The organism is Cyclobacterium sediminis, assembly GCF_054781075.1.
Genome location: NZ_BAAGVC010000043.1, coordinates 1 through 230,686, shown reverse-complemented (window position 1 = coordinate 230,686; position 230,686 = coordinate 1). Strand labels below are relative to the sequence as shown.

At 38.9% G+C, this 230,686-nt stretch carries 176 protein-coding genes and 2 tRNA genes (1 of these 178 cut by a window edge); 48 read left to right on the top strand and 130 right to left on the bottom strand.

The features are described from left to right. From porD to ACYVHJ_RS21570, 3 genes are all read left to right on the top strand, one after another. Positions 1-134, top strand: the 3' portion of a protein-coding gene (gene porD, locus ACYVHJ_RS21580) for a type IX secretion system protein PorD (RefSeq protein WP_460519145.1). The gene continues 778 nt to the left of window position 1, outside the view; 134 of the gene's 912 nt are visible here — the last part of the coding sequence; its start codon lies beyond the left edge, outside the window; it ends in the stop codon at positions 132-134. Positions 135-181: 47 nt separating this feature from the next. Beyond that, positions 182-1,834: a DNA repair protein RecN gene (recN, locus tag ACYVHJ_RS21575; protein WP_460519142.1), complete on the top strand. Its 1,653-nt coding sequence runs from the start codon at positions 182-184 to the stop codon at positions 1,832-1,834. A gap of 105 nt (positions 1,835-1,939) precedes the next feature. Next, positions 1,940-2,761, top strand: coding sequence for an enoyl-ACP reductase FabI (locus ACYVHJ_RS21570; protein WP_339902196.1), 822 nt, complete (start codon positions 1,940-1,942; stop codon positions 2,759-2,761). 72 nt (positions 2,762-2,833) lie between these two features. Here the strand turns inward: ACYVHJ_RS21570 and leuB are convergent, their stop codons facing one another. From leuB to ilvD, 9 genes are read right to left on the bottom strand one after another with little or no spacing between them, the layout of a single operon-like run. Next, positions 2,834-3,904 (bottom strand): 3-isopropylmalate dehydrogenase, encoded by a 1,071-nt coding sequence (leuB, locus tag ACYVHJ_RS21565; protein WP_303615164.1) that lies wholly within the window; start codon positions 3,902-3,904, stop codon positions 2,834-2,836. Next, positions 3,873-5,462 carry an alpha-isopropylmalate synthase regulatory domain-containing protein gene (locus ACYVHJ_RS21560; protein WP_339902197.1) on the bottom strand — a complete coding sequence of 530 codons (1,590 nt, stop codon included), beginning with the start codon at positions 5,460-5,462 and terminating at the stop codon, positions 3,873-3,875. Before ACYVHJ_RS21560 ends, leuB begins: the two co-directional genes overlap by 32 nt. Positions 5,463-5,513: 51 nt before the next feature. Beyond that, complete coding sequence (gene leuD / locus ACYVHJ_RS21555) at positions 5,514-6,104, bottom strand: 3-isopropylmalate dehydratase small subunit (protein WP_339902198.1); 591 nt, start codon at positions 6,102-6,104, stop codon at positions 5,514-5,516. Positions 6,105-6,108: 4 nt separating this feature from the next. Beyond that, positions 6,109-7,530: a 3-isopropylmalate dehydratase large subunit gene (gene leuC, locus ACYVHJ_RS21550; RefSeq protein WP_460519137.1), complete on the bottom strand. Its 1,422-nt coding sequence runs from the start codon at positions 7,528-7,530 to the stop codon at positions 6,109-6,111. A 22-nt stretch (positions 7,531-7,552) separates the two neighbouring features. Beyond that, entirely contained in the window at positions 7,553-9,052 is a 1,500-nt protein-coding gene (locus ACYVHJ_RS21545) for a 2-isopropylmalate synthase (protein ID WP_460519134.1), read from the bottom strand. 9 nt (positions 9,053-9,061) lie between these two features. Next, the gene (gene ilvC, locus ACYVHJ_RS21540; protein ID WP_014020413.1) at positions 9,062-10,105 is read right to left on the bottom strand and encodes a ketol-acid reductoisomerase; all 1,044 of its coding nucleotides are present in this window, start codon (positions 10,103-10,105) and stop codon (positions 9,062-9,064) included. A 32-nt stretch (positions 10,106-10,137) separates the two neighbouring features. After that, positions 10,138-10,638 (bottom strand): acetolactate synthase small subunit, encoded by a 501-nt coding sequence (gene ilvN / locus ACYVHJ_RS21535; protein ID WP_303615170.1) that lies wholly within the window; start codon positions 10,636-10,638, stop codon positions 10,138-10,140. A gap of 5 nt (positions 10,639-10,643) precedes the next feature. Continuing rightward, positions 10,644-12,338 carry a thiamine pyrophosphate-binding protein gene (gene ilvB, locus ACYVHJ_RS21530; protein ID WP_460519130.1) on the bottom strand — a complete coding sequence of 565 codons (1,695 nt, stop codon included), beginning with the start codon at positions 12,336-12,338 and terminating at the stop codon, positions 10,644-10,646. A gap of 5 nt (positions 12,339-12,343) precedes the next feature. Continuing rightward, positions 12,344-14,026, bottom strand: a complete 1,683-nt coding sequence (ilvD, locus tag ACYVHJ_RS21525; RefSeq protein WP_460519127.1) for a dihydroxy-acid dehydratase — start codon at positions 14,024-14,026, stop codon at positions 12,344-12,346. Positions 14,027-14,567: 541 nt separating this feature from the next. Between ilvD and ispE the strand changes: the two genes are divergently transcribed. Beyond that, on the top strand, positions 14,568-15,377 hold the full coding sequence (gene ispE / locus ACYVHJ_RS21520; protein WP_460519124.1) for a 4-(cytidine 5'-diphospho)-2-C-methyl-D-erythritol kinase: 810 nt from the start codon (positions 14,568-14,570) through the stop codon (positions 15,375-15,377). 61 nt (positions 15,378-15,438) lie between these two features. Here the strand turns inward: ispE and ACYVHJ_RS21515 are convergent, their stop codons facing one another. The 3 genes from ACYVHJ_RS21515 to tgt are packed head-to-tail and all read right to left on the bottom strand — an operon-like array spanning position 15,439 to position 18,611. Further along, entirely contained in the window at positions 15,439-16,344 is a 906-nt protein-coding gene (locus ACYVHJ_RS21515) for a DMT family transporter (protein ID WP_460519121.1), read from the bottom strand. An 8-nt stretch (positions 16,345-16,352) separates the two neighbouring features. Continuing rightward, a complete protein-coding gene (locus tag ACYVHJ_RS21510; protein WP_303615175.1) occupies positions 16,353-17,426 on the bottom strand; it encodes an LptF/LptG family permease in 1,074 nt (357 codons plus the stop codon). Positions 17,427-17,480: 54 nt separating this feature from the next. Then, positions 17,481-18,611: a tRNA guanosine(34) transglycosylase Tgt gene (gene tgt, locus ACYVHJ_RS21505; RefSeq protein ID WP_303615176.1), complete on the bottom strand. Its 1,131-nt coding sequence runs from the start codon at positions 18,609-18,611 to the stop codon at positions 17,481-17,483. Between the two features lie 290 nt (positions 18,612-18,901). Here tgt and ACYVHJ_RS21500 point away from each other — a divergent pair, with 290 nt between their 5' ends. The 3 genes from ACYVHJ_RS21500 to rsmG are packed head-to-tail and all read left to right on the top strand — an operon-like array spanning position 18,902 to position 21,286. Continuing rightward, a complete protein-coding gene (locus ACYVHJ_RS21500; RefSeq protein WP_339904043.1) occupies positions 18,902-20,029 on the top strand; it encodes a glycosyltransferase in 1,128 nt (375 codons plus the stop codon). After that, positions 20,020-20,631, top strand: a complete 612-nt coding sequence (locus tag ACYVHJ_RS21495; protein WP_339904045.1) for an RNA polymerase sigma factor — start codon at positions 20,020-20,022, stop codon at positions 20,629-20,631. The genes ACYVHJ_RS21500 and ACYVHJ_RS21495 overlap by 10 nt, the downstream gene beginning before the upstream one ends. Positions 20,632-20,635: 4 nt before the next feature. Then, positions 20,636-21,286, top strand: a complete 651-nt coding sequence (gene rsmG / locus ACYVHJ_RS21490; protein WP_460519114.1) for a 16S rRNA (guanine(527)-N(7))-methyltransferase RsmG — start codon at positions 20,636-20,638, stop codon at positions 21,284-21,286. 109 nt (positions 21,287-21,395) lie between these two features. Here the strand turns inward: rsmG and ACYVHJ_RS21485 are convergent, their stop codons facing one another. The 3 genes from ACYVHJ_RS21485 to era are packed head-to-tail and all read right to left on the bottom strand — an operon-like array spanning position 21,396 to position 24,159. Beyond that, entirely contained in the window at positions 21,396-21,935 is a 540-nt protein-coding gene (locus ACYVHJ_RS21485; RefSeq protein WP_460519111.1) for a hypothetical protein, read from the bottom strand. An 8-nt stretch (positions 21,936-21,943) separates the two neighbouring features. After that, positions 21,944-23,257 (bottom strand): ribosome biogenesis GTPase Der, encoded by a 1,314-nt coding sequence (der, locus tag ACYVHJ_RS21480; RefSeq protein ID WP_339904050.1) that lies wholly within the window; start codon positions 23,255-23,257, stop codon positions 21,944-21,946. Between the two features lie 11 nt (positions 23,258-23,268). Beyond that, entirely contained in the window at positions 23,269-24,159 is an 891-nt protein-coding gene (era, locus tag ACYVHJ_RS21475) for a GTPase Era (protein WP_460519108.1), read from the bottom strand. A gap of 242 nt (positions 24,160-24,401) precedes the next feature. On the opposite strand from era, the gene ACYVHJ_RS21470 reads away from it, so the two are divergent. Further along, a tRNA-Met gene (locus ACYVHJ_RS21470) sits at positions 24,402-24,474 on the top strand. A gap of 370 nt (positions 24,475-24,844) precedes the next feature. Here the strand turns inward: ACYVHJ_RS21470 and ACYVHJ_RS21465 are convergent. The 18 genes from ACYVHJ_RS21465 to ACYVHJ_RS21380 form a co-directional block, all read right to left on the bottom strand. Beyond that, complete coding sequence (locus ACYVHJ_RS21465) at positions 24,845-25,000, bottom strand: terminase small subunit (RefSeq protein WP_339711266.1); 156 nt, start codon at positions 24,998-25,000, stop codon at positions 24,845-24,847. Between the two features lie 224 nt (positions 25,001-25,224). Next, positions 25,225-26,475, bottom strand: a complete 1,251-nt coding sequence (locus ACYVHJ_RS21460) for a hypothetical protein (protein ID WP_339711263.1) — start codon at positions 26,473-26,475, stop codon at positions 25,225-25,227. Between the two features lie 123 nt (positions 26,476-26,598). Further along, positions 26,599-27,309, bottom strand: coding sequence for a M48 family metallopeptidase (locus ACYVHJ_RS21455; RefSeq protein WP_460519103.1), 711 nt, complete (start codon positions 27,307-27,309; stop codon positions 26,599-26,601). After that, positions 27,302-30,541, bottom strand: a complete 3,240-nt coding sequence (locus ACYVHJ_RS21450; protein ID WP_339711257.1) for a type I restriction endonuclease subunit R — start codon at positions 30,539-30,541, stop codon at positions 27,302-27,304. Before ACYVHJ_RS21450 ends, ACYVHJ_RS21455 begins: the two co-directional genes overlap by 8 nt. Positions 30,542-30,736: 195 nt before the next feature. After that, positions 30,737-31,228, bottom strand: coding sequence for a hypothetical protein (locus ACYVHJ_RS21445; RefSeq protein WP_339711254.1), 492 nt, complete (start codon positions 31,226-31,228; stop codon positions 30,737-30,739). Next, entirely contained in the window at positions 31,228-31,938 is a 711-nt protein-coding gene (locus ACYVHJ_RS21440) for a DUF3800 domain-containing protein (protein WP_460519098.1), read from the bottom strand. The genes ACYVHJ_RS21445 and ACYVHJ_RS21440 overlap by 1 nt, the downstream gene beginning before the upstream one ends. A 25-nt stretch (positions 31,939-31,963) precedes the next feature. Then, complete coding sequence (locus ACYVHJ_RS21435; protein ID WP_339711248.1) at positions 31,964-32,194, bottom strand: hypothetical protein; 231 nt, start codon at positions 32,192-32,194, stop codon at positions 31,964-31,966. 29 nt (positions 32,195-32,223) lie between these two features. After that, complete coding sequence (locus ACYVHJ_RS21430; RefSeq protein ID WP_460519094.1) at positions 32,224-36,012, bottom strand: YecA family protein; 3,789 nt, start codon at positions 36,010-36,012, stop codon at positions 32,224-32,226. 2 nt (positions 36,013-36,014) lie between these two features. Beyond that, positions 36,015-37,277, bottom strand: coding sequence for a restriction endonuclease subunit S (locus tag ACYVHJ_RS21425; protein ID WP_339711242.1), 1,263 nt, complete (start codon positions 37,275-37,277; stop codon positions 36,015-36,017). Further along, positions 37,274-38,803 (bottom strand): type I restriction-modification system subunit M, encoded by a 1,530-nt coding sequence (locus ACYVHJ_RS21420; RefSeq protein WP_460519090.1) that lies wholly within the window; start codon positions 38,801-38,803, stop codon positions 37,274-37,276. The genes ACYVHJ_RS21425 and ACYVHJ_RS21420 overlap by 4 nt, the downstream gene beginning before the upstream one ends. Before the next feature lie 4 nt (positions 38,804-38,807). After that, the gene (locus tag ACYVHJ_RS21415) at positions 38,808-39,035 is read right to left on the bottom strand and encodes a DUF2188 domain-containing protein (protein WP_339711236.1); all 228 of its coding nucleotides are present in this window, start codon (positions 39,033-39,035) and stop codon (positions 38,808-38,810) included. Next, positions 39,028-39,597, bottom strand: coding sequence for a restriction endonuclease subunit S domain-containing protein (locus ACYVHJ_RS21410; protein ID WP_339711233.1), 570 nt, complete (start codon positions 39,595-39,597; stop codon positions 39,028-39,030). The genes ACYVHJ_RS21415 and ACYVHJ_RS21410 overlap by 8 nt, the downstream gene beginning before the upstream one ends. Before the next feature lie 383 nt (positions 39,598-39,980). Next, positions 39,981-40,868: a hypothetical protein gene (locus tag ACYVHJ_RS21405; RefSeq protein ID WP_460519086.1), complete on the bottom strand. Its 888-nt coding sequence runs from the start codon at positions 40,866-40,868 to the stop codon at positions 39,981-39,983. Positions 40,869-40,881: 13 nt separating this feature from the next. After that, complete coding sequence (locus tag ACYVHJ_RS21400) at positions 40,882-41,304, bottom strand: hypothetical protein (RefSeq protein WP_460519083.1); 423 nt, start codon at positions 41,302-41,304, stop codon at positions 40,882-40,884. Next, positions 41,295-41,471: a hypothetical protein gene (locus ACYVHJ_RS21395; RefSeq protein WP_339711224.1), complete on the bottom strand. Its 177-nt coding sequence runs from the start codon at positions 41,469-41,471 to the stop codon at positions 41,295-41,297. Before ACYVHJ_RS21395 ends, ACYVHJ_RS21400 begins: the two co-directional genes overlap by 10 nt. A gap of 4 nt (positions 41,472-41,475) precedes the next feature. Then, positions 41,476-41,754 (bottom strand): helix-turn-helix domain-containing protein, encoded by a 279-nt coding sequence (locus ACYVHJ_RS21390; RefSeq protein ID WP_460519079.1) that lies wholly within the window; start codon positions 41,752-41,754, stop codon positions 41,476-41,478. A 78-nt stretch (positions 41,755-41,832) separates the two neighbouring features. After that, positions 41,833-42,657, bottom strand: a complete 825-nt coding sequence (locus tag ACYVHJ_RS21385; protein ID WP_460519076.1) for a hypothetical protein — start codon at positions 42,655-42,657, stop codon at positions 41,833-41,835. Position 42,658: 1 nt separating this feature from the next. Further along, positions 42,659-43,990, bottom strand: coding sequence for a site-specific integrase (locus ACYVHJ_RS21380; protein ID WP_460519073.1), 1,332 nt, complete (start codon positions 43,988-43,990; stop codon positions 42,659-42,661). A 1,097-nt stretch (positions 43,991-45,087) separates the two neighbouring features. Here ACYVHJ_RS21380 and ACYVHJ_RS21375 point away from each other — a divergent pair. Together ACYVHJ_RS21375 and ACYVHJ_RS21370 are read left to right on the top strand one after the other, a co-directional pair. Next, positions 45,088-46,056, top strand: a complete 969-nt coding sequence (locus tag ACYVHJ_RS21375) for a YihY/virulence factor BrkB family protein (RefSeq protein WP_460519070.1) — start codon at positions 45,088-45,090, stop codon at positions 46,054-46,056. Positions 46,057-46,496: 440 nt separating this feature from the next. Beyond that, the gene (locus tag ACYVHJ_RS21370; protein ID WP_460519067.1) at positions 46,497-48,845 is read left to right on the top strand and encodes an alpha-L-fucosidase; all 2,349 of its coding nucleotides are present in this window, start codon (positions 46,497-46,499) and stop codon (positions 48,843-48,845) included. Between the two features lie 22 nt (positions 48,846-48,867). On the opposite strand, the gene ACYVHJ_RS21365 is transcribed toward ACYVHJ_RS21370, so the two are convergent. The 10 genes from ACYVHJ_RS21365 to ACYVHJ_RS21320 all read right to left on the bottom strand — a co-directional run bounded on the left by ACYVHJ_RS21365 (position 48,868) and on the right by ACYVHJ_RS21320 (position 64,163). Then, positions 48,868-50,472, bottom strand: a complete 1,605-nt coding sequence (locus ACYVHJ_RS21365) for a sialate O-acetylesterase (protein ID WP_460519063.1) — start codon at positions 50,470-50,472, stop codon at positions 48,868-48,870. Positions 50,473-50,507: 35 nt separating this feature from the next. Continuing rightward, positions 50,508-53,621: a glycosyl hydrolase family 2 protein gene (locus tag ACYVHJ_RS21360; RefSeq protein WP_460519060.1), complete on the bottom strand. Its 3,114-nt coding sequence runs from the start codon at positions 53,619-53,621 to the stop codon at positions 50,508-50,510. Between the two features lie 138 nt (positions 53,622-53,759). Continuing rightward, positions 53,760-55,202 carry a sulfatase family protein gene (locus ACYVHJ_RS21355; RefSeq protein WP_460519057.1) on the bottom strand — a complete coding sequence of 481 codons (1,443 nt, stop codon included), beginning with the start codon at positions 55,200-55,202 and terminating at the stop codon, positions 53,760-53,762. A 176-nt stretch (positions 55,203-55,378) separates the two neighbouring features. Then, complete coding sequence (locus tag ACYVHJ_RS21350) at positions 55,379-56,872, bottom strand: L-fucose/L-arabinose isomerase family protein (RefSeq protein WP_460519054.1); 1,494 nt, start codon at positions 56,870-56,872, stop codon at positions 55,379-55,381. Between the two features lie 86 nt (positions 56,873-56,958). Continuing rightward, entirely contained in the window at positions 56,959-58,179 is a 1,221-nt protein-coding gene (locus ACYVHJ_RS21345) for an MFS transporter (RefSeq protein WP_339900873.1), read from the bottom strand. Between the two features lie 239 nt (positions 58,180-58,418). Then, entirely contained in the window at positions 58,419-59,186 is a 768-nt protein-coding gene (locus ACYVHJ_RS21340; RefSeq protein WP_339900872.1) for a GntR family transcriptional regulator, read from the bottom strand. Positions 59,187-59,406: 220 nt separating this feature from the next. After that, positions 59,407-61,170: a peptidase associated/transthyretin-like domain-containing protein gene (locus tag ACYVHJ_RS21335; protein WP_460519050.1), complete on the bottom strand. Its 1,764-nt coding sequence runs from the start codon at positions 61,168-61,170 to the stop codon at positions 59,407-59,409. 34 nt (positions 61,171-61,204) lie between these two features. Beyond that, on the bottom strand, positions 61,205-62,182 hold the full coding sequence (locus tag ACYVHJ_RS21330) for a FecR family protein (RefSeq protein ID WP_460519047.1): 978 nt from the start codon (positions 62,180-62,182) through the stop codon (positions 61,205-61,207). Between the two features lie 3 nt (positions 62,183-62,185). After that, a complete protein-coding gene (locus ACYVHJ_RS21325; protein ID WP_460519044.1) occupies positions 62,186-62,770 on the bottom strand; it encodes an RNA polymerase sigma-70 factor in 585 nt (194 codons plus the stop codon). Positions 62,771-63,023: 253 nt separating this feature from the next. After that, positions 63,024-64,163: a hypothetical protein gene (locus tag ACYVHJ_RS21320; RefSeq protein WP_460519041.1), complete on the bottom strand. Its 1,140-nt coding sequence runs from the start codon at positions 64,161-64,163 to the stop codon at positions 63,024-63,026. A 150-nt stretch (positions 64,164-64,313) separates the two neighbouring features. Here ACYVHJ_RS21320 and ACYVHJ_RS21315 point away from each other — a divergent pair, with 150 nt between their 5' ends. Further along, positions 64,314-64,934 carry an SRPBCC family protein gene (locus ACYVHJ_RS21315; RefSeq protein WP_460519038.1) on the top strand — a complete coding sequence of 207 codons (621 nt, stop codon included), beginning with the start codon at positions 64,314-64,316 and terminating at the stop codon, positions 64,932-64,934. A gap of 157 nt (positions 64,935-65,091) precedes the next feature. Here the strand turns inward: ACYVHJ_RS21315 and pdhA are convergent, their stop codons facing one another. Next, the gene (gene pdhA / locus ACYVHJ_RS21310) at positions 65,092-66,114 is read right to left on the bottom strand and encodes a pyruvate dehydrogenase (acetyl-transferring) E1 component subunit alpha (RefSeq protein WP_339900862.1); all 1,023 of its coding nucleotides are present in this window, start codon (positions 66,112-66,114) and stop codon (positions 65,092-65,094) included. A gap of 104 nt (positions 66,115-66,218) precedes the next feature. On the opposite strand from pdhA, the gene recF reads away from it, so the two are divergent. After that, on the top strand, positions 66,219-67,331 hold the full coding sequence (gene recF / locus ACYVHJ_RS21305; RefSeq protein WP_460519034.1) for a DNA replication/repair protein RecF: 1,113 nt from the start codon (positions 66,219-66,221) through the stop codon (positions 67,329-67,331). On the opposite strand, the gene ACYVHJ_RS21300 is transcribed toward recF, so the two are convergent. After that, on the bottom strand, positions 67,328-67,747 hold the full coding sequence (locus ACYVHJ_RS21300) for a DoxX family protein (protein ID WP_339900858.1): 420 nt from the start codon (positions 67,745-67,747) through the stop codon (positions 67,328-67,330). The genes recF and ACYVHJ_RS21300 overlap by 4 nt on opposite strands. A 166-nt stretch (positions 67,748-67,913) precedes the next feature. Further along, entirely contained in the window at positions 67,914-68,813 is a 900-nt protein-coding gene (locus ACYVHJ_RS21295) for a nucleotidyltransferase family protein (RefSeq protein WP_460519030.1), read from the bottom strand. 378 nt (positions 68,814-69,191) lie between these two features. Here ACYVHJ_RS21295 and ACYVHJ_RS21290 point away from each other — a divergent pair, with 378 nt between their 5' ends. Continuing rightward, positions 69,192-69,530, top strand: a complete 339-nt coding sequence (locus tag ACYVHJ_RS21290; protein WP_339900855.1) for a P-II family nitrogen regulator — start codon at positions 69,192-69,194, stop codon at positions 69,528-69,530. Between the two features lie 55 nt (positions 69,531-69,585). Further along, positions 69,586-70,818 carry an ammonium transporter gene (locus tag ACYVHJ_RS21285; RefSeq protein ID WP_339900853.1) on the top strand — a complete coding sequence of 411 codons (1,233 nt, stop codon included), beginning with the start codon at positions 69,586-69,588 and terminating at the stop codon, positions 70,816-70,818. Positions 70,819-71,290: 472 nt separating this feature from the next. Here ACYVHJ_RS21285 and ACYVHJ_RS21280 read toward each other — a convergent pair whose 3' ends face one another. Both ACYVHJ_RS21280 and ACYVHJ_RS21275 read right to left on the bottom strand, forming a co-directional pair. Beyond that, positions 71,291-73,618 (bottom strand): M1 family metallopeptidase, encoded by a 2,328-nt coding sequence (locus ACYVHJ_RS21280; RefSeq protein ID WP_460519025.1) that lies wholly within the window; start codon positions 73,616-73,618, stop codon positions 71,291-71,293. Between the two features lie 110 nt (positions 73,619-73,728). Next, positions 73,729-74,310 (bottom strand): HupE/UreJ family protein, encoded by a 582-nt coding sequence (locus ACYVHJ_RS21275; RefSeq protein ID WP_339900850.1) that lies wholly within the window; start codon positions 74,308-74,310, stop codon positions 73,729-73,731. Positions 74,311-74,401: 91 nt separating this feature from the next. Here ACYVHJ_RS21275 and ACYVHJ_RS21270 point away from each other — a divergent pair, with 91 nt between their 5' ends. Further along, on the top strand, positions 74,402-74,893 hold the full coding sequence (locus tag ACYVHJ_RS21270; RefSeq protein ID WP_460519022.1) for a DUF6702 family protein: 492 nt from the start codon (positions 74,402-74,404) through the stop codon (positions 74,891-74,893). Positions 74,894-74,944: 51 nt separating this feature from the next. Here the strand turns inward: ACYVHJ_RS21270 and ACYVHJ_RS21265 are convergent, their stop codons facing one another. From ACYVHJ_RS21265 to ACYVHJ_RS21255, 3 genes are all read right to left on the bottom strand, one after another. Further along, positions 74,945-76,372, bottom strand: a complete 1,428-nt coding sequence (locus ACYVHJ_RS21265; protein ID WP_460519019.1) for a RagB/SusD family nutrient uptake outer membrane protein — start codon at positions 76,370-76,372, stop codon at positions 74,945-74,947. A gap of 12 nt (positions 76,373-76,384) precedes the next feature. Further along, on the bottom strand, positions 76,385-79,363 hold the full coding sequence (locus tag ACYVHJ_RS21260; protein ID WP_460519016.1) for a SusC/RagA family TonB-linked outer membrane protein: 2,979 nt from the start codon (positions 79,361-79,363) through the stop codon (positions 76,385-76,387). A 514-nt stretch (positions 79,364-79,877) separates the two neighbouring features. Continuing rightward, the gene (locus ACYVHJ_RS21255) at positions 79,878-80,429 is read right to left on the bottom strand and encodes a 2'-5' RNA ligase family protein (RefSeq protein ID WP_339900843.1); all 552 of its coding nucleotides are present in this window, start codon (positions 80,427-80,429) and stop codon (positions 79,878-79,880) included. A 262-nt stretch (positions 80,430-80,691) separates the two neighbouring features. On the opposite strand from ACYVHJ_RS21255, the gene ACYVHJ_RS21250 reads away from it, so the two are divergent. Further along, positions 80,692-81,603, top strand: a complete 912-nt coding sequence (locus ACYVHJ_RS21250; RefSeq protein ID WP_339900842.1) for a universal stress protein — start codon at positions 80,692-80,694, stop codon at positions 81,601-81,603. Positions 81,604-81,670: 67 nt separating this feature from the next. Here ACYVHJ_RS21250 and ACYVHJ_RS21245 read toward each other — a convergent pair whose 3' ends face one another. The 11 genes from ACYVHJ_RS21245 to ACYVHJ_RS21195 form a co-directional block, all read right to left on the bottom strand. After that, positions 81,671-83,038, bottom strand: a complete 1,368-nt coding sequence (locus ACYVHJ_RS21245) for an exopolysaccharide biosynthesis polyprenyl glycosylphosphotransferase (RefSeq protein WP_339900840.1) — start codon at positions 83,036-83,038, stop codon at positions 81,671-81,673. A gap of 498 nt (positions 83,039-83,536) precedes the next feature. Continuing rightward, positions 83,537-84,694: a glycosyltransferase family protein gene (locus tag ACYVHJ_RS21240; RefSeq protein ID WP_460519010.1), complete on the bottom strand. Its 1,158-nt coding sequence runs from the start codon at positions 84,692-84,694 to the stop codon at positions 83,537-83,539. 18 nt (positions 84,695-84,712) lie between these two features. Then, entirely contained in the window at positions 84,713-85,864 is a 1,152-nt protein-coding gene (locus ACYVHJ_RS21235; RefSeq protein ID WP_339900837.1) for a glycosyltransferase family 4 protein, read from the bottom strand. Between the two features lie 141 nt (positions 85,865-86,005). Beyond that, positions 86,006-86,707, bottom strand: a complete 702-nt coding sequence (locus ACYVHJ_RS21230) for an acyltransferase (RefSeq protein WP_460519007.1) — start codon at positions 86,705-86,707, stop codon at positions 86,006-86,008. Then, the gene (locus ACYVHJ_RS21225; protein ID WP_460519004.1) at positions 86,700-87,830 is read right to left on the bottom strand and encodes a glycosyltransferase family 4 protein; all 1,131 of its coding nucleotides are present in this window, start codon (positions 87,828-87,830) and stop codon (positions 86,700-86,702) included. The genes ACYVHJ_RS21230 and ACYVHJ_RS21225 overlap by 8 nt, the downstream gene beginning before the upstream one ends. Further along, positions 87,827-89,251 (bottom strand): O-antigen ligase domain-containing protein, encoded by a 1,425-nt coding sequence (locus ACYVHJ_RS21220; protein WP_460519000.1) that lies wholly within the window; start codon positions 89,249-89,251, stop codon positions 87,827-87,829. Before ACYVHJ_RS21220 ends, ACYVHJ_RS21225 begins: the two co-directional genes overlap by 4 nt. After that, a complete protein-coding gene (locus ACYVHJ_RS21215) occupies positions 89,248-90,153 on the bottom strand; it encodes a glycosyltransferase family 2 protein (protein WP_460518997.1) in 906 nt (301 codons plus the stop codon). The genes ACYVHJ_RS21220 and ACYVHJ_RS21215 overlap by 4 nt, the downstream gene beginning before the upstream one ends. Continuing rightward, positions 90,122-91,435: an oligosaccharide flippase family protein gene (locus ACYVHJ_RS21210; RefSeq protein WP_460518994.1), complete on the bottom strand. Its 1,314-nt coding sequence runs from the start codon at positions 91,433-91,435 to the stop codon at positions 90,122-90,124. The genes ACYVHJ_RS21215 and ACYVHJ_RS21210 overlap by 32 nt, the downstream gene beginning before the upstream one ends. Before the next feature lie 15 nt (positions 91,436-91,450). Beyond that, entirely contained in the window at positions 91,451-92,533 is a 1,083-nt protein-coding gene (locus tag ACYVHJ_RS21205) for a GumC domain-containing protein (RefSeq protein WP_460518991.1), read from the bottom strand. Between the two features lie 2 nt (positions 92,534-92,535). Then, positions 92,536-95,154, bottom strand: coding sequence for an SLBB domain-containing protein (locus ACYVHJ_RS21200; RefSeq protein ID WP_460518988.1), 2,619 nt, complete (start codon positions 95,152-95,154; stop codon positions 92,536-92,538). A gap of 323 nt (positions 95,155-95,477) precedes the next feature. Next, positions 95,478-96,419, bottom strand: a complete 942-nt coding sequence (locus tag ACYVHJ_RS21195) for a fasciclin domain-containing protein (protein ID WP_460518985.1) — start codon at positions 96,417-96,419, stop codon at positions 95,478-95,480. Positions 96,420-96,760: 341 nt separating this feature from the next. On the opposite strand from ACYVHJ_RS21195, the gene gldB reads away from it, so the two are divergent. Further along, positions 96,761-97,768, top strand: coding sequence for a gliding motility lipoprotein GldB (gene gldB / locus ACYVHJ_RS21190; RefSeq protein ID WP_460518982.1), 1,008 nt, complete (start codon positions 96,761-96,763; stop codon positions 97,766-97,768). A gap of 86 nt (positions 97,769-97,854) precedes the next feature. Here gldB and ACYVHJ_RS21185 read toward each other — a convergent pair whose 3' ends face one another. The 11 genes from ACYVHJ_RS21185 to rhaM all read right to left on the bottom strand — a co-directional run bounded on the left by ACYVHJ_RS21185 (position 97,855) and on the right by rhaM (position 113,235). After that, complete coding sequence (locus ACYVHJ_RS21185; protein ID WP_460518979.1) at positions 97,855-99,030, bottom strand: glycosyltransferase family 4 protein; 1,176 nt, start codon at positions 99,028-99,030, stop codon at positions 97,855-97,857. Continuing rightward, on the bottom strand, positions 99,027-100,832 hold the full coding sequence (asnB, locus tag ACYVHJ_RS21180) for an asparagine synthetase B family protein (protein ID WP_460518976.1): 1,806 nt from the start codon (positions 100,830-100,832) through the stop codon (positions 99,027-99,029). The genes ACYVHJ_RS21185 and asnB overlap by 4 nt, the downstream gene beginning before the upstream one ends. Continuing rightward, positions 100,832-101,521 (bottom strand): endonuclease III domain-containing protein, encoded by a 690-nt coding sequence (nth, locus tag ACYVHJ_RS21175; protein ID WP_460518973.1) that lies wholly within the window; start codon positions 101,519-101,521, stop codon positions 100,832-100,834. The genes asnB and nth overlap by 1 nt, the downstream gene beginning before the upstream one ends. 461 nt (positions 101,522-101,982) lie before the next feature. Further along, on the bottom strand, positions 101,983-102,216 hold the full coding sequence (locus ACYVHJ_RS21170; RefSeq protein WP_339901287.1) for a hypothetical protein: 234 nt from the start codon (positions 102,214-102,216) through the stop codon (positions 101,983-101,985). Then, positions 102,191-102,793 carry an RNA polymerase sigma factor gene (locus ACYVHJ_RS21165; protein WP_014020346.1) on the bottom strand — a complete coding sequence of 201 codons (603 nt, stop codon included), beginning with the start codon at positions 102,791-102,793 and terminating at the stop codon, positions 102,191-102,193. Before ACYVHJ_RS21165 ends, ACYVHJ_RS21170 begins: the two co-directional genes overlap by 26 nt. Positions 102,794-103,054: 261 nt before the next feature. Continuing rightward, positions 103,055-107,023, bottom strand: coding sequence for a hypothetical protein (locus tag ACYVHJ_RS21160; protein WP_460518968.1), 3,969 nt, complete (start codon positions 107,021-107,023; stop codon positions 103,055-103,057). 205 nt (positions 107,024-107,228) lie between these two features. Further along, entirely contained in the window at positions 107,229-107,414 is a 186-nt protein-coding gene (locus tag ACYVHJ_RS21155; RefSeq protein WP_339901283.1) for a hypothetical protein, read from the bottom strand. Then, positions 107,411-108,799 carry a purine-cytosine permease family protein gene (locus ACYVHJ_RS21150; RefSeq protein ID WP_460518965.1) on the bottom strand — a complete coding sequence of 463 codons (1,389 nt, stop codon included), beginning with the start codon at positions 108,797-108,799 and terminating at the stop codon, positions 107,411-107,413. Before ACYVHJ_RS21150 ends, ACYVHJ_RS21155 begins: the two co-directional genes overlap by 4 nt. 126 nt (positions 108,800-108,925) lie before the next feature. Then, entirely contained in the window at positions 108,926-109,975 is a 1,050-nt protein-coding gene (locus ACYVHJ_RS21145) for a GntR family transcriptional regulator (protein ID WP_339901280.1), read from the bottom strand. A gap of 113 nt (positions 109,976-110,088) precedes the next feature. Next, positions 110,089-112,899 (bottom strand): glycosyl hydrolase family 2 protein, encoded by a 2,811-nt coding sequence (locus ACYVHJ_RS21140; protein ID WP_460518962.1) that lies wholly within the window; start codon positions 112,897-112,899, stop codon positions 110,089-110,091. A gap of 21 nt (positions 112,900-112,920) precedes the next feature. Then, positions 112,921-113,235 carry an L-rhamnose mutarotase gene (gene rhaM / locus ACYVHJ_RS21135; RefSeq protein WP_460518959.1) on the bottom strand — a complete coding sequence of 105 codons (315 nt, stop codon included), beginning with the start codon at positions 113,233-113,235 and terminating at the stop codon, positions 112,921-112,923. Between the two features lie 209 nt (positions 113,236-113,444). Between rhaM and ACYVHJ_RS21130 the strand changes: the two genes are divergently transcribed. Beyond that, positions 113,445-113,942, top strand: a complete 498-nt coding sequence (locus ACYVHJ_RS21130; RefSeq protein ID WP_303614868.1) for an FKBP-type peptidyl-prolyl cis-trans isomerase — start codon at positions 113,445-113,447, stop codon at positions 113,940-113,942. 14 nt (positions 113,943-113,956) lie between these two features. Here the strand turns inward: ACYVHJ_RS21130 and ACYVHJ_RS21125 are convergent, their stop codons facing one another. The 23 genes from ACYVHJ_RS21125 to ACYVHJ_RS21015 form a co-directional block, all read right to left on the bottom strand. Next, positions 113,957-114,925 carry an ABC transporter ATP-binding protein gene (locus ACYVHJ_RS21125; protein WP_460518955.1) on the bottom strand — a complete coding sequence of 323 codons (969 nt, stop codon included), beginning with the start codon at positions 114,923-114,925 and terminating at the stop codon, positions 113,957-113,959. Beyond that, positions 114,922-115,272: an MmcQ/YjbR family DNA-binding protein gene (locus ACYVHJ_RS21120; protein WP_339901270.1), complete on the bottom strand. Its 351-nt coding sequence runs from the start codon at positions 115,270-115,272 to the stop codon at positions 114,922-114,924. Before ACYVHJ_RS21120 ends, ACYVHJ_RS21125 begins: the two co-directional genes overlap by 4 nt. Next, entirely contained in the window at positions 115,272-115,460 is a 189-nt protein-coding gene (locus ACYVHJ_RS21115) for a DUF6728 family protein (RefSeq protein WP_014020336.1), read from the bottom strand. Before ACYVHJ_RS21115 ends, ACYVHJ_RS21120 begins: the two co-directional genes overlap by 1 nt. A 30-nt stretch (positions 115,461-115,490) precedes the next feature. Further along, positions 115,491-117,482, bottom strand: a complete 1,992-nt coding sequence (gene ispG, locus ACYVHJ_RS21110; protein WP_339901268.1) for a (E)-4-hydroxy-3-methylbut-2-enyl-diphosphate synthase — start codon at positions 117,480-117,482, stop codon at positions 115,491-115,493. A 2-nt stretch (positions 117,483-117,484) separates the two neighbouring features. Then, positions 117,485-118,189, bottom strand: coding sequence for an SDR family oxidoreductase (locus ACYVHJ_RS21105; RefSeq protein ID WP_460518949.1), 705 nt, complete (start codon positions 118,187-118,189; stop codon positions 117,485-117,487). A gap of 77 nt (positions 118,190-118,266) precedes the next feature. Next, entirely contained in the window at positions 118,267-121,743 is a 3,477-nt protein-coding gene (locus ACYVHJ_RS21100) for a hypothetical protein (protein ID WP_460518946.1), read from the bottom strand. Between the two features lie 56 nt (positions 121,744-121,799). Next, on the bottom strand, positions 121,800-125,510 hold the full coding sequence (locus tag ACYVHJ_RS21095; RefSeq protein WP_460518943.1) for a sensor histidine kinase: 3,711 nt from the start codon (positions 125,508-125,510) through the stop codon (positions 121,800-121,802). Between the two features lie 220 nt (positions 125,511-125,730). Further along, positions 125,731-125,979 carry a hypothetical protein gene (locus tag ACYVHJ_RS21090; protein WP_460518939.1) on the bottom strand — a complete coding sequence of 83 codons (249 nt, stop codon included), beginning with the start codon at positions 125,977-125,979 and terminating at the stop codon, positions 125,731-125,733. Positions 125,980-126,042: 63 nt separating this feature from the next. Beyond that, the gene (locus ACYVHJ_RS21085) at positions 126,043-126,597 is read right to left on the bottom strand and encodes a DUF420 domain-containing protein (protein WP_460518936.1); all 555 of its coding nucleotides are present in this window, start codon (positions 126,595-126,597) and stop codon (positions 126,043-126,045) included. Continuing rightward, positions 126,584-127,252, bottom strand: a complete 669-nt coding sequence (locus ACYVHJ_RS21080; RefSeq protein ID WP_460518933.1) for an SCO family protein — start codon at positions 127,250-127,252, stop codon at positions 126,584-126,586. Before ACYVHJ_RS21080 ends, ACYVHJ_RS21085 begins: the two co-directional genes overlap by 14 nt. 71 nt (positions 127,253-127,323) lie before the next feature. Next, the gene (locus ACYVHJ_RS21075; protein ID WP_460518930.1) at positions 127,324-127,650 is read right to left on the bottom strand and encodes a cytochrome C oxidase subunit IV family protein; all 327 of its coding nucleotides are present in this window, start codon (positions 127,648-127,650) and stop codon (positions 127,324-127,326) included. A gap of 19 nt (positions 127,651-127,669) precedes the next feature. Beyond that, a complete protein-coding gene (locus tag ACYVHJ_RS21070) occupies positions 127,670-128,440 on the bottom strand; it encodes a cytochrome c oxidase subunit 3 family protein (protein ID WP_460518927.1) in 771 nt (256 codons plus the stop codon). Positions 128,441-128,463: 23 nt separating this feature from the next. Continuing rightward, positions 128,464-129,045, bottom strand: coding sequence for a cytochrome c oxidase subunit 3 (locus ACYVHJ_RS21065; protein ID WP_460518924.1), 582 nt, complete (start codon positions 129,043-129,045; stop codon positions 128,464-128,466). 1 nt (position 129,046) lies between these two features. Further along, a complete protein-coding gene (gene cyoE / locus ACYVHJ_RS21060) occupies positions 129,047-129,949 on the bottom strand; it encodes a protoheme IX farnesyltransferase (RefSeq protein WP_460518921.1) in 903 nt (300 codons plus the stop codon). A 2-nt stretch (positions 129,950-129,951) separates the two neighbouring features. After that, entirely contained in the window at positions 129,952-131,037 is a 1,086-nt protein-coding gene (locus tag ACYVHJ_RS21055; RefSeq protein WP_460518918.1) for a COX15/CtaA family protein, read from the bottom strand. Beyond that, positions 131,018-132,910, bottom strand: a complete 1,893-nt coding sequence (locus ACYVHJ_RS21050; RefSeq protein WP_460518915.1) for a cytochrome c oxidase subunit I — start codon at positions 132,908-132,910, stop codon at positions 131,018-131,020. Before ACYVHJ_RS21050 ends, ACYVHJ_RS21055 begins: the two co-directional genes overlap by 20 nt. Positions 132,911-132,935: 25 nt before the next feature. Continuing rightward, positions 132,936-133,967 carry a cytochrome c oxidase subunit II gene (locus ACYVHJ_RS21045; protein ID WP_460518912.1) on the bottom strand — a complete coding sequence of 344 codons (1,032 nt, stop codon included), beginning with the start codon at positions 133,965-133,967 and terminating at the stop codon, positions 132,936-132,938. A gap of 24 nt (positions 133,968-133,991) precedes the next feature. Further along, a complete protein-coding gene (locus ACYVHJ_RS21040) occupies positions 133,992-135,275 on the bottom strand; it encodes a quinol:cytochrome C oxidoreductase (protein ID WP_460518909.1) in 1,284 nt (427 codons plus the stop codon). Next, the gene (locus ACYVHJ_RS21035) at positions 135,275-135,901 is read right to left on the bottom strand and encodes a c-type cytochrome (protein WP_460518906.1); all 627 of its coding nucleotides are present in this window, start codon (positions 135,899-135,901) and stop codon (positions 135,275-135,277) included. The genes ACYVHJ_RS21040 and ACYVHJ_RS21035 overlap by 1 nt, the downstream gene beginning before the upstream one ends. A gap of 14 nt (positions 135,902-135,915) precedes the next feature. Beyond that, positions 135,916-136,446: a DUF3341 domain-containing protein gene (locus ACYVHJ_RS21030; protein WP_014020319.1), complete on the bottom strand. Its 531-nt coding sequence runs from the start codon at positions 136,444-136,446 to the stop codon at positions 135,916-135,918. Positions 136,447-136,448: 2 nt separating this feature from the next. After that, complete coding sequence (nrfD, locus tag ACYVHJ_RS21025) at positions 136,449-137,813, bottom strand: NrfD/PsrC family molybdoenzyme membrane anchor subunit (protein WP_460518903.1); 1,365 nt, start codon at positions 137,811-137,813, stop codon at positions 136,449-136,451. A 19-nt stretch (positions 137,814-137,832) separates the two neighbouring features. After that, positions 137,833-140,931 carry a Fe-S-cluster-containing hydrogenase gene (locus ACYVHJ_RS21020; RefSeq protein ID WP_460518900.1) on the bottom strand — a complete coding sequence of 1,033 codons (3,099 nt, stop codon included), beginning with the start codon at positions 140,929-140,931 and terminating at the stop codon, positions 137,833-137,835. Positions 140,932-140,963: 32 nt separating this feature from the next. After that, entirely contained in the window at positions 140,964-142,232 is a 1,269-nt protein-coding gene (locus ACYVHJ_RS21015) for a c-type cytochrome (RefSeq protein ID WP_460518897.1), read from the bottom strand. A gap of 366 nt (positions 142,233-142,598) precedes the next feature. Between ACYVHJ_RS21015 and ACYVHJ_RS21010 the strand changes: the two genes are divergently transcribed. Continuing rightward, positions 142,599-142,672, top strand: a tRNA-Cys gene (locus ACYVHJ_RS21010). A 400-nt stretch (positions 142,673-143,072) separates the two neighbouring features. Here ACYVHJ_RS21010 and ACYVHJ_RS21005 read toward each other — a convergent pair. The 7 genes from ACYVHJ_RS21005 to tsaD all read right to left on the bottom strand — a co-directional run bounded on the left by ACYVHJ_RS21005 (position 143,073) and on the right by tsaD (position 151,105). Next, entirely contained in the window at positions 143,073-143,540 is a 468-nt protein-coding gene (locus ACYVHJ_RS21005) for a thioredoxin family protein (RefSeq protein WP_460518894.1), read from the bottom strand. Beyond that, on the bottom strand, positions 143,540-145,837 hold the full coding sequence (locus tag ACYVHJ_RS21000) for a TonB-dependent receptor (protein ID WP_460518891.1): 2,298 nt from the start codon (positions 145,835-145,837) through the stop codon (positions 143,540-143,542). The genes ACYVHJ_RS21005 and ACYVHJ_RS21000 overlap by 1 nt, the downstream gene beginning before the upstream one ends. 532 nt (positions 145,838-146,369) lie before the next feature. Next, complete coding sequence (gene rpsA / locus ACYVHJ_RS20995) at positions 146,370-148,151, bottom strand: 30S ribosomal protein S1 (RefSeq protein WP_339905600.1); 1,782 nt, start codon at positions 148,149-148,151, stop codon at positions 146,370-146,372. A gap of 181 nt (positions 148,152-148,332) precedes the next feature. Next, the gene (locus tag ACYVHJ_RS20990; RefSeq protein ID WP_339903113.1) at positions 148,333-148,851 is read right to left on the bottom strand and encodes an HNH endonuclease; all 519 of its coding nucleotides are present in this window, start codon (positions 148,849-148,851) and stop codon (positions 148,333-148,335) included. Continuing rightward, a complete protein-coding gene (locus ACYVHJ_RS20985; protein WP_339903112.1) occupies positions 148,851-149,666 on the bottom strand; it encodes an NlpC/P60 family protein in 816 nt (271 codons plus the stop codon). The genes ACYVHJ_RS20990 and ACYVHJ_RS20985 overlap by 1 nt, the downstream gene beginning before the upstream one ends. Continuing rightward, a complete protein-coding gene (smpB, locus tag ACYVHJ_RS20980; protein ID WP_460518885.1) occupies positions 149,632-150,096 on the bottom strand; it encodes an SsrA-binding protein in 465 nt (154 codons plus the stop codon). Before smpB ends, ACYVHJ_RS20985 begins: the two co-directional genes overlap by 35 nt. Next, entirely contained in the window at positions 150,089-151,105 is a 1,017-nt protein-coding gene (tsaD, locus tag ACYVHJ_RS20975; RefSeq protein ID WP_460518882.1) for a tRNA (adenosine(37)-N6)-threonylcarbamoyltransferase complex transferase subunit TsaD, read from the bottom strand. Before tsaD ends, smpB begins: the two co-directional genes overlap by 8 nt. Positions 151,106-151,178: 73 nt before the next feature. On the opposite strand from tsaD, the gene ACYVHJ_RS20970 reads away from it, so the two are divergent. Further along, a complete protein-coding gene (locus ACYVHJ_RS20970; protein WP_460518880.1) occupies positions 151,179-155,717 on the top strand; it encodes a translocation/assembly module TamB domain-containing protein in 4,539 nt (1,512 codons plus the stop codon). Positions 155,718-155,756: 39 nt separating this feature from the next. After that, on the top strand, positions 155,757-157,061 hold the full coding sequence (locus ACYVHJ_RS20965) for a cryptochrome/photolyase family protein (protein WP_460518877.1): 1,305 nt from the start codon (positions 155,757-155,759) through the stop codon (positions 157,059-157,061). A gap of 31 nt (positions 157,062-157,092) precedes the next feature. Here the strand turns inward: ACYVHJ_RS20965 and ACYVHJ_RS20960 are convergent, their stop codons facing one another. Beyond that, positions 157,093-157,764, bottom strand: a complete 672-nt coding sequence (locus tag ACYVHJ_RS20960; RefSeq protein WP_339903107.1) for a YdcF family protein — start codon at positions 157,762-157,764, stop codon at positions 157,093-157,095. A gap of 163 nt (positions 157,765-157,927) precedes the next feature. Between ACYVHJ_RS20960 and ACYVHJ_RS20955 the strand changes: the two genes are divergently transcribed. The 7 genes from ACYVHJ_RS20955 (at position 157,928) to ACYVHJ_RS20925 (ending at position 166,683) form a co-directional block, all read left to right on the top strand. Continuing rightward, positions 157,928-159,160, top strand: a complete 1,233-nt coding sequence (locus ACYVHJ_RS20955; protein ID WP_460518874.1) for an aminotransferase class V-fold PLP-dependent enzyme — start codon at positions 157,928-157,930, stop codon at positions 159,158-159,160. Between the two features lie 302 nt (positions 159,161-159,462). Next, positions 159,463-161,532: a GAF domain-containing SpoIIE family protein phosphatase gene (locus tag ACYVHJ_RS20950; RefSeq protein WP_460518871.1), complete on the top strand. Its 2,070-nt coding sequence runs from the start codon at positions 159,463-159,465 to the stop codon at positions 161,530-161,532. A gap of 31 nt (positions 161,533-161,563) precedes the next feature. Continuing rightward, positions 161,564-161,908 (top strand): STAS domain-containing protein, encoded by a 345-nt coding sequence (locus tag ACYVHJ_RS20945; RefSeq protein WP_339901677.1) that lies wholly within the window; start codon positions 161,564-161,566, stop codon positions 161,906-161,908. Then, positions 161,898-162,314 carry an ATP-binding protein gene (locus ACYVHJ_RS20940; protein ID WP_339901678.1) on the top strand — a complete coding sequence of 139 codons (417 nt, stop codon included), beginning with the start codon at positions 161,898-161,900 and terminating at the stop codon, positions 162,312-162,314. Before ACYVHJ_RS20945 ends, ACYVHJ_RS20940 begins: the two co-directional genes overlap by 11 nt. A gap of 89 nt (positions 162,315-162,403) precedes the next feature. Further along, complete coding sequence (locus tag ACYVHJ_RS20935; protein WP_460518866.1) at positions 162,404-164,413, top strand: peptidylprolyl isomerase; 2,010 nt, start codon at positions 162,404-162,406, stop codon at positions 164,411-164,413. After that, the gene (locus ACYVHJ_RS20930) at positions 164,376-165,272 is read left to right on the top strand and encodes a peptidyl-prolyl cis-trans isomerase (RefSeq protein WP_339901680.1); all 897 of its coding nucleotides are present in this window, start codon (positions 164,376-164,378) and stop codon (positions 165,270-165,272) included. The genes ACYVHJ_RS20935 and ACYVHJ_RS20930 overlap by 38 nt, the downstream gene beginning before the upstream one ends. After that, positions 165,250-166,683, top strand: coding sequence for a peptidylprolyl isomerase (locus ACYVHJ_RS20925; protein WP_339901681.1), 1,434 nt, complete (start codon positions 165,250-165,252; stop codon positions 166,681-166,683). The genes ACYVHJ_RS20930 and ACYVHJ_RS20925 overlap by 23 nt, the downstream gene beginning before the upstream one ends. 339 nt (positions 166,684-167,022) lie before the next feature. On the opposite strand, the gene ACYVHJ_RS20920 is transcribed toward ACYVHJ_RS20925, so the two are convergent. The 7 genes from ACYVHJ_RS20920 to ACYVHJ_RS20890 form a co-directional block, all read right to left on the bottom strand. After that, entirely contained in the window at positions 167,023-167,784 is a 762-nt protein-coding gene (locus ACYVHJ_RS20920; RefSeq protein WP_460518862.1) for a hypothetical protein, read from the bottom strand. 167 nt (positions 167,785-167,951) lie between these two features. Next, positions 167,952-170,828: a TonB-dependent receptor gene (locus ACYVHJ_RS20915; protein ID WP_460518859.1), complete on the bottom strand. Its 2,877-nt coding sequence runs from the start codon at positions 170,826-170,828 to the stop codon at positions 167,952-167,954. A gap of 97 nt (positions 170,829-170,925) precedes the next feature. Next, positions 170,926-172,428 (bottom strand): hypothetical protein, encoded by a 1,503-nt coding sequence (locus ACYVHJ_RS20910; protein ID WP_460518856.1) that lies wholly within the window; start codon positions 172,426-172,428, stop codon positions 170,926-170,928. Between the two features lie 386 nt (positions 172,429-172,814). After that, positions 172,815-175,661: an excinuclease ABC subunit UvrA gene (gene uvrA, locus ACYVHJ_RS20905; protein WP_339901685.1), complete on the bottom strand. Its 2,847-nt coding sequence runs from the start codon at positions 175,659-175,661 to the stop codon at positions 172,815-172,817. 254 nt (positions 175,662-175,915) lie between these two features. Continuing rightward, positions 175,916-177,583 carry a hypothetical protein gene (locus ACYVHJ_RS20900; protein WP_460518853.1) on the bottom strand — a complete coding sequence of 556 codons (1,668 nt, stop codon included), beginning with the start codon at positions 177,581-177,583 and terminating at the stop codon, positions 175,916-175,918. 60 nt (positions 177,584-177,643) lie between these two features. After that, a complete protein-coding gene (locus ACYVHJ_RS20895; protein ID WP_339902992.1) occupies positions 177,644-178,585 on the bottom strand; it encodes a lytic transglycosylase domain-containing protein in 942 nt (313 codons plus the stop codon). A gap of 4 nt (positions 178,586-178,589) precedes the next feature. After that, positions 178,590-179,306 (bottom strand): LOG family protein, encoded by a 717-nt coding sequence (locus ACYVHJ_RS20890; protein ID WP_339902993.1) that lies wholly within the window; start codon positions 179,304-179,306, stop codon positions 178,590-178,592. A gap of 177 nt (positions 179,307-179,483) precedes the next feature. Between ACYVHJ_RS20890 and ACYVHJ_RS20885 the strand changes: the two genes are divergently transcribed. The 5 genes from ACYVHJ_RS20885 to ACYVHJ_RS20865 all read left to right on the top strand — a co-directional run bounded on the left by ACYVHJ_RS20885 (position 179,484) and on the right by ACYVHJ_RS20865 (position 185,060). Beyond that, positions 179,484-180,845, top strand: coding sequence for a GntP family permease (locus ACYVHJ_RS20885; protein WP_339902994.1), 1,362 nt, complete (start codon positions 179,484-179,486; stop codon positions 180,843-180,845). A gap of 16 nt (positions 180,846-180,861) precedes the next feature. Next, complete coding sequence (denD, locus tag ACYVHJ_RS20880; protein WP_339902995.1) at positions 180,862-181,827, top strand: D-erythronate dehydrogenase; 966 nt, start codon at positions 180,862-180,864, stop codon at positions 181,825-181,827. Between the two features lie 8 nt (positions 181,828-181,835). Continuing rightward, positions 181,836-182,588: an SDR family oxidoreductase gene (locus tag ACYVHJ_RS20875; protein WP_460518847.1), complete on the top strand. Its 753-nt coding sequence runs from the start codon at positions 181,836-181,838 to the stop codon at positions 182,586-182,588. Between the two features lie 356 nt (positions 182,589-182,944). Next, positions 182,945-183,940, top strand: a complete 996-nt coding sequence (locus tag ACYVHJ_RS20870) for an ion channel (RefSeq protein WP_460518843.1) — start codon at positions 182,945-182,947, stop codon at positions 183,938-183,940. A 124-nt stretch (positions 183,941-184,064) separates the two neighbouring features. Further along, positions 184,065-185,060, top strand: a complete 996-nt coding sequence (locus ACYVHJ_RS20865; RefSeq protein ID WP_460518840.1) for a YhdH/YhfP family quinone oxidoreductase — start codon at positions 184,065-184,067, stop codon at positions 185,058-185,060. 87 nt (positions 185,061-185,147) lie between these two features. Here the strand turns inward: ACYVHJ_RS20865 and ACYVHJ_RS20860 are convergent, their stop codons facing one another. The 3 genes from ACYVHJ_RS20860 to ACYVHJ_RS20850 are packed head-to-tail and all read right to left on the bottom strand — an operon-like array spanning position 185,148 to position 188,623. Then, complete coding sequence (locus ACYVHJ_RS20860) at positions 185,148-186,044, bottom strand: DUF6999 family protein (RefSeq protein ID WP_460518838.1); 897 nt, start codon at positions 186,042-186,044, stop codon at positions 185,148-185,150. 8 nt (positions 186,045-186,052) lie between these two features. Continuing rightward, complete coding sequence (locus tag ACYVHJ_RS20855; protein ID WP_460518835.1) at positions 186,053-187,900, bottom strand: 3-oxoacyl-[acyl-carrier-protein] synthase III C-terminal domain-containing protein; 1,848 nt, start codon at positions 187,898-187,900, stop codon at positions 186,053-186,055. A gap of 3 nt (positions 187,901-187,903) precedes the next feature. Next, positions 187,904-188,623: a sterol desaturase family protein gene (locus tag ACYVHJ_RS20850; protein WP_460518832.1), complete on the bottom strand. Its 720-nt coding sequence runs from the start codon at positions 188,621-188,623 to the stop codon at positions 187,904-187,906. Positions 188,624-188,804: 181 nt separating this feature from the next. On the opposite strand from ACYVHJ_RS20850, the gene ACYVHJ_RS20845 reads away from it, so the two are divergent. From ACYVHJ_RS20845 to ACYVHJ_RS20835, 3 genes are read left to right on the top strand one after another with little or no spacing between them, the layout of a single operon-like run. Beyond that, entirely contained in the window at positions 188,805-189,551 is a 747-nt protein-coding gene (locus ACYVHJ_RS20845; protein WP_460518830.1) for a YHYH protein, read from the top strand. Positions 189,552-189,596: 45 nt separating this feature from the next. Beyond that, entirely contained in the window at positions 189,597-190,190 is a 594-nt protein-coding gene (locus ACYVHJ_RS20840) for a toxin-antitoxin system YwqK family antitoxin (RefSeq protein WP_460518827.1), read from the top strand. Positions 190,191-190,216: 26 nt separating this feature from the next. Further along, positions 190,217-190,384 (top strand): hypothetical protein, encoded by a 168-nt coding sequence (locus tag ACYVHJ_RS20835; RefSeq protein ID WP_339903711.1) that lies wholly within the window; start codon positions 190,217-190,219, stop codon positions 190,382-190,384. Positions 190,385-190,553: 169 nt separating this feature from the next. On the opposite strand, the gene ACYVHJ_RS20830 is transcribed toward ACYVHJ_RS20835, so the two are convergent. The 6 genes from ACYVHJ_RS20830 to ACYVHJ_RS20805 form a co-directional block, all read right to left on the bottom strand. Then, positions 190,554-191,165: an HmuY family protein gene (locus ACYVHJ_RS20830; protein ID WP_339903712.1), complete on the bottom strand. Its 612-nt coding sequence runs from the start codon at positions 191,163-191,165 to the stop codon at positions 190,554-190,556. 20 nt (positions 191,166-191,185) lie between these two features. Continuing rightward, on the bottom strand, positions 191,186-193,453 hold the full coding sequence (locus ACYVHJ_RS20825) for a TonB-dependent receptor plug domain-containing protein (protein ID WP_460518822.1): 2,268 nt from the start codon (positions 193,451-193,453) through the stop codon (positions 191,186-191,188). 73 nt (positions 193,454-193,526) lie between these two features. Continuing rightward, complete coding sequence (locus tag ACYVHJ_RS20820) at positions 193,527-194,576, bottom strand: hemin-degrading factor (protein ID WP_460518819.1); 1,050 nt, start codon at positions 194,574-194,576, stop codon at positions 193,527-193,529. A gap of 51 nt (positions 194,577-194,627) precedes the next feature. Next, the gene (locus ACYVHJ_RS20815; protein WP_460518816.1) at positions 194,628-195,431 is read right to left on the bottom strand and encodes a heme ABC transporter ATP-binding protein; all 804 of its coding nucleotides are present in this window, start codon (positions 195,429-195,431) and stop codon (positions 194,628-194,630) included. Between the two features lie 7 nt (positions 195,432-195,438). After that, on the bottom strand, positions 195,439-196,494 hold the full coding sequence (locus ACYVHJ_RS20810) for a FecCD family ABC transporter permease (RefSeq protein WP_339901804.1): 1,056 nt from the start codon (positions 196,492-196,494) through the stop codon (positions 195,439-195,441). Further along, positions 196,491-197,366, bottom strand: a complete 876-nt coding sequence (locus tag ACYVHJ_RS20805; protein ID WP_460518813.1) for a heme/hemin ABC transporter substrate-binding protein — start codon at positions 197,364-197,366, stop codon at positions 196,491-196,493. Before ACYVHJ_RS20805 ends, ACYVHJ_RS20810 begins: the two co-directional genes overlap by 4 nt. Before the next feature lie 450 nt (positions 197,367-197,816). Here ACYVHJ_RS20805 and ACYVHJ_RS20800 point away from each other — a divergent pair, with 450 nt between their 5' ends. After that, positions 197,817-199,823, top strand: coding sequence for an FG-GAP repeat domain-containing protein (locus tag ACYVHJ_RS20800; protein ID WP_460518810.1), 2,007 nt, complete (start codon positions 197,817-197,819; stop codon positions 199,821-199,823). 187 nt (positions 199,824-200,010) lie between these two features. Here the strand turns inward: ACYVHJ_RS20800 and ACYVHJ_RS20795 are convergent, their stop codons facing one another. Then, complete coding sequence (locus ACYVHJ_RS20795; protein ID WP_460518806.1) at positions 200,011-201,648, bottom strand: FAD-dependent oxidoreductase; 1,638 nt, start codon at positions 201,646-201,648, stop codon at positions 200,011-200,013. 248 nt (positions 201,649-201,896) lie between these two features. Here ACYVHJ_RS20795 and ACYVHJ_RS20790 point away from each other — a divergent pair, with 248 nt between their 5' ends. The 11 genes from ACYVHJ_RS20790 to ACYVHJ_RS20740 all read left to right on the top strand — a co-directional run bounded on the left by ACYVHJ_RS20790 (position 201,897) and on the right by ACYVHJ_RS20740 (position 221,716). Further along, positions 201,897-202,514, top strand: a complete 618-nt coding sequence (locus ACYVHJ_RS20790) for an RNA polymerase sigma factor (protein ID WP_460518803.1) — start codon at positions 201,897-201,899, stop codon at positions 202,512-202,514. Between the two features lie 157 nt (positions 202,515-202,671). Continuing rightward, positions 202,672-203,703, top strand: coding sequence for a FecR family protein (locus ACYVHJ_RS20785; protein WP_460518800.1), 1,032 nt, complete (start codon positions 202,672-202,674; stop codon positions 203,701-203,703). Positions 203,704-203,830: 127 nt separating this feature from the next. Beyond that, a complete protein-coding gene (locus ACYVHJ_RS20780) occupies positions 203,831-207,304 on the top strand; it encodes a SusC/RagA family TonB-linked outer membrane protein (protein WP_460518797.1) in 3,474 nt (1,157 codons plus the stop codon). Between the two features lie 18 nt (positions 207,305-207,322). Next, a complete protein-coding gene (locus tag ACYVHJ_RS20775; protein WP_460518794.1) occupies positions 207,323-209,089 on the top strand; it encodes a RagB/SusD family nutrient uptake outer membrane protein in 1,767 nt (588 codons plus the stop codon). A 469-nt stretch (positions 209,090-209,558) separates the two neighbouring features. After that, a complete protein-coding gene (locus ACYVHJ_RS20770; protein ID WP_460518790.1) occupies positions 209,559-211,256 on the top strand; it encodes a glycoside hydrolase family 172 protein in 1,698 nt (565 codons plus the stop codon). A 98-nt stretch (positions 211,257-211,354) separates the two neighbouring features. Further along, entirely contained in the window at positions 211,355-213,793 is a 2,439-nt protein-coding gene (locus ACYVHJ_RS20765) for a hypothetical protein (RefSeq protein WP_460518787.1), read from the top strand. 29 nt (positions 213,794-213,822) lie between these two features. Then, on the top strand, positions 213,823-216,705 hold the full coding sequence (locus tag ACYVHJ_RS20760; protein WP_460518784.1) for a hypothetical protein: 2,883 nt from the start codon (positions 213,823-213,825) through the stop codon (positions 216,703-216,705). Between the two features lie 30 nt (positions 216,706-216,735). Then, a complete protein-coding gene (locus tag ACYVHJ_RS20755) occupies positions 216,736-218,847 on the top strand; it encodes an alpha-galactosidase (protein WP_460518781.1) in 2,112 nt (703 codons plus the stop codon). 377 nt (positions 218,848-219,224) lie between these two features. After that, the gene (locus ACYVHJ_RS20750) at positions 219,225-219,812 is read left to right on the top strand and encodes a T9SS type A sorting domain-containing protein (RefSeq protein WP_460518778.1); all 588 of its coding nucleotides are present in this window, start codon (positions 219,225-219,227) and stop codon (positions 219,810-219,812) included. Positions 219,813-220,060: 248 nt separating this feature from the next. After that, the gene (locus ACYVHJ_RS20745) at positions 220,061-220,765 is read left to right on the top strand and encodes a LytR/AlgR family response regulator transcription factor (protein ID WP_460518775.1); all 705 of its coding nucleotides are present in this window, start codon (positions 220,061-220,063) and stop codon (positions 220,763-220,765) included. Between the two features lie 93 nt (positions 220,766-220,858). Next, the gene (locus ACYVHJ_RS20740; protein ID WP_460518771.1) at positions 220,859-221,716 is read left to right on the top strand and encodes a formate/nitrite transporter family protein; all 858 of its coding nucleotides are present in this window, start codon (positions 220,859-220,861) and stop codon (positions 221,714-221,716) included. A gap of 232 nt (positions 221,717-221,948) precedes the next feature. Here the strand turns inward: ACYVHJ_RS20740 and ACYVHJ_RS20735 are convergent, their stop codons facing one another. From ACYVHJ_RS20735 to ACYVHJ_RS20695, 9 genes are all read right to left on the bottom strand, one after another. Next, positions 221,949-222,749: an endonuclease/exonuclease/phosphatase family protein gene (locus ACYVHJ_RS20735; RefSeq protein WP_460518767.1), complete on the bottom strand. Its 801-nt coding sequence runs from the start codon at positions 222,747-222,749 to the stop codon at positions 221,949-221,951. Positions 222,750-222,902: 153 nt separating this feature from the next. Beyond that, on the bottom strand, positions 222,903-223,709 hold the full coding sequence (locus ACYVHJ_RS20730) for a TlpA family protein disulfide reductase (protein WP_460518764.1): 807 nt from the start codon (positions 223,707-223,709) through the stop codon (positions 222,903-222,905). A gap of 133 nt (positions 223,710-223,842) precedes the next feature. Beyond that, positions 223,843-224,565 carry a formylglycine-generating enzyme family protein gene (locus ACYVHJ_RS20725; RefSeq protein WP_339903454.1) on the bottom strand — a complete coding sequence of 241 codons (723 nt, stop codon included), beginning with the start codon at positions 224,563-224,565 and terminating at the stop codon, positions 223,843-223,845. Then, positions 224,556-225,155, bottom strand: a complete 600-nt coding sequence (locus tag ACYVHJ_RS20720; RefSeq protein WP_460518759.1) for a hypothetical protein — start codon at positions 225,153-225,155, stop codon at positions 224,556-224,558. The genes ACYVHJ_RS20725 and ACYVHJ_RS20720 overlap by 10 nt, the downstream gene beginning before the upstream one ends. A gap of 103 nt (positions 225,156-225,258) precedes the next feature. Beyond that, positions 225,259-225,942, bottom strand: a complete 684-nt coding sequence (locus ACYVHJ_RS20715) for a DNA alkylation repair protein (RefSeq protein WP_460518756.1) — start codon at positions 225,940-225,942, stop codon at positions 225,259-225,261. 889 nt (positions 225,943-226,831) lie between these two features. Further along, positions 226,832-227,674: a Rossmann-fold NAD(P)-binding domain-containing protein gene (locus ACYVHJ_RS20710; protein WP_460518753.1), complete on the bottom strand. Its 843-nt coding sequence runs from the start codon at positions 227,672-227,674 to the stop codon at positions 226,832-226,834. Between the two features lie 18 nt (positions 227,675-227,692). Then, entirely contained in the window at positions 227,693-228,196 is a 504-nt protein-coding gene (locus tag ACYVHJ_RS20705; protein WP_460518750.1) for an anthrone oxygenase family protein, read from the bottom strand. Positions 228,197-228,201: 5 nt separating this feature from the next. Further along, positions 228,202-228,603, bottom strand: coding sequence for a DUF5367 family protein (locus tag ACYVHJ_RS20700; RefSeq protein ID WP_460518747.1), 402 nt, complete (start codon positions 228,601-228,603; stop codon positions 228,202-228,204). Positions 228,604-228,695: 92 nt separating this feature from the next. Then, positions 228,696-229,589, bottom strand: coding sequence for a helix-turn-helix transcriptional regulator (locus tag ACYVHJ_RS20695; protein ID WP_460518744.1), 894 nt, complete (start codon positions 229,587-229,589; stop codon positions 228,696-228,698). Positions 229,590-230,686: the final 1,097 nt, after the last annotated feature.

The following is a 230,686-nucleotide window of genomic DNA, read 5'->3' as shown; positions in this document are numbered from 1 at the left end:
TGGATGCCAAATCGGATGAAATCAGCAAAATCCTTAAGGCTGCACCTATGGAATTGAAGGAAGAGGCAGTAGAAGTATTACTTAAGGTAGACCCTAACAATGCAAGAAAATACAATGACATTTTGAAAGGATAATCCTCAATTTTGGTTAATTTTGACACCTTAAACGAAACCAAAGCAACATGTTAACCAACCTTAGCATTACCAACTATGCTTTGATAGAGAAATTAGAAATGGAACCTTGTGCCGGCCTCAATATGATCACCGGAGAAACAGGGGCAGGAAAATCCATTATGCTCGGGGCCGTCGGCTTACTATTAGGAAATAGGGCAGATACCAAGGCATTATTTGATGAGCAGAAAAAGTGCATTATTGAGGGAGTGTTCAATATTCAGAATTATGGTTTAGAAAGATTCTTCGAGAAGGAAGAGTTGGACTACGAACCGGCATGTATTATTCGACGTGAAATATCACCTTCCGGAAAATCTCGTGCTTTCATCAATGACACTCCTGTAAGACTTGAAAACCTAAAGGTTCTGGGAAAAATTCTGATGGATATTCATTCCCAAAATGAGACCTTATTGTTGGGGGCTTCTTCTTATCAGCTCTCTCTGATAGATGCTTTTGCTAAGGATCGGAAAGAAAAGGAAGCTTATTCCACACAGTATCATGATTTCATAAAAACGCAAAAAAAAGTGCGCTTGCTCGAGCAAGAAAAGCAACAATACCAGCAAGAGGCCGATTACAATCAGTTTCAGTTGGAGGAGTTGTCTAGTTTAAATCTAGAGGAAGGTGAGCAGGCCGCTTTAGAAGCAAAAGAAGAATTATTAAACCATGCTGAGGAAATAAAATCGAGGGCCTCACAGGCATTGGACCATCTTGAAAATGAGGAGTTGGGTGCCATGCAACAATTGGCAGCAGCCAAGCAACATTTTCAATACCTGCAGAAATTCGGGAAAAATTTTGAAGAGTTAAACCAAAGGTTTGAAAGTTTATTAATAGAACTAAATGACATATTAGAAAGCCTGTCTTTGGAGGAACAGGAAATTGAAGTAGATTTTGAAAAGTCTGAGTGGGTAAGGGAAAGACTAAGTAAAATCTACCAGCTTCAGAAGAAACATGGCCTTCAAAGTGATAAAGAGCTCTTAGATTTGGCTTCATCTCTTGCAGACAAGGTGTTTAAGGGAGATCACCTAGAGGAAGAACTGGCCAATCAACAGGCATTACTCAAGGAGTCCCAAGAAAAACTTAGTGCAATGGGGCAGAAACTTTCAAAGAAAAGACAGGCCATCTTTAGCGGATTTAGCAAAGAGATCCAATTCTTATTGGGGCAGTTAGGTATGGAAAATGCCAAGGTGGAAATCCTTAGAAAAGAAGTCCCGGCAAATGAATCCGGTATAGATGATATTGATATCTTATTTTCTGCCAACAAAGGTATTTTGCCTCAGCCAATTGGACAAGTAGCATCAGGGGGTGAGTTTTCCAGGTTAATGTTTGCCATAAAATATGTTATGGCAGATAAAATGGCTTTGCCTACGCTAATATTTGATGAAATAGACACCGGAATATCCGGAGAAATAGCCCTACAAATGGTCCGAATGATGCAAGAGATTGCAACCAAACATCAGGTTATTTGTATTAGCCATTTGCCACAGGTGGCGGCAAAGGGAGAAAAACACTATTTTGTATACAAAGATAATAGCTCAGAGCGGACGATTAGTAAAATAAAATTATTAAACGCTGAAGAAAGATTGTTTGAAATCGCCACCATGATTTCGGGGTCAAACCCCTCAACTACTGCCTTTGAAAATGCTAAAGAATTGCTCTCGAAATAGTCAATTGCATCTCTTTTATAAAAGCCCAGTGAAAAATGTTTCACGCTTTATTAGTTAAATTTATAGAATATTATTTAATTGAAGTTATAAAATCAAAATAATACAATGCCTGAAAATTTATTAAAAGGAAAAAAAGGAATAATAACCGGCGCACTTGATGAAAATTCTATTGCCTGGCAAACAGCCTTAAAAGCCAAAGAACAAGGGGCAAAATTTGTCCTTACCAATGCCCCAATAGCCATGCGTATGGGCGCCATAAAGGAATTAGCCGATGAATGTGGGACCATAGTTATCCCAGCAGATGCTACATCCGTAGAAGATATCGAGAAACTTTATGATGAAGCAAAAGAATATTTAGGTGGAAATTTTGATTTCTTACTCCACTCCATAGGAATGTCTCCCAATGTTCGAAAGGGAAGATCTTATGGTGACTTGAATTATGATTGGGTACAAAAGTCATATGATGTTTCAGCCGTTTCTTTTCACAAAATGCTTCAAGTTGCAGAAAAGAAAGACATTCTAAACGAATGGGCTTCTGTAATTGCATTAAGTTATATTGCAGCAGAAAGGGCTTTCCCTTTTTATAGTGACATGTCTGAAGCCAAAGCCATACTGGAAAGTATAGCTAGAAACTATGGCCTGAGGTACGGGAAAAGTAAAAATGTGAGAGTAAATACCATTTCTCAATCCCCCACGAAAACCGTAGCAGGTTCAGGTATAGGAGGGTTTGATGATTTCTTTGATTTTGCCGCCTTGGCTTCACCTCTTGGTAATGCTTCAGCAGAATCCTGTGCAGAATACATTGTCACCATGTTTTCCGATTTCACCAGAATGGTAACCATGCAAAACCTGTTTCATGATGGAGGCTATTCTACTACAGGCATTACGCAAGAATTAATTGATGCCTACGTAGCAAGTAAAAAATAAATTGTATACCAACTAAAAAAGCCCCTAAAGCTATCAACTAGCAGTAGGGGCTTTTTTTATGCAATATAATTTTTACATTTTTTCAATTTGTTCGGCCAACCAATCTCCTACTTCAGAAGTTTTATAGGATTTCTCCCCTTCTGAAAGATCTTCAGTTACCACGCCTTTTTCCAAAGACAAGTTAACCACGTCAGAAATAGCTTTAGCTTCATCCATTAAATCAAAAGCATACTCAAACATCATGGAAGCAGACAATACAGCTGCCAAAGGGTTGGCAATGTCTTTACCTGCTGCTTGAGGATAAGAACCGTGTATAGGTTCAAAAAGCTTGGTTTTAAGACCAATTGAAGCAGATGGCATCAATCCCATCGACCCACTAATTACAGAAGCCTCATCTGTAAGGATATCACCGAATAGGTTTTCTGTAATCAAGACATCATAGGCTTTTGGCCATTGAACCAATCTCATGGCTACAGCATCCACAAATTCATATTCAACTTTAACGTCAGGATATTCAGGTGCAAGTCGTTGTACCGTTTCTCTCCAAAGACGTGAAGTGGCCAATACATTAGCTTTATCAACACAGGTCAATAACTTCCTTCTCTTTCTGGCAAATTCAAAACCCATCCTTGCCAGTCTTTCAATTTCCTCAACAGAATATACACAAGAATCAAAAGCTTTTGTTCCTTGTTCATTTCTACCTCTAGGCTCCCCAAAATAAATACCACCTGTCAGTTCCCTTAAAAATACTAGATCAGTACCTTCAATTCTTTCTTTTTTCAAGGGGGACTTGTGAAGCAAGGAAGGGAAAGTGAAGGTAGGACGAACGTTTGAAAAAAGTCCCAACTTCTTCCTCATTTCCAACAAGCCTTGCTCAGGCCTAACTTTTGCGCTAGGGTCATTGTCGAACTTTGGATGACCAATGGCTCCAAAAAGAACGGCATCTGCTGCAACACAGGCATCGTGCGTGGCATCAGGGTATGGGTTACCTACTGCATCAATAGCGGCAGCACCTGTGATGGCTTCATTGTAAGTGATTTTATGTCCAAATTTCTTAGCGACAGCATCCACAACTTTTACTGCCTGATTGATTACTTCAGGGCCAATACCATCACCAGGTAATAGGGCTATATTCATTTCCATAAGGATTCTTTTTTTCAGTTTTGTTACTATTTTTGATTTGTTCTATGATATTAAGCATTTTTTCGGTGGCCATCATGGCTGCAATGGTCTGGTCACTGTCCAAACCTTTGGTCTTGAAGATCCTTCCATTCAAATCCCAGGTAATCACACACTCTACAAAAGCATCGGTCTTACCCCCAGGAGGAATGCTAATATGAAAGTCCGTCAACTTAGGCAATTGCATGTCAAGTCCCTTGTAGATTTTCTTCAGCGCTTTCATAAAAGAATCATACTGCCCATCACCGGAGGCATTCTGTTCATAATAGTTGTCGAAAATTTTAACCCGCAACTGAACTGAAGGCTTTAACCCCTTGGAATGCACCATATGGTATCCATCAATAACAATGTCGTTATTGATGGAATTATTTTGAAGCACATCAGAAATTATATAGGGAAGATCTTCAGTTGTAACCCGTTCCTTCTTATCTCCGAGCTCAATAATTTTTTGTGTAACCTTTGTTAATTCTTCAGGTTCCAGAGAAATGCCTAGCTCTTCCAAGTTCTTGGAAATATTGGCCTTCCCTGAAGTTTTTCCCAAGGCATATTTCCGCGTTCTCCCAAAACGTTCTGGAAGTAAATCACTGAAATACAAGTTCTTTTTATTGTCACCATCGGCATGTACACCTGCTGTTTGGGTAAATACATTTTCCCCAACCACCGGTTTATTTGCAGGTATTCTCAATCCTGAAAATTGCTCTACCAGCTTACTTATCCTATAAATTTTACTTTCGTTGACATTAAGGTGACAAGGTGTGAAATCCTTTATTACCGCTACTATGGATTCAAGTGGAGCATTACCGGCACGCTCTCCTAATCCATTGACAGTGGTATGTATGCCTTTGGCTCCGGTATTTACCGCATGGAGTACATTGGCAACAGATAGGTCATAATCATTGTGCGCATGGAAATCAAAATGCAATTCCGGAAACTTATCACAAATCAGTTCCAAAAACTCCTTTACTTCATCCGGGCAAAGTAGTCCCAAGGTATCCGGAAGCATAATTCTTTTGACCGGCTGTTGGGAGAGGAATTCAATCATTGAAAGGGCATAATCTCTAGAATTACGCATGCCATTGCTCCAGTCCTCCAAATAAACATTTACTTCAATGCCATGTGTTCTTGCATAGGAAATGCATTTCTCAATCTCGGCAAAATGAACTTCCGGTGTTTTCTTGAGCTGATGTGTCAGGTGATTGAGCGAACCTTTGGTTAGCAAATTCATTACTTTGGCACCGGCTTCTACCATCCAATCTACAGATTTCGGGGTATCTACAAATCCCAAAACCTCAATACTACTCAAAAAGCCTCTTTCCTCAGCCCAATTTGTGATCCTTTTGACACCTTCCAACTCTCCTTCTGAAACCCTAGCTGAGGCCACCTCTATTCGGTCAACTCTTAGCTCTTCCAGCAAAAGCTTCGCAATCTGAAGTTTTTCTGAAGGAAGAAATGACACCCCGGAGGTTTGCTCTCCATCCCTCAGGGTGGTGTCCATGATTTCTATATTCTTTTCTCTACGCATTCCCTTACCATTAACCTGACACAATTGAAACTTCGAAACTCAGAGCAAGGTTTACCTTTTGGCTTCGAATGCTACTATTTCTTCTTTAAGGTTCAGCAAATAATCGATATCATCGAACCCATTTTTCATGTTTTGCTTTTTGTAAGAATTGATATCAAATGATTCTGAATTTCCTGTGGACAGCAGCGTAATGGTTTGTTTATTGATGTCTACCTCTACTTCTGTTTCCGGATTGGCCTCAACGGCAGCAAATAACTCCTCTGCAAACTTCGGAGAAACCGTAACTGGAAGCACGCCAATGTTCAAGCAATTGTTTTTGAATATATCAGCAAAGAAACTTGAAACCACACATCTGAACCCGTAATCATAAATGGCCCATACCGCATGTTCACGACTCGAACCTGATCCAAAATTCTTACCTGCCAATAGTATTTTACCACTATAAGTCGGATCATTTAAAACAAAATCCGGTTTAGGATTTCCTTCTTTATCAAAACGCCAGTCTCTGAAAAGGTTGTCCCCAAATCCCTTTCTTTCTGTAGCCTTTAAAAACCTGGCCGGAATAATTTGGTCAGTATCTACATTTTCTGAGGAAAGCGGAACCACCTTACTGGTCAAAACATCAAATTTATCGTATGCCATGGTATTATTTTTCTTGTACTAATTCTTCTATTATATCCCTTGGGTCTGTAATCACCCCTGTAATGGCCACAGCCGCTACGGTTAAAGGTGAAGCCAATAAAGTTCGACTGCCCGGTCCTTGACGTCCTTCAAAGTTTCTGTTTGAAGTTGATACAGCATATTTTCCTGAAGGAATTTTATCATCATTCATGGCCAAACAAGCAGAACAGCCAGGTTGTCTTAATTTAAAGCCTGCATCTTCCAAAGTTTGGACGATACCTTCTTCTATAGCCATTTTTTCTACTTCTCTGGATCCAGGAACAATCCAAGCAGTAATATTGTCTGCTTTTTGTTTTCCTTTTACAAATTGAGCCACTGACCTTAAATCTTCTATACGTCCATTGGTACAACTACCCACAAATACATAGTCAATTTTTTTGCCTTCCATAGCCTCTCCCGGCTGGAAGCCCATATAATCCAAGGACTTGATATAAGATTTATTTTCACTCTCATTCATCCCGTCTGTTGTTGGGATATTTCCTCTCACCTTCACTCCCATACCCGGGTTGGTACCATAGGTGATCATCGGCTCAATGTCGGCAGCATCATATTGGTATTCTACATCAAATGTAGCTCCCTCATCAGTCTGAAGTGTTTTCCAATGTGCCACAGCCTTGTCCCATTCCTCTCCTTTAGGAGAATATTGTTTCCCTTTAAGGTATTCGAAAGTAGTTTCATCAGGGGCTATCAGTCCACCTCTTGCGCCCATCTCAATACTCATATTACAGATGGTCATTCTCGCTTCCATACTCAAAGACCTGATGGCACTTCCTGCATATTCGATGAAATACCCTGTTCCACCACTGGCAGAAATTTGAGCGATGATATACAAGATTATATCCTTAGAGGTAACCCCTTTGCCTAATTCTCCATCGATGGTTATCCTCATTTTCTTAGGCTTTGCTTGCATGATGCATTGGGTAGCAAAAACCATTTCAACTTCTGAAGTCCCTATACCAAAAGCAATGGTACCAAAAGCTCCATGTGTGGAAGTATGACTATCTCCACAAACTATGGTCATTCCCGGTTGGGTAATGCCTAGCTCGGGTCCGATTACATGGACAATTCCATGATGATCAGTCCCTAGATCGTGAAGATCTATTCCGTGCTTCTTACAATTTTCCCTTAACTTTTCAACTTGCATTCGGGAAAGTTGATCCTTGATCGTTTTGTCCTGATCAACAGTGGGTACATTATGATCGGGAGTAGCAATGGTCCTTTCCGGAAACATAACCTTATTTCCTCTTTTTTCGAGGTTTAGGAATGCAACCGGACTGGTTACTTCGTGGATAAAATGCTTATCTATGAAAAACACATCCGGACCACTTGGGATAGACTGGATCACATGCGCATCCCAAATCTTATCAAATAATGATTTCTTCTCCATTATATTTAGATTTTTGCCAAATTTATTTGACAGGTAATTTATTTAAAGCATCAATAAATGCCTTGGCTGAGGCCAATACTATGTCTGTTTCGGATCCGAACCCATGATAGGGCCGTTCATTATGCATCAATCGCATGTGGACTTTACATATATCGTCACTCCCTTTGGTAATCGCTTGGATCAAAAATTCATCCAATATAACCTGCTGAGGAATTAGCTTCTTGATGGATTTAATGACTGCATCTACGGGGCCATTTCCGTCGGATTCACTTTTCTTTTCTTCTTCACCGATAGCAAGAACAACTTTTGCATGACCACCTTCTCCTTCACTTCCTTCGTAGTAAACTTCTTTCATTTCTATGAAAGGAGCATGTTCCAGGTGTTCACCTAATAAAGACAGTAGGTCTTTTCTACCTATGTCTCGTTTTGAGTCTGCAAGGGTTAAGAAATCAGCATAAATTTCATCCAATTTCTCTTTATCAAATTCAAACCCCAGTAATTTGAGGTGATGTTTTAATGCAGCCCTCCCGCTTCTTGCTGTCAGGACTATGGATGATTCTTCTACACCTACATCTTTGGGATCTATGATTTCATAATTCTCCCTATTTTTTAGGACACCATCCTGGTGTATTCCGGATGAGTGTGCAAATGCATTTCTACCTACAATCGCCTTATTTGGCTGTATAGGCATATTCATGAGTTTGGAAATAATCCTACTCGTTTCGTAAATTTTCTTGGTATTGATTCCGGTATAAACCGGTACCTCTTTGTGACTTTTTATGGCCATCACCACTTCTTCCAAGGAGGTGTTGCCGGCACGTTCACCTATGCCATTCATGGTCACTTCCACTTGTCTGGCACCGTTGAGTACGCCTGAAAGGCTATTGGCCGTGGCCAATCCAAGATCATTGTGACAGTGGGTAGACAAGATGGCCTTGTCTATATTTGAGACATTTTCCTTGAGAAAACGAATGATATTTCCGTACTGCTCTGGAAGACAATAGCCTGTAGTATCCGGAATATTGATGACTGTAGCTCCTGCCTTGATCACTGCTTCAACAATCTTTGCAAGAAATTCAGGATCTGCCCTACCGGCATCCTCAGCATAAAACTCCACTTCACCTACAAGGTTCCTTGCAAACTTCACTGCCTTGATGGCTTTTTCAAGCACGGCATCAGGAGTACTTCTAAACTTATGCTCAATATGGTAACCAGAGACACCTATACCGGTGTGGATTCTACTTTTTTTGGCAAACTTTAATGCCTCAGCAGCCACTTCTATGTCTTTCTCTACAGCTCTGGAAAGTGCACAGATGATAGGGTCTTCTACTGCTTTTGATATTTCCACAACAGAATTGAAATCCCCGGGGCTGGATACAGGAAATCCAGCCTCAAGGATATCAACTCCCAATGCTTCCAAAGCCTTGGCTACTACAATTTTTTCCCTGGTATCGAGTTGGCAACCCGGCACCTGTTCTCCATCCCTAAGGGTGGTATCAAATATCCAAAGCTTTTCTGACATCGTTATTTTTTAATTGTTTTCTGGTCTTAATTTACGGACAGTTGCTCCCGCTTGCCACATTTCAGAATCTCTCAATTCTTTCAACTCTTCTTCTAATTTCACCCTATAATCTGGCTTACTATTGGCTTCAATAGACTTGGCAGCTTCTTTTCCTGTCTTTACACTGTTGTATAAGTCTTCAAATACAGGCTTAGTGGCATCTCTGAAAGGTTTCCACCAATCCAACGCACCTCTTTGAGCTGTAGTTGAACAGTTGGCATACATCCAATCCATTCCGTTTTCAGCTACCAAAGGCATCAAACTTTGTGTCAATTCTTCAACAGTTTCATTGAATGCTTCTGAAGGAGTATGACCGTTAGCTCTTAATACTTCGTACTGAGCAGCGAAGATACCCTGAATAGCACCCATCAAAGAACCTCTTTCACCTGTAAGGTCAGATGTTACTTCTTTGTAGAAATCGGTTTCGAACAAATATCCTGAACCTACTCCTATGCCCAAAGCAACTACTCTTTCTTTTGCTCTTCCGGTAGCATCTTGGAAAATAGCAAAAGATGAGTTCAAACCTCTTCCTTCAACAAACATTCTCCTCAATGAAGTTCCTGAACCTTTAGGGGCAACCAAAATCACATCCACATCCGCTGGAGGAACGATACCTGTCTGTTCTTTATAAGTAACACCAAAGCCATGAGAAAAGTAAAGTGCTTTTCCTGGAGTCAAATGTTTCTTAACTGTTGGCCATAAGGCAATTTGTCCGGCATCAGACAACAAGAACTGAAGAATTGTTCCTTTTTCACAGGCTTCTTCCAACTCAAAAAGAGTTTCACCAGGAACCCATCCGTCAGCAACAGCCTTGTCCCAAGTTTTGGAATCTTTTCTTTGTCCTACAATGACATTGAAACCATTGTCTTTTAGGTTTAGTGCCTGTCCAGGGCCTTGAACCCCATATCCTAATACGGCGATTACTTCGTCTTTTAGGACTTCCTTGGCTTTTTCAAGAGGAAATTCTTCTCTTGTCACTACGTTTTCTTCAACTGTACCGAACTTCAGTTTCATAACTATAAATTAAAATTGATTTTAAATTGGTATTATAAATATTTATCAATACTCACCATTGGCTTGGCCACAGCTACTCTGCCGGACCTAACAAATTCCAGAACATTAAATTCTTTTAAAACTTCCAGCAAATCCTGGGTATCTTCTTTATGGCCTGTCATTTCTATGACCACAAAATCCTTCTCGGCTGAAATAATCTTCGCATTGTACTGACGAATTACTTTCTCCAAACCTGGATCTATACTGTCAATTGGAATTTTGTACAAGGCAATCTCTTGAAAAACCATTTCATCATCCACGTAATAAAAGGCTTTGATTACATCAATGATTTTCTCGATTTGCCTTGACAACTGAATCACTTGTTCTTCAGTTGTATTCACCTCAATGGTGATCCTATAGATCCCCTCTTCTCTACTTTCTGAGGCAGTAAAACCATCAATATTGATCCCCCTACGGGTAAATATTAAAGTAATTCTACTGAGTATTCCTATGAAATTTTCTGTAAATACAGAAATTGTGTATCTTCTTTTCATCTGAGTTATTTAAGTCTAACTTCTTCTACAGAACTGCCGGTGGCAATCATTGGAAAAACATTGTCCTCTTTTTCTACTTTCACCTCAAGGAAATAAGGTCCATCATGTACAAACATCTCAGCTACCGCCTGGCGTAAATCAGCCCTTTCATCTACTATCTGTACCTTAAAGCTATAAGCTTCTGCGATTTTTATAAAATCAGGGTTGTCTAGTTCTGTAAAAGAGTAGCGCTTGTCAAAAAACAACTGCTGCCACTGCCTTACCATTCCCAAGAAATTATTGTTAAGCAAAACAACCTTTACAGGAGCTTTGGTTTGCATAATGGCTCCAAGTTCTTGAATGGTCATCTGAATTCCTCCATCTCCCACTACACAGATTACTTCTTTGCTGTAGTCATGGAGCTGAGCTCCCAAAGCGGCAGGAAGAGAGAATCCCATGGTGCCTAGGCCCCCGGAGGTAACCTGTGTTCTGGAGGTCTTGTATTCAAAATACCTCCATGCTACCATTTGATGTTGACCTACATCTGTTACCAAAATAGCATCATCAGCTTTAAACTCATTGATATGTCGAATCACCTCACCCATAGTCAAGCCATTCTTGGTCGGAGACAAGTCATTGCCCACAACCACTCTTTTTTCCTCAGCCTCAAGCGCTCTGAATTGCTTGAACCATTCCGGATGTTCTTTCTTTTCTACCTTCTCAACAAGCTTTTCTAAACTAACTTTACAGTCACCTAGAATAGGTACATCGGCCTTAACAATCTTGTTAATTTCTGCAGGATCCAATTCAAGATGAATAACCTTGGCTTGTTTGGCATAACGCTTCACATCTCCCGTTACCCGGTCATCAAACCGCATGCCCACGCTGATCAAGACATCACATTTATTGGTGAGCAAATTCGGTGCATAATTGCCATGCATTCCCAATTTGCCTACGTAATTTGGATGATCCTCAGACAAGGCTCCTGTACCCAACAAGGTACAAGCAGCAGGAATTCCAGTCTTATCTAAAAATGCTTTTAACTGACTTTCGGCCTTACCCAATATTACACCCTGACCATACAAAAGATAAGGTCTTTTGGCATTATTGATAAGTTCAGCTGCAGCATCAATCACATTGTCTTCCACCTTAGGATAAGGACGGTAAGAGCGAATATTAAGACATGGAACATAATTATAATCTCCCAAGGCTACCTGAGCATCCTTTGTTATGTCTATCAATACCGGCCCTGGTCTTCCGGACCTTGCAATATGAAAACCTTTGGCAATGGCCGGAGCGATATCCTCCACCCTTCTTACTTGTATATTCCATTTAGTGGCAGGCATTGAAATCCCTACCACATCTGTTTCTTGAAAAGCATCTGTTCCCAGAAGTGGTGACAACACCTGTCCTGTAATACAGACGAGAGGTGTACTGTCAATTAAGGCATCAGCCATGCCAGTTATTAAATTGGTTGCTCCCGGACCGGAAGTGGCCATACAAACCCCCACTTTACCGGAAACTCTGGCATATCCCTGGGCAGCATGAATAGCGCCTTGTTCGTGTCGGGTGAGGATATGCTGGATCTGATCCATATAATCATAGAGTGCATCATACACCGGCATGATAGCCCCTCCCGGGTAACCAAAAATAAATTTGGCATTTTCTGCTACCAGGGATTTGATTACAATTTCTGCCCCTCTTATTTGTGAATCATTCATAGTCGTTAATCTTTATCCGTAACGCATCCTTCAGATGCCGTAGAAACTAACTGAGAATATTTTTTTAATGTTCCATTTAAATGGCTTAAGTCTTTATTTACCCAAGTTTTCTTTCGCTCTGCAAAAGTTTCTTCAGATACATCACAAGAGATTTCAAGGGTCTCTCCATTAATGGTGACCATATCGCCATTTTGTAAAAGTCCTATTGGACCACCTGTATATGCTTCCGGTGTTACATGACCTACTACAAAGCCGTGTGTACCTCCTGAAAATCTTCCATCTGTAATCAATGCTACATCAGCTCCCAGCCCTGCTCCAATGATTATAGAAGTAGGTTTAAGCATCTCAGGCATTCCCGGTCCACCTTTTGGACCTACAAACCTGATGACGACAACATCACCTTTTTGAACTTCCATGTTTTTCATGGCATCGTTGGCCTCCTGTTCTGAGTTGTAAACCTTTGCAGGTCCTGTAAATGAGACGCCTTCTTTACCTGATATCTTGGCCACAGAACCTTCAGGAGCAAGGTTGCCTGACAAGATACAAAGGTGCCCTGTTTCTTTCACAGGTGAATCTATTGGGTTGATTACACTTCCTTTCGCTACTTTAATAGGCGCAATATCAGCCAAATTTTCTTCAATGGTTTTGCCTGTAACTGTCATGCAATCTCCATGTAGCAAGCCATTGTCTAGCAGGTAACGCATAAAGGCCGGCAAACCTCCCTGATCGTGCAAGTCCTCCATCATGTATTTACCACTAGGTTTAAAATCACCTAATACAGGAGTAGTGGCATTTATTTTCTTAAAATCTTCCAAGCCAAAGTCAATCTCAGCAGTTCGGGCAATGGCCAACAAGTGCAATACGGCGTTGGTACTTCCTGCAAGTGCTACAACCACCCTTACGGCGTTTTCTAAACTCTTCTTGGTAACAATATCTTTTGGCTTCAAGTCCATGGCCAATAAATTGGCAATGAATTCACCTGCGGCTTCACATTCTGCTGCTTTCTCCTGAGAATTGGCAGGATTGGATGCACTGTAAGGAAGTGAAAGCCCCATGGCTTCTATGGCAGAAGACATGGTATTGGCGGTATACATTCCCCCACAAGCACCTGCTCCGGGACATGCATTTTTGATTACGCCTGTATAATCTTCATCAGATATTTCATTTTTGATTTTCTTGCCATAGGCCTCAAAAGCCGAAACAATATTCAATTTCTCACCTTTATATTTCCCGGACCTGATGGTGCCACCATAAACCATGATAGAAGGCCTGTTTACCCTTAGCATGCCCATAACTGCACCCGGCATGTTTTTATCGCAACCAGCTACTGTAATTATCCCGTCAAATGAATGACCTAGAATAAATGACTCTACAGAATCAGCAATGATCTCTCTAGAAGGAAGACTATAACGCATTCCCGAAGTACCCATTGAAATACCATCACTAATCCCTATTGTATTGAAGACCAATCCAGTCAGTTTTGACTTTCTTGTAGAGGCCTTTATGGCTCTTGCAAAGTCATTAAGGTGCATGTTACAAGGGTTACTTTCATACCCGCAACTTGCCACACCCACAAAAGGTTGCTTCATCTGCTCATCCGTAAGCCCTGTTGCGTACAACATGGCCATTGACGCCGGATTCTCTTGATTATCGCTTACCTCCCAACTATTCTTTTTTGAATTGCTCATTATAACTGAATTATTTTTAACAACTGGCTTATAAAAAAAAGTGCTTCACTCGAATGAAGCACTTTGATTGATTTTTTCTATTGGCAATAGATCAGCGCTTCATCACTTACTAAATGATAATGACAATTAGGACGACAAGGCTGACAACTACTAACATATCTCTTTTAAGAGTATTATTTCTGACTATTTTATATACTATTATAATGCAATATTAAAACCCTTAATCCACACTTACAATATTTTAATTCTTTTTTTAATTTCTTGAAAATAAGAAAATAATGTAAATGAAAACAAATGAAAAATTAAAGCCTTAAATAGTAGATTATCAAATATTTTATTTTAAAAAAATTAATTAAGGTAAAAAAATTCAAAATTTTATTCTGATCCAAACATTTGTTAATTTTTCCCTAAAAAAACCGACTTTTAGGCGATACTTACCAACTTTAAACAGAAGTAGGCCAATAACTAAAAAAATACCTTAAAAAGCTTCATAGAAAATCCACAGCTTTGTTTTAATTTTAATGCTTAAAGCTATACAAATATGATCATTTTTCCCAATGCCAAAATCAACCTTGGCTTACATGTGCTCAGAAAAAGAACCGATGGATTTCATGACATCGAAACGTGCATGTACCCCATTCCTTTAAAAGAGGCATTGGAAATAATCCCCTCCAAATCTTTCTCTTTTAGTCACAGTGGTATCTCCATTCCAGGAGATTCAGCCAATAACCTGATCGTAAAAGCTTATCAGTTATTATCGTCAGATTTTCCCGAAACCCCGGCAATTGCAGCACATTTGCATAAGCGCATACCCATCGGTGCAGGACTTGGTGGGGGCTCTGCCGACGCAGCTTTTGCTTTAAACCTTTTGAACCAACTTTTTTCGTTAGGGCTAGATGCCAAACAATTGGAAAACTATGCCTCACAATTGGGTAGTGACTGCCCGTTTTTTATACAAAACAATCCGCAAATGGCAGAAGGACGGGGTGAAAAACTAACTCCCTTCCCTATCGATCTTTCAGGGAACTGGCTATACTTGATTCACCCGGGCATCCATATCGGCACAAAAGAAGCATATGGAGGCATACAACCCAAGCTTAGTGAGAAGGATTTAAAAACCATTCTTTCGGATCAGTCATCATGGAAATCACAGCTGGTCAACGATTTTGAGAAAGGTGTTTTCGCCAATCACCCCGAAATTGCTACCATCAAAGAAAAACTATATGCTGCTGGTGCATGGTATGCGGCTATGTCCGGTTCCGGCTCTGCAGTTTTTGGATTATTCAAAGACCGACCGGAAGCCATTGATTTTCCGGAAAATTATTTCGTATTCACTGAAAAATTACCTTAAAAAAATGAACGATTTCCAATTGTAAAGCCTGATTCAAAATTTATTAGCCTGCATTTTACGCTCAGTGGATTTTTCTTGGGGTGCTGCCTAACCTTCTTTTTTGGACATAGCGAATCAACGGGTAGATGCAGACTGAGGCCAAAATTATCAGGGTTCCCAAGTAAAATTCAGGAGTCATTTTCTCTTTCTCTCCAAAAATAATAAAAGCCAATAGAATGCCATAAACAGGCTCCATATTTACTGTCAAATTCACTGCAAAGGCTGTCAAACGTTTCATCAAATTCACCGACAATGTAAATGCAATCACTGTACATACTTGAGACAAAACCAGTAGCCAAAACCAATCCAAACCTTTCGGAACCCAAGAAAAACCAGCTTCTGCAAACCAGTTGATATAAAATGGAATAAAGACAGTGGTAAGCACAAAGGCCCCTATCATTTCATAAAAGGTAATAATAAAGGGACTATGGCTTTTAGTTAGTCTCCCATTAATCACGGTAAAACAGGCACTTAATAATGCAGATACAACTGCCAAAAAAAGACCCAAAGAATAGCCCGATTCAAACTTAAAAATCACTATTAGACCTACAATCACGATCAAGCCAAGCAATACTTCATACCATTTTATCGCTTGTTTGTTCACAATAGGTTCAATAATGGCAGTCCACAAAGAGCAAGTGGCCATCCCTGCCAAACAAACAGAAGCTGTAGACACTTGCGCCGCCCAGAAAAACAAAATCCAATGTGCCCCAATTAGGCCTCCGGTTACCAGAAATTTAAGCAAAGCATTCCACCTTACCCTTATATTTCTCTTCTTAAACTTAAGTAAAAAATACAAGCCTGCACCGGCAAGCATGGTTCGGTAAAAAACGATCTCAACGGCAGGAAGACTTATCAGTAAACCCAAAATTGCTGTAAATCCCCATATTAGAACCACGAGATGAAGCCATAAGTAATCTTTTACCATAAGCTACCTTATCTAGGAACTGTTTTGTAAAGCACCAGACCGGTAATTCCAAAAACAATATTAGGCATCCACACGGCAAGGACAGGATAAGCCGTACCTGCTTCCGCAAATGTTCTTGAAAGCAAAAACAGTATGATATAAACGAAAGCTAGCATAAAGCCCAAGGCTATTTTAAATCCTGATCCGCCTCTGGTTTTTCGAGCGGAAACAATGACCCCAATAAAAGTCAATAGAATCGCAGCGAACGGTGACATGAAGCGTACATATTTTTCTATTTTGTAAAAGCTTACATTGTCCGCTCCTCTATCTTCAAGAATCAAAATTTGGTTGGAAAGATCAGGTAGGGTGAGGGTTTCATGATGATTGAGAGGAAGGTCAAAATCATCGGGAGTAATAGACAGGGTGGTATCCATGGCATCTCCGGTAGTCCAAGTCTCCCCCATTTCATTAAACTCTCTCAACCTCCAATTTCGTGCATTCCAGACATGTTTGGCTGTATCCCAAACAATCCTTTCTGCTGAAAATTTTGAGATTAGTTTTCCTTCCTTGATATTTTCCAAAGTAAAATCATGACCTTGATTTACAGAAGTAAAATACCTCCTCATATAGGCAAATAAATTCGGCGCGACCTTAATATGAATATTTTGCTGGTTGACATCTTGACCTTTGTCCAGGTATTCAACCCTAAATTTTGAAACCCCCTCAGTGGCAACCGGTAACACCCAGCCATTTAGAAAGAAACTTACTACGGCGATCAAGAAAGCGGAAAAAAGGAATGGCAGAAGCATTCGTAAAAAACTCACTCCACTACTGAGAATAGCTATGATCTCAGTCCGTCCTGCCATTTTAGAAGTAATGAAGATCACAGAAATAAAGACGGTAATTGGTGTAAGTAAGTTGTTTAGATAAAGGCCATAGTTGAGCATGTATTGCAAAATCTCAGAAGCAGGCACTTCATTCCGAATATAGGTATCATTCTTTTCGGTAAAATCTAGTACCAAAACGACCAAAATCAACATCAAAACCACAAACAAATAGGTTTTGAGAAAATCTTTGATGATTAACTTATCCAATAACTTCATACCAATTGGTCTTTCTCTAGTCTTGCAAATGAAACGGCTACATTAAAAGGAATCTTATAATCTTCGGCTTACTTTTTCTACCATCGCATTTTTCCAAGAGGTAAAATCTCCCGCTTGGATGCGTTCTCTAGCCTGTGTCACCAACCAAAGATAGAAGGATAAATTGTGAATGCTCGCGATTTGAGCAGCAAGCATTTCTTTACTTATGGTAAGGTGCCTAAGGTAGGCTTTCGAATAAAAATTACTTACATGAGAATGAAAGCCACTGTCAATGGGTGAAAAATCCATTTTCCACCTTTCATTCCGAATATTGATAATACCTTCGGTTGTGAAGAGCATGCCATTCCTAGCATTCCTGGTAGGCATCACACAATCAAACATATCAATCCCAAGCGCTATGGATTCCAAAATATTGGCCGGTGTCCCTACCCCCATAAGGTACCTGGGCTTCTCTTCAGGCAATATATCCGTCACCAAATCTGTCATTTCATACATCATTTCGGCCGGCTCCCCGACAGACAACCCTCCAATGGCATTGCCTTCTCTGTCCTGATCACTTACAAAACGCGCAGCATCCTGTCGCAGATCTTTAAAAGTACTTCCCTGAACAATAGGAAACAAAGATTGACTATAGCCATATTTCCCGCTAGTGCTATCAAAGCGCTCTATGCATCTTTTCAACCACCTATGGGTGAGATGCATGGAGTTTTTGGCATAACTCCATTCACAAGGATAAGGGGTACATTCATCAAAGGCCATGATAATATCGGCTCCAATGGTACGCTGTATATCCATTACAGATTCCGGGGTAAAATGATGTTTTGATCCATCGATATGGGATTTGAAAACAACCCCTTCTTCTTTTATTTTCCTGTTTCCTTCCAAGGAGAAAACCTGATACCCTCCACTGTCAGTTAGGATAGGGCTAGACCAGCCGATAAATTTATGCAGGCCTCCAGCTTTTTCAAGCACTTCCAAACCGGGTCTAAGATAAAGGTGATAAGTATTACCCAAAATAATCTGAGCTTTCACATCATAAGTCAATTCTCTTTGGTGAACAGCCTTCACAGAACCTGCGGTCCCTACAGGCATAAAGATCGGTGTTTGAATGGTACCATGATCGGTTTGTATTTCACCGGCTCTGGCTTTTGACTTTTGATCTTTACTTACAAGTTTAAATTTCATTCCTCCCTTTCATTGAATTATCCCTCATTTACTTATTATATTTGAATTCGAATTAGGCAGTAGTGAAATTCTTAGGCATTGAAAATACTATAGAATAAGTCAATATTTTCATTTTTCCCAATATTTTCCCTTGCTATATTTCGATCTTCAGCTATTCAGTTCTCTTTTTAATTGAAACAAGCCTAACGGAAAGTCAATGCTTGCCACAAATGGAACACAAAAATAACTGCAATAAAACAAAAATTTGAGCTTTTTGAATTAATCTTATAGAACTGACAGTAAGCATAAATATGGAAAACACATTATGGTGGATATTTTTTTTGGCTGCAGGGCTACAGTTTACTTACTTGATGGTAGTTTTTGGCAGGTTTGCATTTTTTTATAAAAGGCAGGAAGAAACTGAGCAAGACTTAAATTTGAGTGGGGTAACTGTAATTATTGCAGCAAAGAATGAAGCCGCACACCTGAATGACCTTATACCCTTACTAATGAAGCAGGACTACCCTACCTTCGAAGTATTGGTAGTAAATGATTGTTCAACAGATGAATCTGAGGATATTTTAAGGGCACTGTCCAGCAAATATGACCAGCTAAAAATTGTAAACATTCGGTACACTCCCCAGCATGTAACAGCCAAAAAGTACGCCCTTACACTAGGTATAAAAGTTTCAAAATACGATTCAATCCTATTGACAGATGCAGATTGCAGGCCGGTATCCTCACAATGGATCAGAAGGATGTCTGCTCCAATACGCAATGAAGGTAAAACTTTTGCTCTTGGTCATGGCTCTTACCTGACACTTCCCGGCTTATTGAACAAAATCATCCAATATGAAACCTTATTGACAGCCATTTACTATTTTTCTTTCGGTTATTGGAAGTCTCCTTTTATGGGCGTAGGAAGAAACCTATGTTACCGAAAGGATTTTTTCATGGAAAAGAAGGCTTTTAAATCCCTCTGGCATATAGAAGGGGGTGATGATGACTTGTTTGTAAACAAATACGCCACTGCAGCAAACACGGCAATTGTTGCACAGCCTGATAGCATTACCATCTCTCAACCTAAGACCAATTTTAAGGACTATTTTACACAAAAGAAAAGGCATTTCCATGCCGGCAAATATTATCGTACTAGAGACAAACTAAAACTCGGTTTGTATTCGTTAAGTCATTTAGTATTCTGGTCTTCTGCTATAGGAATTGTAATTCTTGAAAGCACTTGGGAACCAATTGCCCTGGTATTGGGGTTAGTTTTCTTTAGAGCAATGCTCCAATATTTAATTATTCACCGGGTTAGAAAAAAATTAGAGGGGACTGGGAAGGTAATATGGACCTTATTTTTTGATTTGATGTACATGATTTATTTTTGGACCTTGGGAACAAAAGGTTATCTGTCAAAAACAGTTAAATGGAAATAAACGAAAGAAGTTTTTCAGATAAAGCGTTAGAAGATTTCGAATTGATCGACAAAGCGGTCAATGACAAAGACCAGCAAGCGTACGCCTCGCTCATGAAGCGGTACAAGAAGGCCGTGTACTTTATGATCTTAAAAATGATCAGAGGTGCTGACGATGCCGAAGACCTTACAATGGAAGCTTTTGCTAAGGCCTTTAAAAATCTTCATAAATTCAAAAAAGACTATACGTTTAGTACGTGGCTCTTTAGAATTGCGACCAACAATACCATAGATTTTATACGCAAGAAAAAACTCAAAACGATGAGTTTGAACAACACCATGACTGATGATGGTGGCAATGCAGTAAATATCGATGTGGAAGATGATGACAACAATCCTCAGGATGAGTTTATCAAAACGCAAAGAAAAGAAATGGTGAGAATCTTTGTAGACAAGCTACCTGCAAAATACCGAAAACTAGTAAAACTCAGGTATTTTGACGAATTGTCCTATGATGAAATTGCCGCCGAGCTAGACAAACCTCTGGGTACAGTAAAAGCACAACTGCACCGTTCTAGGGAATTGCTCCTAGAAATCGCTCAAGGGAAAAATAAACACATCTAATTCAATGAGTCCAGACCACAAGCTGATCCAGCAATACTTCCCAGAATTGAACGCCCAACAGAAGGAGCAGTTTGCACACATGGGAGAACTTTACCTTGATTGGAACAGTAAAATTAATGTTATCAGCAGGAAAGATATGGACAGCTTCTATGTCCACCATGTATTGCATTCTTTAGGCATCGCCAAGACAGTTTCTTTCAAGCCCGGAACCAAAATACTTGACATAGGCACCGGGGGAGGTTTTCCGGGAATACCGCTGGCTATTCTTTTTCCGGAAGTTCAGTTTCATCTGGTGGACTCCATAGGAAAAAAAATATCCGTGGTAAAAGATGTGGTCAAGCAGTTGGGCTTAAAAAATGTAGAGCCCCAACAGGTCCGTGCTGAAAATCTAATGAGTAGAAAATATCATTTTGTAGTAAGCCGTGCCGTAACGCAAATGGAGAAATTTTATCCTTGGGTAAAAGGCAGGTTCAGAAAAGAAGATGTTCATGAGGAGTTCCAGAATGGAATTCTGTACTTAAAGGGTGGAGATGTGGATGAAGAACTAGAAGCCCTACACCTAAATTATGTAAGCTATCATCTTGAGGACTACTTCAAAGAACCATTTTTTGAAACCAAAAAGGTGGTCTATATTCCTTATGAAGGCAAAAGGTAAGTCAAATATAAAGGCCATTCTTTTTCAACCACATAAAAAAATAACCCGGGAAAGGGGTCTGTAACGACTCTTTTCCCGGGTTATTTTTTTGCTACAAGGAGCTAATTTTTCATTTTACCAGAACGATTTCAATGCTTGATTCACTCACGGTAAGCCCTTCTTCTTGTAAGCTTTCAAAATCAGAAGCATCAATATCTCCTTTTAGCTTAAGCATATTTGCAGAATTGTCAACAACATTTAGTATTACTGCCTCTTCATTATCCGTAATTACCAATTCATCACCAATCAGTTCCCAATTACCCGAAAAGATTTCAACACCATTCACTGGGATTTCCTCACTTTGGAGTGGTACTCCCAATACACTTACCGAGACATCAAATACAAAACTTCCGGTGGCAGAAACCAGTTGATCGCCATCACCGAAAGTTAGGCTCATGTCATAATCTTGACCTACTCCGTCTATACTCACAGGCACTTTCGTAGATGAACCAGGCACTTCAACGGTTCCTCTTCCGATTAAGGTAGCCTCCTGAAGCTCCCATTCGGTATTGGCCAATACTAGCAGAGGCTTTTCGCTGTCTGCGTCGCTCGTACAACTCCAAGTAAATAGGAATGCCAATAATAAAAGTGAATATAGGGGAGTTTTCATGGCTTTAATTATTTCTTTTTATAGGTAATTTTAACTGGCACTCCGGTAAAATCGAAATTCTCTCTCAACCTATTTTCCAAAAATCTGGTATAGGGAGATTTAATATATTGTGGCAAATTACAGAAAAAGGCAAACACCGGGTTTTTAGTAGGCAATTGGGTGATATATTTAATTTTTATATACTTCCCTTTATTTGCCGGCGGTGGATACTTTTCTATTTCCGGTAATAACAACTCATTCAATTTAGATGTAGCTACTTTCCTTTGCTTATTATCATAAACGTTCATCGCCAATTCCATGGCTTGATAAATCCTTTGCTTGGTAAGTGCAGAAATAAAGATAATAGGTATCCATTTATTTTCACCCAACTTTTCGGTCATATTGTCCTTAAACTTTTGCATGGTCTTATGGTCTTTCTCCACCAAATCCCATTTGTTCACCATGATCATCAAGCCTTTATTGTTTTTTATAGACAAAGAGATTAGGTTAACATCTTGAGCTTCCAAGCCTCTGGTGGCATCCACCATAATAATGATCACATCCGAATCTTCAAGGGTTCTTAAAGATCGCATGACAGAATAAAACTCAATGTCTTCTTTTACTTTGGATTTTTTTCTAATACCGGCAGTATCCGTAAGTATATAATCCTTCCCATACAATTGGTAGCGTGTATGGATAGCATCTCTGGTTGTTCCTGCCTCATCTGTGACGATGGATCTTTCTTTTCCTATTAAGGCATTAAGAAAAGAGGATTTACCGACATTTGGCCTACCCAAAATCGCTAATTTAGGAATCCCTTCATCGGGGTCTCTTTCTCCCTCATCAGGAAATTTTTGAATTACATCATCCAGTAAATCTCCCAAGCCACTCCCACTGGTTCCGGTAGTCGGGTAAATGATTTCCTCTCCTATCCCAAGGGCATAAAACTCATTGGCCATCAGCATACTCTCCATATTATCTGCCTTATTGGCCACGATAAAAACAGGCTTATCTGTACCCCTTAGTTCTTTGGCAAACTCTGCATCCAAATCGGTAAGCCCTACCATACAGTCCACTACAAACAGGATCACTGAAGCCTCTTCAATGGCTAATTTTACTTGCTTACGGATCTCTTTTTCAAAAACATCTTCAGACCCTTTGACATATCCACCGGTGTCAATTACAGAGAAAAACTTTCCTCCCCACTGTGCATGCCCGTAATGCCTGTCTCTGGTCACCCCACTTAGGTTGTCTTCAATGGCTTTTCTTTCTTCTACAAGTCTATTAAAAAGTGTGGACTTGCCCACATTAGGTCTCCCTACAATTGCTACTATATTGGCCATAATTTTATTTATTATTGGTCGTAACCAAATTTTCTCAGTTTATTTTTATTCTTTCTCCAGTTATCTTCCACCTTTACGAAGGTTTCAAGAAAAACTTTTTTACCAAAAAATTTCTCCATTTCAATCCTGGCTTGTGTCCCCACTCTTTTCAGTGCTTTCCCTTTGTCTCCAATAATTATTCCTTTTTGGCTGTCTCTTTCTACAAAAATCACAGCACGCATTCGAATTAAATTTTCAGTCTCTTCAAAATCTTCTATTCGGACTTCAGTACTGTATGGGATTTCTTTTTTATACTGTACAAATATTTTCTCACGGACAATTTCGGAAGCAAAGAAACGCTCGGGGCGGTCACTTAGTTCTTCTTTGTCATAAAATGGTGGATGTACTGGCAAACGATCCAGAATTTCCTGCAAAATCTTTTGAAGATTAAACCCTTCCAGCGCCGAAATAGGAATTACCACATCGGCATTTATCTTTTCCGTCCAATATTCGGTTACTTCAGCAAGCTTTTCCTCTTTGTTCAGGTCAATCTTATTAATGATAAGTAATACCGGAACCGCTGCAGCATTTATTTTTTTGATAATATCTTCAATTTCTTCGTCATTCTCAAAAAGATCTGTAACAAATACGATTACATCTGCATCTTCGAGTGAAAGGTTTACAAAGCCCATCATGCTTTTGTGCAGTTCATATTTCGGTTTAAGCATGCCCGGAGTATCGGAGAAGACGATCTGATACTCAGGTTCATTCATTATCCCAAGGATCCTATGTCTTGTGGTTTGGGCTTTGGATGAAATGATAGAAAGCTTTTCTCCGAGCAAGGCATTCATAAGTGTAGATTTGCCCACATTGGGTTTACCAATAATATTTACAAAGCCTGCTTTATGTGTGTTTTCCGACATGGTCTCAGATTTTTTTTACAAAGGTACTTGATTTTTCATAATATGTCCTTACCTTTGTACCACAATAAAGGAAAGGGCAACAAAAAACGTTTGAAGCCGTAAACTTTAAGAGAGCGATACTAATAAATTATTAAAGATATATCGCGGGATGGATTCGCCAAGGCGTAATCGTTGGGCTCATATCCGCCGCGGCGGACTCAGATTCGAGTCCTCAAAATTGAAATGTAGAATTAAAAATATATCGCGGGATGGAGCAGTTGGTAGCTCGTTGGGCTCATAACCCAAAGGTCACAGGTTCGAGTCCTGTTCCCGCTACTAGAAACCCCTTATACGTCAAGTATTTGGGGTTTTCTTTTTTTGGGGGACAGTTTGGGGGACACTTTTTCTCTACTTGTCGGATTTTTTTGTCAAGACCAAAAGAATTTTAAGTGCATTAAGTTTGTCATGCATTTGAATTGAAACACCAGTATCGTTTTTTTCCAGACCTTATTGCAGCAGATTTAGATTGTGGGGTTTCACTCACCTGTTTCAGGCTCCAGTCCTAACTAAAAAATTCGATAATCTCTGAAAACACAATTTTAGTAATCTCTGCAAGTACTTTTTTTTGTGTAAATCCAAGATCACTCAGTTTTTCGGATGATTGTGATTGGGTCTTATTTTAAATGTCAACATTTGTCAACATTCTTTAGCCTTGTTCTCTTGCAGTGTTATGCCTGTAACCTGCAAGTTTTACCGCTTTAGTAGCATTCAGCTTTGCTTTACCTAAATAATAATTGGCAAATAGGAGCTCCCTTGGTGTAAACTCTTTCCCATGTTCTTCAATTTGGTTTTGGATTTTCATTATATTTAATAAATTAAATCTATACTTAAAAAATCGAAATAATGTTAACCCAGGAATACATGACCGCAAAATTATTCCTTCAATTCCCCAAGGGTAAATATCAGAATTACAGTTGATGCTCATTAATACGAAAATAAAACATAAACCAGAATCTTACTCCTCAACTTAGGTCTTTCATAATACCTAAATATTTAACAATAAAGACCGGTTTTGATGGGAAGAAACTATTTTTTTATTATTTTATTCTTTAGTCCCCAATTATCACTAACTATTGTAAACTTACATTGTTTTTTTCTATCCCATTGGTTGTTATAGCAGCCTTCTTCAATAAATTCCTCTTCTGATTGTTGACAAATATGAACCATGGAGCAAGTTGTTTGGCAAGAATACGTTTCAAATAAACGATCTAAAACAGTTTTTTGAGCCATAAATTCAACAATATCTATTGACGGCTCTTTTTTTGTTTTATCCATTGGAAAGTAAAGGGTACCATCTTGAACTCTAATTGAAGGAATACCATAATTTTCAGTAAGAAAGGTTAGTTTTTCAATTTCAGTCAATTTATCAGAATACAATAATTGAACCAAGGGAGTTATTCCTTCCTCAATATTAAAATGAATATTCTCGATTAATTTCTTGATATATATTAACTCTCTATCTATGTTTTGATTAACCCATAATTCATATTTTTTTAGTGACTCTTTTAAAAACTCTCTACAAGAATAATTTTTTCCAGAGAAATTAATAGTATTAGATTTCATTAACCTATGGTATAAGTCAAAACCATTTAAGTCGGGGTACATTTTAGATTTTTCCAAGTTATCTAAAAAAGAACGACCTGGATTTATTGATGATAAAGAGGCTAATAACAATGAAATTATTTTTCTTTTGTCAGTTAAAATTTCAGGACAAATTTTTTTAACTAAAAATTCAGCAGATTTGTATGGAATGAGGTCATGATTAATTTTATCATCAAAAAGTGATTGGAAGTAATGACACATACTTTCTTTAACACATGTCGCACCAAAGATTACTCGTGTAGGTTTAGAATTTGCAGTATAAAATGATAATTCCACTAATTCATAATTATCACCCCCTATGTTTCTTTTTATTAACTTGTAATCATAGCTAGTGAAATTCCCAACATCAATCCCTTTATTTCCATCCATAACTTTGAATAATTCACTGCCTTTTTTGATACGGTCCGACAAAAAATTAAGTTTAAGAGGCAGGTCAATTTTTGAAGTTGATTTTAAAAACTCTTTAACTTCTTTTAATAATTGAAAATGGAAGATCCCATTTCTTAAACCATAAATTGTCGTGAGATTTTGAATATAATGTAAATATTCATGCGCAAATGTCCCTAAATCTTTTTTACCTAATTGGTTCAAATTAGGTTGAAAATCTCCATTAATAAAGATCGAAAAAAAATTGGTGCTGTAGGTTCCTCTTGATGTTTTTTCGAGTTCAATCATTTTGTTTAGTATAATAAAATCTGGAAGCAGTTTAGATATAATTTGCTGATAAAATCAGTTTGATGCTATTGTGTAAAAAAAACAATCCCAAATGTTCGTCATGCTAATATAATTCTTAAGTAATTACACTAAAGTCATTTCAAGCCTTTCTTTCCATTTTTTCCAGTCAGGCATTATTGTTTCTTGAAGGTCATAGAAGGCACGTGTGTGGTTGTGATGTACCAAGTGACACAACTCATGTATAATGACGTATTCTATACTTCCTTTAGGTGCTTTGATTAATTCAGGGTTTAGAATCACTTTCCCTTTGGGTGTACAACTTCCCCAACGTGTAGACATCTGTCTGACTTGAAGCTCTGGCAAATCAATCTTATACCGAGCAAAAAGTGGAATTATCTTTTTCAATGTTTCTTCGAAGTGAACAGATGCTTTTTCCCTGTACCATTCGGACAATAGATTCTCGGCTGTAAAATTGTCTTTTTTCAGGACTAATAGTGTTCCTCTGTATAGTTTCACATCATTAGTATCTGCCTTTTCGATTCGCAGTTTGTACTGTCTTCCCAAATAAAGATGGGTTTCACCATTGATGTATTTACGGGGTGGTGTTAATGGATGATAGGAAAGAAACTCAAGTTGCTGTTTGATGATCCATGGTGCTTTTTCCCTGAGTTTTGTTTTCAATTTCTCCTCTGTGGTGTCAAGGGGAGCAATCACCCGTACTTTACAATCGGGATAAACCCGAATGCCGAGGGTTTTGCGATCCTGATAGGAGAGTTCATAATTGATCTCTCTGGAACCAAAAATTAAGGATTCTATCGTGGCTGTTTCAGACATATTTCAGCTTTGCAATTTTTAAACCCTCTTCTACTAATTCATCTATCAAATCAAACGGCAATTCAATGTCTTGCTGTACCTTTATCTCAAATAGGTAATCATCAATATCAATCCTGATTTTACCCTCTATGTCTGACTTATTAACCCAATCAATAATTGGTTTTCCATTTTCAAAAACTATGGATTTGATTACATTATCTATGCCTTCTGCTATGATAGCACCTACATTTTCAGCTCCTTCTGATCTTTTCAGGTGATCTTTGAAAATTTCATTTACTAAGTTGTAAATAGCTATACCTGCATCATTACCAACCAAATTTTCAGGAATATTATCCTGTCTTCCATTATGGAATTGGTCTTCATATTCTTTGGCCTTTTTGAGATAGTCAGCCTCCGAAATACGGTGTTGGTGATAACCGTCAATAGTGTCACGAATCAGCCTTGACAATTTTTTGAAGTAAACAGGGTCTTCATTCATTTTCACATTGATCGCTTTGATTGTTCTGCTGGCGATGTGATCTGCTTTGGCTGCTTTACTGGTGATTTTCTCTACTTCCTGTTCCCGTTGCTCTTTATCAAAAATGTTGACCATTTCAGTGATGCGAAGAATTTCACCTTCCGTGGTGATATGCTTGTCAATGAGCTTTTGAACTTGTGGCTCATACTCCTTGTATTCCAGATCGTCAAAGTATCTACGCTTGACAGAGATTCTCAATCCAAGGAAGAATTTGGCGTCCTGCTTGTACTTGTTGATTTGTTGATCCGGTGTCTTACTAATAAACTCAAAACTGGATAGAGCGAGCTTTAGCAAGCGAGAGAAAGCCGATACCTTTTCATAAAAGATGTGTCGAATGGCTTCATCTTGCAAGAGCTTTTCATAAGCAGGTTCATCATACTTGTTTTTGACTTCTTTAAAGATGTCCCATACTTCTGAATGAGCCTGAGGTAACTTCTTGATTTCTTCACTTATGTTGGTCAATGTACCTTCCAAGTCAGCCGCATCATAGTTGTTTGTACCTGAGTAGGTTTCTAATGCACTGTCAAGATTCTCCAGATTACCATAGTAATCTATAATTAAACCATGTTCCTTTCCTGGAGCTAAGCGGTTTACTCTCGCAATCGCTTGTAATAGCGTGTGTTCTTTGAGCTGGCGAGTGAGGTACAAAACGTAGTTGTTAGGAGCATCAAAGCCAGTAAGCAGTTTGTCTACCACAATGATTATTTCAGGGTGGTCTTGCTTTTTGAATGAGTTGATCAATGACTTTTCATAGTTCTCCGGACTGCCATATTTATCCATCATGGCTTTCCAAAACTTCAAGATCAAATCGTCACTTTCTTCAAAAGCATCCTCATAGTTCTCTCGTACATCAGGAGGTGAGATCAGGACTTCACAGGTTACTTTTCCTATCTCCTTGATAAACTCACGGTATCGGATTGCGGTGGTTTTATTGGGTGCTACCAACTGACCCTTGGCCTTTAAACTTCCGAATAGAATATCCTGAACGTTTTGCTCGTAGTGGTCTGAAATATCCCAGGCACGGGCATAGATTACCTCCTCAGCTTTGTTCAGCTGATTGGTGGAGCTAAACTTTCTCTTGAGTGCGGCTTTACCATAAGGGGTAAGCGGTTCGGAAACCCGATCAAAGTAATTGTCCAAAGGTTTTTCATTCACTTCAATCAGGTTGTGGCGACCTTCATAAAGCAATGGAACTACGGCTCCATCTTCAACTGCATCAGTGATAGAGTACACATCTATTAAGCCACCAAAGCGGTTAGCTGTGCTCTTCTCTTTCTTCATTAAAGGTGTTCCCGTAAAGGCAATAAAGCAACCTTTAGGAAATACCTTTTGCATTTTAATGTTGAAAGTGCCGTACTGACTTCTGTGGCCTTCATCTACTAAAACAAAGATGTCAGGTGAATCAAAGCCTTGTTTCGCTCGGTTTACAGCCGCTTCAAACTTGTGGATTAAAGTGGTAATAACCGTATCGCCCGTGCCAGAAAGAAGCTCAACCAAGTGCTTGCCTGTTTGGGCATTTTCAACGGGAATTTGACATTTTTTAAAAGTCTCTGTAATTTGATCATCCAAATCAATACGGTCTGTAACCAAAATGATTTTTGGATTTTTAATTTGAGGGTGTGTAGCAATGAGTTGAGCCAACATAACCATTGTAAGTGATTTACCGCTTCCCTGAGTGTGCCAGATTACACCGCCTTTTCTCAAACCTGCTAGACCTGTTTTTGCAACTTTTTTTAAGGTGTTGTGTACGGCAAAATATTGTTGATAACGCGTTATCTTTTTAATGCCATCATCATACAAAGTGAAGTTAAAAAAGAGGTCTAAGAGGCGTTTTGGTTGGCAAACACTAAACAATAATTTATCTTGTTCTGTAACGGTTTGCTTTTCCAATTCCAGTTGTTGAAAGTAGTTCCAGACATTTTTATACCGCTCTTTAAATAGTGTTGTTCTTTCGTTTGAGGGTAGCGGTTTGTTTTTTAGTTCTTGTAGGTGGTCTTTCCATGCGGTTTCTTCTGCTTTGGTTTTAAAGAGTTCTTTCCAAAAGCTCCAAAACTCTTTCTGAGTGGCAGTTGTAGCGTATTTGGCTTCATGGGTAGCCAATCCCATCACTAGGTTGGAGTATTGATACAATGCACGTATTCCGTCTTCCTGCTGATTCCTAAGATGTTGCTCAATTGATTTGTCAATTGGGTCTTTGATCTTTGGGCTTTTGCACTCAATAACCACAACTGGAATACCATTGATAAACAATACAATATCAGGACGGTAATGCTCGCTACTGCCACTTCTGAGTACACTAAACTCTTCTGATACGTGGTAGGTGTTGTTTTCAGGATGTTTCCAATCAATGTAATGGAATGAGAAGCTCTTTTTATCACCTAAAACAGACTGCTCAAAGCTCCTGCCTAAAGTGATGAGTTCATAGAAGGCTTTATTTGCAGCAATAAAACCATCCTGAACCGGAAGGTCACGAATGGCGAGAATAGCGTTGTTTACGTTGGCATCAGAAAAGGGAAACTCTTTGCCTTTGTATTCAATGGTGTTGATGACTTGAAGTTGATCCTTCAAAATGGTCTCCAACAACACATTGGATGTCCTGCCTCTTCGGGCTTCTAACGCCTGCTCTGGAGAGAGGTATTTCCAGCCCATATTCATGAGCAGCTTCAGTGCGGGAAGCTGTGATATATGGTCTTCATTGAATGATGGTACTGCCATGATTATTGAACTTTTGGATCGGTTTTTGAGTTGTAGATATGAACGATAATAATACTGAATTTTGAAAATCCAATTTTTATTCGCTCATTTGTATTGTCATTACCCAAAGGGTAAAGGACTTGGCAAGTGACATTGTTCACTCGATCGCAGTGCCTAAAGTTGCGTACCTCACTTACGAAGTGAGGTTTTTTTATGTCAATTTCTGTACTCAGCATACCACTTTTTGAATTTATACTTTTCCTGTTTATCAACTGAAAAAGAGGTTATTAACAGGATTTCAGGCTGAATTTCTCTGATTATGATGATGAAGGATTTTTCCTGATACCAGTAAAAATGTTGGTTTTGCCCCTTGTCATTTTTTCTTTTAAAATACTTTATTCTCGAATCACTAGCGTTCAATAAAACTGGACGAATCCAATGCACTTTGTTTGCCCTATCCCTGTCAAAATTTCTTTTGCCTGATATTTTACTCTCTCTCGTGATAATGTGTTCAAAAGCCTGAGCCTTTCCTCTACATATTGGATGCTTTGATTTATTGCTGTTGTATTTAAGTGTTTTGCCATTCAGTACAATTGGGTTTCTGGCAATGTCATTGAGAAAAATTCCGTACATCTGATACAATTGATCAGGCGTTGGCTCATCAAAGCCTAAGTCATCAAACAAGTCTTCTAAATCATCCAGCTCCATTATGACTTAGATTTAGGTTGATGATCGAAAATGTTAAACTTCTCTTCCCAAGGTTCTGTACCCTCGTTCAGCAAATAGCCTGACTTTTCTTCCAGATAGTCAATCACTTCATTTTTAACGGTAGATGCTCCCTCTTTCTCATGTTCCTTTCTTGACTTGTAGGTTATGGCACCAATGAATAAATCAGTGAGTTGAAGAAACTCGCTTTCGTCTGAACGTATGTGTTGAAAATGGACAAAGGGTGATGCACCATAATACTTATTCTCAAATACTGTTTTGATCTGAGCTAACCGTTCTTTACCTCTGGTGTCCTTGATGTCCATATACACCTTGTAATCATGGCCATTTGGAGGATTGGTGGACGAATTGAGAAGGAAGTAAACCAACTTGTAGTAAAAACTGTCATGGTCCCCTTTGTTGAAGGCCGCATGATCAAGTTTCCCTTTGTACTTCACCAATATGCATCTGAACTGAATAGGTGAGTCAAAAAAGAAATCAATGATTTCTTTGTACAGCTTTATACGAGATTTGGAAAGCTTGTTCCACTTGATTTCAGTTGGGGCATTGTGCTTTAGTTTGATGGATTTAATGCCTTCTTTGAGATTGTCATACCCCTCTGCATTTATCTTGGTATAACCAATGCACATAACCGGAAACCCATCATGTTCCAGATGGCAACTTTCATCAATGTATAGATTTTTTGTACTCATGATTCCCTGTTTTTAATCATCCGTTTTAACTATTATTTCCCCCGTCAACAGCTTTTTCATTAAGCCTTTTTTTATATTTAATGGTGTTGAGAACCTGAAGTTGATCCTTCAAAATAGTTTCTAATTCGTTGGAAGTCCTTCCTCCCCTGGCTTCCAAACCTTGCTCAGAGGAAATGTATTGCCATACCTTATTCATGAGCAGCTTCAGTGCATGAAGTTGAGAAATATGATCTTCTTTGAATGATGGTACTGGCATAATTATTTCTCTATTTATGGAACTAAAGGTTAGTCGTTTAAACTCATTATTTTTTTTTGATTAATTAACCATGGCTTTATTTGATAAAAACTTAGCATATCAAATGGCAAATCTTTTTCTTTCAAATATTTCGTTGGCAATTCTTCCGAAGTCAAAATCACTGGAATAACTGTGTAGCCTGAAAGATCAAGGTCATATTTTTCACTTAGTAATGCCACGTTTTCCTTTACCCATCCGAAGCGAGCTTCATGTTTTACAATCCAACCTTTATCAGATTCACTCCCAAATAGATTGTTAACTTCCTCGACCATCTGCTTCACATTTCGGGCAACTTCCGTTTTCTTGCATTCTAATAAAAGGATTCCTTTTAATTCATGGTCAATTACAAGAACATCAATATCACCTAAATCCTTATCTGCTTTAAGAAACTTGTTGTTTTTAATTGGCACCTCTTGATCAACAATCCTTTCACCATCAAGAGCTTTGAAGTAGTCGTAAACTGTCTTGGTAAATTCAGCTCCTTTCCTGTTAAGCTTTTCTCCAATTATTTTTGAAAGACTTCCTCCATCAATACAACGAAGTTTTCCGGTATAAAAAAGATATAAGGTCTGTGTTGCTGCAATTTTTGTCTGCCTAGGTCCATAATGACATAAGAAGTCCTTTTTCTCTTCATCAAACCTCCTTACAATCGGTTTTCTAATTAGTGCTAAACCTCTATTATACCTCCATGGAAACACATCATAAGGGTAGTAACCTTTGGGTAGATCCATCAAGCTTTTTCTTTTGTCTAAGCAATAGTAACTTATTAAGGCATTGAATTCGTAATCTGATAAATCTTTAAAAAACTTTTTTGCTTGCTCTTTCATTTCCATTTGATAGATTTTAGTATAGCCAGGATCTGTTTCAAATGCTAGCCAAATAAGGAAATGGGAGAATCCAAGAATTCCCGTCAAAGTTACACCAAATTCTTCTTCGAAAGCCTTGTCGGTTTTTTTGGAAACCCCAGTATTACCGCTGTAATTTTTCTCCGAGAAATTATCATTAAATTCGGTAATGGCATCGGTCACATTTTCTTTAGTTTTTGCTAACCGAAATGGATTAAAGACTTCTTCATCTAGAGTGTGATCTGTACCAATTCTTTGTGAATCAAGAACATCGATCTTATTTTCAGAAACTCCAAAATTGATCAGGTCTCCTTGCATTCCCCAAGAAATAATCTGTTCCATTAAAGCAAGTAACTCGTCAAGATCAGATTTGCTTGCTATTTTTTCGCCCTCGGAAGGGCATGCTGCAATATGTTCAATTAAGCATCTAGTGCTTAAAGATGTTTGATCAATGTTCTTTAGAGAATTGTTTAATTCTGTTATTTGCTGCTCTTCAGTGACAAAGCAGGCAATTCTTGTAGGGGTTTTTAGAATTGCATCAGTACGCTTTCTCACCAAAGCCTCATTTAGTACGATAAGCCTGCTCAATAAATCTTCACAATCTAGTTTCTCAATTTTCGAATCAAGCCACGGCAAGAGTATTCTTGTTACCAAATTCCTTATGAATTTATACCCATCTTCAATGTCCTTTGTATCAGGACTTAGGTAACCACCCACTAATGCTTTGGGGACTATTTCATCAAGGATTATCCCAATGTTGTACTCTTGAATATACCTGTGACCTTTAAGTCCTCTTGGATCTAATTTGATTTCATTCTCTGTAGTTAAAACAAATATTTTCTTTTTTAACCCAAGTGGGACATTTTCAGCTATAATTGAATCAATAAGATCTTCTGTTAATGCTCGAGTTTTCTTATTTGCTTCATCAAATTGCCTGAATCCATTCAATAATGCTCTAACAAGGATTTGTTCTCCTTCATTGTCGCTTCCATATAGATATGGTGTTATTTGGTCTGGGATTTTAAACAATAGCCCATTCGTGCATATTTCAACTTGAAAAAGATCTATTAATCCTGGCTCTCTTTTAAAAACCGGTTCAATATTTTCAAACTTGGAGCGATCTATGAAGTCGAACGTAATAGTAAAAGGAGAATGAATAATATGGTCAATCGGATTTTGTGCGGTACTTGTAATCTGCCATATCCAGTACGAAATAGCATCTAACATTTCAATATAAACACCTCTAAACTGAGAGTCGACCTTACGTAAATCTCCTGCGAATTCAATCCAAATAGGATGAATATAGCCCTCTACCGCATGAATAAGTTTATTGCCTATATAGGAAATTGGGTAATATATATTGCTTGAACCTTTAACCTTTACACAGGGAATTACTCCCAACTCCCCTTTATTATTTAATCTTTCAATTGAATGTATATCCTCATTTTGAACAACTTCTTTGATGAATGAAGCAGAGTAACCAGGCGCTAACCATAACATAGATGGTAGTGCATCATCGTTCATGTAGAAGCTATCTTTTTTGTCTTTATAGAGCGCATAAAAGTCCAGGTCACTTTGCGAAGGGGGAATTTCCACCTTGCTGAGAAAGCGAGATTTTGCCTCTGAAAAATTCCAAAGAGAAAGTGAATCGTAGTCCCTCGCTTTCATAAGAAGATCAAACTCGTTGACTGAAAAATTTAAAATATTAACTCCTTCTACTTTTTTATAGCTTTGTAAGTATTGCCTTCCAAGACCAGCACTTAACCTGATAAGTAGCACTTTGCCGTCAGGATAATGTTCTTTGATTTTGTTTAGTGTTGCAGATGTTACTTTGTCATATTCATCTTCCTTTCCAATGTGCGTTGAGAAATATGGATGCCTTCTATCATACTTGTTACCATCATCATAGGATAAGACTACATAGGCAATTTTGTCTAAATCGAATCTGAAAACACCATGTTTAAACGAGTCTGGCCTTTCCAATTCAAATTCATCAGAAATTACTGCGTAATGGGATGAATAAAGATGAGAAAGGGAATTGTTCCAAACAATTTCTATATATAAATCAATGAGTTCTGGTAGACAGTCAAATATGATTGCGAATTCAATAACTGCATGTAACAGTGCTACATGAATGTTTGCAGGAGATAATATTCTGTAACCCCCATTAATTTTTTGGAGAGGCCTTGGAATCATTGGATTCTTGTCAGGGTCAGAATTAGACAAATCGGCATCCTCGCCTAAACAGAACAATTGGAGTGTTTCAGGCTGAACATTGTACAAAGCTCCAATCTCCATGATTTTCTCATCAGTAATAATGAGTGAATCATGGAGATTGCTTTCTCCAAGTATTATTTCATTGTCATCTGGGGTTCCAGGTTCATATCTGATTAGTCCACTTTGCTTAATGCAAAAGTCGGACATGCCAAGCATGAATGATGTCGAGTCATAAACCAAGCCTTTGAATTTATCAGGTAGTGAATTTTTTAAATGGAATATTGAGTTAAGTATGGTGCTTAGTATAAGTACTCCAGAATCAGAAATTCCAGGTAGCACTAAGTAATCCCCACCATAGAAAGTTATTAGTTCTGTAAAAAGATTTACTGGAGGGTCTTCTAAATGGTGATGTTCATAATATTGGTTGAGCAATGCCTCAAGTTTTTTCTTATCCGTACTACCGGCATCCTTATTTGCATGTAGTAATGCTTCTCTAATAATGATTTCAAGCCGAATATTCTTTCCATGATTCACTGGGAGTAATGATGCAGTTCCAAACCAATCTAACAGAAACTCCAAATTGAATTCTGCAAAAATGTGTTGCTTGTATGTCCCTTCTGGTTTAACAAGAGTAAGCCCTTTGTTTAAGCAACATTTTTTGTATTTTTTGCCGCTACCACATGGGCATTTGTCATTTCTTCCAATCTTCTTGCTCATGCTTATTCGGTTTTAACTCTAATCTCACCCGTCAACAGCTTTTGCATTAAGCCTTTCTTTTGCTGTTTGAGGGTTGCTATTTGTTGCTGATATAGTTTCAGTTCTTTATCTGCTTCTAAAAGCACTGAAGCAATAGCAATTTGTTCTTCCTGTAGAGGACATTTGATTTCAAGTCTGATAAACTCTTTTTTACTCAATACTCGGTTTCTACCTGCACCACCTGGAGAAATCAAATCCAATAAATACTTGAAGTAAGGTTGAAGTATTAAGAACTTGAAAAAGTCTGGTGATGCTTTATCTGGCTTGAAGGTATAAGTAGGAAATCTATGAGAAACTAAACCGCCTTCATCCTCTTTGCTTGCAATGGCAACTGCATGTTCCCAGGCAAAAGTTATGTTGACAACCAGATCATTCTCTTTTACTTCATACAAAGTTTCCATTGCTATGGCCTCAGGATCAAAATCTGGTTTATGAAAAATTCCTTTTCCATGACTTCTTACCCCTAGGGCAAGGTAGCTTTCCGATGGTTTATTAACAGGGCGAGGAGTGTAATCTATGAAATAACTCAAAGGGTTCTTTTTCCACTCACCGTCAAACCCCTTTAACCTTTTCTTCCCAGTCAACAATTGCTGGGCAAGCCCTTTATTTCGGAGCTTGAATTCAGTAATTAGCTTTTGGGTAATGGAAATGGCTTGATCCCAAGTGCTGAGGATTTCTGCTATTTTTTGTTGCTCAGGAAGTGGAGGTACTGGGACTTGTAATTTTGAAAGACTTGAAGAATAAATATGAACAACAGAATGGCCTTGACCAAGTCTGTGTTTTTGTTTAGCAACTATTCCATTGTTTAGTAGATAGCCTAAAAAATATGGGTTTTGGGAAGTTTGCCTTAATATCACAATGTCCCCACCTGCAAAGGCAGGAAACTCATTTACAAAAGCAGAACTTTTTCCAATTTCTTTTAATGTTTCTCCTGACCCTGCAAAAAGTATATCGCCAAATTTTAACTCGGTACTGTTTTTCGCAGATTCCTCAGAAATAAATGATGTAAATTTTCTAATAACATCATTATGTCGAGTGTACAGTTCACCATAAGTTAAACAGGGAAAACCTTCTTCTTGAATTTCGCTTTTGGAAATACCTTTACCTTTCAGAAAAGCACCTATTTCTTGAAGACTTAGAACGTCCCAGTCAATGGGAATTGCCCCTATGGCTGTCAGCTTAAAGCCCTTGGCTGTATCGTTTGATATATTTAATGACTTGCTCAAAACCCTAATTCTTTTAGATAAACATCCATTTGTTCCTCTACAGATACCAATTCCTTCTTTAACTCAGTAATATTCTGTTGAGTGGCAGGAATGTCCACTACTTCATCTTCTTCAAAAGTGTCCACATAGCGAGGGATATTGAGATTGTACTCGTTTTCTTCCACTTCCTGAATAGTGGCACGATAAGCGAACTTATCTTCCAATACTTCACCTTCATCTGTGGTTCGTGGTGTTTCGGTTTGAAACGCTCTGTACATATCCACCACTTTATCAATGTCCTTATCACGCAAGCGGTTTTGGTTGGTGCCTGATTCGTAACCTTGGCTGGCATCTATAAAAAGAACGTCTTTATTATCTCCCTTCGCACGGTTAAATATCAAAATGGTGGCTGGAATACCTATACCGAAGAAGAGGTTGGCAGGTAAGCCAATTACCGCCTCTAATAGATTTTCTTCAATGAGTTGTTGCCTAATTTTACCTTCACTGCTTCCTCTGAAAAGCACTCCATGAGGGAGAATTACACCTACACGACCGGTATCATGATAAGTAGACTCGATCATGTGAGATATAAAAGCGTAATCACCTTTGCTTTTGGGTGGTACACCTCTGTGGAATCGGGTGAACTGGTCAGATATGGCATTGTCAGCTCCCCATTTATCCAATGAAAATGGAGGATTTGCCCCGACTATGTTTCCTTTGAGTAGGCTGTCATCTTCCAGTAGTTTAGGATTATTCAGAGTGTCTCCCCATTCTATGGTAGCATCATCAATCTCATGCAGGAACATATTCATACGAGCGAGTGCCCAAGTGCTGCCGTTAATTTCTTGTCCGTATAGCGAGAAGTTTTTACTACCTACTTGTTTGGATAGTTTGATCAGCAAAGAACCTGAACCGCAAGTTGGATCTATGATTCTGTCTCCAGGCTGTGGATTTAAGAGTTTGGCTAAGAGTTTAGAAACCTGAGCAGGGGTGTAAAATTCGCCCGCTTTCTTTCCTGCATCACTGGCAAATTTTTCAATCAAGTACTCATAAGCATCACCAATCACGTCATTATCCTCCAGGTGGGAGGGTTGCAGATCCAATGCAGAGAAATCTACCAAGAGGTTTTTAAGCCTTCTGTTACGGTCTTTTGTTTGACCAAGGTTGGCTTCTGAGTTGAAATCAATGTTTCGGAATACACGCTCCAATTTACTGCGGTTGGCATCTTCCATGCTTTCAAGAGCGGTGTTGATCAGCTCACCCACATTGGCAGCATTGCGGTTTTCAAACAGATAGTCGAAAGTACAGGTGTCCGGCAGTTGGAAACGCTCGTTTCTCAATGCTCGCTGCACCCGTATTTCATCACCATTGTATTTTTTTACATAGAAGTTCCTTTTGTCCTTCCATACGTCTGATACATACTTTACGAAAAGCATGGTCAGGATATAGTCCTTGTACTGTGAAGGATCAATCACACCTCTGAAGGTGTCACATGCTTTCCAAACAATGTTGTTGATCTCGCTTTGTTTAATCGGTTTTTTACTCATGTCATTAGCCTTTTGGTGGAAATGGGTCATCTCCATGTGAGTCTTTTCTTTGGATTTTGCCATCTTTGCCATGAATGAATAGTTCAGAACCTTCTTTCTTGGATAGTTCTCGACTGTACTTTTCCGCTTCTTTTTTTGTGTCAAAATGTTTGGAAGCTCTTTCTGCTCCAGATTTCTTTGAATCCCATCCTCCCTCAGTGTTGGGGACTACATGTCTTGATTTCTTACTCATGATTTTGATAGATTATATTCTTAATGACTGCCTGATATACTTTTTGCTTTTCGGAAATGATCTTCTTGGATATTTCCATGTCTTTGTAATGTAGTTGCTTAATGGCAATGGCCTTTCGTTGCAACTTCAATGAAGGGAGCTTCACCATAAAGGCTTCCAATTCGGATTTCCGAATGGAAGGGATGGAGCTGCCAGCTCCCAAAGTTTGAAAGTATGCCTGTGTTTCAGGCATATTAAATAAGGTGGTAAGGAACTCCGGTATTACCCTTGATCGGTCTGCTTTGATAACAAAGAAGATCGAGGAGGCAATGGCTGGACCAAATGATTTATCATAAGTCCAGGCAAAATTTCTCATTCCTTTACCTACCAAAATGATATCACCGTCATCAAGTAGGTGGGATTCATTCTTTTGGTCGATCTGAATAAAAGTGTCTATCTGCTCTGTTTGATTTCCCCAATCATCAAAGTGCTTTGCCTGTAAATAGACAGCATTACCCTCATAAGAGGGCTTGGTGTATAAACCAAATTGTAGTTGGGCAATATCGCTGAGCTTTGCTCTCATTTATTCTCTATAGTTATTTCTACCTCAACAAAGGTAAGTATAATAAATTAAATTTCTTTGTAGAGTTATTCAAATTGCAAATATTATAATTTCCTCAATTTGTAACCTCCTCTTTAACTTTTAAATGAACAGTCCCTTAAAACTATAATTAACAGACATTGAATCAACCATTTTCCATTCATAAGCCACCCCATTAAATAGTAATTTCTTAAATTTTAACTGTAGCCTCATCCCAATTATTTCAATTGGTAAACTTTACCTGCTTTTTATGTTATATTACAAGTTATAAACCACTGAAAACCTGCATTTATGCCAAACCTAAATCACCGCCAATTACTGCCTCAAATTTAGATATGACAGCTTTGCTAAATTTGGGGTAAATTTTACCCTGTATTTTGGCCTGCCAAAAACATCATTTTTTCTTCAACCATTTGGGAGAGGCACTTCCCGATGTTTTCTTGTTTGTATTCCCTCAAAAATCCATCATATATTTTCGCCCTTTTCCTGAATGTCTTAGGCGTTGCCTTGGCTCTTATGACTTCCCTAGATCTGGGATTTCCCATTAATATTTTAATTTCCGCCTCCACCAATGAATCTGAAGGCTCTATTGGTAAATCAGAGCTAAAAACAATTCTTTCGGTTTGTACTACAAGTTCGAAAATCGCTTCAGAAAGCCATCCTTTTTGAAGAAGATCACTGGGAGTATTAACCCTAATTGGAGTTCCTTTTCTCTTCCTGATATAATTCATATTCATTTCCTGCTCTACCCTCAAAGTAGGAGGAATCTTTTTTCGATCATGAATCTTGGCTTCATGCTGCTTGTCATAAAGCTTGAATTTTAGATTGGTTTGTTTTGCATATTGCCCATAAACCTTGTGGGTATTACCCATTCTCATATCCTGAAAAGAAGTGGGGCCTAAAGAAATACACTTGAAATAAAACTTTTCAGCATTGCATGACAAATTGCAGCCGATAGTCATCTTTTTTATTGAAGCTTGAAGAAAACCTGAACCAAACTTCTCAACAAAAATCTGTATAGTTTCTTTTATTTCTTCGATAGTATAATCACCATAATTATTCCCATGATAGAACTTGTGCCAAGAATTATACATTCTCAACTGATCAAAACATATTTCCAGTCTTAGATTTTTCCAAGACCCCACATATTTTAACACCCTATCTTTTCTGTATTTTGGAGAAAATATTATCTCTTTCCATAAAAATGGCTCCTTTACCTCCTTTAATACCTCATCAGGGGGTATAATACCCATAGTTACCTGAACATCATCCAGCATATGAGCCTCCCTTCTTTTTATCCTGCTTTTTTTGATCTTTAGAAACAGGTGTCAACCAAAGTAATAAATCTCCATTATCATCCCTGAATTTAACATAACCTTCATATCGTAACCCGGATGAATCTATAAATGGGTTTTGTTTAAGAAGGAATATACGGTCAATTTGCAATGGTGTCAATGAGGAGAAAAACAATCTTTTACCGGATCTAACACCTACCCCTTGTAAAGAATATTTCCCATTTATCTTGCTTGATTGACATTTCAATTTCTTAGGCAAAAAGTCTAGCAACTTTAATTCATCTATTGCATCAAGACCATAGCACCTAAAATCTTCAAATTCAAAATAATTATTACCCTTATTGAATTTAACTAAAGCATATGGCCCTTGGATATCATTGCATGTTAATTCCATAACTCCAAGGCCTCCACACCAAGTAAAAGAAACAATTCAGGATATGAGTGCAATACGTACAGCAAAAAATCTGTATATTTGGTTACTGCTTTTGATTGGATACCGTAAGTAGTAATGGCGCAAAATAAAGCTACTTTATATTGCGCCAATTCTTTTACCCCTTTCATGACATTAGTACTTTACAGTTTGTACTTCATATAGGGAATCTTCCAATTCACTTTCTTTGTAAAGCACCCTGCCACCTATTAGGTAGGATTTTAACACTCCCCTTTTACTGTATTCATTTAACGTCACTAAAGAAATACGTAATTTTTCGGCAGCTTCTTTCCTTGTTAAAAAAATTTCTTTTGGTGGCTCTGATTGCACAGGTAGCATGTTGAGAACTGCATTTTCAACTGCTTCAGAGATTAACTTATTTAGCTCGTCAGGGGTTGTAATAACAAATTTCATCGTTTTTGAGTTTGATTTGCTCAAAAATGACAAACTTATTTGTGCGGTTTTTTTGCGGTTTCCACAACTTTGTTAATTTTAATCAGGTTCGATTAATTTTCTGACTATTAACCCATGACTTTCGATAAGTTTTATAGCTTCTTTTTTAGCTGATTTTGATTCTAGAAAATCCATTTTACTTAGAGCAGATCTAATCGAGTTAAATTTATCAATCCCTAAAATTGTACTTAACAATTTAGCTTTTTCAGTAACTGGCCCTCTTGCCTTACAATTTTTGAGATTAAATCTTTCGTCTAGAATATCAAGAAAACCTAATTCATATAAAACACAAAGTTTTTGAGGAAGACTGTTCAAAATTTTCTGTTCTTCTTCGGGGAGAGAGATTTCGTCAATCCATTTTTGCAGATTTTTGGTTTTGGCATAAGCAATATGAGCATGAAGAGTTGGATTATCTGCTAAAATCAAACCCCTACCATGAACAACCTGCTCTCCTAAAAAATTGATCGTTTCCTTTTCACGAACAGTTAAACTATTATTTAGATTCTTTTGAATTATCATTTTATAGAAATCTCCATCTATAAAATCTAATTCTTCACCTTTTGGCCCTCTTAATATTTTTTCCAAACCATAATTTGTGACTATTTCTAAATTACTTTTCAGATCTTTCTGTGCAAGAAATACCTTTTCTTCAACATTTAAATGTTGAGGATAATTATAAAGAGAGAAAGGTTCTGGCCAATTTAAATTCATTTGAACTAATAAATGAAAAGCCTTCAGTTTGGCCGCCAAAATCTCATCTTTCACATCTAAAAAGGACTTCATACTTTCATGAGTGAGTTTACCAGTAAAGAATTCTGGTTCCTCAGATCCATTTAACCAATCTTCAAAAGTGTAACCTTCCATTTTAACTTACTATTAGGGTACGTTTATTCCAATGTTCTAATAGTTGCTTTGCATTTTCTTCGGGTGTTACCTTAATGTACAGCAAAAAAGCTTTCTCAGTACGGTGTCCAGTTATTTTCATCAAATTAATAGCAGGAAAACCACTATTGTAAACATTTGTAGCAAATGACCTCCTGGCTGTATGGGTAGTGATAAGTTCCCATTTTTCCTTTTGTTCGGTCACCTTTAGGCCTCCCTTAGTATATTCTGCATCTACAGTAACCCTTAAGCATTCAACTTTCTTTGCTATTTCTTTAAGATAACTATTCATTTTCTGATTACTAATTGCTGGAGGTAAGCTGTTAGGATACCTACCATTGTATTTTTCCATAATTTCCCGAACCATAAAGTGAATCGGTATAATTACCTTTTCTCCAGTTTTGAAAGTTGTAATTTTCAAAAAATCCTCTTCAATATTTTCAGGTTTGATCGTGGTAAAATCTGAAAACCTAAGCCCTGTCCAACACCCTACAATAAATAAATCTCGAACTCTTTCTAAGTGTTGCGTTTTGCTAAGGTCTAATTCATAAAGTTGTCTTACTTCCTCTTCATTCAGGTAAATACTAAATCCAGGCACTTTATGAGCTTTAAACTGTTTGGACTGAAAAAACATATTGGTATTGTAGCCATTTTCAGTGGCATAAGTCAAAAATGTTTTAATAACCTGTATGTATTTCCCTACATTGTTTAATGAAAAACTCCGCTTTGTAATTACTTCTTTTCCATTTACTACTTTCTTTTCCTCCCTATTTAAATAAGCGACGTACTTATTGTAGAAGTTCTTATCAATGCTCTCGAAGGAAAGATTATACCGCTTACTGAATTTTATCAAGCTTTTTTGAACAGTCCTATATTTCTGGATGGAACGATTATCAAAGCGTTTACCCGAAGCTGTTAACCTTAATCCATTTATTGACTCCTCAATGAACCGGTCAAATAATTCCAGAAAAGAATATTGTTGCCCAGCCTCGCTTACCTCCACATTACGACTAAGCTCTAAATCAATTTGCTCTTTAAGTTCAAATGTTGTTGGAAACCGTTTAAGTTGGTTCTCTAATAATTCAAGTGCCTTTTCAGCTGTAGTTTTAATGTGAGACAAAGTGCTATTAAAGATTTTTGCTTTAGCAAAACCTTTCATATTTCTGGCAACCTGTTCTTTCTCATTCCAGAACTTTGGGTGGATACTTTTCTCTGTTGAGTATTTTAGTCGTTTAGAATTAAAACTAATAAACAGGATAATTGGAGTTTCTCCATCTTTGGATGGATCCCGAAGATAAAAATTGAATTTAGCCATAAATACTATCTTTTGATTGGATGACCAAATATAATGATTTTCTAAAATGGGGGACACTTTGGGGGACACTTTTTCTTAATGTAGTTAAATTTGTTCAACCTGTTTTAACCCTTCGAAAGGCTTTCAAAGGGTTGAATTGGTGAAATAAGATAAAATACGATTTATAGGTATGTAGCCCTGTTCCCGCTACTAGAAACCCCTTATACGTCACGTATTTGGGGTTTTCTTTTTTGGGGACAATTATATATGTCCTCACTAAGACGCTAAAAGATTTAAAAAAACCCTCTTGGCGGCTCTGCGTGCAATTTTTATTGTTTATTGGATTTGCAACAATATATCCTCGCAAAGACGCTAAGGCGCAAAGGTTGTTTTTAAACCCCTCTTGGCGACTCTGCGGCTCTGCGTGCAATTTTTCGCCACTATTTTATTAATAAATCTCGCTAAGACGCTGAGGCGCAAAGTTTTTGAACCCTCATCTTAGCGACTCCGCGGCTCTGCGTGCAATTCCTAAAGTTTATTTAATTATAAATCCTCGCTAAGGCGCTAAGATTTTAAACACCCTTCTTAGCGACTCTGCGCGCAATTTTTAATGTTTATTTAACCCCATATCCTCGCAAAGGCGCAAAGGTTGTTTTTACACCCCTCTTGGCGACTTTGTGGCACTCCGCGTGCAATTTTTCGCCACTATTTTATTAATAAATCTCGCTAAGACGCTGAGGCGCAAAGTTTTTGAATCCTCATCTTAGCGACTCCGCGGCTCTGCGTGCAATTCCTAAAGTTTATTTAACCTCATATCCTCGCAAAGGCGCAAAGGTTGTTTTTACCCCCCTCTTGGCAACTCTGCATGCAATTTTTAATGTTTACCTTTAAGTTAGTATTTTTTCAAGCTCATTCAAAAAACTTTCAAGGCCATACCTAGATCTAAATTAATTAGATCTCCCCCGAGTTATCCCAAGCATTTTTTGCTGAATTTTAAATCTTCGCACATTCGGAACCTATACTCGGGTTTGTTTTTGGCATGGTATTGGAAAAGATTATTAATCTCGCACTGACGATTCTAAATAAAATTGAATCCAGAAACTTAAAATAATTCTCGCATGATGTCACAGGGTTCTAAAGAACAGAAGTACAGGTTAAAGGACACTTGGTCTTTATTGAAGGCCACTTATAAAGAATGGTCGGATGATGACGCTTTTGGTAATGCAGCATCAGTAGCCTACTATGCAGTTTTTTCGTTACCGGGGCTGTTACTTATTATAGTATCCATAATTGGAGTTTTTATGGACAGGACAGATACTGTCGCAGAAATCACTTCAGGATTGACAAGTATGATAGGCGCCGAATCTGCAGAAAGTATCGCGGAAATTTTAGTCAATGCGAATATAGCCGATCAATCCGTCCTTATGAGCATCGTAGGGCTTGGCACCATGCTTTTTGGTGCCACGGGGCTTTTTGTTCAATTACAGAAATCTTTAAATTCTATTTGGGAGGTAAAAAAGAGTGAAAAGGCTGGTATAAAAACCCTTTTGAAAGACAGGGCTACCTCACTTGGGATTATTATAGTGATAGGCTTTTTACTGCTCATTTCATTGGTATTGAGTACTACAATCTCTTCAATAGGTGGTTGGTTGACACGTAATTTTGGTGAAAGTCTTTTTATCGTGGCTTATTTAGCCAATATTGTTCTTTCAATAGTCATCATTGCACTGCTTTTTGCAGCAATATTTAAAGTTTTACCAGATGTAAATATTAAATGGCGAATGGTATGGACAGGTGCTATTCTCACATCAGTACTATTTACGATAGGAAAAGCACTTATTGCATTTTATTTAAGTGAGTCAAATCCGGGCGCAACATTTGGTGCTGCAGGAGCAATTATTCTTTTTCTGCTGTGGATTTCCTATTCCTGCCTTATTCTTTTCTTTGGCGCTGAATTCACCCAAGTATATGGAAGAAAATACGGCTATCAATTAGAACCCTCCAGCCATGCCGTTAGAACTTCTGATTTTGAACAGAAGAAAGATAAACTAAGCAAAAGGGAAAAAGAGGATAAGGAAGTGCTTTAAAAGAAAGGTTAGCTGAAAGAAATTTTCACAAAATATTTACAATTCTTGTTAGGTTATTGTTCCTCCCTAAGGCACCAAGACGCAAAGGTTATAGTTATTCCTTTTTTATTAATCTCTACTTAATCTGTTCCTAGAACTCCTTTATTTACGCCTAATTTTACTGAAAAAAATCAAAAACCTTGCTTTGCGGCTCTGCGTGCAGTTTTTAAAGTCCTTTTGTAAGTTATTGTTCTCGCTAAGGCGCTAAGACGCAAAGCTATAAAGGATACTTCCTTTTAAATTGACAAAACCTTTACTGAGTTCTCTTTTTCTTCGCGACTCTGCGGCTCTGCGTGCAATCTATCCTATAAGTTAACAATTGCTCAAAATCATAAAACCCACCCACTTTTTATATATTTACCTGATAGTCACAAATGACCCAAAGCTGTATAACTTATACCATGAAGTATCTGAGAAGCATTGCCTGTATTGCCCTACTTTTTATAACCCAACACTTAATGGCGCAAGAGCCATGGAAAAACCCAATCCAGAAAGAAGAACGGCTGGGTTCACCCCTCGTGGAAACCTCGCCGTTTGTGTTTCAAAAGAAGTTATACCTTCTGGAAAATAACCAACGGTTTTGGGATATTCCGGGAGCAAAACCGGGCGACTATTTTCATGAGGACGAAATCCGTATTAGAGACCTAGAAACAGATCAAATAATTTCCACTCCTCTGAAAAACCATGGCTTTGGAACAGTTTTAATATGGGAAGGCAGGGTATATGTTTTTGCCGGGGATTATGGGGAAGGAAAACCCTGGCGAAAAATGACGGAAATCACAATGACTAGCTCTGAAGATCTTGTCAATTGGAGTAAACCAAAGACTGTCCTTCGTGCAAATGACAATGAGTATTTTTTTAATACTGCTGTTACAAAGGGAAAAGATGGTTTTGTACTGCTGTATGAAACCAGTGACCAACAGTGGAAACCTTTTACCTTTAGGTACATGAGTTCTTCGGATTTGAAGACTTGGGAAGAAATCCCGGAAGCTATTTACGGAGTGGACAAATATGTTGGCGGACCAGCCCTTTATTATGAAGGGGGTTGGTACTACACACTCTACCTAGAATCTCTTCAGCCGGGTTATGAAACCAGAATCACCCGTTCTAAAGACCTTGTCAATTGGGAAGATGCACCCGAAGACAGACCTTTTGTTACTTTTAATCCGGAACATAAAAACATTCCTTTGATTGATTCTGACATCTCTGAGAACAATGCTTCTGATGTGGAACTCTGCTATTTTCAAGGTAAAACCATCCTTTATTTCACAGGAAGTGATCAAACTACAGCAGGGGATTTACAGCGCGCTACTTACGATGGAACACCCAGGGAATTGTTTGAGCATTTCTTTAAAGCTGAAGGGCAATCCGATGTAGCACCAAAACACCAAGGAGACTGGCTACCTGTATTGGAAGCAGGCACAGAAGGTGGCGGAACAGCCATTTTTTCTACTGAGCCATTACGAACTCGCCCCACAGAAAGTCAATTGGCTTACCAAGAAAGGCAGTTGGGAGCCTTTATTCACTTTGGTCCTGCCACCTATATAGGATCTGACATGATGAGCGTGCCTGCAGCTGAAATTTTTAACCCCACTAAACTGGACGCTGAACAGTGGGTTAAAACAGCCAAATCATTTGGGGCAAAACACATCGTTTTAACAGCCAAGCATCACAATGGCTTCTGTCTTTGGCCTACAAAAACTACGAAATACTCTGTTAAAAATGCTAAGTGGAAAAATGGCAATGGCGATGTGGTCAAGGAATTTGTAGCTGCATGTAGAAAGTATGGCCTTGAAATTGGTCTCTATGTGTCAGGTGGAGACAAGCATTTTGGCTGTACCAGCACACCCGATCCACAAGGGGAACGCAAAATTGTAGGAGACATTCATAGGTATTTCCCTGTTTTTCTGGAGCAGCTCAGAGAGTTGCTGACCAACTATGGAGAGATCTCCTACCTTTGGTTTGATGGTGCCTATGATCCCTTCGGCTGGGATGTCATGGATCCTGAAACCAATCAAGCCTTGGGCACAGCTTATGGCGATGCTATCCACAACATGGTGCGGCTTTTGCAACCCGAAGCCATTGTCATGGGAGGAACCAAACCAGATGTTCGCTGGTCGGGAAGTGAACAAGGATGGGCGGCTTATCCTTTAAACAATGTGGTGCAGCCGGGAGAAGGTTTTGATAAATGGGTAGGCCCACAAAGTTCGGGATGGATTCCTGCTGAAGCCAACCTCCATACCCGATCAACTTGGTTTTGGCAACCGGATTCAGATAAAACCTTACGTGACCTTCCTTTTATGATGAATGTGTATTCCGAATCAATCGGTCGCGGAGCCAACCTCCTAGTCAACATGACTCCTGACACCAGCGGTCTGATTCCAGCTGCTGAAGTATTGCGACTGGAAGAATTTGGAGAAGCCATTGCCCAAACTTTCTCCCATCAAGTGGCTGATTACAAGCAGTCGGGAAATATAGGAAAGACTTCTTTTACGCTAACAATTCCTAAAAACCAAACACCCAACCTAATGGTTTTGGAAGAAAACATTGCCAATGGACAACACATCAAGCAATATACCCTTGAAAGTTTTAAAGGTGATAAGTGGCAAACTGTAGCGGAAGGCCAAACCATTGGCAGAAAGCGCATCCACTATTTTGATCCCGTAAAAACGGATAAACTTCGACTTTCTTTGACAGGAGATGATAGTAAAATGGAATTGAAATCATTTACAGTGTATCGAGCAGATTAAGTAAAGCAACTAATCTAAAACATTAATCTTCTAATAGGGCAACTTTAAATGGAGCCATGGGCAGGCCTTCTTGATTAAATATACTATTGGCAGAATAATCCCCCCAGGCATACCTTAAGGACTTGGCTTGTACATTTTCGGGGATTTGGAGGTGAATTTTATTGTCCGCTAAGCTTACTTCTACAGGATAAAATTTCCCTGTTGCGTCCGAAACTTCAAAACCTGATTCTGTAGCATTTATTTTTAAAACCAATTGTTGGCTTTGGTCTTTTACCTGAATTACCAATTCCCTCCCTTTAATCTCATAACTTTTGAAGAAGGGACCATCGGCCACGACCTCTTTTCCATATACTTTTCTCAAGGCCTGAAGCGCGAGCCGATTTCCGAAATCCTGTTTGTTTTTTGGATGAACATCAAAAGGGTCTCCGATATCCACAGAGACAACCATCCCGGTTTTCACTAAATCAAGTGCTTGCTCCTGAGCTTTTCTAAGATAACTTCTGGAGAAAGTTCTTTCTTTAAAATGGTGATTGGCATAAGTTCCGGTGTTTTGAACAAACAAAAAAGGCAGTTTATTGTTGTGCCATAGATCCCTCCAGTCACTAATCAAACGCTTAAACATGGCCTTATAAAGCACCGGCCTGCCTGCATCTGCTCCCCCTTGATCCCAAATAAAACCTTTTATTCCATAAGGTATTACAGGTGCCACCATCCCATTAAAAAGATAGCCGGGCAAATTAAAATAAGAAGGCAAAGCTTCAGGAATTTCCTCAGCATGCTCAAGAACATTCCAGGTTCCAGCCAAGGACAAGACTAGGTCTCCCTGTTCATTGGTAAGCGAAAATGATTGTTTCGCATTATAAATGGCCCCATTTCCCCATGGGCTTGCCAAACGAATAGAGATTGTATTCTTTCCATCATTCACCAGACTATCCGGCACCAAAGCTTTTACAGGAGAGGGATACTGAAAATAACCAAGAGACCGGCCGTTCCAATAGACATGGCTTTGCCGGTTAAGAAACCCCAAATGCAAACTCAAATCACCAATTAAAGAAGATGTATCCAGAGAAACTTCTTTTTGAAACCAGGTAACATGGTCAAGCTTCAAGTTATCATCAGGCATGCTTACTTTTTCCCAACTAAGAACTGGCGCTTTCCCCGATAAAACGCGAGTCCTGACCTCCACATTTGGGTAACTTATGGTATTTCGCCTAAGCTTGTGGTTATCGATACTCGCCGCAACTTTTTCTTTCCACTTTTCTTCTTTATAATCAGGAGGTATCGGGACCAAGTTCAAGGAATCCTTGAAATCCCTTAGACTTGATTGGTTTGTCCAGGTACGGATAGAGGTTCCTACCCAAGAACTATGGATGATTCCGATAGGTATGCCCAGTTCCTGGTATAGTCGCTTAGCAAAAAACCATGCAGAGGCTGAAAACCCTGCCAAAGTATTTGCATTGGCCCTTTCCCATTTACCTTCAGGAAGATCCTCCAAAGGTACCGGAGAAGGAAACACCGGAACGTCAAACAAACGTATGTTAGGCACATCTGCCTCTTCCAATACCTTTTCAGCATCCATTATGGAAGATTGGGGAATCCACTCCCACCCTTTAACGGCGTGCTCCATATTGGATTGGCCGGAAGCAAACCAAACATCTCCTATTAGAACATCAGTGAATTGAAGTTTTTTTTTGAGCTATTTACTGAAAGCGTAAAAGGTCCACCAGCTGTCATAGGAGACAAATTAACCTTCCACGCTCCACTTTGATCCACAAGTGTTTTTACCTTCTCCTTTCCTAATAGGACACTTACCTCTTCACCGGGACTTCCCGCTCCCCAAACCGGAATGGGCTGGCCGCGTTGCAATACCATGTGGTCTGAAAAAATCTTGGCCACACTAATTCCCCTAGGTGGAGCCACTGGCAATACGGTAGTTATAGTAACCGGACCAAAAATTCCGGAAGGAATCAAAGGAGCATTTTCCCATGGCACTCTTAATTTGGGAATACCTTTTATCACTGTCGCAGCTACGTGTGTTTTTGTAAACTGCTCCCCTGTCAACGCATCCCCTGTCAACCTATTGGACCAGGTATTGGCTACTTCAATTTTTAATTGATTAATCCCGGGTTTAATTGCTTCTGTCACATCAAACCGATAGGGCTTTGCCCAAGTAATTCCCAAGGGCTTATCATTTAACCACACCTCGGCGACATGGGAAAGATCTCCTAAATCAAGGTAAATCCTAGACTTAGGGAAATCGGAAGCAAGCATTTTATGAATAAATTGCTTTTCATAACGTGCTGTACCGGAGAAGTATTTGACACCTTCAATTGCTGACTCTGTCCAAGATTTTAACTCCGGAAAAATTGCTTTTTCAGGAGCACCAAAGCCTTCCGGGAAGTAAACCTCCCAAGCCCCATCAAGCTCTTCCTTATGAAGTCTGGTGGATAGTTCCAATAAATTTTCATCTTGGATCAGGCCGAAATCACCCTCCTCCCAAAACTCAATACCATTTTCAGTGTAGCGAAGCTGAGGTGGGTGGATGCCATTATGGTTTACTTTTGTATAGTGCTCAGGATTACTCCCCCTTTGAAAAACCACAAATACACTTTCGTGTGGAGCAAGCGTCAAAGGCAAGGTGGTACCTTTTTCTGATTCTTCATAAACGGGAATGCGGGTTATTTTGCCATTTTCAGGATTCCATAAAGCAGGAATTTTGTCATGCTGTCTAAATTTTAAGTTTCTGGACATCCAAGTATCCGTGGTATTTACCAGAAAATAGAAATCCATTCCTCCCATTTGATAAATGGTGTAATCCAAGGTATAAAAGCCTTTGTCCTTATAATCAAAGTCAGGGTATACATTCAATGCATTAAGTAGCTCTTCAATGGAAGCATTATAATAAATAGACCTGTCCCCTGGTTTGAATGTTGCTTTATTGAATGGCTTCCATAACCTTTCCAGCCAGCCATTCATGTCCGGTAGCCCCTTCATATTTCTTTCGGGAGCTATTCGAATGGGTTGAGGTCCCGTAATAATGGCTCCATCCTTAACCATTTGTTCAAGTTTTGTTAAGACTTTTGGATTGATTTCATATTCCTCAGTCAAGGCCAATAGACTAAATTCCGCTTCATTTCGAGGATTGAAAATTTTTCCGTTTCTCACTTCAAGACCAAGAAGCACTTCGGTATTCACTAACTCATAATCATATCCTTCTCCCGGATTGAAGCGACTGCGTTTGTGTCCTCCGTAATTAGGGATAGTATCTCCATAATAATACAAAACATCCGCTTTAAAGTCAGCCTCTTGAAGGACATATGATATCCGAGCCAAGTATTCATTAAAAGGTCGAATTTTCTTCCACCAAACCCTTTTGTCATTATAGTGGGTGCCTGCGTGGTAAACAATCCCCGGGTTCCCTGTACCTTCAGGGTTATGAGTAGATCCATGGACAACCACCCTGTTCATACCTTCAGCAAAAGCCCTGTCTCCCATAGGCTTCATTTCAAAAGGCCCTTCCTGCCATTGTTGAAAAGTGGTAAAGGCCTCCATCTCCACGATCCCTAACCCATACATGTTGGAGGCAGAAGACACCTCTTTCACCACACGTAACACATCCACTCCCAGCTCACTAAAGTTATGATGATTGATCCAAAACTCCCCTCTAGGGATGTCTAGCCCTTTACCCAAAGCCTTTAATGGTTCCACCGGAACATTATGTAAAGGATAGCCTGGGCCTCCTGCTTCACTATTGTTTTTCAATCCATGCGCATTGCAAATCTCCTTGGACTTCATGTAAAAGTTCTTAATCATCAACTCAGACAAAGTCCTTTGAAAGCCGGCCCTGAAAGCAGAAGTTGCCTCCTCAGAAAGCTTGATTTCATCAAAAAGTATTGGAAGAAATTTCTTTATATCATACCCATTTAGCTCCTGAAATTCCCGGGGTAAAGTCGGTGTCCAATTGAAGCCCCTGGCCTCATAACTGGCCATGTATAGATTTTTAAGGGCTGTTTTTCGCAAGTCTCCCAAAGCCGACTCCAATCGACCTATAATATAATTAAAGTGAAAGGCGGTAGCTTCCGCATCAAAATGATCTACTATCGGACCTGCAGAATACTTGCTGGGTAACACTAAGTTTTCTCCGGAATTGGAACTCACATACCTGACAATTTTCCATTCTCCCACCGGTACTTTCCAATTCAACACCTCTTTTTTTGCATCAAAATATTGAGAAACATCATGTATCCGACTGGTGTCCATCTCCGCATTTCCTTCAAACATAGGGATGGCCAAAACGGCTATCTCTTGGGAATAAACCGGCTTCCCATCTTTGCCATAAGAAATAATTCGCCTCCTCCCCCGGGGATCTTTTTCGGGAATCTCCGGAAAAGGCAAATTAACTTTTTTCTTTGCTCCTCCGGTAACTGTCACCTTGCATTGGTAAATGGATTTTGCAGCATGCTTTGGCGTTAGCCAATTTCCACCTGCATTCCAGCTACTTGCTGTATTCAGCCCAACTTCCATCCCGTATTTACCCGCTTCTTTCACCGCAACTTTTATCGTCTTCAGTGATTCCTCACCCAGGAATTCAGGACCAGTACCTACAAGCACGGTATCTCTTGACCCTATTTCAAAAATGGTAAATCCTGCAATCCCTGCTTCATCGAATGACCGTATTTCCTCTTTTAACCTGACAGTGTCCACATGCCCCCCTAACCACCAATGATAAACCGTAGGCTTGGCTGTACTGGGTGGATCCTGAAAATTTTGTCGCATTTCTTTATAGATTGTGCTTTCCTGGGCCTGGATCAGAAGAGGCCATGTGAAACAAAATCCAACAATTAAACAAAAGAGGTTTGTACTAAATTTCATGGTTATTCGTGTTTATTTAAACGATTAAAGGACGCAGGCTACCTATTTCTCATTTATATTCGGCAAAGGATGCCATTGAAAAAAGTCATCCTCTGTGGCAGCGATCCATTCCTTCAATGCCTTGTTCAATTTCATTTTAACAGGTGCATAAGCTTCCTGATAAGCAAGATTATTTTGTTCTCCGGGATCTTTCCACAAGTCAAATAACTGTTCATTTCGCGCGCCCTGATTGTACAAATTGTATTTGTATCGATCATTTCTGATCATTCTGGCCTGCCTACTCGAGTCCAACTTATCATCAGCCAGCTGTACCACCAAATATTCCCTCAACCTTTCGCCCGGATTTTCCAAAATCGGCTTAAGGCTTTTACCCGTAAATTTAGCTGAGGAAGGCAATCCTGCATAATCAACAATCGTGGGAGCTAGGTCAATTCCTGATACCAACTGATTTCTATCAATGTTTTGTGCAGGGACCCTGCCCTTGTACCGAATAATAAAAGGCACAGTGGCTACTTCTTCATAGAGACTTAATTTGGCAGCCCATTTATGAGCAGCGCCCCCATCCCCATGTTCACTGGTTAAGACTACAATTGTATTCTCATCAAAGCCATTTTTCTTTAAGGCTTCCATGATTTTTCCAATTTCCTTGTCCACCATTTCAGTAAACCGATAATAATGGTACAAGTAGGCTTGCCAATCTTCATCGGTATAGTCCAAGGTCTTCAACAATTCATCTCCATAATGATCCATCAAACGCTTTTCTTTTAGGAATTGTGGTTCATCAGGATCGATTGCGTAATTAAAGGGAAGGGGAGGCAAGTCTTCCAACTCATGGGCTTTGGCATACTCATCCGGCCTTCTGGGTACATGGCAGATATCATGTGGATTATGAAGAGAAACAGCCAATAAAAAAGGTTGATCTTCTGAATAATTGTTAAGGTAATTGACCGTTGCATCCGCAATGGGTCCATCGGTATCTTCACCCAAGTCCCATTCTCTTGAAAGGGATTGAAAGGGAATTACTTCAAAACCGGCAACGGAATCTACTCCACTTTTGGCAGGATAAGACTGTGGCAAATGCCATTTCCCTGCCCATGCAGTATTGTAGCCAGCTTTTTTAAAAATCTGGCCTATGGTAGGCACCTCCGGACGGATATTCGTGGAGTTCCAGACCACACCCGTTTCATGAGGCATCCTCCCTGTAATCAGACTACTTCTTGCAGGGCCACAAACAGGGGATGTACAATAAGATGCGGTAAAAAAGGTTCCTTCTTTAGCTAGTTGGTCCATTGCAGGCGTTTTTAAGAAAGGATTCCCCAAATAGCTTAGCGCATCATTGGTGTGCTGGTCTGTTAGAATAACCAATACATTAGGTTTTTTGTCCCTCTTTTCTGTTTCGCCACTTTGGCAACTTGTCAGTAGACTTAATACAGCATTTATATATAAGGCATGAAAATAAATTCTACCGTTTCTATTTCTCCTCATTTTTATTTTACGGTTTATCTAAAATACCAGAAAACATTTATTATTCATCTTACCTATTTCAACAAATCTCCAACCATGAATCATTTCAAAAAAATTATAGTCCCCATTCTTTCAAAAACAAAACTTTTAATAAGTGTTTTCATAGTCAGTTATTTTGGGTTAATCGTTAATTAAGTTCAGACTACTATGACCGATTCTATATTTAAATAATTGGCAATCTTATGAATGCTTGCTGCGTGATGACCTATGCCCAAGGCAAAATGATGGGTTGGCCCTTCCTTGATCCAGTTGGTCAGAAAAGTGCGAACGTCTGGTTTGAAAAAGCCTCTGGTATTGGTATTTCCTGTAGGAGGAATAGGGCCTTCCACTGATTCACCTTCCGCAATAACAAACTTAAATTTCCCTTCATAATTTGAACTAATGCTCAACATGGTAATGGGGCCTTCTTTGATTTTAAATTCCACTCCTGCACCAAAACCGGGTTTGCCATGGTACTTTTTCAGACTTCGAAGCACTGGCTTGCCCTGAGCAATCGATATATTGTGTGGACCATCATGCCCAACTAAAACAAAGTTTTCTTTAAAATCTACCGGATGAAACTCAGCAAAACTTCCACCTATACCGAAACGGTCCATGATAAACATGGCTATACAGCATTTTAAGTCAGACTCTCCACACATGGGAAAACCTGAACTTGTCAATAGGGAATTGCCAACAATTAAGTTGGACATCACCAATTGGGTTTCACTTTGGGCCTCTCCATTGTAATAATAGGCCAGGCCATCAAGCTTCCGGTCCTCAACGAATTTTTTCAAGGCTATTGAAACACCCGCAGCTACTTTTAAATCTTCCTTTTTCAGTTTCTCAGAAATGGGATCTGATACAGGATCAGGGGTGTCAAAAAAGGATAAAATACGGTCTTCTTCATTGCTTACTTCTTCTTCAGAAACTTGGGCACCATAATTACCTACAATTTCATTGGCCTCGCACTGAACAATATGCACTCCAAAATGAGCTGTGAGCATGGTGGAATCAGTGTGCATGTCTAGCATTGCCTCAATAGGATGTCCAATATGACCTATCCTTGCCGTTTTTAGGCCATGAAGAACATTTGCTATTCGGCAGTACTCTCCTATCATTCGCTCTGATTCGGGATCGTCATGTAAAGTACCGATGATGACTTCAGGCACGCTCTTACCCATCCTAATAGCCACCCCTGCAAACTCAGGCAAAGAGCAAACATCATCATTGTACAGCTGCATGTATGTTGAGGCCCTACTGTAATCCATGGCCTTATCTGGTTGTAAGGCCACCAATACTATTGGCACATTGATGTTTTTGATAATAACACCAAAGGTGCTTGAGGTGGCATAAGTGAGCATGTCACAAAATATCAAATCTAGGTTTGCAGCCTGTAGTTTTGGTACCAAATCATAGGCTGATTGTGCATCATCCACCAAACCAAAATCTATTACCTCCGCATTGTTATGTTCAATTTTTTCTATAAACACTTTTTGCTTGGCTAATAAGGCATCCAAAAGCCCATCAAATTGAGCCCAATATTTGAAATAACCGACGCCAAAAACCCCAATCCTGGGCAATGATGATTTTCTACGTTCAATTTTATATTTCCCCTCCACCGGGTTAACCTTTCCTATACTTTCTTTCATTGTATTAAGTTTCAGTTTTTTTACTTCCTGTTAACGCACTATGTTTAATTCAGCAGTAAGGATCAAGCCCAACTGTCAGTTGAATTTTATGTACTCAATTCGATCGTTTTGATTTTAGGTATAAATACCATTAGAATGACAAAGGCTAAAGGATACATGATGCCGGAGACCAACCAAAGTGGGCCGTAGGAATAGTTTTGAGCAATCCAGCCTATCAAAGGATTAATGATCATTCCTGAAATAGCACCTGCCGTTCCGGATAAGCCTACAACTGAAGATGTTGCATATTTACCAAATACATCCGCTATGGCCGTAATATAATTTGTGATCCAAAAGCCATGGGCCAACATCATTAAACTCATCAGCAGTATCGCTACTTCAATTGTGGAAACTGATGATATAAAAGGAGCCACCAAAGTCAAGGCTGCCGCAAATCCCATTACCCACTTTCTTGCAGCATTAATAGTGAAATTGTGCTTGACCAATTTATCTGAACACCAGCCTCCTAGGATATTCGAAAGGCCCAAGGCCAAGAAAGGGATCCAAAACAATTCTCCAATCCGTTCGAATGATAAGTCTCGCTCTTGGTTTAGATATTTAGGCACCCAAAACATTAAAAAGTAAAATACCGGGTCTAATAAAAACCTAATCAATATAAATACCTGTACTGTTTTATTTTGGAGCAGCTTTTTTATAGAAATTTGGACTGCAGGCTCAGCCATTTCTTTTGCCTCTCGTGCATGAATACTTTTTTTCCATGACTGTCCAAACCAAAGTACAAGCCATATAAAACCTATAAGCCCGGGAATTACAAAACTCCAGCGCCAACCATATTCCCCGGCAATCAATATAGTCAAAGGAGGTGCAGCCACCGCTCCTATTGCTGCGCCGCCAATTGCAATTCCATTGGCAAAAGCCCTTTCCTTTTCATCAAACCATTCATAGACTGATTTTGCAGCACCGGGAAAACAAGCCCCTTCTCCCACTCCCAATAAAAATCTAAATCCTAACAACTGAGAAAAAGTATTCATGACCCCATGAAGAACACTTGCCAAAGACCATATCCCTACCGATAAACCCAATCCCTTCTTTCCTCCAAATCTATCAATCAATCTGCCTCCAACCGTAAACATCAAAGCATAGCTAATCAGAAAGCCGGTGTTTACCCAACCATACTGTACATCTGAAATTGAAAGTTCTTCCTGAATTTTGATTATGGTCATGGACAAGACCTGCCTGTCTAAAAAATTTAGACCTGTAGCAATAAAAATCATTGCTAAAATATACCATCGGATTTTTGGGCTCATTATCTTAACGCTCTAAGTTAATAAAACAATGATATCACTTAATAATCAAATAAACAAGATAATTATATAAATAAAGATACTATGAAACCATTATGACATAAAAACAAAACTTAATTCCGAATATTAAGGTCATTTAAAATATATCTTAACGCCCTAAGTTAGAAAATACGGAATGAATCCATGCCCCCTCTCGGAGACAATTACTGAAAAAAAACATTGAAATTTAAGTTGTAAATTATTCAGCCTTTGTATTCGGGATGTGCAATGATCGCAAATTTGTATTTATCCCCTCTATACAAAGACTTCTCCAATTCAAGCACATTGGCTTTGCCACTTATCACCACACTATCCAAGACAAAAACCGGCAATGGGTAATCTATGTCAAAATTATTATCGCCATCTTCAGGTGGAAGAATTATGGCACTTAAGGTTTGCTTAATATCTGATATCTTCAGCTTGTATTTATCCTCATAAACCTTAAAGTAGGACAGCTCAGTTGAAAGCCTATTGATTTTTGGACAATATTTTAAGGATATATATTTGGTCTCATCTTTCAATAGCATATCATCTGCATACCTCAGCTGATGCACTTTCAAAACAGGACCTTCAATAATATAGTTTTTACCACTTATTTCTGCTGACACCCCATGATCCAAGACTGTTTTTTCTAACACAATGGTCTTGGGCTCAAAACCTTCCACTTTCAAACTTTCATCAAAACCTCTCCTTGTGGCATCAATTGACCCCAAGGTTCTTACCAAGTGATAATCCCCCGTTTTATTTAACACAAACGTCCCTTTCCCTTTGATTCTTTGCGCATAGCCCCTGGACTCTATTTCCAGAAGGCTTTTTCTAGCAGTCGTATTACTAACACCAAATGTGTGAATCAATTCATTCTCAGAAGGGACCTTGTCTCCGGGCAACAATTCACCGCTAATAATTTTATCTATTACTTGCTCACTTATTGCTATAAATTTTGGCGTCTTGTTCTTGTTTGGATTTTTCATAAAAGAATAATATTCTCATTGACTCAGGCAGCGAACACTTGAGTAAGAATTTAAAATCATGGGTAATTCTTGTAAATTAAATGATTTTAAGCGTTAAATGTAAGGGAAAAAAGTTCAAAACACAGAATAGCTCTTTTGAATGTGGCCCATCAGCAAGAAATCAATGGTGAATTTTAACTCTCTACCAAAGGACAGTAAGTAAAAGAAATTGTGATTCGGGTCATAACGAATAGGCTACACCTGCGTAAAAACCAGCATGCAAGGCATACCTTCCGTTTTTTGTGGTTCTACCAGCCAACACATAACCGGGACTTGGATATTCCCAGTTTTTATCAAAGACGGTAAACCCAATGGAAGGTCCTCCCATAATACTCAAACGATCCCCTAACTTATAGGCGGGAATCAATCTAAAAAAACTTGTATTGTTTGAAAATTCGGAAAAATCAGTTGTTTGTCGATTAACAAATTCAAAGTCCATCAACAGTTTCTTTTTATCCAATACATGCAAACCAAACCCTAAATCTAAACCATACATCCTTTCACTAAGCTCCCTCATACCCAGGCCCACAATCCCATACAACTTTCTTCCACCGGAACGGAAAGTAATTTGCCCGATCCCAGTCTCATCTATACCTACAGCCAGGCTCTTTCTTCCGTCTTCTATAAGATTAATTAGACCGATGGGATAATCACTCGACTTGGCAATATTTATTAACCCGGCCAATTGAACACCAGAAACATGCTCAGCCTTGTTTACGAGCCCGGCGATCTGGTAGCTCACCTCTCCTTGCGAATAATTATTTAATCCTGCAATCTGGAATGCGCCGGTACTACGATCTGCACGATTAGACAGACCTGCTATTTGTAAAACATTAGCTTGGTCGGTTTTATTAAATAAACCAGCTATTTGAATATCGGATGAACCTTGACTGAAATTATAGATTCCGGCAACTTGTCCACCATTTACTTCTCCCTTTACATGGTTGTAAATTCCGCCAACCTGAAAACCATTCACCTTGCCATACACGAAATTATGAATGCCGGAAGCTTGAAAACCATCCACATCCCCACCTGTCATATTAAAAATCCCTGCTACCTGAAACGCTTTTACATCTTTCTGATTGATATTGAAAATGCCGGCAATTTCCAACCCCTCCACTCCGGCAGTATAGCCTCCCAGAATATTTAGGGAAAAATTATTAATCATCTGACTATTAAAGACCCCTTGAGAACTCAACCCCGGCGTAAGGGATACCTGCATAGGGCTTTCTGCAAAAAAACCACCCAAATTTAGCCTTTGCACCCTTTGTCTAAATCCAATAAATAAACGCCCAAGCGCACTGTTTTCCATTGCTTCAACAGCTCCGTCTTCCGGATAAAACCTTAGCTTTCTGGATTTGTCCCTTAAACCTACATCAACTGATGGTAAAATCACAAAAGAAGTATCGCGGTACTCCTCCTTGCTAACGGTCAGCCAAACAAGGTCATCCGGCTGCATTTTATATTTTAACTCGAAGTCCCCATTTTGATCAGACAAGGATGAAACCATGGTGTTCCTTTCATAAACACTGGCAAATGGAACGGCTTCTCCGCTATGTAAATCCCTAACTTTCCCCTTAAGCATTGAGCGCTTGTTCCCTTCAATTAAATCAACATCCAATTTACCCGGTGCATATTTAATAATTACATATTTGTCATGCTCCTTAAATTCAAAATCCTCCCCTAGCAGCAAACGAAGAAAATCAGCTACCTGTCCCTCGTATGAGGGTACCGAAACCGTTTCATCTAGATCAATTAGGCTACTCTGGTAGGAAAAATAAAATCCCTGTTCCTGAGACAACTCATCCATTACATTCCCTAAGGCGACTTGATTAGCCTCCTCATAATTCACCTCATGCAGTAGAAAATCCTGGGCACTAACAAATTTTTGAGGCGTCAGGAAAATGGTGAATAACAGAAAAAACCAGCGAATTTTACAAATCATAGCAATTATCGAGAGACCCTTCGAAGGTAAAAAATTATTCAATAATTATCACCCCTCCCTCATGAGAGATGGACACCCCCAGTGTTTGACGGATAATTTCAAGATTATCTTCAAGGGGTCCAAAAGGCAGTGTAGTGGTAATAGACATGCTTCGGGCACGCTCCGAGACTAGCTCAATTTTACTACCGTAGGCTTCATTTAACCCCTCAATCAGTTCCTCTAAAGCCATATCTTTTGCTACAAATTCTTTGCTAACGTAATATTTAAACAATTGATTCTGTGAAGACTCCTTTCGAATGGTTTCATCGTTGGTAAATATGGTAGCTTTTTCATTTTTTGTAAGGAACAACTTCTCCTTTCCGGTACTCACTTGCACCAAGCCTTCATCTACTATAACAATGGTTTTTCCTTCGGCTTTTTTAATATTAAAGGAAGTTCCTAACACCTTCACTTCTACCTCATCCACTGCAATTATAAATGGCTTTTGGGGATTCTCTTGAACTTCAAAATAAGCCTCCCCTTCTATAAGCGCTACGAAACGGTCATCCCCTAAAAACCGCTGACTGTAGGAGAGTCGGGTATGCTTATTAAGGGTAAGCTGGGACCCATCCAGTAAAACCTCTTCCTTAGACTCTTCTAAAGAAGCCAGGCCTACACTGCCATAAAACGCTTTTCCGGAGTGGGGTAAAAAAGAAAATACTATGGCAAGTACCCCCAACAACAACACAACCGTAGCAGCTATTTTAACCCATGGCGATGATAAAAACCTTTGACTACTCCTTAGGTCTGGTTTTAAAAGTTTTGATTCTCTATTCTTTTTAAACTGCTCCCATGCTTTATCTACATCTATCTCTTCAGCATTGACTATTTCTTTGGATTTTTCCCATACCCAGCAAAAGTCATCGAAATATTTCTCATTTTCTTTACTTGCCCCTACCCAGCTTTTCACAGCAATAGACTCTTCTTTACTGGTTTCCTTGAGCAGGTATTTTATAAGTAAGCTATCTTCCATCACTTAAAATTTATCTGCCAATATTATCAAAAACAGGGGGAGAAATTCCGCCAGTTCCAGTCTTAAGGTTTTTAGGGCCTTTCCCATATGACCTTCCACCGTTTTTATAGAAATACCCATTCTTTCAGCAATTTCCGCATATTTAAGTTCTTCAAATCTGCTAAGTTGGAATACTTTCCGGCACTTGTCAGGCAAAGCCATTAATGCAAGGTTCAATCTATTTTGAATTTCTTTTTCTTCCACAGAATGGTCAACAACAGCCCCAATCGACCTGTCCCCGGCATACTCATGTTGTTTTCTCTCCCTGTGTTTCATTTTTACTTTTTCATGTTTGAGGTAATTCAAGGCATCATAATAAACCGCTTTATAGAGATAGGCTTTTAATGAAGTAGTGATCTTTACAGTCCCTCTCTTTTCCCAAAGCTTTAAAAAAACAGTTTGCACAACTTCTTCTGCCACCACTTCATCTTTCAACAGCACTCGGGCATAGCCATACAAGGCTTTGAAGCGATTTTTAAAGACCTCTTCAAACAACTTGTCATCCACCTTCAATGGCGGTTCTTCCTTTACATTTGAACTTACCCTCACTTACGCTTGATATTAATACAATTGCATTCATTAAAAGGACAACTCAAACTCAGTTTACCCTTGATTCGACGTGAAATTTTCTCAAACAATTGGAAATCAACATCCAATCACTTTATTTTTTTTCTAAAAATGACTTTTCTAGAAACCAATTGAGCATATAAAAAGCATTTTTGTCCACCCTTTTATTGGGTTGCATGGGATTATCATTATAGGTTTTTACCCCACAGCCTTTCCTGCATGAATTCATGCTAATTTAGTAGATTCTTAAGTTTATCCCAGCAGACAGTCCCAAATGAATTGCCTTGTAAACATTTCTTCTCTCCCTGTTCCATAAACTCATCCCGGCCAATTCATCCCCAATGGCATATTTGGTATGCATATAATTGATGCTAGGCCCGGCAAAAACTTCCACTTTATTTGACAGGACGATGGCAGGAAGAACTTTAAGTCCGGACCTGGAATACTCTCCTCTTCGTTTAAAATTAGTCATAAACAGATTGGTTCCTTCTACATCTAAACGAAAATGGCTTCCATCCACAACTTTTAAACCAATCCCGGCCTCTACAGCATAAGGAAGCTCGTGGTATTGGAGATTTGAACCTAAACCTACAATTCCATACAATTTCTTCCCTCCGGATTTTAAAATAATCATGGAGGTAAGATTTTCATCAGCATAAAGTCCTAGCCTTATTTCCCCATCTTGGATAAGGTTTATTATCCCAATGGGATAATCACTACTTTCAGCAATATTCACTATCCCTGCTATCTGTACTCCATTTACCTTTTTTGCCCGATTCACAATTCCTGCAATTTGCACACCCTTGACACTGTCCACCTCATTGACTATGCCTGCTATTTGAATACCATCTACCGTGTTGGTAAGATTAGCAATCCCAGCCACCTGAGCACCTTTAGCAGATTGAGATAAGTTAAATATCCCCGCAGTTTGGAAACCCTGCACCTGTCTTGCCTTATTGAATATCCCTGCCACTTGTACAGGTGCATCCATTTCTAATAAGTTAACTATTCCAGCTATCTGTACAGCCTGATTCGCACTTCGAGCTTCATTCATTAGCCCGGCAACCTGAAGCCCTTCCACATCTCCTCTTACTTTTGACCACAATCCGGCCACTTGAAGACCATTTGCATCTCCTTGCACCATCCCTGCCAGGCCATAAATTGCCAAGCCCTTTTCCCCTGCAGAAAGCCCTCCCAAAGCATGAAGGCTAAAGTTGTTTGTAATATTGGATGCACCTAGCCCATTGGTACTGATCGGGTAAATGAACCCTATATGTGCCGGCCGTGTTGTCTGCGCCAAGACTACCGTTAAGGAACTACAAAACAGCATAGCCAATGCTGTACAAATTTTAAATCTATGGTAATGAATTTTCATGATTATTGTATTTATCGATTCATAGGTTTGACAACCCACTCGACATATACCCTTACTTTCAATTCATTTTTTTTTGAACCAAGGGTAAATCATGGTCTTCTTGTCTATATTATAAGAGGCAATAAATACCTCCTAAAAAAATCAGCAATTATGAAATCAATATTATTTAGCGTCCCAATTCATATTTTCACCATTGTCTCCACTTTCGCCAGTGCCAATATGCCACCGGAATTTGAATTGATAAAAGAAGGAAATGGGCTATCCTTCTACGAACGCTGGATCAATATGGAAGATGGGACCAAAAGTCGAGAAGTAAAGTTTACCATTAAGATCCAAGCTCCTTATGAAAATGTTATGGAAGTATTGACAAAGGAGGATTATGGAATGCGCTGGAATGACAATACGCTGGCCTATAAAATTAAAAGGACCGGTCCTCAGTCATGGATCAGTTATATGCGGTACAGTTTCCCTTTCCCATTATCAGACAGAGAGTGTTATTTAAACAACCGAATAGAAGAGAGAAAGGAGAGCACGAGAATTTATTTCAATTCCTCGAATAGCAGGTTTTTTTCTAATGAAGAAGAAATGGAACAGATGACGGGCTTAGAAGGTAGATGGATTGTTACAGAAAAAGAGGGTTATACCTTATTAAGGTACCACATCATTTCGGTGCCTGAAAAAGGATTACCAAGATGGATAGTAGATCCAATCATCAGAAGAAACTTATGGAATACCATGCGAAACCTAAAAAAAACCATTGAAGAAATCTAAGCATGCCAAGCTTTTAAATGGCGATAAGAGCACCACTATTGTAAAGAGTATTCAACAACAGTGGCTAATCAACTGTCTTTTGTCAAATGTACTGAGATAAAAAAAGCCATTCAAGGGGTTCCTAGAATGGCTTTTTTTTATTTTCAATTAATATTATTTATTCTCTTACAAAAGGATAATCATCCTCTACATATACATCCTTAAAGGCATCTTCACCCTCAGGCCAAGGAGACTCCTCAGCAAATTTAACAGCGTCAGCAACTTTTTGCTTCACTTCTGTTTCAATTCCCTTGATATCATCTTCAGAAAGAATATTATTCTCTAAAATAGTAGCTCGAACCTGCTCGATGGGGTCTCTTTGTTTGTACTCTTCTACCTCCTCTTTGGTTCTGTACTTCTGAGGATCAGACATAGAGTGACCTTTGTACCTGTAGGTTCTGAACTCGAGCAAGGTTGGTCCATCGCCTTTTCTAGCCCTTTCGGCTGCTTCTTTCACTGCTTCATGAACTTCTTCCACATTCATGGCATCCACAGGAAAGGAAGGAATATCATAAGATTCACCCAATTTATAAAGCTCGTCTACATTCGATGAACGCTTTACAGAAGTCCCCATGGCGTAACCATTATTCTCTATCACAAAAATAACCGGAGTTTTATAAAGCATGGCCAGGTTAAGGGATTCATGGAATGCACCTTGTCTTACCGCACCGTCACCCATAAAGCAGATCGATAAATTTTTGGTCCCCAGGTATTTTTCTGCAAAACCAAGTCCTAAGCCCATAGGGATTTGAGCGCCTACAATGGCGTGTCCTCCAGCAAAGTTTTTAGATTTATCAAAAATATGCATGGATCCACCTTTACCTTTGGTAGTGCCGGTGGCTTTACCAAAAAGTTCAGCCATAATGGCTCCGGGATCGGTACCTAAGCCCAAAGGCTGCGCGTGACACCTATAGGCAGTTATCCATTTATCCTCTTTTTCGAGGGCAGTGATTGCTCCTGCAGCACAGGCTTCTTGACCTATATATAAGTGGCAAAAGCCCCTTATTTTCTGTTGTCCATAAAGCTGTCCTGCTTTCTCTTCAAAACGCCTCATAAGCAACATGCTTTCAAACCAATACTTATAGGTTTCTTTGGAATATTTTACTTTAGATTTACTTGTACTAGAACTCTTCTTTGCCATACCGTATTCTATAAAATATACTAACTTTGGCCTCAAATATAGTGAAATCAAAGCAATATTGAGGCCTTTTGCGAAAATAGTAAAAAACATCCTGTGTATAAGCCATGTATTTAAAAAACTTAAAATTAATTCAATTTAAAAACTTCCAAGCTTTGGATTTGGTTTTTAATCAAGGAGTTAATTGTTTTTTTGGCTCAAACGGAGCAGGAAAGACAAATCTTCTGGATGCCATTCACTATTTATGCTTAACAAAAAGTGCATTTATACCTACAGACAGTCATCATATAAAGCATGGTGAAGCGTTTTTTACAATTAAGGGTGAGTTTGAACTTAAAGAAAAAGAGCTCGGAATCAATTGTTTTTTTGAGGGTGGTAGAAAAAAACGCATTGAAGTAAATGGCAAACCCTATACCAAACTAAGCGATCATATCGGACTTCTCCCCTTAGTGATTATTGCTCCGGACGACACTGAAATCATCAATGGAGGCAGTGAAGAAAGGAGAAAGTTTTTTGACAGCATGATCTGCCAGGCAGATCAAAATTATTTACACCTGCTCATACGTTACCAGCAAAATTTAAAACAAAGGAATGCCCTATTGAAAAGGTTTGCTGAAGAAAAACGCCTGGACAAACTTCAGTTGGCACCTTATGATGAACAACTCTTAAAGCTTTCTAAGGAAATTAACAGAACCAGACATGCATTTTTGAGCCAATTCTTAATTCATTTTCAAACTCATTATGCATCCATTTCCGGGTCAAAAGAAATGGTAAATATTGAATATCAAAGCCAAGTTGACAAAGAAAGTTTTGATCTGGACTTTATAAATAACCTCAATAAAGACCTTTTACTTAAAAGAACAGGATTTGGCACGCATAAAGACGATTTCAACTTCACATTTGATGGGCAGCAAATAAAAAAGTTTGGCTCTCAGGGTCAAAAAAAGTCTTTTCTAATCAGCTTAAAACTAGCACAATTTTATATTTTTAAGGAAATAAAAGGCACCAAGCCAATTTTATTATTGGATGACATATTTGATAAACTAGATGACTTCCGAATTCATCACTTAATTAGAGCGGTAGCCAATAAGGAGTTTGGCCAATTATTTATTTCTGATGCAAGACCCGAAAGATCCAAAGAAATTCTTACCCGGATCACTGCTGATTATAAATCCTTTACAATCGCCAACAATACTGTTTTGGAAGTAGAAAAGGGTTAATACCTGCTTCTTCTTTTTAATATTGTACCATCTAAAGAAATCTTACCGGGGCCTAACAACAACAATACAATAAAGACAAGCAGATAGATCAAGGAAAGCTCTTGTTTACCAAATTCACTTCCTCCATGAACAATAAAAGCAATGACAGCCATATTTATTATCATAGGGATAAGTATGATCCTGCTCATAAAGCCTAAAATCAAAAATATTGCACAGAAAAATTCGGCGAAAATAGCCAATTGCAAGGACACTGCAGGCCCCAAGCCAATAGGGTCAGCAAAACTATTGAGCCTTTCACTGAAGTGGATTACCTTGGACCATCCATGAGAGACCAACATCAGGGAGGCACCCACCCTCAATAAAAGCAAACCAAAATCCAAAACAAATGGTTTGTTTGAAAAGACAATATTCTTCATGGATAGCTATTCAACTATAAATTTCAAACTAATAAGTGGTTAAAGTTAATAAAAAATAAAAGCAAAAGTAGCTGAAAGCGAGATAAGACGCCCCACAGCTACTTTTTATAGATTTCCTGACCTAATTGGCTCATAAATCGTAAATTTCTCGTTTATATTCGCTTTCTCACCAAAGTTTTGCCGGATATTCACCTTCTGCGTGAAGTTTTTTCAACTCCTTCATTACATGTTCCTTATCTTGAGCATAAGTAACACCAAACCAAACTTTACCCCCTTCAAGAATTTTAACCTTTCCAATACCTTCTGTAATAATTGAGTTGGCTACTTTAGGAATGTAAAATTCAGATTTTAAATTTTCTTTATTCTCTTCTAAGAAACTTAGCCAAAGCTTCTCTGTTTGTTCAAAGATGGACTGGTGAAAACCCCAGCAATTCATAGACACCGGGTTTTCGGCATCAATTTTTAATTTTTCACCATCAGCCTCATGGTAAATTCCGTCTTCCTTTTTAGATATAGCTGTTCGCTCAATCATCCCCGTAAGAAAACCTTCAGGAGAAACATCACAAACCCCTCTACTAACAGTCCCATAGTCGGACAATACATTTTTAATTGCATAGCCTACCATACAATGTAAACCCGGCTTTACCTCATGGGTTAAAAATTCCCCTAAAGCTTGAAAAGCTTCCTGACCATAAAAATCATCTGCATTTATGACTGCAAAAGGCTCATTGATCACATCTTTGGCACAAAGCAATGCATGTGCTGTACCATAAGGCTTTTTCCTATCGGGGTGCTGATATTCCTCCGGCACTCCATTTTTTAAAGATTGAACAACAAATTCAATTTGAATCAAATCTCCAAACCTTGGAATAAAAATCTCTTTACTTTCCTCTAGGATCTCTTGCCTTACAACAAATACCACCTTACCAAATCCAGATCGTATGGCATCATAAATGGAATATTCTATAATTGTTTCGGCATTCGGCCCAAAGCCATCAATTTGCTTGTCCCCTCCATACCTGCTGCCCATTCCTGCAGCCAAAATTAAAAGTGTCGGTTTATTCATTGTCTTTAAATAGTTAATGGCAATACTTTACTAAAGGTAAAATTCCCTGTAAAGTTAATTTTTTAAAAAATATCATCAGAGAAATTAACCCATTAATTTATTAAAAGACTTCTGATCTTTTTCTAATATTTAGGTTAACTAAAAACCTTAAATAAATTTTATTTATGCAGAAAAGACGTTAAATAGATCTTTTTACATCCATTTTAATTGATTTTTTTTCTTTTTTGACGATTTTTAGCTCATTTATCACCCATTTTTCTGTTTTTCAACATCTTTTTACATTTTTTAGTTGGTTAATAAGATCGTGAATATTATTTTTGCAACAGATAAATTTTTTAATTCTATAATTATTAATGGAATATTAATCCTGTTAAAAAAATGAAAAAAATTGAAGCTTTAATTAGAACTTCTAAATTTGATGTAATCCACAAATGCCTTTCTGGCTTAGGCGTTAAATTTCTTACCTTTTATGAAGTCAAGGGTATGGGCTTGCAGCATGCAAAAATGCAACACTACCGTGGAGTGGCTTACGAACCAACGTTTATCCCCAGAACAAAACTTGAAATAGTTGTTCAAGATGACTTAGAGGACAAAGTAGTTGCTTGCATTCTCAATGAAGGAAGAACTGGTGAAGTAGGAGACGGAAAAATATTTGTATACGATGTAGAGAAGGCATTTAGAATTAGAAATGATGAAACAGGCGAGAGTGCACTTTAATTTTCTCCTCCTCACATTACCAAAATTTAAAAAACTTATTAAACATATTAATTAAATGACTCAGGAATTATTTACCATTAACAACCTATGGATTATGGTGGCGACCATTTTGGTCTTCATTATGCACTTAGGTTTTGCTGCACTGGAAGCCGGACTTACCAGGGCCAAAAACACTGTTAACATTCTTTTTAAGAATACAATTATCCCCGCCATTGGTTTATTAACCTATGCTTTTATTGGATTCAATCTAATGTATCCCGGGGAAATGTTTGCTGGAGGTTTTTTCGGGTTTGGTGGCTTAGGATTGAGCTTACCTGAAGGATGGGATACATCTGCTTATAGCGAAGGCTACACCTTTTTTACAGACTTTATTTTCCAAGCCATGTTTGCTGCCACTGCTGCAACTATTGTTTCAGGTGCTGTAGCGGAACGTATTAAATTAGGGCCGTTTATCTTCTTTTCTATACTATATGTAGGGATTTGCTATCCCATAGCAGGTATGTGGAAATGGGGCGGAGGATTTTTAGATACTTTGTCTACTCCATTTTATGATTTTGCAGGTTCTACTATCGTCCATTCTGTTGGTGGATGGGGAGCTGTAATTGGCGCTTACCTTTTAGGGCCTAGAATTGGGAAATTTTCCAATGGAAAAACCAATGCGATACCTGGTCACAATATACCTTTGGCCGTATTTGGAGTATTTTTATTGTGGTTTGGATGGTTTGGTTTTAACGGAGGATCCGTTTTATCAGCCGATCCGGGAACTGTATCTCTGGTATTTGTAACTACAGCCTTAGCCGGTGCTGCCGGAGCTTTTGGAGCCTTACTTGCTTCTTATTTAAAGTTCAAAGCCTATGACATCACCATGGTACTCAATGGCATCTTGGCCGGCCTCGTAAGTATTACAGCCGGTGCCGATTTAATGTCTCCCACTGAAGCAGTAATCATTGGTTTTATTGGTGGTATTCTGGTAGTGTTTGGTGTAATCTTGTTTGATAATATTAAAATTGATGATCCTGTAGGTGCCATTTCAGTACACCTTATTTGCGGAATATGGGGTACCCTTGCGGTAGGTATTTTCGGAGACCTAGCCAGTGGATCACAGGTAGTGTCACAATTAATTGGAATAGTATCCATAGGTGCACTTTGTGTTGTATTCAGTTTTGTACTTTTCTTCCTTCTGAAGAAAACCACAGGAATTAGGGTTGACAAACAAGAAGAAACCGAAGGACTTGACATCAACGAGCACGGCATGCATGCTTATCCTGATTTTGAAACCAAAGAATAATTCGGACTACAGCTATATAAATGAAAAAAACAGGCAGATCCTATCTGCCTGTTTTTTTTATCCTATTTGTCAAGAAAGCTATTGTCTTATCGCCTTTATACTTTTAATAGCTTATCAATAGTAACACCATTTCACCATTTTACACCACTTCAGGTTAGGCTATTAAAACATCTGCACAAACTAAATCACATCATCAAGTAGTTTACAATAGGCATTATAGTTTCAAATCGACAATAAAAAAAATTGCAAGCTACAGTCGTGATAAATAAAATCAATCGTATTGGTCTACAGAAACTCTGGATTGTAGATTGTCGTATATTTAACAACAAAGGCAGATACTCTCAGGAAGTTTGAAAAACGATATTTTTATCCGCAAAAATAAAAAAGCTATTTAAAAAAATCTCCTAGCATAATTGAGAACGACTTAAAAAAAAGCGACTTTCGCCGCTCTTTCTTTTTGCTCCCAATCATTTTATTTCTTTTCTTTTTTCATAGGGCTAGGGCCAGAAGAAGTTCCTCTGCCGGCGGCTCCTTGCTTGAACATTTCAAACTTAGAAGGCATAAATCTTTGAGGCCAATAATTATTGGATTCATCAATATCAGCCGTTTCACGGTATGGATCCAGAACAATCTGCACTACTTCTTTATCCTTGGCAAAGACCTTAGTAACCTTATATTCATCCATTCTCCATATTTGAGCAGGAATTGTTTCTACCTCACTTGTTCCATCCACATATTGAAACTCAACAATAATAGGCATTACCAGCCCACCTGTATTTTCAAAAGATATCTCGTAAAAGTTGATTCCACTATCTAACATTTCAAGTTCTTCTTTTCTCAACTGACTTCTAAAAGCCTTATATGCCTTCTCCTCTTCTGGCCAAACCTTAAACCTTTCGAACTTATTGTAAAAATCACCTACAGAAGGGTCTGCTTCCAAATAAGTCTGATCAACATCTTTATAATTTCTAGTTCTTGAAATATAGGACTCCTCAAGCTCATAGGCATTTTTAGCATCTTGTTTAACCTCACTTGGTTTTTTGCTATCAATCTTATACCATTTCACATCTTGAATAGCTATATCTACCGGTTCAGTACCAAAAAACCATCCGCGCCAATACCAGTCTAAATCAATGGCAGAAGCATCTTCCATTGTTCTGAAAAAATCATCAGGAGTAGGATGCTTAAACATCCATCTTTGTGCATACTTTTTAAAGGCAAAATCGAATAGTTCTCTACCCATAATGGTTTCCCTTAAAATATTAAGGGCTGTCGCTGGTTTTGCGTAAGCATTTGCGCCAAACTGAATGATGTTTTCGGAGTTGGTCATGATTGGCTCTAAAAGATGCTTTTCCCCTTTCATATAAGGGACAATTTTATGAGCAGGACCTCTTCTTGAAGGATAATCTCTCTGCCACTCCTGTTCAGCCATAAATTGCATAAAAGTATTCAAACCTTCATCCATCCAAGTCCATTGCCTTTCATCTGAATTAACAATCATTGGGAAAAAGTTATGGCCTACCTCATGAATAATGACTGAAATCATTCCATATTTTATGGCTTCAGTGTAGGTGCCGTCCTTGTCCGGCCTTCCATAATTAAAACATATCATTGGATACTCCATCCCATTGGATGCTTCCACAGAAATGGCTTTAGGATAAGGATAATCAAAAGTTTTGGCAGAATAGGACTTCAATGTGTGTGCCACAACTTTTGTAGAATATTGTCCCCAAAGAGGATTGGCTTCTTTGGCATAATAGGACATGGCCATTACCTCTTTGCCATTCTCCAATTGAACTGCCATGGCATCCCAAATAAACTTCCTTGAAGAGGTCCATGCAAAATCCCTTACATTCTCCGCATGGAAAACCCAAGTACTTTTTTCAGTAGATCTTTTCTTTTCAAGCTTTTCGGCTTCTGCCTGTGAACGAATAATTACAGGTTCGTCAAAGGATGACTTGGCCTGCTCCCAACGATCCAATTCTTTTTGACTCAGCACATCGGCAGGGTTCTGCAATACCCCAGTAGCTCCGACCATATGATCTGAAGGCACTGTAATGGATACTTTATAATCCCCAAAGACCAAGGCAAATTCTCCTCTGCCCACAAATTGTTTGTTTTGCCAGCCTTCAAAGTCTGAATAAACCGCCATTCTAGGAAACCACTCTGCCACGGTGTAAATATAATTTCCATCCTCTTCAAAATATTCATACCCCGGTCTGGTAGCTAAAAAACCGGTCCTGTCATGACTATTGAAACTCCAGGCCATATTGAACTCAAACTTTTCTCCGGGCATTAGTGGCTCCGGTAGGTCCAACCTCATCATGGTTAAATTAACCGTGGAGGGTATATCCTTACCATTGGCATCTGTAACAGAATAAATTTTTAGGCCCAAATCCATATCATGCCAAATGATATCCTCCAATTGACCTAAATTCATTTTTGGGTGAATTTTATTAGAAGTGATTTTTGGCGTTTCAGAATCTTTATCTCTTTGATTTTGATCCAATTGCACCCATAAATAATCCAATGGGTCTGGGGATTCATTGTAATAGGTCACTTTCTCCCTACCAGTGATGGATTGATTTTCATCATTTAACTCCACCTCTATTTCATAATCTGCTTTTTGCTGCCAATATTCATGCCCGGGTGCTCCAGAGGCTGTTCGGTAAACATTTGGCGAGCGAAGGTCGGTACCTAATTGCTCAAACCTATTGCCATGTCTTTGCTCATCGACCTGAGCATAAACCCCGATATTACTCGTTATTATTAACAGAAAAAAGAATATATTTTGCTTCATAGTACACAAATTTCACTAAATAAATTGATTATAAATCCTGTCCGATCAAAGATGAATTTACTGAAATTACATTAAAATTGCTTAAAAAACCGATACAATTGCAAAGAATACTACCAGTAAACACTATCCAGTAAAATCATAAAAGACATCCCCAGTATTATAGAGGATATCACCAATACCCATTCTTTTCTATTGACCCGAAAAATACCTGTAATCAAAGTAGATGCCAACAAAAACAACACCACAATAACTACTTGCCCCACTTCCAGGCCTAAGTTAAAAGCCAATAAAGGAGTGAAAATGGATTGCTCTTTACCCAGTAATGTTCTCAAATAATTGGAAAAACCAAGGCCATGTATTAAGCCGAAACAAAGGGCAAATAAATAATTGACCTGAACTCCCCTTCCTGAAGAAGATTTAGGTTTAAAGACATTTACCAATGCAGTAATGGCTATGGTTACCGGGATCAAAAATTCCACCAAATCTGTATTCACTCGAATCACATTCAATGTGGCAAGAGCCAAGGTCAAGGAATGACCTATAGTAAAGGCGGTAACCAACACAAGGATTCTTCCCCAATCCTTTATCATGTATACAACGGCCAAGGCCAAAACAAAAAGAATATGATCAAAACCTTTAAGATCCAAAATATGCTGGATACCCAGATTAAAATACAACTGAAATTGGTTCATAAGAATTAGGCGATTTATTTACTTTAGGTTTTAAAATTTTGTTGTAATATTAACGCATTATTCGCACATAATTAAAAAACAACCTCTATTAATGCTTGTAATTCAACTATTCTTAGTTCTGTTTTCTTTCGAATTGGAAGCCCACCCCTTTTATATCAGTCTCACCGACATGGTTTATAACAATGAACGGCAGCGGATAGAAATTGCTCAAAAGATTTTTTGGAATGATATGGAGGTGGCACTTTCCAATGCCTCAGGCCACCAGGTAAATTTTCTTCGCCCTGAAAAACCGGAAGAATTGGAGAAAATAATTGAAACATATATACTGCTTCATAATAAAGTGGAGGTCAATGGAGAGGTTGTAAAACTCAGCTACCTGGGTCACGAAATAGAAGAAGATGCTGCTTGGTTTTATTTAGAGTCTGAAGAGTTAAAAGCACCACATGAAGTGACTATTTTTAACTCCTTATTGGTAGAAGATTTCCCTACCCAACAAAACATTATCAATTTTTATAAAAACCGCAAACCAAAGAGCCTAATAACTAGAAAAGACAAAACCAGCGGTGTTTTAGAACTGGATTAAACAAAAAAAGTCACTCCCAATCTGAGAGTGACCTTTTTTAAGTTTAACAAATTATTCGTATCCGGGGTTTTGAACCAACTCGGTGTTGATATCCAATTCCCTCTGAGGGATTGGAAAAATGGTCTTGTTCTCTCCAGGCTTGGACTCATCAAAATAAGTGTCACCTTCAGGTCTTAGAGGTAAATTATTTCTCAAAAGATCCATCCTTCGATGACCTTCAAAAGCCAATTCCTTTCTTCTTTCTTCAAGGATTTGAGCTAAAAAGACTTCTTCACTATCAAAATCTCCTGCATTGAAAATATCAAGGCCTGCTCTTTCTCTTAACGCATTGATCAATTCCAAAGATTCATCATTGATCCCATTAAGTTGTGCCAAGGCCTCTGCCCTGTTAAGTACAACTTCTGTGGTCCTAATGATAGGGGAATTGTCAGAGTGGGTTACCACGTCAGGGAATTTTGTTGTATAGAGTAAAGATACACCTTCAGCATTTACATTTTCCTTGGAAAGTGCTGTTAACCTTTCATCGGTTTCAGCGTAGGCATCCAATAGGTAGTCAGAAAAAGGAGCATCACCCCTTCCACCGTCTTCGGCAGAATTGTAGTAAGAACCCCAACCACCTGAGCCGGTTCTTCCATTATCAATTTCAGAATTCTGGATTGAAAACACATATTCGCTATTGTTTTCACCCCAAAAGTTGTAATTGCTAGCAAGACCGTATATATCATCAGCATCTAATACAGCTTTGGCTTTCTCTGCGGCCAATTGCCACTCTCCTCTATAAAGGTGAATTCTGGAAAGCAATGCATTGGCAGCTCCTTTTGTGGCCCTTCCTCTAGTGAAGGCAGAAGTAGCATAGGTATCTGGCAAATCGGCAATGATATCATTAAGTTCATTGATAATAAAAGCATGAACCTCCCCTACCGTATTTCTTGAGTAACTTGTGATTTCACCTGAAAAAGCATCTGTTACAATAGGAATACCTAAGGCATTTTCCCCACCGATATTTACTGGCTGTGCATAAAGGTTAACCAATTGAAACATCAATAAAGAACGCATGAATTTTGCTTCCGCCACAAACTGGTTTCTTTCCTCTGTAGTGAGGGTTTCATCCGGAGAGTCAGGTGTAAATGCTACGACAGCATTGGCTGCTAAGATTGCACGGTAGTGTGCTCTCCATAAATCTCTGAGGGTTGCGTTATCTGCCTGAGTGGTATAGATACTGATTTCCTGTAGTGTAGGAAAAGAACCTATAAACCTTACATTGTCAGACTGGAAATCGGCAATCACCTGTGGCAAAGAACCAAACACTTCCCATTCCTGGGTTAAAGAATAAACACCTAATAATGAACCCTCTACTGATTGCTTATCAGCAAATGCGAGCTCTGTTGAAAGGGATTGTTGGGGATCTATGTCAAGATTCTCGCAAGAGAAAAGACTTCCCAACAAGCCTATAAATAATATTGTTTTTAAATTTTTCATCTTAAAGCTTTTTTAGAATCCTAATGAAACACCCAAAGTGAATGATTTTGCCTGCGCAGGAGTAAAGAAAGATTCACCCTGAATTTGGTTATCGCTTCCATTTCCGCTGATTTCAGGCTCTAGACCTTCTTCAAGATCTGAGAATGTTAGCAAGTTTTGCGCCATTCCATATATTCTAGCACTTCTAAATACCTTTGTTCTTTCAAGAATTTCAGCAGGAACATTGTATGTAAGCGATAGGTTTCTAAGTCGGATATGATCCCCTTTTCTTATGTGAATCGTAGACCTTTGTCCAAAATTAGATTGGGTGGTTCCACCTAGACGTGGAGCAAAACTATTTGGATTGTCTTCTGTCCAATAATCCAACAGTTGAGGGTCCAAGTTAAAGGAGTTCAGGTTGTTTGGATTATACAAAAACCTAAGGTCATCATACATGATATAATTTCCTTGAGTAAAAGTAAACAAGGCAGATAGATCAAATCCTTTGTATGAGAATGTATTGGTCAATCCACCGGAAATTCTTGGAATCGCCGAACCGATTATTTCCCTATTGTTGGTACTGTAGGTGGATGTTGATTCTCCATCTCCATTCAGCCATTCTGCTTCTCCTGTTTCAGGATTAATTCCATTGTATCTTACCAGGTAAAAGGTATTTACTGAATAACCTTCAATGGCCCTTTGACTGGAAGAACCTTGAACAAATCGTCTTCCTTCATTGTCTTCAGAAGCTCCCGGAAGTTCCAATACTTCATTTTCAAGGAAACCAACATTTAAAATTGTTCTCCACTCAAAACCGGAGCTTTGAACATTAAGAGAGTTAATCATTAGATCTATCCCTCTATTTCTCATAGACCCGGCATTTTGCGCATAACTAGCATAACCTGTAGTGTACGGGATTGGAACATCCAATAATAACCCTGTGGTACGTTTGTTCCAAACAGATGCTTCAACATCAAGTTTATTGTTGAACATGGTAGCATATAAAGTAAAGTCAAATTGAGCAGACTCTTCCCATCCAAGTGTAGGGTTGGCCGGCTGACTTGGGTAAATACCCGGGCTACCTGCATAGTCACCTAAACTTCCTGCTTGATACAAGCCTAACGAAGCGAAATTATCTACGCGATCATTTCCTGCTGTACCATAACTTGCATTGATTTTAAGAAAATCTAAGAAGCTGTTGTTTTGCAAAAATTTCTCTTCAGAAAGTACCCATCCACCGGATAGTGCCCAGAAGTTACCATAACGATTATCTCTTCCAAATCGAGAAGATCCATCTCTTCTTGCACTACCTTCAAATAACAATTTGTCTTTGAATCTGTAATTCACCCTAGCAAAATAAGATGCCAGTCTCCATCCTGTACCTGTTGCACTTGTGATGGTAGGAGTAGCAGCAGAAGCTACGTTTGGTAATTTATCACTGACAAATCCTGATCCTTCTACTGTCATGCTGCTAAAGTCAGACTGTTCGTAAGAATACCCTAAAAGGGTACCAAAATAATGGCTATCTCCAAAATATTTCTGATAATTTAGCGTATTAGTACTCAACCATTTATAGTCTTGAATAATCCTCTTGTATCCTTCCCCTGTAGGCTCAATGATGTCAGGGTAACGCATGGTCTCCTCTGTCTGGATCTGATCAATTCCCCAGTCTGTTTTAAAAGTCAAGTCAGGAAGTATATCAAACTCAAAGTAAGTATTTGCAGTAGTTCTTCTCGTGATATAATCGGTCTTTGCCAAATCAGCAAGTGCAAGTAAGTTAGGGATGAACCCCAGTCTTGTATAATTACCATTATCATCAAATGGCTGACTGTAAGGCAAATGCAAAAATGCTGATGTTAAAGGAGCAAAAGTACTATTGTCGGAATTAATCCTGTCATTATAAGTCTTTGCCAAGCCAACATTTGCTCCAAATCTTGCTTTGTCTGAGAACTTATGCGTCATGTTTAACCTTCCGTTAAACCTATCCAATTCATTTCCTAATGCATAAGTGTCTTGCATAAAGTAGGTACCTGAAATAAAATAAGTGGTATTTTCACTTCCTCCCGATGCACTTACATTTAAGTTGGAAATTTTTCCTTGTTCGATAACTGCATCAGGCCAATCAAAGCCTGTTTGAGGAAAGCTGCTTGCAGGATCTCCGGTTCTTGCAGAACGGTATTGATTGTATTGGTCTAAAGACATGTAAGGCCTTACGGTAGTGGGAGATTGAACCCCTCTGTAGAAATCAACGTTGATTTGTGATTTACCGCTAGTTCCTTTTTTTGTCTTAATTAAAATCACCCCATTAGCACCCCTAGAACCGTAAATAGCTACAGCAGAAGCATCTTTTAAAACAGAAATGGACTCAATTTCATTTGGATTTAGCTCCATCAATGGGTTAAGTGTTACCGCTCCAGATTCATTGGCATAATCTCCACTACTTCCATCATTCAATGGAACTCCATCTACTACAAATAAGGGAGATCCTCCTGCTGTTAGAGATGCTACACCTCTAATTCGGATATTTTGTTGCGCACCCCCTACACCAGAGGTTCCGGTCAACTGAACACCAGCAGCTTGCCCTTGAAGAGCCTCTTGAGCTGTAAAAATCGGCATCCGTTCGATTTGAGAGTTGTCCAAACTGGAAATACTTTGAACGGACATTTTTGCAGATTGTGTACCGTAGCCAACAACTACGACTTCTCCCAATGTTTTAACATCAGGAGTCAAAAACACATCAATTTGACTTTGGTTATCAATCATCTTTTCTTGGGTTTCAAACCCAACAAAGCTAAAAGACAATACGTTTGATCCTTCAGGAATCGATAAAGAGTAAGTCCCATCAATATCAGTAATGGTACCCACCATCGTTCCTTTTACGCTTACATTCACTCCAGGTATCCCATTTGGCTCATCCTCAGAAGTAACCGTACCGGTTACGTTTCTGCTTTGAGCCATTACTGAGATTACCGCCAACACAGAAAATGCTAAGCTAAGTAAAACTCGCTTCATAGTAAATAATAGATTAAGGTTTTTTAACAATGTTTATAATGCAAATTTCCATCAATTTATTAATAAATAAAAATTTTAATTATCCGATAGTACAAACCTCCAACCTAAATATTTTGTAAAAAACTGCTCACACAAAAAATTATTATTTGATGTAAAATGTAAAATATAATAATATTATTTATTTGTTATTTTTTCTTTACCAATACCACCTAATATAACTTTTAAATTACTCAATATAATTATAGTAATTCAAAAAGATATTTGACCGTTTGTGTAAATTTTATTTTATTTTGTCATAGTATAAATTAATATTATATTTTTTGGTATGTATGTTTTTATAAAGAACAATTTATTGACTTGCCAAATCAGGTAGATTTTTAAAAAAATTAAGATTCAAAATAAAATAAGCGTATCGATTCAATAGTCCAAATAAAATTTTTTTTTTAGTTTTGAAAAATAGTTAAAAAAACCTCAGATTTATTTAGCGATTAGCCACGAAAGGAATAATAAAATATCAATTTTTTAAATTTATATCAGCAATCTTTACCCATAGCCCATTCACTTTTTTTAGCAACGAAACTTGATGGACCTGAATGGATTCTTTAATTGCTGCATTCTTCACACATTCCATTACCTCATCAAACTGACCTTTTTTAAAATCCTTAAAAGCCACAGTAAGGTGAGGGTGAAAATTGGTATCGCTTAGCTCGAGATGTTTTTTTAAATTTCTTTTAAAGAAACGAATAAGACCCTGCTGAAAAAGCATTAACTCCGGAGGGTACCTGACCTTTAAAAAAGAAACACGATTTCCAAAAGCCCCCACCCCTCTAAGGCTCAACGGGAAAGTTTTCTCTTTTGCAATATAACCTTGTAATAATTTAATCAATTCCCCTTCTTTCTTTTCATTATGAACAAAGGGCATTTTTAATGTTATATGAGGCGGAGACTTTAAGGCATATTTTAAGCCAAAGGATTCATACAACTGCTCCTTCAATTGCGTAATTTTTTGACAAACCGATTCATCAGGCACGATTGCTAACAAATACTTTTCTATTTTTCTGGACATCTTTTTTCTTGTATTAAAATTAGCAACACTTACTCTTAAAAATTATAGGTCTCCAGCTCACTTCATAAACACAAAGTACAATCCGAAAGAGCTATAAATGGAACACCTATGCAAATCCTCGGGCAAAGTTTAGGCACCAATTGAATTTAAATTTTATTATTTGAAGGAAAACTTCTTTTAAAGAAGCAATCAAAAAGTTAAATTCATAAAAAATTACCATATACACAATTTACAAAGCAAATCGGATTAAAAGGCACAGTCAATGAAGCAATTCAAAAAAGTGATGGTTGGCTTGGATCTATCTCAGTTAGATGAGGTATTGATTTCCAACATTAAAATATTTGTCCCAATTTTAGATATAGAAAAAGTTTACTTCATTCATTTTTCTAAAAGTCTAATACTACCAGAAGAAGTTACCGCAGCTTACCCGGACCTAATGGCTCCAATGGATGAAACCATCGAGAGTCAAATTCAATATGAAATTGATAAAAGCAAACCTGCTTTAGACTTTAATTATGAAATCATTGTTAAGGAAGGAAATGCACAGGAAAGCATGCTGCGCTGGTGTAATATCAAAGAGACAGACCTTTTAATATTGGGAAGAAAAAAAGGTAAAACTCCTTCGGACTCATTGGTCAAAAACTTATCACAAAAATATCCTAGACCAGTTCTTTTACTTCCTGAAACACCTCCAAGCGGGGAAATTAATAGTATTTTGCTTCCAATAGATTTTTCAAATCATTCAAAGGTAAGCATCCAAATAGCCCTGGAGGTCAGTAAAAAGACCAATGCTGCCATCCAATGTTGCCATATGTATGAGGTTCCAAGTGGCTACAGTAAAACAGGTAAATCTTTTGATGAGTTTGCTAAAATCATGCTCGAAAACAGTAAAAAAGATTTTCAAAAATTTCTTAAGGAAAATAATTTACCTGATCTGCTTTGTACTTTTATCCTTAATAACAAAAAAGATGAGGCAGAAAACATTCTTGAATTTGCCAACTCCATTCAAACAGACCTTTTGATTGTTGGAAGTAGGGGAAGATCTAAATCTGCAGCCGTATTGTTGGGAAGTGTTGCAGAAAAATTGGTAAATAACAACCAAAACATCCCTATGCTGGTAATGAAAGAAAAAGGAGAGAATATGAGCTTTCTTGAAGCACTATTGAAATTATAAGGCTACCCATTGGCAAACCAACTCCAGAAATCCTTATCCTTTAATTTCGACAAGGCGGCTTATTTCGCTAATAAGCAGTCTCACCGGTTCTAAACATCTGATTTAAGGTCTGTAAGACAATTTTAACATCTAATAAAAAACTCCAGTTTCTAACATAAAAATAATCTAATTTCACTCTAGATTTGATTTGCCAGTGGTTAATAATCTCTCCGCGGTAACCCAATACTTGTGCCAAGCCTGTAATACCGGGCTTGATACAGTGCCTGTTATTGTATTTCTCTAATCTTTGTTTGAAATCTTCATTCATTGGAACTGTATGGGGTCTTGGTCCCACCACAGACATGTCATTTTTCAATACATTGATAAACTGCGGCAATTCATCCATTGAAAACCTACGCAATAATTTACCTACCCTGGTCACTCTAGGGTCGTGTCTAGAAGCTTGCAAGGTGTCTGAAAAAGGATTTTTATACATCGTACGAAATTTAATGCAAGTAAACTCTTTATTGTTTACCCCTGTTCTTTGTTGAAAGAAAAACACAGGACCTTTGGATTCTAACTTGATCAAAAAAGCAATAATTGGCATTAACCAACTTAAAATGAAAAATATGGCAAATAAAGAGAAAACCACATCAAAAACTCTTTTGAAAATTTGATTACCCAACCTATCCAACGGTATCTCATTGAGGTTCACGACAACAAATTGACCATAACTACTAAATGTCAATTTTTTATTCCTCTGTAAAGCCGGGCCGGGTATAATCTTAACTTTAAAATGATTTTCATCTGCATGGTCTACTATTCTTTTAATAAGATGATCGGACATGTTCTGGCTAAGATAAACGATATCCAAAGAACCTATTTCAAATGATCTAAAAAAAGAATCAAAGCCTCCAAGCACTTGCTCGTCTTTAATCTGATCATCATAGAAGCCGAGTAATTTAATTCCATATGCCTTGTTATTTTCCAAGGCTCGAGCCAATTGACAACTCCATTCATCTTTACCCAGAATTACAGCTTTGCGATAATTTCTTCCACTCATTCTATAACGTCGCAAAGCCATATGAACAACCAACCTAATAAAACCTACGATAAATAAGGCTAGAGGATATTGGTAAAAATCTATTTTGTCAGTCTCAAAAAAACTCAAATGCTCTCGCAAAATAAAGAAAAGCAAAACTACCCACACATAGGTAACAAGGAATTGCTTTAAGGTGTCCCAATAGGTGGATGTTCGAGAAAGTTTATAGTCTTTCCTTACCCAAACTACAATCACCCATATTGTTCCTAATAACCCTAAATCAAATAAAAATTCGGTAAAAAAAAGCGATGTCTGGAACTGTATTAAGACTAGAAGTCCCAGTACCAAAACAATAACCAAAAGCTCTAGTGCGATAAACAGCCAAGGGAAATATCTATAAAAGCGTTTTGCCATGAATACTCTTCAAAAAAACATTAAAAAACTAACACTTATTCAAAATTAAGAAAGACCAAAATCTCTTATGGCCCCTTATCAACTTATTAGGATCAATTGATCAGAAAGTAAAAATACTATAAAAATGAGCACATACCGCAGATTTTCCGCTATTATTAATTAATGATGTATTGCCAATAATAGCGTATAATTTAATTATTAAGAATTTCGCTTAAAGTTGTGACTCCACAAGTAGTAGGTTTCTGAACTTTTGCGTCCTAAGGCCTTAGCGAGGGAAAGGAATAAAATAAACCTTAAAGACTTTTCGCAAAACTACTTTTCACCATTTGAAAAATGCTTGATTGGAAAAACGGTCTGTAAACTATGGCATATTGATACAAGAGAAAAATCACGACAAAAAAAACCGGAATAAATCCGGTATATTTTTTTAAAGGTAAATCTTGATTACAATATATTTCAGGCTAAATCAACTATTAATCAATGACCTAAATCGTTTGATTAATAGTTGATTTCTACTAAATTCTCTTTAATTTTTCTTTTACACAAGGACTTAAACAATGCTTCATATTCATCAGTCACCACTTCCCAATTGTATTTATCAGTCAAGCCTTCTCTAGAGTGCTTTCTTAAATTTTCAACTTCCTCAGGTAAATTTTCAGCCCGCTCTGTAATTCCTGTTACGGAAGCTGCATTTTTCTGAAAATACCATCCATACTTACCTTGTTGAAGCATTTCTTGATTGAATCGAGTATCTAAGGCGAGAATGGCACATCCATAGCCCAAAGCTTTTAGCATGGCGGGGTTTGTTCCTCCATATTCATGCCCGTGATAATAAGCAAAGCAATTGTGATACAAGGCAGCCAACTGCTCTTGATCCCGTACATACCCGGTAAATACCAATCTTTTATCATCAATTCTCTTCATCATCTGGGCAAACTTATCATGGTACGGAACATCCCCAACAATCACCAGCTTTCGCTTAGATTTGGACTTCACAAAACCTTCAACAATTAAGTCAGCATTATTGTCTGGAATTAAGCGGCCAACTATTAAGAAATAGGACTCTTTTTGAAGACCCCATTCTTCAATTAAGCTGCTATCAGATGACAATCTTGGATTGGCGCCATAGGCAATCATTTTAGATGGAGCATTAAATTTCTCCAAATAAATTTTCTCCATCTCATCCGAATCAGTGATTAACTGATCATAAAGCTTAGTAGCAAGTCTGGATGCAAACAAATAATATCTTGCTCCCAATCCTTTCCACTTGGGCCTCAACCATTCTAAACCATCTACATTTATTGTGGATGGTTTTCCGAACAGTTTAGTAAGAATTCCAAAGGGTCCATTGGCACTATTCACTACAAAAACTACATCCACTTTTGAAAAACAAACGTGGAGCATGGAGAGTAAAGAATTGGTCAATTGACTTAGGGACTTCGTTTCTACGCACGGTATATAAACCAAGTTGATCCCATTAACCTTTTTCGGTTGTTTTTCAAACAATGGTGCATGACAATAAATGGTAACTTCTATTCCTCTTTGCACCAACCGTTCGCCCATTTCTTTTACAAAAGTTTCGTAACCTCCGTAAACGTAAGGATACCCTCTTGTCCCTATTATGGCAACATGCAACGGCTTGTTGTTTTTTGACATACTCTATTTATTTACTTCTCAAGAAAAAATATTCAAAATTTCCTGTCTATATTTAGACAAGGAAAAATTCCCCACAACGCTTTTTCTAGCCTCTCTGCCTATTTTATTTATTTGGCTTTTATTATTAATCAAATCACCAATAATAGCAGCGGATTCCGATGCCTTATCTAAAGGGATATGGAAACCTGTTTTTCCATGATCGATCATCTCCAAGGCTCCGCCCTGAGCTGTAGCTACTACCGGCTTTGCAGCAGCCATGGCTTCTAAAATTACTGTAGGAAATGGGTCCGGTAATATGGATGGAAGAATAAAAATATCCATAGTAGCCAAAACATCGGATATATCTTTTCTAAAACCTAAATTATAAATTCTATTGCTAAATTGTTTTTCCAAAATCCTTTGTTCTAACCCTTCAAACAAATGTTCCTCTCCGGGAAATGCATCACCAATTAAAAGAAAATATAAATTTAAAAACTTTTTATTTAATTCTTCTGAAATTTCCAAAAAGTATTCTTGCCCCTTCCAACTGTTTACTCTCCCAATCATACCTATTACGATCGCCTCTTCGGGAATTCCTAACTCTTTTCGCAAACCCACAGATTGGCAAAGGTAAGGATTATAATCTATCCCATTATAAATCAATTGCAGTTTATTTCCACTTACATAGTTTACCCAATGCTTTTTTACTGCTTCCGATACTACTAAAACTCTTTCAGAATTGTATTGCACCAGTTTTCCCATCCATAGTGAAAAAAATTTGGGCTTCACAATTATCTCATGAAGATGCCAGATGTGCGTATAGCCCTTAAATCTAGAAAGGTACGCTCCAACCCACACTGCTGCAGTATTGGAGTATATATGAGTGATATTTTCAGCTTTTGCGAGTGCTCCAAGTTGCTTGTAGGCTTTATAGGTAACTTTAACCCTATTCATCAAACCCCTCACATTAAAATACTTGCGCCTAATGATCCCAAGCCTTATCAACTTCACCTTCACCCCTTGCTTTTTTAACTCATCAGCGAGTGGCCCATCCTCAGATAAAACGACAATGACATAGACCCCGCTTTCCTTTAAAATAGATGCTGTAAACAAAAATATTTTGCTAGCTCCATATAGGTCGGATGACCCATGCAACATCATCACTCGCTTCGGCTTAGATTTACTCTTCATTTATAATTATTATTCTCGATGGTTTGAGCTGTAATCGCTACGATCTACTTATAAATTATTGCTCCAAAATATAATCGAAAGCAAGTTGACTTGGAACACATTTGTTTGGCGTCCCTATATATCAAATCGGACACTTAAATCTCATCTTGATTTGATCAATTTTGCAGGATTTCCTCCAACAATGCTGAAGGGCGGCACATCTCTGGTAACAATACTCCCAGCAGCGACCACTGATCCCTTTCCAATGGTGACTCCTGCTAATATCACGGCATTGGAAGCTATCCAGCAATCATCCTCAATCTTTACAAATGATCGCTTTACCCCTTGTTCTATCATGGGCAATTCAGAATCTGCAAAAATATGATTCTCTGCATAAATACTAACCCTGGGCGACATCATTACATTATCCCCAATCTCGATATATCCCGAACAACCAATGTAGGCATAGGGGCCTATACTTGAATTGGTCCCTACCTTTAGCCCCATCCCTAGCTCACCTCCATAAAGGTTGGTGGGTCGAATAATGGCATAGCTTCCTACGGTTACCTTGTCTCCGAAAACAATGCCTTTTTGGGAAAGACAATTTATTTCACAATGATCCTGAGCTACAAAATTTCGCCCTACTTTAAAGCTACCTACCTGTCTGATGGTAACCCCCTTCCCCACCAATAACATCCCTTTGGAAGACTTCATCCGCAGTCTCAAAAACAAACCCCGCAACCACCATATCCCCATTCTCAGCAAAACCGAAAAGGTAGAGGCTTTATCCCAACCGGTTCCAAACCGATCAGAAAAGTCCAATCCTGAAATCTTTGAAATAAACTTTCCGGGTAAGCTACTCATTGGTAATACTATTAAAATAATCCGTCAAAGATAGTAAAAACTTCTGCCCTGTAAATAATGATAAGCGCTGATAGCCCAATTGCTTTAAAGATGTACGAAGTTGACTGTCCTCTGAGATTTTAAGCATCATGGCGCCAAAACTTTTTGCTTCAAACCTTTCACTTACCAAAACTGCATTACCTCCGACTTCTTTCAAAGCTCCTTGAGGACCAATCAAGACAGGTAATCCATAGGAAAATGCCTCCAAAACAGGCAGTCCAAACCCCTCATTTATAGAAGGAAAAACATAGGCTTCGGCAAATTTATAGTAGGTAGATAGCTGTTTATTGCTCAGGTATCCTGTGAAAACAACCTTCTCTTCTAATTGATGTTTTTTTACCAGAGACAAAATTCCATCGAAATCATCAAGAGCTTCTCTCGGCCCTCGCTGCCCTACTAATACGAGTGAATAGTCAGATTCCTTCCTTTCTAAAAAAACAGCAAAGGCTTCGATGAGCATCCTAAGATTTTTTCTCTTTTCCATCACACCTACATGCAGGAAATAGGGTGTGGGAAGTGGCGCCTGCTCATTTTCATCCTGATCTTTTATCTCTAAGTCCAAGCCGGTAGGTATGGCCGTAATTGAAGATGCTGGAAGATACTTCGCAACCGTGGTTTTGGCATAATGACTAACTGTTATTACTTTGGTTCCTAACTTAACACCGGTCAGTAAAAGAAAAAGATAAAACTTTCTCCATAACTTATTGTAATGTTCAGGAGTTTCCCAGAAAAATGCATCATGAATCACAGACACCCGCTTTCCTCTACTCCAGATTGGAGAAAGGATGTCAGGAGAAAAAACAATATCCGCTTTGTACCAAATGGAAAGAAGGGGTAAAACAAATAATTTATGCGAAAAATAGCGTAATTGAAACCAGAGATTTTTCCAACGCGCCGTCTTACCTTTAAACATTTTACTCTTATTGATACTTTCCTTGGAAGGGGTAATAATAAAAGTAAATGAATCCCCCTTATACCTTTCGATTTGGATCAAAAGGTTATCTGTATAAGTTTTTATACCTGTCTGCGCCAGATGTTGAAAAAAAATATCCACAAGGACAACCTTCTTTTCTTTCTTTTTCATAGCAAAGGTTGAGAAAGATTGGCCTTAGACGTTTCTACTTTAGAAAATATCCGGTTGTATTCAGCTAAGGTGTAACCCATCATCCACCAGGTAGTCAGGGACACATAGGTGTACAATTCTGCATTTGCGGTAAACAATGGAAGCAATAGGCCAAACTTAGTAGAAGCAGTCACAAAAGCAATGCGGGCTGCATTTCGATTTTCAGTATTTCTAAAAACCATTAAACTCTTATAAATACCAAAACTCAGAATAGCGATATATAAGAACATGCCAAGCACTCCCAATTGAACGCCATAAATCAAAAATTGATTTTCCCCTCCCACACGTACTTCATCAGTCACACTGCCTGTATTTCCACTCATGGCTAGCCCTATCCCTTCAGGATTGCTTATGATAGAATCCAAAGCTAGAAACCACTCCACCAAATGACCTACGCTAGAGGCATTTTGGAAAGTAAGTGTATCATAAATAAAATAATAAAATTCATCGGTGGCAAAAAACAAAACGTAAGTGGTCATACAAACAAAAATTGCGAAACCTAAGCCTAATAGTTTATAAAGTCTAAACACCAGGGCAATAAAAACCAACATTACAAAAAAAGCTCCAAATGCTGCTCTTGAGGCTGTCATCATCAAACTACCGAAAGCAGCCAACATCACAACCACGTACATCCAGCTCTCTGCTCTTTTGTTGCTTAAATACCAAATCAATCCTGTGGAAAATGCAAGCAAACAGGAACTGGCAAGCTCCAAGGGATCAGAAAAGAAAGAAGCCAACCGCATGCCGGAAGTCTGCGTTTCAAAGGTCCAAGACAAACCGTAGTTACCCGTAGGCTCTATGCCGTTTACCGCGAAATTAAACAATGCATAACCGGAAACCTGTTGAAAATGCAAGCCTAAAACTTTTTCTACAATATTTAAAAGGAATGCTGCAAGCGCAATTAGCATAATCAAGCCAAAAAGCCTGCTAATAGAGGCTGAACCCATCCCTGAGTTTCTTCCTAAAAAATAAAACAGTGGAATCAGTAGAATTCCTTTGAGGTACAATAACTTACTCAGAAAAGTCGCTGCTCCTAAGGGTAAAAACAAATACAATGTGGACAAGACCGTAAAAGCAATAAACAATTTGTCCACTAAATTAAGGCGAATAGAATAATTCCAAATATTCCTCTGGTAGAAAACAAATCCCAAAAGCGCTAAAAAAAGTATTAATTCTTTGATGTATTGGAAAAATGCTACTACCAACTCAGAACCTGTGGCTTGGTAAACAATGCTGAGGATGGAGGTATAAAAAGGCAAATAAAGCACCATGAAGAATAAGATATAATCCCAATCTCCCTTAAAGGCGATTTTTTCCACGGTAATAAATAGCAGTAGAAATACATAAACTACAACAATAATGAACGGTAGCAGCCCTATCATTTATTTATTCCCAATGGGGTTTTCAATCCTTCCTTTATTCCTTTTATCACTGCTTTACTTTTATTATGCCGTCCTTTTAGTGTAAAATAAAGTATAAATAGCCCAAATTTACCAAAGTGGAATGGCCATGCCAGCCATTGCTTGGGGCCAACACAATATTTTCTGAGCTGAAAAACCTGATTTCTTACATTCAGAAAATGAACTTTAGGATCTAAAAAACCCTCCACTCCTTTGGTTTCGCTTTTTGAAGCGGCTCCGGCTTCATGATAAACAATTGACCGGGGATGAACTTTGAGTTTAAAACCTTGACTCCTCATTCGTAAAGACCAATCAACATCTTCAAAATAGGCGAAATAATTATCATCCAGTAAGCCTACTTTTTCAAGAACGGCAGACCTGACCAAAATCGCACAACCACTGATCCATTCTGTCAAATAAGGCTGATCACTTTCAATCTGATAATTTGTTTGTGAATAACCCAACCAAGCATGGTAATTACCTCCTGCATTCCAAATTTCATCCTTCGCCCCTAAATAATAGATCAGGGGTTGGATGGCAGCCAATTTCTCCGAGCCCTTCATTTCTTCAATCAATTGTTCCAAAAATCCGGGTAAAACTTGGGTATCATTATTTAGCAACAATACAAAACCATAACCTTTCTCTAAAGCATATTGGATTCCCCTGTTATTTCCACCTGTAAAACCTTGATTTACCTTATTAAGAATAAGGTGAGCCTTGGGGAATTGTTCTTTAATATTGGGTATGGAGCCATCACTTGAGCCATTGTCCACAATGATTAAGTCATTTTCCGAATAACCCGCATCCAACAGGGATTTTACGCATAATTGGGTATACTCCCAACCGTTCCAATTAAGAATAACTATGGCTACTGAATACTGCACGATAAAATTGAGATACGGTGGAAGGCTCCTTCCTTCTTAAAAGAAGGGTTGTGACTATAAATATAATTACTTCAGTAGAAATTAAGGCAATGGCAAGCCCCACTCCCCCATAAAATTCTGTAAGGTAGAAGGAAGTTATTAACATATAAACTGAAAAAAACCAGGTAGAGTGAAAAAGCACTTTCTTCTGTTCTGTTACCAATATCATTAACATATTGCCCAGGTTAAGGCCTGATGCCAGGGGTATAAACGATAAAATCTTTAGGAAAAGCACGGCATTGTCCAATGCTTCACCGGCAATCAGTTGGATGATAAAAGGAGCTGTGAATTGCACCCCAAGTATGATCACTAAGCCTAGGGCTATGGTTGCCAATTCTACTTTAGCGAGAAAGGAGAAAAAATTTTCCCTTTCTTCATAATATAAAATGCTAGCTCTAGGAAATACCGCCTGACTAATCAATACAGGCGCCATCCTTAACACCATAGCTATTCGCTCCGCTATACTGTAAGGTCCCAAAACGGCGGCAGAAGCAAAGAAGCTTAATATTATTAATCCACCATTAATGGCTATATGTGAAGCAAGGCTTGAAAGAAATAATAATAAATTTGCTCTTAAAGACTGGATAATCTGATAAAATTTGGGCCTAACCAGATGGATTTTCATTCCGTAATGAATAAAAATCAGCAAACCTATATTCCCTGCCAATGCCGTTAAACCTAGAAAAAAGTTGGCCAAATAACTGTCATCTGCATTTTGTACCCACCAAACAATTAGTAGCAAATACGTAATTTTGGTTACGACATTAATGACAGACACCCATTGCAAGCGTTCTTTCCCTTGAAAGAACCAAACGCTGGCAGTGGCCTCACTAAACAATAAAACCGTGGACCACCATAAGATCAAGAAAAAATCTTCGAAGAAGCCAAGTACAAAACCCAGCAATCCAAGGATGACAAGTGAAGTGAAGGCAAGGAAAAGCTTGCTCCAAAGAATTTCAGAAACCTTATGACTTAAGGCAGATAAATTGCCTTGGTTGAGGGCTACACTTTTTGGGGCACTTAAACTATAACCAAAACCTACCAGAACATTTACTAATAAAATAACTGAAAAAGCCAGGTTGATACGTCCAAATTCCTCCACCCCCACAGCCCGAATCAACACAGGCATTGCAATGATTGAAACCAGAATATTTGAGGACTGGATTAGGAATAAAAATATTAAATTTAATAAAGATTTATGCCTTAATAATTGATAAAAAGAAAAAAAGGGCTTATCCGACATGTTTAAAAGGAATACTCAAGATTTGAGATGTGTCACATAGAGCGTGTTCAAGTATATCCAAACAAACCCTAAAACAAAGCATATAAATGCTCCAAGAACAATTCCTATTTTAAGTTTTATTTCAGCCCGCTCTAGCGGATACCGAGGTTGATCTATTATTTGAATTAAAGGTGTATTGTTTCTGTCATTAATTTTAGCAATCTCAAGATTTTTCACAATCTCTTCATAAACAGCGGCAGATGCCTGTATGTCTACTTGTATACTTTTTGAGGGCACCATACCTTCTTGCAGCAATGGGTTGGGGTTTGGCACCCTATCTTGAAAATTGGCCAAGGCTTTTATTTTACTGTCCAACACCTTTCTAACACTATCCGATTGGTGTTGTAAAACCCTAACATTCTCCGAGGTTTTTTTTGTCTTAGCTTTAAGGTAAAATTCATTCACTGTTGCCACTAGGTTTTCATTGAAGCTTTTTGAAAAGGCTTGGTCTTTACTGGCGATCGTCACTTTGATAATGTTAAGTTTTCGATCCGGTTTTTCTACTATTAAATTACTTTTCTTTATCTCTTTCACCACCTCTTTCAATACACTGTCTTGCTGAATAGAAAAGTTGGCCTGTGGCAAGGAAAAATCAATCTTACTGAAATCTACATCATCCTCCCATTTCTCTTCCAATTCATTAAAATAGATGTATCGGTCTATCAGCAATTCACCAGCGTTTTGATTAGAAACAGAATCAAAAGGTTTCAGTAAAGTTTTACTAAGCATGGACTCTGATTTATAAAGTTCCATAATATTATCTCCGGTAAACAGCCCACTTTCTCCACCTATGGAACCAATATTAATGCCTAGCATGGAGGCAAGACCGGAAATATTGCCCATCCCCCCCATTCCGGATTGTTCAAGCACAAAGGTGGTATCAGCATGATAAATGGGCTTTTTTAAGACCGATACTATGGCTCCTAAGACAGCACCAACGAGGGCAAATGCCATCAATAACTTCCACTTTTTTTTGTACACCACAATCCAGCTTTGAAAGCGTAACACCAACTCTTTAAGTGTGATTTTATCAGATAAAATGTGTTGATTCTCCCCCATAATTAATTTATAATCTGAGTAATAAGAAAGGCTATTGTAGCCAAGCCTGTTGTAATACCAACCAAATCACTAGGTCTAATGGGTATTTTCGGTCCTTTTGTTGGTACAATGATTTCTGAACCGGGCTCTATCTTTGGATAGGCATTGAAGAAAAGATAGTTTTTTGTCCGAGCTACTTCTCCATTGGCGTAAACCACATAGGTCCTCTTCTTTTTGGCCCTCACATTGAAACCTCCTGCCTTGTTTATGTAATAGGGCAATCCTTTGAGGCTCTCGTGCCGGATGGTGGTAGGATAGATCACATCTCCCCTAAGTCTAACCGTCTGTAGTTTTCTGGGAACACTTAATATATCCCCCTCTTCTAAAATCAAATCATATTTGGAGCCCGGATTTTTCATAATGGCTACCAAGTCAATGGCAACGGTTTCCGTTTCCCTCAATTGAATAGGGTTCACCCCGTCTCGAGAGGAAGAAATGTCATTAAATAATCGCTCTCTGGCTTCAACCACTGATTGATCCAATCCTGCCTCAACAGAATCGCTCATTCCAAATAGGTAATTTCCGATTCTATCTATCATCTGCTTTTGGGATTCGGTGGGTTCCAAACTCTCCCGGTTTAACCTTTGAAGCAGATTGAGCAAATTGTCTTTGTTTCTCGCCTTCTCAGATTGATTTTTATAAAATTCAGTCCTTCTTATTAAGGTAGCACCTTTAGGATATGCAAATTCAGTTAGCCCACCGGATCGGAAAACTAGACTTGAAATCCGTTCTTCTGCCTGACTAATGGCAAAGTTTCCTGGTGATTTAACCTGTCCTTCTATCTTTACCATCCTTTCCAAGCTGAAATTTGTTTTTCTTCTGACTGTCAGATGATCATAGGGGAGTAATACTTGGGGGTTACTGCTTAATCCTAGGTCACTATCTAAAGCTACAGGAATAATATCTGCATAGGCTCTCCCCGCTTGATCTGATTTTCTCCTTGCGATCTCTATATCCTCTTTGGAAGCCGATTCCTTGAGCCCTCCGGCCATTAAAATCAAATCAGCAGGAGTCATGTTCTCAGAATATAGGTAAGTGCCCGGATTCAATACTTCTCCACTCACTTTAACATAAGTTTCCTCCTTTAAATCATATATCGATGGGACATGGATGACATCTTCCCTCAAAATGTTTACATCAGAAGCTGTACCATTCATAATGGCCTCCAAATCTACCTGGATCAATCGGGTACTTAAATCGGCCTTGGTTCTGAGAATGTTTACGCGATTAGTAAAAGCCTCTCCCTTCAAACCCTCAGCTTTTTCTATCAACCTGGTAAGGGTTAGCCCTTGCTCAAATGCATAATTTCCGGGTCTATAAACAGCCCCTTTAACTTGCACTCTATTCGTATACCTATCCAAAATCTTTCCTACCGTATAATGGTCACCACCTTTCATAAGGAACATGGAAAACTGATCTTTGTAAACATCCGAAACGGCTTTCTCCTTATTGGTTACTCTGGTAACGCCAACTTTTCCTTTGAAAGCCTTATCGGTAAACCCTCCGGCAAACTCCAGCACATCAGCAAAGGTTTCATTTTCCTTTACTTCAAACACCTTGGGTCGTTTCACCTCTCCTTCCAAACTTACCCTAGCTAAATATGGAGGCACCAAAATAATATCTTGGTCCTGCAAGGTCATATTGACTCCCGGGTCTCCATCAATTAAAAATGCATATAAATCAAGTTCAGCAATTTCTTTTTGGTTTCTAATCAATTTCACTTTCCGCATACTACCGTTGACATTTGGTCCTCCGGCAGCATATAGCGCATTAAAGACATTGCTAAAAGCACTGAGCGTAAAAGTTCCGGGAAGCCTTACTTCACCCACTAAATTCACTTTGATTGTTCTGATATTGCCCAAGGTTATTTGCAAAAAAGTATTGGGTTTGTTGCCTTTCAACCCGGTATAGTAGGCAGATAGCCTATTGCGAATAACTTTGCTTGCTTGGTCTATTGTTAGGCCTGAAACACTTATTGGACCTATATTTTCCAAAATAATTTGGCCTTCAGGAGTGACCGATGTTTGATAATAGGTTTCAGATTGTCCATAAATATCAATGTTTACCTCATCACCAGGGCCTAAAATATAGCTTCTTGGAGTAGCTAGATTTAAATTGGGCTCAAAGGTTAGTCTCCTCGTCTTGTTATAAAAAAGATCCATCCCGAAATAAGGCTGCTTTTCAGAAGACAACTTATCTAAATCTGTTTGGGGTGATATCATCCCCTGGGTTATTTCATTGAACTCCATTTGCCTCCTTGGGCTTCTGGAAGGAGACTCTGAAGAATTTTTTCCGTTATATGATCCCATAATCACCAAGCCATCCAAACGTTCCTTCAGCTTATCAACTTCTGATGAGGGAAGTCCTCTGAGCTGAGCCATTTGCAACAATTCTTCCTCAGAAAAACCTGCTTCAGATGCTCTATTGACCAACTGCTCTAATTGCTGGTCTGTCAAGTCATCCACATTAATAGAAGAAATGTCTTCCAATGACTGAGGCAAAGCCATATGGGATACCATAACCATCAGAAAAAAAATCGCATAGTGGAACCAATGGTGGTTCACAAGTATTTTAGAAATCATACCTAATATATTTTTGGTGGCTATACAGCTTCGCCACATTACCCACACCTATTTTTGACATGAATAATTAATGTTATTCATAACTTTTACTGTAAAGCAACTGTAAAGATAATTATTCCTTGCTTTAAGGGACAATCTTTGGGCATTAAAGGCATAATAATAAATAAAAATATCAGTCTCTAAGTTAAAGAACTGAAACATCAGATTTTAAGATTGAAAAAGGCTTATTCTAAGCCGAGGGAAAGTAAACTTTAACTGTTGAAAATAAAAAAAGCCGAAACCTAGTGGTTCCAGCTTTAAAATAATCCAAATCCAATATTATATTAGGGTAACATTACTTTATCAATAACATGAATAACACCATTGGTAGCATGAATATTAAGCAAATCGGTATTTAGACCGGCCTCTTCTATGTTTAATTCTCCCAAGTCTACCGTTAAAGTATTATTTGAAAGTAATGTAGGAAGCTCAGCCTCGTCTCTCAAGTCTTGAGAAAATGCCCTGGATGGGACTACGTGATACATTAATACGTTTGTCAAAGTTTCCAAAGGAATATCCTCAAATCCATCAACATTCAAATCGTCATAGAGTTGTTGAAACGCCGCATCAGTGGGAGCGAAAACGGTCAAATCATCATCCATACCACCGTTTACTGCATTTACCAAATTAGCCCTTGATAAGGCTCCAACGAGCTGGGTAAATTCAGGACTTGACTCTTGCGTGTAACCGACAGCTATTTCTGCAATAGACATGGTAGGCTTCATGATCACTTGGTTGATTACATGAATAATTCCGTTGGATGCATCTAAATCAGTTTCTATCACTTCCGCATGCCCATTGATCCAAACTTTACTGTCGGGGTCTATGCTAATGTAGAATGGAGCTCCTTCTAAAGATGTTACTTTCCCACTACTCACCGCTGAGGACGGCACCTCTGAAGGCACAACATGGTACATCAATATACTTTCTAAATCATCTACCGGAATGGCACTCACGTCTGTTACACCTGCATCGGTGAAGGCTTGATTAGTCGGGGCAAAGACCGTTAATGCCCCATCTGCACTTAAAGCATCAGTCAACTCTGCTCTCTGAACAGCCGCAACCAATGAGGAAAATCGATTATCGCTTTGTGCAAGTTCTACAAGGTTTGTATCATCCGGCTCCATAGGAATGGGATCGTCTTCTGAACAACCAGAAGACATAAGAACCATTCCAGAAAAAAGCAAGCCTAATAATTTCTGATTTCCTTTAATCGCTAAATTCATTTTTAAAATCGGTTTAGTTTATAGTTGGTTTAATTCACTTATAACCAAACTGATAGGATTCAATAATGTTTATTTTTTTTTGTAATAATTAGACAGAAACGACTTAATGATTCGCCAAATCTCAAAAAATTATTGCTATAAAAATGTAAAATCGTCCATCTTAACACATTCCTAACAATTAAAAAAGAGAAAGCAGATCGTTTGTTTTAGAAATGTATGGGGTGGGGGTAAATCATCCGTAGTTATTTTAATCATTGAGTTGATTTCTTATTCTCTTTCCTTCCTTGAGCTCATAATTGAATAGTTACATTAATTGATAGCTAATGCCTAACTTTGTAAATATGAAACGATTCAAGTTCTTATTTGCTAGTCTTTTATTTTCTGCCCTTTTTATTGGTTGCAAGCCAACCGATGAAGAATGTGAAATCCCTTCAGGTTATCAAGAAAACTTAACTTCCATTACCATCCATAGAATGGAAGGGCTTTATTTTGAGCAGATAACCAAGGAAAAAATTCTCGAAAATTTGGAAACTTACCCTAAATTCTCTGAAGCCATGTTTAGTAATATGGGCTTTGAAAACCAAGAGCAACTGGCTGAGGAATTGCTCTTGATACACCAAGATAGCGGAATGGTGGAATTGTATCAGGAGGTTCAAAAGTATTTTGGTGACCTTAGTACAATAAAAAAGGATTTGGAAATTGCCTTTGCAGGTATTAAATACCATTATCCAGAGTACAAAATACCCTCCATTTATACATTCGTGAGTGGTTTTGGAACTGATCTTATTGTCTCCGATGAAGTGATAATCATCGGGTTGGATTATTTTTTACCCAACGACCATAAATTTCAACCGGTAGATTTACCTAATTATATACTAAGAAGGTACAATAGCGCTCACCTAGTGCCTATGATTGTCACGGCAATTTCCACTCAGTTTAATAAAACAAAGCTTTCTGATAATAGCTTATTGGCAGAAATGATTTTCTATGGTAAAGCTTATCATTTTACCAAAACCATAATGCCATGTACTGCTGACGAGTTTATTATAGGCTATGAAACCGATGAAATACTTGGAAGCTATGCCAATGAGGAAATGATATGGGGCCACTTTATAGAAAATGAATTGCTCTTTGAAACCAACCCTTTTGAAATAAGAAAATATACCGGTGAAGCCCCATTTACAGACGAAATCAGTCCTGATGCTCCGGGTCGAATTGGAAGATGGATAGGCTGGAATATAGTAGATGATTACCAAGCCAATAATGACATTGCGCTACCTGAATTAATGGAACAAGACGATGCCAGATCGGTCTTCAAAGAATCAGGTTACAAACCAAGAAGACCCTGATTAACCGCTAAACTAAATTACAATTTGGGTAACAGCAGGGCTTTTCAAATCAAAATTTGGCTATAACCTATTCGGGTTCAGCCATTTCAATTTTTTAAATCCAAAAAAGCGTGGAGCTTTTTTTGGGCAGAAATTTTATCGAATTTAGTTTCAGCGATTCTCCGAGAGTTTCGGCTCATTTGATAATATTGGTCTAAGTTTTTCTGCAAATGTTCAATGTTTTCAATCAACAATTCATGATCCTCTCTTGGGTGAAGAAGGCCTATTTTTTCCTTTTCGATCAGTTCATAAATCCAGCCTTTAAAATTAACGATTACAGGTAAACCCATTGCCAAAGCATCAAAAAATTTATTGGGACTACTATTTTCCAAAACTTCTATGGGAAGGTAAGAGATGTATGCAAAGTCAGCTTTTCCCAACTGGTATTTAACAGCTTCTTTATTTCCAAAGGGAACAAAAAAGACATTGGACAATTTCAAATCCAGGACATACTTCTTTAATTCACCCAGTGCATTTCCGCTACCCATTAATTCAAACCTCCAATTCTTCCTCTGAGATTGGGCAACATATGCCCAATCCAAAAAAGTGTTCAAGCCATTGACCTTTCCTATCGCTCCTGAATACAATATCCTTAGTGGACGCTTATCGAAATCTCTACCATTCCATTTATTTTGATTGGGAGTAAAAAATTCATTGTTTGAAAAATTGGGTATCAAAGCTACCTTTTTCTCCGGAAATAAAACTTTGATATGATTTTGGATTCCGGGAGACAAGGCCACAATTCTTTCTGCTTCGTGATAAATTCCAGCCTCCATTTTATACAAAACCTTTTTTAGGATTGGATTGCTAATCTTTAAAACTTGGATAGGGGCTTCCGGCCAAAGGTCCCTCACTTCAAAAACATAGGGGACTCCATATTTTTTTTTCGCCCACCTCCCAATCCATCCTGTGGTCAGGGGAGTAGAGGAAATATAAAACAAATCCGGTTTAGCCAATCCATTGATTAATTTTTTCGCCTGTCTAAAAAAGTCATAAAAAGCCAAGACCCTTTGCCGGATAGAATAGGTTGACAAATAAGGCACAGGGAGGTAATGTACAGTTACCTCCCCATCTTTTCGTAGCATGTATTGTTTCTTATTGTGCGCAGTAATCACCTCCATCGCCATTCCTTCTTTCGACAATCCCTGAGAAAGATGGTATGACCTTATTGCCCCACCGTGTGCAGGGTTAAGGTAATATTGATGGATATAGATTATTCTCATTGGTTGTTTAAATTGGTCCACTCTGAAAGTAGAAACACATTGAATAAAAGCAAATAATGGTTATGAATGTTTTTTTCAGGGTGCTTTAGCAAAGGTCGCCATTCATTGGAAACAAAATTGCCATATTTTTCTTCAAAAGCGATAACAGATGAACTCATTTTATTTCTAAACTCCCGATGATTAATAAACCATTCAAGTATGGGAATACCAAAACCTCTCTTTTCCCTTTTCGCAATGGTTTCCAAGCCCTCCTCTACCAAAGTATTCTTGATCCAGGATTTGGCCTTTGTATTCAAAAAAAACTCATTTTTCATGGAATCACTTAAGCCAATTAAGGACCAATCTAAAAATGGAGCTCTCCCTTCAATACCATTTGCCATGCAGGCATTGTCATGAATTTTCAACAAATCATGTACCAGATACAGGCTTCGGTCATAGGTCAATGCATTTTTAAAATCCTCTTCGGAGGAAGGGTAAAGTTCTTTTAGCTTTATTCCCAATTCTTCAGGTACGGGATAAAGTGCAGCAAAATTTATAAAAGTACGGGAAGGTTCAGTATGAATGCCTTTAAAGAATTTCTGTCGGCTTCTCGATAATAAAGGGAAATGCTTAAGCAAGCTTGCAATATTTTGCCACCACTGAGGGTGCTTAAGGTAGGCTTTAAAAGCTTTGTGTCTATTATAACCGGCAAATAGCTCATCAGCCCCTACACCGCTCACCAGTACTTTCACATTCTTCTTGGCTTCTTTGGCAATGGCCCAGGTCAAATAACTGGCACTATCTCCGACGGGCTGATCCAATTGAGAAATATACTCCTCCCAAGTAGCTAAAAAATAATCCGGCCCAATTTTTATTTCCTGATTCCCTCCACCCATGGTCTTGGTCAGTTCAGCAGCATATTTTGCATCGATTGTGTTTTTGCCCTTGGCCTTATCAAAACCAATGGTATAAGAAGGCAGTGGAACACCGGTTTCCCTATACCAGATATGATACAAAAGTGAACTATCAGCTCCTCCACTCAAGATCATTCCTACAGGCACTTCAGCTGTAAAATGGGTAAGCACAGCCTCGGTTAGCTGCTGTTTAAATAGAAATTGATCGGTAGCTGTTTCCTCATCTGCCAGTCGCTTCTGAATGGTGAGCTTTAGGGTGCCTTTTCTTTGGCCATCAAAGCCAAACTGTAAAACTTGCCCAGGCAATAACTCCTTAATCTCTTTAAAAAATGACGCGGAAGGTAAAGAGGTCCGCAAATACCAATAAGGTACTATTTGCTCGGTATCAAATTCTTTTTTCACCACTCCGGATTTTAACAGGCTATTTACTTCCGAAGAGCACAAGAGTTTATTATCCTGCTGGTAATAATACAGTGATTTCATGCCCACAGGGTCTCTCGCTAAAATAATTTCGCTGTTTTGAACATCTACAAATACCAGGGCAAACATTCCTTCTATGGATGAAATCCCCTTAACCCCTTTCTGCTTCAACCAATGAAACAATACCTCTCCATCCGAGCGAGTTTTAAAAACCACGCCTTCTTCCAAGAGTTGATTTTTTAGGTCTTGATAATTGTAAATAAACCCATTCCATGACAAAAAAGCTGTCCGGTCCTCATCGGCTATTGGCTGATTGGCCTCATCCCTCAGGTCTGAAATCTTCAACCTATTGGAAGCAAGAAATATCCCTTTTTTGATATGGATAACCTCCGCGTAATCCGGACCTCGGTGGATACCACTTTCCACCATGTTGGTGATTGCTGCATCATCTGAAACAGATGAATCCACCAGCAAATGGACGCCACACATTATTTGGCAGAAGTTTTCTTATTGACCCCTTCCTCGAATGCTATTTTGTCCTGATTTTTCTCATAATACCGACAAATAGCGGTGATGGTGCATTCATTGCATTTGGGTTTTCTGGCCAAACAAACATACCTGCCATGTAATATTAGCCAATGATGTGCTTTATGTATGACCTCTTTTGGAAGGTGCTTAATCAAATCTTTTTCTACCTCCAAGGGGGTTTTTACTTTCTGTGCTACCAAGCCTAGTCTTTTGGAAACCCTGAATACATGCGTATCTACTGCCATATTGGGTTGGTTCCATACCACACTGGTAATGACATTGGCTGTTTTCCGTCCCACTCCCGGAAGCTTTATAAGCTCATTTACAGTGTCAGGTACTTCAGAATTAAAATCTTCAACCAACATTTTCCCTAATCCCAAGAGGTGCTTGGTTTTGTTATTGGGGTAAGATACCGTTTTAATATAGGGAAATAACTCATCAAAATTACTTGTTGCCAAATGCTCAGGGCTGGGAAAATCCCTAAAAAGCGCAGGTGTTACCATGTTAATCCTTTTATCTGTACACTGTGCACTGAGCACAACTGCAAGAAGCAGTTGGAAAGTTGATTCAAACTTCAACTCTGTTTCAGCCACAGGCATATTTTTAGAAAAATGTTCGACAAAAGCTTTGTAACGCTCTTTTTTTAACATGACTTAATTCTTTTTATCCCTTACTATTCAACTGTCTTCAAGTGTAATACAAGGGTAGATTTCAGCTTGACAGCAAAACCCAAATATTAGAAAGTAAACTAATTAAAGATAACCCGGATTCACCACGTCAATTCTATCTTGCGAATAAATCGTACGAGTCATTTCAAGCTACAAAATAGCAATACATCAGGTCAGCCTGCAACTTATCTGTTTGATTTATTGTCATTAATTATAACATCAATATAATACAGGCTGTTTGAATTTATCAGGGTTTCAGGCTTCCATTGACTTATTTAGTCAAATTCCCCTATAGAAATAAAATGATATACTAAGCTTGCTGAAAATAAAATACAGAAACTTCTTATTATTTAAGCAATTAATTGAAGCCTCGAGGGGTGACGGATTCTAGCAAAAAAAATCCTGTCGTTTGATTAAACGACAGGAAAGTAAGTTTGTTGGTGTTAAACTTTCTCCAGTCCTTTGGACCGGGCCTTTTTCTTAATGGCGTTAATAATGCTTTCGGAAGGTTCGGTGGAGAGTACGTTTAATTTTTCAATGGTGCTTAACAAAACAATGTATTCTTGCATTAGCTGTTGGTCATCCTGCAAGATTTGCATCAATTGATCGTTCTCCTCTTCCTCCATTTCCTGATAAATATACCTTATCAGGTCATTTGTCGTAAAAGATTTGGTCATAGGCAATATTTATTTGTTTGAGTTTCTTCCGTAAATTGATAAGAGCATACCGCATCCTCCCCAAGGCAGTATTTATACTGACTCCAGTTTGTTCAGCGATTTCCTGAAAGCTTAAATCCATGTAATGCCTCATGATTAACACTTGCTTTTGGCTTTCAGGTAATTCTTCAATCAACTGCCTAACCAAGGCATATGTCTCATCTTTTACTTTTACATCCTCTACATTCTGTTCGGCAAAATGCAAAGTATTAAAAACATTTGATCCATCTTCCATTACCACCATGGGATAACGTTTCATTTTTCTAAAATGATCTATCGCTAAATTATGTGCTATACGCATTAACCATGGTTGAAATTTACCCTCTTCATTGTAACGATCAGAATTGAGGGTCTGAACAACTTTTACAAATACATCTTGTAATAAATCTTCAGCAACTCCTTGCTCCTTAACTATCATCAGAATTGTAGTGTAGACTTTGGTTTTGTATTTATCAACCAACCTTTCAAAGGCTATCTCACTACCATTTCTATATTGTGAAATTAATTCACTGTCTTTAGGTCCTACCCTTATACTCATAAAACAGATATTTAGATAACGTAGAGTTTTATCCCATATTGTGGAGTTAATAGTCAAACATCAATTGCCTTCTTTCCAAATGTATAGAATCACTTAGGAATACGCAATTTTTTTGTACTTTTTTATATTTAATAGCACAATAAAAATCATAAGACAGAAGAATATATCTTTTGTTAAAAAATAAACCAAACACTCTATTGCGCCATTAGGTGGTTTCTAAAAAAACAACAATTAAAGTACCAAAATATTAACCATTAGAAACTATTCACTTTCTTGGCTGGCTTTTTTTCCAAAACCTTTGGCCAAAAGACTATATATAGTACCCACCAAACCTAAAAAGCCACTAATATACGCAGATGTTTCATTCAATATATTGGGGTCATAGAAGCTAATCAATGCAATACAAATTAAAACAAAGCTGAAAACAGCTGCTTGTATCATTTTAGCATTACCGGATCTGCTTTCATCTTGTTTAAACCGCGCCACTTCTTCATCACTTATAAACACGCAAACAAAATTCCTGAAACTTTCAGAGAACAATACAAGTCTGTCCATTGCTTGATTCATTTTTATTACTCCTTTTTGAATCAACATGGTCATGGTTTCTTTATTGAAAAAATTTATAAATCCTTCCGTGGCATAGTTATAGACCATTTTCCTTTCCTTTAAACTCAACTCCGTCCAAATGTTCATGAAATAGGCTTTATTGTGTCTCTGAATAGCCAGAACACATTTTTCATACCTTTCTTGAGATAGAGGTAATTCCAAATCATCTCTTGAAATTTCCTCTGTGATAAGAGAAGCAATGGCCTTGGCATTGGGACCATAGGCTATCTCTCTGGCCAGGTTATGTGTTTTTTCATCATTGAACAATACACTCCTCATGCGTTCATCGTAATTATCCTTGGCTTCCTCATCAATAAATTTGGAGTCTGGACCAATATATGGCAAAATAATTTTCTGATTGTTAAAGTCAATAGGGACATATTGAAAGAGATAATCCGAAAAAATTTCAGTTATTAACAACTTGGACTGTTTAGACATTTCATTGGGTAAAATCTCCTGAAGAGGCCTCCCGGAAGTTACAAATAGCCCCAAACCCTTTCTACCATAGTTTTTCTGAAAGGCAATCATTGTACTTAATAGGGTATTGGTATCTTCAATGCAATGAAAATTTTCTAAAATCACCCCTTTGTGTACTGGCTTTATTTCCGGCATCTCCATCTCTTCACCTCTTGAGAGACTCACCAACAGTACTTCTTTGGGTTGCCAACCAAATTGCTGCAATATCCAATCTCTTGATTTGGCGGCATCTACCCCAATAACAAAGCTGTTGTCTTGCTTTTCTGCTCCATTGGGAAGCAAACCAAAAGCATTGGTGAAGTGATAATCGATGAGATATATTTTATTCCCTAATATCATGATCATTTTAAAGAGCCAGATAAGCACAAGAAACAAAACCATTAAAAAAAAGACATTGGAACAAATGGCATCCCATAAGTTTGACTTTCCTGAAGAAATATTGGGTTTGGTGTTGAACGCTTTAATCAAAGCCTGATTAGGTGCGGCAATAAAATTTGTAATCAATTCATCATCTTGATTGGAAAACCTTCCAAAATTGTTTCTTCTAAACTCTTCATGAATTTTGATTAAATCCATATAAAATGGCGGAAGGATATCTATAGAATCTTTCGTCAACTTTTTTTGTCTGACAGAATCAGCCAATAGCCCATCTTCTCCATTGGCCTCTTTTTCTTCGGGGATATCCTCCAGCTCACTCACATAATTCCAAACAATTTTCTCTTGGTTAAATATTTGTCGATGAATAAAATACCCTGGTAAAAACCCTACAATCATCAGCCAAAGTAGAAGATTAATAGCAAATACGCGTTTGTCTACCGGTGCACCGGTTAACTTCGTCCAAAACTTGGTAAAAGTTCGGTGCAGCTTAAACAAGGTCTTGGTTCTGTCCCACTCACTAAAGCGAACGGTAGGGAATTTAGGCGTTTGATAGAGGTAATAGCACAAGATCTGCATCACTGCAATCAGGGCAATAAAAAACAAGGTGAATATAAAGTATTGGGTACCGAAATGACTTAAAAATGTAAAATAGGCCAATATTGAAGCCAAAACTATCCAAAGCAGGCATGCCATTACTAAAAAGGCATTGATATTTTTTTTGCCGTCATCTTTTCCGATTGTTGCAAGAAGAAGAAAATTACAAGTGCCCGATTGTATGGCAAACAAAGCAGACCATAGGTAGATTTTAAATATGCTTAAGGGCAGAAAAAGATAGACGACGATAAACAAAAGTACATCCAGCAATAGAATACTATTGAGCCATAAAAACCGTAACCTCTTTCTAGGAGAAGGGCTATACCAGCCAAAAGAAAAGTCTTCAAAGGATAGATAAATACTTGACTTTCGCGTAACGAGCGTAAGCAATCCCAGCAATACCAACACCAGAAGGTAAGGGACAAAAACTGCAATGCCCTCAAGAGATGCCAAGCTATGCAGTGCATGTTGCAGGTTGGTATCTTCCAAATAAAGTACCCAGTTTTCAGTATTAAAGGAATCGGACGTGATAGGACTCAGTAAGGCTTGATACTCATGCCCGTTTACATAGATTGGGGTTTTCCACAGCTTGTCATCTCCGGCATTTTTGTTGTTTTCTATTAATGTTTTGATCTCCTGCCACTTTTCTTGTCCTATGCCATCTTGAAGATAATTGACGGGGGTATTAACTTTTTTGCTGATCAATAATACTTTTCCATCGGGCTTGAAAATGAAAAACCTGTGATTTTTGCTAATCTTAGGAACTATTGAATCCAATTGAAAAGTCAATGCAAATCCATTTCCTCCATTCTTTTTGCTTATTACGCCCTCCAAATCACCCGTAGACTTTGAAGAATGAGCACTAATAAAATACTTTTCCGCTTCTACCGACTTTAGTACTTGGACATAATCCCTGTTGGCAATTGACACAAAGGGGAAAATTCCAAAATCAATATTATTTTTTGAAGTATCCATCTTTGGAAGCAACATTTTGAGAATGTTTCCTTCCAAGTCAAATTTCAGAAATTCATTTATTTCCTGGTCCTTGGAAATTTCAATCTCCGACGCTTGATTATCTTCCTCTTTTTTATCGATTACCTTTTTAAAAATCTCAAGTTCATCGATCAATTGTTGTACTTCCAAATGGAAGGCGGACTTCACATTGTGAAGATTGTTTTCTGAGGCGTATTCATTTTCATAGTTTTGAAAAAGGGAAAAGAAAAAGAAACCTGAAATCACCATCACCAAGATCAATGAAAGCCCCAGGCCCATGACTCTTTTCTTAGTCAATACATCTCCATCGCCTAAATTAAAAATACTAATGACCGGAATTGAAACAAATATTAAGGTCAAAAGTGTGATAAAGGCACTCAAAACCTTGAAATTAATTTTAAGCGCCACACGCTCAAACCTAGATTTTTCTTTGGCTCCAAGCAAAAAGAAAACCTGGTTCCCTATCATTGCAGGGGAGATAAATGCCTTATAATCATTGCCTGAAATTTGCAAGGCCAATTCTCTCTCTCCTACCGTTTGCTTATGGCTCAATGAGTCTACATTTACCACTGGTAAACCTGCCACTCCTTTTGGATATATGGCCATCCCGGATTGGTCCAGAATAAAAAGCCTGTCAAAAAATAAACTCTGTACATTCCCAGCCATCAAATCGTTGATGGAAACTGAATGGTCTACTTCAAATGCTCTACCTGAAAAAGTCTCTTGAGAAAGGGTGTTTGGAAGTTTTTCTTCGATATTCCTTCTCAATAAGTCGAAATCCAGTTTTGGGAGGTTTCCATACTTTGTTTTTTCGTTTAGAAAAAACCTAAACCCTTTGACTTTTACCCGGTAAGAGGTGTCTTTATGAATAAGAGCGATTCCATCGTTGGCAAAAATTTGTGGCTCCGGTCTTTCGTTTGCTTTGAAATTATGAATTTTTTCAACTCCAAACTTTGGGGCTTTATCAAACATTTCCACCATAGGAGTGGCAGCCTTTTGCCCATCTTTTGCTGCCCAGGCATAAAAATTCCTTTTAAAATAACCTTCCAATTGAACATGGTAATTATAGAAGGAATCTAAAAAATTTTGCTTGACCAGGTAAATGGCTTTTATACCTTGCGACTCCAACTGATTTTGATTCGTTTGAGAATGCTGGTATAAATAGGCACCTATTAAAAGCATGATGCCAAAGATGAAAATCCAAACGCGTAAATCCCTGAATTTCACTGAAAGAGGTGTTGGTTAATTATTTATAAAATATTAACCAATTTAATCAATCCCCCTTAAGATCAAAACTTTAATTCTGTAAAAATCAAAATTAATACTACTAAATTTTACACAAACAACTATTTTTAAACTCAATATTTCAAAATACCTTTCAAAACTATCATTCTTCTTTGGCAACCCCTCTTTTAATCATCCAAGAGGGTGAGGTTAGAAACCATAAAACGGTACCCAAAAACATAAGGTTTTTGCAAGTATCAGGCTCCATATGTCCACCAAATACTAGAATGGCCGGTACAATACTCAAGCCTAAGCCTATAAAGGAAATAATTTTCAATAATAGTTTCATTTCTTTTGATTCATTTTACTTGCCACAAGGTATACTAACACGGCTATAAACCAGCCTGGAAGACCTAAAAAGAAGATTTCAATACCAAAAACGAGGTTCAACAGTAAACATAAGGACAAAGTAATAATCCAAGTCAATGCTACAGCCCAATTAAGCGATATTCCTTTGAACTCAGCATAATTAGCTTTCAATCCTACTCTTTCAAGCATGTAAACATCTATAAATATTACTGCCCCTACCGGCATTAAAATTAAGCCATACAATGCCACGAATTCTAGCAATCGCATAACCAAAGCAGGGAAACAAGCAGCTATGGTCGTGAACAAACCCACAAATAGTGTTACTTTCCAAGTCTTCCATTTGGGGTTGATCGATTGAATGGCCAAGCCTGCTCTATATAGTGTTGGGTTGGCGGTTGTCCAGCCTGCAATGACAACGCATATTGCCCCTGCCACACCAACTGCACTGTAGGCAATGGGCCCCGGAGCAAAGGTTAGGCTTCCCTTGGATTCTATTAAGAAGAGGGAGTACAATATTCCAGAAGCAATCCAAGCAATAAAATGCCCTAAAAAAACTCCGGTGGCAGAAGAAAAACCTTGTTGCCACTTCTTGGCATACCTGAGTAAAGACAAATCGGCCATACCTATGTGCATGGCCATGTTACAAAACCAAGCAAAGAATAAAATATGCCAAAACCCAAATTTACTTTGACCTTCCAAAGGGACTCCTGTCCAAATGGTGCTTTCTGCAACAGACCAAAAAGAGCTTACCTCTGTCACTCCTAAGCGAGGCAATACAGCCAAAGCAGCAGCAATAAATATCATGATCATCCATGGAGCCGCTACCATTGCAAATTTAGAAACCTGATCAAAGCCAAACATGGCGATCAAGGTGGTAATGGCTCCTACCACAAATACCGTCACCACCCAACCCAAACTATTGGGCAATACATCAGTCAACTGTGGCATGGCCATGTCAAAAGGAATACCAACAGCTGTAGCTGCTACAGCAATCATAGACCCGGCCAAAAAGCAGAAAAGACCTGCATTGACCAAGTTATAAATCAAGGTAAACTTTTTCCCAGCAATCTTCTCCAACAAATAGTATAGCGTTACTCTTGTTTTTACCGCAATCTTGGCCGTCAAAAAAGCCCAACTTAATACTGCTAAAATATTTCCAAGCAAAAGTCCGGTTACCAAGTCTATGGCACTTGCACCATGCGCAACAAATAATGGCCCTATTACAAATTCTGTTCCGGCAGTATGCTCTCCTGCATAAGTTCCTAAAAAACTCCTCCAGCCTTTTAGCTTATTGCCGGGAATGGGTTCTTGTTCATATTCATTAACCGCATTGAGACGGTCCACCAAACTTTTATTTTTTTCCATAGAAATAGATAATCATGACACTTCCTGTAGGCTGTAAGCCCTAAGAAGCTGAGCTAATACCGATAATTTATAGGTTTATTAAGACTTGTAAAGTATTCCTGTTTTCGTTTTTATCAAATGGTAACTTTAAATGGACCCTCTATTGATGAACTTAAAAACATTTTTAACCGATTCTTTTTTGTTTTTCTTGATCATATAGGCTGCGGTCTCTCCCATCAGCCTGAAATCTGTAGAGATCACGGTTATTCCCAAAAGTTCTTTTAATGGAGTATCATTGTAGGAAATGATGCCAATTTCTTTCCCGGGTTCATAAAGCTGCTCTCTAACCTGTTTTACTAAATTGACCAAATCATTTTCTTCAATAACTATAAAGGCATCCTTAGGTCGAAGTTCCATCTCAGGGTAAACTTTGTCCAATATTTCATAATCAAATTCAAAATCCTTACAAAATTGTTTGAATCCTTTTAATATTTCTTTAGGGTAGGGATACAGTATATCATTGGGGTAAACGAGCATCAACTTCTCATACTGCTGAAGTTGAAACACTCCTTCGATCAATGCATTGTAGATGTCATTTTTAAAATCTTGGTAAATTGAAGCTACGCTTTCTCCCAACTCAGGAATCTGATTGTCCATGATAATCAACTTGTCAGAAGGGATTTCCTTTACACATTTCATCACTTCTTCATCTAAGTTATAATGACTGTTTTGAGTATCCTTGAAATGAGGCATCAAAACATAATAATCATAAGCACCTAAATTTTCGGTAAGAATGTTCTTCAGTAGCTTGGGGTCACAATGATAAATATTTAAATCAACTTGTGCATCTGTTCCCATGCTGTCAATAAATGAATTGTAGGTTTTAAGTTTGTAATTGCTGAGCTTATTCAATAGGTACAAAACCCTAACCTTCGAGGTAGAAATATTTTTGGCAACATAGTACCCTTTGCCTTTTACTGAAAGGATGATTTTTTTTGTTTTTAGCTGATTGTAGGCTTTCTCAACGGTATCTCTGGAAAGATAGTGCTCTTCACTTATTTCATTGATAGACGGAATTTTATCCCCCACCACTAAGGCACGGTTTTCAATATCCTCAATGATAGAATTAACGATCTGTTGATACTTGGGAATTCTGGAATTTTCATCTAAACGAATCAAGGGCTTCACTTCAATCATGGGTCAGGTTATTTAGGCTTTCTTTATTAATCCGTATAGGAGGTGTTCATTAAATTTACTAAATAAAGTTAAATACTTGTGTTTCCAATTGAGAATTTAAACAAAAGATGCTATTAATCATGTATTTCTATCTGAACTGGACCTATTAAGCCTGAAGGCATTACTTCCCAACCGGAAGCATCAAAAGGTTTATAATCTATATTCACAAAATTAATTTCATGATAATTTCTCCATTTAATTTCATTTCTATCAAGGTACCTCACATGGTTGGCCATCAAATTTGCCACTTCAACTTTAATTTTATTCTCACCCTCCTTTACAAATTCACTAACATCCAAGCGAAAAGGAATACTAAAGGCATAGCCAACTTCTTTATCATTGACCCAAACTTTAGCACTTTCCAATACCTTCCCTAAACTCAAAATGTATTTTGCATTTTTATCAAACTTATCGAGCGTAAATTCACTTTCGTAAACAGCCTGTCCTGAAAAATCACTGTAAGTCTCCCCATCCAATGCAGTCCAAGGCTTGAGAGAAGCTAATTCCAAATCCGGAGGTAAAACCGGGCCTCCACTTTTAAAAGACAAGTTCCAATCACTTTTTATGTCAATCATTTTAGGAGCTGCCGTTTCATATTTCCACAGGGGTATATTCTCTGCTTCCTTATTTACAACATGAACAATAATAGATTGTCCCGGAGCTAGAGAAATGGCTACTTCCACCTTGCCTTCATCATTTTCTTTCACTTTGGCACGTCCAATTGTCCCTTGCTCAGGACTCATTAGCACCGCAGCCTTACCTTCAGCTTGTAAGTTTACAAAGTCTTCGATTTTCTTGTCAGTATGATTGACCAGATAATAATATTTGCCCTCTCCCAATTTCCTTCGGAGAAACTTTAACCCTAGATCTGTTAACTTTTCTCGATTGATTTTCAAAAAAGCTAGCGCTGAGGATAGTTCCGAAGACATCAGCACAGTTCCTTTACCATAACTTGCAACTTCTCCACTTTCAAATGGCTTAAAATTGATCTGCTGCCAAAGGCTATCTAAGGTTTGCCTCCTTGAGGCGTACTTATAAAAGCCCGGAACATCCAAGGGCTTTTCCTGAAAGACTACTTGAGCTCCCTCTTCAGCTAGGGACATTAATTTTTTTAGTGTGGCCAAGGGCATAAACTTGGTTTTGGGGACAATAATGGCTGAAGACTGAAATTCCTCATTAGAACCTTTGAGGGAATTGCCTGCTACCTGCAAAGTTTTCAATAGGGCGTCGGAAATAAAATCTACACCATAACCCACCTCCATCAAAGACTTGGAGGCCTTATAAAAAGGAGTCGGGTGCAACCATTCATCAATTCCGTGTACAGTAAGCGTTTTTCCTAGCCCCTCAGGGTCTGCCCAGACATCGTAAACCGGCCAATATACTAACAGCTCATTGTCCGGTTTTCCTGCCTGCAATACGGACTGCACCCGTTGAACATAGCCATTAAACCCTTTAAGATGGGGCCATAAACTGTTGTGGGTATTTAAATTTAATGAGGCATAAAACAACCAACCGGGAAAATTTACCTCCTCAGGTGAATAGGTGATTCCATGATAAAAAATGTGATTGATCCCTGCAAGAAATGCTTGCTCTAACTCCGGCTTTGCTTGGGAAAAGGAAGATTTAAAATGCTCACCCAACCAGGTAAAAGTCTCTGTAGACACCAGGTTATTCCCCTTTAAATGAGCGGCTGAAGAAGCAAATTTTAACATGATGGGATCGGGATCCACATTCCGAATATCTGAACTATCTCTCCTGATTCCGGGGATTGGGAAATAGCTTGAGCCAAAGGTCTCTCCTTCGGGAATAGAAACAGCGGCATAAAGATCCAAAAGATTGCCTGGGGAACCATGGGCTTGGTTTTTGGTTTGTTTGCCATGCTTCTTTGCCCAAGAAGACCATTGCCCCGTAAAGTTTTCCAACAGCATATCGCTGATGGTTTCTCTATAATCAGATTTTAAACGATACCCTTCTTCAGTATTGAGTTGATCTAAATAATTTCTGAGGTCATAACCTCTTCTGTCTTGAAAAAAATTAAAAAAATCCTCGGTAAAATCGGACCCATATACTTCAAAACTATCATTGTAAAAGGCCCTGATCCCAGGAAAATTCCCTGAAAAAGCGGTATCAAAATGGCTCAAGTACTGCCTTACTGCCTTTTCTGAAAAATGGTCTAAAGTGTAGCCTTCTCCTCCAGGAGCTGCCCTTTTTACTTTCTGACCGGTTTGGCTCTCAAAAATCGCAATCAGCTTCCAGTCACCTTTTTCATCCCAAGTTAGCCTACCGTCTTTTCCTACATATTTCGTAATATTTTGGACCTCCCCTCCATCCTGAAAAGCCATTAGGGTATGTAAATAATGTAATTCCCCTTTCGCTTTTTCCTCATCTATCAATATTGGACCTCCTACCCCATTGCCGGCTGAATAGGAATATTGTTGAACCAGCATTTTTTTTGCAGCCATTTCCGGGCTAACCATTTTCCCACCAAATGGCCAACCTGTTCCTTGAGTCAAATCTATTTCTAGCCCCAAACTGTCCGCCTTCTTAATGGTATAATGGAGCATTTCAATCCACTGTGGAGAAAGGTAATCTAAAAACTTGTCTTCAAAGCCTTTGGCTCCATAGATTGGAGCAATTTCTAAACCTCCTATGCCTACTTTACTGTATTCACCAAGCAAATAATTTAGGTTGTCCTCATCCACAGCACTTCCCATCCACCACCACCTGGCCCAAGGCTTGGAGGCAGCAGTCTCCTTAGGCCAATGTCCAATAGCCTGATCGATTGACTGAACCCTATCTTTTTTGCAGGCTGTCAAACTCCCTAAGAATACAAAAAGGAATAACATCAACCTTGCACTTGCATATTTTTCAATCAGAACAAACATCAATTTACAGTTAAAGGCTTTTTATTTAAGACTGAACACTTTTTCAAGTCGATTGACTTTGGGTGATTGATCCGGGTTGGTTTCCATAATATCTCCCATAAATGCCCACCATTTTTTCATTATGGCTTCCTTGGCCAAGCTGTTGGTTTGATTTTCCTCCGTTAGATTTTGGAAAGCGAAAAGCGTCCCGGTGGCTTTGTCAAGAAAAATATGGTATTCGAGAATGCCTGCTTTTCTTAATAACTCAGCCAATTCCGGCCATATTTCATTGTGCCGTTTTTCATAGACTGCCTCATTCCCGGGCAATAATTTCATGGTAAATGCTACAGAAATCATAACTGATAAATATATATTTTTCTTTGACTGCTATGTCTATCTTATTTTACTTTTGATTAAAATAGCACCCATTGCTGAGGCTAAATTTTGCTTTGATGCTCAAAGTAAAGAAAACAATTGAATAAACTTTCCTGTACTATCAGGGTGTTCCTTTTATATTTTTTAATTCCAATCAATTAAGATTAACTTTGTCAGCTTAAAATAGATGTATGAAAATCGAAGAGAATGTAGTGGTAGGTTTAACCTACGAATTAAAAGTAACCAATGAACAAGCCGACTCTCTGCCTTTTAGTGTGGAAGTGAGGGACAAGGACGACCCTTTTTATTTCTTAGTTGGAGATAGTGGCCTACCTAAAACTTTTGAGAAAAACTTAGCCGATAAGGTTGAGGGTGACCAGTTTAACTTTACTTTGTCAGTTGAAGAAGCTTATGGTAAGCCGGATGATGAGCTTATCGTTTCTGTGCCAAAATCACAGTTCAACCAAGAGAGGGGATTTGAAGAGGAGATGCTTCAAGAAGGTAATTTCTTGCCCTTGATTGATGAAGATGGTTACCCGATGCAAGCAAAGGTGGTAAAGGATTTGGGTGAAGAAGTGCTTTTGGATTTCAACCATCCCCTTACAGGTATGAATCTTCATTTTGAGGGTGAGGTTTTTGCTATCCGAGAAGCAACGGAAAAAGAAAAAGAAGAAGGTTTCAGGGTTTAATTCACCTTGGAATCTTACTTTTCTTTCAAAGTTAAAACATCCTCATCTTCCCAGTTCATATATATTGTCTCACCTTCCGACACATCTCTTTCGTAGCAAATCAATTGCCAAGGTGATTGCCCTTCGGCCACTTGCACGGTCAGTAAATCATATTCAGGAAAGTACCTTCTTAGCAATACATTACCTTTTAAGGCCCCTGCCGAAGGAGAAGGCTTTATGGAAGAGGGTCTTAGATAATGTTTGGATTTTCCGGGAAGCTGATTTAATGGTCCGAAAAAACCTGCGACATAAGCCGTTTCAGGGTTTTTGTAGATATCTTTTACGCTTCCTTGTCGCAATAATTTGCCCTCGGAGAGTACACATACATGCTCTGTAAGCAATAGGGCATCTTGGATATCATGGGTAACCATAACCACAGTGATTTCCAATTCCTTAAAAATTAAATTCAGCTCATCAAGTAGGCCTCTCTTTTGTAAGCTGTCCAAAGAGCTAAAAGGTTCATCCAAAAGCAACACCTGGGGTTCTAAACTTAAAGCCCTGGCGATGGCTACTTTTTGCTGCTGTCCTCCGGACAATTGCCTGGGATAGCTGTCTCTTTTCTCTTCTAAACCAAACACCTGCAACAAGGTCTCAAGCCTTTCTTTGGCATATGCTTTATCATATTGCAACAAGGGTCTGCTTATATTTTCAGCAACAGTAGACAAAGGGAACAATCCATTGTCCTGCTTGACGAGTTGGAGTTCATCATAACCGGCAACTAATTTTTGCTCCGGGTTAAGTATTTTCTCCTCTTCTAAATAAACTTGTCCCTCATCCTGAACTTCCATTCCGGCGATGAGTTTGAGTAAGGTACTTTTTCCGCTACCACTAGACCCAATGATTGACCAACGCTCCCCTTTATTAATGGTTAAAGACAAGCTATCCAAGGCTTTAACTTGACCATCAAAAATTTTTGTCAAGCCTTCAATTTTTAGATAACTCATCCGTTAATTTCTTCTTTCAGTTTCTTAGGCAAACTAGAGAATACCAGACTATAAGAATGGTCTACCAGTTCCAAAATCAATTGCGCGGTTACTTTACCATCGCAGGAAACTGTATTCCAATGTTTTTTATTCATATGATAACCCGGTATTATCCCTTCGTGGGATTCCCTAAGCATTATGGCTTTTTCAGGATCACATTTTAGGTTGACACTTTCAAATTTATCAATATCCAACAATGCAAAAATTTTATTCCCCACCCTGAAGCAGAGGGTATTGTTGTCAAAAGGGGTATCCTCGGTCACTCCGGGTTTTTTCAAACAATACTCCCTAAAGGTTTGAATGTCCATCAAGCCAATCTTTTAATGATCCAATAGACCAATGCGGCAAGGAAAACCAAAATTGATATCTTATTGATGCCATGCATCATTCTAAGGTTGAAATTAGTCTTCTTATTTGGGTCAGGCTTTTTAAATACGCGAATAAAATACTCACCTACTTCACCCAACTGAAAGAACTCTTTTAATTTGCTAGCCATAATATTTTGATTCAAATTTAATTGAAGGATCTATTCATGATCTGCAGTTTCAGGCTCTATCCACTGCCCGTCTTCTTTAATAATGTCTATTAGTTCATCTACAGCATTCTCGGAAGGTACAGAGCGCTTCATTACTTCTTTGCCTTTATAAAGTGTAATTTTCCCTTTTCCTGACCCTACGTAACCATAGTCTGCATCTGCCATTTCTCCGGGTCCATTTACAATGCATCCCATTATCCCGATTTTCACCCCTTTAAGGTGATCTGTTCTCTTTCTTATCAAGGCAGTGGTCTCCTGAAGATCAAATAGCGTCCTTCCACATGAAGGACAGGAAATATACTCTGTCTTTGACATCCTGGTCCGTGCTGCCTGTAAAACACCAAAGCTAACGGAGTTATGAAGTTTGACTTGTGCCAGTTTTTCTTCTTTCTCTTGAAGCTGCAACTGATCTAAACCAATCAGCATCCCATCTCCAAGCCCATCAATAAGCAATCCGCCAACATCTGTAGCAGAAAACAACATGGTTTTTTCTGCATCTTTCTCGGAATAACTCACCTTGGGAACCACAGGTAAATTGATTTTCGCCTCAATAAGTGATACAAAAGCTCTCCTTATTGCTTGCATTTGATGTTCACTATTGGAGAACAAAACAATGACCAGAGGTAGTTCATTGTTTAAATATGGAATTGCTTCTTCTATATTGTCTGATGAAACAAACAAAAAATTTAAAGACGCATGCAGTGCAGCCTTTTCTTTCAAATGATTTAAATCGATGGCAGGGAGCTTGTTTTTTTGATCCTCTTGATTGCTCCAGGTATCATAAGCCAAAATTTCTTTTAGCCCGTTAGGGAGCATAAAAGGAACCGGGTTGCTCCCGGAAAAAATATAATCACATCCCTGGTCATTCATTTTCCACTTATCCAATTCCGGAAGGTAAAAGTGCCCCACACATTTCAGGTCTTTCGGTACAGCTATTCCAACAGTAGAGATATCTGTTATGACCCGCGGCACATTTCCTCCACCAAAATTGCCCACTTCTACAGCTCCTCTTTTATTATAAGCGAAAGGATCAATGGGATAATTGCTGATGGGTTTAATTCTTGAGGCTTCAGTTCTATTGGCATACCTGTTTATTAGGGTTTTCACCACAGGAGACTCAAACTCTGGATCTTCTGTTAAGGAAACCCTAACTGTATCTCCAAGCCCATCTTCCAATAAGGCACCTATACCAACGGCAGATTTGACTCTTCCATCTTCTCCATCGCCGGCTTCTGTTACGCCAAGGTGAAGCGGATAAGGTTTAAATCCTCCTTCATCCAATTTATTTACCAAAAGTCTATAGGCCTGAACCATCACTTGCGTATTCGATGATTTCATAGAAATTACAATATCATGGTAATTCTCAGCCTCACAGATTCTCAAAAACTCTAGGGCAGATTCCACCATTCCCAGAGGGGTATCGCCATACCTGCTCATTATTCGATCAGAAAGAGAACCGTGGTTGGTACCTATTCTCATGGCCGTACCATGGGCTTTACAAATATTGACCAATGGGAGAAATCTTTCCCTGATCCTTTCCAGTTCTGCCTGGTAGGAAGCATCGGTATATTCTAAAACTTCAAATTTCTTTTTGTCCGCGTAATTACCGGGATTTACCCTTACCTTTTCTACTATTCGAGCAGCTACTTCCGCGGCATTAGGTGTAAAATGGATATCAGCCACCAGGGGTGTATTGTATCCCCTATCCCTTAGGCCATCTTTGATTGCCTGCAGGTTTTCCGCTTCTTTGATACTGGGAGCTGTAATCCTTACCAGCTCACAGCCACTATCAATCATGCGGATGCATTGTTCAATAGACCCTTGGGTATCCATAGTATCTACCGTTGTCATTGATTGCACGACTATGGGATTGTCTCCACCAATGGTTATGTCTCCAATCCTTACCGGAATGGTTTTCCTTCTGGAATAATTCGTTAGACTATTGCAATACTGCTGATTCTCTGTGAATGTTTTCAATTCCATAATTATATATCACCTAATTGAGGTCGAATTACTATCTCTTCAACAACAGAACGGGGCGAAAGGTTATAAGCGGACCAAACTGATGCCGCCACATCTGCTACATCTATGAACCTGCTTTCCGGTAAATCTACCCCTTCCCAACTCGCTGTAAATGTTGCCCCGGGCAAAACGGAAGTCACCTTAACTCCATGAGGAATCATTTCTTGCCTCAAGCATTTGGTAAAACCTAGCATGGCCCACTTGGATACGGCATAACTTCCTCCATTGGCATATGCAGTAAGCCCTGCTATGCTTCCAATAGTAAAAATATGCCCATTTTTCCTTTCCATCAACTCCTTAGTAAAACCCTTGGTCAAATAATAAGTGCTGAAAAGATTGGTGTGCATGGTCTTTTCAAAGTTTGCTTCATCCTCCGAGTGAAGGCTTCCAGGAATAAAAATACCTGTATTATTTACTAAAACATCGGGTATTCCAATTTTTTTTACAAAAGCAACAAATGCTTTGGTCTCCTCTTTTTTGGAAAGATCTGCTTTCTTGGTATGTACTTTTACTGCCGAAAAACTTTTTTCCACCTCTTCTTTTAAAGCCTCCAACTCTCCTTCATTTCTACTGCAGGTAAATATATCAAAACCTTTATTTGCAAATTCAAGGATAATGGCCTTTCCTATACCTTTTGTGCCTCCGGTAACTAAAATACTTTTCGACATTAGTTTGTGTTTTAATAATTAGTACAACAACAAAATTGACTGTTGCAAATCTACAATTTTTCAATGGCTATGCCTAATCAAAACAAGGCCGATACCTGCATGCGACCTGTATGTACCAAATGATCCAAGCCTTCGGATCTCCTGCCTTCATACATCAAGTTAAGTTGCAAGCCTTCACCTATTTTTTGTAACCAGTTCAAACTCCAACTGGTATTGTTTCCCGGACTAAGGGCTTGTAGCATCTCATATCCGGTGGGTGAATTTACCCTGCCGTTGTAGGTAATATAAGTATATTTCAATTGTGCATTCACGGTAGTTTTGATGGCTTTTGCTAACCTAAAACTGAGCAATCCTTCATGTATTTTGGCGGCCTCATCAATCTCAACATTGGCCAAGTTTTCCTTATTTGTCAACCTGTATTGAAGGGTAGACCTGAATACGGGGCTCGGCTGTAAGCTTATCTCCGGCCCAAAAGTAAACTGCTCTATTCTAAAGTTCCTATTGTCTAAGAAGTCAGAGCTCGCATTTCTCTTTCCTTTATTGGCATAAAACATGAGATTCCATTTCGTTTCTATATTGTAACGGGCATTGTATCGCCAATCATCTTGTGAAACATTTTCAAATCCTCCCGTTAGCAACTGCTTCTGATGACTATTAAAAAAAGAAAGATCCATACCGAATTTAGGTGATGAACGATTAAAAAAGAAAGAAGAACGAAAGGATTGCCGCAATGATAGCAATGAAGTCTCTTCCACACCGGCTTGAAACGGACTTATCCTCTGAAAAAAATCTCGGGAGGTTATCTTTTTCTCCACGTTCAGATTGGTATTGTTTGAGAACTTTGCCAACCATTTTTTTACTCCGGTCAAGGTTTTCCATTTAGAGGGGAATTTGGCACTCAAACGATAATTGAACAAGGTGGTGTAGGCCTGTAGGTATTCATCCGTAGGTACAAATACCTTGATAAAATTCTTTTCTTCAGGATTTATTGCCAGGTAAAACTCATTCAATTGTTGTACCCCATCTTCATCGTCATCTCTCCAGGTATGGGTTCCTTCTCCTGTGGGTACCGGCAAATAAACAAACTCCCTTCTCAATTCCCTGCCATTGCCCAAAGCATAGGTAAACTCATTGGATAGGTTGTTATCAAATAGGGAGCTTCGGTAATTCAGTTTACCCATTACTGTGGTCTCCTCAGGAAGATCTTTGGTCAAAAAGCTCAACTTCCTATAAGTGAATGAACCATTGACGGTATGTGGGCCAAAAGTTCCCTCTACTCCATAACTGGTCATAAAAGCTTTGGTATTCGGATTTAATTGCCCGCCCAAAACTGCTTTATCTTCCCGCAAGCTTGCAGTCGCGAAAAAAGAATATTTTAAAGTATCATTGGAATTTAAAGAAAACTGATGTTCTTCATAATTCATGGCAGTGGATACAACTTGATTTTGCTGAGGGTTAACGACTTTATTTTTATCCAAAATAAACCTATAACCCGGCACCACAATGGATGTTGGGTATTTGATCTCTCCCTGATACCTCAGCCAATCGGATTGCAGGGGCAGCACCTTAGATTTAAGTTGGAAAAAGTCATTGGTTACTAAAAGTCTATCCCAAAGTTTTTGATTGAGTTTTATTCTTTGTTGCATACCCGACAAAACCCCTGTACGATTTCTTAAATCAAGGCTATAGGAAAACTGGTTATGATTGTCTTTATGTAACTCCAGGCTAACATTAAACAGCTTTTCGGCTGCATTTTCCACATCATTTGCACTGTTTAAGCCCCAGTCCCTATCAAATTCTATAAACCTCAAACGGTCCACAAATGAAAAATTGGCGGCATTGTACTCCAGAGTGGTTTGTCCATTAAAAAGATAATCTCTTAACATTTTAACTGACCGGCCTGCTGACCTTAAACCTACCTTAAAGGCATGTCCTTTGTTGTCAGAATCTCCTAAGTCGGAAAAAAGATTTTCATCTTGATCAGAAAATGCCACCTCAGCAAAGGTAGTCTCGTATTTCCCCAGCTTCAATTCAGTGCCTGCTGTAATCATTTGTTTTTTATTGGGTGCAGGTAATGGGGAACTAATGGTATAATTACCTTGAGACACACCACTTATAGGGGGAATGTATTCATAAACCACCCCATTGGCCAGTTGTTCTTTCCTTATATAATCACCTAAACCTTGGGTAGTTTCAGTAAAGCTAATGGCATAAAAAGCTTGCGTTGCATCTGTACTGTATTCGTAATAATCTATCGTTTCTCCATTTTCCGAAAAATGGGTAACTTTTTTATACAAGATTCTATTTGAATCAAAAGCTACGCTGTCTACCCTTGGAATGGCCGCAGAAAATATTTCATCCCCAACTGCACTGAGTAATCTTTTGTCCCCATCACTTAATTCTGTAAATAAGGGCCTATTGCGGTCGTCCTTTTCCCTGTAATAATTCAGATAAAAGGTAACATTCTTACTTTCCTGAATATGATTTGCCGTGACTATTGACCTTGAAAAATTTCTTTCTGCATACTCAAAATCCACCCTAACCCTAGAGTACTGAGTGATCAATACTGTGGGAGTAAAGGTGATTTCACCTTGATTATAGTCTATGGTGTAATCATTATTAAAACCACGTTTCAACTCCTTCCCATCAAGGAACACCTTTTCAGAATTGGCCAAAACAATTACATACCGTTCGTTTCCCGGCCCCCGAATACGGTATGGGCCCAATACTCCTTCGGTCACTTCTAAATTCATGGATGCAAATTTCCCTTTGGCAATCGCTGCTCCTACCCTGCTTGAAGCCTTCCACTTTTCATTTAGAATATAGTCTGAGGTAAATTGGAGGCCCTGCACATTTTTATAATATCTTAAAAAATCAGATTTTCGCTGTTGCAAAACCACATCTCCCCCCGAGAGATTAATCTTATCATTGTATAACTCAATCAGTATGTTGTCAAAATCCTGAATTTGCTGCGTATTTCCTTCAGGCTGAAACGGCACATTCTGATCGGTAATACTTGCTCTAATGTTAAGGTTCTCCGCCAACTCACCATCCATCTGTAAGTTCAATGCAGAATTTACAAATACGTTTTGGGTATTTCCAAAGGATATTCCACGGGTCAGGTTACCTGATTGATTGAGCTTACTTGAGGTGAAGACTTCTTCTCTAAAATCATAGATGGCCGTTCTTTCCGGCATCTTGTCTTTGAAATAGGCCAGAGAGTCATAATCTTTCTCTAAAGTTCGATTTTGAAAAACATGTTTCAAAGAAAATGGCAGGGTTTTATAGCAAATCAACAATGAATCATTCTCCAAGTCCATTGAATCCAATAAGATCAGATTACCGGTATTGAAATTGTACTTATGAGATCGAAGATTGCCTAAGGCATCCTTCACCTCAATACTTGAAGGAATCAGGGACAATGTATCTGCAAGCACAACTTCTTTATGTAAATTGACAGGTTCCCAATGGCACTTTGGTTCTTGCGCCAAGGCGGGATAATTCAATGCCGAAAGCACAGATAAAAAAGCTAAAAAATACTTCACCAACTGCATATATCAATCGCTTACAGGAAGCTAAAGTAAACAATATCTAACAATTAATTCCGGATTTAGGGGATTAGGGGGAACATGAGATAGAAGGTGGTACCTGTTTCGGAAGAAGTCTCAAACCATATTTTTCCTCCGGCAGTTTCCACCCCCCTTTTGGCTATGGCTAAACCAAGGCCCGAACCTTCGGATTTGGTACTGAAATTGGGGAGAAAGACCTTTTCTCTCAATTCATTTGAAATTCCTTTGCCATTGTCTTTGATAGAAAGTTTGATATGCTCTTCTCCATCAAAATACAAGTTTACCAGTATAATAGGCTTTTTCCCTTCTGCTACGGCCTGGATTCCATTGATAATCAAATTGGATATTACCCTTCCGTACAATTTGGGGTCTCCCATGATTTTCGTAGATGCACCTTCCCCGGTATGGTCCGTAAATTCAATTTCCACATCTTCTCTATAATTGAAAATAGAAACGGCTTTTAAAACAACCTTTCTAAGTTCCAACTCCTGATTTTTTGGAAGCGGCATTTTGGCAAAAGTGGAAAAGGAACTTGCAATATCACTTAATGTGTCTACCTGATGAATAATTGAATTAATGGGATTAACCAATGCCTTACCATTATCCAGTTTATCTGCCGCTTGAAGGCGAAGTAAATGCTGTAAGGTAAGTTTCATGGGTGTTAAGGGATTCTTTATTTCATGGGCTACCTGCTTGGCCATTTCTCTCCATGCAGATTCTTTTTCATTGGAAGCCAAAACCTTTTTACTGGTCTCCAATTTATAAAGCATATTATTGTATTCGTTGACAAGCAAACCTATTTCATCTTTTCCAGGCCATACCATGTATTCATTGTTTTCCAGGTCTGTATCTTTAAGTTTCTGAGTCAATAATTTAAAAGGATGTGTTAGATTTTTAGAAACAAAATAAGAGATAACCAAAAAGAAGAGAAAGATTACGACAAAAATGATAAGTATATTGCTAAAAACTTCTGTAATCATCAGATTAAGCTCTTCCTCGGATTCGAAAAAGGGTATGGCAATAATGGCTTGCAACTCCTGATTTTCTCCATTTTTAAGTGCAAGGTAAACTGTTTTAAACTGCAAATCTCCTACCTGTTCTGTTTGTAGGAATCTGTTTTCCTTTAATTCAATGATGGAAGCATACGCTTCCGGATGTAAATAATTGGTCAATATTTTTTTGTCAAAGATGGCCGGTTGATTGGTTGCCATAAGCGTTCCATCAGGAAGGTAAAGGTTAATATCTGCATCAGTAGCGGTAGCCAAGGTATATAATTCAGTATTAATCTCGTCTTTGTTCAGGTTATTGAACTGCTCTCCACCTAAATCTCGACCCAGGTTATCACTAATTATCCCTGCCTTTTGAAAATATTGCCTGTGTAAATCTTCTGTATAGGAATGACTCAAAAAACCTACTGCTATGATACTAATGATCAACATGGGAAAGAAAAAAGCAAAATTCAGGTACAATTGAAGCTTGGTGGCATAATTAAATCGCAACTGATTGAGCCCAGTAAATAATAGAAAAACAGCTATTGAAAGCAATGTAAAAATCAAGTAAACAACAAATAAAAGAGCAATGTCAGCTAAAATATAAATGCTTGGATACTTTCGCGATGAAACTACAATTATTTTATCATTGTAACTGACTGCTAAGTGATGGTATCCACCGGATAATATTCCGGTAGTGAAAATATCTTCATTCTCTAGCAAATCTTGAATCATCAACCCTTGGTAACTAAATATACCTGAACTATAACTTATTACAGAATCTTCAAAAATGGCAAAATCAAAATCACGTTCAATATAGTTAGTTACATATTTGTTATCCATGAGCAATTTTGGAAAAGCCTTTCCTGATTCTATTCTCTGTTGGTTTAGTTCAATCACAATCGTTCCAAGAAAATCATTGTCACGTTGAATTTTAACAAAAGCTACGAAGCGATTTCCTGTATTGGTATCAGTAGATTTAATAAAATACAAATTATGAACCTGAGTTGCATAATCGCTATTCATATAGCTATTCTTATATTCAGAAAGAGATAAACTGTTAATATTTCCCAAAATAAGGCGACCAGAAGGACTATAAATACTTACTTCTTGTCTGTACTGGTCAAAATATCCTCCAAGGTAAATTTTCTTGATTTTTCGATCGATAGGATCTTTGGATAAAAGGGGATCGGAAAGGCGACTTTTGATAAAGGCATCATCTATAACTCTAGCAATGATATCCTCCAGAAGAAACTCACCCATAACATCCCTGTCTAACATTACGTTGTTCGCAAATTTGACTTTAGACCTCACTTCTTCATACCGAAGATCCTGATAGGCTGCAGCCCCTGTTATTACCGCACCTACAAGACAGGCAAAAAAGAATGTCAAGAAAGTATTAAAATCTAGTTTAAACAAACTTTGATAAAGCTTGAAACTAATAATGGCTACCAATAGGATTACATGGGACAGAAATGCTATAAATAAAACAAAATTATAGAACAGAAGGAAAAATAAAAATGGAGAAACAAAGATCACCAAAACCTTTAAAGGGTAGTAATAGTTATCTTCACTTTTATATAAAACCAAATTGATACCAATAATTGTAAACAACAAATAGGCAGCACCTCCCAGAAAAATAACAAAAAGACTGACTATTTTAAGGTAATCAAAATTAGGTATTGCCTCAATATTTAAATTCCATTGGGAATTTTCAACAATATTTAAATAGAGATAAAAAACCAAAAACATTAATGCTGTCGACAAAAGAAATGCCGCTGTAAGGGAAGCCCAGTGCGGATAATTTTTCCTTAATTTGATAAAAGATAAAGCTACCCTACGCCTACTAAGAATAGTGATAAGCATGCTAAGTACAACCAAATAACAAATCACATTCAATAACAGGTCTCCCAAGCTGGGATTGAAAATGGAGGAGGCATAAAGGCCTGAATCAAATATTCCGGTTTGAAAAAAATCATTTGGAAAATGAAAAGCCAGCATCATTATCCTGACCGAAAACAGGATAACAAAGGTATAGATTGTGGCAAGAAATTTCTGTCCCTTTGACCATAAAGTATGGACAAACCCTCCACCAATCAGCAAAACCAATCCCAATAAGGAAAAGAAAAATATCAATAAAGTGTTATTGATGGATTTTCCAGGAACTTCATACCCCACTCTAAAAAAAATGGAAAAAAGATATTGATTTTCAAAGTATAGATCTTGATAATTTTCTTTTGGACTTGAAGACAATAAAAACCTATCATTCCCAAATATTTCGGGATTAACACCGCTTTTTAGGTACTCATTTCCAATATCTACTTTGTCATAAAAGGGATAAACCTGGAGTAACCAATAGTCTTTTTGGTTTCGTTGTATTTTCCGAAGTTTGGTAAAATATATCCCCCTATTATTTTCTAATATTTGGTAAGTTCTGGAAGTAGAAAGGAGGTTAAACTCGGGTAAAATATCAATAGCAGACCAATAAGCCAATTCCCCATCCATTGAGAAAAGGTAAAATGGCAACTGATGATCTACGTTCAGGCTATTAAAAGAAAATTGACTATCAGCGCTTTTTCCATTTTCAATTTTAGCAAAATCTGCATCAAAATCATGAATGACCTCTCCAATCTGATGTTCGAGCTGAGTACTAAAAGTGCCTTGGTCTTTATAATATTTCCCATCTGTGAAATAATTAATGGAAAGCAAAATGCCCAATAACACAACGGACAATACCAGTATAAGCCTTCTTCTTCTTAACATAGCGATTAATCTTGCCTGAACAGTCCCTTCAAGATAACAAATACTGATACCCGAAGTAAAACTAAGTATTCATTCATAATGGAACACATGCCAAACATAAAAATGAGAGGCCAAAGATCCTTCTAAAAAGCAACCAAAATCCAGCCCATACTCAAAAAATCATCTGAGAAAGATTTTAAAAAGGTTGCATCAAAATTAAAAACCTAAGCTAGGCAGAAGATTAGAATGATACACCTTTTTTCCTTTTGGCATTTTTATACCAAAAATAGCCCAAAACCATTAACAGTATATAAGGCGCAACAAAAAGGTAAAGAATCCCAATGTTCAATGCCGCACCTACAGTAGTATCTCCATTACTTACATTGTTTTCAACTGATGCCCTACACATGGCACATTGAGCGAATGTAGATTGAACGGATCCAATCAACAGAAGCAATACAACCAATAGACTTTTGACATATTTAATCATGATATTACTAAACGGTTTGGTTTAACCTTTGTTTAAATATAATCAATTTCATAAACATTAAACTTAATGCACATAATAAGGACTGATCATTAGATAAACGATAACACCTGAAACGGTAACATAGAGCCAAATAGGAAAGGCATACCTAACTATATTCCGATGTTTCTCAAATTTGCCGCTCATACCAAAATAATAAGCCAACAAAATTGGAAATAAGGCAACAGCAGCCAGAATAATATGGCTAATCAAAAGCGAGTAATAAACCCACCTTATCCAGCCTTCTCCCCCAAAGGAAGTGCTTTCGGCTGCAGCATGGTAAATCACATAACCCACTAAGAAAATAGCTCCTAGCCCAAACGCAACGGTCATGGCCGCCTTATGCAAATTAACGTTCCCACCTTTGATGAAAAAAAAGCCTAACACCAACATTACGGAGGCAAAGCTATTTACTACAGCATTTAAATGAGGCAGGAAATAAACCCATTCCTCCCCAAGATCAATTTTGGCAGGCATAAACAATAGTACCGCCACTACAACCGGTACTAAAATGGAAATTATGGTTATCCAGTTATAAATAGATTTGTCCTTAGGTTCTATCTCTAAACTATTCTTTATCATGTAGCAAAATTTTGGTTTCTAAAATCAATTGATCGACACCTTCTCTTTTGGTGCCACTGTAATATCCTCGAATTCGGCCGAGCTCATCGACCAAAACAAACTTATCACTATGTACAAAATTCTCGGGAACTGCCCCCCCACTCACAGATGGAATGATAAAGCCACATCTGGCTAAATCATAAGTTTCTTCTTCCGGACCATTGAGAAAAAACCATTTGTCTTTTTTTGCACCATGCTCATCAGCATAATCGGCCAAAACCTTGGGGCTGTCAAAATCGGGATCTATACTGATGGAGTAAATCTGTACCCTATCCTCATTTCGAAAGACGTCCTGAACTCTTTCCATTTCTTTGGACATAATTGGACAGATGCTTGGGCAACTGGTAAAGAAAAAATCTACAATTGTAATTTTCCCATCCATCATTTCTTTGCCTACGCTTCTACCAAACTGATCTGTAAAAGTAAAATCAGGAATATAATGCTGACTGCTGTCCATATAGTCACACTGTTCAAAAGGATCCTCTACGCCATTTTGATATAAAATAGGAATATCATATTGGTTAGAAGAAAAGCCCCTTAAAAATAAGATTATCAATACCGGTATCATTAAAACACATACCAACACCAATACTTGAATAAATCGCAACATTTTCATACACTATTACAACAAAAAAAATGGTTGAAGATTCCCCCTCAACCATTCATTTTATAATTTATTTTTTCTGTTTACCAGCGCATAACAAAGATCTCAGCACCTTCCTTCATTAAAGCTATAATTAGCCAAACCAAGAAAATAAGCGGTACGATAATGGAGTAAAACAAAGGTTTCACTTCATCACCCAGGTGCATGAATTCCATCATGATATATTTGGCTTTAACAATGGTCAAAGCAATAAAAAGAAAGTATAAGAGCAACCCTCTTTCCATAGTAAAGGCCAATACAAACTCTACTGCCGTGATAACCAATAAAATCAAGGCAGTAAGCCAGATTTTTTTAATCTTGGCAGGATCTTTTGGAATAACTTCCAACCTATTTTTATTAACGTGTTCCATTATAGTATATGTTTATATTTTAGATCAAATAGAAGAAGGTAAATACAAATACCCATACCAAATCCACAAAGTGCCAGTACAAGCCAATTTTTTCAACCATTTCATAATGACCACGATCCTCATAAACTCCAACAGCAGCTTGGTAAAAAGCCAAAAACAAAAGGACTACTCCTATGGTAACGTGAAAGCCATGAAAACCAGTAATAAAGAAAAACAATTGGGCAAAAGGTGCAGGTCCATATTCATTTACCAATAAGTTGGCTCCATGTACTGTTTCAGTCACAATATTACTCAATGAATTGACGTAAGTCATCACAACACCTTCGTCAGTCCCATGGATAAAGTGTGTCCACTCCCAAGCTTGGCAACCTAGGAAAGTCATTCCACCAAGTAGTGTCCAAAGCATCCATTTTACCACATCTTTTTTATCATTTCGATGACCGGCTTCAACTGCCAATACCATGGTAACTGAACTCATAATCAAAATAAAAGTCATCAAACCAACAAAAACAAGCGGGAAATGACCTCCATGAACAAATGGAATGGCATCAAAAATCATTTCAGGTATAGGCCAATGTTGATTTGAACTTACAAAATCAGCTACATCTCCTGAATAGGCAGGATAACTTACCCGAATGGCACCATAGGTAATAAGAAAGGCTGTAAAGGTAAAAATATCTGAGAGGAGAAAAAACCACATCATGAGCTTACCATAGCTCGCTTTTAGTGGTTCGTTACCTCCACCCCAAACGCCTCTTTTTGATTGAATTTCAATTGCAGTCGAAGACATAATTAGTAAATTAACTTATATTTTTAATGATTTAGAAGCAAAAACATAAACAAGTAAAGCCAAAGGCCTCCCAGAAAATGCCAATAGGTAACACACATTTCAAGTTGCGCCAAATTTTGGGAGTGTATTTTATTCCTTAAAGCCGAAATTAATACAATTATTAGAAATATCACACCACTAATTAGATGTATTGCATGTAGGCCGGTAAAAACGTACATAAATGATCCTGCAGGGTTACCTACAAAATACACGTCCTCAGCAACCAGTGCTTCCCAGCTGAACCATTGCCCAACTAGGAAAGCCAAGCCCAGGATTACTGTTGCCAATAAGCCTAGTTTAATATTATTAAGGTTGTCTTTTTTAGCTGCCAGATAAGCCAGATGCAAGCTAATACTAGACAATATTATTATCCCTGAAGTGTACCAAAATACATTGGGCAAATCGAATTCCAGCCAATTACCTTCACCTTGTCTTACAATAAAAGCGCTGGTCATTCCGGCAAAGACCATGACCACACTTACAATAAACAACCAAAGTGCAAATTTCTTCGGGTGCATGGCCAAGGGCTGTTCTGCACCTTCAATAAAAGACAGTTTCTCTTCCATATTATACTTTATCTAATAAGTAAGCAATTTGCGTTATAGGAAGGTACAAAAATGAACCAAACATAATTTTAAGCGCAGATTTTCTGGAGCAATCTTTCATTAGAGAGAAGGTTTGAGCCAAAAACAATACCCCACAAACGGTTGCCACAATACCTGAATTTAATCCGGTCAAACCAAAATAAGTAGGTAAAAGACCAAGAGGTAATAAAAATAAGGTATAAATCATTATTTGAATCGCTGTATTAAGGTCTTTTTGCCCTCCTGAGGGTAGCAATTTAAAACCAGCTTTTTTATAATCTTCATCACTAACCCATGCTATGGCCCAAAAGTGAGGAAATTGCCAAATAAATTGAATGCCAAAAATAATTAAAGCTTCATAAGTAATACTACCCGTAACGGCTGTCCAACCAAGCAATGGAGGCATGGCACCAGGAATGGCCCCAACCAATACCGCTATTGGCCCAACCCGTTTTAATGGAGTATAGACAAATACATACAATATCATACTCAAAATTCCCAATCCGGTGGTCAATAAATTGGTGAAATAGGCCAATAAAAGAACGCCGGTGACAGCAGCTATCACTGCAAACCAATAAGCTTCTCTTACAGAAATAATTTCCATTGGGAGAGGCCTAGTTTTCGTTCTCTTCATCAATTTGTCAAACTCTCTCTCTTTAATTTCATTGGCGGCACCTGAAGCACCACTAATTAAAAATCCACCTAGAACAAGGCCAATCAAACCAGCCCAGGAGAAGGTTTGACCATGATGACCTAAAACAAATCCGAAAACAGCCGAAAAGGTAACCAAAGCAGACAGACGGAATTTCAATAAATCCATGTAGGCTTTAAACCTCATCGTAATACTGTCCCACAAAACCTTTTCAGATAACCCTACTGTATTCATAATTAAGCAATATTTACAGGGGCAGTTTTATCTTGCCCCAATTCAAGCCAAATATAATATTGAAAGCCGATGATCAAAGAACCTAAGAACAGGTGCAGAGGTTGAATGAATGCGGGTATTCCAAAATAAGCCATGATTGCTCCGGAAATAATTACCGTTACAAACAAAGCCATTAACACCACATAGTGGCTTGTAATTTTTATGTTTTGTTCCCTGTAAGGGAATAATTGATAACCAATGTATAGGTGAAGGCCTAATATTATCAAAGAATAAGTCCTATGAATATAATATATTAGCCCCAATTCATCTATCCAAGATGATCGATGCAAATAAGCAGCATTACTTGCAATAATATCTATTTGTTCCCTAACCTGCGTACCAAGTATAATTTGAACAATCATTAATATTATACCAATACCTAATAACAACCGGTATTTTCGTGAAATATTCAGGGGTAGGTCAAATTGATGATTTTTAGCTATTAACTTACCGGATCTATAATAGATATAAAGCAGCAGGCAAACCATAAAAAGGGCCACTACCATATGTACACTTATCATCCAGTGCAATAGATTGGTAGAAACTACAATAGAACCTAACCATCCCTGAAACAGTACCAACACCAATGAAAGTACGGATAGCCACATAATTTTTGAATCAATGGCTCTTAGCTTAAAAGAAAAGACCAATGTCAATATAATTAACAGACCAATGACAGCCCCAGCAAGTCTATTGACATACTCAATCCATGTTTTGGTAGCATTAAAAGGCTCTTGTTCATGAATACTCTCGTCATTCCTAATCTCTTCAGCCAAATTTGCAAAGCCCAAACCAGTTAAGAGTGAAGCAAAGCGTTCATTTTTTTCAATTCGCTTGGAGACGTAGATTTCAGGATAATTGGCCGGCAACTGATCTACTGATGTAGGAGGAACCCAACTTCCGAAACATTTAGGCCAGTCGGGACAACCCATTCCAGCACCGGTACTTCTAACAATACCGCCAATTAATATCAATAGAAAAACAGCAACCGTAGTAGTTAAACAAACACTACGGAAGCTATTTATATTTTTAAGATTCTTTTGATTCATTTCCTACCAACATCGCGTCATCCTCTTCCATTATCTCTTTTTCTAATTTTACAAGTTTAGCTTCATGAGGAAGATTCGATTCGGGAGTAGCTGACAATGGAACTGTTTGCGGAATAAAATCAGCTTCTGAACCAGGCTTGCTATAATCGTATGGCCACCTGTATACAGTTGGGATCTCTCCGGGCCAGTTTCCATGACCAGGTTCAATTGGTGTCGTCCACTCTAAAGTATTGGATTGCCAAGGGTTGGCACTTGCCTTTCTACCTTTGTACATACTGTAGAAGAAATTGAACACAAAGATAAGCTGAGCAAAGAAAGTAACAATGGCAGCCACAGACACAAACATGTTCAAATCAGTATACATGTCTGAGAAGGAGAAGTTGGTCCAGCTATAGTACCTTCTAGGGAAACCAGCGATGCCAATATAATGCATTGGGAAAAACACCAGGTAAACACCAACGAAAGTCAACCAAAAGTGAACATATCCTAATTTGTCGTCCATCATTCTACCAAACATTTTAGGGAACCAGTGATACACACCGGCCAACATTCCAAAGAAGGAAGCAGCCCCCATTACCAGGTGAAAGTGAGCTACAACGAAATAAGTATCGTGCAATTGAATATCAATAGCGGAGTTACCGAGGAAAATGCCCGTCAAACCACCTGAGATAAAGAAAGACACCAAACCGATGGAGAACAACATGCCCGGGGTAAACCTTAAGTTACCTCTCCATAAGGTGGTCAGGTAGTTAAATACCTTTACAGCTGAAGGAACAGCAATAATCAAGGTAAGGAACATGAATATTGATCCAAGAAAGGGGTTCATTCCGGATACAAACATATGATGTGCCCATACCACAAATGAAAGGATGGTGATACCAAGCATAGAGATAATCATGGCTTTATAACCAAAGATAGGTTTCCTGGAATTGGTAGCAATGACTTCAGAAGTGATTCCTAGCGCAGGGAGCAAGACTATATATACTTCAGGGTGACCTAGGAACCAGAATAAATGCTGGTAAAGAACGGCACTACCACCTGTGTTTGGTAAGGCTTCACCACCAATATAAATATCAGATAAGTAAAAGCTAGTTCCGAAACTTCTGTCAAAAACCAATAACAAAGCAGCAGAAAACAGCACAGGAAAGGACAATAAACCAATCACCGCAGTAAGGAAGAAAGCCCAGATTGTTAATGGCAACCTAGAAAAGGACATCCCCTTGGTACGAAGATTAATAACCGTTGATATATAATTAATCCCACCCATTAAAGATGAAGCAATGAAAAAAGTCATCGCAATCAACCAAAGGGTCATGCCCAATCCTGATCCGGGTATGGCCTGCTCAAGTGCAGACAAGGGCGGGTAAACTACCCAGCCACCGCCGGCAGGTCCTTTTTCTAAGAATAAAGAAGCAAACATGATCACACCGGAAATAAAGAAAAACCAATAGGACAACATGTTCATAAAACCGGAGGCCATATCACGGGCACCAATCTGCAAAGGAATTAGGAAATTCGAGAAAGTACCACTAAGACCAGCCGTTAATACAAAGAACACCATTATCGTACCGTGCATGGTTACCAATGCAAGGTAAAACGTAGGATCCAATTTACCGGAAGCATCAATCCAACCACCTAAAATAGGTCTTAAGAAGGACAAGTCCATATCAGGAAAGCCAAGCTGCAATCGGAATAATACAGAAAGAAAACCACCGATAAATGCCCAGAATATACCAGACACAAGATATTGCTTAGCAATCATCTTATGGTCAGTGGAAAATATATACTTCGTTATGAAGTTATCGTGGTGCTCATGGTCATGCTCATCATGTGTAGATGCTGCATCATGAGCTGAAACGTTTGCTACTGCCATGGTATTTATAATTTATGCTATAAATTTATTCTTCATTTATATAAATCTCTGCCAATTCCTTCAATTCTACAGGAAGATCAGCTACAAGATCCGGATTACTTTTGATAAAAGGAGTTTGTTCTGCAAACCACTTTCTATATTCTTCTGGTTCAACAACCTTAATGACTTTTCGCATGGAAAAATGACCGGCTCCACAGATCTCAGTACAAGCGATTTCAAATTCAAATTCTTCATCGCCCAACTCTGCACGCATTTCTTCAGTAGTTTTATTGGGTGTAAACCAAAACCTGGTTGGCATACCGGGCACAGCATCCATCTTCAAACGCATATGCGGTGCAAAGACTGAGTGCAATACATCTCTTGCCCTTATATTAAATAAAACGGGCTCTCCTTTAGGAATGACAACATTCTGAGAAGGGAAATCGTCGAATGAATTTTTATCCGTAAAATCAATTCCTCTGGAATTGGTCGCGGTTGTAAGCCTATAATCATAGTCTCCAAGCTGTTGATCAGCCCCCGGGTATCTAACATCCCAAGCAAATTGATAGCCCATAATTTCTACAACATGGGCATTTTCGGGAGCAGGACTAGTAATATCTGACCAAGCTTTCCATCCGGAAATAACCAAAACGGTCAAAACAACGGCTGGTACAAGCGTCCAAATAATTTCTAGTTTGTTATTGTCTGGGTAAAAGGCAGCTCTTTTATTTTCTTTGTATTGATAATGATAGCTAAACCAAAACAAAAGAATATGAGTAAGGATAAAGATAAAGCCGGTAACGGCCATGGTAATCCAAAACAGCCTGTCTGTGATTATACCATGTTCTGAAGCTATAGGTAATTGGTAATTATCAAATTCAACAACCGAATAATAGACCATCCAAGCTCCACAGCCGATAAGAAATACCATAAAAAGAATGGCATTTACTTTATTACTGGTTGTAGCTATTTTTTTATCAGAACCTTTAGCGACCGAAATCAAGGTTTGAATTCTGTATACCATCCCAATCACCATGATCAGGAGTACTACACCTATTGAAATAAGAAATCCGTACATAATTATAACTGTTTCGGAATTAGATTAAATGTGATGATGATAACTTTCCTCTAACATGGGATGGTTTTTAGGAACCAGATTATGTTTGGAAAGATTGGTCAAAGCTACAAAAGCAAAAGCTGAAGCATAAACCAATAACATTCCAATTTCCATCAAACCAACGCCACCATTATGTCCTAAAGTACCCGGTTGAACCATCAAGAAGAAATCTACCCAATGACCAACAATAATTAGTGTACATACAAGTTTTAGAAAGATATTATGTCTTTTAGCATCCCTTGTCATTAGAACCAGAAAAGGCAATGCAAAGTTTAGAATTAGGTTAATAAATATATAGGAACCATAAACATCACTTGAAAGTCTTTCAACAAAATAAACAGACTCTTCAGGAATATTGGCATAATAGATCAACAAAAACTGGGAGAACCATATATAAGTCCAGAAAATGGAAAAGGCAAAAACAAATTTACCAAGATCATGGATATGGTTTTGATTGATCATTTCAAGGTATCCCTGATCTTTCAGAAAGATCGTAACCAAAGTAAGTGCAGATAAACCTGCAACAAACCAAGAAGCAAATACATACCACCCAAACAAGGTGGAGAACCAGTGTGTATCTATAGACATCACCCAATCCCAAGCACTGATAGAGGATGATACCGCAAAGAAAACCAAGAAAATAGCAGACCATTTTCTAATGGTATACCAGTAGGAAGTTCCTCCATTGATATCTTCTTCATTAGAAAGTGTCCTTAGTTTATTGAAAAAGAAAACCCAAAATCCGAAGAACAATACCATTCTTACGATATAAAAGATAGGGAATGAACCCTTTTCCATTGGCCAGTAAAAAAAGTTTCCTTTACCATCAATGATCCTATCATAATGATCTCCTGCTTTGTCAAACACATAGCTATGGGTCCAGTGAAACAAATCGTGGTTGGCGATGAAAAAGGTTACCAACATTAATACTGCTGCAATAGGCAACCAATAGCCAAAAGACAACATGATCCTTAGTAAAGCTGTGGACCATCCTGCCTGAGCAGCATATTGAATTGCGAAGAAGAATACGCCAATAATGGCAATTCCAGTGAAATACACATTATTTATCCATAGATTGGCATAAAGCCTCTGTGTCCAGTGAAAACCATGTCCACCCTCATCGCCATGACCATGTCCACCAGTGGCAGCCATGATAATACCGAATACCAATAAAAGTGCACCGATACCTCCTAGTATAAAAATCACTTTCTTTACCGCTGCGGTAAAATCGAATTTTTGATCCAAATTGTAGTTAGTTACCTGTGCCATTATTGCTTCTGAATTTCTTGTTTAACATAGTGTACAATTTTCCACCTTCTGTCAGCAGTAATCTGCGAACCGTGAGCTCCCATTCTACCTTTACCATGTGTGATTACATGGAAAATATGGCCTTCAGATAAATTAATATAGGCACCACCTTTTAGGTTGGCCACCCCGCCGATAACCATACCTGGTTTACCGTCTCCTTCTCCACCGCTGCCATGACAGGGTGAACAATATTGGGTAAACAATCGCTTCCCGTCGGCCAAAACCTCGTCAGTAAGCGGAATTGGGTTTTGTACAGCAGCAGCACCTTCTAAGTCTGCTACTCTTAACCGATAAGGTAAAATGCCATCTTTATTTCTAGGAACAGTATTAGGAACAGGTTCTCTCATGTTCATAGCATGAGGGTTGTTAATATTACTGTTAAAGAATTCTCCTTTTCCATCCTCTCTAGTGGAAATCCAATCTCCTTCTTCTTCACTAGTGATTTGGCTTAAGCCTTCATAAGGAACCGAATGGTACATCTGAGGCGCATATTCCGTTCCCGGATAATCACCCTCAGCTTTGCAGGAAGCAAATCCTAAGGATATCCCCACTACAGCTATTGAATATATTGATGATAAAATTTTCATTTGCTACAGATTACTTATTCAAAACTTTTACTGTTCACCTCCGTTGCTCCTGAATTCTTAAGAGCCCCTTTAATTATTTCCAAATCAACAGCAGCATTATTGGCGATATCTATGGCCATAACGTGCTTGTCATCAGTACTTCTTAAGTCAAAGATTCTTGGTTGTCCCCAGGGTTTAAGATTACTACTAACCATAAATACGGTGACCATACCAAAAGCGGCAACAAGAACGGTTAACTCGAAAGAAACAGGAATGAAATCAGGGAAAGCGGCATGATCCTTACCCCCAATAATCATTGGCCAATCAAATTTCATCATATAAAACTGCATGGTCAATGCCAAGGTAGTACCTAATAATCCGAATAAAAATGCAGCAATAGGTAATCGGCTTCTTTTATAGCCAAGTTCTTCTTCTAATCCATGAACCGGATATGGAGAAAATACCTCGTGTATTTTGATTCCTGCAGCTCTTATCTCTCTGACAGCATTCTTAAGAATGTCCTCATCATCAAAGATCCCCAGGATAAAGTTTTTGTCTCTTTCCATGATTATTTAATTATTTTTTCAGATGAAGATTTCAATACAGATTTGATTTCAGCCATGTTTATTACCGGGAAGAATTTAGCGAATAATAAGAAAGCTGTAAAAAAGAAACCAAAGGTAAATAGATAAATTCCTACATCAGTTATGGTCGGATAGAACATAACCCAAGAAGAAGGAAGAAAATCTCTGTGAAGGGAGGTAACGATAATAACGAATCTTTCAAACCACATTCCAATGTTTACAATAAGAGAAAGGATAAAAGTTGCTACAATGGAAGTTCTAATTTTCTTGAACCAGAACAATTGTGGGGAAATTACATTACAGGTCATCATGGACCAGTAAGCCCACCAATAAGGACCAAACATCCTATTCACAAAAGCATATTGTTCTGCAGCTACACCTGAATACCAAGCGATAAAGAACTCTGTGATATAGGCAATACCTACGATGGAACCTGTAATGATGATTACAATATTCATCAATTCAATATGCCCCATAGTGATATAATCCTCAAGTTTAAAAACTTTTCGCGTGACAATCATCAAGGTCAATACCATTGCAAAACCTGAGAAAATCGCACCTGCTACGAAATAAGGAGGGAAGATTGTGGTGTGCCATCCGGGAATTACCGAAGTGGCAAAGTCAAAGGATACGATCGTATGTACCGAAAGTACAAGGGGTGTAGCCAAACCTGCCAAAATCAATGAAACACTTTCATACCTCATCCAAGCTTTGGCACCACCGTCCCATCCGAAACTCAAGGCTCCGTAAATGGTGTTTCGAATACCTGTTGCCCGGTCTCTAATGGTAGCAAAATCAGGAATCAATCCGATGTACCAGAATACCAAGGATACAGAAAAGTATGTAGAGATGGCAAAAACATCCCATAGTAAAGGGGAGTTAAAGTTAACCCACAAAGAACCATATGTATTGGGAAGAGGAAGAGCCCAAATTGCACCAATCCAAGGTCTACCCATGTGTATCAAAGGGAAAACTGCCGCACAAATAACAGCAAAAATTGTCATGGCTTCCGCCGCTCGGTTAATGGATGTTCTCCATTTCTGCCTGAAAAGCAATAATACTGCGGATATAAGTGTACCTGCGTGACCAATACCTACCCACCAAACGAAGTTGGTAATATCCCAGGCCCAGCCTACAGTTTTATTAAGTCCCCACATTCCTATTCCTTCCCACAGTGTAGCTACAAGTGCTAAACTGCCGAGCAAAAGTACAGTCAAGGATACTGCCAATCCCAGAAGCCAACCTTTGGTTGGTTTACCTTCTACATGCCTGGCAATATCATTGGTGACGTCCTTGTAAGTCTTACCGCCGGTAATAAGCGGATCGCGTACGGGTGAAGTAACCTGCATATCTTATCGTTTTATTTTTTTAAGCTTCGTTTTTGTCCTTATTTCTGATCTTGGTAAAATACCAAACATTAGGGCTGACATTGATTTCCTCTAACACATGGTATGCTCTTTCCTCATTTACTTCTTTCAAAGCACTAGTGGAATTTTCTTCGACTTTAAGCATCTTAGAAACTTTAGATTGGGAATCATTCATGTCACCAAAAACAAGGGCTTCAGTAGGACAAGCTACTGCGCAGGCAACATTCACATCACCGTCTTTAATTTTCCTTCCTTCGCGTTTAGCAGTTAATTTACCTGCCTGAATACGTTGTACACACATGGAACATTTCTCCATTACCCCTCTTGCTCTTACAGTCACATCAGGGTTGAGTACCATTTTACCCAAATCGTCATTCTGAGGAGTATTTACTCCTGCAAAATCTTTATTGTCATGGTATTTAAACCAATTGAATCTTCTTACTTTATAAGGACAGTTGTTGGCACAATACCTGGTCCCAATACAACGGTTGTAAGTCATTTGGTTAAGCCCTTCTGAACTGTGTGTAGTAGCTACCACAGGACATACAGTTTCACAAGGTGCATTGTTACAATGCTGACACATCATTGGTTGGAAGGTAACTTCCGGATTGTCAGCTGCCTGCTCAAGTTCAGCATTTGAAGTAGCTCCTTCAGGAGAGCTATAGTACCTGTCAATTCTAATCCAGGCCATTTCTCTTCTGTTCAATACTTCTTCTTTACCAACAACAGCCACATTGTTCTCTACCTGACAAGCCACGGTACAAGCCGCACAACCTATACAAGAGTTCATGTCAATGGCCAAGCCCCAGTGGTGCTGACTGTATTTGTGGCCAGACCACAATGAGATTTTGCTAGGCTTAACAAATTCCCCGTCTTTATAAATTTCCGGGTGATACCTGCCTGCGCTGGCATCTTCTTTATATTCACCCAAAGTAGCTTCCTGCACAACGAAATCCCTACCCATATAGGTTTGGTGCGTTTGTGTTTGCGCTATTCTGTAACTTTCACCGGTAAGACTTACACTTACTCCTTCAGTGATATGGTATTCAACAAATCCTTTGTTGGCATTAATAAGTGCATAAGCATTGACACCAATGCCGTCTGCTACTCTACCTGCAGCAGTCCTTCCATAACCTAAAGCCAATCCAAAAGTACCATTGGCCTGTCCGGGTTGTACCAAAACAGGAACGGTGAAGGTCTGACCATTGGCAGAAACAGTTGCCAACTTAGTGGCACCTTCATCCATTTTAAGACCATTTTCATTGGCCCATTTTTGGGATACGGTTAAGTAATTGTCCCAAGTAGCTTTTGAAATTGGGTCGGGCATCTCCTGCAACCATGGGTTGTTGGCAAATGCTCCTGAGCCAATACCTACTTTGGTATAAACCACCAATTCACTACCTGAACCCTGAGCCTGGTAAGCTTTGCCAATGGCTGCTGCTGCTGCAGCAACATCTCCTACTGCTTCCAACGAGGAAGCTTCATCTTCTTCAGAAGATTCAGCGATATAAACTCCATCATATAAGCATTTATCCCAGAAGGATTGAAAGTCTCCTTCCATTCCGCTTTCAGCGAAAGTAGCCTCCCATTCTCCTCTTACGAAATCATAGTATGAAGTCGTGTTGCCGGCCCATTTTAAAAAGCTTTCAGGAGCTTGGCGGGTACTGAACAAAGGAGAAATAACCGGCTGTGCCAAGCTATAAACTCCTTTTTTAGGATTGAAGTCATTCCAAGATTCCAAATAATAATGGTCCGGAGCAAGATACTGAACCAGAGATGCCGTCTCGTCTTTAACTTCCGAAGTAGAAACAGACACCTTGGCCTTGGCTATACCGGCAGCAATGGCTTGCCCACCTCCAAAGTCATAAACCGGGTTACAGTTGTAAAAAATCACTCCTCCAACTTTTCCGGCATTTAATTCTTTAACAAACTGATTCATTCTACTGTCATCTCCTTTTCGGAAATAAGCAGGATTTTCGAAATCCACAGTTTTATTGTTATTCTCTAAAAGCTCATTGATTGCATGCACAACCACTTGAACATTGGGATCATTGGATCCGGAAACAACAAGTGATTTGCCTTTGTTGGCCCACAATTCGTTGGCTGCTTTCGATAGATTGTTTAATTCTAAATTGCTTCCACCGGCAGTGCTAACCCCGGCCTTTTTGGCAATAAGGTTGTACAAAGCCAAAACTGCAAGACCACTTTGAGAAGCAGTGATCGGTGTACGGTAATCCGCGTTAGAGCCTGCAAGTGATAAGGTAGACTCAAACTGATAATGCCTGGACATATTAGGATTTTCTTTCGAAATTTTCCTTCCTTGTGCATATTGTCTGGCAAATTCAATTGGAGAAATCCATGAACCTAAAAAATCAGCGCCAAAACTGACAATTACATTGGCCTTATCAAAATTATAAGATGGAAGCACACTGCTTCCATAATAAGTTTCACTTGCTTTGGTGATACCATAATTGGAAATTGGGTCATAAGTAATGACTTCAACATCTCCCATTTGGTCAGCGAATACTTTTATCGCCCTGTTTGTGCTTGGAGATAAAATGGTATTGCTAATGATTTTTATTGTTCCTGCACTTTTCAATTTGCCGGCTAACTCACCATCTAAAGCAGCCCAGTCAGCGGTTTTCCCTCCAATTTGAGGAGCCCTTAATCTGGCCTCATCATATAGAGATAAAACAGAGCCTTCTACTATGGCATTGGTACCTCCTTTGGTGATTGGTGACAATTCATTGCCATCAATTTTAATCGGTCTACCTTCTCTGGTTTTAACTACCACCGAAGCGTAGTCTCCACCTTTGCTGAAAGTAGATGCGTAATAATTAGGAACAGAAGGATTGATATCAACAGGTTTGTTTACGTATGGAATGGCTTTCCTTACCGGAGCTTCACAAGCTGCTAAGGAGGCTGCCGCCACACTAAAACCCATCATTTTTAGAAAGTCTCTTCTAGTGGAGCTTCCATCTTCTTTTTGATTGCTTTTTGAAGTAAAGCCGGGAAATTCCTGATCAGCATTTTTTACAAACTCGGGATCGTTTGTCAGCTGTTCTAACCCTTTCCAATATGTCTTTTTATTTTCTTTCATTTTATATTAAAGAAAAGAATGTTCGTAAAGATTTAATAGTGACACTTTGCACATTCCAAACCGCCAATGTCTTTGACTTTCAAAGCATCTTTGGATTCTGAATGCAATTGCACGAGTTTATCGTAATACTCATTGCCCTGAGTGGTTATTTCCGTATTTCTATGGCAATCTATACACCAACCCATGGTCAATGCACTGTGCTGAGAAACAACTTCCATTTCCTCTATAGGACCATGACAAGTTTGACATTCAATTCCTCCAACAGCTACGTGCTGGGAGTGATTGAAATAAGCCAAATCAGGAAGGTTATGTACCCTTACCCATTCAATAGGTTGATTATTATCTACTGCATCGTATATTTTTGCAATTTCTGGAGAAACGCCCTCTTTGCCTTCCACATTTTGAATGTGCATGTGACAGTTCATACAAATATTTGCAGATGGAATATTTGCAGATTTCCCAATCTCTACACCTGTATGGCAATATTGACAAGGGATTTCGTATTGTCCGGCATGAAGTTCGTGAGAGTAGGCAATCGGCTGACTTGGGGCATAGCCTTGTTGCACGCCTACCGTGTACAATCCGTTTATAGCAGTTTTGACAACGAAAGCGAGCACAATCGTCGTTACAATGATAATCATGCCATCACTTTTAAAAATGCCCTTGTAGTCCGTCTTTTGGTTGATAAATTCTTTATCGTCCTTATCCAGATTTTCGTTTTTGTTCATGTACTTGGTCAATACTGAAACAATAAGTCCCAACACAACCAATACCAAAACAAGTACGACTACAAGCACTACCAAGATTATGGTAAGGTATTCATTTGGAATTCCTCCACCAGTACCTGTCGCCACTCCATCCTCGCCTGCTGCTCCGGCTTCGGCGGCAGCAGGATCTGCCTTGTCACCATACTCAACATAAGCAAGCAAATTCGTTAGGTCATCGTCACTCAAAAAATCATGAGAAGGCATAACCGTGTTATTGAATTCCTTAAAAAGAGCTACTGCATCAGCATCTCCTCCTTGAATCAATACCTGAGAGTTGATAATAAATTGTTTTACCCAGTCCAACTCCCGCCTATCGGTAACCCCTCTAAGCGCCGGACCGACCAATTTCTGATCGAGTCTATGGCAGGTTTTACAGTTGGCATTAAAAATGGACTGACCCGCGGATATAGCTTCTTCGCTATCCGGAATTTCAGGGTCCACCGCATATGCCTGAATTCCTGAAAATAGGAATATCAGAACCAACAGTTGGCATACGCGAATTGAAACCCCTAATATTGAGCGTTTGATCGACATAGTTATGTATACTTTTTTCAGATTTTCTCAGTGCAATTCAAATTCCCCACAAATGTACTACCCAACTTCTATTTTTCAAACTTGAACTTTTTGGCGCATTAATCCATAGCAAAAACTAAATATACTATTTAAAACCCTCTATTACAGCTTTTTACAAAGCTTCACCTGAAGCAAAATTTAATTTAGAACCGTTATAAATAGACTCATTTTTCAATATTTTAAAAATTCTTGTTGAACACATCTACAAACAATTCGTTACAAACGGATTTTATCTTCAAAATATAGATTCATTCATTTATAATTTTTCGCAAATAGATTTGAAAAGCCAATTTTTAATTCCTAAGTTTGCGCTTCGATATTAAAAATGGTCGAGTGGCCGAGTGGCTAGGCAGAGGTCTGCAAAACCTTGTACAGCGGTTCGAATCCGCTCTCGACCTCCAAAGACATCCTTCCAAAAGGGTGTCTTTTTTATTGATTATTGTTTGATAGTAATCTCTCTGCCTTACTTCGCAAACCCCTCTCTTTTCTACTAAGAATTTCTTTAAAAATATATCCTCCAGGCAAGCTGATAACATTCTAGTAGTATTTGAATGACAGTAGTAAATATTCAGCAAATATCGAAAAATCGAATGGTCTCCTACTGAAATTATTATGCCCCAATCAGAGATACTATCCATCTGATCAACTGTGTGTTACTTCCTATTTTATTTGCTACCTATCAAAAATTAACCGAAATAATTTAAGGCTAACAGCCCCGCTCAAAAGAATCCTAGTAACATTCATTTTTTTTCATAATCAGTCCAAAAATAGTAAGAGACGAAACTATTTTTTTCACCAATACTACCTATCATTAATAGTAATGAAACGCTTCAATGTTTTAGCCGTTTGAAAACCTTGAAGCCTTTCAAAAGATTGAGAAAGTGGTGCGTAAAATACCGTGGTGGGGAAAACTAATCTCCCATTCTTAGCTCCTAAAATTTTTGCTAAAGCATGATAACCTCCCGAGATACCCGGCTTGTATTTTCTTCCTAGAAAAATTAGTTCCTCTCTTGATTCAGCATTTATTTTTATACAATAAAATTTCTTTGAAAGCGAAGCCGCTAAGGATGGTTTTTGAAAAGTAATATTTTCCTGCATTTTACAGTATTTGCACCAATCAGTATGAATAAAAATCATAATTGGCTTGGGGTTTGACCGCAAACTATCCTTAAGATTTTCGAGGGAAGTCCATGAAATTGTTTGTCCATTTACTTTCCCTATACTACAAATCAGGCAAAGAGTCGTCGATATGATAAGTATTAATTTCATTAATCAAGGGTAAATCTTAGCCCCAAAAATCCTCTACGCCCCTGATTCGGTGCGTACACATAGGATGGATCAAAGGTCAGGGCATAGGGATTTCCTTCTGATGGGACCACTTGCCCGTCGGATCCAAATACCACATTTCTGTCAAAGGGATCGAAAGATCTAGCAATGCTATTTGCCGCAGGGGTAAAGTCAAGAAGGTTTTTAACCCCACCATACACTTCCCATTTGGTACCTAACTTTTTGCTGAGTTGAAAATTTTGCAAACTGAACCAAGGGGAAAAGGCGTCTCGATTATCTAGCTCTCCGAGTAAAGGTAAACGCATGGGCCCATATAAATTTCCTGTGTAATCCACCGTTAAACCTAAGGAAGGAAAAGTATACCCCACACTCCAAACTCCGCTAAATCTTTCTGTTAATAATTGCCTATAGGTTTCACCATTTTCTGTAACGGACACATCCATTAAGGTACCACCGGCAACAATATTCAAGCCATTGACTAAAGACATTTCCACGTTCAATGAAATCCCCTTGGAAACTGCAGAGCCGTCTAAGTTTCCATAGATGATCTTGTTGGGATCGGTTTCATAATCCGGAAAAATGGCATTATTAAAATAGGTGTAAAATGCAGAGGCATCAAGACCAATAAAAACTTGGCTTGCTGTATAAATTTTCTTCACCAGGTTCAAATTGGCATTCCAAGAGGTTTCCGGAGCAAGTTCACCGTCAAATACCACCTCTCTCGCGCCTGTTAACGCAGCATGATCTTCAGTAAAAACATTGGCCACCCGGTACCCATTACCAATACTCATTCGAATTACATCATTTTTACTTTTTGAGGTCCACTTATAGTTTAACCTAGGAGTAGCAATACTCCCATGCAAGCTATTGTAATCATACCTCATCCCAAATAATAATTTATGTGAAGCATTAATGGTTATTTCGTCCTGAATAAAAATGCCCGGTAGATGGGTAATGGAAGGTTCATTCATCCCATTTTCCGTGGCCGTGGCGGGTGTATTGTCATCATAATAAGTGTAGCGGTATGCCAATCCAAGCAAAAAGTCATGTTGGTCTACAGGCTTATTCCATGTAAATTGCCCAAAACCAATGTATTGATCAGCTATATAAGGCATGTCTCCATATACTGAATTTTGATTATGACCATTGGCACTGAACTGAAAATTTATTAACTCCTCTACCGGTAATTCATACAGCCCAAACATCTCCCACCGATTGGTATAAATGCTTTCACCATAGATCTCATCTCCTCCACGGTATTCCGAAGACCAATCCATCTCTCCACCCCAACGGTCTTCATACACATAACGGCCGGCAACAGAGAAATTCTTTCCTGATCCTCTATTGAAATTAAACTTGTTGAAGAATGAAAGTCTATGCTGTAATGTTACATCCGTAAAACCATCTTCATTATTATCTATTGGATTTTGATAATTAAAATAATTCAAACCAAAAAGTCCCTGGGTATTTTCAGAAAGATTGTATTTTAGCCCAAAGTCAGTATTAATATCTCCCCAATCAGTACTAAAAATATCAGCAGTTAATAAAGGCGCTGTAGATGGTTTCTTGGTTATGACGTTGATCAAACCACCCACAGCCTCAGACCCATACAGCGTAGAGGCAGGGCCTTTGACCACTTCCACCCTTTCTATCAAGGCCTGCGGTATGCCTGTTAATCCATATACTGTAGAAAGGCCACTTACAATAGGCATCCCATCAATCAAAACCATGGTATAAGGGCCTTCAAGCCCATTGATATGAATATCACCTGTGTTGCAGACATTACAATTGATCTGAGGCCTAACACCATTCACGTTTTGAAGAGATTCAAAAACAGACGGGGTAGGATTGGCACGGAAAAAATTGGCAGAGTAAACTTCAACAGGTACCGGACTTTCGAGTTTTGAAACTTCTTTCATTGTCCCTGAAACAACCACCTCCCCTAAGGCTGAAGCTGTTTCCTTTAATGTAAATAAAAAAGGGATGCTGGATTGATCATTGACTACTTCAATTCTAATCTGTTGGGTCTCAAAACCAATCAAAGAAGCGGTTAACAAATGCTTCCCGGGAGGCACATTGCGAATAGTAAAAGCCCCCCCTTCATTTGTTACTCCGCCCAAAGAAATCTTCCTGATTCCCACATTGGCAAACTCCAATGGTACACCTGATTCGTCCATCACTTTCCCTGAGATCACTCCATTCCCCTGTCCTTTTGCCGGAGCATAGCAGAAGGAAACTGTAATAATTATCAAAAAGGCAGTGTATTTTATTAGATTCATGTTATCCCTATTTATATACCCGTAAAATTAATAAGTTAGATTGATCTAACAAATATTTTTATCCGTTATTTACATTTTTTTTACCTAACTAAAACATTGGTGTCAAAGTTTATAAAGTATAGGATTATAAAACCCTCGTATAGAGGAACATAGCACAGGTAAAAACCAAGTAAACAATACAAAATTAGCCCATGCAGATAGCGATATTTGCCCATTTGAAGGATAACCGTAAAAGATTTGAGAAAGTCATTCAGTTTCAATACGCTGAATCAAACTTTATTAACTACCTAAAAAAGAAAACAGGGACTATTAATTCCGGCCCTCAATGTGGATTAAAAATAAAGTATCATCTATTGCAGACAGAGATTATAGCCTGGTAAAGGCATTGAATAGCTTTTTAAAGCATTTGGTTGCAAATAAAAATATAATCCGGAAAACTAAGGTTGAGAAAGGCTCAACACCGTAACTCGAAAAAATAAAAAAGCACTAACCCTTTCGAGTTAGTGCTTTAGTTGTATTAAATAAGGGTTAATTATTTTTTACCCTGATCCATTTTTTCTTTCAATGCAGACAAGGCATCCAAATCTCCAAGAGTAGATTTCTCTGCTCCTGCTCCACCGTCAGTACTACCGGCAGCTTTCTTCTTAGGGCTGCTGGCTTTCTTCGCACTGGCTTTAGGCAAGGCTTCTTCTTTGAAAGTAGCTGTATGAGAAAGCACAATTCGTTTGTCATCTTTAGAAAACTCAATCACAGCGAAGTCAAGGCTTTCACCTGCTTCAGCTTGGCTTCCGTCTTCTTTCTCAAGATTTTTGGAAGTAGCAAATCCTTCAAGACCATATGGTAGCTCTAGAACTGCGCCTTTATCATTCTTAGAGATGATGGAACATTTATGCTTAGACCCGATTGGGAACACATTCTCGAAAGTATCCCAAGGATTTTCTTCCAATTGTTTATGTCCTAGTGCCAATCTTCTGCTATCAAGGTCTAGTTCCAATACGATAACATCTAATTCATCACTAACTTTCACAAATTCTGAGGGATGCTTAATCTTTTTAGTCCAAGACAAATCAGATACGTGAACCAATCCATCAATACCTTCTTCAAGTTCTAAGAACAGACCGAAGTTGGTAAGGTTTCTAACAATACCTTTGTGTTTGGTACCGATAGCGTATTTGGTAGACATTTCTTGTTTGGTCCAAGGATCTTCGGTAAGTTGCTTGATACCCAAAGACATCTTACGCTCATCTTTATCAAGAGTAAGGACTACAGCTTCGATCTCATCACCAACTTTCACAAAGTCAGCAGGATTTCTTAGGTGCTGAGACCAAGACATTTCAGAAACGTGGATCAAACCTTCAACGCCAGGAGCCAACTCTAGGAATGCACCATAATCAGCAACGTTTACGATTTTACCTTTAACTTTAGATCCAACTTCAAGCGTAGCAGAAAGAGAATCCCAAGGATGTGCAGTCAATTGCTTCATACCCAAAGAAATTCTTTTCTTATCATCATCAAAGTCAAGTACAACAACCTGAACTTTGTCGTCAAGGTTAAGCACTTCTTCCGGATGATTGATACGTCCCCAAGAAATATCTGTAATGTGAAGCAATCCATCTACACCACCCAAATCGATGAACACACCGAAATTGGTCATGTTTTTGATAATTCCTTCCAATACTTGACCTTTTTCAAGGTTGTTAAGGATTTCAGCTTTTTGTTTCTCAAGATCTTTCTCGATCAATACTTTATGAGAAACAACTACGTTATCATTGGCGTGATTAATTTTAACCACTTTCACTTCCATTTTCTTACCTACATAGATATCAAAATCTCTGATAGGTTTAACATCGATTTGAGATCCTGGTAAGAAAGCCTCTACACCATAAATATCTACGATCAATCCACCTTTGGTTCTTCTCTTAACCAAACCTTCGATCACATTGTCTTGCTCCAATGCTTCTTCGATGGTTTGCCAAGCTTTTACCATCTTGGCTTTCTTACGGGAAAGTACCAACTGTCCCAATGCATTCTCCTGCTCTTCGATGAACAATTCTACTTCATCACCGATTTTCAAGCCCTCAATGTCACGGAATTCATTCAGTGGAACAAGTCCGTCAGATTTAAAACCAATATTGATGATTACATCCTTATCATTGATACCTACTACAGTACCGGTGATCACTTCTTTTTCTGTAATCTCAGTAAGGGTATTGTCATAAAGGTTTTCCATCTCAGCTCTCTCAGCCTCAGTGTAACCTTCTCCAAAACCCTTGGTTTCAAATTTTTCCCAGTTAAAATCTTCTTGATTTGACATAATAATATATAACCTTGATTTTCAACAGCCTTAAGGTCATCTGGCTGAGGTTTTTATTAATGATTCCCTCGCAAAAGAAGGCCCATTCACCCGAATGGATTGCAAATTTACGAATTATTTTAGGATTAGAAACTGTATACCAACAAAATATCAATTCAAGACTTACTCCCTTCGCGCTTTATCAAACCTCTTTTATGGCTAAAAAAGGAATCCACTCTGCCGCATGCCGCTCCGCATATTCAGCAAGATAATAAGATAAATTTGGTTTGAAAGGGAAGGTTGCTAGTGGCATCCCAGCTTCTTCAGGTGTCTTGTTTCCTTTAACAGTGTTGCAGCGATGGCAGGCGGTAATAAGGTTTTTCCAAGAAGTTTTACCTCCCTTGCTCTTCGGCACCACATGGTCCAAAGTCAAGTCTTTCCCAGACCCACAATACTGACAGGTATATTTATCCCGCTTAAAAAGATTATTTCTGTTCAGCAAAACACCTTTGTATGGGATGTTTTTATAGTGATTGAGCCGAATAACTGCAGGGTAATCAAAAATATGGTCTACCGTCCTTATTTGAAGGTAATCGTACTTTACCAGCAAAGTGGCTTTATCGAGGTAAGTTAACACAAAGCCTTTATGTACATTGACTACCCCTACCGGTGAATGATCTAAGTTCAGGACAAGCACTTTTTTTTCTGATATCTCCTTCATCAATCTACTAGTTTTTTTACGGTTAGCAATTGAATACTGTCTTTAGGGCGATTATTGATTGTGTTCCATTTTTTTGGATCAAAAGTCCCGAACCTTACTTTTTCTTTGACCCAAAGTAATGCACCTTCTCCAATATATAGACCCGCTTGAAATGGAATGCCTCGCTGTGTGCCAAAAATTATAACATCTCCAATATCTATTTCAGAAATACGCTCCTTTTTTTCTACATTGTCCTGAGCGTTCAATTCATTTGGGAAAACAATGCCGCCGATTTTAAAAAGCAAATTTAACCAGGAGGGAGCATTTAATCCAAAAAAACTTCTGCCTCCAGAAAGGTAAGGCACATGTAAAAAACCCAAAGCTATCCTTTTAACTTCCATCCTATTGGCTTTCCTTTCATAAGGCCTACTTTTTCCCTTAAACTTTATAGAATCTTCCCATTCAAAGATCTCATTCTGTCCGGCATGTAGCTGACTGCCGGGTAATAAAAACATGGTATTGTCTTTCAGCTTGATTTCTCCTATCCCTTCGGAGACAATTTGTCGGGGAGATTTTGCAAAAAATTCGAAAGCTTCTTTTGTAAGGGGATGGTGTTGGGAGGTCAGAATCCAACCTGAGCCAATGGATTCTAAACCCTCTATTTTTAACCATTGTCCGTCTTCACCCACCTGAACAACTTCATACAACTCACCAAAAAGTATTTGGGTACTTAATCCGGCATCGCTCACAGGTTTCGTATAAACACTGAGGAGCGAAAGCCTACAGATACCGAAAGTAGAATTAGAATGCCATTCTTTGAAGGTCTCGTTTTGCATCTTTTTCTTTTAGTGAATGTCTTTTGTCATGCACTTTTTTACCCTTACCTAGGGCCACCTCTATCTTTGCCAGCCCTTTGTCATTAATAAATACCCTAACCGGCACTATGGTAAGTCCTTTTTCTGCAAATTTGTTTTGCAGTTTTTTCAACTCTTGTTTTTGTAGCAATAGCTTTCGTTCCCTGACCGGGTCATGATTAAAATGAGCTGCCAGCGTGTACGGAGCTATGTGCATTTGCTTAATAAACAATTCATTGTTTCGGAAATAACAATAGGCCTCCGTAAGAGAGACCTTACCCTCTCGAATTGACTTAATTTCAGTCCCTTTTAGCACAAGCCCTGCTTTGTATTTATCTATAAATTCAAACTCAAAGCTTGCCTTCCTGTTTTTGATATTTATTATTTTCTCGAATTTATTCTTTTTAGCCATGATTTCCAATTTTCAATTTTGCCAATGGACTGACGTTCAAATCTGTAAACATACCGGCCTGATACTTATAATGCGCCGCCATGGCCACCATGGCCGCATTGTCTGTACAATATTCCAATTTGGGAAGGTAGACATTCCAACGGTATTTTTTTGCGGCCTCAGCAATTGTATACCTTAGTCCCGAATTGGCTGAAACTCCTCCTGCAATGGCCACTTCTTTTATCCCTTGCTTTTTGGTAGCCTTAACCAGTTTCTGCATCAACATTTTTATCAATGTATACTGTACAGAAGCACAGATATCCTCCAAATTATTCGCAATAAAGTCCGGATCCTTTTTAATGTTTTCCTTTAAGAAATAAAGCACAGCAGTTTTTATGCCACTAAAGGAAAAAGAAAGCCCTTTCATCTCTGATACCGGAAAAGGATAAGCCAATGGATCACCTTTGGCCGCCAATTTATCCAGATGTGGACCGCCGGGATAGGGTAACCCTAAAATTTTAGCAATTTTATCAAAAGCTTCTCCCACTGCATCGTCCTTGGTTTCTCCCAATACCTCCATGGTTAATGCAGTCTTAACCAACACCAGTTGGCTGTGCCCTCCACTAACAGTTAAACAGATAAAGGGGAAGGAGGGTTTTGGTGCATCAATAAAATGGGCCAACACATGGGCTTCCATATGGTTCACTTCAATAATCGGCTTATCCAATGCATAGGCAAAAGACTTGGCAAAAGAAACACCTACCAATAATGCTCCCATCAAACCGGGACCGCGGGTAAAAGCAATGGCATCTAATTCAGTTTTAGCAATTCCGGCAGATTTTAATGCTTCAGCCACCACCGGTATAAGATGCTGCTGATGTGCTCTAGAGGCCAATTCCGGTACAACGCCACCATATTTCTCATGTACAGATTGCGTGGCGACAATATTATTAAGTATTTTGCCATCAGAAATCACTGATGCTGACGTTTCATCACAAGAGGATTCTATTGCTAATATATTACTACTCATTTCGTGCCTGTTGGAAAATAAATCGAAAGTTAAGGAAATTTTGCTGAACGCCCTTAGAAGGACGTTTAGGATCATGAGCTATATGCTTATATTCCTACTTACCATTACTTTATTGTTACAGATTCCTGTATTGCAGACTTATCTTGCCGGTTTCTTTACCAATTATATCAGCAAAGAAACAGGCTATGAAACAGAAATCGGCCGGGTAAACATCAGATGGTGGGATGCCATCAGTTTGCAGGAAGTATCCATTATGGACTTGCAAGACAGTTTGATGATGGATCTTGAGGAAGTTTATATCGACTTTTCTATTAAAGGTTTGATGGATACAGAACAACCGGGATTTGATGAAATAAATCTAAAAAATGGGAATGTAAGAATCCTAACCCATGCAGATGGGCAAGGATTAAATATTTCCGTATTTCTTTCCCGCCTTCGGGCTATTTTCTTGCCAAAAAAGGAAAAAAACAACCTCAAGGCATCCACATTTACCATTGGCTATATTTCGCTAATGGAAACTTCTCTGGATATTGTAGATTACACCCTCCCTCCCTTTGATGTTAAATTTGATTACAGCGACCTTCAGTTCAGGGACCTGGTAGCCTCTGCAACAGACTTTTATGTCAGAAGGGATACCGTGGCATTTGACCTTAAGCACATGAAAGGTGTTGAGACCAATTCAGGTATGATTTTCCAACAGCTACAAACCAATTTCACCTACTCCAATACTGGGATGGAATTCAAAGACCTCTATCTCAAGTCTAACCAAACTGAAATAAAAAACTACCTTAAATTCGAGTATGACTCTCCTACAGATTTGCGTGATTTTAACCATAAGATAGAAATTTCAGCAGCATTAGATGAGGCCATCCTAGACATTAGAGATCTTGGTTATTTTTCTGATAATATACCCTCCATAGACGACAGGCTTTCGCTAAGTGGAGAAGTAAATGGAAGGGTTGATTCCATTTATTCAGACGAGTTACTCCTGAGATTTGGAGACAAGAGTGCATTGTTTGGAAAATTCAATATTGAGGGCTTACCAACGGTCTCCAAAACTTATTTTGAACTTTCTCTAATCAACTCCACTGTTAGCCCTGACGACCTCTCCCCATATGCCACACCTCAAGCCAGAAGGGAGTTAAATAAATTCGGTATCATTCGTTTCAATTCTGATTTTGAGGGCCAACTTGATAATTTTATGGCACAAGGTAATTTTCGGACCGAAATTGGGAGGCTTGATGGAACACTTAACTACTTACAACAAAACAAAACACCTACTTATGAAGGGCAATTAGAGGCCACAAATTTGGATTTAGGCGTATTAATGGAAGATCCTGAAAACTTTCAAAAAACAAGTTTTAAAGGGCAAATCAAGGGCTCAGGTTTTAGTGTAGCTACAGCCATAATTGAAATGGATGCTAATTTTAGCAAATTAGGTATCAACCAGTATGATTTTCAAAATATTAGCACAAAAGCTACATTTGCAAAAGACCTGTTTGCCGGAAAAATGACCGTAAATGATCCAAATCTGGTAATGGATGTAGATGGTATGCTAGACCTTCGAAATGATAAAGACTCAGCAAACCTGGTACTGGACTTGGACACGGCATTTTTAAATGAAATAAATATTATCAATCAAGCCATCTTTCTGAGTGGTAATTTTGAGTTGGACACCAAAGGGGTTAGCCTAGATGACGTTGAAGGTGTAGCTCGATTTAGAGATGTGCTGGTCAGCTATGACGGTCGCGACTTATTTTTGGATTATTTCCTTTTCCAATCTCTTTTTACAGACAATTCCAGAGTAATTTCCCTTAACTCGGATCTGCTGGTGGCAGGGATCAGTGGCAATTTCAAGGTCAAACAATTGGGAGAAGACTTAAAACAATTATGGGAAGATTATCAGGCCATATTAACCAATAATTATTCCGAGGATAATAACATAACCTCGCCTACTGAAACCCCATATCAAATTGATATCTCTCTTGATCTTAGGGATGCAAACCCAATTTTAAATTTGATCGACCCTATGCTCTTTATTTCCAACAATACGCTGGTGGAAGGGGCCTTTTATCAGACAGATCAAAATACGGTGTTTAACTTTTTTAGTGGTATTGACACCATTTACTATGGTAATAATTATTTTATCGATAATAACATTGATTTAAATACTGCCAAATACAAAAACAGTAACGAAGTATTGGCCTCTTTTTATGTATTGTCAAAAGAAATTCAACTCAATTCAGGCTTTAATTTTCAAAATCTATCTGCAGAAACCATATGGAACCAGTCCAAGTTGGACATGACATTCTATTTGGATCAACTTCTCACTGAAAGTTATTTTGATATAGAAGCAGAAGTCAACCTTTCTCCTGACAGCACCCTAATTAAATTCTCTCCATCAGAAATAAAATTACTTAATGATTATTGGCAGTTTGAGAAAGGCAACAGCATAAGTCTTAAGGCAGGTGAAACTCAATTTGACAAACTTAAAATATTTCATGGAAATGAATACATAGCCGCAAATGGCAAAATCAATCATAAGCCAGAAGATAAAATGGAGATTGGCATTAATGAATTGAACCTTGATTTTCTAAATTCTTTTGGGCTCAGAGAATATGAAGGCATCGCCAACGGCCTGGTCCACCTTGAAGAAGGCTGGAACAAAAAAGGCATGAAGGGCAACTTATCGATTAGAGACATTTACATCAATAAATTTCTGGTAGGAGAAATTGAAGCCAGTGCCTATTACGACGATGATGCCATTAACCTTAACATTCAAAATATTCGCGAAGGACAAAAAATCATTGAGCTCTCGGGAGACATGGGTAATGAAGAAAGGAAAATGGCATTGAATGCCCAATTCACCGATGCCCGCTTATCTGTCATTGAACCATTTGTCGCAGACTACCTCACCAATATCGACGGAAAGCTCAATGGCAACCTTACTGTAGGAGGAAGCATTACCCGACCAATTGTTGAAGGGCTTGGAGAACTTGAAGGAGCCACTTTTAGGTTCAACTACCTCAACACCACTTACCTTGTAGATGGAAATATTATTTTTGAACCCAACGACATTAGTTTCAGAGGCTTGGAGTTGCGTGATGTCAATAACAATGTTGCCGGTCTGAGAGGAGGAATTGTTCATGACAATTTCGATAACTTTATACTGGATCTTACCGCTCAAATAAACAACTTTCAGGTAATGAACACCAGTTCTTCAGACAATGACTTATTCTTTGGGACAGCTTTTGCTACCGGCGACATCAATGTATTCGGAGCAGCTAATAATCTGGACCTTACAGCCAATGCCAGTTCAAATGCCAACACTAAAATATATATTCCTATTGGGGAATCCAATGGGCAAGCCCAAGAAGATTTTATAAACATCATTAACCTGAGAGATACCTCCAACCACTTGGAGTTTGAAGAAACTGTTGAAAAGCTAAGCATTAACAACCTCCGGATGAATCTGAACTTGGACATAACTCCGGATGCCTATATTGAGATTCAAATTGACCCAAAAACAGGAGAAAATATTCAGGGTCGTGGCAGAGGTATATTCAATATGGACATTGATACTCAAGGAAACTTTACCATGACAGGCAATTATGAAATAGTAGATGCTTTATATAACTTTAGCTTGTACAATGTGATCAACAAAAAGTTTGTTATTGAGCCGGGAGGAATCATCAATTGGTATGGAGATCCTTATGCCGGAGTGATGGATATCTCTGCCGTTTACGAGGAGAGCGTGTCCCTAACTTCACTTCAAACGACTACTACCAGCTCCACCTTGGAAAACAGCCAGATAAAAAGGCGCTTTCCTGTAAAAGTCATCATGGACCTTGAAGGAGAGCTATTGTCTCCGGATATAGGCTTTGACTTTGATTTTTCGGAATTCCCTGAAGACAGTGAATTGCAAACCACTATCTCTGCTTTCAAAAACAGAATCGCCAATGATGAACAAGAAAAAAACAGGCAGGTATTTTCATTGATTATGCTTCGTAGGTTTTCTCCTGAGGGTCAATTCAATAGTGCAGGAATAGGTTTCTCTAATCTCAGTCAACTTATTTCATCCCAACTAAATAACCTTATTGCCCAAGTGGACGAAAATCTTGAAATCGATTTTGACTTGCTCACTTTGGATGAATCCGCTCTGGAATCCTTCCAACTAAGGGTAGCCTATACCTTCTTTGATGGCCGATTAAGAGTGACCCGAGATGGTGGATTTACAGACCTGCAAGGTAAGGCTGACCTTAATACCATAGCAGGAGACTGGCAGGCTGAATACCTTCTGACAGAAAATGGACAGTATCGCGTAAGGATTTATAACCGAAACAATTTCAATACCCTCACAGCTTTAAATATAAACAACCGCGCCCCCAATACTTATGGGGTATCCCTTTCACAAAACCTCTTGTTCAGCTCTTTAAAGGAACTTTTTCAAAACTTTAAAAGAAATAAAAAAAACTTATACATCAATGATTCTGACGAATACCTTAGGGGAGAGTTTGACATCAACCTTGAAGAAGTGGCGCCTGATTTATTTAAGCCTGACCCAAGGGAAGCACCTTCAGTAATCAATATTATCGACAAGGAAAACCCTTAAGTAATCCAAACAATTTGGCTAGGATTTGATTAATGTACTATGGATAAAGTTACACTATTTTGGTTTAGAAGAGACCTTAGGCTTTTAGATAATATTGGTCTCTATACGGCTTATGAAAACGAAAAAAACGTTTTGCCTCTTTTTATTTTTGATGAAAATATCCTTGACAAACTTGAAAACAAGAATGATGCTCGGGTGCAATTCATCCATGAACAGGTTAGTAAACTTTACAACAACCTAAAAGATTATGACAGCTCAATGCTGGTAAAGAAAGGGAAACCCCTTGCCATTTTTGAAGCATTGACAAAAGTTTACACCATCCAAAATGTATACACCAATCGGGATTACGAGCCTTACGCCCGAGATAGAGATGAGAAGGTTGAGCAATTTTTAGCAAAAAAAGACATTCCATTTTATGATTTTAAGGATCAGGTGATCTTTGAAAAAGATGAGATTACCAACAATTCAGGCAGTTATTACAAGGTTTTTACTCCCTACAGCAAAAGCTGGCTACAAAAATTAAAGCAAAACAACTTAACACCTGTGGATTTGGATGGAAGAAAAAAATCCTTTTACAAAACCCAACCACTTCCACTGCCCAGCCTAAAAGAGCTAGGCTTTGAGAAAAGCAAAATTTGTATTCCTCCCCTAGAGATTGATAAAAAATTGATTCGTACTTATGATAAAAATCGGGATTTTCCTGCAATTCAAGGTACAAGTAGGCTGGGAATTCACCTGCGCTTTGGGACAATTAGTATCCGACGTTTAGTAAACGAAGCTCTAGAGTTAAATGACACTTACCTCAACGAATTAATTTGGCGGGAATTTTACATGATGATCCTCTACCATAATCCTGCAGTAGTTGATACGTCTTTTAAGGAAAAATACGACAGGGTCCGGTGGGATAACGATGAGGAATTATTCAAAAAATGGTGTGAAGGAAAAACAGGCTATCCCATGGTAGATGCCGGCATGCGTGAACTCAATGCCACCGGATACATGCACAACAGAGTAAGAATGCTTACGGCCAGCTTTCTAACCAAGCACCTATTGATAGATTGGCGATGGGGAGAAGCCTATTTTGCAAGCAAACTTCTAGATTATGAATTGGCTTCCAACAATGGTGGTTGGCAATGGGCCGCTGGCACAGGTACAGACGCTCAACCCTACTTTCGGGTTTTCAATCCGGAATCTCAAATGAAAAAGTTTGACAAGGATAAAAAATACGTTAAAAAATGGATTCCGGAATATGGTACATCAGCATATCCAGACCCGATTGTAGCTCACAAGCAAGCAAGAGAAAGGGCGCTGGAGACCTACAAAAGAGCCTTAGATGCAGAATAGTGAAAGGATAATAAAATTTTAGTCACGGATACTATTCTTTGATGAGGTGCTGGTCGAATCCCAGCTTAACCAATTGTTCGAATGCCCGCCAAACTTCCTGTGGAATCGCTTGTTCTATTTGAAAACCAAGCTTTGGATATTCCTTGATCCTTTGCAAATCTCCCACCATAGACTGGATCACAATGGCCATTGAAATTTCTTCATTGGGATAGTTATCAAAACTGATATTAGGGCTTGTAACTGCAACAGATTTTTCCGGCCAATTCTTTTTAAAGGTGGCATAGGACCTTCTTTCCATATAGGGTTTTTGGACGACGATAAATCGATGAAAGTCAAGTCCTTTTTCTTTAAGGATTTTTTGAGTAAACTGGATGTTTTCTCCAGTATTGGTAGACTTGTTCTCTACGATAATTTTGGATTCGGCCACCCCCATATTCAATGCGATTTTAGCAAATTTATCTGCCTCGGTCTCCTCCCAAACGCCAAGCGTAAAATTCCCTAAGCCACCTGAAAGTATTAAATAGTCAGCCATGCCTCCCAGCCATAATTGTGCTCCGCGCTCCGCCACTCTAATGTCATGACTACCTAAAACAAAAATGGCATCGGCTTTATTTAAGCCATGGTTTACTTGATGATAATCCCAAAGGACCTTCGCCATAGTTTTTATTTCCGGGGTTATTTCAGGTTGTATTTTATCTTGCATCTGTTTGAAATTTTTAATTCTTAGAAACTATTTGGAAGGTTGATTTTACCACTGAACCCACCAAATTACCTTTAATTTTCAAAAATGATATATTTTTCAGCTAATTTTAAAAATCCGGACGATAATTGTTAAATTGATGGCTTAAAATCACACTAACAACATCATGATATCAAGAAGGAAATTAATCAAGCGTCTGGCTTCTCTACCTATTTTGGGAGGGGTGGCAGGAAGTGGAACTTTATTGGCTGAATCTTTACCATCTGCTACAGAAGCTGTGGCGAAAAGGGATTTAATTAAAGAGTTAGGCTTAAGAACATTTATCAATGCGGCCGGAAATTACACTTCCATGACGGCATCATTAATGCCACCTGAAGTTATGGAGACCATTAATGTGGCCTCTAAGAAATATGTTTTGCTAAACGATGTCCAAGACAGGGTTGGAGAAAGAATTGCCAAACTTTGTCATGCAGAAGGCGCGATGGTTACGGCGGGATGCTGGTCTGCCTTGGTTTTAGGTATGGCAGGCGTATTAACGGGAAAAGATGCCAAAAAAGCGGCAAAACTACCTTTTCTGGAAGGCACCGGAATGAAATCGGAGGTTATCCTTCAGAAAAGCCATGCCAATGGATACCACCATGCACTTACAAACACCGGCGTTAAGCTGATATTTATTGAGACGAAAGAAGAATTAGAAGCAGCCATTAACGAAAAAACTGCCATGATGTGGTTTTTAAATCGTGAGGCTCCTGTAGGGAAAATAAAACATGAAGAATGGGTAGCAATCGCTAAAAAGCACGGCATTCCTACCATGAATGACATTGCAGCGGATGTCCCTCCGGTTGAAAATTTATGGAGATTCAATGATATGGGTTTTGACTTGGTAGCCATATCCGGAGGAAAAGCCATGGCCGGACCGCAAAGTGCAGGTATTTTGATGGGGAAAAAACACCTGATTGAAGCAGCCAGAATTAGTGCCCCACCTAGAGGCGGAAATATTGGTCGTGGACAAAAAGTTAATAAAGAGGAGATCTTGGGCATGTACATGGCTTTGGAAACTTTCATCAATAGAGACCATGATAAAATCTGGGAAACCTGGGAAAACAGGGTTGATTTGATTGATGGAGCCATTGCCGGCATCCCGGGGATTAGCACCGAAGTGGTCATTCCTGAGGTTGCCAATCACAACCCATCCCTTAAAATTTCTTGGGAAGGTACTCAGCATGACTTTTCTGCCAAGGACCTTGGGGCTGATCTTAGAGATGGAGATCCTTCCATAGAAACCATTGATTGGGAAGAACCAAAAAGCTTAAGGCTAACCGTTTTTATGTTGGAAAAAGGACAAGACAAAATTGTTGCTAAAAAGTTAAAAAATGCTTTAACTAAAAGAACTGCCTAAATAAAAAGCTACCCCTTGCAGAGTTTCTTGGAAGCACCGAATGGATCCGGCCGCATTAGTTATTTAACTAACCGCGCCGGATTTATTTTTTCCAGTTTATAAAATCAAGGGCTAAAATTGCCTTCAATAAGGTCCAAACCGACTGTGTTATAAAATTCAAATTAAATATAGGTAAAATCCAAAAGCGAGCAGTTTTTCTTCTTCAGGGTAAGCCGAATCAAATAAAAGAGCGCAAACATTCATAGTTTTTTACTGTAGCCGATGGTTTCTGATATTCTATATTTATTATTGTAAGATTTTCTATGGTGAAGTTACCCCAAATACAAAGAGGAAAAATATACATCCTCCTGGCTGTCCTTTCTTGGATGGGTTTGCTATTGGTCAATTTGATCAGGGTATTTGGGGAAATCAACCAAATGGAAGGGGTCATTAGCAAAGAAATCACATGGGTCCTGGAAATTCTATTTTTTATATGGCTGTACATCTATTTCAATGATTCGATTAAGAAAAATGAAAACCGAAATTTTATTGATTTTATTTGGAGACCTGCCTCTACAGGTTTAATTGCTACAGGCACTTCTTTTCTCATTATTTTCTTTTATTATCTCTTAGGAGATTCCAGGCTATCGAAAGATCTCCTTCTGATGAATTTCTTCTACCATGTGAATTTCGCCGTGGTTTCCATTTTTCTAATATCCACAACCTTAAGTTGGAAGCACCTTATTCTTTATCAAAAAAGCAAGGCCATTGTGCAGCAATGGCAAGCTTATGAGGTGATTTTGCTGATCAGTATGTTTTTTGTATTGATCAGCCAAGCTAGTTTTAATTATGGTTTCATGTTTGGGTTGATCTTTTTGATCATCTATGGCGCCATACTTTCCATCAATTTAAAGTGGATACCATATTTAACCTTCAGGGAAAAATGGAAATCTATTCTATTTATGGTAATTATCATTGCCTGTACCCTATACCTTTTCTTCCGTTTGGTTTCCTATACCCAACAAAACATCCATTTTGTTAACCTATCTGAAAACCTCTTTCTACTGGGACTTTTTGTGTTTGTGCTATTGTACGCCATATTTAGCTTATTGGTAACATTGTTTAACCTACCAACATCTTCAGTATTTGAACAAAAACTTACTGAGGCCATAAGTTTCCAAAAGCTTAGCCAATCCATTAAGCCGGGAGAAAATGAAGAGCAGGTTTTGGATATACTGATGGACAGCTGCATGAGTGCAGCCTATGTAGATGCAGGATGGCTGGAATTGCACCCTACTGAACCGGAAGAATCATCCATAATCCAGTTACAAAAATTTATTAGCAATAGCGAAAGGCAGGAAGTTTTGGAATTTTTAAGAAAAGTAGAGCCCTTCGCCTCTTATCTAACCAAACAATCTACGATAAAAAAGGAATACTTATATGGGCAAATCTCCCATGAAACCTACAAATCGGTATTGGTACTTTCTGTATCGGCAAATAAGAAATCCCTTGGAAACATTTTTCTATTAAAGGAAGTCAAGGATGGCTTTAACAAAGAAATGATTAATATTATCACCACCTTTGTTGGCCAAACTTCCATTTCCATAGAAAATCACAGGTTACTTAATGAGGCCATCAAAAATGAGCGATACAGAGAAGAACTGGAAATTGCTCAAAGGGTACAAAGAAGTCTACTTCCTTCAGAATTACATCACAACAATAGTTTTGAAATTGATGGTTTTTCTGCGGCCGCCGATGAAGTGGGGGGAGACTATTATGAGACCTTTCGCTTTGATAATGAAAACTTTGCATTAATTATTGGAGATGTTTCAGGGAAAGGAACTTCTGCTGCATTCAATATGTCGCAAATGAAAGGTGTGTTTCACAGTCTGGTACAATTAAATTTCTCACCAAAAAAGTTTTTATCCAAAGCCAATAGTGCATTGAACCGTTGCTTGGAAAAAAACAACTTTATTACGACTACGTATTACACCATCAACACTGCTTTAAAAGAAATTCATTTTGCCCGGGCCGGACATTGTCCTACCCTGTTTTATTCCCAGAGCTTAGGCTGCTCTCGATTCCTAAATATCAAAGGAATGGGGCTTGGAATCGTTAGAAATGAAGGATATGAAAACTACTTGGAAGAGGGCTATTTAGAGTACCATCCGGGAGATGTTATGGTAATGTACACCGATGGAATAGTGGAAGCCAAAAATCAAGAAAACCAAGAATTTGGATACGATAAATTAAGGCTTTTATTGGATCATTATAAGGCCTTATCGGCAAAGGAGATAAAAAGTAAGATCGTAGATGAAGTTTATGATTTCGTAGGTAGAGAGACCCTGCCGGATGACGATTATTCCATTTTGGTCATCAAATTTAATGCATAAACTTATAATAGCTTAAAACGTATAATTGAATATGTTAACTATAAATAAGACGGCTGAAAAAAGCCATTTAACGATTGGCCTGCAAGGAGAAGTTGATGCCAGCAATTCAGTAGAGTTGGATGAGGTGATACAGGAGGCTTTAAATGACAACATCAAGAATATATTGGTGGACGGCACTGAACTCCAATACATATCTTCAGCAGGATTGGGCGTGTTCATGTCCTATTTGGAGGATTTCAATGAACACAATATCTTATTTATTATTTATGGTTTAAATGAGAAGGTCATGAATGTCTTTCATATCCTTGGCCTTGATCAATTGATTACGATTACAGACAACCGAGAGGAAGCCGAAAAATTAGTCCATGAAGCATGAATTAAAGTTATATTGTGAAAAAAGTCGGCTGTCGGAATTGAGAACATTTATTACAGAAGTTCTCTCCACAACCAACCTAAATGATATCAGCCAGAATCAATTGATTTTGGCTGTAGAAGAGGTGTGTGCCAATCTTATCATTCATTCACATGATTGTAACCCAAATAGTTATATTTCACTTAAGGTAAGGCTAAGCGATGACAACATTGTCTTTGAAATAAAGGATTCAGGAAAAGCTTTTAATTTGAAAAAGTATAAATCTCCGGAGGTCAATTCGGTTATTAAAGAGAAACGAAAAGGAGGGTTGGGTTTACTTTTGGTACGAAAAATAATGGATAAAATAGAATTTGAAACCAATCATTCTATCAATACCTGCCGACTTATAAAAAAACTCAATTCCAAATAAATGTTAAATCCCTTCACTTATCCGGGGTAACAACCCGAATTGTGGGGTAAAATTTGTAACATTGCAGATTAAATTGTATCAATTGTCCTATGAATTTGAAGCATATATATTTCCTTTTGGTAGGAATTTTATTTGCAAGTGCCTCTCCGGTTCCTGATCTAATCAAGGAAACAAATCTACCGTCGGACTATCTCTTAAAAATTAATGGTGAGGCATCTTATTCTGAGGAATTTTTATACGTACTAAATAAAAACCGACAACAAGAAGACAAGCCAATCAGCAAGGAGGATTTTGATCTAAATTTCCAGCTGTTTGTAGATTACAAATTAAAAGTAAAGCATGCCATGGATTTGGGCATGCACCAAACCGAAGCTTTTAAAGATGAATTCACTGCCTTTAAGGAGGATTTGAAAAAACCCTACCTTCTGGAAAATTCTCTTACAGAAGGTGAGTTAAGAAAAGCTTATAGCAGAATGCAAGAAATTGTAAAAGCCAGTCATATACTTTTCAAGTTTCCTCCAAATGCATCAAAGGAAGACTCTATTGCTGTATATAAAATGGCAGCAAAAGTTAAGGCCGAAGCCGAAGCAGGGGCTGATTTCCACCAATTGGCGGCAACCTATTCTGAGGACCCTTCTGCAAGAAACAATAATGGAGACCTTGGATATTTTACTGCCTTGCAAATGGTTTTACCGTTTGAAGAAGCTGCTTACAGTTTAAACCCCGGAGAAATATCAAATCCTATCATATCTGATTTTGGTTACCATATTATCAGACTAGAAGACCGCAGACCCAATCCGGGACAACTACATGTTTCTCATCTTTTGATTCGTTCCGGGAAAAATACAGGAGACCAGGAAGATCAAATTGCGAGGAATAAAATCAACCAAATCCATCAATCCCTACTTGAAGAACCATCATTATGGCCTGAATTGGTGAATACCTATTCTGAGGATGATGCCAGCAAAGCGAATAAAGGCATGATCCCATGGTTTGGAGTGGGTGCCTTAGTCCCTGAGTTTGAACATGCAGCCTTTTCCTTAAATAATAAGGGGGATTTTTCTGCCCCTGTAAAAACCAATTATGGTTATCATATCATTCGATTGGAAGGTGCTAAACCGGTACCGCCTTTTGAGGAGGTTTTGCCCAAGATCAAGTCTAGTATTCTAAGAGACAGCAGATCAAAAATGATAAAAGAACAAGTGTTGGCCATGCAAAAAGCAAAGTTTAAAGCTGTTGAAAATGGGCCGCTTATCGGTAATATCAAAGCTACTTTCACCAAACTAAGTGGAAGCCCAAAAGCTGAACTTTATAAAGCGTTGGAGGCACTGACCAAAACTAATTCGCAACCAATTATCCAATCCGATTGGAAGGAGGCAGCTTTGGGAGAATTTATCGAATTTATGAAAATTTCAGACCCCAAGGGGACCAATCTTCTTAAGGCTAATTTTGATAGGGTTTTTACCGATTTTTATACCCATCTTTTCTCCCAATGGGAAGAAGAATACATTTATGAAAACAACTTAGACTACCGGCAATTGGTCAATGAATACAAGTATGGCATGTTGTTATTTGAGTTGATGAACCATGAAGTTTGGCAAAAAGCTTTGGAAGACAGTGCGGGGCAGATCGCCTATTTTGAAAATCACAGGGATCAATACCTTTGGAAAAGACGAGTAAAAGCACTGGTACTCCAATCAAATAATGGTCAGGATATATCAGAAGTTTCCAATTGGCTACAGGGAAAATCGCTTTCAGATAGTTTAGCCAATGAACTAAGCGTGAAATTCCTAGAAAAAAACCCACTACTGTTTACTGTAAACCAAAATATTTACGAAATAGAAAATAATGAATTGTTTGCCGGGTTGGATTTAGAGCAAAGGTTTCATAAGCTGAAACGAAATAATGAAAGCATCCTACTCGTTTTAGGAGAAACTTTACCTGCCAGACAAAAACAATTTGGAGAAACGCGAGGAAAGCTAATTCAGGACTACCAACAGTTTTTAGAAAAACAATTACTTACTGAACTTAAACAAAATTATAACATCCAGATCAATGAGGATGAGAAGGAAAAAATATATCGATCACTTATTCAATAAATCATTGCTGGCAGTTAGCCTTGTGCTTTTCATGTCTTCTTGTGATTTGTTCAAGATGAAAAATGAGGAAGAAGACCCGGACAATCTTATTGTGGCTACGGTAGGTAGTGCAAATCTGTACCATTCAGATATCGACCACATAAGCAGAGAGATGTCTCCGGAACTGGATTCTGCGGAACTGGTCAATCGATACATTCAAAGCTGGGTAAAGAAACAGTTGGTAATCAAGGAAGCGAGTCAAAATTTAACCATTAACGAGGCTGAGATCAACAGAAAACTGCTGGACTATAGGTATGCCCTTATCGCTTATGAGTATGAAAAAAACTACGTTGAAGAAGAATTGAATAAAGAGGTAACCCAAGCGGAAATAGAAGAATATTACCAAAACAACAATAAAAACTTCGCTTTAAAGGAGATCATTGTCCGAACAAACTTTGTGAAGCTTGAAAAAGATTTGCCACAAAGACGACAGTTGGAGCGTTTGCTCAATAGCGATGAGGAAAGTAAAAAACAAGAACTTAAAGACTTTGCCATCCGCTATGCTAACAATTACTTTATGGAAGACTCCACTTGGATCAACTTTGATGACATAATTTTAAATACACCACTAACCCAAAATAACAACCATGTGCAATTGATCAGAAATGAAAAATTGATCCATGTGGATGACGAAACTTATGCCTATTATTTTAAAATCTTGGAATACAGGTTACAAGACCAGGTCCCACCTTTGGAATTTGTGAAGGATGAGATTTCCAAGATTATTGTTAATAAAAGGAGAGCAGAAATAGCCGAAAAATTAAAAAGAGATATTTACAACAATGCACTTAAAAACAATGAGTTTACCATATATGAATAAATGGACCAAAAACCTTAGCTTATTCTTACTGCTCGGTCTTTCAATGTTTCAGATTGTATTGGCCCAAGATACCAGCGATGCGGCCGAAACAGATGAAAAAAAGCAGGAGAAAAAGCCCAGTGGACAAGTACTAGACAAAATTATCGCCAAAGTTGATAATTATATCATATTGGATTCTGATCTTCAAAAGGCCTACTTGGAGGCCTCTTCACAAGTCCAACAGGGTTTCGAAGCACCTACTAAATGTCAGGTGTTTGAATCCCTTCTAATCAATAAGATGATGATGGCTAAGGCGGAAATTGATTCGGTAATCGTTTCAGATGCGGAGGTAATTATTCAGACAGATCAGCGGTTCAATATGGTTCTACAGCAGTTTGGAGGAGATGAAGAAATGCTAATTGAGAATTATGGTAAAACCGGAGACCAATTAAAAAGCGAAATTCAGGATGCTGTTAAAGAACAATTGGTCGTAGGAAAAATGCAGGGGGTCATCACTGAAGGCCTTCAAGTATCTCCCAACGATGTAAGAAAATTTTACAATTCTATACCAAAAGACTCACTGCCATTTTTCTCTTCAGAAGTGGTCGTAGGACAGATCGTAAAAAAACCGGAAGTTAGCCAAGTCGAAAAGGACAAAGTTTATAATAAATTGGCTGAGATAAAGGCGAAAATTTTAAGCGGAGAAGCTGATTTCGCTTCCATGGCAAGACAATATTCTGAAGGTCCTTCCGGCCCACAGGGAGGAGATCTTGGTTTTTTTAAGAGAGGTGAACTCGCTCCTGAGTATGAGGCTACAGCCTTTGAATTGAAGCAAGGAGAAATATCTGACCCTGTTGAGACGGTTTTTGGTATCCATTTAATTCAACTACTTGAACGAAGAGGGAATACTTTCAATTCCCGACATATCTTGATCAGGCCTACTCCTTCTGAGGATGATCTTCTAAAAGCAGAACGAGAACTGGACAGCCTCAGACAGGAGATTGTCGATGGCAATATTGAATTTGCGAAAGCGGCCAAAGAAAATTCTGACGATAGAGAAACCTCAGATGCAGGTGGTTTTTTTACTGACCCTGCTTCAGGTTCCAACCGACTGACTTCCAGAACGCTTGAAGACCCAATTCTTTTTTTCACCTTGGATAGTATGGAAATAGGTGACATCACCCCCACCATCAGATTTGATGATGTAGATCAAAGAGGTCAATCAGAGCCCGGAGTGAGGATTTTGTATTACAAAAACCGATACCCTGCCCACAGGGCCAATATTTCTGATGATTATGAAAAGCTAAAAGAAGCAGCAAGAAGAAAAAAAGAAGAAGAAATTCTTGCCAATTGGTTTGTTTTAGCCAAAGAAGAGGTCTTTATAGATATCGACCCAGCCTACGATAATTGTAATGTGTTGGCAGAAAAATAAAGATTATAACACCATTAAAAAGGGCTTTCTATGGTAATAGGAAGCCCTTTTTTTGTCTTCCCGTATAGCCTTACATTGTTGAAAAACTAAACTTACCTTTGATTTTACTTGGCCGGAGAGAGTGATGGCTTATATTCATTAATAAAATTTAAATGTAGGACAACTATAAGCAAGGATCTGAACCTCTACCCTTGCATGAGATAATTGTAAATATTGCTTCTTTGTTACTTTACCAGATTCAGTCTTGGTAGCGTAAAGGGTACCTAATCGGGGCCGATTTCTATGAATTTTTCTTTGACAATTCTGATAAAGGGACTGTTTATTTAATCTTCAAAGATCCTAACGTAATGCGGATAGTGACAAGCTTTGTTTTAGAAAATCTGAAAAACCTTCAATTCTTTCAGCCTTATACATTTTTAATGCAGATACACTAAATTGATATGCTAGCAGTTCATTGTCGTGGTTGTAATGTTTGATCGCTTGATTAAAATATTGAAGCCCAATCAATTTTTGAAGATCAATACTCCTGTAAATCAATGCCTGCTCTCCTGGATTAGATGCCAAAAAAGTTCTTTGACTACTATCATTGAATCCATTCTGGTATTTATTTAGAAAAGATTTAATAGCGGCTTTATCCTGAATAAATCCCTCAATGGGATCCGTAGCTTCCAGTACAACAAAGTCATTTTCAACGGCCACCTTCAAAAATACATGGTACGTTGTTTCTTTAATTTCATAATCAAACCCAAAATAATCAAGTAAACCTGCCAAAATCAATGATCCACCCACGCAATCATAGTTCCCCGAATTAAAGGTGTCCTGGGCCATACTGAATGGTTCATATTGTTGAAGCAGTTGTTGATGTGTACGGTAAAATATGTTTTTTACCATTTTTTTTGACTTACCTAACCTATTATAGTCTTTACTCAATTGCTCATATAATTTGGTAAATTTCTCACTATCCACACGCCATGACATCAGTAGAGAAGTTGAGGCTGTAGGCTTGGTGAAATCAGTTAAAAGCACATAGGTTTTGGCCGAAACCGTTGTTGAAACGGTGGCAAAAAAAAGTAACCCCCATATAAATAGTGCTTTAGGCATTTTTATAAATTAATTCATTGTTAACTAAAGTTAACAATTTCTTAACATAAAGACAAAAAAAATATCCCTCCGGAAGGAAGGATATTTTCAATTAAAAGTTTAATCTGTTATCGCAGTACCAAAAAATAGGCTTTCTTGAACCTTTTCAGGCTGTTCAAGTAAATGAATTAAAAGGCATATGAAAAGTTAACATTCACAAGCGTACCTGGGTTTAAGCTTGAGAAAATTTGATCTTCAGCGCCATAAGACCTAAATACTTCCTCTCTAGATTGGTTGAGCAAGTTTTGAACATTAATTCCGGCCTTCACTTTCTCACTGGCTCCAAAAGTTTTGTTCAAGCTTAAATTAACGGCATGGAAAGGAACAGTATAGGTATCAGTCCTATTTCCAAATCCGATATAATTCAGTGTAGAACCTTGGACATTATAAAATATACCTGCTTCAATACCGGAAACATAATTGTTATAACTTAACCCCGTATTGATAATATAAGGCGCTTGACCGGACATATCTCTGGTATCATCAATGGTTTCTCCCTCTCTGGCTGTAAGTGCCCTGGATCTTAATTCTGCCTCTGACATTTTAATTCTAGATTCCGTAAGGGTACCATTAAAATTAAAGAAGAAAGTTTCTAATGAAGGGCTTAGAAAAGCCAATGACTTACGTAGTTCCAATTCTATACCAGCCACGGTTCCGTTTCCAACATTTCTTGGTTGAAAGGCACCGGGGTCAGAAAGGAACTGAACCATCTCAATTGGTTTGTCAAAGGTCTTATAAAATGCACTTACAGAAAACATCTGACCTCCTGAAAGGAATTGCTCCCATCTCAAATCAAAATTGTTTATCCTTGTGGCTTCTAGATTCCCATCCCATAAAACTTCAGTTCCTCCATCGGTTGTCTCTTGAAATAAGCCGCCGATAAAAGTTCTTCCGGTGATTGGATCAAGAATTTCTGCAAAAGACATTTCTTTAAAAGAAGGCCTGGCAATGGTGCTTGAGTAAGAGAAACGAAGGTTCTGGTTTTCTTTTATGCTTCTAATCAAATTAATGGTAGGGAAAAGATCAAGGTCTCCCATCACCTTTTCGTTGTCATATACTATGGTTTGTGTCTGATTACTCCCGGTATAATACTGGTCGAATTTCTCGGCTCTCAAGCCTACAATTGCCTTAAGATTCTCAAAAGGACTGAATTCACTATGAACATATAATCCAACATTGGTCAAGTTTGAATTGTAGCTATTCGGATTGTTTGGAATAAATAAAGGGCTGTACCTGATTCCATTTCTATTGTCTTCGGAGAACAAATTACTTTCTATAAGCACCTGATTTGGATCTCCGGTAAAGGTAGAGTTACCCGTGGCAAACTGAAAGTCCTGAATTAGGAAATCCCTCTGCTTATAGGCATATGAGGATCCAAATCTTAATTTGGCAGCCTCACCAAAGAGTACATGGTTTTTAGAAAGATCAAGCTTTCCAACTAGGTTTTGTTCATCCAATGACCTCCAAATTCTTTGGGGCAATCCAACCTCAGATGAAATGGTCTTGTTAGGTTCTCTGAACCTTAGTACCCTTACATCCGGATCTTCTATGGAAGATAAGGTTGGTGCGATTTTCCAATCCAATTCCCAAGCGCCATCTTTGCTATAATGAACCCCACTGAGCATCAAATTGGTTAATGCTCGTTGGCTGTATTCTATATTGTACTGATCTGCCTCAAATTCCGCTCCTAAATTGGTGTTTACGAAGTTAAAATTACCCACCTTGGAAGATCCGTTTTGAAGGTGGATAAAGTTGAGTTTATACTTTGAATAATTGGTTTTATAGGCTACTCCAAATAAGCCTCCAAGCAATACATTGCTCTCTCCATAATTACCTCCTGACTTTTCCAAAGGCTCCAATTCAGTCTCATCTGATTCTCTTGGTTTGGCATAAAGGTTAAATTCTGCACCTTTATAAAATTCAGAGGTGTTTTTATAAGTTATTGCAAAATTATAACCAAAAGTATTGTCTCCGTGCTTGAATTGATCTCCAAGGGAGAATCCCAAAGAGTAATTCATAAGGTTTTGCTTTTTCGTCCCACCAAAAGTAGGATTGAAATCACGCAAAATACTTTGGTACAGCTGACCCTGCTCACCTCCCGGGCTGCCTACTACATCTGCATATTGCGGTATTTCTGCAATTCCCTTTGTGGGGATATCCCTAAACCCATTGTCAAAACCTAAAAAATCTGTATTACTTCCTTCAGTTGTTAAAAAATCAGAATTAAAGTGCATGGAAGGATTATAACCACCACTGATAGAAAGGCGCATGGTTTTTTCTTCAGGGAAATCCTTGGTTTCAATATCTACCACCCCCCCGGTAAAATCTGCCGATAGGTTACTAGTAAAAGATTTAGAAACGATGATATTGTCTATGATATTTGTAGGAAAAATATCCATCTGTATGGTATTCCTATCCGGATCCAATCCCGGAATATCCATTCCATTCAATACGGTCTTGGTATAACGGTCTCCCAGTCCACGGATGTAAACATATTTCCCACCTTCTATGGAAACACCTGTTACTCTTTTAATGGCCGATGCTGCATCTCCGTCTCCAATCTGTCGGAAGGCGGCTGCAGAAATACCGTCCATTAATTGAGGTGCATTTCTTTTCACAGTCATGAGGGCTGCTTCAGTGGTTCTGATGGCCTCTGCCGTAATGGTTACTGTTTCAAGGTCAGAAGTAAATTCTGACATCTTAAGGTTATCGAGAAGGGTAACCTCACCTTGGTTTACTTTGATCTCTTCCAATTGAAGAGTATTGAAAGAAATAAAAGAGGCCTGTATGGAATAAACTCCTTCCGGAAGTTCAATTTCAAAATCCCCATCGAAGTCAGTAACAGCTCCTAATTGTGCACCCACAACAGATACTGCCACACCAAATAAGGGCTCTCCGTTTCCTTCATCATAGATAGTTCCACGAATCGTCCCATTTTGGGCGAATACATTGGAGGACAAAAGCAGAAAACCTATTAGGATCCAGCTAAAGTTTAATTTTTTCATTTTTTATTTATTTTTAATAGTACAGCGATAAGATAAAAAAGTTGGAAAGGGATACGAGATTTAGCGCATCCCTTTCAAAAAATAGTGGTTGGTATTGTTATAGGTTATCTAAGTTTCCGGCTTCGGCAGACCAAGTCCAGTCACTGAATACAGATTTATCAGCTCCTACGGTATTGGCACCGGCCGTTACTGCTGTCGCATGCGCCGCAGTTCCATGTTTGAACACATCGGTAAGGGCTACACCATCTGCTAAAACCACTTCAAGGTTTTCAAAAGCAAGGTCTCCATTATCAAAGTTTTCAAGAGATTTGTCTCCACTAATTGATAGGTCTCCTCTACCATCTGTTTCGGCTGGGTCAGCAAAACCTTGGAAAAGGATGTTTTTGAAAGTACCTCTGGCACCATCTCTAAAATCGCCAAGCTCGGCAACGTCATTTCCTACAATAATACCGTTTTGAAGGGTATGAGCATCATTGAAAGAACCTTCAGGCCCGTCAATTTCCAGTGAATGGTCTGTAGAACTTCCATTGATTACAATGAAATTATCTAAGGTTCCTGACCAAGCCATATCCGTATCTAAAGCATCATCACCAGCGTTCCAGACAATGGCATTTTTTACATCTACAGTTCCACCGAACCATTCGATTCCATCATCTTGGTTAGCGATAACTTCGATGTTCTCAATGATAGTCTCAGAACCAACTGACCCTAAAGTCAAACCATTGATTTCATTTCCTTCACCAATATTGGCTCCACCATGTCTAATGGATATGAACTTAAGTTTTCCTGAATAATCTTCCGGATTATCTCCACCGTGTAGTCCATTGGTATCGGAAGGTGGAATACCTTCTATTTGTACTTCTGAAACATCACCCGCAAAAGATCCTGGTGCTCTTCCTAGAATCAATAATCCTCCCCACAATCCATCAATATCAGGATCTAGGTTAGGGCTTGCTATCATACCCGGTGTAATTTCATCGGCTATTGAGGTGAAAATAATAGGTTGATCAGCAGTACCTTCAGCTTCAATGGTGGCTCCTCTTGCGATAACCAAGGCAGTAGCATTAGCACCTGATCCGGCTTCACCTTTTACAATGACACCCGGTTGGATGGTTAATTCAGCACCTTCAGTAACTGTAATTCTACTTCCAAGCACATAAACTTTTCCTGTTTCCCACACTTCATCAGAAGTAATGTTTTCATCAACTCTGATAACGGAAGCAATCTCACCTACAGTAACCACAAATGTAGAGGTATGCGTATCTCCATTCGTATCTGTAGCAACAATTTCAAATACTATATTACTATCAGCATCTTCTTCAGTGGCTTCATAATTGAAATCATAAGCCGCGGATACTTCGCCATTATAATTTATAGTTTCTATTGTAGTACCATCTTTTTTTACAACTAAGGTGGTTAACCCATCTGCAGCAGTAATATTTGCAGAAACAGGATCCACACTTTCTTTAACTTCAACATTTGCGGTGGCTGGGACTCCGGTAATAACAACTTGGTTGTTTGGGTCGTCCTCATCGTTACAAGCTGTTAAAACAGTAACAGCTAATGTAGCGATCGTCATCCAATTAAATAATTTCTTCATGGTTAGGTATTAGATTTTAATTCTGAATTAGATTCAGGCACAAAATTGAATCAAAAAACTACGACCATATAAAAAAGTTAATTATGAAATTTTAAAATTAAATTCTGCGAATTAATCTTCTCTTAACATTGGGTGCAAAAACCCCTTTAATTGCCCCTGAACGTATTAACAAGGCTTAATACTCAGTCATTTATCCAAAATAAAAAAACAATGATTTTTGACAAAATTTTGCCTAATCCTCTCAAATTTGCCCAATAATCATAAAAATTACCGGGACCTACATCTTAAAAATGTACAATGAACCATGGTATAAAAAGTGTAGCCCTATACAGCAAAAGCGCTAGATAGGGCAAAAAATACAGGTACAGCTTTAGACCTCCTAAAGCCTACAGGACCAAATCTCTCTTATTCAACTCTTCTTTTAAAAACTTAGCGGTATGACTACTGGGATGATTGGCCATTTTTTCAGGAGTCCCGCTAAAAAGGATTTCCCCACCTTTCTCTCCTCCCTCTGGGCCAAGGTCTATTATGTGATCCACCACTTTAATTACATCCATATTGTGCTCAATAATAAGCACTGTATTTCCTTTATCTACCAGTTGTTGAAGCACTCCCAAAAGCAACCCAATGTCTTTGAAATGCAATCCTGTAGTAGGCTCATCCAAAATATAAAAGGTTTTTCCTGTATCTTTCTTGGAAAGCTCTGTGGCCAACTTCACACGTTGTGCTTCTCCTCCAGATAAAGTGGTAGCATGCTGCCCTAAGGTTATATAATCCAAACCTACATCATGCAAGGTTTGAATTTTTCTTAAGATCTTGGGGATGTGCTCAAAAAACTCCACAGCTTGTTCCACAGTCATGTCCAGCACATCAGCAATAGATTTTCCCTTAAACCTCACTTCTAAAGTCTCCCGGTTATAGCGTTTGCCTTTACAGGTTTCACAGGGAATATGCACATCCGGAAGAAAATCCATTTCAATCAGCTTCATTCCTCCACCTTCACAATCTTCACAACGACCTCCCTTTACATTAAAAGAAAACCTTCCCGGCTTGTATCCCCTAATCTTAGCTTCAGGTAAGTCGGTAAATAAAGCCCTAATATCGGTAAATACTCCTGTATAGGTTGCCGGATTGGATCTTGGCGTCCTCCCTATAGGAGATTGATCCACCTCAATCACCTTATCCAAATTTTCCAAACCGCTTATCTCTTTATAGGGTAAAGGCTCCTTTTTGGAGTTGTAAAACTGCCTGTTGAGCAAAGGGTATAGCGTCTCATGAATCAGAGAACTTTTTCCTGAACCCGAAACTCCGGTAACACAAACCATGGTTCCCAGTGGTATTTCCAAGTTTACATTTTTCAGGTTATTTCCATTCGCCCCTTTCAATTTGAGTTTCTTACCGGAACCTTTCCTTCTTTTTTCCGGGATAGGTATGCTTAAATCTCCATTAAGGTATTGGGCCGTTAGGCTATCCGAAGCTAAAATTTCCTGTGGCGTTCCACTGGCTACAATTTGTCCACCATGACGACCTGCTCCAGGGCCAATGTCCAACACATAATCTGCGTCCATCATCATGTCCCTGTCATGTTCCACCACAATGACTGAGTTGCCAAGGTCTCTTAAATCTTTTAAGGCATGGGTCAATTTCACATTGTCTCTCTGGTGCAAGCCTATGCTCGGTTCATCCAAAATATACAAAACCCCTACAAGCTGGGTGCCGATTTGTGTGGCCAGTCGAATCCTCTGGGCTTCTCCTCCGGACAAGGTTCTTAAAGGCCGATTGAGAGAAAGATAATTCAGGCCTATATCCAATAGAAACCCGATTCTTTTCCTGATTTCTTTCAATACCTCAACGCCTATTATTTTCTGGCGCTCAGTCATTCGTTCTTCTATATTCTCAAACCATTCTCCCAAAGTGGTAATATCCATTAGGGCCAGTTCTCCTATATGTTTTTCCGCAATTTTAAAATGAAGAGCTTCCTTCTTTAATCTGTAACCCTCACAGTCAGGGCAGGTGCGGGTGGTGGTGAAATCGGAAATCCATTTTTGAATTTTATCGGATCCTCCTTCCTTCTGCTTTTGAAGAAAATTTAAAATCCCTTCAAAGGTAGTGTTCCACTTTGTTCCGGGGTATTTCACGGAATCCACCGCAACCTCCATTTTATCTCCATACAAAAGGGTTTGAATGACTCTTTCATCCAATTTTTCAATGGGAGTAGCCAAACTGCCTTTGTATCGCTTCAGTATGGCATCAATTTTCTTGAATATCCAAATGTCTCTATACTCACCCAAAGGTGCAATTCCTCCCCTACTGATGCTTAATGAAGGGTCAGGTATGACGCTTTCCTGGGTGATCTCTTCAATAACTCCCAAACCATTGCAGGTAGGGCAAGCCCCATATGGGCTGTTGAAGGAAAAAGAATTGGGCGCCGGTTCATCATAACTTAATCCGGTATGAGGATCCATCAGGTACTTTGAAAAATGATGGATATTGCCCTCCTCATCAAGCAACATCATCACCCCTTTGCCATGTTGCAAGGCGGTTTTTAGGGATTGTGATATCCTGTATCGATCACTTTCCTCTGCAAGCACCCGGTCCACCACAATTTCAATGTCATGGATCTTGTACCGATCTACTTGCATTTTAGGCGCCAGATCGACCATCTCAGCGTCAATCCTCACTTTTGAATAACCCATTTTGCGGACTTGCTCAAAAAGATCACGATAATGACCCTTCCTGCCCTTTACAACCGGTGCAAGTATGGAAAGCTTTTTATTCAAAAAGTTATTGAAGATTTGATCAATGATTTGATCTTCGGTTTGACGAACCATTTTTTCGCCGGAAAGGTAAGAATAGGCTTCCCCAGATCTGGCGTACAAAAGCCGCATAAAGTCATAAATTTCGGTTACCGTCCCAACCGTAGATCGTGGATTTTTTGAGGTGGTTTTTTGCTCGATGGATATCACCGGTGATAGTCCGTTAATTTTATCCACATCAGGCCTTTCCATACCGCCTAAAAAAGACCTGGCATAGGCAGAAAAACTTTCCATATAACGCCTTTGACCTTCGGCATAGATGGTGTCAAATGCCAATGAGCTTTTACCACTACCACTCAAGCCCGTAATGACCACTAATTTATTTCTGGGTAAGGTAAGATCGAGGTTCTTGAGATTATGTTCTCTGGCCCCATATATTTCAATATGTTCTTGAGAAGGTTGATTTTCTACTGACATTGTATGGATTTTCTCTTTAATTGGTTTAGCCTAAATTTAAGCAATAACTTATTTAATTGTTGCTAAATACAAATTTAGCCCGGGGCGATTTTCAATTGCCACTCAAGACTGCCTCTTGTTTTCAAAAGAGACGGCACAATTTACAACCTTTTTAAGCCAACTCTTAATTTTATAAACGAATTAGGATTGACAAAAAAGAGCATAACTAAGATAAACCTAAAATTAGGCAAATGGTTCATTTTTTTGAAAAGGAACTAATTGACAGCCTTGTCTCTAAGTTCCTGTTCGGTGTCACCTGTGATGGTAGATTTCAGCCCACTCAATATTAGGTTCCACCAATAATGAAAAATAAACTTGTGCTTTTCTCTACGAAAATATACTTCTCCTTTTTGTAAATCACCGGATTTTTGCGGATTATCGGTTCTGACAACGATTTTGTTGGCCAGAAAAGCCCCGATATCCCTAAAAATATTTCTATTTCGTTTATAATTTTTATCCAGAATTTCTATTTCAAGATTGTGATATTTCGCAATAACATCACCTGTCCCGTCAAACTCATCCGCCACAATATTAAAATATAAATTGTCTAGCCTTCCCCCTTTGAGAGCCACCCTGGTAGCAGGCATTATCATGTTGTTTAGACTTGTCAGGTTCATTGCCCCTATACTCCCTTTGATAAAGAATTTGCCTTCTTTATCATTGATCAGGTAATCTGCCTGCATATCTATTTGCCCTTCCCCCATTAACCTACCTTTGGCTAAAATTTTTAAGGTGTCATTTTGGGCAAGCCTATCCTCAAAATTGGTAAATCCCAAAATCTCACCTTTGACTTGGTCAAAAAATATCTTTCCCGCAGAAGGTGCTTTTGTATCAGGTCTTTCCTGATACGTAATCTTCATGTTTTCAAAATTTATCTCTTTCAACCAGATACTTTTAGGCAGATCATGAATAATCTGATGGATCATTTTTGGCCTTTTGGAGGTATCTTCAACCTTTCGTTTATCCCTAAAAACCTCTAGGTTTAAATGGTCCAATTGCAGCTCATCAGCCACTATTACTCCTTGTCTAAAATAGGATTGAAAATCCATTCCCAAGATCTCCAACCTCGCATCATTAAATTCCATCCAATTGGTTTCTTTAACAAAGCGGTTGATATAGGAATACTTTCTAAGCTTGTTGTTAAAACCTATCTGTTCAATACTTAATTTTTGCTCGCTGGTATTAAAGGCGAGTTCCTTCGCCTCGACCACATTGATATAATCATTGACATGCAGCTGAACATCCTCAAGGTATCCTTCAATATTATCTACTGAAAATAAGGCTTGCTGACTCTCGATATCCTGATCAGTTAGGCTAAAACCATCTGCAAAAATAAAAAGGTCCTTGATCAATAATCGGGTGGAATCAGTTTTACTGTCTTTGTTTCTAAAATAGGCTTGGTTGACCCTAAAATGATTGAGACTAATTTTTTTGTAGTTTTCTCCTTGATTTCCCTGCCCCTGCTCCATTGAATCGGTGATTTCTTCTAAATCCGGCGTAAGGGTTTCCAAAACCACATCTGCTATATAGGCTGAGTCCAGGTGAATGCTGTTGTAAAACAAAAAATCAACCCATTGAAAACCAGTGAGACTGGCCTCTTTAAATGAAAGGTTAAACTTTATTTTATTCTCCTCTTTTAATTTCTCTCCTGGATAAATATGGACTGAATCCATTTTCAAAAAAGTGCCTTGATAATTATAATCCAAGCTGATTTTACCAAAATTAACCTCATGCCCCGCAAAATCATTGGTACGAACAATCATATTGCTTACAATTGTTTCCGCATTTTTATTAAGGTAACTGTTGACCAATACAGGCAATAAAAAGAAAAAACCAAGCATAACTAGCCCAATACAAAAGGTAATAATGATAGATTTTTTCATACAATAGGTTTTTATTCCGTTTAAGTTAAGGATAAAAACCAATTCCTTAAGAAAAGGTTTTTACATAGGTAATTTTATGACATATTTTCGCCCTTTTCTTACATTGAGTTTGGTATTGATCAACCAGGGATTGTAGATTTTCACTTCCTTATAATTGCTTTTGTGCTCAACAGCCCATGCAGCAAGGTTATCGATACTTTCGGTAACCTCTATTTCCCTCAAAGGAGGCAAAGAATACAGGTCTTCCTTTTGAAGTTCAAATCCATATTTGGCCTGATTTTCGAAAATCTCCTTCATGGCTAAAATCCTAAAAATATACCTACTGGTTTCTTCATTCAGGTAAAGGTTATAATAATCAGGGCTTAACTGTTGGTTTTTCCTTCGGGCAATACCTGCCATTCCTAAATTATAGCTGGCCGCTACGCTTGTCCAATTGCCGAACTTCCCATAGGCGGCCCTGATGTATTTACATGCTGCAATGGTTGCCTTTTCGAAATGGTACCTTTCATCTACATAGCGGTTGACCTCCAAACCAAAATCTCCTGCAGTTCCTCTCATAAATTGCCAAAATCCTTTGGCTCCAGCAGGAGAGGTTACATTCAGCAATCCGGACTCAATAATGGCTACATATTTAAAGTCGTCCGGGATTCCATTTTCCTCTAAAGTCTTTTCAATAAACGGAAAATATTTCCCTGATCGCTTTAGCATCAACAAGGCATTGGATTCCCAATAAGCATTGACATAAACTTCACGTTCAAACCTTTCAAAAACATCAGGCTGCTCAACAGGTACTTTCTCTCCTGCAAATTCCGGCTTATCCGGAAGATCAAATATTTTCACCCGTGGCTTACTTCTCGCCTCCCCTGCACGCAATGTTGCAGCTTCCCCTTCACTTGCAGGCAATTGTGTTTTTTCTTCCTTGCTTTGGTAAAACAAAAATCCTATAATCACAAATTGCAAAGCAACCAGGAAGTATAAATTGTAAATATGCTTCTTTTTCAATGGACTAATAATTTGGAGAAAGTAAGTACTTGTTATAAAATTCGTCAATTGCGCTGACAGCCTCATCGGCAGTATCCACCAAAACAAATAGATCGAGGTCTTCCTTGCTAATGTTCTCAAATGATTCCAGCATGGTGGTTTTTATCCACTCAATTAAACCTTCCCAATATACTTTCCCAACCAGCACTATTGGAAAACGTCCTATTTTCTTGGTTTGGATAAGCGTCAAGGCTTCAAACAATTCATCCATTGTACCAAAACCTCCCGGTAATACCACGAAGCCTTGGGAATATTTGGTAAACATAACCTTGCGAACAAAAAAGTAATCAAAAGTAATGAGCTTGTCCGGGTCAATATAAACGTTATTAAACTGCTCAAAAGGCAAAACAATATTCAACCCTACAGACTTTCCACTCTCAGAATGAGCACCTTTATTTCCTGCTTCCATAATCCCCGGACCGCCACCGGTAATTACTCCATATCCATGTCTCACCAGCTTGGCCGCAATGGCCTCAGCAGTCTTATAATTTGGGTGGTCTGATTTTGTTCTTGCAGAACCAAAAATCGTAACACAAGGCCCTATCTTGGCTAGCTTTTCAAAACCCTCCACAAATTCACTGATGACTTTAAAAATTACCCAAGAATCTGCACTCTTTATTTCGGCCCAGTCTTTCTCCTTAAAGGCCCTCCTAATTTTGTCCTCCTCTTTACCTTCTTCCATTCTTATCCAATCAAAAACTAAACATCTAAAATTATAGCAATATTTTTTTTCTAATGTAAACCATCAGCATCGAGTAAACAAACGACTTTTATAAATAATATAAAAATCTTTGTTGCAAAAATTCGAATTAAAAATGCCTAAGCATTAAATTCCAGAATATTTTACCTTATTTAAAGTATGGAATCAATTTATAATGCTGAATATTGGCCTTTTGCCATTCTATTGACAAGTATCGCTTTGGTGGTAGTATTGGTGTCCCGAATGAAGTTTCATCCTTTTGTCGCCCTAGTTTTGGCGGCAGTGTATGTGGGCTTGATGACACCCAACCTAATGGAAAGTGAGGGGATAGCCGCAGCCCTGGATGAACCCATGATCGCCTTTGGAGTAATGGCAGGGAAAATAGCATGGGTTATCGCTTTGGCAGCCATCATAGGTACTGCCATGCTTGAAAGCGGGGCTGCAGAGAAAATAGTCACCCAACTGTTAAAAAAACTTGGGGAAAAACAAGCTGCATTGGCCTTGCTTATCGCCGCCTTTTTGCTTTCCATTCCAGTGTTTTTGGATACTGTTTTTTTCCTACTCATCCCCTTGGGTATTAGCCTGGCCCTTAAAACCGGTAAAAATTATATCCTTTATGTAATGGCCATCGGAGGAGGTGCCGCCATTACTCACAGCATTGTCCCTCCCACTCCCGGCCCTTTAATCATGGCCGAAAGTTTGGGAATACCCTTGGGGACGGTGATTCTCTCCGGAATTATCTTAGGAATCGCCCCAGCAATTCTGGTTATATTATTGGGCAAGAGGATCAATAAAAAAATGGTGGTACCTATCCGGATTAAATTGCCTGAAAAAACCAGAGATGCTTCAGAAATTTCTATGATGTGGGCACTTGCTCCCATTGTATTACCCATATTAATGATAGGCTCTGGCACCATGATTCAAGTCCTTACAGGCAATGTCCCCGAATGGTTGGTCTTTCTGGGAAATAAAAATTTGGCCATGGCTGCCGGAGCAGGGGCAGCCCTCTACCTTTGGGCTAAATCTGAAAAAATGGCCTCCGGCGAATTGTGGGCAAAAGTAGGTAAACCCTTGGAAATTGGAGGGGTAATCATTCTTATTACCAGTGCCGGCGGCGCCTATGGGGCCATGATTAATAATAGTGGCATAGGAAAGGCAATTGGAATGGCTACAGAAAATTTCCCTTTGCACTTTATTCCCCTTGCCTGGCTTATTTCGGCAGTGCTGAAAACAGCCCAAGGCTCCGGAACTGTAGCCATGATATCCAGTGTAGCCATTATGTCTGCCTTGATTGGAGATGGCCAAGCTTTGGGTTTTCATCCCGTTTATTTATTAATGGCCATGGGATTTGGTTCATTATTTATTTCTTGGATGAATGACAGTGCCTTTTGGGTGGTGGCAAGAATGAGCGGGATGACCGAAAAAGAAGCCCTTAAAACATGGACTTTCCTACTCGCATCCATTTCTTTGCTTGGCATGGCACAGGTATGGTTACTTTCTTATATATTCCCTTTTGTCTAAACAAAAACCCAAATACATGAATGTACTAATTATAGGAGGTGGTGGATTTATTGGCAGCAGACTTGCTACAGAATGGCTACAACAACAGCCCCAATCTAAGGGTAAAATCACCTTGGTTGACAGGGAATTTCCGGATAAAATTACCAAAAACCCGGGATTCAAATGCGTTGAAGGTGATTTTAGCGATCCAACCATTATTACCCCCCTTTTGATAAAAAAACCTGATTTAATCTTCCACCTGGCGGCAGTGGTCAGTGGTGAAGCTGAAAAAAACTTTGACTTGGGCATGCGTGTTAACTTGCATGGCAGCTTGCATCTACTGGAAAAATGCAGGGAATTGGCCTATTGCCCAAAGATCGTATTTGCCAGCTCTTGTGGGATATTTGGAGGAGATGTAAATCAGGTGCTCACCGAAGAAACAGCCCCCAAACCAAAGAGTTCCTACGGCACACAAAAAGCAATAGTTGATCTTTTAATGAATGATTTTAGCAGGCGCGGTTTTGTGGATGCCAGATGCCTTAGATTGCCTACCATCACCGTAAGGCCCGGCAAACCAAACGCGGCAACTTCTTCTTTTCTGAGCAGTATCATCCGAGAACCTTTGAACGGCCAACCTACCAGCTACCCCGTTGCACCTTCTTCCCCTTTTTGGATACTCTCGCCCAAACAAGTGGTCCGTAACTTTATTCATGCAGCCCAACTACCGGCAAAAACCATCGGAGAAGATCGCACCATAAATCTCCCCGGCATAACTGTGACGGTGCAGGAAATGATCGATAGCCTGGAGCAAGTCACACATAAAGGTATTACGGAGCTTATTTCTTATCAACCTGATGCCTTCCTGCAAAGCATTGTCCTTACCTGGCCACCAAATTTCGACACCAAAAAAGCGGATGCCTTAGGCTTCACCGCAGATAAAAACACTATAGAAATCATTACCAATTATATTCAAGAAGAAAATATTCAGGTACCTGAAAAATAAACTCAACGATGGAAAGCACAATAAAAACGGCACTAATTACCGGAGCGGGTTCAGGCATTGGAAGGGCCGTGGCTCAAGCTTTGGCTAAGGACAATTGGACCCTTATATTAACCGGCAGGAGAGAAGCAAGCCTTAAAGAAACAGCCGGCCTTTGTATCAAAAACGACCACTTGATCTTCCCTGCAGACATTACCTCTCCGGAAAGTGTCAAAGCTTTGTTTGAAAAAATACAAGAAAAATATGGGCGATTAGACTTATTGTTCAACAATGCCGGAGTAAATGCTCCTGCCATTCCATTGGAAGAGCTGAGTTTTGATGATTGGAAAAAGGTAGTGGACACCAACCTGACCGGAGCTTTTCTTTGTACACAGCAAGCCTTTAAACTGATGAAGAAACAAGAGCCAAAAGGTGGACGCATCATTAATAATGGCTCTATCTCTGCTCATACTCCAAGGCCTATGTCTGTGGCTTACACCGCTAGCAAACATGCCGTAACCGGCCTAACACAATCTACTATCCTCGACGGAAGAGATCAAAACATTACTTGTGGGCAGATCGACATTGGCAATGCAAAAAGTGACATGACCAAGAAAATGGAAGAAGGTACACTACAGGCAGATGGTTCCCGAAAGATCGAACCGACCATGGATGTCATGGAAATAGGAAAAGCAATCGTCTACATGGCCGGCCTGCCCCCTGCTGCCAACATACCCTTTATGACCATCATGGCCAATGGCATGCCCTATATTGGCAGAGGTTGACCTATTGGCTATTGACCAATCGTGTCGCCTCTTAAAAGCATTCCATGTTTTTTAAAATTCCATTTAAGCCGCCCTTTAGCTTTTAATTTCCGTGCAAAAAAATCTCACAACAGGCTTGGAAATTGTTAGTAATATATTTTTTGGACGGCCTCTCATTGTTAATGGAAGTATTTTTGCTGGAAGAGATTAATTAATTGAAACTCCGGAAAGTCCGGGCCAATTAATCTATAACCTCCATTTAGCCTAAGCCTACATTAAAAGGAATGTTAAAGGATTGGAAATTACGAATAACTGGCAATTTTGATTTTCCGGATTCAGCCGGCAACAAGCCTTTATGATTTAAACGGATACTATCAATGAACATTATTATACTATTAATCGGAATACTAATCGTTATTGTAACGAATTTGGATGCACTGTCTACCATTCTCCGAATAAATGGGGGAAGTAAAATTTCGAATTTTGTTGCAAGAAATGTTTGGCGAGCGAGTGTTTTTATTTCAGGAAAATTTTCTCGGGTATCCATTTTGAGCAACGCAGGTCCATTAATTGTCGTGACTTTATTTTCTCTTTGGGCGGTGTTGCTTATGATTGGATATGGGCTCATTTACAATTCATATGTTCACTCAATTGTAGAAACATCTACGGAACTGCCTGCAAGCATCACGGCAAAATTTTATTATGTTGGCTATACACTGACTTCACTAGGCAATGGTGACTTGAAAACCGGAAACGATTTCTGGCGTATTATTTCGAATTTCACGGGTTTAAATGGAATGTTTTTACTGTCCATAGCCATTTCTTATTTTATTCCGCTAATGAATGCAGTAGTGAAGCAGCGCATGTTAGCTACTTATATTTCAAACCTCGGAGATACCCCCACCGAAATAATTTTAAACGGATGGAATGGAACTGATTTTAATATACTGCATGAACAATTCAAAGATTTGTACCCCATGATCCTTTTGCAGTGTGAGCAACAATTGGCATATCCTGTGTTGTTGTATTTCCATTCAGAAAATCCTAAATACTCACCCCAGCTCAACCTGGCCAAGTTGGATGAAGCCTTGAGTATTCAGGAAGTTTACGATATTGATCAGTCAGACAAGACTTATATTTGGAATAACCTCCGCAAGGCCATGAACAAATATTTAAAAGTGACAAAAAATTCTTATTCATTCAAAACTGAAACAGTCCCTGACTTTCCTTACCAAACTAAATTGGAATCATTAACCGACCAAGTTCCGAAAGAAACAGCAAAACTCCGCCTAGCTACCCTTAAAGATAGAAGAGCCTTTATTGCCAACCTGATAAAAAATGATGGATGGAAATGGGAAAAAAGCATGAGTTAATTGGTCCAAAATAACACTTATTTTTTAGTCCTTATGGAGCCCCATGGCGAAATGTCAGGCAGAGTACATAAGGCATAAAATTTGTGGGGAAAGCCTGAAATAGCATCAAATAAAAACAGCTACCATGAATGATCAAGAATTTAAAGCCTTTGTTGTTGAAGAGAAGGAGGGAGAATTTAGCGGATCCATTAAAACAAGAAATATTGAGTCCTTACCCGAAGGAAATTTACTAATCAAAGTTTCCTATTCCTCCCTTAATTATAAGGATGCCCTTTCGGCTTCAGGGAATAAGGGCGTTACAAGAAATTTCCCCCATACCCCGGGCATTGATGCGGTAGGGGTGGTTGCTAAATCCGAAAATGCTACTTTTAATGAGGGGGATAAGGTAATTGTTACCAGTTATGACTTGGGGATGAACACCTCCGGAGGATTTAGTGAATACATTCGCGTTCCTGCAGCCTGGGCGGTAAAATTACCTCAACACCTGAGCATGAAAGAAGCCATGATTTATGGGACAGCAGGTCTTACCGCAGGGATGTCAGTATTGCGGCTTACAGCATTGGTAAAGCCTGAAGATGGCAAAATCCTTGTTTCAGGAGCTTCCGGAGGAGTAGGTGCCTTGAGTGTAGCCATTCTTTCTAAACTGGGATATACTGTGGTCGCCATCACGGGCAAGGAGCATGAAAGAGACTATTTGATGAAGCTGGGAGCTCAAGAAATTATACTCCGAACTGACTTTGAAAATTTAGACAAACGACCATTGTTGAAACCTGCTTACGCAGGAGGAATAGATACCGTTGGGGGTGTGATCCTCGAGAACATTGTTAAATCTACAGTTCCTATGGGGGCAATCACTTGCTGCGGCAATGTGGCCTCACCAAAGCTCAACCTTACCGTTTTTCCTTTTATTTTAAGAGGGATCTCACTTATAGGTATTGATTCGCAGAATTATCCTATGAGCTATAGAGAACAGGTTTGGAATAAACTGGCCAAAGAGTGGAAGCCTTCTCAGCTTTCTGAAGCCTACGATGAAATATCTTTGGCTTCACTTCCGGAAAAAATAGCCTTGATCCTACAGGGTAGGTTAAAAGGTAGAACCATAATAAAAATAGCTGAGTAAAAAGGATTTTTATTCCAAAAACACCTCAGCAATCAGAAGACCAGTCGCTTGCAAAGGTATTTCCCCTTGCAAGTGGCTAACCTTTCTCTATTTTTTTGGCATCACTACTCCATCAGCCCCCTTATTTAACTTCATTTTCACCAGCACCTCATGTAGTGTTTCTGCGGCAAGACCGTGAAGTACCAAACGGTAAGCAGCACTATAGGTGGTCACAGGAACCATGGGATGTTTGTTATTGATTAAGCCGAGATGCCCGGGTGTGCCAAGTATTTGAGAGGCATAAATGGCAATGGTTTCGTCCAATTGCAATGAATTGGAAGCCCTGATAAAATCATTGGAAGTAAGGAAGAGTTGATAAAAAGGAGTGAAAAGCTCAATGGCAGATCTCAAGTCCAAAATATTAGTCCACTTGTCCGGAAAGTCAATATGGTCAAATTGATCTTCAGTGATCATGCTGAGGTTTAAGTTCTCCGGCGGACCAATAGTAATGTTTTTCTCTTTTAATTGTCGATTCAATCGGATGACAAAATTGTACAAGTTCAGGTCATGCTTTAAGAACAGATCGTCTTTTACATCCTCAAAATCTTTGGGCTTGAGAGGACTTCCCACAATTTCTACATTGGAAATATTTCCGGCAATAAATTGCAGAATTTCGGTACCTATATGAAAATGCCTGAAAATAAACAAATTGGCATCCGGACTAACAAATCGCTTGAGTCCCCAGGCCAAAACCCTGTGAAGGATCTTGGATGAATTGATAAGTTTGGGAAAGAAAAACTTAAAAATATGAATGAAAAACATGCTGATCTTGGATCCCACCTCGATAAAAGGCAACAAATACCTTACGGATTTTGAAGAATTGTCCCTCATCAAAACCAACTTAGTCCTTTGGTTAATCGGGATGCTGTCATCCAGAAACAAGGCCAACCAAGGGTTGGGATCTCGCTCGTCATGTTGCGATAAATCTAATATATTGTCTTTCATATTGCTCCCTAGTAATTCCCCAATTCCTCCAATTGCATGCGGTATAATTTCGCCGTTATCTTGGCTGTTTTCACAATCTTTTTGGCTATTTCCATATTCATTTTGGGATGATCCAAGGCCTCTTCCAGGTTGTGAAAATGATTTTCATCCGCTGTCCCATGGTAGCTAAAAAAAGAGACCTGGCTGTTTTTCAATTGCAGCTGGTCTTGCATCAATTCCCCCCAATAACCCGCCAGCCGTTTGCCTATTCCTTCAATAATAAACATTGAACCTAACAAATCTATCGGGTTGGCTTTGCTCGCCTGTTGAAACATAAAAGAAGTCAAGGCTACTGTTCCAATATTTTTTTCACCAGACCTTATGGTTTCCGGGTTTTCTCCCAAAGCCTCGAAGTTTCTTTCTAGCATCTGGTAATCCTTGTGCTCAGTAGCCGTATGTTTAATAAAGGCAGAACGCAAGTCAAATAAATCAATGTCAATATTGGAGGCAGCTCTGGATATCCACTGGGAGCCATCAATAACCTGTTGCCTTAGGTCTGTCAACAATAGCTTATAATCAGCCATACTCAAACTTCCATCGTGTATTTTGGCCACAATAGGCACTTTCAATAAAGCCGATTCAAAGTCAATCCATACCCGAGACAGGTTACGTATCAACCATTCCGAAGTTTCGTTTGCTTCAATGATCAGCTCAGGAGGCACTATTTCTCTGGGAGGATATACTTTTTTTTCTTCGCTTTTCCCTACCACTGTAAATTGCATAAAAGAAGTGATAAACCTCCCGCTTTCTGGCACCATACAAAGGACTTTGTCTCCCCTTCTCAACTTTCCCGAATACATCAATTCTTCTACCATAATAAAAATAGAAGCCGAGCCTGTATTCCCTCTTTCACTAAGGTTGCTAAACCATTTTTCATCGGCAATGGCCCCGCCGCCTTTTTGCATCAATTCCTTAATGCTGTCTTTAAAAACCTCCGAAGAGTAATGGCAACAGAGCCAATCTACTTCCGAAACTTTTACTTTTCCCTGGTCGATTAATTCAAAGTAGTGGCCCACACCTGTCTTTATAACCTTGTCTAAAAGCCGTGTATCTTGATGCAAATTGATGGCTCCTGCTTTGGAAGCTTCCTCATAACTTGGGTAATCAAGCCAGGTTTTCTCTGCCTCATCTTTGTTATCAGTTTTTCCGGTATACATGCAAAGTGGGAATTCATTGGCATATGACTTTATGTCGATCCAATCAATTCTTAAAGAAAGTCCTTTTAAGTTTTCCTTGTTTTGCAAGACAAAAGCCCCCGCCCCATCAGAAAGCATCCAACGTAAAAATTCTGCATCAAAAGGCAAGGTTTGCACCCCTTGGGCATCAAACCTTGAAGCCTTAAACATCCTGCTTGGCAGCTCACTGCCTACGCAAACTGCGTTCTGTTTTTGCTCGCTTCTGATCTGCGCAAATGCATTCTTTAATGCCATTACTCCACTGGCACATACACTTTGAAAACCGGCCAATTCACAGCGATTAAAGGCTAATCCTGCATGTACCATACTGGCAAAACCCGGTATGGGCAAATCTCCCTGGCTAGTCCCCGTACACAATAATTCCACATCCGAGGACTTTAACTCGCTTCTTGTTAAAGCATTTTTAATTGCATTTACAGCCAATTCAGCATTTGAATGGGTGGTTTCTTGCGATTTAGTTAAGGCAAAATACCTTGTTTTGATTCCATTTTGACTCAGTATCCTCTTTTTTACCCTACTCTCCTTTCCATCAATTTTTCCCAGGAAATCTTCTATTTCTTCATTGGATACCGGCTGATTGGGCAGGTAGGTACCCATCGCAGTTATGTACACCTCATTCATTTCTTATTTCTTTTGTCCGTCAAATATCCTGTCCAGAAAGTTTAAAGCAAAACCATAGTTCTTCCTACCCTTGCCATGGTGTTCATTGTGGAAGGTGCCAAAGTGCTTCCACCCTTCTCCTATTCCATTGCCAAACCTATAATTGCAATGCCCAGCAAAATTCAGGAGTATGCTCACCAATGGAAAGGTAAACACCGCAAAAATGGAGAAGGGTATAAACGGCATTATTGTCAATGGCACTGTGCTCAATAGTAAAGCTTCAAACCAGTGGAAGCTATACACCGAATATACGGTTGGAGTATAAGATTTATGGTGAATATAATGCACATGCTTCATCATAAATCTTCGATGCATTAATCGGTGTACGAGATAAAAGTGCAGCTCGTTCCACAAAACCAGTACAATGATTCCTCCCAATACTGAATACCAAGTATTGGGTAGTAAATTTATTACCCCATTTCGTATCAAGAAGACAATGGGTAAAATAGAAAAGCCAAAGACGATAATTGATCTAAAAGAATGCTTGATTTCAAAGGCAACCTGCAGGTAGGAAACCTTTTCGGAACTTATTTTATGCAGCATATTACGGGATTCCAAAAGCCGACAAACCGCCAAAAACAAGGGGGCTAAACCAAAGTACAAAAGCAAAAAATAGCCAAAGGAAAGACCAAATAATGTAAAATAAGAATAATCATAAAGTATATGTTTTACAAAAAGCTCCATTGGGTATTATTCTTTTTCTCAGTCCGCAGCCATCTATTTTCCCACTGCCAGGGAATTCTTAACTCAATATTTAAGGGTCACTTTTCTTCTAAATCTTAATAAAAAGATAAAAAGTTAAATGATCTAGAAAAATATTAAAAATTTCCCGAAGGATTTAAGACCAACTTACGACAATAGTAATATGAGAAAATTATTGTATTTATTTGTATTGATTGGCATCGTTTCGTGCAAAAAAGAAAAGGTGCCGGTGAGCCCTGGAAATATTTCCATTGCAGAAGTAGTTCAGGCCAATTTTAAAAACAATTATACTCAGGAGGTTAGTGTACAGGTTAGCGAAGAAAATATCACCATTAATAGCACAGGCTTACCTGATCACAAAACACCATACTGGGGTAGAGGTCATGAAATGTATGAGGAATTTCCCGGAAGCAACCATGCAAATAGGAATAAAACCATGACTTCATTTAATTATAAAATGACCATCCCTATATATCCCAATGAAAGTAAATTCAAGGAAGAAACATCCTTAGGACCGGTTGGAATGGCTTTAAATGGTGTACCCATTTACAATGATTATGAAGGGGGCGGCGTATTGCAGGAAAATGCTTGGAGTACCTTTGATGCCTCCGGAGGGCATCCCGGGCCAAGAGAGGATTATCATTACCATAGCGAAGTAGCCCACCTCACTGTTAATGATGACAATCTAATCGGATTTTTAAGAGATGGGTTCCCCGTATATGGCCGGAAGGATATGGATGGATCTTATCCTAACGACCTGGACGAAAATGGAGGGCATACCGGTACCACATCAGATTTTTCTGAAAGCATTTACCATTACCATATCACCAATGAAGTTTATTCAACTTCCAGTCTATATGTTATCAAATCCGGGGCCTATCATGGAAGCAAAGGCACTTTCACTCAATAGATAATGGGGATTCATTCTTCCGATCTTATCAAAACTTTATTGGTGATGCTATGTTACATAGGGATAAGTGCATGTACGAATACCGGAGAAATGGAAACCCTGGGTGGGGAGCTTAATTATAAGGTTGACACTTCCGGAATCCCAAGGGACACCATAGATTTTAATGCCCCGGGCCTGAGCTACAAAAACGGGTACTATTATTTATCAGGTGAAAAGTATTCAGGAATTGTTCACAAAAATCAAATCGGTTTCAACATTGTCACCTATAGTTCGATTTATCTGGGCATGTTGCACGGTAGTTACAGAAGCTATTATCCCAGTGGAAAGCTTTTTGAAATTCGCATGTATAGAAACAACCTTTCCGTAGGTAAGCAGTTGGGTTACTGGGAAGAAACGGGGAATTTAAAATTTGAGTACAATTATTACAATGATAAAAAGGAAGGGGAACAAAAAAGTTGGTATGCCGATGGGTCCTTGGCTTACACTTATCATTACAAAGACGATAAGCAAGAAGGCCTACAACAAGCCTGGCGGAAAAATGGCAGTTTGTATAGAAATTTTGAAGTGCATAATGGTACTCGATATGGGTTACAAAAAACCACCATATGCTATGAGTTAGAAGATGAGAAAATAAAATAACTACCTATAAAGAACATACCTATTCTATGAAAAATTTAAATCGGATCCTTCAAAATAAAAAACTAAAGGTTAACTATTACGGAAACTTTCTTGATCGCTTGAAAAAAATCAATGATGAGCTGGAAGAAGTAAAAAAGTCCCTGCCAAATATCAGAGATATCAACAAGGACTCAAAAACTGAAGCAAGCAATTAAAAATATATTCCGGTATATGCAATAGGGTTCTCTGGGTTTCTCAGCTAGGGTACCAATCTATAGAAAACCATGCTGTCTGTAGATTTTAGTCTAACGATCCTACATTGAAATTGAAAGCGGTATCGAAGGAACGATTCAGGGAATAGTAAGTCTATTGCAGGTTTGGGATTTATTCGAATTTGGTTGTTCCATTCGGCTGAAGCACATATTGAAAGGTATAAGTTGCACCTTCAGCCGTGAGCGGATCTAGTTCTTCATCAGAAGGATTTCCTTTATAATAGCTTAAAATTTCCACCTTTGCATAATTACCCGAGCTAGTCTGTAATAAAATCACCTTACCGGGAATAGGCTTTATGGCATGGGTGGTTGGGTTATAGCTGTACCAACCGTTCCCACTGCCTGTGGGAATTGCCAGGGTCGTTTCGGTATCCATGGCAAATGTTGCGGTTTCAGGTATTTCTTTAATTTGCTGAAAAACCCCATCCACCAATGCTGCACTCACATTTTTGGCCGCATTGGCTCGGATAGTAGTGCCTTTAAAGGCCACATCCCAACTCTCGTCCTCAGTCGTTACTCTGTTTTCTGATAAACTGTAGTACTGAAAAGGCTTCTCCTCTAATACTTGCCCCGTACTTCTGTCGATTACATCATTGGGAGCTGAAAGGTCTTCTACCATTTCTGCCACCAATGGCAATTGAGGCTCCTCCTCTGGTTCAGGATCACAAGCCATTAAAACGAATATAGCTAAGCTAAAAGACATAAACATTGATAAATTTTTCATTTGATGTATGGTGTTATAGTTTATAAATTTAATAGTGGTATTTTGATCCCTACAAAGAGAAGTCTTCCCGGCATATTGGGCTGAGTAATACTGGTTTTGTCCAACAGATTATTCACCCCTGCCTCTAGGAAAATTCCATTGCTGAAGCTTTTTGTTGAGGTCAGGTTTATGGTATACCAGCCGGGAGCATATTCTGCCTCATCATCCAAAATCAGGTTGCCATTCAAATCTGAAAAACCGAATTGTCCCCTGTATATCAGTCGTAAAGCCCAATTAATTCCTGTGCGGTTTTCCAAGTAATTAACCTTCAGGTTTCCACTGTGCTTGCTCCTGTTAAATAGTCCGCCATAATCTGCCTTGCTTAGGCGAACGGTTTGGTTATTGGCATCTTTCTTATACATATTGCCCTTCGCAATCTGATCCATTACGTCCAAATCCCGGGTGTCCAAAAAGGCATAACCGGCACTGACGCTAAAGTTATCGTTGTATTTAAAGCTGACATCTAAATCCAAACCTTGGGTGACCACTCTGCTGATATTGAAGTAAGAAAAGGCATTTTGTCCCGAGACCAGCTGGGCAATGGGTGCCGTTTCAATCATGTTCTGCAAATCGTTTCTAAATAAATTTGCTTTGATTAGCAAGGAGGTTACTGGTTTCCACCGAACACCGGTGTTAATTGCCCAAGAATGTTCGGCTTGTAATTCTCCCAAATTCTCCGGTTGAATTAATCGCCGTGCAACCAATCCTTTGGCTTCAAGGTCTGCCAATCCATCTTCTGCCAATTTTGCCCCAAACACATAATATCCGGCAGAAGCATTATTGAAGTTTAGAAGCAGTTGCCTGAAGTCCGGTGCCTTAAACCCGGAACCAATGGATACTTGCCAGCTAAATTTATCCGAAAACCGATATTGACCGGAGAGTTTTGGGCTCAGCCGATTTCCATAGACGCTGTGAAAGTCTCCCCTTGCACCGGTTACAATGTTTACCTTATCGGAAGGATCCCATTGATGTTGCAAATAAAAGTAAGTTGCGTCAAAATGGTTTTTGTCATCGTATCGGGTGGCTTCCACTGACTCGCCCGAAAAGCCCAAACCAAGACTTATCAATTGCTTCTTGTCAAATTGGTAATCGGTCTGCAGCTCTGTTCGCTGATAGAATTGTCGAAAATCCTGAATATCAAATACAGTCCCTTCTTCCTGGTACTTGGATAATGAATTGGTAGTAAATACAGAACTCATGTTCCTAAGGGTAAATAACCATGCATTATTGGGCTTGTACCTTAACGTAGGATTGATATTGATTTCATCGCGTTGGTCGGTTACATCTAATAATTCTGTCCCTGAATTTTCTATTACCTCCAAGACCCCTGAAGCTTCTTCGGTATATCCTCGCAAGAATAAATTAAAGCTCAAGCCTGTACCCAATTTGGCACCTAACTTTACTTGCCCACTGTGTGAGCTGTAGGGATTTTGAGTATTCCCCGTCACCTCAGGACTTAGGTCATAACCGTCTGTCTTATAATAATCATAGAGCACATCTATGTTCCAGTTTTTCTCCCTTAAGCCAAAGTCCAGGTAAGGGTTCCATGTATTCAAGCTACGCTGTCTCATGCCAAGATCTATTTTCTTCCCCTGACCTCCGGATTTGGTGATAATGTTCACCACACCGGCCATGGCTTCGCTGCCGTAAATGGCACTGGCCGGACCCTTTAAAATCTCAATCTTTTCAATATTGGATACAGAAATGCGATTCAAATCAAAAGTACCGGCCGTCCTGCCAATTAAAGGCTCCCCATCGAGTAAAATAAGGATATAGTCTGTATCGAGCCCCTGCATTTGCAGGCCTGTACCATGGTTGGAAACAATTTGTAAGCCTGTATGCTCACTCAATACTTCTGAAAGCCGGACAGCTCCGGTCTCCTGAATTGCCTGATTACCAATCACAGTTACCGGCATGGGTAAATCTTCTATGGTGCGGTCCGTACGAGTGGCTGAAACCACCACCTCATTCAGTTCCCCTTCCTTCTCTTTCAATACAATCACTTCAGCTTTCTCCCACTCGTCCCAACTTAAATGCCTGGACTCGTATCCAAGGGCAAAAACCAATACCGAATCGCCTGAATTTAGTTGTGCCATATAAACTTCCCCCGAAGACCCGGCAACAACGGGTGGGTATTTGTCCACTTGCACCATTGCCTGCGACAAGGGTATTCCCTTATTGTTTACAATGATTTTGTCTCTTTCCAACCCATGTCCTATTAAAGGGTAAAGAAGAAATAAAATCATCATGTTAAGTTTAATTAGATTAATTCTAACCATAAGTTTAAAATTTTTTAGCAGGAGGTTTCTCCCTGCTATTTTCTCAACTCAAGCCATCTATTAGGCTTTTCCAAGCCGGATTTTGCGGGATTCCGGGTTTCCTCAATCCAAAAAACTGAGCGACCATCTCCCCTTTTTGATCAAATATTTCTAAGGCAGAAACAAGTCCATCTGTTGTATTTTTATGAACAACAAAAGCTTTGTCGATCACCTGCTCATTAAGGTGCATATTGAAATCCGGATCCATTACATTGAGCCAATCACCCAACTGTTTTATTTGTTTCACCTTGCCCTGATGAATTTGGATATTCCCCCTATTTCCGGCAAAAATCATGATCGGAAGCTCCGATTCAGCAGCGAAATTCACCACTTTCCTGGCAGATAATTTATCTACGGGATAAGCCCACTTCTCTCCTATCCACTCCACCGCATTCATGCGATTCAACTTGTACTTTCGCAGCATACCAAAGAAATCATGGGTGTCTTTCATGTTTTCCCAGTCTGAAGTAAAGCCTTCAAAATCCAAATCTTCTCTAGGTGTATATTCCGGTACCTCATAAGAAACCGGTTTCGGGGCTGCAGACTGATCAGGGTGCATATGTTCTTCAATCAACAAATTGGCGAAAGCTTCATCGGATTCTTCTTGAATATAGACTTTCATTATTGCATCCCCTTGTCCATCAAAATACTGTAAGCTAAATAAAGGTCCCCTGGGGCTTTCATTCCGCACAGCAAAACCATATTTCCATGCGCTAAAAAACACCCTTTGCTCAATGGGACCGATTACTGTTGCAATTTGGTGGGGGCCTGCTCCATGAATTTCTATTTTTTGAAACCTTCCTTTGTGTTCCAACACGCAGCCTTCACTCCTGGTAAGGGCCATAACCTTCCCTAGCTTAGGGAATTTTTTAACTTGATCGATAAAATCTTCAGATAATCGGACCACATTTTGTCCAATTCCGGTGGCGATTAACTCCGCTTCTGAAGCATTTAACTGCTTGGCAGCATCCCTAATCCTAAGTTTTGGATTTTGAGTTTTCAATGATTCCCAAGATGCCTTTAGCGTATTCAAAGTGCTGGATATGGTTTCCATTTTATTATTTTATTTAAGCGTTTAATTAATTTCCAAAAAACCAACTCCTAATTATTGAACCAGTCGGGTTGATGGATACATTTTAGATTTATTGGAACAGTGTACAATCAATTGATCAGTACCAACGCAATGCATTAGCTGAATGGGATGATCGAATACCGTTTCAAGCAAACATTCATTCAAACCAGCCTTTATTGGTCCACAGTAACACATTTTCCCGGCTTTCAATAGTAGGATTTTGTCTGCATACTGTGCGGCCAGATTTAGGTCATGCAAAATGACAAGCACACCAATATTCCTTCTTTTTAATTGGGCCAATACCTCAAGCATGGCATGTTGCTGTGCAATGTCTAAGCTAGAGGTAGGCTCATCTAGCAATGCATACCTTGGGAAAGGCTTCTTTTCCCATATCTGCACCAATACTCTTGAGAGTTGAACCCTTTGTTTTTCACCACCCGACAGCTGTTCATATTGCTGCCCCTGCAAATGATCGATCTGTGCCAAGGCCATGACTTCATCCAATACTTTTTCGGGATCTTTAACTTTGTTGGAGATAAGCCCCAACTCCACTACTTCCCGAACGGTAAAGGGAAAATTCACTGTAGAATGTTGTGGCATTACGGCCCGAACCGCTGCTAATTGACTGGCCTTTAACCCGGCAATATTTCTACCATTGTATTTTACTACCCCCAAAGAAGTGTTTGAATCTCCTGAAAGGAGTTTAAAGAGCGTTGTTTTACCTGCACCATTTGGTCCTAATATAGCCATGATTTCACCCGGATGAACCGCTAGATCGGTCGCATCAAGAATTGTCCGCTTTTTGGTCCGAAATTGAATGTTTGAAGCAGATAGCATACTGAAGTTATTTTTTTAAATTATAAATCAAACCCATAAAGAAAGGTGCTCCCAATAAAGAGGTAATCACACCAATCGGCATTTCGGCAGGAATGGCAATGGTTCTGGCCAATAGATCGGAGAAATTCAATAAAATTGCTCCCAATAAAAAGGATCCCGGCAAAACCAATTTATGATCCGCACCGAAACTTATCCGCATAAGATGGGGTACAATCAATCCTACAAACCCTATCATTCCGGACAAGGATACCGCAACACCAACAATCAAAGCCGTGGCCACAAGCAATATCACTTTTGTTCGTTTTACATTTACCCCCATATAAAAGGCCTCTTTCTCACCCAAAGCCATGGCATTCAAATTTTTAGCCCCACGCATTAATAAAAGGGAGGGGATACAAATGAAAATAGCCGCTATGGGAAGCTTGCCCCATGATGCTCCACTTAAATCGCCCAAACTCCAAAAAGTGAAACTCCTCAAAGCAGCATCATCTGCATAGAATAAGGTAAGACCAATCAAAGCTCCCGCCATGGCGTTGATCGCCACACCTGCCAAAATTATGGTGGCTGTATTTCCACCACCATTCCCGGTTCCCAAGTAATAAACCGCCAAAACATGAAATAATCCACCTAGGAAAGCAAACATGGGCAACCCAAAATCAGCTAGTAGAGGAAAGTTATCGACAATGCTGGGTAGCAGAACAAGAAATATGACCGCAAACAAAGCACTACCACTACTCACTCCAATTAACCCGGGTTCTACCAGTGGATTCCTAAACAAGCCCTGCAAAGCCGCTCCGGCGATTCCTAACCCACCTCCAACCAGCACAGCCAGTAATATTCGCGGCAACCTGATCTGCAACAATACTCCGGCAGACCTACTTTCAAAGCCGGCTAAATCCAAGCCCAAAGACCTTGTTAAAATGGCAAGGACTTCCATTAATTCAAGCGAATAGGCTCCTTTGGTTAGGGAAATAAGCAATACCAGGCAAAGGATACCGGTTAAGGACAGTAGCACCCAGTAATTCAAGCGCTTTTTGCTATTCACTATCCCAGAAGCCATCATTTTTTCCTTACTTCTTTAGCCAGTTCAAGTGCCACCTGTCCTACTCTAGGCCCCATACCTGACAAATAATGGCCATCAAAGCTCAACACCTGCTTTTCTTTATAAGCTTTCGTTTCCTTTACTCCATTCACAGCGGCAAGTCCATCCAAGCCTCCCAGACTTTCTAGCCCTGAATCAAATAAGACAAGATAATCGGGAGACATGCTTACCAGTGACTCAGGTGTCAAAGGAATAAACTCTTCAAAGCCCCGAGCTGCCATCTTTATTCCGGCCAAATTGAATATTTCTTCGGCAAAGGTGTTTTCTCCTGCCACAAATAAGGTCTCAGGCCCCCTCGCCATAACAAAAGCTGCAGTAAGGCTATCCTCCTTATCCTCTTCCAGCAAGTAAGCCTCTAATGAATTCAAATCTTTCCTTATTTCTTCAATTATCTGCTCCCCCTTATCCGGCACCTCAAAAAGCCTGGCCAATTCCATCACCAATACTTTGGTTTCTTCAGGGTTGGTCGGCTTATTGAAAAAATGAACCTTTAAGTCCATCAACTTCAGTTGGCTGACTACATCCTCCGAGAGGTATTCTTCCTCAACCAAAAGCATATTCGGAGAAAGTGACAATATCCCTTCCGACTTGATTTGATTTCTATAACCAATGCTTGGGAGTGCCTGCATTTTCTTGGGATAGGTAGAGGTTCGGTCGGTGGCGATAATTTTATCACCAAATCCAAGTGTGTATACTATTTCAGTAATGGTTCCTCCCGCAGTAATAATCCTTTGAGGGATATTTTCTTCGGTAAGCTCAATAGATTTCTTTTCACCCGAAGCGCAGGACAATAAACTGAACAATAAAAAAGCCGAAAGCAGGATCTTTTGCATTTATTTAGATTAATTATTAATAAAATCAATAATGCGAATGTACATCTATTTGGATTAATTCCAAATAAAAATAACAGGAATTTTTATTCAAAATTTGACTCCTTAATGGATCTCACAGATCATAACTACAGCTAATTTACCGGAATGGGCAGGGTGATAAATTAAGTCTACTGCCTATTGAAATTCTTAACCGGTCCTATAATAGCATTGTGGGAATTCAATATAATTTAAGATATTTAATGAGAGATAGTTTAAGGGATTTACGAAAGACAATAATACCGAATGGCCACTTTCCCAATAATTGGGTAAAACAGTATAAAACTGTTCAGCCCTTCCCTGAAGTCTTATACAGATTGGATTTTACTCAATGGAGAAAGCTATTCCTGCCATTGGTATTTTTTAATCAATCTATGGCTCGATATCGTGAAAGTGAAATCAAAAATAAAAAGCATGAAACATAAACCCCAACTTATTCAAATGAAGAAATTAAAACATTTCCTTAAAAAAAGCCCTTTGCTTTTGGCCATGTTTGCATTAGTTCTGGCTTGTGCAGGTCCCAAACCCGTCGAAAACGAAGTAAAAGAAGCAGCTGACTTCGAGATTGTAAAATACAATAATCCCGGAGCAAGTTCATTTTTGGGTGTAGGCCTATGGGCCTGGCCATTACCAATGGATTATGATGGTGACGGAGACATGGACATGCTTGTATCCTGTCCTGACAAACCTTTTAATGGACTATACTTTTTTGAAAACACCAGCGGTGAAGATTTTCCCGACTTCGCTCCTCCGGTGAGAATAGGTGATGCCATTTCCAAAGTCCAAGTATCACATACTTCCCAAGGGGTAAAGGTTTTGACACCCGGTGCTGAGTTATTGAACTTTAAAACGGACTTGGCCTCCACTTCTAATGACCTATTCCCTATAGAAGAATTGACCAAAGACTTGGGTAAAAAGCCAAGGTTTAACCAGTGGAAAATGATAGACTATGAAGGAGATGGTGACCTGGACATTATTGTAGGGATGGACGATTGGTCGGCCTACGGCTGGGATGATGCCTACAATGAGGAAGGTGTATGGACCAATGGCCCACTTTTTGGCTATGTATACCTGTTAGAGAACAAAGATGGCAAGTATGAAAACCGCGGCAGAATCCAGGCCGGAGGGAAAGAAATAAATGTATATGGTGCTCCTTCACCTAATTTTGCTGATTTTGATGGAGATGGTGACCTTGACCTTATCTGTGGGGAATTCTTGGATAAATTAACCTATTTTGAAAATACAGGTACCAGAGAAAATCCTGTTTATAAAGAAGGACGGTATTTAGAAAATGAAGAGGGAATCATTGCCATGAATTTGGAAATGATTATTCCCGTAGCCCTTGATTGGGACAAAGATGGTCATGTTGATTTGGTCGTAGGTGATGAAGATGGACGTGTTGCTTTGGTGAAAAATACCGGTAAAACAGAAAATGGACTTCCAATTTTTACCTCCCCAAAGTATTTCAGACAACAAGCCGACAATCTTAAATTTGGTGCCTTGGTAACCCCTGTAAGTGTGGATTGGGACAATGACGGAGATGAAGATATCATTGCAGGAAACTCTGCAGGTCATTTTGCCTTTATTGAAAATTTGGATGGTGCCGTGACACCCAAATGGGCTGAACCTAAATTGCTCGAAATCGATGGTGAGCCAATAAGAATTCAGGCAGGAAACAATGGATCCATCCAAGGGCCTGCAGAAGCCAAGTGGGGCTATACCACCTTATCCGTAGCGGATTGGGATGGCGACGATCATCAAGACATCATCTTTAACTCCATCTGGGGAAAAGTAGAATGGATCAAAAACACAGGGAACAGATTATTGGCACCTCAGCCGGTCAAAGTAGACTGGAAAGGTCAATCTCCTCCCTATCCTGCCTGGAATTGGTGGAAACCTAAAGCGGATGAATTGGTCACCCAATGGAGAACCACCCCTTATGCCATCGATTGGAACAAAGATGGGGTGATGGATTTAGTAATGCTAGATCATGAAGGTTATCTTGCTCTATTTGAAGGCAAAAAAGGGGATGGAGAACCGACTCTGCAGCCCGGAAAACGAATTTTTTATGGGGAAAATGGTTCTGCCTTTAGCAATAAAGACAAAGTGGAAGATACAAATCCGGGCGTCTTAAGGCTGAATACATCGGATGCAGGAAGCAGTGGCCGAAGGAAAATCAGCTTTATGGATTGGGACAATGATGGAGACCTGGACTTATTGATCAACAGTGTAAACATTTCATTATTTGAGAATGTAAGCGAAAGCCCGGATAAAGTCGTATTCAATCATAAAGGCCCAATTTCTGAGAAAATCCTAGCCGGACACACCACAAGTCCTACATTCGTAGACTGGAATAGAAATGGGACTTGGGATGTTTTGGCCGGTGCCGAAGATGGACATTTCTACTACTTCCCCAGGTAATCAATCAAAATAGTTAAAAAAGCCTCTGCAATAATTGCAGAGGCCTTTTTATGTTTTTCAAATTCCATTTATTGTGGTTCTGCAGCAATGTTTACAAAATCTTTAGTTACCTCAATAGATGGCTTTTTACCGATGTCAATCAACCTGAGGTATATAGACCACCGGCTGTTTTGCATACTTTTCCCTATTAATTATTTGTAGTAATTATTTGCAGCCAATTATCCGGTAAGGCAAGTATTTGGTCTTGATTTAGAAGAATCTTTTCCAATTCCGAATAAGGTATATCCTGTACATCTACCCTTTCACTAGCAGCAATGGCTGCTGCTGCCCCAATACTTTGGCCCAACACCATAAAGGTAGGAACAATCCGGATGCTACCATAGCCTACATAACTTGAGGAAAGACAGGTAGGTGTCAATAGGTTTATGGCCTCTGCTTTTTTAGGAACTGAAGCTTGAAATGAAATTTTAAATGGCTTCCAGGTCCTATCGTTTTCTACATGGGTGAATCCTTCATTATACGCTTTGCCATCTTTTACTATTCTCCTGGCATGGTGCATATCAGGAGGCCACCAAGCAAGGGCAACAGGATCTGAAATGGTGTCTTGTTTATTGATATCAGTATTGTATTCGGTGATGACATAGTCTGAGACCATCCTCCTTCCACTGCGAATATATAGGCGCCGAGGCCAATTCCCATTGTCTGTAAATTCATCTTTTGGCAAGCCCCAGCCTTCCCAATCTGCTCTCGTTAAGCTATCTACACTTTCGTCATGCTGCAAAAACCAAAGCAAACCCAGTGTAAAAGAACGGTGATAATTGATTATACTATCTTGCTTCTCATAATTCCCCGCAGGGTATTCCCAATTTTCTCCATAAAGATTGGCAGAGAGATCATGCCAACTACCGATGTCTGTTTTTCCATTGTGCCTATTGGCAACAGGCTTGAACAGCCTACCTCCTTCTTTTAAGTATCTCCGGTAAATCTCATACCTTCCCGGATCGTAATCCTCAGGTTTATCAATTGGAATACGGTTATCTTCTTCCTTTGTAAGGCACATCCTGAAACAAAAGCCCTGTATATAAGGACTGGGATCTCCATGATTTCCCAATTCCCCGGATTGAATGGTAGGAATAAGTCCGCTTGTGGGATTTCCTTCGATTACATAAGGGTCAACCCCCACTTGAAATTGCTTGAAAGTATTTACTTCCTGAATTCCATTTAGATTCTCCCCGTATTTTTCATTCCCTTCACGAATTGTTTCAGTAGTAATTCCGGCAAAGTGCAGCAAGTGTCCTTCAATCGATGCATCTACAAATACTTTGGCTTTAATTTCGGTACCATTTTCAAGCATTACCTTTTCTATTCTGTTTCCCTTTTTTCCTACACCGTTTTGTTCCTTTATCCTGGTATTTCTTATAATGGTAATGTTTTTTTCTTCCTCCAACATCAGCTCAATTACTGCTTCAGCTACTGAAGGTTCGTATTTTGAATACCATTTTGGGTTTTCAAATTGTGCTTTCAGTCCGTAATGCGCTTCCACTTTTTCATAAAATTCCCGAGCTATCCCCCCAATCACTCGTGCATTTCCAAACCGCATGTCCTTCCCCAATCCCTCCACTACCATCCCCCCCGGATGACCTGTAGGTTCAATAAGTACCACTTTTTTCCCCAGTCTGGCAGCTTGGATAGCAGCAGTAAAGCCCGCCTCACTGCCTCCTAAAATACAAACATCAGTAGTGAAATTAGATTGCTGCACTTTGTCATTGCAAGCATAAAAGGAAAGGCATACAAATAGTAAAAAAGGTAATCTTATAAATTTCATGAATTCTTTGGGTAAGGGTTTTGCTAATTATTTATCTTTTTCGAGGATTTAAGAGATGTTGAAATGATGCTTTTATTTTTTCTCCTTCACCCTGAGGTTTATCCCAAGCTTATCCTAATAAACGCAGCAATTACTTCGATTTACCAAGTTTTTATTTGTATGCGCTTTAGCAGGATATTATCATTTTATTTTTGAAATTTTAAGTTTGTGTATAAATTGTATCGGAAATATTTTTCTTGCAGGTATTAATGAAAAATTCAAACGATTACGATCAACTTATAAGAGCAATTGCAATATATAATTGTGAGCGTTCTTTTCGTGAATTTTTCAATATTTTTTACCCTGAACTTTTTGAAACAAGCGTGTATTACGTGAAAAATAATTTAATCGCTGAAGAAATCGTCAGTGAACTCTTTGTCAAGCTTTGGCTAAAAAGGGATTCTCTTACAGAAATAAAAAATATCAAGGCCTACCTCTTTATCAGTACAAAGCGTTTATCCCTAAATTACCTCAGACAAAAGCAAACACCACAACTGTACTTAAATGACATAGATACAGAACTTTGTGTTAACCTTCGAAACCCTGAAGAGGAAATGCTTAGTGAAGAGGAATTGTTGAAAATTAAAAATGCAATAGAAAACCTTCCAGAAAAATGCAGGTTGGTATTTCTACTTGTAAAAGAGAAAGGACTCAAATACAAGGAAGTAGCTTCAACTTTAGATATTTCTGAAAAAATGGTTGAAAAACACATTTCGACAGCCTTGAAAAAACTTCGCAAAGAACTCTCAGACACATCATTTGTCAAAAAATACAGCCCTAATATTGTAAAGGTTATTTCGGCACTCTCTTTTATCTTTCTTACTTAGGTAAAAGAAACTTTTTCCTGAATTCCCATTCCCAAGTCCTATTCCCGAAGAAATAAAATCAATCAGCTCAATTAAAAAAAATGAGTCATGGTAGGGTAATAAAATTTTATTGTGTCTTTATGGGCATAATGATGAAATTTTATTTCTTTTTGACAAAATGGGAGACAAAGATATTTTCGAAATAATTGGGAGAATTCTATCCGGAGAAGCAAGCAAGGATGAAAAACTTGAATTGCATCGATGGATGGAAAAGAGTGAAGACAACGTCAATACATTTGAACAAATAAAAAAGATGTGGGAAGCTTCACGTATCCATCAAAAGATATCAAATGAAAATCGTGTTTTTAATAAAATACAGAACAAAAAGATTTTTCTGGAACGGTTAAAGACTGAGGCTAACAGTCCCAGGCGACTGTCAACTAACGCAAAAAGAAAAGGCCATTTTGGCTGGATGGCTGCTGCTGTCATTAGTTTGTTGATATTAATAAGTTACCCTGTTTATAGAAATCTGGTCAAAGTTCCTGAAAAAGCCAATATTTTACCTGTGCTTACCCATAAAGAAAATGGCCGAGGACAAAAGTCAAAAGTAATTCTATCAGACGGGACCAACGTCTGGTTAAATTCCAGCAGTAAACTTTCCTATATCAATGGATTTACAGATTCCATAAGAGAAGTCTTCTTGGAAGGGGAGGCATATTTTGAAGTAACGAAGAATAAAAATAAACCATTCATTGTCCACACCGGCAAGCTCAAAACCACGGTTATCGGGACATCATTTAATATTCGTCACTACCCCACAGATGCCCATCCTACCTTATTTCTTGAGGAGGGAAAAGTCAAGTATGAATACCTGAAGCCTACAAATGGGACAAATATATTAACGCCCGGCAATGGCGTGAAATGGGATCCGAAAAAAGGTGAAATGGTAAAATTCACTGATGCCCCCTTACATTGGAATGCCTGGAAAAACAATATTCTATTATTCGATGACCTTGACTTCATAACAGCACTAGAAGAGTGCGAAAGGTGGTATGATGTAGATTTTATCATTAAAGGCACGCCGCCTACTCATTGGAGGTTTACAGGAAAATTTAAAAATGCCTACCTAAAGAGTGTCTTGCAAAGCATGCAATATGGGAAACAATTTGACTTTAAAATCCAAGGAAAAAATATTGAAATAACCTTTTAAATACCCGGCCTATGAAAAAAAATGGCAATACATTTATCGTATTGCCACCCCAAATTATTGATCTGATAGAACCCGTGTGGAAATGGTAACTATCAAAAAATATTTGTTCAATTTAAATCTAAAATTAATGAAAAAAATCATTTTACTTAAACATTGGAGATGGTTTAAAATAATGTTTTGCTCCATCCTCCTCCTGACCATATGCCATTCCTCTTCTCAAGTTATGGCCAAAGACCAGGATGAAAAAACCATTGAAGAGGTATTTTTAGACCTTGATGCCGAATCTTATACCTTACTCCAGCTAATAAAGCTTATTGAAGAAAAAACGGAGTTCACCTTTAGTTATTATAAAAACGAAATTAATTTGTATGGGAAAATAAGCTCCACAAGAAAGTCTGTTTCGGTTTATGATATTTTGCTGGAAGTAGCCAAACAGCACAACCTATCCTTTAGACAGGTTGACAAATTTATAAACATTAAACCAGGGAAAAATAAAAAGACCAAGACAAAGGCATCCATGGCGATTACCGTAAAAGGGAAAGTCACTGACCAAGAAACCGGAGAAAGTATCCCGGGAGTAAATGTACTTGTATTGGGGACCAATAAAGGGACAGTAACTGATCTCGATGGAAATTTCCTTATTGAAGTAGTCAATGGAGAAGCCGTTCTGATATTCAGCTATATAGGTTATGAAGATTTCAGAATTACAGTAGGCGCACGAACTCAAATTGATATTCAATTAGCGGAATCATCCGAAGGGTTGGAAGAAATAGTGGTTGTAGGCTATGGCACCCAGAAGAAAGTCAATATAACAGGATCTATTGCTTCAGTAAAAACAGATGATATAATAGATGTTCCTCTGGCCAACCTATCAAATGGTTTGGCAGGGAGAGCTCCCGGAGTGCAGGTGGTGGGTACTTCAGGTCTTGCAGGTGCAAGTTCATCCATCCGGATCAGGGGAAGTTCGGGAGAACCCCTTTATGTAATTAACGGTGTGATCAGGGATAAGGCAGCTTTTGATGCCTTGAATCCCAACGAAGTTGAAAACATTAGCTTTTTGAAGGATGCGGCAAGTGCTGCCATCTATGGATCAAGTGCAGGAAATGGAGTAGTTTTGGTAACCACAAAAGCCGGGACCAACCAGAAACCAGTTTTTGAATACAGGGCAAACTATTCTGCTTCCGAACCTACCAGACCGATTCAGAGTTTCAGCGCTCAAGAGGAAATCATGTTTTTGAACAATGCGGCTATTACCAGGGGATTGCCTGAACCCTATGGGGAGGACATTTTAAACTATTTCTCAGATAAATCCTACAGCATCAATGACCTGATTTGGCAAACTCCCACTGTTCGACAGCACAACCTAAGTGTTAGAGGAGGTACAAACGATGTGAATTATTATGTTCAAATGGGATACCATTCGGAAGAAGGGTCTTATAAAAATTTAGGATATGACCGTTATAATTTCCGCTCAGACATCAATGCAAAAATTACCGAAAGCCTTAAGATGAGTTTAAATCTCAGTGGAAACCAGCGTAACTATAACCGTTGGTATTGGCCATATGATGGGGCGGAAGATTTTAATGTAGGGGATTTTTACCGGGCGACCTTCAATTGGACCAGGTTGTATCCTTTCTATGTAGATATTGACGGCAACCCAACCAACAACCCACAAGATTATCCGGTAAAACCTGCCGGAGGTTGGCATCCTCCCCAACTAATGCTCAATGAAGGGGGGTACAGAGATACCAAGCATCGTTCATTAAATGCCATTTTGAAATTGGACCTTGACCTTGGACAGTATGTCCAGGGACTAAGTACAAGTGTTCAAGGGAGTATCAATGCCTATGACAACAATATGAAATCATTTGTCATCCATAATAAATACTATATTTTCCAATCCAGTAATACCACAAATAAATTTATTCCGGGTCCTGTGGATTTAAATCAGACCGGCACCCATAACCTTAGCTCAGGATATGAAAATATTCAGGAAAATGTCCTACTTACCAGTGCTTACCAATTCAACTGGTACCTGAATTTCAAAAGGTCCTTTGGCAAGCATGAAGTAAATGCTTTGGCCGTATACGAACAAGCCGGTTCAAACAGTAAAAGCTTAAATGGAAGGGCAGAAAATCTACTTTCTACCTCCATCGACCAAATTTATAATACTTCAAGTGATACTGAAAGAAGGTGGTTTAGTGGAAGTGAGGGTGAATTTGCCAGGGTCTCCTGGATAGGAAGGGCAAACTATTCATTTGACCAAAAATACATCGCTGAATTTTCCTTTCGGTATGACGGAAACTACAAGTTTGCGCCTGGTAAACAGTGGGGCTTTTTCCCCTCAGGATCCGTAGCCTGGAGGCTCAGCGAAGAAAATTTTATCAATGACCTTTCCCTTTTTGATGACCTTAAGCTAAGAGCTTCCTATGGTACCACCGGAAGCGACAGTGGTATCAATGCCTGGAGATGGGGGCAAGTATACCAAAAGTCATCAGGATACGTTTTCGGAAGTTCTTTATATGATGGACTGGTACCAGGAGCGGTACCTAATCCTGATATAACCTGGTCTACCATTTCTTTATGGGATGTGGGACTTGAATATGGCTTTCTAAACAACAGACTAGTAGGTGAAATGGACATTTGGGGGAAAACTGAAAGTGACATCCTGGGTACAAGATTAGGAACCACACCTACCACTTATGGAGCATCCTTGCCCGCCGTAAATTACGGTCAAAGATCATGGAAAGGCTTCGAAATTAACCTAGACTGGAGAGACAATATAGGAGAACTAAAATACAGCATCTATGGTAATATGGGCTATGCAAGAGATCGATGGGAAATTTGGGACGAACCTGAATCCTATATAGATGGAACCTATGAAGACAACTGGAGGAGTAGGATTGGCCAGCCGGACAACAGGGTTTCAGGTTATATTTCCAAGGGAATTATACGAACTCAAGAGCAATTAAATGCCATACCCGAAGGATTTACTCAATTTGGAAGAGAGCCTATGCTTGGCACCTTGCTTTTTGAAGACATCCGGGGTGCCAATTACTCTGAAGGACCCGACGGAAAAATTGATGGCAATGACTTAACCTACCTTAGTGACAATGGCACACCAAGAATCAATTATGGTGTTGGATTCAGGGGAGAATGGAAAGGTTTCAGCCTTAACGTCCACCTGCAGGGGGTTGGTGCATATGATCGTATGATTCAAACCAGAAATGGCGGAGGCGTTTTCCAAGTGGGTGATCGCCCTTATTTTGATATATGGGCAAGAGATTATTGGACCCCGGAAAATCCGGATGCCACTTATCCACGGGTAAATGGACAGTGGATGCAACCGGAGTTTGGTGGTGGATCTTCCAGTTTTTGGATGAGAAATGGTGCCTATTTAAGGCTTAAGAACCTGAATTTAGGTTATTCCTTGCCGGAGAGATGGTACAGTAGCCTTGGGATTACCCAAGTACAGCTCTATACAAATGCCACAAATTTATTTGTCATCACTGATTTAAAAGAACATGATCCTGAACAGGCCACGCTGGATTCTTATCCCTTGATGAAAACCTTTACAGGAGGCCTTACTGTTCAGTTTTAATCTCTAAACCCCAAAAAAATGAAAAATATTATATACAAACCCTGGTTAACCAAAGGCCTGGCATTATTATTTTGTTTGGGACTTTCTCTTTCTGCTTGTAACAATGTGTTGGAAGACGTGGATGACCTTAGTAATTATCCCGGGCAAGGAACCTTTGATGATGAACAAACTGTGAATGCCTACCTTTCGGCACTCTACTCCAGCACCTTTTCCGGATGGCCACTAAATTTCGGAAATTATTCGAATGAAAGTGGAGGGATAATCGGATCTGACTGGGTTACTGAGAATAATGGAACCATGAAATTTTGGCCCTATGACATTATCAGAAGGGTAAATATTATGCTGGAAGAACTCCCTGCAGGTCAAATACCGACCGAGGATCAGGTAGAAATGGAAGCCCAGGCAAAGTTTATCAGGGCTTACCTCTATTTCAAAATGGTGTATTATCACGGTGGTGTACCCATCATTACCGAACCTCAGGATTTGGAAGACGAATTAAATGTGACCAGAAATTCTACCGCCGAATGTTTTGATTTTATCATTAGCGATCTGGATGATGCCATAGCCAATTTACCCGCCAAATATGAGGGAGGAGAATTTGGTAAGATTGACCAGGCTACGGCAAGGGCTTTTAAAGGTAAGGTTTTGCTATACAAAGCCTCACCACAATTTAATCCAACAAACCCCTATGACAATTCATACTGGGAAGATGCCTATCAGGCAAACACTCAAGCCAAGGATTTCTTGGATGCCAATGGCTATGGACTCCTGGAAAACTACAGAGATGTTTTTGAAACCTCCCAACATAAGGAAAATATATTTTCTGTTGTGTATGTAGACCCGGTAAAAACCAACGGGAGAAGAGAGGATGCCGTAAGGCCTCTTTCTGAATCGAAGAATGCCACCGGAGGAGACCAGCCGATTTGGGCATTGGCTGAGGCTTTCCCTATGAAAGACGGCAAAATGCCTGGAGACCCTACTTCAGCTTATACCTATGATTTACAATCCTTTTGGGAGAACCGGGACCCACGATTTGAAGCTACTTTGGTGTGGAATGGAGCCTCTTATCCTTTAAGTGGAAAGGCTGACAGAAGGCAATATACCATGTCTAATATTGCCTTGCCGGTAGATGCCTTCGGATACATTATTCAAGGAGAAAGCCATTACCGCACAGGCCTGTATTGTAGAAAAGGCATTATGGAGGAGCTTTCTCAGGAACTGGTAAACACCAATGATGTAGATTGGCCGGAAATCAGGTATGCAGAAATACTATTTAATTTTGCCGAATCAGCCAATGAAACCGGCCATATCAATGAAGCATTCCAGGTATTAAAGGACATCAGGCAACGGGCAGGCATAGAAGCCGGTGCCGATGGAAACTTTGGCTTAAAGGAAGGAATGTCCCGAGAAGAAATGAGAGAAACCATTCTTCATGAAAAATTTATAGAAATGGCTTTTGAAGGACAGAGGTTCTGGGATCTCAGAAGACATCGCATGTTAGACCGTCTTGATGGCATGAGAAAATATGGCGTAATGGCTACAAAACTCAATGGAAAGGCTTACAATGAAGTTACCCCTGAAGACATCACTGCGGCCAATAATTATTCCTTAATGCCGGATAACTTCACCTATGAGCTGGTGGAATTAATTACAAATGGCCCCAGTCAAATGTCTATGCCCGATAAATATTATTTCTTCCCCATTCAATTAAGCCATATTGACAGGAATGCCAATTTAGAACAGAACATTGGCTGGGAAGGAGGCACATTTGATCCAACCCTTTAGCATACACAATCTAGATGTGTTGCAATCAATCTAAAGTCAGTTTAATTATTGCTGTTTGGAGTTTTTCACGGCGCTCCGCAATGTTGAAATCTCCAAACAGCAATTAAATAGCTATTGAGAGGAGGCAACACCATAAATCAATCAGTATCTAAGCTAAACCAATGCCTCTTTTCATTGGACTTATTTACCAACAGAAAGCTTCGAAAATAGCAATAAAGCTGTCGGTTTTTAGGAGAATTGATTGGGCAATGGAAGGATTATGCAAAATCGGATTTAATTGGTAGAACACCATTGGCTGATAGGGTTTAATACCCGAATCTTTCACCGGTAATGGCTACCGGTAATATCCAAGCATTTACAGCTTAACCCAGAACATGTAATAGAAGCCCTATTGTATAAACCGGATCTCAAGACCTATATCACTAAATTAACAAGGGCAATATTGGATTGCCCTGCTTTACCATACCTTATGAAAAATAGTAAACTTCAGTATTTCCTACCTTTATTATTCTCTTTTACATTATACTCATTTAGTAACTCAGCTCAGGTAACCTTTCCAAAGTTGTTGGAAGAAATGACTGATAGAAAAACCCTGTCCATATGGCCGGAGCCTTTTTATTTAACAAGCCAGGCTTCGAGTTATTCAAGGAAATCGGTAAACAAAGACAATCTGGAAGCCGACGCCAATTTTTTTACCGGAAATTATGGTGATAAAGAGGCCCCAAGAGACTGGGGGCAGGGCTGGTTTGAAAACCATGATTTCAGTCAATACATAAGAACAGAAACCAACCAAGGCCGAAAGGAAGATGTAATGTTTGAGGACTTTGGTCCGGGGGCCATTGTAAGGTTTTGGGCAGTTTACGGAGGCATTCCGGACGAATATGGAGGTATCTACAGGCTTTATATAGATGGCAACCCAGTACCGGTAATCGAAATGTACCATAAAAATATGATAGGAGGTGCAGGCCTTGTAGGGAAACCTTTCAGTTTTTTTGCCCCTGAAAAGGCAGAAAATGACACCTGGAGAGGCCGAAACCTAATTTTGCCTATCCCCTATGCAAAAAGCTGTAAGATCACCTATGATGGTGAACACAAATATAGCCATATAGAGGGCTGGAAAGGCCATTATTATCAAATCAATTACCGATCTTACGCAAAGGGAACTGAAGTAGAAAGTTTTAACACTAACACGCTGAAAACCTCCAACCAAGAATTAGAAAAAGCCGCTGAAATGTTGGTTCATTCTCCGGAAAGGCCTAATGCCAAAATTCAAGCGTCAGCAGTCAAGGTTAAACCCGGGGAAAGCTTCATAAAGAAAATCAAGGGTGCTGCTATGATTGATTTCTTTCAAACCCGAATTAAAGCAAATGACATGGAGCAGGCACTAAGATCCACAGTAGTATCCATAACCTTTGATGGAGAAGAAACCGTTTGGTGCCCCTTGGGTCAATTTTTTGGAATTGGCTATGTTTCAAGACCCCACCAGACCTATTATACAAAAGTGGATGGGTCAGGCTTAATGTCCTCTTATTGGGCGATGCCATTTGAAAAAGAGGCAGAAGTAAAACTTATCAATTATGGTGACCAGGAAATAATACTAGAGGAACTGGCCTTGGACCATCGTCCCAATGAATGGACAGATCTAAGCATGTATTTCCATGCCACGTGGAAAGGAACAAGCAACCTAGACACAAAATTGAGGAGTGATTATAATTATGTTTCTATATTAGGGAAAGGTATATATGTGGGGGACAACCTTACCTTATTTAATTCATTTCCAGACACCACTGGTATCAATTGGTGGGGAGAAGGAGATGAAAAAATTTATGTGGACTTCGAAGCCTTCCCCTCTCATTTTGGAACCGGAACAGAAGATTATTATTGCTATGCCTATTGCAGGCCCCAGCCATTTTCTTCACCCATTGCCTCACAACCTATAGGCGAAGGGAACAAAACCCCGGGAGTGACTTCGAATAACAGACAGCGTTTGTTGGATGGAATTCCTTTTTCAAAAGGGTTTTCGTTTGACATGGAAATTTGGCATCCTCACCGGGCACCGATGGACTTTAGTCCTGCTACTTTTTATTATGCATTTAAAGGCAGTCAGGACAATATAGAAAAGGATATCAATGGAGTATCCCATAAGGTCAGGCTACAAATTGAATAATCCCTTACAGATTTTAACCCTCTTCTCGGAATCACCAAAGGGCTTATAAAATGTACCGATAGCCCCCATAAACTGAAATTTAATCTAAAAGTAAAAATATGAAAATAAAAAATACCATAGGCCTCTCTCCTATTATAAGCTTGATTTTAGGGGTATTGTTATGGTCCTGTAATGAAAATCAACTGGATCTGGAAACAGATTATCTAAAAATCACACTAGATGATCAAGGCAAATTAACCTCTATTTACGATAAGATAAACCTCACTGAACTCCAATATCCCTCAGACAGCAATTACCTTTTATCTGTACAGGTAAATGATGGTATTGTCTTTCCTAATAAAATGGAAATCGATGAAGCTTCCCAACATATTTACCTGACATATGATCAACTTGAAATAAAGGCTCAGGTACAATACTCCAAGAATAAGGATTATATTACTTTCGAACTTATTGACCTAACTAATTCTAAAAAAGCAGATAATATAATATGGGGGCCATACAGGCTAAATATTTCAGAAACGATCGGCGAAACGGTGGGTGTGGTACAAAATGGTCAATTTGCCGTGGGTATTCAGGCTTTAAATATCAAAACACTAGGCGGATATCCATCAAATCCCGATGATACAGAGCCTGCTTATGACATTTTCGCCACCAACAACCTTACTGATGTATCTGACAGTGTGAAAGTCTTGTACAGGGGGCAAACTGCAAGAAAAACCGGTTTTGGAAGTAAGCTTCAGGCCTATACCCGAAACCGACTTGAGGACAAAGTAATTCCTGTATGGGCCCATGAAAATTACACCGTTAAGGCTTATGAGGATGGTGGGGTGATTGGCTCCAAAATAGCCCTATTTGGAAGCCGCCCGTCGGATGCATTGAAAACCATCGGAACAATTGAGGTACAGGAAGGCCTTCCCCACCCGGAGATAGACGGCGAATGGGCAAAGACTTCGGTTGAGTCAACTGCCTCCTACCTGATCATGCCTTTCGGAGTTCATTCCATAGACAATGCCATTTCCTTGACAAAGCAAGCAGGATTGAAATATTTGTACCATGGAGGACCATTTACTACCTGGGGACATTTTAAATTGAATGAAAGGGAATTTCCTGAAAACTGGGAAAGCATGAAAGCCCTGGTCAGCAAGGCTGAGAATCAAGGAATACATTTAGGAGTACACACGCTTTCTAATTTCATTACCACCAACGATCCATACGTTAGTCCAATACCCGACGACAGGCTTGCAAAGGTGGGGACTACCAAGCTAAGTAAAGATTTAGGTGCTTCGGATAAAGAGATTTTTATTGAAGACCCAACCTTCTTTAACCAAATGAAAAACAATAACCTCCACACGGTCTTGGTAGGGGAAGAACTGATCCGGTATGAGGCTGTTTCCAATAGCGCTCCCTGGAAATTACTTAATTGTGAAAGAGGGGCTTTTGGAACAGAAGATGCTGCTCATGCAAAAGACCAAGAGATCAGCAAACTGATGGATCATGGGTACAAAACTTTTCTGAGCAATACCGAATTGTCCAAAGAAATAGCCCTTCGCATTGCAGACTTTTGTAACCAAACCAATATCAGACAGCTATCTTTTGACGGACTTGAAGGCAACTGGTCCAATGGCATGGGACAGTACTCCAGGCAATTGTTTGTGAATACTTGGTATAAAAACCTAAAGCCGGAACTTAAAGGTCAGGTAATCAATGATGCCAGCAATCCCGGACATTATTTCTGGCATATTTTCACAAGAATGAATTGGGGAGAACCATGGTATGCGGGCTTTAGGGAAAGCCAGACACAATACAGACTGATGAATCAGGATTATTTTGACAGAAACCTCATGCCCAATATGCTGGGATGGTTTTCCCTTTCACCGGAAACAAGCATTATGGATGCTGAATGGCTGCTGGCAAGGGCTGCAGGTTTCGATGCAGGCTTTGGCTTGGCCACCTCAATGGAGGCAGTAGAAAAAAATGGGCAAATCGAAAAAATACTTGAAAAAATAAAAAACTGGGAGGATGCCAGGCTGTCAGGTGCTTTCAATGAAGTGCAAAAAGAAAAATTAAAGAATATAAACAACGAGTTTACTTTGGAACGGACAGCCAAGGAAAAATGGGAACTGAAAGAAGTTCATTCAGTGATTCATCAAATCATAAAAAAGGAAAAACAACCCGGAGAACCATTGGCAAAGCAACTGGACTTTAATAACCCCTATGAATCCCAGCCATTGAGCTTTCTGCTCAGTTCAAATTCAGAGGAAAAAATTACCAAGGTAAGCTTGGAAATAAATAATTTCACCACCATAGAAATTCGGGCAGATCTTTCCAAAGGCAATAAATTGGCCTATGAAGGTGGGCCACATGCCTTGCTTTATGACAAGCAATGGAATAAAATTAAAGCATACCCCATTGATTCCACTAAATTAAGCATCCCTAGGGGAAACCATTCTGTACTAATTGACATGGAAGCACCCTATGAAGCTGTACTTAAGGCTGAATTATTTGTAAAAGGAAATACTATTTCTATTCAGAAATAACTTAATAAAAAGATACTACCTAGCTAAAAATGAAAACAACAAACTATTTAAAGAAAGAAAACAGTAAAATAAAGATGATTTCAAGCCTGATGTTTTCAGCCTTTTGGATCATCAGCATTTATATGGCAGATGCCCAAGGTTTAAAAGAACTTCCCTCCTATGATAGGGAGGCAATAAAATATAAGGGAGATTGGCTAATCAGCTCGGCACAGAAAAAAACCAAAAGCTATTCCAATTCCAATGGTCAACTTGTATTAAGCAATGGTCTGATCAGCAGGGTATTCGAAATCAACAAGGGCGGCGCTACTGTGGGACTGGAAAACTTAATGACGGGTGAAAACATGCTTCGGGCAATAAGACCTGAAGCAGAAGTAAGCATTGATGGCTTAAAGTTTCCTGTGGGAGGTTTGGTTGGGCAGCCGGTACAAAACTACCTGCTGGACAAATGGGTACAACAAATGGAAGCAGACCCCTCGGCCTTAACCTTGCTGGACCAGAATTTTGGCAACACAACACCCAGATTTGATTGGAAAAAAAGGCCGGAATGGATGCCCAAAGACCTGGATTGGCCGGCTCCCGGTAAACAATTGGTATTTACCTATGGGTTTAGCCAAAAACTGATCACACACCTTGTCAACCAAAGCAATACCGACCAAGGCAGAGAAGTATTATTTATGGATAAATTCATGGATTTAAAGGAAACCTGGGAAGTCTTTGCATCTAAAGCGGATGAGAGAAATTCTTTTATCAATGAAGGCAAGGCTGGGGAAATCATGGCCTTGGCCAATCAATATGTTTACGCAAGCACTCCGGTACCTGCTAAGAGTAAGGTCTGGATTGTTGAAATCGATCCCGGTACTGATAAGTCCGGTAGCTGGGGACCGGGCATGGCCTTGCAATCAAAAAATGGAGCCTTGTACAAGTTTAACCTGAGAACGGGCGATCTTAGTTTTGGTATATATGATGGGAAGAATGAAAGAAGGATTGGGAAATTACTAGCCGGAAAGAAAGTATACCTCAGGGCAGAACAGCTACCGGATGGCCTAACCTTCTCCTTTTCTTACACGGGGGAGGATTTCGAGCAATTGGCAAAGATTCCTACAGACAACAGTCCTATCGCCTCACTTCAAGTGGGGAAAATGGATCAAAAAGCCGGAGCCGGGGATTTCATTACATCAGGAGAAAGAGGCAGAAGTCATATTAATCAGGTGCAGATTTTAGGAGAACTTCAAGAAAATGCCAAACAAGAAAAATTGGATCGGTTAAAATACTTGAAAGACCTCCAAGTGAAGGTTTTCTACGAAATGTATGATGACATCCCTCTTCTTTCCAAATGGATTGAGGTCGTCAATAATTCCGGGCAAAAAATAGTTGTTGACCGTTTTAAAAGTGAGATTTTGGCTTTGGTGGAAGCAGAAAGCGCAGTGGATGATAAGGATATTTGGAGAAAACCCAACCTTTCTGTAGAGACAGATTTCCGCTTCGGAGGTATGTCTCCGGATAACCTTTACTCGAGTAGCATTGCCTGGAATGCAGACCCTGCATATAAAACGCAGGTGAATTACAATATGAAGACACCTGCTTTGCTGGAAGCCTACCCTAAATTAGGCCCGATGAAAACTTTGGCCCCGGGTGAAAGCATGAAAAGCTTTAGAACTTGGGAGCTATTCCATGACAGCTGGGACCGAGAGCGAATCGGTCTTGCCGAAAAGAGAATGTACCGTTCACAAGCACCTTGGGCTACCGAAAACCCTATCATGATGCATGTTCGGAATGCTGACAATGCTTCTGTGAAAAAAGCCATAGATCAGTGTGCTGAGGTAGGCTTTGAAATGGTAATCATGACATTTGGTAGTGGGTTTCAGATTGAAAATGACAGCCCGGAAAACCTGAACCGAATGAAAGCCCTTGCTGATTATGCTCATGAGAAAGGCATAGCGCTGGGTGGTTATTCCCTATTAGCCAGCAGGAGCATCGACAAAGAAAATGATGTGATCATGCCTGAAGGAAAAAAACCGAGGTTTGGCAATTCTCCTTGCTTGGAAAGTGAGTGGGGACAAGAATATTTCAAAAAGCTTTATGCTTTTTACGAAAATACCGGGCAAGATATTTTAGAGCACGATGGAAGCTACCCCGGAGATGTATGCGCCAGCCACAATCATCCCGGACATTCCGGTTTAGAAGACTCCCAATGGAACCAATACGAAACCATCAGGGAATTTTATGAATGGTGCCGAAGCAAAGGAATTTTCCTCAATGTGCCGGATCATTACTTTATGGCAGGAAGCAATAAAACCGGAATGGGTTACCGCGAGACCAACTGGTCTCTTCCTCGGGCACAACAGGAAATCATAGAAAGGCAAAACATCTATGATGGTACCTGGCAAAAAACCCCTTCTATGGGTTGGATGTTTGTGCCTTTGGTGGAATACCATGGCGGAGGCAAAGAAGCCACTATTGAGCCATTGAAAGACCATTTGCCTCATTACGAACAAAGGTTGGCCAACCTTTTTGGTGCAGGGGTACAGGCCTGCTACCGAGGTCCACAATTGTATGACAGTCCTCAAACCAAAGAAATTGTTAAAAAGTGGGTGGACTTTTATAAGGCACACAGAGAAGTGCTAGACAGTGATATTGTCCATATAAGACGGCCTGACGGCAGGGATTATGACGGATTGCTACATGTCAATCCGGAAGGAAAAGAAAAAGGGCTGATCATGCTTTACAATCCCTTGGAAGTGCCGGTGGCCAAGACCATAAAGGTCAACCTGTATTATACAGGCCTGTCCGAAAAAGCCGTATTGACCAATCAGGATGGGGATAAACTGCATATGAGCCTAAATAGGGATTATAGCATTAACCTTCCCATCCATATTCCGGCAAAAAGCCAGCAGTGGTTTGTAATCAATTAAAACAATTTCTTCTTAAACGACACCTATAAAATGATAAAGATAATTGGTCTTACAGGGCTATATTGCCTACTTGCTTTTGTCAGCTTTGGACAAGAGCAGTCTGTAAAATATTATACCCTTTCCAACAGCCTAATAAGCAAAACCATTGAGGTTCGCGATGGTCATTTGAAAACCACCCAAATTGAAAATAAAGCTACAGGCGAAAAGATTCCAATCCATACCAAAACCGAATTTAAACTGAGAATTTCAGAAGGAACTGATCAACCCAAAACCGCCGAAAACCTGGTTTCGGCGGACTTTGTGTTGGAGAAAGTATTGGAAAATTCACCAAATCTCCTGTCTTTCCTTTTGAAAGAGAAACAGGGGAAAATGTCGGTTGAATTGACCTATAGTCTGGATGAAAATGAATTTTATACCAGAAAATCACTAAAGATAAAAGCCGGATTTAACCTGGTATTGGAACGCATAGATTTAGAAGTTATTGATGGAGGTTTGGTACAGCCTTATCAGCAAAAACAGATTACTGCTCAAGGACCTGCACAATGGAAACCGGGGCTGGGACAACCGCTCTTTGGGCAAAATGTCCCCATTTTTATGGGCATTGAGTTCCCTGCCAGTGACAATTTTGTAGGAGCAGATCAAACTGCATACTGTGGCTATTTATGGGGAAAATCACTTAAGGAAGGTGAAACTTATTTGACCTATTCATCGGTAACAGGGGTTGGAAAAGACAATGATGGTCTGGAAAAAACTTTTCAAGCCTATATCGATAATATCAGAATTAGGCCTCTCCGATTACAAGTTCAGTACAACAGCTGGTTTGATTATGGACAAGGTGTCAGCAAAGAAAAATTTATCTCCAGTGTGAATAAAGTACACGAGGAACTTGTGATCAACCGTGGAGTTCCTCCTTTAAATGCCTATGTAATCGACGATGGTTGGCAGGATGTTCATGCAGACTGGTCAGATGAAGTATGGAAAATCAATGAAAAGTTTGACATGGACTTTTCCGGAAGTTTCGATAAAATGAGGGCTGTTGATTCCAAATTGGGACTCTGGCTTAGTCCGGGATTACTTTTCGGAGCTCAGCCGGCAGCCAAACCTCTAGGCAAGCAAGGTTTTGAAATTTTGGGCAATTGGATGAGTATTGCCGGTCCGAAATATATGGGTTTGCTTGAAAAAAGAATGTTGGATTTAACCCGACAGGGGGTCTCCTATTTCAAGCTGGATGGGATTTTTGGTCACTTGAACATTCGGGAATTTGAGCTAAACGGAAGCGATTACGGTCTTCCGAAAATGCCACAGCTGGGCATTGATGGGTTAAGCCCTTCAGACAGCCTGCTCAATGATCCAAAGTACGATGCTTTAAAAACTTACTATTTGGTAGCAGGTACAGAAAGGTTAATAGAAATTTTTGAAAAACAACATCAGGTCAATCCTGAAGTATATATCGTCATTTCAAACGGAGCTTACCTAAGCCCATGGTGGCTCATGCATGTAGATGCTGTCTGGATGATCAATGCAGGAGATGCCGCAGGGGGTAGCTCCAGAACAGAGGAACTTGTTTATAGGGATGGGGTCTATTATGACACCTGGATCAAAGAAAAAACCCAATATCCAATGAATTCCTTGTTTAATCATGAACCTAAGAAGACCAAAACCGGTGAAAGCAAAGAAGATTTCTTCAACTACCTGATGATGAACCTTTCCAGAGGCACCGGATTTGTAGAATTGTATTTAAAAACCAAGGAATTATCCAAGGAAGATTGGGATGTATTAGCCGATGGGCTTACATGGGTACACCATGCTTTCCCCTATTTCAAGTACGTGACCATGCATGGTGGAGACCCAAAACAGCAAGAAGCTTATGGTTATAGCGGATGGAATAAAAAAGGTGGCTATATCTCCATTCATAACCCCAACAAGTCTGCAAGTGCCAATTACAAAATTTCTTTGGATTCCCTATTAACGCAGCACAAAAAGAATACAACCTACAGAATGATTCCTATCGTAGGAAATTCACCAAAAAAAGAGACCAATATCGAGAATGGCACCCAATTGGAACTTGAATTGGCACCCGGTGAAATTCTGATTTATGAATTTCAAAAAGTAAAACAAACTAGGGAAATCATTCATCATTAAACTCTGGTTTTACCTCCTAATTAGGGATTTGGTTAAATTTTATATTGAGGGATTAAGGGCAATATTAATTTATTGCCCTTATTTTTTTTATAGGTATAGAGAATTTTTTAGGCTTCAAAGGGATCATCAGGCGCTCCTGTAAACCCTTCATTTTCTATTGCTCAAATAGACTTCCCAGTATTGCTGTTAACAGTTTTTTCTAGGGCCATCTTAGGTTATGCCCAGACCTCAAATAACTTCATCGCATCACTTTCCCTATTCATCGCAGTCTTTTTGGGTTTCATCGCAGTTCAAAAAAAGGCTGGATTAAGCACCGTATGTTTGAATCATAATTTAAAAACAAACAAAAAAAATACACGAATTTAAACAATAAGATCATGAAAAACATACTTAAAAGTTTCGCAGTAGCCGCATTAATGTTTATTTCCTTAAGCTCTATGGCTTATGTACCTAGTGTTAATCTAATCAATGGATCTACCTCAAAAAGTTTAGTGTTAGCCATGGTTTCTTCCACCAATGCTCAAGATGTGTCCTTAATTGATGCCAATGGCAATACTTTATTTTATGATGATGTGACAGACCATAGCTATACTAAAAGCTTCAACCTAAAGAATCTTGATGAAGGCACTTATTTCATCAACGTAAATAACAAAGAGCAGTCCGTGGTTTACACCCTTGTATTAGAAGCTGATGGCATCAATATCCTCAATAAAGAGATGGTAGAAAAGCCTTCTGTGTTTGATACATATGGCCACAAAGTAAACCTCAACCTTAACAATAGTGACCGAACTAAAGTGGCCATAGAAGTGACCAATCAAGACCATGCCAAACTTTATAAAGAAGTCTTTACCGGCAAAAAAACCATTGACATGACCTTCAATTTTGAAAGAGCCGTCCAAGGTGACTATACCATCAGCGTCAAAGATGGTAATGAGGTTTATACCCAAGAAATAAATGTGAATTAAGCCAAAAACAGGTTCACATCAAGAACTAAATGTTATAAGCTTTCATAATGGAGATGCCCCTGTCTTTACATCAAGTACTGTTCAGGGGTTTCTTTTTTTATATATAGTAACCTAAGCGATTTTTGCTGCATTGGTTATGATGGTTGAAGCGGCCAGTAGTACCAAGAATCGATTGTCAACGGGATAGGGCTTCTTTTTAAAACAAAAAACAAATATATTGAAGGCAGATCCTTTCAAAAAAACAATTCATGATAAATTGTATTGCCATAGATGACGAACCCCTTGCGCTGGAATTGCTCAAAAAATACATCGACAAAATAGCATTCCTGAACTTGGTAGCTACCTGCGACAATGCCTTTGATGCCATGGAGCAAATGCAGCACCAACAGATAGATCTTATCTTTGTTGATATTCAAATGCCGGAATTAACAGGCCTACAGTTTATTTCGAGCCTTGAAAAAAAACCTTTGGCCATCGTTATCACTGCCTACAAAGAATTTGCCTTGGACAGCTTTGACTTGGATGTGGTGGATTACCTGCTAAAACCTGTTCCTATGGATCGTTTTTTGAAAGCCTGTAACCGAGCCAAAGACCGATTTGAATTATTGACCAACCATAATCATGACCAGGCTACAAAAGATCCAGACCATTTTTTTGTTAATGTAGATTACAGTCAAGTAAAAATTAAGTTTATTGACATCCTATGGCTTAAAGGTTATGGGGATTACCTTAAATTTTATTTGAAAAAAAACTCTCAGCCATTGGTGGTTCGGATGAGTTTCAAGGAAATCGTATCCATATTACCGCCAAAACAATTTATAAGAATTCACAAATCTTATATGGTGGCTATAGATGAAATTACTTCCATCCGTAAAAGCAGTCTCTTTTTGGGAGAATTGGAATTTTCAGTGGGGGAATCCTACAAAGAAAGCGTAGAAAAGCTAATTGATTAAGCCTGATATAAGATCAGGGTTTATATGAAACTTATTCTTCTTAACTTGGTTAATCCTATGTAAATTTTCTAATAGACTCCTATCTTTAAAATTATGAAGGCTGAAAACAAGGACCAAAAGGAACACCAACAGGACTTGGAGAAAAAATCCAATGAGGTAGAAAGGTCAGAGAATTATACCGAGATCCTCAGCCGTGTCATACACGAGGGGGAGGAAATATTTAAAATAAATAATAGGGCAATATTTTTAAGTGCTTGCATCGCCGGCTTAGAAATAGGGTTCAGTTACCTTTTGGTTGCTACTTTATATTTCACCTTTGAAGGGAGGCTGGATGAGAATACCACCTTCAAATTATTCGGCCTTGTATATCCCTTGGGATTTATCATGGTCATTCTAGGTAAATCGGTATTGTATACCGAACAAACCTCTGTATTGGCCTTACCGGTGTTGAATGGACAAAGGTCAATTCTTGAACTATTAACCATCTGGTCTATTGTCATTATTGGGAATCTCTTGGGGGGAATCTTATTTGTATTCTGTGTAGGAGATTTGGCTTCCCAACTCAACCTATTTGAAAAAGTAACAATGGTTAAAATTGCCGATCACATCTTGGATCACAGTTATTGGGTATTGCTGTTGAGTTCCATATTTGCAGGTTGGCTGATGGGACTTTTAACCTGGCTTTTGAACAGCACCACTGAAGCCTTGACCCGAATACTATTGATTGTTCTAATCACTGGAACCATAGGTTTTGTAGGTTTTCACCATAGCATCGTAGGGAATATAGAAGCCTTTGCCGGTTATTTATATTCGGAATATATCTCCATTGGGGATTATTTGGTCTTCCTTGTTCTAACCTTATTGGGCAATGGAATTGGGGGTGCCATTGTGGTAGCACTTTTTAAGTATCGGATTTTCGAATCCCATTATGCTTCAAAAAGGAAACATTAAGCGGCCTTACTCTGGATTAAATATATCTCAACCTGACGGAGAGAAATTTTTGCTTTAGCTGTGATTTCAGCAATTAAACCTGACCTATGCAATAGACAATCTGTACCTAATCCCAATTAAAATGAGAAAGTAGTTACTACAAACCCATGGTCTGAAGGGTAAGGAAAAGTTTTGCCATTGATGAAAAAGGGTTCACCCAAGTGTGCGTTGTAGGAATCTGAAGTAATGGGCTTTAACGCATCCCCCTTATAAAAAATATATAGTCTATTCGGTGTTCATCCTTCACCCCTTTACTGTCCCAGGTAACACCAGGATGGGTTATGGGATCGGGATTTAAAGTTCTGTAAGTATCAATCAAACCTATATCTTCTAAAACCTTGGTACTGTACCAGGGGACCTGCAAACCATTGTGAATTTCATTGGTCTCTTCTCCCCAATCCAAATGTGAAGGGCTGTTCATGTCTCCGCCAAAAATCATGGGAATGGAATCAGTGGCTGCACTGTATCTCTTTAAGTAGGGAAGTACCTTTTGAATCCTATTGTACCGGGTTTCTGTCTTTTCCCAGTCAAGCAATTCAGCAGTATTCATACCCATTTTCTCGGGTTCATTCTCCCAAGGCAGATAATGAAACCAATTGGAAAAGAAACGGATCTTTTGACCCTTTATTAGAACTTCTCTTCCTCCTAGGTAAAAAGGATATTCTGTGTCTAGGCGCTCACCAAAGGGAAATTTAGAGAAAATGGATAGATTGACGTTTTTGTCATCCAAGGCAGTCCCTTCCTTAGCAATTAAATGAAAATCATAGCCCAGAGAATCTGCAATTCTTTTGCCTGAACCATAGGTTTCTACCATCAAGATCACATCGGGATCAATTTCTTGGATGATTCGAATAACCTGCTCGGGACCATTTTCAATGTCATTGCCACCATGCAAAATATTCCAGGCCATCACTTTGAAGGTGGCCTTTTCCTTCTTTTCTGCGCAAGCATTTATCATCAAAAGAAAGGTCAGGAAAAACAGAATTCTACTCATCAGGCTAATTTTTTGGAAAAGTATTAAATCAGCCAAGCAAAAACAACATAATTCCACTTTCAAAAATAAACGCACAACAAGATGAATGGGGTAACTATAGTTTTATCATACCCTCGGCTATAAAGACATTTAAGGAGGGTAAAAGTTGATTTCCTACTTGCGAAACAAGGACTTGTTCCCTTCGATATAAGCCATTAATTCAGACGCTTTATTGAAAACTTTCTTAATGTTCCCATTTTTATCGATCACCAAGTGGGTGGGGTATAACCTTAACTTCAACCGGTCTTCTACCAATTCTTTTTGTTCGGGAAAGACCACATAATCAAAGCTTCTCTTATTCAAAAAGTCGTCCAGTGAAGTTCGAGTATCCGTGGCCAAACTTAAAAATTGTATATCATTATTATTGCGGTATTTATAAACAAACTTATTCAATTCAGGCATCTCAGCTATACAAGGTTTGCAAGCAATAAACCAAGTTTTGATTACCGTGATTTTCCCTTTCAGGCTTTCATTGTTATACTGCTGCCCATCGATAGCTTTTAGGTCAATTATTGGGAATTTTTCACCTTCCATTTCAAAATATCCTAAAGCCAATTCCGCAGAATTCTTGATGGTCCCTGAAATGGTTTTATCTGCACCTTCAGGCAATTTAACTAGTTTGTAGGTAATGGAATCTGACTTGGCTTTCATCTTGCCCTCAATACCAATAAAACCGCCACTTATTAACTTTTTCAAAAATGTTTCTTTTGAGATTAATTTAGCATTTTCATCGAGCGCAATAAAATCCGATGATAAAGATATTTTGGAATAATGGTAATTCCACCAAGTACTAAAATCAGCTGTCAATTCTTTCAAGTCTACCTGCCCTTGCCTTTCTTTGTCAAGATTTTTACCTGATTTCTTATTACAAGAAGCACAAGTAATAATGATCAATAATAACATGAGCGATATGTTCTTCATAACTTATTGGTTGATAATAAGTTTAATATAAAAAAAAATAAAAATACCATAAAACTAAACACGTCTTTTTTAACCTGATTAAATAGTTTTGTTAAGGTTTTGCCTGTAGTGCGGTTCCCTCCGGTTTCAAAATTTATATACCTTTCTTACTATTGTTTTCAAATGAATTCACAGCTATTCTAAACCCTAAATCATCTATTTTAAAGGAGTAGGGATGGCTCCTTCTTCTTGTGGTTGCCATTACACTTCTTTCTACATCGCACCAGCCACCACCACGAAAAACCCGATAGGAACCATAAACGGTTTCATCATAAATATCCGAACACCATTCCCAAACATTACCAAGCATGTCATAAAGTCCCCAAGAATTGGGTTGCTTTTGTCCAACTTCCTGAGTACGATTGTCGGCATTTTTTTTATACCAGGCAATCTTCTCTAATTCTCCGTACCTAGTATTTTTTTCGCCAGCCTGGCAGGCATATTGCCACTCAGCTTCAGTTGGAAGCCGAAATCCGCTTGCCTTGGCATCAAAGCTTACGATTTGTGAGGTATTATCAATGACATAGCATTGGCTTTTCGCCAATGTCTCAGACAGTTTATTACAAAATTTAACAGCTTCAATCCAAGAAAGAGTCTCAACAGGTAACTTTTCACCTTTGAAAGTAGCCGGATTTTCATTCATTATTGCAGCATACAAGTACTGAGTAACTGGAAATTTGGAGAGTCTAAAAGATTCAATTTCACGAGTCCAAACTTTTTTTACCCGGTCGTCTCTCATTTCCACAGTACCTTTTGGAATCGTGACAAATAAATTTTCAATTTTTTTCTTGTCTACGTTTTTCTTATCTATTTCCACGCTACTTTTTGGATTGAGGACCTTTTAAATATTGACTTGGTTTTTAAATCGATCGAAAAGGTTGATGGATAATTCAGCAAAAGATTGATGGCAATAAAAATGGGTAAATCCATATTATTATATTGCTCATCAGGAAGTTCGGAGGCAATTGCTCCAGCAATGAGTCCCCTGCTCACTTCTCTAAACTGACCCATCGCTGAAAAAACCTCACAAAGCGTTTCAGATTCACAAACTGATTTTAAACATTCAAAATATTTACTTTCATGGTTAAATTCATAAACTCCGTCATTATTTTTCCAAATATCCTGAAAAAAGGGTTTATTTCTATTGATGTTCAGAAATTCTGCTAACCCTGATGTGACAAAAAAGTCAGGAGGCAAAGACATACTACTCCTATCCATCAAAAACTTTTTATAATTAATTTCGCCGTAATGTTTTAGAAGTTGATCATTAAACTTCTCTACTACAACCGCTACAAATTCAGACTGCTGTTTATCCAAACATTCAAGAGATTTAATCTGTTGTGAATTTCCGGATGAATTAAACAAAACTAAGAAAGCCAAGGTAGCAAAGACTTGTAGTGTTTTCATAATATTCAGTTACTGAATTAGATAGACCAAGGCAGAATTCATTAATCCTTTCTAAAAATAGTAATATAAAAGCAAAGCATCAACCTCCTAATCCTTAGGCACATCAAGAAATCAACCTCAAGGCTTCTCTTTTACTTAAGGAACTTAATGTGGTATCTTTTACAAATTCCTGCACCCAAATAGGATTGATACGGCTGTATTCCCGCAATACCCAGCCTATGGCTTTATTGATAAAAAACTCATTCGACCCTAATAAATGGTGAATGCATTGTTTTAAAAGATCAAGATCCATTTTTTCTTTGTACTTCAACTGAAACAGTAGGGCACTCCTTTGCAACCAAATATTATTGGACTTCAACCATTTGTCTATGTGTTCCTTCCTCTCTTCCGGAAAAAGCAGGAAATAATTGCCCATCAATTTATTGGCTATCAAATCTACCGTATCCCACCAAGATTGATGAGCCACCATCTGTTCATAAAGATCGATGTCCTCTTTCTCTGTGACTTTCAAGTATTTTGAGGCTAGTTCCTGGCCAAAATAATGAAATTCTCGCACATCTCTAACCCATAAAACCTTTATCAACTCATGCAACTCTGACTTTGGCGGAAGCATGGCTTTGAGCAAAAACGGTCTTTGGATAGCCCTTCTTTGCTGGGTAGAAATCCCAAAAAACTGAAATTGATTTCGCAAATAAGCCCTTTGCTGCAATGCCAGTTTACTATTCGCATTCCGGCTAAACTCCTGTTCTAAGACAGCAAGGTACTCTAGGGTTTCATTGGATAGCATTTGATAGAATATTAATGGTGTGTGCCGGGAGGATAATTATTAGTAAACCTGGTCCCTTTAATCTTACCCGATTAAGCGAAACCTAACTTGAACCTAAAATAGGGAAATTTTTCAACTTTTATTGATGCCACAATCATTAAACTAGGTAGAGAGCTTCCCAAGTCAACTCCGACTCCGCTGACTTCGACAGGCTCAGCCACCGGAGCCGAATTACCCAATTTTCATCAAATAAAGCGGTAGAAAATTGAAATTTGGCTCCTACCTGGTCTAAGTTTAGCGAAGCGTAACTTAGACCCAAAATAAGGAAAGTTTTCAACTTTCGTAAAATAATCACCAGGTTGCCGTCAAAGCTAATATAGGTAGGGACCCCAAGTAAACTTCGACTCCGCTGACTTCAACAGGCTCAGCCACCGGTGCCGAATTACCCAATTTTCATCAGCTAAAACAGGAGGCAATTAAAAATTGTTCTCACTTTACCTTTTCAGAGTTTAGACCAAAATAATCGATCAAAGAAACTAATCAATAGGAATGGGCTTTAGCCCATTTATAGGGTCAAATCGCATCATCCGGCTTTAGCCAAAATTTCGAGAACACAAGGGTTTTATTAAATCTAAATTCAAGTGGTCAATATGCTCTGGAATATCCAATACTCATAATCATTCTTTAATAAGTTAATGTATTAATCTCCGCCTTATAGCTATTCGGTGTTAAGAAATTTAAGCAGGAGGCAAGGGCACAGGTGCTGTTTGAAGAAGCTTTTAAATAGAAAAAAAATAATTATCGAATAAAAGGCTTAGCAAATCAAGAAGGAAAAGTAGGATACATGTTTACTTATGCAATAAAACAAATAACTGAGGATAGTATTTACAATATCCTCAGTTACGGTTGGTTAATTGGAAGAAACTCCAGCAAGGTCCCAAACTCCATTATTGACTGATCTTTCTACATATTCTTTAAAATGAATAGGTTTCCTGCCGAGTACTTTTTCAATATCATTTGTGATTTCCGAGTTGTCAGGATTTCCCAGCACTTCAGTGAACAAATACTCTACCAACCATATAAAATCTTCAGGAACATTTTGTTGCTGCATTGCTGCTACATAAGCCTTAACACTAATTCCTGTAAATTGGATCTCTCTTCCACCGGCTTTGGAAATCAAAGAGACGGCTTCCTCGAAAGTCAATCCTTCAGGGCCGGTTAATTGGTATATTTTACCATTGTGTTTGTCCTCAGTCAATGCGCTAGCAGCAACTTCAGCAATATCATTGGCATCAACAAAGGGGATCTTTGCTTCAGCAAAAGGCAAGGCAACATGCCCTTTTAAAATCCCTTCAACCAGAAAGTTTTCACTAAAATTCTGATTGAACCAATTCGCTCTAACAATGGTATAATCCAATCCGGAGTGAATCACCAGCTGCTCGCACAATTGGGCCTCTCGCTCTCCTTTGCCTGATAACAATACCAGTTTTTTTACATGGCTTTTTTTAGCAACTTTTACCAAAGCCTCGATGGCCTCTAAGGCGCCGGGAACTGCCAGGTCCGGCTGATAGCTGATATAAATGGCCTCCATTCCTTCCACCGCTGCTGACCAGCCCTCTGGATGGTGCCAGTCGAAGGCAGGATTTCCCTTTCTAGACCCAACCCTAACATGGTGACCCAAATTGTGTAATAATTTTACGATACGTTTTCCGGTTTTTCCGGTTCCTCCAATGACTAAAATGTTACGTTTCATGATGTGTAATTGAATAGTTTATGATGATTGAGTATCTAATACAAGCCCCACTAAAAGCATTGCAAAAGAAGCAATAGCACTTATTGTCCTAACCAAATGCCATTGCTTCCATGGCGTTTCAAATTTTTGACGAAGGGCCTTAAGTTCTTCTGAAGTGGAAGCAGTCAAATCTGTCCTCTCAAGCATTTCATTTAATGGAACATTCTTGAATACAGTTACAAAAGCTACTCCCAGAATAAATAGCATAGTGGCCACCACTAAAACCCAAAAGGACCTATCCGGATTTTGATACTTAAGGTAGATAAGGGCAATATTTAGGACGAAAGGGCCAAAGAACACAAGGATAAATGCGGGGTTGATAATCACCCTGTTCATCTGTTGAAATGCATATAAAAACCCTAGGTCATCCATTTGTCCTATACCCGGCGTTACGGCATTCGTCCAAGTAAAACATAAACCGGCAGTTAAACCTGTTAATAAGATGGCCTTACATAGCAAAACCGTTTCTACATTGAATTCCATTTCGCCTAGTATTTTAAAGTTTGTGTTTTTGGGTAGACCCTTGTATAATAATATAGCACAGCCACTCCAAGGAGCTCAAATGCAATGATCCAAAACCCTAAATCGGTAAAAAAAGTATAATGATTCCCACCATTGGGAATCACGAAAAGGGGTACCGTAATTAGCGCATCTAAAAATGCAGCCACCAGTAGAAATACCTGACCGACAAAATAACCATGGGTTTTACTTCCCTTCTGATAGTATAAATACGAGCCCAGCCACACCAATGGAATCACTACAATAAACAAAACCATATTGGCTTGTTGATTTGGGTCTTCAAGAAATTGGTAATGAAAGGAAAGGGTATACAAACCCACAGCCAGTAGCCAGATTCCAACTCCAATTAAAATTGCTTTGATCGTTTTCATGTCTTGTATTGTTTTGATTACAAGACAAAACTAGCTTAGCCTCCAGTAAACTATTTATTTAAAAAGATGTAAGATTTGTTTGAAAAGACGAGTTATTTAATCTGACTGGGTCTGTAACCGTATTTTTTCGCAAAGGCATTAGAGAAAGAGCTTAAACTGTCATAGCCAACATGCCAAGCTGCTTCCTGTACAGAAGCTTGTTTATTACTAATAAGGCTGTGAGCGGTTTTAAGTCTTTCATTCTGAAGGTACTTGAACACAGGAATGCCGAAAACCTCTTTAAATTCTTTTTTCAGCTTGGTTGTATTCAAACCCAAGGCCTTGGAGAGCTCCGTTAACGATGGCGGGTTATCCAAATTATTCGACAAAATCTCTTTTGCCATTTCCAGCCGTTTTCTATCTTCTGATTGGAATCTTTGGGAATGATCCAATGACAATTGACCAAAAAAGTGCGACAGCAAAGCGGTTATTTGACTTCTAAAAAACATCATTTTGGTTTTACCCTTGTAGCTAATATTAAAAAGACTATCAATAATCTGGTGCATTTCGGGAGTCATATAAAAGCTCGGCCCTTCAACATAATGATCCTTGGGATTAACCAAATTTTCCAACAGCTCCGAAAAAATTTTTCCTTCTTGGTTGGGGAGATTTTGTAAATTTCTAGTGGCTGTGGCTATAAGAATGCATTCAAGTGGTTTGTTATTAGAGACCGTATGAATACAATCCACCTGTTCATCCGCATAAAAAGAGAGCGCTAAACCTTTGGTATAATTAAAATCACGCTTCCCGGTGGGGAAATTCATTTCTAAATTCACATTACCGGAACCATAAAAGGCCACTGCAATCACGGGTTCATCAAATTTACAAGAATCTTTAATGATCTCCTTCGAGAAAGCAGTCTCAACTAAAATTGTAAAGTCATTGATTTCGATAAAATCCCGGGTCATTAGAATCAATCCATTATCACCAATGATCAGATGAAACATTGGTCTTTTACGTTATTAATTTTCTACTAAAGTATCGTATTTGCACAACACTTTCAAATACCTTGTTAAAACTTAGCCAAATAATAAGAATACTTTGTGTTTATTTTAGGTGGAAAAGTGACTCCTATAATTTACCCCTGGAAGATTTTATTGTTAAGAAATTGAAGCCAAAAGTTTTCGGTATCCCATATACCTACTTTCTCGCCCCTCGCTGGTCTAAGTTTAGCGAAGCGTAACTTAGACCCAAAATCAGGAAAGTTTTCAACTTTCCTAAATACCAAAAACAACAATGATTCAGGAAAACCAAAAATGGATTGCCAACCTATGGCTTCGACAAGCTCAGCCACCGATTCCGAACAACCCAAATTTTACTCCCGGCAGCTGAGCGGAGTCGAAGCCATAGGGTAACGGATACATTCTGCCTACTCCTTCCGCTCAGGAACCGGCTGGGACGAGGGCGAATAATCGAAGGAATAAGTTTTCCGGTGTGAGGTTAGCCTTAAATTTTAGCCGAAAAAATACTTAGCGGCGTTTTCCCTGAAGTATCAGGGCAGGCCACTGAGTTGCTACACTTCAGGGCAGGTTCGTTACTTTTTTGACCTACAGCAAAAAAGTGACAATAGTCAAGGTAAATGATATCATATAGAAAAAAACAAAATTGAAAAATCATGTCTCAACCAACAATATAAATTGTGGCACAAATAGTAAAGAATAGGGTTAATTTTGATTAATCTGCCTGCATGAAAAAATTAAACATTTAACTGAAAATTAAACGTTCATTTCTTTTCCATAGATGAAAAGAAACGAACCAAAGAAAAATCTAGCCAAAAGAAAACTCCTAAAACAAGGCCCAACCCCGCCTCGTAGTTTTGGCATTCCCACCTCACCCCTCGAATTGCGATTGCATTAAAAATTTCATAATAAATACATTACAATCAACACTGACTATCCTCCATTGAAAAATTATTTCATTACTTCCCGCCTTGTAGCTATTCGGCGTAAAGAAATTTAAGCAGGGTATGGCAAGGGCACAGGCACTGTCTGCCGAAGTTTTTGGTTGAGGTATCATCCAAAAATCAACAAAATAGAAAAAACCT

Excerpts from the sequence above, each read along its gene's own strand:
- ACYVHJ_RS20870 (WP_460518843.1), top strand. The coding sequence starts at position 182,945 with ATGAACATTATTATACTATTAATCGGAATACTAATCGTTATTGTAACG.
- ACYVHJ_RS20765 (WP_460518787.1), top strand. The coding sequence starts at position 211,355 with ATGAAAATAAAAAATACCATAGGCCTCTCTCCTATTATAAGCTTGATT.
- ACYVHJ_RS21445 (WP_339711254.1), bottom strand. The coding sequence starts at position 31,228 with ATGGAGCTGGATGATTTAGAAGACTTGTTTGATGACTTAGGCTTTGAT.
- ACYVHJ_RS21545 (WP_460519134.1), bottom strand. The coding sequence starts at position 9,052 with ATGTCAGAAAAGCTTTGGATATTTGATACCACCCTTAGGGATGGAGAA.
- ACYVHJ_RS21075 (WP_460518930.1), bottom strand. The coding sequence starts at position 127,650 with ATGGAACACGTTAATAAAAATAGGTTGGAAGTTATTCCAAAAGATCCT.
- ACYVHJ_RS20810 (WP_339901804.1), bottom strand. The coding sequence starts at position 196,494 with ATGATGGCTTCTGGGATAGTGAATAGCAAAAAGCGCTTGAATTACTGG.
- ACYVHJ_RS21125 (WP_460518955.1), bottom strand. The coding sequence starts at position 114,925 with ATGAGTTATCTAAAAATTGAAGGCTTGACAAAAATTTTTGATGGTCAA.
- ACYVHJ_RS21090 (WP_460518939.1), bottom strand. The coding sequence starts at position 125,979 with ATGATTAAATATGTCAAAAGTCTATTGGTTGTATTGCTTCTGTTGATT.
- pdhA (WP_339900862.1), bottom strand. The coding sequence starts at position 66,114 with ATGGCAAAGAAGAGTTCTAGTACAAGTAAATCTAAAGTAAAATATTCC.
- ACYVHJ_RS20715 (WP_460518756.1), bottom strand. The coding sequence starts at position 225,942 with ATGCTATCCAATGAAACCCTAGAGTACCTTGCTGTCTTAGAACAGGAG.
- ACYVHJ_RS21245 (WP_339900840.1), bottom strand. The coding sequence starts at position 83,038 with ATGGCAAAACGCTTTTATAGATATTTCCCTTGGCTGTTTATCGCACTA.
- ACYVHJ_RS20825 (WP_460518822.1), bottom strand. The coding sequence starts at position 193,453 with ATGATGATTTTATTTCTTCTTTACCCTTTAATAGGACATGGGTTGGAA.
- ACYVHJ_RS21465 (WP_339711266.1), bottom strand. The coding sequence starts at position 25,000 with ATGAAAATCCAAAACCAAATTGAAGAACATGGGAAAGAGTTTACACCA.
- ACYVHJ_RS21450 (WP_339711257.1), bottom strand. The coding sequence starts at position 30,541 with ATGGCAGTACCATCATTCAATGAAGACCATATATCACAGCTTCCCGCA.
- ACYVHJ_RS21430 (WP_460519094.1), bottom strand. The coding sequence starts at position 36,012 with ATGAGCAAGAAGATTGGAAGAAATGACAAATGCCCATGTGGTAGCGGC.
- ACYVHJ_RS21500 (WP_339904043.1), top strand. The coding sequence starts at position 18,902 with ATGGAAAACACATTATGGTGGATATTTTTTTTGGCTGCAGGGCTACAG.
- ACYVHJ_RS21165 (WP_014020346.1), bottom strand. The coding sequence starts at position 102,793 with ATGAGTATAAGGGTAGGACCTAAAGACAGTGAATTAATTTCACAATAT.
- ACYVHJ_RS21405 (WP_460519086.1), bottom strand. The coding sequence starts at position 40,868 with ATGGGTATTATACCCCCTGATGAGGTATTAAAGGAGGTAAAGGAGCCA.
- ACYVHJ_RS21225 (WP_460519004.1), bottom strand. The coding sequence starts at position 87,830 with ATGAAAAAGAAAGAAAAGAAGGTTGTCCTTGTGGATATTTTTTTTCAA.
- ilvC (WP_014020413.1), bottom strand. The coding sequence starts at position 10,105 with ATGAAACTGAAGTTCGGTACAGTTGAAGAAAACGTAGTGACAAGAGAA.
- ACYVHJ_RS20925 (WP_339901681.1), top strand. The coding sequence starts at position 165,250 with ATGAGTTTACCATATATGAATAAATGGACCAAAAACCTTAGCTTATTC.
- ACYVHJ_RS21115 (WP_014020336.1), bottom strand. The coding sequence starts at position 115,460 with ATGGCTAGCAAATTAAAAGAGTTCTTTCAGTTGGGTGAAGTAGGTGAG.
- ACYVHJ_RS21100 (WP_460518946.1), bottom strand. The coding sequence starts at position 121,743 with ATGCAGTTGGTGAAGTATTTTTTAGCTTTTTTATCTGTGCTTTCGGCA.
- ACYVHJ_RS20945 (WP_339901677.1), top strand. The coding sequence starts at position 161,564 with ATGTTAACTATAAATAAGACGGCTGAAAAAAGCCATTTAACGATTGGC.
- ACYVHJ_RS21250 (WP_339900842.1), top strand. The coding sequence starts at position 80,692 with ATGAAGCAATTCAAAAAAGTGATGGTTGGCTTGGATCTATCTCAGTTA.
- nth (WP_460518973.1), bottom strand. The coding sequence starts at position 101,521 with ATGTTAAAAAAAGAGCGTTACAAAGCTTTTGTCGAACATTTTTCTAAA.
- ACYVHJ_RS21255 (WP_339900843.1), bottom strand. The coding sequence starts at position 80,429 with ATGTCCAGAAAAATAGAAAAGTATTTGTTAGCAATCGTGCCTGATGAA.
- rpsA (WP_339905600.1), bottom strand. The coding sequence starts at position 148,151 with ATGTCAAATCAAGAAGATTTTAACTGGGAAAAATTTGAAACCAAGGGT.
- ACYVHJ_RS20960 (WP_339903107.1), bottom strand. The coding sequence starts at position 157,764 with ATGCAAGATAAAATACAACCTGAAATAACCCCGGAAATAAAAACTATG.
- ACYVHJ_RS20915 (WP_460518859.1), bottom strand. The coding sequence starts at position 170,828 with ATGAAAAAATTAAACTTTAGCTGGATCCTAATAGGTTTTCTGCTTTTG.
- ACYVHJ_RS20710 (WP_460518753.1), bottom strand. The coding sequence starts at position 227,674 with ATGAAACGTAACATTTTAGTCATTGGAGGAACCGGAAAAACCGGAAAA.
- rhaM (WP_460518959.1), bottom strand. The coding sequence starts at position 113,235 with ATGATTTCTGTAGCATTTACCATGAAATTATTGCCCGGGAATGAGGCA.
- ACYVHJ_RS20705 (WP_460518750.1), bottom strand. The coding sequence starts at position 228,196 with ATGGAATTCAATGTAGAAACGGTTTTGCTATGTAAGGCCATCTTATTA.
- ACYVHJ_RS21040 (WP_460518909.1), bottom strand. The coding sequence starts at position 135,275 with ATGGCACAGGTAACTAACTACAATTTGGATCAAAAATTCGATTTTACC.
- ACYVHJ_RS21230 (WP_460519007.1), bottom strand. The coding sequence starts at position 86,707 with ATGAGTAGCTTACCCGGAAAGTTTATTTCAAAGATTTCAGGATTGGAC.
- ACYVHJ_RS21335 (WP_460519050.1), bottom strand. The coding sequence starts at position 61,170 with ATGATTTGTAAAATTCGCTGGTTTTTTCTGTTATTCACCATTTTCCTG.
- ACYVHJ_RS21055 (WP_460518918.1), bottom strand. The coding sequence starts at position 131,037 with ATGAATCAAAAGAATCTTAAAAATATAAATAGCTTCCGTAGTGTTTGT.
- ACYVHJ_RS20775 (WP_460518794.1), top strand. The coding sequence starts at position 207,323 with ATGAAAAATATTATATACAAACCCTGGTTAACCAAAGGCCTGGCATTA.
- ACYVHJ_RS21395 (WP_339711224.1), bottom strand. The coding sequence starts at position 41,471 with ATGAAAGGGGTAAAAGAATTGGCGCAATATAAAGTAGCTTTATTTTGC.
- ACYVHJ_RS21515 (WP_460519121.1), bottom strand. The coding sequence starts at position 16,344 with ATGGTAAAAGATTACTTATGGCTTCATCTCGTGGTTCTAATATGGGGA.
- ACYVHJ_RS21000 (WP_460518891.1), bottom strand. The coding sequence starts at position 145,837 with ATGAATCTAATAAAATACACTGCCTTTTTGATAATTATTACAGTTTCC.
- ACYVHJ_RS20930 (WP_339901680.1), top strand. The coding sequence starts at position 164,376 with ATGAGAAGGAAAAAATATATCGATCACTTATTCAATAAATCATTGCTG.
- ACYVHJ_RS21415 (WP_339711236.1), bottom strand. The coding sequence starts at position 39,035 with ATGAGTAAGAAATCAAGACATGTAGTCCCCAACACTGAGGGAGGATGG.
- ACYVHJ_RS21120 (WP_339901270.1), bottom strand. The coding sequence starts at position 115,272 with ATGGACATTCAAACCTTTAGGGAGTATTGTTTGAAAAAACCCGGAGTG.
- ACYVHJ_RS21235 (WP_339900837.1), bottom strand. The coding sequence starts at position 85,864 with ATGAAGAGTAAATCTAAGCCGAAGCGAGTGATGATGTTGCATGGGTCA.
- ACYVHJ_RS21290 (WP_339900855.1), top strand. The coding sequence starts at position 69,192 with ATGAAAAAAATTGAAGCTTTAATTAGAACTTCTAAATTTGATGTAATC.
- ACYVHJ_RS20965 (WP_460518877.1), top strand. The coding sequence starts at position 155,757 with ATGGATAAAGTTACACTATTTTGGTTTAGAAGAGACCTTAGGCTTTTA.
- ACYVHJ_RS20935 (WP_460518866.1), top strand. The coding sequence starts at position 162,404 with ATGAATTTGAAGCATATATATTTCCTTTTGGTAGGAATTTTATTTGCA.
- ACYVHJ_RS20885 (WP_339902994.1), top strand. The coding sequence starts at position 179,484 with ATGGAATCAATTTATAATGCTGAATATTGGCCTTTTGCCATTCTATTG.
- ilvD (WP_460519127.1), bottom strand. The coding sequence starts at position 14,026 with ATGAGCAATTCAAAAAAGAATAGTTGGGAGGTAAGCGATAATCAAGAG.
- recF (WP_460519034.1), top strand. The coding sequence starts at position 66,219 with ATGTATTTAAAAAACTTAAAATTAATTCAATTTAAAAACTTCCAAGCT.
- ACYVHJ_RS21070 (WP_460518927.1), bottom strand. The coding sequence starts at position 128,440 with ATGTCTTCGACTGCAATTGAAATTCAATCAAAAAGAGGCGTTTGGGGT.
- ACYVHJ_RS21355 (WP_460519057.1), bottom strand. The coding sequence starts at position 55,202 with ATGAGGAGAAATAGAAACGGTAGAATTTATTTTCATGCCTTATATATA.
- ACYVHJ_RS21145 (WP_339901280.1), bottom strand. The coding sequence starts at position 109,975 with ATGATTGAAGTGAAGCCCTTGATTCGTTTAGATGAAAATTCCAGAATT.
- ACYVHJ_RS20815 (WP_460518816.1), bottom strand. The coding sequence starts at position 195,431 with ATGCTATCTGCTTCAAACATTCAATTTCGGACCAAAAAGCGGACAATT.
- ACYVHJ_RS21390 (WP_460519079.1), bottom strand. The coding sequence starts at position 41,754 with ATGAAATTTGTTATTACAACCCCTGACGAGCTAAATAAGTTAATCTCT.
- ACYVHJ_RS21410 (WP_339711233.1), bottom strand. The coding sequence starts at position 39,597 with ATGAGAGCAAAGCTCAGCGATATTGCCCAACTACAATTTGGTTTATAC.
- ACYVHJ_RS20745 (WP_460518775.1), top strand. The coding sequence starts at position 220,061 with ATGATAAATTGTATTGCCATAGATGACGAACCCCTTGCGCTGGAATTG.
- ACYVHJ_RS21095 (WP_460518943.1), bottom strand. The coding sequence starts at position 125,510 with ATGTTAAGAAGAAGAAGGCTTATACTGGTATTGTCCGTTGTGTTATTG.
- ACYVHJ_RS21435 (WP_339711248.1), bottom strand. The coding sequence starts at position 32,194 with ATGCCAGTACCATCATTCAAAGAAGATCATATTTCTCAACTTCATGCA.
- ACYVHJ_RS20830 (WP_339903712.1), bottom strand. The coding sequence starts at position 191,165 with ATGAAAAATTTATCAATGTTTATGTCTTTTAGCTTAGCTATATTCGTT.
- ACYVHJ_RS20755 (WP_460518781.1), top strand. The coding sequence starts at position 216,736 with ATGATAAAGATAATTGGTCTTACAGGGCTATATTGCCTACTTGCTTTT.
- ispG (WP_339901268.1), bottom strand. The coding sequence starts at position 117,482 with ATGGAATTGAAAACATTCACAGAGAATCAGCAGTATTGCAATAGTCTA.
- ACYVHJ_RS21400 (WP_460519083.1), bottom strand. The coding sequence starts at position 41,304 with ATGGAATTAACATGCAATGATATCCAAGGGCCATATGCTTTAGTTAAA.
- der (WP_339904050.1), bottom strand. The coding sequence starts at position 23,257 with ATGGCCAATATAGTAGCAATTGTAGGGAGACCTAATGTGGGCAAGTCC.
- ACYVHJ_RS20970 (WP_460518880.1), top strand. The coding sequence starts at position 151,179 with ATGAGCTATATGCTTATATTCCTACTTACCATTACTTTATTGTTACAG.
- ACYVHJ_RS21455 (WP_460519103.1), bottom strand. The coding sequence starts at position 27,309 with ATGTCTGAAACAGCCACGATAGAATCCTTAATTTTTGGTTCCAGAGAG.
- ACYVHJ_RS20955 (WP_460518874.1), top strand. The coding sequence starts at position 157,928 with ATGATATCAAGAAGGAAATTAATCAAGCGTCTGGCTTCTCTACCTATT.
- ACYVHJ_RS20865 (WP_460518840.1), top strand. The coding sequence starts at position 184,065 with ATGAATGATCAAGAATTTAAAGCCTTTGTTGTTGAAGAGAAGGAGGGA.
- ACYVHJ_RS20735 (WP_460518767.1), bottom strand. The coding sequence starts at position 222,749 with ATGAGTAGAATTCTGTTTTTCCTGACCTTTCTTTTGATGATAAATGCT.
- ACYVHJ_RS21260 (WP_460519016.1), bottom strand. The coding sequence starts at position 79,363 with ATGAAGCGAGTTTTACTTAGCTTAGCATTTTCTGTGTTGGCGGTAATC.
- ACYVHJ_RS21280 (WP_460519025.1), bottom strand. The coding sequence starts at position 73,618 with ATGAAGCAAAATATATTCTTTTTTCTGTTAATAATAACGAGTAATATC.
- recN (WP_460519142.1), top strand. The coding sequence starts at position 182 with ATGTTAACCAACCTTAGCATTACCAACTATGCTTTGATAGAGAAATTA.
- nrfD (WP_460518903.1), bottom strand. The coding sequence starts at position 137,813 with ATGCAGGTTACTTCACCCGTACGCGATCCGCTTATTACCGGCGGTAAG.
- ACYVHJ_RS21270 (WP_460519022.1), top strand. The coding sequence starts at position 74,402 with ATGCTTGTAATTCAACTATTCTTAGTTCTGTTTTCTTTCGAATTGGAA.
- ACYVHJ_RS20940 (WP_339901678.1), top strand. The coding sequence starts at position 161,898 with ATGAAGCATGAATTAAAGTTATATTGTGAAAAAAGTCGGCTGTCGGAA.
- ACYVHJ_RS21380 (WP_460519073.1), bottom strand. The coding sequence starts at position 43,990 with ATGGCTAAATTCAATTTTTATCTTCGGGATCCATCCAAAGATGGAGAA.
- ACYVHJ_RS20760 (WP_460518784.1), top strand. The coding sequence starts at position 213,823 with ATGAAAACAACAAACTATTTAAAGAAAGAAAACAGTAAAATAAAGATG.
- era (WP_460519108.1), bottom strand. The coding sequence starts at position 24,159 with ATGTCGGAAAACACACATAAAGCAGGCTTTGTAAATATTATTGGTAAA.
- ACYVHJ_RS21050 (WP_460518915.1), bottom strand. The coding sequence starts at position 132,910 with ATGGCAGTAGCAAACGTTTCAGCTCATGATGCAGCATCTACACATGAT.
- leuD (WP_339902198.1), bottom strand. The coding sequence starts at position 6,104 with ATGGCATACGATAAATTTGATGTTTTGACCAGTAAGGTGGTTCCGCTT.
- ACYVHJ_RS20800 (WP_460518810.1), top strand. The coding sequence starts at position 197,817 with ATGAAACATAAACCCCAACTTATTCAAATGAAGAAATTAAAACATTTC.
- ACYVHJ_RS21330 (WP_460519047.1), bottom strand. The coding sequence starts at position 62,182 with ATGGAAGATAGCTTACTTATAAAATACCTGCTCAAGGAAACCAGTAAA.
- ACYVHJ_RS20695 (WP_460518744.1), bottom strand. The coding sequence starts at position 229,589 with ATGTTTCATCTGATCATTGGTGATAATGGATTGATTCTAATGACCCGG.
- ACYVHJ_RS21005 (WP_460518894.1), bottom strand. The coding sequence starts at position 143,540 with ATGAAATTAATACTTATCATATCGACGACTCTTTGCCTGATTTGTAGT.
- ACYVHJ_RS20700 (WP_460518747.1), bottom strand. The coding sequence starts at position 228,603 with ATGAAAACGATCAAAGCAATTTTAATTGGAGTTGGAATCTGGCTACTG.
- ACYVHJ_RS21440 (WP_460519098.1), bottom strand. The coding sequence starts at position 31,938 with ATGAGTACAAAAAATCTATACATTGATGAAAGTTGCCATCTGGAACAT.
- ACYVHJ_RS21315 (WP_460519038.1), top strand. The coding sequence starts at position 64,314 with ATGAAATCAATATTATTTAGCGTCCCAATTCATATTTTCACCATTGTC.
- asnB (WP_460518976.1), bottom strand. The coding sequence starts at position 100,832 with ATGTGTGGCGTCCATTTGCTGGTGGATTCATCTGTTTCAGATGATGCA.
- ACYVHJ_RS21420 (WP_460519090.1), bottom strand. The coding sequence starts at position 38,803 with ATGAGTAAAAAACCGATTAAACAAAGCGAGATCAACAACATTGTTTGG.
- ACYVHJ_RS20875 (WP_460518847.1), top strand. The coding sequence starts at position 181,836 with ATGGAAAGCACAATAAAAACGGCACTAATTACCGGAGCGGGTTCAGGC.
- ilvB (WP_460519130.1), bottom strand. The coding sequence starts at position 12,338 with ATGAATGATTCACAAATAAGAGGGGCAGAAATTGTAATCAAATCCCTG.
- ACYVHJ_RS21365 (WP_460519063.1), bottom strand. The coding sequence starts at position 50,472 with ATGGAGCACGCCGTTAAAGGGTGGGAGTGGATTCCCCAATCTTCCATA.
- ACYVHJ_RS20820 (WP_460518819.1), bottom strand. The coding sequence starts at position 194,576 with ATGGAAACCATATCCAGCACTTTGAATACGCTAAAGGCATCTTGGGAA.
- ACYVHJ_RS20720 (WP_460518759.1), bottom strand. The coding sequence starts at position 225,155 with ATGAAAACACTACAAGTCTTTGCTACCTTGGCTTTCTTAGTTTTGTTT.
- ACYVHJ_RS21080 (WP_460518933.1), bottom strand. The coding sequence starts at position 127,252 with ATGAAAATGTTGCGATTTATTCAAGTATTGGTGTTGGTATGTGTTTTA.
- ACYVHJ_RS21340 (WP_339900872.1), bottom strand. The coding sequence starts at position 59,186 with ATGAAAAATCCAAACAAGAACAAGACGCCAAAATTTATAGCAATAAGT.
- gldB (WP_460518982.1), top strand. The coding sequence starts at position 96,761 with ATGAAACGATTCAAGTTCTTATTTGCTAGTCTTTTATTTTCTGCCCTT.
- denD (WP_339902995.1), top strand. The coding sequence starts at position 180,862 with ATGAATGTACTAATTATAGGAGGTGGTGGATTTATTGGCAGCAGACTT.
- ACYVHJ_RS20780 (WP_460518797.1), top strand. The coding sequence starts at position 203,831 with ATGAAAAAAATCATTTTACTTAAACATTGGAGATGGTTTAAAATAATG.
- ACYVHJ_RS21085 (WP_460518936.1), bottom strand. The coding sequence starts at position 126,597 with ATGATAAAGAATAGTTTAGAGATAGAACCTAAGGACAAATCTATTTAT.
- ACYVHJ_RS20845 (WP_460518830.1), top strand. The coding sequence starts at position 188,805 with ATGAGAAAATTATTGTATTTATTTGTATTGATTGGCATCGTTTCGTGC.
- ACYVHJ_RS20910 (WP_460518856.1), bottom strand. The coding sequence starts at position 172,428 with ATGAAGAAATTATTTAATTGGATGACGATCGCTACATTAGCTGTTACT.
- ACYVHJ_RS21200 (WP_460518988.1), bottom strand. The coding sequence starts at position 95,154 with ATGATTTCTAAAATACTTGTGAACCACCATTGGTTCCACTATGCGATT.
- ACYVHJ_RS21015 (WP_460518897.1), bottom strand. The coding sequence starts at position 142,232 with ATGTCGATCAAACGCTCAATATTAGGGGTTTCAATTCGCGTATGCCAA.
- ACYVHJ_RS21170 (WP_339901287.1), bottom strand. The coding sequence starts at position 102,216 with ATGACCAAATCTTTTACGACAAATGACCTGATAAGGTATATTTATCAG.
- ACYVHJ_RS20740 (WP_460518771.1), top strand. The coding sequence starts at position 220,859 with ATGAAGGCTGAAAACAAGGACCAAAAGGAACACCAACAGGACTTGGAG.
- ACYVHJ_RS21065 (WP_460518924.1), bottom strand. The coding sequence starts at position 129,045 with ATGGAAGAGAAACTGTCTTTTATTGAAGGTGCAGAACAGCCCTTGGCC.
- ACYVHJ_RS21560 (WP_339902197.1), bottom strand. The coding sequence starts at position 5,462 with ATGCGTAGAGAAAAGAATATAGAAATCATGGACACCACCCTGAGGGAT.
- ACYVHJ_RS20985 (WP_339903112.1), bottom strand. The coding sequence starts at position 149,666 with ATGCAAAACGAGACCTTCAAAGAATGGCATTCTAATTCTACTTTCGGT.
- smpB (WP_460518885.1), bottom strand. The coding sequence starts at position 150,096 with ATGGCTAAAAAGAATAAATTCGAGAAAATAATAAATATCAAAAACAGG.
- ACYVHJ_RS21240 (WP_460519010.1), bottom strand. The coding sequence starts at position 84,694 with ATGTCAAAAAACAACAAGCCGTTGCATGTTGCCATAATAGGGACAAGA.
- ACYVHJ_RS20850 (WP_460518832.1), bottom strand. The coding sequence starts at position 188,623 with ATGGAGCTTTTTGTAAAACATATACTTTATGATTATTCTTATTTTACA.
- ACYVHJ_RS21265 (WP_460519019.1), bottom strand. The coding sequence starts at position 76,372 with ATGAAAAATTTAAAAACAATATTATTTATAGGCTTGTTGGGAAGTCTT.
- ACYVHJ_RS20795 (WP_460518806.1), bottom strand. The coding sequence starts at position 201,648 with ATGAAATTTATAAGATTACCTTTTTTACTATTTGTATGCCTTTCCTTT.
- ACYVHJ_RS21220 (WP_460519000.1), bottom strand. The coding sequence starts at position 89,251 with ATGATAGGGCTGCTACCGTTCATTATTGTTGTAGTTTATGTATTTCTA.
- tgt (WP_303615176.1), bottom strand. The coding sequence starts at position 18,611 with ATGAAATTTAAACTTGTAAGTAAAGATCAAAAGTCAAAAGCCAGAGCC.
- ACYVHJ_RS21495 (WP_339904045.1), top strand. The coding sequence starts at position 20,020 with ATGGAAATAAACGAAAGAAGTTTTTCAGATAAAGCGTTAGAAGATTTC.
- ACYVHJ_RS21385 (WP_460519076.1), bottom strand. The coding sequence starts at position 42,657 with ATGGAAGGTTACACTTTTGAAGATTGGTTAAATGGATCTGAGGAACCA.
- ACYVHJ_RS21460 (WP_339711263.1), bottom strand. The coding sequence starts at position 26,475 with ATGATTGAACTCGAAAAAACATCAAGAGGAACCTACAGCACCAATTTT.
- ACYVHJ_RS20770 (WP_460518790.1), top strand. The coding sequence starts at position 209,559 with ATGAAAAATAGTAAACTTCAGTATTTCCTACCTTTATTATTCTCTTTT.
- ilvN (WP_303615170.1), bottom strand. The coding sequence starts at position 10,638 with ATGAAAAGAAGATACACAATTTCTGTATTTACAGAAAATTTCATAGGA.
- uvrA (WP_339901685.1), bottom strand. The coding sequence starts at position 175,661 with ATGTCAGTAGAAAATCAACCTTCTCAAGAACATATTGAAATATATGGG.
- ACYVHJ_RS21035 (WP_460518906.1), bottom strand. The coding sequence starts at position 135,901 with ATGAAAATTTTATCATCAATATATTCAATAGCTGTAGTGGGGATATCC.
- ACYVHJ_RS21345 (WP_339900873.1), bottom strand. The coding sequence starts at position 58,179 with ATGAGCCCAAAAATCCGATGGTATATTTTAGCAATGATTTTTATTGCT.
- tsaD (WP_460518882.1), bottom strand. The coding sequence starts at position 151,105 with ATGAGTAGTAATATATTAGCAATAGAATCCTCTTGTGATGAAACGTCA.
- ACYVHJ_RS20750 (WP_460518778.1), top strand. The coding sequence starts at position 219,225 with ATGAAAAACATACTTAAAAGTTTCGCAGTAGCCGCATTAATGTTTATT.
- ACYVHJ_RS21510 (WP_303615175.1), bottom strand. The coding sequence starts at position 17,426 with ATGAAGTTATTGGATAAGTTAATCATCAAAGATTTTCTCAAAACCTAT.
- ACYVHJ_RS21020 (WP_460518900.1), bottom strand. The coding sequence starts at position 140,931 with ATGAAAGAAAATAAAAAGACATATTGGAAAGGGTTAGAACAGCTGACA.
- ACYVHJ_RS20855 (WP_460518835.1), bottom strand. The coding sequence starts at position 187,900 with ATGAATGAGGTGTACATAACTGCGATGGGTACCTACCTGCCCAATCAG.
- leuC (WP_460519137.1), bottom strand. The coding sequence starts at position 7,530 with ATGGAGAAGAAATCATTATTTGATAAGATTTGGGATGCGCATGTGATC.
- ACYVHJ_RS20840 (WP_460518827.1), top strand. The coding sequence starts at position 189,597 with ATGCTATGTTACATAGGGATAAGTGCATGTACGAATACCGGAGAAATG.
- ACYVHJ_RS20900 (WP_460518853.1), bottom strand. The coding sequence starts at position 177,583 with ATGAAAAAATCTATCATTATTACCTTTTGTATTGGGCTAGTTATGCTT.
- ACYVHJ_RS21320 (WP_460519041.1), bottom strand. The coding sequence starts at position 64,163 with ATGAAAATTCATTACCATAGATTTAAAATTTGTACAGCATTGGCTATG.
- ACYVHJ_RS21285 (WP_339900853.1), top strand. The coding sequence starts at position 69,586 with ATGACTCAGGAATTATTTACCATTAACAACCTATGGATTATGGTGGCG.
- ACYVHJ_RS20805 (WP_460518813.1), bottom strand. The coding sequence starts at position 197,366 with ATGCAAAAGATCCTGCTTTCGGCTTTTTTATTGTTCAGTTTATTGTCC.
- ACYVHJ_RS21360 (WP_460519060.1), bottom strand. The coding sequence starts at position 53,621 with ATGCGACAAAATTTTCAGGATCCACCCAGTACAGCCAAGCCTACGGTT.
- ACYVHJ_RS21485 (WP_460519111.1), bottom strand. The coding sequence starts at position 21,935 with ATGAAAACTCCCCTATATTCACTTTTATTATTGGCATTCCTATTTACT.
- ACYVHJ_RS20730 (WP_460518764.1), bottom strand. The coding sequence starts at position 223,709 with ATGAAGAACATATCGCTCATGTTATTATTGATCATTATTACTTGTGCT.
- ACYVHJ_RS21105 (WP_460518949.1), bottom strand. The coding sequence starts at position 118,189 with ATGTCGAAAAGTATTTTAGTTACCGGAGGCACAAAAGGTATAGGAAAG.
- rsmG (WP_460519114.1), top strand. The coding sequence starts at position 20,636 with ATGAGTCCAGACCACAAGCTGATCCAGCAATACTTCCCAGAATTGAAC.
- cyoE (WP_460518921.1), bottom strand. The coding sequence starts at position 129,949 with ATGAATACAGTAGGGTTATCTGAAAAGGTTTTGTGGGACAGTATTACG.
- ACYVHJ_RS21160 (WP_460518968.1), bottom strand. The coding sequence starts at position 107,023 with ATGCTTTTAATAGGTGCCTATTTATACCAGCATTCTCAAACGAATCAA.
- ACYVHJ_RS21350 (WP_460519054.1), bottom strand. The coding sequence starts at position 56,872 with ATGAAAGAAAGTATAGGAAAGGTTAACCCGGTGGAGGGGAAATATAAA.
- ACYVHJ_RS21375 (WP_460519070.1), top strand. The coding sequence starts at position 45,088 with ATGATGTCACAGGGTTCTAAAGAACAGAAGTACAGGTTAAAGGACACT.
- ACYVHJ_RS21130 (WP_303614868.1), top strand. The coding sequence starts at position 113,445 with ATGAAAATCGAAGAGAATGTAGTGGTAGGTTTAACCTACGAATTAAAA.
- ACYVHJ_RS21275 (WP_339900850.1), bottom strand. The coding sequence starts at position 74,310 with ATGAACCAATTTCAGTTGTATTTTAATCTGGGTATCCAGCATATTTTG.
- ACYVHJ_RS21370 (WP_460519067.1), top strand. The coding sequence starts at position 46,497 with ATGAAGTATCTGAGAAGCATTGCCTGTATTGCCCTACTTTTTATAACC.
- ACYVHJ_RS20950 (WP_460518871.1), top strand. The coding sequence starts at position 159,463 with ATGGTGAAGTTACCCCAAATACAAAGAGGAAAAATATACATCCTCCTG.
- ACYVHJ_RS21150 (WP_460518965.1), bottom strand. The coding sequence starts at position 108,799 with ATGGAAAAAAATAAAAGTTTGGTGGACCGTCTCAATGCGGTTAATGAA.
- ACYVHJ_RS21030 (WP_014020319.1), bottom strand. The coding sequence starts at position 136,446 with ATGGAAAGAGACAAAAACTTTATCCTGGGGATCTTTGATGATGAGGAC.
- ACYVHJ_RS21155 (WP_339901283.1), bottom strand. The coding sequence starts at position 107,414 with ATGAAACTATTATTGAAAATTATTTCCTTTATAGGCTTAGGCTTGAGT.
- ACYVHJ_RS21045 (WP_460518912.1), bottom strand. The coding sequence starts at position 133,967 with ATGTACGGATTTCTTATTTCAATAGGTGTAGTACTCCTGATCATGGTG.
- ACYVHJ_RS20990 (WP_339903113.1), bottom strand. The coding sequence starts at position 148,851 with ATGAAGGAGATATCAGAAAAAAAAGTGCTTGTCCTGAACTTAGATCAT.
- ACYVHJ_RS20860 (WP_460518838.1), bottom strand. The coding sequence starts at position 186,044 with ATGAAAGACAATATATTAGATTTATCGCAACATGACGAGCGAGATCCC.
- ACYVHJ_RS20890 (WP_339902993.1), bottom strand. The coding sequence starts at position 179,306 with ATGGAAGAAGGTAAAGAGGAGGACAAAATTAGGAGGGCCTTTAAGGAG.
- ACYVHJ_RS20785 (WP_460518800.1), top strand. The coding sequence starts at position 202,672 with ATGGGAGACAAAGATATTTTCGAAATAATTGGGAGAATTCTATCCGGA.
- ACYVHJ_RS21185 (WP_460518979.1), bottom strand. The coding sequence starts at position 99,030 with ATGAGAATAATCTATATCCATCAATATTACCTTAACCCTGCACACGGT.
- ACYVHJ_RS21300 (WP_339900858.1), bottom strand. The coding sequence starts at position 67,747 with ATGAAGAATATTGTCTTTTCAAACAAACCATTTGTTTTGGATTTTGGT.
- ispE (WP_460519124.1), top strand. The coding sequence starts at position 14,568 with ATGATCATTTTTCCCAATGCCAAAATCAACCTTGGCTTACATGTGCTC.
- ACYVHJ_RS20790 (WP_460518803.1), top strand. The coding sequence starts at position 201,897 with ATGAAAAATTCAAACGATTACGATCAACTTATAAGAGCAATTGCAATA.
- ACYVHJ_RS21570 (WP_339902196.1), top strand. The coding sequence starts at position 1,940 with ATGCCTGAAAATTTATTAAAAGGAAAAAAAGGAATAATAACCGGCGCA.
- ACYVHJ_RS21140 (WP_460518962.1), bottom strand. The coding sequence starts at position 112,899 with ATGTTTGTTCTGATTGAAAAATATGCAAGTGCAAGGTTGATGTTATTC.
- ACYVHJ_RS20920 (WP_460518862.1), bottom strand. The coding sequence starts at position 167,784 with ATGCCTAAAGCACTATTTATATGGGGGTTACTTTTTTTTGCCACCGTT.
- ACYVHJ_RS21210 (WP_460518994.1), bottom strand. The coding sequence starts at position 91,435 with ATGTCGGATAAGCCCTTTTTTTCTTTTTATCAATTATTAAGGCATAAA.
- ACYVHJ_RS21195 (WP_460518985.1), bottom strand. The coding sequence starts at position 96,419 with ATGAATTTAGCGATTAAAGGAAATCAGAAATTATTAGGCTTGCTTTTT.
- leuB (WP_303615164.1), bottom strand. The coding sequence starts at position 3,904 with ATGGAAATGAATATAGCCCTATTACCTGGTGATGGTATTGGCCCTGAA.
- ACYVHJ_RS21205 (WP_460518991.1), bottom strand. The coding sequence starts at position 92,533 with ATGGGGGAGAATCAACACATTTTATCTGATAAAATCACACTTAAAGAG.
- ACYVHJ_RS20835 (WP_339903711.1), top strand. The coding sequence starts at position 190,217 with ATGAAAAATTTAAATCGGATCCTTCAAAATAAAAAACTAAAGGTTAAC.
- ACYVHJ_RS21295 (WP_460519030.1), bottom strand. The coding sequence starts at position 68,813 with ATGAATAAACCGACACTTTTAATTTTGGCTGCAGGAATGGGCAGCAGG.